This window comes from Cohnella rhizosphaerae (genome assembly GCF_029525575.1).
GTDB lineage: Bacteria > Bacillota > Bacilli > Paenibacillales > Paenibacillaceae > Cohnella > Cohnella rhizosphaerae.
This window is the reverse complement of sequence record NZ_JAPDIA010000002.1, coordinates 115,344-346,029: the sequence shown is the minus strand read 5'-3', so window position 1 is coordinate 346,029 and position 230,686 is coordinate 115,344. Positions and strand designations below refer to the sequence as shown.

188 protein-coding genes, 29 pseudogenes and 2 riboswitches (2 of these 219 only partly in view) are annotated in these 230,686 nt (G+C 60.1%); of the genes and pseudogenes, 51 read left to right on the top strand and 166 right to left on the bottom strand.

Annotated features, from left to right (window positions below):
• The 6 genes and pseudogenes from gtfA to OMP40_RS05110 form a co-directional block, all read right to left on the bottom strand.
• Positions 1–667: pseudogene (gene gtfA / locus OMP40_RS05135) on the bottom strand (sucrose phosphorylase); its annotated part reaches 272 nt to the left of the window's first position; the annotation flags it as partial.
• 91 nt (positions 668–758) lie between these two features.
• Positions 759–917, bottom strand: a pseudogene (locus OMP40_RS05130) (sucrose phosphorylase); the annotation flags it as partial.
• A 163-nt stretch (positions 918–1,080) separates the two neighbouring features.
• A complete protein-coding gene (locus OMP40_RS05125; RefSeq protein WP_277529696.1) occupies positions 1,081–2,970 on the bottom strand; it encodes a substrate-binding domain-containing protein in 1,890 nt (629 codons plus the stop codon).
• Positions 2,971–2,983: 13 nt separating this feature from the next.
• Positions 2,984–4,462, bottom strand: a complete 1,479-nt coding sequence (locus OMP40_RS05120; protein WP_277529694.1) for a hypothetical protein — start codon at positions 4,460–4,462, stop codon at positions 2,984–2,986.
• Positions 4,463–4,540: 78 nt separating this feature from the next.
• Positions 4,541–5,350, bottom strand: coding sequence for an alpha/beta hydrolase (locus OMP40_RS05115; RefSeq protein WP_277529692.1), 810 nt, complete (start codon positions 5,348–5,350; stop codon positions 4,541–4,543).
• A gap of 726 nt (positions 5,351–6,076) precedes the next feature.
• Entirely contained in the window at positions 6,077–8,059 is a 1,983-nt protein-coding gene (locus OMP40_RS05110) for a beta-galactosidase (protein WP_277529690.1), read from the bottom strand.
• Between the two features lie 139 nt (positions 8,060–8,198).
• Between OMP40_RS05110 and OMP40_RS05105 the strand changes: the two genes are divergently transcribed.
• Complete coding sequence (locus tag OMP40_RS05105) at positions 8,199–8,534, top strand: hypothetical protein (protein ID WP_277529688.1); 336 nt, start codon at positions 8,199–8,201, stop codon at positions 8,532–8,534.
• 106 nt (positions 8,535–8,640) lie between these two features.
• On the opposite strand, the gene OMP40_RS05100 is transcribed toward OMP40_RS05105, so the two are convergent.
• The 15 genes and pseudogenes from OMP40_RS05100 to OMP40_RS05030 all read right to left on the bottom strand — a co-directional run bounded on the left by OMP40_RS05100 (position 8,641) and on the right by OMP40_RS05030 (position 26,982).
• Positions 8,641–9,171, bottom strand: a complete 531-nt coding sequence (locus OMP40_RS05100; RefSeq protein WP_277529685.1) for a helix-turn-helix transcriptional regulator — start codon at positions 9,169–9,171, stop codon at positions 8,641–8,643.
• A 308-nt stretch (positions 9,172–9,479) separates the two neighbouring features.
• Complete coding sequence (locus OMP40_RS05095) at positions 9,480–10,229, bottom strand: response regulator (protein WP_277529682.1); 750 nt, start codon at positions 10,227–10,229, stop codon at positions 9,480–9,482.
• Positions 10,230–11,978 (bottom strand): sensor histidine kinase, encoded by a 1,749-nt coding sequence (locus OMP40_RS05090; protein WP_277529680.1) that lies wholly within the window; start codon positions 11,976–11,978, stop codon positions 10,230–10,232.
• 114 nt (positions 11,979–12,092) lie between these two features.
• Positions 12,093–13,880 (bottom strand): permease, encoded by a 1,788-nt coding sequence (locus OMP40_RS05085; protein ID WP_277529677.1) that lies wholly within the window; start codon positions 13,878–13,880, stop codon positions 12,093–12,095.
• A gap of 34 nt (positions 13,881–13,914) precedes the next feature.
• The gene (locus OMP40_RS05080) at positions 13,915–14,421 is read right to left on the bottom strand and encodes a carbohydrate ABC transporter permease (RefSeq protein WP_277529675.1); all 507 of its coding nucleotides are present in this window, start codon (positions 14,419–14,421) and stop codon (positions 13,915–13,917) included.
• A gap of 14 nt (positions 14,422–14,435) precedes the next feature.
• Positions 14,436–14,801: an ABC transporter permease family protein gene (locus tag OMP40_RS05075; protein WP_277529673.1), complete on the bottom strand. Its 366-nt coding sequence runs from the start codon at positions 14,799–14,801 to the stop codon at positions 14,436–14,438.
• A gap of 27 nt (positions 14,802–14,828) precedes the next feature.
• A pseudogene (locus OMP40_RS05070) lies at positions 14,829–15,759 on the bottom strand (ABC transporter permease).
• A gap of 86 nt (positions 15,760–15,845) precedes the next feature.
• Entirely contained in the window at positions 15,846–17,369 is a 1,524-nt protein-coding gene (locus tag OMP40_RS05065) for an ABC transporter substrate-binding protein (RefSeq protein WP_277529671.1), read from the bottom strand.
• 214 nt (positions 17,370–17,583) lie between these two features.
• Complete coding sequence (locus OMP40_RS05060) at positions 17,584–19,074, bottom strand: alpha-L-fucosidase (RefSeq protein WP_277529669.1); 1,491 nt, start codon at positions 19,072–19,074, stop codon at positions 17,584–17,586.
• Positions 19,075–19,119: 45 nt separating this feature from the next.
• Positions 19,120–20,805 carry a type 2 periplasmic-binding domain-containing protein gene (locus OMP40_RS05055; RefSeq protein WP_277529668.1) on the bottom strand — a complete coding sequence of 562 codons (1,686 nt, stop codon included), beginning with the start codon at positions 20,803–20,805 and terminating at the stop codon, positions 19,120–19,122.
• Positions 20,806–20,926: 121 nt separating this feature from the next.
• Positions 20,927–21,826: a carbohydrate ABC transporter permease gene (locus OMP40_RS05050; RefSeq protein WP_277529666.1), complete on the bottom strand. Its 900-nt coding sequence runs from the start codon at positions 21,824–21,826 to the stop codon at positions 20,927–20,929.
• Between the two features lie 14 nt (positions 21,827–21,840).
• A pseudogene (locus tag OMP40_RS05045) lies at positions 21,841–22,738 on the bottom strand (ABC transporter permease).
• A 317-nt stretch (positions 22,739–23,055) separates the two neighbouring features.
• Positions 23,056–24,738, bottom strand: coding sequence for a type 2 periplasmic-binding domain-containing protein (locus OMP40_RS05040; RefSeq protein WP_277529663.1), 1,683 nt, complete (start codon positions 24,736–24,738; stop codon positions 23,056–23,058).
• Between the two features lie 47 nt (positions 24,739–24,785).
• Complete coding sequence (locus OMP40_RS05035; protein WP_277529661.1) at positions 24,786–26,714, bottom strand: helix-turn-helix domain-containing protein; 1,929 nt, start codon at positions 26,712–26,714, stop codon at positions 24,786–24,788.
• Complete coding sequence (locus tag OMP40_RS05030; RefSeq protein WP_277529659.1) at positions 26,686–26,982, bottom strand: hypothetical protein; 297 nt, start codon at positions 26,980–26,982, stop codon at positions 26,686–26,688. Before OMP40_RS05030 ends, OMP40_RS05035 begins: the two co-directional genes overlap by 29 nt.
• A gap of 923 nt (positions 26,983–27,905) precedes the next feature.
• Here OMP40_RS05030 and OMP40_RS05025 point away from each other — a divergent pair.
• Complete coding sequence (locus tag OMP40_RS05025) at positions 27,906–28,037, top strand: hypothetical protein (RefSeq protein WP_277529657.1); 132 nt, start codon at positions 27,906–27,908, stop codon at positions 28,035–28,037.
• 984 nt (positions 28,038–29,021) lie between these two features.
• On the opposite strand, the gene OMP40_RS05020 is transcribed toward OMP40_RS05025, so the two are convergent.
• The 5 genes and pseudogenes from OMP40_RS05020 to OMP40_RS05005 form a co-directional block, all read right to left on the bottom strand.
• A complete protein-coding gene (locus OMP40_RS05020; RefSeq protein ID WP_277529656.1) occupies positions 29,022–29,552 on the bottom strand; it encodes an extracellular solute-binding protein in 531 nt (176 codons plus the stop codon).
• A 7-nt stretch (positions 29,553–29,559) separates the two neighbouring features.
• Complete coding sequence (locus OMP40_RS05015; RefSeq protein ID WP_277529655.1) at positions 29,560–30,195, bottom strand: type 2 periplasmic-binding domain-containing protein; 636 nt, start codon at positions 30,193–30,195, stop codon at positions 29,560–29,562.
• Positions 30,196–30,232: 37 nt separating this feature from the next.
• Positions 30,233–30,319 (bottom strand): annotated as a pseudogene (locus tag OMP40_RS41185) (hypothetical protein); the annotation flags it as partial.
• Between the two features lie 220 nt (positions 30,320–30,539).
• On the bottom strand, positions 30,540–31,538 hold the full coding sequence (locus OMP40_RS05010) for a hydroxyacid dehydrogenase (protein ID WP_277529654.1): 999 nt from the start codon (positions 31,536–31,538) through the stop codon (positions 30,540–30,542).
• A 21-nt stretch (positions 31,539–31,559) separates the two neighbouring features.
• Positions 31,560–32,585: a dienelactone hydrolase family protein gene (locus tag OMP40_RS05005; RefSeq protein ID WP_277529653.1), complete on the bottom strand. Its 1,026-nt coding sequence runs from the start codon at positions 32,583–32,585 to the stop codon at positions 31,560–31,562.
• 445 nt (positions 32,586–33,030) lie between these two features.
• On the opposite strand from OMP40_RS05005, the gene OMP40_RS05000 reads away from it, so the two are divergent.
• Both OMP40_RS05000 and OMP40_RS04995 read left to right on the top strand, forming a co-directional pair.
• Positions 33,031–33,885, top strand: a complete 855-nt coding sequence (locus OMP40_RS05000; protein WP_277529652.1) for a transposase — start codon at positions 33,031–33,033, stop codon at positions 33,883–33,885.
• On the top strand, positions 33,812–34,270 hold the full coding sequence (locus OMP40_RS04995; RefSeq protein ID WP_338131038.1) for a transposase: 459 nt from the start codon (positions 33,812–33,814) through the stop codon (positions 34,268–34,270). The genes OMP40_RS05000 and OMP40_RS04995 overlap by 74 nt, the downstream gene beginning before the upstream one ends.
• 305 nt (positions 34,271–34,575) lie before the next feature.
• On the opposite strand, the gene OMP40_RS04990 is transcribed toward OMP40_RS04995, so the two are convergent.
• The 17 genes and pseudogenes from OMP40_RS04990 to OMP40_RS39765 form a co-directional block, all read right to left on the bottom strand.
• On the bottom strand, positions 34,576–35,274 hold the full coding sequence (locus OMP40_RS04990; protein WP_277529650.1) for a class II aldolase/adducin family protein: 699 nt from the start codon (positions 35,272–35,274) through the stop codon (positions 34,576–34,578).
• Positions 35,246–35,971: a class II aldolase/adducin family protein gene (locus tag OMP40_RS04985; protein ID WP_277529648.1), complete on the bottom strand. Its 726-nt coding sequence runs from the start codon at positions 35,969–35,971 to the stop codon at positions 35,246–35,248. The genes OMP40_RS04990 and OMP40_RS04985 overlap by 29 nt, the downstream gene beginning before the upstream one ends.
• Positions 35,862–36,698 carry a Ger(x)C family spore germination C-terminal domain-containing protein gene (locus OMP40_RS04980; RefSeq protein ID WP_277529646.1) on the bottom strand — a complete coding sequence of 279 codons (837 nt, stop codon included), beginning with the start codon at positions 36,696–36,698 and terminating at the stop codon, positions 35,862–35,864. Before OMP40_RS04980 ends, OMP40_RS04985 begins: the two co-directional genes overlap by 110 nt.
• A complete protein-coding gene (locus tag OMP40_RS04975) occupies positions 36,617–37,189 on the bottom strand; it encodes a Ger(x)C family spore germination protein (RefSeq protein WP_277529644.1) in 573 nt (190 codons plus the stop codon). Before OMP40_RS04975 ends, OMP40_RS04980 begins: the two co-directional genes overlap by 82 nt.
• A gap of 186 nt (positions 37,190–37,375) precedes the next feature.
• Positions 37,376–37,735, bottom strand: coding sequence for a GerAB/ArcD/ProY family transporter (locus OMP40_RS41180; protein ID WP_420871892.1), 360 nt, complete (start codon positions 37,733–37,735; stop codon positions 37,376–37,378).
• Positions 37,736–37,754: 19 nt separating this feature from the next.
• A pseudogene (locus OMP40_RS41175) lies at positions 37,755–38,210 on the bottom strand (GerAB/ArcD/ProY family transporter); the annotation flags it as partial.
• A gap of 84 nt (positions 38,211–38,294) precedes the next feature.
• Positions 38,295–39,266, bottom strand: a complete 972-nt coding sequence (locus OMP40_RS04960; protein ID WP_277529638.1) for a spore germination protein — start codon at positions 39,264–39,266, stop codon at positions 38,295–38,297.
• Entirely contained in the window at positions 39,185–39,742 is a 558-nt protein-coding gene (locus OMP40_RS04955; RefSeq protein WP_277529637.1) for a spore germination protein, read from the bottom strand. The genes OMP40_RS04960 and OMP40_RS04955 overlap by 82 nt, the downstream gene beginning before the upstream one ends.
• A 202-nt stretch (positions 39,743–39,944) precedes the next feature.
• Positions 39,945–40,712: a TIM barrel protein gene (locus OMP40_RS04950; RefSeq protein ID WP_277529636.1), complete on the bottom strand. Its 768-nt coding sequence runs from the start codon at positions 40,710–40,712 to the stop codon at positions 39,945–39,947.
• Positions 40,669–41,541, bottom strand: coding sequence for a phospholipase D family nuclease (locus OMP40_RS04945; protein WP_338131032.1), 873 nt, complete (start codon positions 41,539–41,541; stop codon positions 40,669–40,671). The genes OMP40_RS04950 and OMP40_RS04945 overlap by 44 nt, the downstream gene beginning before the upstream one ends.
• A 255-nt stretch (positions 41,542–41,796) precedes the next feature.
• A complete protein-coding gene (locus OMP40_RS04940) occupies positions 41,797–42,237 on the bottom strand; it encodes a Ger(x)C family spore germination C-terminal domain-containing protein (RefSeq protein WP_277529635.1) in 441 nt (146 codons plus the stop codon).
• Positions 42,188–42,544, bottom strand: coding sequence for a hypothetical protein (locus OMP40_RS43040; protein ID WP_459076903.1), 357 nt, complete (start codon positions 42,542–42,544; stop codon positions 42,188–42,190). The genes OMP40_RS04940 and OMP40_RS43040 overlap by 50 nt, the downstream gene beginning before the upstream one ends.
• On the bottom strand, positions 42,444–43,007 hold the full coding sequence (locus OMP40_RS04935; RefSeq protein WP_277529634.1) for a Ger(x)C family spore germination protein: 564 nt from the start codon (positions 43,005–43,007) through the stop codon (positions 42,444–42,446). Before OMP40_RS04935 ends, OMP40_RS43040 begins: the two co-directional genes overlap by 101 nt.
• Positions 43,004–43,414, bottom strand: coding sequence for a GerAB/ArcD/ProY family transporter (locus OMP40_RS04930; RefSeq protein WP_277529633.1), 411 nt, complete (start codon positions 43,412–43,414; stop codon positions 43,004–43,006). Before OMP40_RS04930 ends, OMP40_RS04935 begins: the two co-directional genes overlap by 4 nt.
• A 7-nt stretch (positions 43,415–43,421) precedes the next feature.
• A pseudogene (locus OMP40_RS04925) lies at positions 43,422–44,108 on the bottom strand (GerAB/ArcD/ProY family transporter); the annotation flags it as partial.
• A gap of 19 nt (positions 44,109–44,127) precedes the next feature.
• Positions 44,128–45,267: a spore germination protein gene (locus tag OMP40_RS04920; protein WP_338131031.1), complete on the bottom strand. Its 1,140-nt coding sequence runs from the start codon at positions 45,265–45,267 to the stop codon at positions 44,128–44,130.
• Positions 45,152–45,580 (bottom strand): hypothetical protein, encoded by a 429-nt coding sequence (locus OMP40_RS39765; RefSeq protein ID WP_338131030.1) that lies wholly within the window; start codon positions 45,578–45,580, stop codon positions 45,152–45,154. The genes OMP40_RS04920 and OMP40_RS39765 overlap by 116 nt, the downstream gene beginning before the upstream one ends.
• Before the next feature lie 214 nt (positions 45,581–45,794).
• Between OMP40_RS39765 and OMP40_RS04915 the strand changes: the two genes are divergently transcribed.
• On the top strand, positions 45,795–46,439 hold the full coding sequence (locus OMP40_RS04915) for a hypothetical protein (RefSeq protein WP_277529631.1): 645 nt from the start codon (positions 45,795–45,797) through the stop codon (positions 46,437–46,439).
• Between the two features lie 87 nt (positions 46,440–46,526).
• Positions 46,527–46,964 carry a hypothetical protein gene (locus OMP40_RS04910; RefSeq protein WP_277529629.1) on the top strand — a complete coding sequence of 146 codons (438 nt, stop codon included), beginning with the start codon at positions 46,527–46,529 and terminating at the stop codon, positions 46,962–46,964.
• A 1,870-nt stretch (positions 46,965–48,834) separates the two neighbouring features.
• Here OMP40_RS04910 and OMP40_RS04905 read toward each other — a convergent pair.
• From OMP40_RS04905 to helD, 4 genes and pseudogenes are all read right to left on the bottom strand, one after another.
• A pseudogene (locus OMP40_RS04905) lies at positions 48,835–49,483 on the bottom strand (transcriptional regulator).
• 228 nt (positions 49,484–49,711) lie between these two features.
• Complete coding sequence (locus OMP40_RS39760) at positions 49,712–49,876, bottom strand: HRDC domain-containing protein (RefSeq protein ID WP_338131029.1); 165 nt, start codon at positions 49,874–49,876, stop codon at positions 49,712–49,714.
• Positions 49,803–51,560 (bottom strand): DNA helicase RecQ, encoded by a 1,758-nt coding sequence (gene recQ / locus OMP40_RS04900; RefSeq protein WP_338131028.1) that lies wholly within the window; start codon positions 51,558–51,560, stop codon positions 49,803–49,805. The genes OMP40_RS39760 and recQ overlap by 74 nt, the downstream gene beginning before the upstream one ends.
• A gap of 156 nt (positions 51,561–51,716) precedes the next feature.
• Positions 51,717–53,894: an RNA polymerase recycling motor HelD gene (gene helD, locus OMP40_RS04895; protein ID WP_277529627.1), complete on the bottom strand. Its 2,178-nt coding sequence runs from the start codon at positions 53,892–53,894 to the stop codon at positions 51,717–51,719.
• Between helD and OMP40_RS04890 the strand changes: the two genes are divergently transcribed.
• Positions 53,842–54,102: a hypothetical protein gene (locus OMP40_RS04890; protein WP_277529813.1), complete on the top strand. Its 261-nt coding sequence runs from the start codon at positions 53,842–53,844 to the stop codon at positions 54,100–54,102. The two genes, helD and OMP40_RS04890, sit on opposite strands and share 53 nt — an antisense overlap.
• A 128-nt stretch (positions 54,103–54,230) precedes the next feature.
• On the opposite strand, the gene OMP40_RS04885 is transcribed toward OMP40_RS04890, so the two are convergent.
• Entirely contained in the window at positions 54,231–55,508 is a 1,278-nt protein-coding gene (locus OMP40_RS04885; RefSeq protein WP_277529625.1) for a GIY-YIG nuclease family protein, read from the bottom strand.
• Between the two features lie 271 nt (positions 55,509–55,779).
• Here OMP40_RS04885 and OMP40_RS04880 point away from each other — a divergent pair, with 271 nt between their 5' ends.
• Both OMP40_RS04880 and OMP40_RS04875 read left to right on the top strand, forming a co-directional pair.
• Entirely contained in the window at positions 55,780–57,180 is a 1,401-nt protein-coding gene (locus OMP40_RS04880) for a SpoVR family protein (RefSeq protein WP_277529623.1), read from the top strand.
• Between the two features lie 86 nt (positions 57,181–57,266).
• Entirely contained in the window at positions 57,267–58,163 is an 897-nt protein-coding gene (locus OMP40_RS04875) for an SDR family oxidoreductase (protein WP_277529621.1), read from the top strand.
• 236 nt (positions 58,164–58,399) lie between these two features.
• On the opposite strand, the gene OMP40_RS04870 is transcribed toward OMP40_RS04875, so the two are convergent.
• Together OMP40_RS04870 and OMP40_RS39755 are read right to left on the bottom strand one after the other, a co-directional pair.
• Positions 58,400–59,509 carry an MATE family efflux transporter gene (locus OMP40_RS04870; protein ID WP_338131027.1) on the bottom strand — a complete coding sequence of 370 codons (1,110 nt, stop codon included), beginning with the start codon at positions 59,507–59,509 and terminating at the stop codon, positions 58,400–58,402.
• Positions 59,466–59,747, bottom strand: coding sequence for an MATE family efflux transporter (locus OMP40_RS39755; protein WP_338131026.1), 282 nt, complete (start codon positions 59,745–59,747; stop codon positions 59,466–59,468). The genes OMP40_RS04870 and OMP40_RS39755 overlap by 44 nt, the downstream gene beginning before the upstream one ends.
• A gap of 208 nt (positions 59,748–59,955) precedes the next feature.
• Here OMP40_RS39755 and OMP40_RS04865 point away from each other — a divergent pair, with 208 nt between their 5' ends.
• A complete protein-coding gene (locus tag OMP40_RS04865) occupies positions 59,956–60,732 on the top strand; it encodes a helix-turn-helix domain-containing protein (RefSeq protein WP_277529620.1) in 777 nt (258 codons plus the stop codon).
• 188 nt (positions 60,733–60,920) lie between these two features.
• A complete protein-coding gene (locus OMP40_RS04860; protein WP_277529617.1) occupies positions 60,921–61,823 on the top strand; it encodes a hypothetical protein in 903 nt (300 codons plus the stop codon).
• Here the strand turns inward: OMP40_RS04860 and OMP40_RS04855 are convergent.
• A complete protein-coding gene (locus OMP40_RS04855; RefSeq protein ID WP_277529616.1) occupies positions 61,813–63,708 on the bottom strand; it encodes a PrkA family serine protein kinase in 1,896 nt (631 codons plus the stop codon). The two genes, OMP40_RS04860 and OMP40_RS04855, sit on opposite strands and share 11 nt — an antisense overlap.
• 170 nt (positions 63,709–63,878) lie before the next feature.
• Here OMP40_RS04855 and OMP40_RS04850 point away from each other — a divergent pair, with 170 nt between their 5' ends.
• On the top strand, positions 63,879–64,901 hold the full coding sequence (locus OMP40_RS04850; RefSeq protein ID WP_277529615.1) for a DUF2161 family putative PD-(D/E)XK-type phosphodiesterase: 1,023 nt from the start codon (positions 63,879–63,881) through the stop codon (positions 64,899–64,901).
• Positions 64,898–65,206 (top strand): Rieske (2Fe-2S) protein, encoded by a 309-nt coding sequence (locus OMP40_RS04845; RefSeq protein WP_277529613.1) that lies wholly within the window; start codon positions 64,898–64,900, stop codon positions 65,204–65,206. Before OMP40_RS04850 ends, OMP40_RS04845 begins: the two co-directional genes overlap by 4 nt.
• A 3-nt stretch (positions 65,207–65,209) precedes the next feature.
• Here OMP40_RS04845 and OMP40_RS04840 read toward each other — a convergent pair whose 3' ends face one another.
• From OMP40_RS04840 to serC, 4 genes and pseudogenes are all read right to left on the bottom strand, one after another.
• Complete coding sequence (locus tag OMP40_RS04840; RefSeq protein ID WP_277529612.1) at positions 65,210–66,331, bottom strand: aminotransferase class I/II-fold pyridoxal phosphate-dependent enzyme; 1,122 nt, start codon at positions 66,329–66,331, stop codon at positions 65,210–65,212.
• 429 nt (positions 66,332–66,760) lie between these two features.
• The gene (locus OMP40_RS04835; RefSeq protein WP_277529610.1) at positions 66,761–67,003 is read right to left on the bottom strand and encodes an AbrB/MazE/SpoVT family DNA-binding domain-containing protein; all 243 of its coding nucleotides are present in this window, start codon (positions 67,001–67,003) and stop codon (positions 66,761–66,763) included.
• A 159-nt stretch (positions 67,004–67,162) separates the two neighbouring features.
• Positions 67,163–67,630, bottom strand: a complete 468-nt coding sequence (gene trmL, locus OMP40_RS04830; RefSeq protein WP_277529608.1) for a tRNA (uridine(34)/cytosine(34)/5-carboxymethylaminomethyluridine(34)-2'-O)-methyltransferase TrmL — start codon at positions 67,628–67,630, stop codon at positions 67,163–67,165.
• 117 nt (positions 67,631–67,747) lie between these two features.
• Positions 67,748–68,837 (bottom strand): annotated as a pseudogene (gene serC / locus OMP40_RS04825) (3-phosphoserine/phosphohydroxythreonine transaminase).
• Positions 68,838–68,964: 127 nt separating this feature from the next.
• Between serC and thpR the strand changes: the two are divergent.
• Entirely contained in the window at positions 68,965–69,600 is a 636-nt protein-coding gene (thpR, locus tag OMP40_RS04820; RefSeq protein ID WP_277529606.1) for an RNA 2',3'-cyclic phosphodiesterase, read from the top strand.
• 53 nt (positions 69,601–69,653) lie between these two features.
• Here the strand turns inward: thpR and glnA are convergent, their stop codons facing one another.
• On the bottom strand, positions 69,654–71,078 hold the full coding sequence (gene glnA, locus OMP40_RS04815) for a type I glutamate--ammonia ligase (RefSeq protein WP_277529605.1): 1,425 nt from the start codon (positions 71,076–71,078) through the stop codon (positions 69,654–69,656).
• A 320-nt stretch (positions 71,079–71,398) separates the two neighbouring features.
• The gene (locus tag OMP40_RS04810) at positions 71,399–72,388 is read right to left on the bottom strand and encodes an LLM class flavin-dependent oxidoreductase (RefSeq protein WP_277529604.1); all 990 of its coding nucleotides are present in this window, start codon (positions 72,386–72,388) and stop codon (positions 71,399–71,401) included.
• 184 nt (positions 72,389–72,572) lie between these two features.
• Between OMP40_RS04810 and OMP40_RS04805 the strand changes: the two genes are divergently transcribed.
• The 6 genes from OMP40_RS04805 (at position 72,573) to OMP40_RS04780 (ending at position 80,560) form a co-directional block, all read left to right on the top strand.
• On the top strand, positions 72,573–73,721 hold the full coding sequence (locus tag OMP40_RS04805) for a response regulator (RefSeq protein ID WP_277529602.1): 1,149 nt from the start codon (positions 72,573–72,575) through the stop codon (positions 73,719–73,721).
• On the top strand, positions 73,711–73,875 hold the full coding sequence (locus OMP40_RS04800) for a hypothetical protein (RefSeq protein WP_277529599.1): 165 nt from the start codon (positions 73,711–73,713) through the stop codon (positions 73,873–73,875). The genes OMP40_RS04805 and OMP40_RS04800 overlap by 11 nt, the downstream gene beginning before the upstream one ends.
• Before the next feature lie 951 nt (positions 73,876–74,826).
• Positions 74,827–76,809, top strand: coding sequence for a collagen binding domain-containing protein (locus tag OMP40_RS04795; RefSeq protein WP_277529597.1), 1,983 nt, complete (start codon positions 74,827–74,829; stop codon positions 76,807–76,809).
• Entirely contained in the window at positions 76,781–79,747 is a 2,967-nt protein-coding gene (locus OMP40_RS04790; RefSeq protein WP_277529596.1) for a DUF7601 domain-containing protein, read from the top strand. Before OMP40_RS04795 ends, OMP40_RS04790 begins: the two co-directional genes overlap by 29 nt.
• Before the next feature lie 68 nt (positions 79,748–79,815).
• A complete protein-coding gene (locus tag OMP40_RS04785; RefSeq protein ID WP_277529594.1) occupies positions 79,816–80,091 on the top strand; it encodes a sortase family protein in 276 nt (91 codons plus the stop codon).
• Between the two features lie 19 nt (positions 80,092–80,110).
• The gene (locus tag OMP40_RS04780) at positions 80,111–80,560 is read left to right on the top strand and encodes a class B sortase (protein ID WP_277529592.1); all 450 of its coding nucleotides are present in this window, start codon (positions 80,111–80,113) and stop codon (positions 80,558–80,560) included.
• Between the two features lie 157 nt (positions 80,561–80,717).
• Here the strand turns inward: OMP40_RS04780 and aroF are convergent, their stop codons facing one another.
• The 10 genes and pseudogenes from aroF to liaF form a co-directional block, all read right to left on the bottom strand.
• Entirely contained in the window at positions 80,718–81,779 is a 1,062-nt protein-coding gene (gene aroF, locus OMP40_RS04775) for a 3-deoxy-7-phosphoheptulonate synthase (protein ID WP_277529590.1), read from the bottom strand.
• Between the two features lie 165 nt (positions 81,780–81,944).
• Entirely contained in the window at positions 81,945–82,451 is a 507-nt protein-coding gene (locus tag OMP40_RS04770; protein WP_277529588.1) for a DUF2062 domain-containing protein, read from the bottom strand.
• Positions 82,452–82,498: 47 nt separating this feature from the next.
• On the bottom strand, positions 82,499–83,449 hold the full coding sequence (locus OMP40_RS04765) for a 4-hydroxy-3-methylbut-2-enyl diphosphate reductase (RefSeq protein ID WP_277529587.1): 951 nt from the start codon (positions 83,447–83,449) through the stop codon (positions 82,499–82,501).
• A gap of 30 nt (positions 83,450–83,479) precedes the next feature.
• Complete coding sequence (locus tag OMP40_RS04760; RefSeq protein ID WP_277529585.1) at positions 83,480–85,027, bottom strand: sensor histidine kinase; 1,548 nt, start codon at positions 85,025–85,027, stop codon at positions 83,480–83,482.
• A 3-nt stretch (positions 85,028–85,030) separates the two neighbouring features.
• On the bottom strand, positions 85,031–85,717 hold the full coding sequence (locus OMP40_RS04755; RefSeq protein ID WP_277529584.1) for a response regulator transcription factor: 687 nt from the start codon (positions 85,715–85,717) through the stop codon (positions 85,031–85,033).
• A gap of 72 nt (positions 85,718–85,789) precedes the next feature.
• Complete coding sequence (locus OMP40_RS04750) at positions 85,790–87,460, bottom strand: S1C family serine protease (protein ID WP_277529582.1); 1,671 nt, start codon at positions 87,458–87,460, stop codon at positions 85,790–85,792.
• A gap of 196 nt (positions 87,461–87,656) precedes the next feature.
• Positions 87,657–88,070 (bottom strand): YugN family protein, encoded by a 414-nt coding sequence (locus OMP40_RS04745; RefSeq protein ID WP_277529580.1) that lies wholly within the window; start codon positions 88,068–88,070, stop codon positions 87,657–87,659.
• A gap of 366 nt (positions 88,071–88,436) precedes the next feature.
• Positions 88,437–89,115: pseudogene (locus OMP40_RS04740) on the bottom strand (response regulator).
• A 6-nt stretch (positions 89,116–89,121) separates the two neighbouring features.
• The gene (locus OMP40_RS04735) at positions 89,122–90,162 is read right to left on the bottom strand and encodes a sensor histidine kinase (protein WP_277529577.1); all 1,041 of its coding nucleotides are present in this window, start codon (positions 90,160–90,162) and stop codon (positions 89,122–89,124) included.
• Between the two features lie 6 nt (positions 90,163–90,168).
• Positions 90,169–91,356: a cell wall-active antibiotics response protein LiaF gene (liaF, locus tag OMP40_RS04730; RefSeq protein ID WP_277529575.1), complete on the bottom strand. Its 1,188-nt coding sequence runs from the start codon at positions 91,354–91,356 to the stop codon at positions 90,169–90,171.
• Between the two features lie 280 nt (positions 91,357–91,636).
• Here liaF and OMP40_RS04725 point away from each other — a divergent pair, with 280 nt between their 5' ends.
• Positions 91,637–92,917 (top strand): ammonium transporter, encoded by a 1,281-nt coding sequence (locus OMP40_RS04725; RefSeq protein ID WP_277529573.1) that lies wholly within the window; start codon positions 91,637–91,639, stop codon positions 92,915–92,917.
• A gap of 109 nt (positions 92,918–93,026) precedes the next feature.
• Here the strand turns inward: OMP40_RS04725 and OMP40_RS04720 are convergent, their stop codons facing one another.
• The 11 genes and pseudogenes from OMP40_RS04720 to metA all read right to left on the bottom strand — a co-directional run bounded on the left by OMP40_RS04720 (position 93,027) and on the right by metA (position 106,325).
• Entirely contained in the window at positions 93,027–93,368 is a 342-nt protein-coding gene (locus OMP40_RS04720) for a hypothetical protein (protein WP_277529569.1), read from the bottom strand.
• A gap of 95 nt (positions 93,369–93,463) precedes the next feature.
• The gene (locus tag OMP40_RS04715) at positions 93,464–94,924 is read right to left on the bottom strand and encodes a methyl-accepting chemotaxis protein (RefSeq protein ID WP_277529567.1); all 1,461 of its coding nucleotides are present in this window, start codon (positions 94,922–94,924) and stop codon (positions 93,464–93,466) included.
• 119 nt (positions 94,925–95,043) lie between these two features.
• Positions 95,044–95,595, bottom strand: coding sequence for an RNA polymerase sigma factor (locus OMP40_RS04710; RefSeq protein WP_277529566.1), 552 nt, complete (start codon positions 95,593–95,595; stop codon positions 95,044–95,046).
• Positions 95,596–95,678: 83 nt separating this feature from the next.
• Positions 95,679–96,102: pseudogene (locus tag OMP40_RS04705) on the bottom strand (3D domain-containing protein); the annotation flags it as partial.
• 178 nt (positions 96,103–96,280) lie between these two features.
• Entirely contained in the window at positions 96,281–98,221 is a 1,941-nt protein-coding gene (gene thrS / locus OMP40_RS04700; RefSeq protein WP_277529563.1) for a threonine--tRNA ligase, read from the bottom strand.
• Between the two features lie 465 nt (positions 98,222–98,686).
• Positions 98,687–99,568, bottom strand: a complete 882-nt coding sequence (locus OMP40_RS04695; RefSeq protein ID WP_277529561.1) for a putative sporulation protein YtxC — start codon at positions 99,566–99,568, stop codon at positions 98,687–98,689.
• Positions 99,569–100,160: 592 nt separating this feature from the next.
• Complete coding sequence (gene mqnC / locus OMP40_RS04690; protein ID WP_277529559.1) at positions 100,161–101,297, bottom strand: cyclic dehypoxanthinyl futalosine synthase; 1,137 nt, start codon at positions 101,295–101,297, stop codon at positions 100,161–100,163.
• A 114-nt stretch (positions 101,298–101,411) separates the two neighbouring features.
• On the bottom strand, positions 101,412–102,794 hold the full coding sequence (locus tag OMP40_RS04685) for an EAL domain-containing protein (RefSeq protein WP_277529557.1): 1,383 nt from the start codon (positions 102,792–102,794) through the stop codon (positions 101,412–101,414).
• Between the two features lie 162 nt (positions 102,795–102,956).
• Positions 102,957–104,127: pseudogene (locus OMP40_RS04680) on the bottom strand (PLP-dependent transferase).
• Positions 104,124–105,290, bottom strand: a complete 1,167-nt coding sequence (locus OMP40_RS04675; protein ID WP_277529554.1) for a PLP-dependent transferase — start codon at positions 105,288–105,290, stop codon at positions 104,124–104,126. The pseudogene OMP40_RS04680 and the gene OMP40_RS04675 overlap by 4 nt, the downstream one beginning before the upstream one ends.
• A 117-nt stretch (positions 105,291–105,407) precedes the next feature.
• Positions 105,408–106,325, bottom strand: coding sequence for a homoserine O-acetyltransferase MetA (metA, locus tag OMP40_RS04670; RefSeq protein WP_277529552.1), 918 nt, complete (start codon positions 106,323–106,325; stop codon positions 105,408–105,410).
• Between the two features lie 92 nt (positions 106,326–106,417).
• Positions 106,418–106,535, bottom strand: a riboswitch (SAM riboswitch).
• Between the two features lie 415 nt (positions 106,536–106,950).
• Between metA and corA the strand changes: the two genes are divergently transcribed.
• Positions 106,951–107,886: a magnesium/cobalt transporter CorA gene (gene corA / locus OMP40_RS04665; protein ID WP_277529550.1), complete on the top strand. Its 936-nt coding sequence runs from the start codon at positions 106,951–106,953 to the stop codon at positions 107,884–107,886.
• 88 nt (positions 107,887–107,974) lie between these two features.
• Here the strand turns inward: corA and OMP40_RS04660 are convergent, their stop codons facing one another.
• Both OMP40_RS04660 and OMP40_RS04655 read right to left on the bottom strand, forming a co-directional pair.
• The gene (locus OMP40_RS04660; protein WP_277529548.1) at positions 107,975–109,360 is read right to left on the bottom strand and encodes an MATE family efflux transporter; all 1,386 of its coding nucleotides are present in this window, start codon (positions 109,358–109,360) and stop codon (positions 107,975–107,977) included.
• Positions 109,361–109,489: 129 nt separating this feature from the next.
• Positions 109,490–110,263 (bottom strand): HRDC domain-containing protein, encoded by a 774-nt coding sequence (locus OMP40_RS04655; protein ID WP_277529546.1) that lies wholly within the window; start codon positions 110,261–110,263, stop codon positions 109,490–109,492.
• 524 nt (positions 110,264–110,787) lie between these two features.
• Between OMP40_RS04655 and OMP40_RS04650 the strand changes: the two are divergent.
• From OMP40_RS04650 to OMP40_RS04640, 3 genes and pseudogenes are all read left to right on the top strand, one after another.
• Positions 110,788–111,911: pseudogene (locus OMP40_RS04650) on the top strand (nitric oxide synthase oxygenase).
• Between the two features lie 13 nt (positions 111,912–111,924).
• Positions 111,925–112,222: pseudogene (locus tag OMP40_RS04645) on the top strand (DUF3055 domain-containing protein).
• Between the two features lie 84 nt (positions 112,223–112,306).
• On the top strand, positions 112,307–112,570 hold the full coding sequence (locus OMP40_RS04640) for a hypothetical protein (protein WP_277529543.1): 264 nt from the start codon (positions 112,307–112,309) through the stop codon (positions 112,568–112,570).
• Positions 112,571–112,640: 70 nt separating this feature from the next.
• On the opposite strand, the gene OMP40_RS04635 is transcribed toward OMP40_RS04640, so the two are convergent.
• From OMP40_RS04635 to OMP40_RS04625, 3 genes are read right to left on the bottom strand one after another with little or no spacing between them, the layout of a single operon-like run.
• The gene (locus OMP40_RS04635) at positions 112,641–115,226 is read right to left on the bottom strand and encodes a sugar-binding protein (protein WP_277529541.1); all 2,586 of its coding nucleotides are present in this window, start codon (positions 115,224–115,226) and stop codon (positions 112,641–112,643) included.
• Positions 115,144–118,872, bottom strand: a complete 3,729-nt coding sequence (locus OMP40_RS04630) for a carbohydrate binding domain-containing protein (protein WP_277529539.1) — start codon at positions 118,870–118,872, stop codon at positions 115,144–115,146. Before OMP40_RS04630 ends, OMP40_RS04635 begins: the two co-directional genes overlap by 83 nt.
• A complete protein-coding gene (locus OMP40_RS04625; protein WP_277529536.1) occupies positions 118,854–120,086 on the bottom strand; it encodes a carbohydrate binding domain-containing protein in 1,233 nt (410 codons plus the stop codon). The genes OMP40_RS04630 and OMP40_RS04625 overlap by 19 nt, the downstream gene beginning before the upstream one ends.
• Before the next feature lie 119 nt (positions 120,087–120,205).
• On the opposite strand from OMP40_RS04625, the gene OMP40_RS04620 reads away from it, so the two are divergent.
• Both OMP40_RS04620 and OMP40_RS04615 read left to right on the top strand, forming a co-directional pair.
• Positions 120,206–120,571: a LacI family DNA-binding transcriptional regulator gene (locus OMP40_RS04620; protein WP_277529534.1), complete on the top strand. Its 366-nt coding sequence runs from the start codon at positions 120,206–120,208 to the stop codon at positions 120,569–120,571.
• 35 nt (positions 120,572–120,606) lie between these two features.
• The gene (locus OMP40_RS04615; RefSeq protein WP_277529532.1) at positions 120,607–121,245 is read left to right on the top strand and encodes a substrate-binding domain-containing protein; all 639 of its coding nucleotides are present in this window, start codon (positions 120,607–120,609) and stop codon (positions 121,243–121,245) included.
• Between the two features lie 55 nt (positions 121,246–121,300).
• On the opposite strand, the gene OMP40_RS04610 is transcribed toward OMP40_RS04615, so the two are convergent.
• The 16 genes and pseudogenes from OMP40_RS04610 to OMP40_RS04535 form a co-directional block, all read right to left on the bottom strand.
• Complete coding sequence (locus tag OMP40_RS04610; protein ID WP_277529531.1) at positions 121,301–122,296, bottom strand: 5'-3' exonuclease; 996 nt, start codon at positions 122,294–122,296, stop codon at positions 121,301–121,303.
• Positions 122,297–122,391: 95 nt separating this feature from the next.
• The gene (locus OMP40_RS04605; protein WP_277529529.1) at positions 122,392–123,630 is read right to left on the bottom strand and encodes an aminotransferase class I/II-fold pyridoxal phosphate-dependent enzyme; all 1,239 of its coding nucleotides are present in this window, start codon (positions 123,628–123,630) and stop codon (positions 122,392–122,394) included.
• A gap of 43 nt (positions 123,631–123,673) precedes the next feature.
• A complete protein-coding gene (locus OMP40_RS04600; RefSeq protein WP_277529795.1) occupies positions 123,674–124,957 on the bottom strand; it encodes a site-2 protease family protein in 1,284 nt (427 codons plus the stop codon).
• A complete protein-coding gene (locus OMP40_RS04595; RefSeq protein ID WP_277529526.1) occupies positions 124,947–125,312 on the bottom strand; it encodes an arsenate reductase family protein in 366 nt (121 codons plus the stop codon). Before OMP40_RS04595 ends, OMP40_RS04600 begins: the two co-directional genes overlap by 11 nt.
• Before the next feature lie 33 nt (positions 125,313–125,345).
• A complete protein-coding gene (locus tag OMP40_RS39750) occupies positions 125,346–126,395 on the bottom strand; it encodes an RluA family pseudouridine synthase (protein ID WP_420871894.1) in 1,050 nt (349 codons plus the stop codon).
• Positions 126,372–126,959, bottom strand: a pseudogene (locus tag OMP40_RS41170) (cob(I)yrinic acid a,c-diamide adenosyltransferase); the annotation flags it as partial. The gene OMP40_RS39750 and the pseudogene OMP40_RS41170, both read right to left, overlap by 24 nt.
• Before the next feature lie 16 nt (positions 126,960–126,975).
• Entirely contained in the window at positions 126,976–127,581 is a 606-nt protein-coding gene (locus tag OMP40_RS04580) for a bifunctional adenosylcobinamide kinase/adenosylcobinamide-phosphate guanylyltransferase (RefSeq protein WP_277529524.1), read from the bottom strand.
• 709 nt (positions 127,582–128,290) lie between these two features.
• The gene (locus OMP40_RS04575; protein WP_277529522.1) at positions 128,291–128,551 is read right to left on the bottom strand and encodes an aspartyl-phosphate phosphatase Spo0E family protein; all 261 of its coding nucleotides are present in this window, start codon (positions 128,549–128,551) and stop codon (positions 128,291–128,293) included.
• A 94-nt stretch (positions 128,552–128,645) separates the two neighbouring features.
• Complete coding sequence (locus OMP40_RS04570; protein ID WP_277529520.1) at positions 128,646–129,857, bottom strand: aminotransferase class I/II-fold pyridoxal phosphate-dependent enzyme; 1,212 nt, start codon at positions 129,855–129,857, stop codon at positions 128,646–128,648.
• A gap of 41 nt (positions 129,858–129,898) precedes the next feature.
• The gene (locus OMP40_RS04565; RefSeq protein ID WP_277529519.1) at positions 129,899–130,390 is read right to left on the bottom strand and encodes an Lrp/AsnC family transcriptional regulator; all 492 of its coding nucleotides are present in this window, start codon (positions 130,388–130,390) and stop codon (positions 129,899–129,901) included.
• A gap of 141 nt (positions 130,391–130,531) precedes the next feature.
• The gene (locus OMP40_RS04560) at positions 130,532–130,900 is read right to left on the bottom strand and encodes a spore coat protein (RefSeq protein WP_277529517.1); all 369 of its coding nucleotides are present in this window, start codon (positions 130,898–130,900) and stop codon (positions 130,532–130,534) included.
• Between the two features lie 30 nt (positions 130,901–130,930).
• On the bottom strand, positions 130,931–131,155 hold the full coding sequence (locus OMP40_RS04555; RefSeq protein WP_277529515.1) for a hypothetical protein: 225 nt from the start codon (positions 131,153–131,155) through the stop codon (positions 130,931–130,933).
• Between the two features lie 754 nt (positions 131,156–131,909).
• Complete coding sequence (gene cysK, locus OMP40_RS04550; RefSeq protein WP_277529513.1) at positions 131,910–132,830, bottom strand: cysteine synthase A; 921 nt, start codon at positions 132,828–132,830, stop codon at positions 131,910–131,912.
• Positions 132,831–132,840: 10 nt separating this feature from the next.
• A complete protein-coding gene (locus OMP40_RS04545; RefSeq protein WP_277529512.1) occupies positions 132,841–133,407 on the bottom strand; it encodes a hypothetical protein in 567 nt (188 codons plus the stop codon).
• 112 nt (positions 133,408–133,519) lie between these two features.
• The gene (locus OMP40_RS04540; protein WP_277529510.1) at positions 133,520–133,951 is read right to left on the bottom strand and encodes a DUF350 domain-containing protein; all 432 of its coding nucleotides are present in this window, start codon (positions 133,949–133,951) and stop codon (positions 133,520–133,522) included.
• Positions 133,952–133,968: 17 nt separating this feature from the next.
• A pseudogene (locus OMP40_RS04535) lies at positions 133,969–136,339 on the bottom strand (endonuclease MutS2).
• Between the two features lie 152 nt (positions 136,340–136,491).
• Here OMP40_RS04535 and OMP40_RS04530 point away from each other — a divergent pair.
• Entirely contained in the window at positions 136,492–136,848 is a 357-nt protein-coding gene (locus OMP40_RS04530) for a phage holin family protein (RefSeq protein WP_217594804.1), read from the top strand.
• A gap of 78 nt (positions 136,849–136,926) precedes the next feature.
• Here OMP40_RS04530 and OMP40_RS04525 read toward each other — a convergent pair whose 3' ends face one another.
• The 3 genes from OMP40_RS04525 to OMP40_RS04515 form a co-directional block, all read right to left on the bottom strand.
• Positions 136,927–137,448: an ABC transporter substrate-binding protein gene (locus OMP40_RS04525; RefSeq protein ID WP_277529506.1), complete on the bottom strand. Its 522-nt coding sequence runs from the start codon at positions 137,446–137,448 to the stop codon at positions 136,927–136,929.
• A gap of 25 nt (positions 137,449–137,473) precedes the next feature.
• Complete coding sequence (locus OMP40_RS04520) at positions 137,474–138,214, bottom strand: helix-turn-helix domain-containing protein (RefSeq protein ID WP_277529504.1); 741 nt, start codon at positions 138,212–138,214, stop codon at positions 137,474–137,476.
• A gap of 405 nt (positions 138,215–138,619) precedes the next feature.
• Positions 138,620–139,615, bottom strand: coding sequence for an ABC transporter substrate-binding protein (locus OMP40_RS04515; protein WP_277529503.1), 996 nt, complete (start codon positions 139,613–139,615; stop codon positions 138,620–138,622).
• A gap of 231 nt (positions 139,616–139,846) precedes the next feature.
• Here OMP40_RS04515 and OMP40_RS04510 point away from each other — a divergent pair, with 231 nt between their 5' ends.
• Entirely contained in the window at positions 139,847–140,371 is a 525-nt protein-coding gene (locus tag OMP40_RS04510) for a hypothetical protein (protein WP_277529501.1), read from the top strand.
• Here OMP40_RS04510 and zapA read toward each other — a convergent pair.
• The 17 genes and pseudogenes from zapA to OMP40_RS04420 all read right to left on the bottom strand — a co-directional run bounded on the left by zapA (position 140,314) and on the right by OMP40_RS04420 (position 162,598).
• The gene (zapA, locus tag OMP40_RS04505; RefSeq protein ID WP_277529499.1) at positions 140,314–144,294 is read right to left on the bottom strand and encodes a cell division protein ZapA; all 3,981 of its coding nucleotides are present in this window, start codon (positions 144,292–144,294) and stop codon (positions 140,314–140,316) included. The genes OMP40_RS04510 and zapA overlap by 58 nt on opposite strands.
• A 103-nt stretch (positions 144,295–144,397) precedes the next feature.
• Positions 144,398–146,851, bottom strand: coding sequence for a phenylalanine--tRNA ligase subunit beta (gene pheT, locus OMP40_RS04500; RefSeq protein WP_277529497.1), 2,454 nt, complete (start codon positions 146,849–146,851; stop codon positions 144,398–144,400).
• A gap of 53 nt (positions 146,852–146,904) precedes the next feature.
• Positions 146,905–147,939 (bottom strand): phenylalanine--tRNA ligase subunit alpha, encoded by a 1,035-nt coding sequence (gene pheS / locus OMP40_RS04495; RefSeq protein WP_277529495.1) that lies wholly within the window; start codon positions 147,937–147,939, stop codon positions 146,905–146,907.
• A 1,192-nt stretch (positions 147,940–149,131) separates the two neighbouring features.
• Positions 149,132–150,037: a bifunctional hydroxymethylpyrimidine kinase/phosphomethylpyrimidine kinase gene (gene thiD, locus OMP40_RS04490; RefSeq protein ID WP_277529493.1), complete on the bottom strand. Its 906-nt coding sequence runs from the start codon at positions 150,035–150,037 to the stop codon at positions 149,132–149,134.
• Entirely contained in the window at positions 150,034–150,807 is a 774-nt protein-coding gene (locus OMP40_RS04485; protein ID WP_277529491.1) for an FAD-dependent oxidoreductase, read from the bottom strand. Before OMP40_RS04485 ends, thiD begins: the two co-directional genes overlap by 4 nt.
• 233 nt (positions 150,808–151,040) lie before the next feature.
• Positions 151,041–151,199 (bottom strand): FAD-dependent oxidoreductase, encoded by a 159-nt coding sequence (locus OMP40_RS04480; protein ID WP_277529489.1) that lies wholly within the window; start codon positions 151,197–151,199, stop codon positions 151,041–151,043.
• A complete protein-coding gene (locus tag OMP40_RS04475) occupies positions 151,196–152,020 on the bottom strand; it encodes a thiazole synthase (protein ID WP_277529487.1) in 825 nt (274 codons plus the stop codon). The genes OMP40_RS04480 and OMP40_RS04475 overlap by 4 nt, the downstream gene beginning before the upstream one ends.
• Positions 152,021–152,023: 3 nt before the next feature.
• A complete protein-coding gene (gene thiE / locus OMP40_RS39745; protein WP_338131024.1) occupies positions 152,024–152,821 on the bottom strand; it encodes a thiamine phosphate synthase in 798 nt (265 codons plus the stop codon).
• A gap of 174 nt (positions 152,822–152,995) precedes the next feature.
• The gene (locus OMP40_RS04460; protein WP_277529486.1) at positions 152,996–154,156 is read right to left on the bottom strand and encodes a ThiF family adenylyltransferase; all 1,161 of its coding nucleotides are present in this window, start codon (positions 154,154–154,156) and stop codon (positions 152,996–152,998) included.
• Positions 154,149–155,910: pseudogene (thiC, locus tag OMP40_RS04455) on the bottom strand (phosphomethylpyrimidine synthase ThiC). The gene OMP40_RS04460 and the pseudogene thiC overlap by 8 nt, the downstream one beginning before the upstream one ends.
• Positions 155,911–156,268: 358 nt before the next feature.
• Positions 156,269–156,376, bottom strand: a riboswitch (TPP riboswitch).
• An 843-nt stretch (positions 156,377–157,219) separates the two neighbouring features.
• On the bottom strand, positions 157,220–157,837 hold the full coding sequence (locus tag OMP40_RS04450) for a YcnI family copper-binding membrane protein (RefSeq protein ID WP_277529484.1): 618 nt from the start codon (positions 157,835–157,837) through the stop codon (positions 157,220–157,222).
• A gap of 175 nt (positions 157,838–158,012) precedes the next feature.
• A pseudogene (locus OMP40_RS04445) lies at positions 158,013–158,660 on the bottom strand (type 2 periplasmic-binding domain-containing protein); the annotation flags it as partial.
• 21 nt (positions 158,661–158,681) lie between these two features.
• Positions 158,682–159,389, bottom strand: coding sequence for a response regulator (locus OMP40_RS04440; RefSeq protein WP_277529482.1), 708 nt, complete (start codon positions 159,387–159,389; stop codon positions 158,682–158,684).
• Entirely contained in the window at positions 159,358–160,227 is an 870-nt protein-coding gene (locus tag OMP40_RS04435) for a sensor histidine kinase (RefSeq protein ID WP_277529480.1), read from the bottom strand. The genes OMP40_RS04440 and OMP40_RS04435 overlap by 32 nt, the downstream gene beginning before the upstream one ends.
• A gap of 46 nt (positions 160,228–160,273) precedes the next feature.
• Positions 160,274–161,131 (bottom strand): copper resistance D family protein, encoded by an 858-nt coding sequence (locus OMP40_RS04430; protein ID WP_277529789.1) that lies wholly within the window; start codon positions 161,129–161,131, stop codon positions 160,274–160,276.
• Positions 161,082–161,969 carry a copper resistance CopC family protein gene (locus tag OMP40_RS04425; protein ID WP_277529477.1) on the bottom strand — a complete coding sequence of 296 codons (888 nt, stop codon included), beginning with the start codon at positions 161,967–161,969 and terminating at the stop codon, positions 161,082–161,084. Before OMP40_RS04425 ends, OMP40_RS04430 begins: the two co-directional genes overlap by 50 nt.
• 164 nt (positions 161,970–162,133) lie before the next feature.
• Positions 162,134–162,598: a gamma-glutamylcyclotransferase family protein gene (locus OMP40_RS04420; RefSeq protein WP_277529475.1), complete on the bottom strand. Its 465-nt coding sequence runs from the start codon at positions 162,596–162,598 to the stop codon at positions 162,134–162,136.
• Positions 162,599–162,756: 158 nt separating this feature from the next.
• On the opposite strand from OMP40_RS04420, the gene OMP40_RS04415 reads away from it, so the two are divergent.
• Positions 162,757–163,062, top strand: coding sequence for a hypothetical protein (locus tag OMP40_RS04415; RefSeq protein WP_277529474.1), 306 nt, complete (start codon positions 162,757–162,759; stop codon positions 163,060–163,062).
• Positions 163,063–163,153: 91 nt separating this feature from the next.
• Here OMP40_RS04415 and OMP40_RS04410 read toward each other — a convergent pair whose 3' ends face one another.
• From OMP40_RS04410 to OMP40_RS04355, 13 genes and pseudogenes are all read right to left on the bottom strand, one after another.
• Positions 163,154–164,122 (bottom strand): aldolase catalytic domain-containing protein, encoded by a 969-nt coding sequence (locus tag OMP40_RS04410; protein WP_277529787.1) that lies wholly within the window; start codon positions 164,120–164,122, stop codon positions 163,154–163,156.
• Between the two features lie 214 nt (positions 164,123–164,336).
• The gene (ssuE, locus tag OMP40_RS04405; RefSeq protein WP_277529472.1) at positions 164,337–164,888 is read right to left on the bottom strand and encodes an NADPH-dependent FMN reductase; all 552 of its coding nucleotides are present in this window, start codon (positions 164,886–164,888) and stop codon (positions 164,337–164,339) included.
• Positions 164,889–165,023: 135 nt separating this feature from the next.
• Complete coding sequence (locus OMP40_RS04400) at positions 165,024–165,323, bottom strand: hypothetical protein (RefSeq protein WP_277529470.1); 300 nt, start codon at positions 165,321–165,323, stop codon at positions 165,024–165,026.
• Positions 165,324–165,346: 23 nt separating this feature from the next.
• Complete coding sequence (locus OMP40_RS04395; RefSeq protein WP_277529468.1) at positions 165,347–165,661, bottom strand: hypothetical protein; 315 nt, start codon at positions 165,659–165,661, stop codon at positions 165,347–165,349.
• A gap of 133 nt (positions 165,662–165,794) precedes the next feature.
• The gene (gene nfsA, locus OMP40_RS04390) at positions 165,795–166,541 is read right to left on the bottom strand and encodes an oxygen-insensitive NADPH nitroreductase (RefSeq protein WP_277529466.1); all 747 of its coding nucleotides are present in this window, start codon (positions 166,539–166,541) and stop codon (positions 165,795–165,797) included.
• 161 nt (positions 166,542–166,702) lie between these two features.
• Positions 166,703–167,266 (bottom strand): peroxiredoxin, encoded by a 564-nt coding sequence (locus tag OMP40_RS04385; RefSeq protein ID WP_277529464.1) that lies wholly within the window; start codon positions 167,264–167,266, stop codon positions 166,703–166,705.
• 102 nt (positions 167,267–167,368) lie between these two features.
• Positions 167,369–168,319: a thioredoxin-disulfide reductase gene (trxB, locus tag OMP40_RS04380; RefSeq protein ID WP_277529462.1), complete on the bottom strand. Its 951-nt coding sequence runs from the start codon at positions 168,317–168,319 to the stop codon at positions 167,369–167,371.
• 127 nt (positions 168,320–168,446) lie between these two features.
• Positions 168,447–169,151 carry a winged helix-turn-helix transcriptional regulator gene (locus OMP40_RS04375; protein WP_277529460.1) on the bottom strand — a complete coding sequence of 235 codons (705 nt, stop codon included), beginning with the start codon at positions 169,149–169,151 and terminating at the stop codon, positions 168,447–168,449.
• On the bottom strand, positions 169,124–169,522 hold the full coding sequence (locus tag OMP40_RS04370) for a Fur family transcriptional regulator (RefSeq protein WP_277529459.1): 399 nt from the start codon (positions 169,520–169,522) through the stop codon (positions 169,124–169,126). The genes OMP40_RS04375 and OMP40_RS04370 overlap by 28 nt, the downstream gene beginning before the upstream one ends.
• A 340-nt stretch (positions 169,523–169,862) precedes the next feature.
• A pseudogene (locus OMP40_RS04365) lies at positions 169,863–171,966 on the bottom strand (molybdopterin-containing oxidoreductase family protein).
• 99 nt (positions 171,967–172,065) lie between these two features.
• Complete coding sequence (locus tag OMP40_RS04360) at positions 172,066–172,797, bottom strand: response regulator transcription factor (RefSeq protein ID WP_277529785.1); 732 nt, start codon at positions 172,795–172,797, stop codon at positions 172,066–172,068.
• 114 nt (positions 172,798–172,911) lie between these two features.
• A complete protein-coding gene (locus OMP40_RS39740) occupies positions 172,912–173,367 on the bottom strand; it encodes a sensor histidine kinase (RefSeq protein ID WP_338131023.1) in 456 nt (151 codons plus the stop codon).
• On the bottom strand, positions 173,315–174,727 hold the full coding sequence (locus OMP40_RS04355; protein WP_338131022.1) for a sensor histidine kinase: 1,413 nt from the start codon (positions 174,725–174,727) through the stop codon (positions 173,315–173,317). The genes OMP40_RS39740 and OMP40_RS04355 overlap by 53 nt, the downstream gene beginning before the upstream one ends.
• 180 nt (positions 174,728–174,907) lie before the next feature.
• Between OMP40_RS04355 and yfbR the strand changes: the two genes are divergently transcribed.
• Together yfbR and OMP40_RS04345 are read left to right on the top strand one after the other, a co-directional pair.
• Positions 174,908–175,537: a 5'-deoxynucleotidase gene (yfbR, locus tag OMP40_RS04350; RefSeq protein WP_277529457.1), complete on the top strand. Its 630-nt coding sequence runs from the start codon at positions 174,908–174,910 to the stop codon at positions 175,535–175,537.
• Entirely contained in the window at positions 175,515–176,132 is a 618-nt protein-coding gene (locus OMP40_RS04345; protein WP_277529455.1) for a hypothetical protein, read from the top strand. Before yfbR ends, OMP40_RS04345 begins: the two co-directional genes overlap by 23 nt.
• A gap of 67 nt (positions 176,133–176,199) precedes the next feature.
• Here the strand turns inward: OMP40_RS04345 and OMP40_RS04340 are convergent, their stop codons facing one another.
• The 7 genes and pseudogenes from OMP40_RS04340 to OMP40_RS04310 form a co-directional block, all read right to left on the bottom strand.
• Complete coding sequence (locus OMP40_RS04340; protein WP_277529454.1) at positions 176,200–176,625, bottom strand: DUF2269 family protein; 426 nt, start codon at positions 176,623–176,625, stop codon at positions 176,200–176,202.
• A 241-nt stretch (positions 176,626–176,866) separates the two neighbouring features.
• Positions 176,867–178,099: an aminopeptidase gene (locus OMP40_RS04335; protein ID WP_277529451.1), complete on the bottom strand. Its 1,233-nt coding sequence runs from the start codon at positions 178,097–178,099 to the stop codon at positions 176,867–176,869.
• Between the two features lie 13 nt (positions 178,100–178,112).
• Positions 178,113–179,247, bottom strand: a pseudogene (locus tag OMP40_RS04330) (M24 family metallopeptidase).
• 93 nt (positions 179,248–179,340) lie between these two features.
• Positions 179,341–180,285, bottom strand: coding sequence for a malate dehydrogenase (gene mdh, locus OMP40_RS04325; protein ID WP_277529448.1), 945 nt, complete (start codon positions 180,283–180,285; stop codon positions 179,341–179,343).
• A 270-nt stretch (positions 180,286–180,555) separates the two neighbouring features.
• Positions 180,556–181,851, bottom strand: coding sequence for an NADP-dependent isocitrate dehydrogenase (gene icd / locus OMP40_RS04320; protein ID WP_277529446.1), 1,296 nt, complete (start codon positions 181,849–181,851; stop codon positions 180,556–180,558).
• 133 nt (positions 181,852–181,984) lie between these two features.
• Positions 181,985–183,097: a citrate synthase gene (gene citZ, locus OMP40_RS04315; RefSeq protein WP_277529444.1), complete on the bottom strand. Its 1,113-nt coding sequence runs from the start codon at positions 183,095–183,097 to the stop codon at positions 181,985–181,987.
• A gap of 319 nt (positions 183,098–183,416) precedes the next feature.
• Entirely contained in the window at positions 183,417–183,728 is a 312-nt protein-coding gene (locus tag OMP40_RS04310) for a hypothetical protein (protein WP_277529443.1), read from the bottom strand.
• A 185-nt stretch (positions 183,729–183,913) separates the two neighbouring features.
• Here OMP40_RS04310 and OMP40_RS04305 point away from each other — a divergent pair, with 185 nt between their 5' ends.
• Positions 183,914–185,449: a Ppx/GppA phosphatase family protein gene (locus tag OMP40_RS04305; RefSeq protein ID WP_277529442.1), complete on the top strand. Its 1,536-nt coding sequence runs from the start codon at positions 183,914–183,916 to the stop codon at positions 185,447–185,449.
• 69 nt (positions 185,450–185,518) lie between these two features.
• Here OMP40_RS04305 and OMP40_RS04300 read toward each other — a convergent pair whose 3' ends face one another.
• The 9 genes and pseudogenes from OMP40_RS04300 to dnaE form a co-directional block, all read right to left on the bottom strand.
• Entirely contained in the window at positions 185,519–185,680 is a 162-nt protein-coding gene (locus tag OMP40_RS04300) for a mechanosensitive ion channel protein MscL (protein ID WP_277529440.1), read from the bottom strand.
• Positions 185,681–185,761: 81 nt separating this feature from the next.
• Positions 185,762–187,856: pseudogene (gene ppk1, locus OMP40_RS04295) on the bottom strand (polyphosphate kinase 1).
• A gap of 147 nt (positions 187,857–188,003) precedes the next feature.
• Positions 188,004–188,414, bottom strand: coding sequence for an FxsA family protein (locus OMP40_RS04290; protein WP_277529438.1), 411 nt, complete (start codon positions 188,412–188,414; stop codon positions 188,004–188,006).
• Between the two features lie 357 nt (positions 188,415–188,771).
• Positions 188,772–189,236 (bottom strand): acyl-CoA thioesterase, encoded by a 465-nt coding sequence (locus tag OMP40_RS04285; protein ID WP_277529435.1) that lies wholly within the window; start codon positions 189,234–189,236, stop codon positions 188,772–188,774.
• Between the two features lie 79 nt (positions 189,237–189,315).
• Positions 189,316–191,072, bottom strand: a pseudogene (pyk, locus tag OMP40_RS04280) (pyruvate kinase).
• 158 nt (positions 191,073–191,230) lie between these two features.
• Positions 191,231–192,197 (bottom strand): annotated as a pseudogene (locus OMP40_RS04275) (acetyl-CoA carboxylase carboxyltransferase subunit alpha).
• Positions 192,187–193,075, bottom strand: a pseudogene (accD, locus tag OMP40_RS04270) (acetyl-CoA carboxylase, carboxyltransferase subunit beta). Before accD ends, OMP40_RS04275 begins: the two co-directional pseudogenes overlap by 11 nt.
• 172 nt (positions 193,076–193,247) lie before the next feature.
• Positions 193,248–193,436, bottom strand: a complete 189-nt coding sequence (locus OMP40_RS04265; protein ID WP_090109932.1) for a glutamate decarboxylase — start codon at positions 193,434–193,436, stop codon at positions 193,248–193,250.
• A gap of 1,126 nt (positions 193,437–194,562) precedes the next feature.
• Positions 194,563–198,502 (bottom strand): annotated as a pseudogene (dnaE, locus tag OMP40_RS04260) (DNA polymerase III subunit alpha).
• Positions 198,503–198,602: 100 nt separating this feature from the next.
• Between dnaE and OMP40_RS04255 the strand changes: the two are divergent.
• The 3 genes and pseudogenes from OMP40_RS04255 (at position 198,603) to OMP40_RS04245 (ending at position 199,829) form a co-directional block, all read left to right on the top strand.
• A pseudogene (locus OMP40_RS04255) lies at positions 198,603–198,930 on the top strand (YtrH family sporulation protein).
• Positions 198,931–198,934: 4 nt separating this feature from the next.
• A complete protein-coding gene (locus OMP40_RS04250; protein ID WP_277529428.1) occupies positions 198,935–199,435 on the top strand; it encodes a hypothetical protein in 501 nt (166 codons plus the stop codon).
• Positions 199,436–199,514: 79 nt separating this feature from the next.
• Entirely contained in the window at positions 199,515–199,829 is a 315-nt protein-coding gene (locus OMP40_RS04245; protein ID WP_277529427.1) for a YtpI family protein, read from the top strand.
• Here OMP40_RS04245 and OMP40_RS04240 read toward each other — a convergent pair.
• Positions 199,801–201,147, bottom strand: coding sequence for a DRTGG domain-containing protein (locus OMP40_RS04240; RefSeq protein WP_277529425.1), 1,347 nt, complete (start codon positions 201,145–201,147; stop codon positions 199,801–199,803). The two genes, OMP40_RS04245 and OMP40_RS04240, sit on opposite strands and share 29 nt — an antisense overlap.
• A 219-nt stretch (positions 201,148–201,366) precedes the next feature.
• On the bottom strand, positions 201,367–201,720 hold the full coding sequence (locus tag OMP40_RS04235) for a hypothetical protein (protein WP_277529423.1): 354 nt from the start codon (positions 201,718–201,720) through the stop codon (positions 201,367–201,369).
• Between the two features lie 211 nt (positions 201,721–201,931).
• Here OMP40_RS04235 and OMP40_RS04230 point away from each other — a divergent pair, with 211 nt between their 5' ends.
• Entirely contained in the window at positions 201,932–202,651 is a 720-nt protein-coding gene (locus OMP40_RS04230; RefSeq protein ID WP_277529422.1) for a sensor histidine kinase, read from the top strand.
• Here the strand turns inward: OMP40_RS04230 and OMP40_RS04225 are convergent.
• From OMP40_RS04225 to OMP40_RS04195, 7 genes are all read right to left on the bottom strand, one after another.
• On the bottom strand, positions 202,639–202,923 hold the full coding sequence (locus tag OMP40_RS04225; RefSeq protein ID WP_277529420.1) for a hypothetical protein: 285 nt from the start codon (positions 202,921–202,923) through the stop codon (positions 202,639–202,641). The two genes, OMP40_RS04230 and OMP40_RS04225, sit on opposite strands and share 13 nt — an antisense overlap.
• Positions 202,923–203,291 carry a hypothetical protein gene (locus OMP40_RS04220; protein ID WP_277529419.1) on the bottom strand — a complete coding sequence of 123 codons (369 nt, stop codon included), beginning with the start codon at positions 203,289–203,291 and terminating at the stop codon, positions 202,923–202,925. The genes OMP40_RS04225 and OMP40_RS04220 overlap by 1 nt, the downstream gene beginning before the upstream one ends.
• Positions 203,292–203,470: 179 nt before the next feature.
• Positions 203,471–205,093: an ABC transporter ATP-binding protein gene (locus OMP40_RS04215; RefSeq protein WP_277529417.1), complete on the bottom strand. Its 1,623-nt coding sequence runs from the start codon at positions 205,091–205,093 to the stop codon at positions 203,471–203,473.
• Positions 205,041–205,274: a hypothetical protein gene (locus OMP40_RS04210; RefSeq protein WP_277529415.1), complete on the bottom strand. Its 234-nt coding sequence runs from the start codon at positions 205,272–205,274 to the stop codon at positions 205,041–205,043. Before OMP40_RS04210 ends, OMP40_RS04215 begins: the two co-directional genes overlap by 53 nt.
• Before the next feature lie 822 nt (positions 205,275–206,096).
• On the bottom strand, positions 206,097–207,065 hold the full coding sequence (locus OMP40_RS04205; protein WP_277529413.1) for an IS110 family RNA-guided transposase: 969 nt from the start codon (positions 207,063–207,065) through the stop codon (positions 206,097–206,099).
• 10 nt (positions 207,066–207,075) lie between these two features.
• On the bottom strand, positions 207,076–207,237 hold the full coding sequence (locus OMP40_RS04200; RefSeq protein ID WP_277529353.1) for a hypothetical protein: 162 nt from the start codon (positions 207,235–207,237) through the stop codon (positions 207,076–207,078).
• Positions 207,238–207,623: 386 nt separating this feature from the next.
• Entirely contained in the window at positions 207,624–208,697 is a 1,074-nt protein-coding gene (locus OMP40_RS04195; protein WP_277529412.1) for a glycosyltransferase family 4 protein, read from the bottom strand.
• A gap of 197 nt (positions 208,698–208,894) precedes the next feature.
• On the opposite strand from OMP40_RS04195, the gene OMP40_RS04190 reads away from it, so the two are divergent.
• From OMP40_RS04190 to OMP40_RS04160, 8 genes and pseudogenes are all read left to right on the top strand, one after another.
• Entirely contained in the window at positions 208,895–210,088 is a 1,194-nt protein-coding gene (locus tag OMP40_RS04190) for a glycosyltransferase (protein WP_277529410.1), read from the top strand.
• Positions 210,089–210,137: 49 nt separating this feature from the next.
• On the top strand, positions 210,138–210,566 hold the full coding sequence (locus OMP40_RS04185; protein ID WP_277529408.1) for a hypothetical protein: 429 nt from the start codon (positions 210,138–210,140) through the stop codon (positions 210,564–210,566).
• An 87-nt stretch (positions 210,567–210,653) separates the two neighbouring features.
• Positions 210,654–211,082: a hypothetical protein gene (locus OMP40_RS04180; protein WP_277529406.1), complete on the top strand. Its 429-nt coding sequence runs from the start codon at positions 210,654–210,656 to the stop codon at positions 211,080–211,082.
• A 94-nt stretch (positions 211,083–211,176) separates the two neighbouring features.
• Positions 211,177–211,605 (top strand): hypothetical protein, encoded by a 429-nt coding sequence (locus tag OMP40_RS04175; protein WP_277529404.1) that lies wholly within the window; start codon positions 211,177–211,179, stop codon positions 211,603–211,605.
• A 122-nt stretch (positions 211,606–211,727) separates the two neighbouring features.
• Positions 211,728–211,922 (top strand): annotated as a pseudogene (locus tag OMP40_RS41165) (glycosyltransferase family 2 protein); the annotation flags it as partial.
• Between the two features lie 19 nt (positions 211,923–211,941).
• Positions 211,942–212,340, top strand: a pseudogene (locus OMP40_RS04170) (glycosyltransferase); the annotation flags it as partial.
• A 409-nt stretch (positions 212,341–212,749) separates the two neighbouring features.
• On the top strand, positions 212,750–214,078 hold the full coding sequence (locus OMP40_RS04165) for a glycosyltransferase (protein ID WP_277529402.1): 1,329 nt from the start codon (positions 212,750–212,752) through the stop codon (positions 214,076–214,078).
• A gap of 150 nt (positions 214,079–214,228) precedes the next feature.
• Positions 214,229–214,453, top strand: coding sequence for a helix-turn-helix domain-containing protein (locus OMP40_RS04160; protein WP_271750335.1), 225 nt, complete (start codon positions 214,229–214,231; stop codon positions 214,451–214,453).
• 148 nt (positions 214,454–214,601) lie between these two features.
• On the opposite strand, the gene OMP40_RS04155 is transcribed toward OMP40_RS04160, so the two are convergent.
• Positions 214,602–215,243: a YhcN/YlaJ family sporulation lipoprotein gene (locus OMP40_RS04155; RefSeq protein WP_338131037.1), complete on the bottom strand. Its 642-nt coding sequence runs from the start codon at positions 215,241–215,243 to the stop codon at positions 214,602–214,604.
• 342 nt (positions 215,244–215,585) lie between these two features.
• On the opposite strand from OMP40_RS04155, the gene OMP40_RS04150 reads away from it, so the two are divergent.
• Positions 215,586–216,587: a phosphodiester glycosidase family protein gene (locus tag OMP40_RS04150; protein WP_277529394.1), complete on the top strand. Its 1,002-nt coding sequence runs from the start codon at positions 215,586–215,588 to the stop codon at positions 216,585–216,587.
• A gap of 34 nt (positions 216,588–216,621) precedes the next feature.
• Complete coding sequence (locus OMP40_RS04145; protein WP_277529392.1) at positions 216,622–217,635, top strand: bifunctional glycosyltransferase family 2/GtrA family protein; 1,014 nt, start codon at positions 216,622–216,624, stop codon at positions 217,633–217,635.
• A gap of 22 nt (positions 217,636–217,657) precedes the next feature.
• Here the strand turns inward: OMP40_RS04145 and OMP40_RS04140 are convergent, their stop codons facing one another.
• Positions 217,658–218,251 (bottom strand): TetR/AcrR family transcriptional regulator, encoded by a 594-nt coding sequence (locus OMP40_RS04140; RefSeq protein WP_277529390.1) that lies wholly within the window; start codon positions 218,249–218,251, stop codon positions 217,658–217,660.
• 293 nt (positions 218,252–218,544) lie between these two features.
• Between OMP40_RS04140 and OMP40_RS04135 the strand changes: the two genes are divergently transcribed.
• From OMP40_RS04135 to OMP40_RS04125, 3 genes are all read left to right on the top strand, one after another.
• Positions 218,545–219,972 (top strand): DHA2 family efflux MFS transporter permease subunit, encoded by a 1,428-nt coding sequence (locus OMP40_RS04135; protein ID WP_277529388.1) that lies wholly within the window; start codon positions 218,545–218,547, stop codon positions 219,970–219,972.
• 179 nt (positions 219,973–220,151) lie between these two features.
• Entirely contained in the window at positions 220,152–220,733 is a 582-nt protein-coding gene (locus tag OMP40_RS04130; protein ID WP_277529386.1) for a dihydrofolate reductase family protein, read from the top strand.
• Between the two features lie 448 nt (positions 220,734–221,181).
• Positions 221,182–221,649 (top strand): DUF4288 domain-containing protein, encoded by a 468-nt coding sequence (locus OMP40_RS04125; protein WP_277529384.1) that lies wholly within the window; start codon positions 221,182–221,184, stop codon positions 221,647–221,649.
• On the opposite strand, the gene OMP40_RS39735 is transcribed toward OMP40_RS04125, so the two are convergent.
• Positions 221,642–221,977, bottom strand: a complete 336-nt coding sequence (locus tag OMP40_RS39735) for an RDD family protein (protein ID WP_338131021.1) — start codon at positions 221,975–221,977, stop codon at positions 221,642–221,644. The genes OMP40_RS04125 and OMP40_RS39735 overlap by 8 nt on opposite strands.
• A 238-nt stretch (positions 221,978–222,215) precedes the next feature.
• A pseudogene (locus OMP40_RS39730) lies at positions 222,216–222,599 on the bottom strand (VanZ family protein); the annotation flags it as partial.
• Positions 222,600–223,070: 471 nt separating this feature from the next.
• Here OMP40_RS39730 and OMP40_RS04115 point away from each other — a divergent pair.
• Positions 223,071–224,318 carry a carbohydrate-binding protein gene (locus tag OMP40_RS04115; RefSeq protein ID WP_277529382.1) on the top strand — a complete coding sequence of 416 codons (1,248 nt, stop codon included), beginning with the start codon at positions 223,071–223,073 and terminating at the stop codon, positions 224,316–224,318.
• 51 nt (positions 224,319–224,369) lie between these two features.
• Here OMP40_RS04115 and OMP40_RS04110 read toward each other — a convergent pair whose 3' ends face one another.
• The 5 genes from OMP40_RS04110 to OMP40_RS04090 all read right to left on the bottom strand — a co-directional run.
• Positions 224,370–225,455, bottom strand: a complete 1,086-nt coding sequence (locus tag OMP40_RS04110; protein ID WP_277529380.1) for a serine hydrolase domain-containing protein — start codon at positions 225,453–225,455, stop codon at positions 224,370–224,372.
• 59 nt (positions 225,456–225,514) lie between these two features.
• Positions 225,515–226,357: an amidohydrolase family protein gene (locus tag OMP40_RS04105; protein WP_277529379.1), complete on the bottom strand. Its 843-nt coding sequence runs from the start codon at positions 226,355–226,357 to the stop codon at positions 225,515–225,517.
• 208 nt (positions 226,358–226,565) lie between these two features.
• Positions 226,566–227,438, bottom strand: a complete 873-nt coding sequence (locus tag OMP40_RS04100; RefSeq protein ID WP_277529376.1) for an SDR family oxidoreductase — start codon at positions 227,436–227,438, stop codon at positions 226,566–226,568.
• Positions 227,439–227,510: 72 nt separating this feature from the next.
• Positions 227,511–227,954 (bottom strand): Rrf2 family transcriptional regulator, encoded by a 444-nt coding sequence (locus OMP40_RS04095; RefSeq protein WP_277529374.1) that lies wholly within the window; start codon positions 227,952–227,954, stop codon positions 227,511–227,513.
• A gap of 327 nt (positions 227,955–228,281) precedes the next feature.
• Positions 228,282–230,686, bottom strand: partial view of an S-layer homology domain-containing protein gene (locus OMP40_RS04090; RefSeq protein ID WP_277529783.1) — the 3' portion only. 661 nt of this gene lie beyond the right edge of the window; 2,405 of the gene's 3,066 nt are visible here — the last part of the coding sequence; the start codon falls outside the window, past its right edge — the gene reads right to left on this strand; it ends in the stop codon at positions 228,282–228,284.

The window sequence follows — 230,686 nt, the reverse complement described above, 5'->3', positions numbered from 1 at the left end:
CGATGCCGGGCGGCAGCGCGACATATTGCTGCAGATGCTCCACCTTGCGGTTGACGCGTTCGCGCACCAGGTCGATCTCGTCGTCGTCCAGCAATCCGGCCACATCGACGACGCCGATGCCGTCGTGCGTGTCCAGCGTCGTGAACTGGCGGCGCGGGCAGATGCGCATCCAGTGCGCCAGCCTGTCCGTGCGCCCCGTCATCAGACCGTGAAGCATCAGCATCGGCAGCGCAAAGTCGTATACCCAATGGCCGCGCTCGGCCATTTTCAGCTGAATCGTATAGTTCTCGTGAATTTCGGGCAGCATCTCCGTGCCGTGCCGGCGGAGCGGGCGCATCCCGATATCGAGCACCTCCCACACCTCCGGCTCTACGAAAAAGCAGCTCGTGCCCGGCCGCTTGGAGGCGTAGGCGAAGGCGTCGAAGCGGATGAGCGGCACATATCGGCACAGGCGCTCCAGATTGCGTTCATAGTAGTCCTGGGTGACCGGCGACCACGGATCGATATCCACCTGCTCCTCGAAAAAGGTGTTCCACAGCTTGACCGTCTTGCCGTCCTTGCGCGTGAATGCCTTGTACGGCCCCTGCAGCTTGCGCCTGTACAGCGCCTCGAGCTCGGCTTCGGTCGGTTCGCCGTTCGGCCAGAACTTCTCCCAGTCGATGAACATCTCTTTGTAGGGAGAATCGTCCCCCGCGCTCCATGTAGTCTCTGAATTCGCGGCTGCGGATCGAGGCGTGATTGATCATGAAGTCCGCCATCAAGTAATACTTGTCCGAAAAAGCGGCGATATCGTCCCAATCCCCGAAGGCGGGATCGACCGTATCGTAATCGATGACCGCGAAGCCCCGGTCCCCCGAAGAAGGATAAAAAGGAAGGATGTGAATGCCGCCGACCAGCCCTTCGAAATAGGTGTCCATGACGGATGCCAGGCGCTTGAGATCGCCGCCCAGGCTGTCGGCGTACGTAATGAGCATGATCTGGTTCGTAACCTTTTTCATATTCGCCTCCTGATAGGTGCTTCGCTTCGGCCCCTCCTGGAGCTGCCGGCGCATACTGCAAGACGCCGATCGGGATCGCCGGTCAATGCTCCGGGCTGCTCTCCCGGTAGACGCACGACGCCTCGAAGCTCAGCTTCACGTTGTCCGTCAGCGTGCCCTCTTCGATAAAGCGGTGGAGCAGTCTCGCGCAGTTGTAGCTCATCTCCTCCGCAGGCGGGGCGAAGCTCGTGATGCCCGGCGAGACGGCCGTATTAATCAGCTTGTTGCCGTAGGAGATGATCTCGACCTGCTTGGGCACGGACATCCCGCTGTCGTGCAGACGGCGTACGACGCCGCTGACCATGTTGTCGCTCGGCACGAATATCGCGGACGGCGAAGGATCCTCCTGAAGCAGTCGCTCCATCGCCTCGTAGCCGCCCGAATCGCTGTCGTCGCCGTACACGGCCGGCGTTAACCTGGACTCTCCGGGCGCAAAGCCGCCGCTTTGCCATTTATCGATGAAGCCCGTCGCGCGCAGGCTAAGCGCGCGGCTGGAATAGTTGGGCGAGACGATGCCGAAGGAGCGGCGTCCGCGCTGGAGGAAGTGGCTCATCGCGCTGAAGCCGACCGCATAATCGTCCGTCAGCACCGAACAGTAGCCTTTGGCGATGCGGTTGAACAGCACGACCGGCACGTCGAAGCGGGTGCTCTCGACAAAAGCGATATCGTCCTCGGTCAGCGCCATCAGAATCGCGCCGGCGATGAACTCGCCCGAGATCCACGCGGACTTCTCCCTCAGCCTGCCGACCTCGAAGGGGAACAAGATAATCTCGTATTTGAGTCCGGCTTCGTTCAGATAACGCTGGATGCCGTCGTACAGCTGCTGCGTGGGACCTTTGCCGAAGTTCGTCGGACAGAAGGCGCAGATCAACTGCTTGTTGTAGTTCCGCTTCCTGCGTTTCGGCCGGACGGGATGCTCGTAGCCCAGTTCTTCGGCAGCTTTCATGATTTTCTCGCTGGTGCTCTCCGCGATGCGGAACTCTCCGCCCCGATTGTTGAGCACCATCGATACCGTGCTCGGCGACACGCCGGCGAGGTCCGCGATCTGTTTGACCTGCACATTGCTTTTTTTCTTCATGGCGCGCCTCCCTTCAGGACAACGCGTCTTAGCGGCAAGCCATTCGTCGAGGGCCAGCCGCAGCGACTCGTCCCAAAAATCCCACTCGTGCTCCCCGCCCGGCACGATCTCCAGCTTCGTGTCGTAGCCCCATGCCTTGAGATCGCGCTCCGCCAGCTGCGTTCGGTAGAGCGCATGATCGCTGTCGCCGATCCGGAAGAACAGCTTCGGCAGCGGTTTTCCGCTCTCGGCATTGCGCTTCGCGATATCGTATACGTCGTTGACGGTGCCGCGAACGTAGTCCGCATCTTCGAGCCGGTCCGACAGCCCGCTTTTCGGAACGCCAAGCCCCGCCTCGAAGTCAAACACGCCGTCCTTGGTCTTGACCGCGCTGGGCACGCCGGGCCGATAGGAGGCGCCGGACAGCAGCAGCGCGGCGGCATAGCGCTCGGGATAATTGATCGCGGTCTTCATGGCGCCGTGAGCGCCCATCGACAGTCCGCCGATGAAGTTGTCCTCGCGGCGGTCGGACAGCGGCAGCAGCGTCCGGCATACGAGCGGCAGCTCCTCTGCGATATATTCGAAGTAGCGGGCTCCGTCCTCCAGGTCGGTATAGCAGGAGTTGCAGGCGCTGGGCATGATGACGGCCACTTTGTTGCGTTCGGCATAACGGACGATATTGGTGAAGTTCACATAATCGCCGTCGTCGCCGCTGCCGCCGTGCAGCAGGTAGAGCGCCTGATACTTCATGCCAGGCTCGTACACCGCGTCCAGGCCGGCCATGCTGTCGGCAAAGCTGTAGGTCGGCAGACAGATCGTCGCATTCGTCTGCATCGACAGCGCCTTGGACAACATATTCATTTTCAAAACGGCCATTCCGCCCGCCTCCTCAGCCCAGAATCTCGTCGCGGATGAGCAACGCCATATTCCTCGACAGCTCGGCATGGTGATCGGTAATGTACAGCACGTCCTCGCAGCCGGACGCGTGATGGTCGAACAGCTGCTGGCAGAACCACTGAAGCGGAATGTACAGTTCGCCGCGTTCGTGGACGGCTTCGCATAGCATGGCGCTGACCCGGCCGTCCACGACGCAGCCGATGCTGCCGCGGGCGAACTGCAGCGTCCGGCCGTCCGGCAGCGTCAGCTCGGCGACGGCGCCGTCCGCCGACGGCGCGTACGAAGCGCCGAACGTCTCGGCGACGAACGACGCCGGCACGCACAAGTATTCGCCCCTGACGATCGTGCCGCCGTTCAGACCGTGATACTTCAGCTTTTGCCGCTTGATCGCCGGGCCGCTCATGTCCTTGAGGTTGTTGTTCACATAGGCTTTGGCGCTGCCCGCGGCCACGACGATCGCGAAGGCGTCGCCTTCCCGCTGAAGCAGCGTCCCGCTATGCTCGATCGTGCCGTCCTCGGCCCTTCTCGTTCCCGAGAACAGATAGTCCCACACCAGCTCCGCATCGTCGAACGTTTGCCCGTGATCGCGGTTTTTGACGTCGCGGAATACGACATCGGCCCGCTCTCCCTTGTAGAAGGCGAAGTTATCGTCGCCGGAGAGTTTGAGCTGCGGCAGCTCGCTGCAGCCGTTGACGATACGCCAGTAGTCGCGGTTGCCCCGGACGACCTCCTCGGTGTTGCCCTTGAAGTGGGGCGGCACCACGTCGTACTCGAGCCGGGTCTGCCAGGCGGCGAGCGGGCCGCCCCGGTTGATGACGGCGCCGTCGTCGTCGAACAGCAAGCCGAGGCTCGACGGTCCGCCTGAGCCGGCCTTGGCCGCGAACACCCGGCCGTAATGCCTGGCCATCTGACTGGTCATCAGGTTGCCCATCGACATGCCCTGAATGTATACGCGTCCTTCGTCGATGCTGTAGGTTTGCTTCATCCTGTCCACGAGCGCAAGCACGAAGTTCATGTCGTGATTGTCCTCGGGCCGCTCGGGCGGCACATTGATATAGATGCCGTCGTCCCGCGGCGCCGTCGCCTGGGCGAGCTTTTCCCGCTCGACTTCGATCGTCCAGAACTTGCGGGTGCCCGCGCTCGGAAAAACGACGATGAAGCCTTCGCGGTCGGCGACCAGCGTCCATGAGGTGTAAATCGCCTGGCCCCAGCCGTTCATCAGTCCGCCGTGCATCGAGACGACGAGCGGCACCTTCGCGCTGCCGTCGTACGAAGCCGGCACGTATTCGTACCACGTGTCCTCGATGCCGTCCGCCAGCGCGCCGGTTCGCTCGACGAGCCGTTCCGGATACACCTGCGAATTGTTGCCGTTTTCATTAACCACCATATCCGAGCCCTTAATGGCCTCCGGGAGGTAATCTCTGTTGTCGTCGTTCGGCGTCCCCGGAAGTAAAATCGTTTTTCCCTTCATCGAATCGCTATCCCCTCTCGTTCGGCTATTCGGTGGTTGTTCTGCGGCCGCCTTTAGAACGGGCTGGCGCCGGTATCCTCAAGCCCGAAAAAAATCGAGCGCGCGCTGGATCGCCAAATCCCAGAACCGCCATTCATGTCCGTAGCCCTCGGCCAGCCAGTACTCCGCGGCAAGACCGATCTCCTCGGCATGACGCCTGAACGTCTGCAGATTATCGTAGATCAGCTTGTCGGCCGTTCCGCAGGCGAACATCAGGCGGGGAAGCCGCCCGCTGCCGGCCTGCTCGTCCAAGATGCGCCATACGTTTTCATTGGACGCCACGAATGCCTCGAGTCCGCCTGCATTGTCGACCATCCCCTTCAGACGCCGGGAGAACATATCGTCCTGCGCAAGCTCCTCCTCGGTCACGGCGCTGTAGTCGACCGGCGCGGCGGACAGCACGGCAGCGGCCGCAAAGCGTTCGGGGTGGTTGACGGCGTATTTGATCGTGCCCCTGCCGCCCATCGACAGCCCGGCGATGAAGTTGTCCTCGCGCCGGCTCGACGCCGGCAGCCAGTTGTAGACGAGCGGCATCAGCTCCTCGGTCAAATAATCGTACATCCCGAAGCCCATCATGCTCTCGTTCCAGTTGGAATAGTTGCTGTTCAGCGCGCTCGGCATGACGACGATCAGATCCTTCTCGCAGGCGTAAAGCTCGATATTCGTACGGCGCAGCCAATCGGTATGGTCGCCGTACGTGCCGTGAAGCAGCCACAGCACCTTATACTTTTGACCGCTTTCGAAGTAGGTCCTGGGCGACAGGTGCCTCGGTCTGTTCGGCAAAATGACGGTGATCTCGTGATTGGACTTTAAGTATTCGCTTTCAAAGTTCAGTGTGGCAATGGCCATGAACATCTCTCCAAACGACGAATTTAGTAAGCGCTTACTCAAATGGCGAAAAAAATAAGGTTTTGCCCACATTCAAGATTCACGAATGGATGTCTGCGCATTTTTTCGATTCTTTTTTTGCTAAATTTAGCAAGCTTTATAGCTAATATTCATCTGCAAAATTAGTTTATTGCATCCGTTATGCATTGTAAATACGTTTTCAAGCTAATTTCGACAATTATTTTTGCTAAATTTAGCAACAAAAATAAACCGTCAGCATCGTCTTTCCGACGTTCCTAACAGCAGTCGTGTATGATCGGCATTCAGTCCTCGTCCCTCGTCCTCTTGTACGCCTGCACGAACTGCCGCGCCAACATCGCCGGAGAGGGGGGCATAAGGCGCTGAACAGCGTTACCTGGCGGGGCTCCGGCGTGTTTCGGGCCAAAGAGGCGCTTTACAGCGTTACCTGTCGGGGTTGCGACGTGTTTCGGGCCGAAGCGGGCGCTGTACAGCGTTACCTGGCGATTTTACACTTGCTAATATGACAAAAAATAGTCTCTTTGCAATAACGCCATCCTGCAAAATTACATCATTCAAGTCCCATTGCGTATGGTTTTGCGATCTATCTATCGTGCAGAAGTGCAGAAGTACAAAAGCCCGCACGACAGCACATCCAAGTGCTTCCGTACGGGCTTTCCTTCATTTGCTCAGCTTTATTAGAGCCGCTTCATTCACTCCAGAGCCGCTTCATTCAATCCACTCCACGATCTCAACCCCGTACGGCTCAAGCGTCAACGCCGGCCCTACTCGCGATTCCGTGAGCACGCTCGCAAACGTCCCGCCGAGCGATACCTCTTGCCGCTTGCGGCTCAGGTTCAGCACAAACAGGTAACGCGTTTGCCCTTTGCGCCGGACGGAAATTTGCACACCCTCGGGCAAACCGTCCAGGCGCGTCAATCCGATCTCGTCGGCAAGCTCGCGGAACAGCTCGATATAATAGCGCTCCTCGGCAACCGTGCCGATGTATACGACCCGTCCCTTCCCGAGCTTGCGGACCGTCACGGCCGGCTGTCCCGCGAAAAAGTCGTCGTCGTACCAGGCGATCGGCTCCGCGCCGGCGGGCGTCAAAATATCGCACCATTGACTGCAAGCGTACGAATTTCCTTGCTTGTCCACCATTGCGTGAAGCTCGCCGCCGATCGGATCGTACTCCGATACGGTGACGCCCGCCGCTTCGGCCAGCGGTCCGGGAAGCGGCCGGATCCAGCAGACGTTGTTGTCGTTTTTGACGCCGGTGCGGTTCGTGAGGATCACCGTCGCCCCGTTCCGCGCGCAATCCTCCAGGTGCTTCGCCCGCTCCTCGTCCAGCAGATAAAGGGACGGCGCGACGATGAGACGATAGCCGCTCAAGTCTTCGGCCGCATTCACGGCATCCGTCAAGATGCCGAGCTTCGTCAATGCCCGGTGATACAGCTTCAGGTTGTCGAAATAGTCCATCCCTTCGGCCTGCGGCTGAATCTGGAACGCATTGTACAGCTCGTGCGAATGCAGGATCGCCGCTTCGCCCGCTACCTCGGAGCCGTCGAGCGTCCCGGACAGCCGGTTGACCTCTTCGCATAGTCCGGCGTACTCCTCGTACCGCCGGCCCGGCACGTTGCTGTGATCGATCAGGCCGTGCCAGAATTGTTCGGCGCCGACCGGCGCGCTCCGCCATTGAAAATGAACGACCGCCTCCGCCCCTCTGGCGATGCACTGCCAGGCAAAGGCGCGTATGAAGCCGGGCTGGGGCGTCCGCCACATCGGAAACCAGCAGCCGGGCGGCCCGCTGATCGTCTCCATGATCCAGAAGCCGCGGCGCTTGATCCCGCGCGCGAGATCAAGCGTCAGCGCGCCGCCGTATCCGCTGGTGCCCGCCTTTTCTAGGCTCGTATTCGGATAATAATCGAGGGACGCGAAGTCCAAAGGCGCGCATAGCCGGTAATAATCCAGCGCCATCGGATAGCTCCATATGTTGTGCGTGACGAAATGGCCGGGACAGGTCTCCCGCAGCACGTCGAGCTGAAGCTGCTGGAACGCTACGACCGCATCCGTCTCGAACCTTTTCCAATCCAGCAGGTACGATGGATTTTTGAACGCCGTGCCGCCGAGCGGCGGCTTGATCTGCTCCCATTCGCTGTACGTCCCGCTCCAGACGACCGTGCCCCAGGCGCGATTCAGCGCCTCGAGCGAGCCGTACTTGTCCTTCGCCCATTCGCGGAAGCGAGCCTCGCAGTGCGGGCAGCAGCATTCGTTCAAGCCGAACTCGTTGTCGATCTGCCAGCCGATGACCGCCGGATGCGCCGCATACCTCTCCGCCATTTTCCTTACGATGGTCGCGGAGAACCTGCGCATGGACGGGCTGTTGTAGCAGCGATGCCCGCGAACGCCCGCTTGACGCGTCTTCAGGTGGACGTCCACCGGCAAGACGTCGGGATAGCGCTCCGTCAGCCAGTTCGGCGGCGTGCAGGTGGGCGTGCCCAGGACGACCTGAATGCCTTGTCTGTGAAATAATTCGATGGCCTCGTCCAGCCAGGCAAAATCGTAGACGCCTTCCTTCGGCTCGAGCAGCGACCAGGCGAATTCCGCCAGGCGAACGACGCGGACGCCGGTCCGCGCCATAAGTTCCGCGTCATTCTCCCACATGGCGCGTTCCCAATGCTCGGGATAATAAACGACGCCCATCAATGTCATTTTTTTTGCAGCCTCCCATGAGAGCGTACTTTATCAAATCATCATATCGGATGTCGGCAAGCTGCGATATGCCGCATTATTCTACTGGATATAAAAATATGAAAGCGGCTTAATGCCTTGCAACGATCCGGATGACCGTATGAACGGATGGCCGTATGGTATACTGCTGGCGCTTAACCCGAACGATAATCAGGGCGTTCGCGAATTGCTGGCGTTAGCCTACCTGGAGGTCGAAGATTGGGGAGCCTCGAATGAGCTTCTGGAGCGCTACGAGGACGGGTCCGCCGCTGCCAACTTTAACCGTCTTCTCATTGCATACGTGCGCAATCGCCGATCGCCCGAACTGCCGCAGCTCTTGAAGACGGCCATCGCTCAAAATCGCCACGTCGTCCCTTATTTGCTCGGTAAAAAGCGTCTCCCTCGCGAAATGCCGCACTATATCGGATTCGGCGACGAGAACGAAGCCACAGTGTAGGCCATGACGCACGCGCACCTTTGGAAGGTACGACCCGAGCTGCTGCAGTTGTTGGAGCGAACCCGTTAAGCGAGCGTCTTCTTGACGGCTCGACGCCGCTTCCCGATTACGGCCGCTGCCGCTCCTCGATCGGCGTAATCCCGAAAAATAACTTATAGGCTTGCGTAAAGTGGGAGAAGTTCGAATATCCCACTTTGGCGGCCACCATGCCGATCGGAAGCTTCGTGCTGCGCAGCAGCTCCTTCGCCGTATTCATTTTTTCCGCCGTGATGAAGCTTTTCAAGGAGACGTTCATCACGTTTTTAAACAGTCTCGACACATAATTGGGCGTCAGGTGTACGGCTTCCGCGATATCCGTTCTGCGTATGTCGTTTTCGATGTTGCAGCGGATATGCTGGATGATGGCATCGACCTGCCGCTGGGCATCCTGCTTCGATTCGGACAGATGATCGAAATAGTCCATCACATAATGAATCAGGCGCTCCATATCGCTCACGCTGGAATAGGAGTTAAGCGACCTGTCCAGCCAATCGCTCCCCTCGAAAATGAGATTGACCGAAATATCCGCGTTCCGCGCGATCTGGGAGATGAGCTGCATCAGATTCTGATAAAATCGCTTGAGCCGTTCGGCGTTCATTCCCCCCTTCTCTCGACAGTCGCCCCAGAAAAGCCAACACGTCGTTCAGGATCAGATCCGGCGACCCCTTGCTCATCAATCGATTCCACAACGCCTTGTCGTCCGCATTTTCGTCTGACGTGTCCTTTAAGGGCTGGTCCGTTCGCATAAACACGCGGCCAAGCCGCGAGACGTTGTCGTCCCTCATCGCCATAAGCTCTTTAAAGCGGCCGGCCGCCTCGGCAATCGGAAGCGCCGGGCCTGCATAGCAGGCCATCGTGCATTTGAAATATTTTTGCATCGTCTCTTTCAAAAGGTCCAGCTGTCCTTTAAACGCGTTCAAGCCAAGCCTGACCTGGTCTGGGCTGTAAACCATAAATAAAAAAGCACTGATCGTCCAGCGCGATCAACAACACGCGCTGACCGTAAGCTTCAAACAGCTCGGAAACGATATTGGACAAGGCGAACCACAAGGTGGGTTTATCCCATGCGCCGTTTACGTTTAAATCCATTAAAATATCGATGAGAATCAAATAGATTTGGCTGTCCTTGCTTACCGGGATATGGAACTGGTTCAACACGTTTACCATGTCGCTTTCGCTTGCGGGCTTCCCGGACAGCCCTTCTTTGAGCAAGGCTTGAAGAATACGATCGCTGCTGCCGTAGAGCAGCTTCCCGTAAGACGAATACTTCTCCGTCTCGCGCCTGCTTTTCAGCTTCTGTATCGCCTCCGTCACGGAACGCTCGATATCCTCGTACTTGGCGGGCTGAACAATATAATCGTATCCGCCCAACCGGATCGCTTCCTTGGCATATTGAAAATCGGCATGGGAGGTCAAAAAGATGCAGGTAACGTCATACGCCTTCTCCTGCACCCAACGAAAAAGCTCGAGACCCGACTCTCCCGGCATCTCGATATCGCTGAGCATCAAATCTACGATCTTGCTTTTAAGCACTTGTTTGGCTTCGAACGCGTTATACGCTTTAAGCACCTGACCGACGCCGATCTTGCGCCAGTCGATCCCCGTATAAATGCCTTCGACGATGTGGGTCTGGTCGTCGACGATAAGCACGTTCATTCATACCAACTCCTCGTTCGATTCGGGATGCGGTTCGGCGCCGGCGGTTGAGAGCGGGATAAAAATCTCGATGCATGCGCCGTTCGAATTGGAGAAGAAAAGGACGGCTTCGCCTTGATATTGAAAGAAAAATCGTCGTTTGACGTTGCCGATCCCGACATGCGTCGTGTTCTCTTCCGTATGCGGCGCATTCAACGCTTTTAATTCATCCTCCGAAAAACCCTTGCCGTTATCTACGATCGTAATGTTGACGCAATCCGAATCCCCGTCCTGCAAATATCTCGCTTTCACATTGACGATTAAGGGCTTGTCCCGATAAATGCCGAATTTAATGGCGTTCTCGACGAAGGTGAGTATCGTAATGGGCGGAATCGGAAAGCTCCTCAAACCTTCGTCCATGTCTACGGAAAAATAGATCGGCGTCGATTGCGTCATCGTCTGAAGTTTAACGTAAGTTTCAATGTTGTGAACCTCGGCCGACAGCGGCACGAGGTACGGAGATTGCCGGAACATGTCCCGCAAGTACTTGGACAGCACCAGGATCATCTCCTGTATTTTCTTATATTCGCCATTTTGAGCGAGCGCGTAAAGGTTATTCAAACAATTCAGATAAAAATGAGGCCGAATTTGAATTCTTAAAAATTGCATCGTCGCGCGCTGCGCATCCAACTGATGCTCGTACGCGACGATTTTCAGCGACTTGATCTCATGCAGCATTTCGTTAAACGTACTGCTCATTTGCTCGAATTCGAGAATAGGCGAACGGTTCGACATCCGCACGTCCAAATGACCTTCTTTGATGCTGTTCATGGTGCCGACAAAACTGTTCAGGGGCGTGAAAAAGGAACGCTTGAGCAAAAAATAACATAACGGAACCAACAGCAGACAGACGATCGAAGCGAAAAACAGAGAAAACTGCTGGCCGTTCATATCGTGCCAAATTCGGCGATGCGCGACGAGATAGATCATTTTGATGCCCTTGACGCCAAAGTCGCTTTCGATGATCCGATAACGCGTTTTTCCCGATTTTAAATAAACGGGTTCGCCATTTTGATTATGCTGAAACGTATAATGCGCTTGATCCAGCTCCCGATTCATCGTCAGCAGCTCCATGCGATCGGTTGCGAACAGCAGCGGATTCGCATTCGCCGAACTGTCGGCATTCAACGATCGGACGGCCTTGTTCAGATCGATGATGCCGATAAAGTAAGCGCGATTGTAGGAGAGCACTCTTATTAAATAGGGCTGACCGTTTAACTCCCGTACGAACCATTCGGCCGATGTATAATCCTGACGTGAAACGATCGTGCGCAATTGTTCCGACAGCCCGGACCGGTTTTCCGTTCCCGATCTGTTCTGAAACGCGTTCCAGTACAATTCGTTGGCCGTCGAAAAAAGAAAAAGGCCGGTAATGCTCTCGTCCATCGATAAAATATCTTTGCATTTATTCAAAATCTCGTAAGCCGACAGATAGGCATTCAGCTTGCCCGACTGATAACCCAGCACTCTGAAATTCGTATCGTTGGCGACGGTCGTCGTCATGAAGGTGGTGATATTGGCGATCGATCTCTCGAAGGAATTGGAGAAAACGCCGATCTTGCTTTTGTTTTCCTGAATAATGTTCGCATTGACGACCGTATTGGCCGTATATAAATTGTAGGAAAGCAAGCAGGCCAGAAAAGGCACAATAAACAGAAGTAAAATGACGATCATCTGCTTCTTGTACGAAATTCTGGCTTTTGCGCTCATCGCGATCGGCTCCTTGAGAATGACGAGCAAGACCCGCTGCGCGGCCCGGGCCCCGGCAACAAGTCTTGCTCGCCAATTGTAATATCGCAGCGGCTTTGCAGCCGCTTTACGTCTTCAGATGATTCTAAACATACCGTACATAAAAGGCTGCAGCGGGATTTCGAACACGGATTCTCGCGCCCCCGCCATAGCCGCGTTCCATGACTTGCCGGTTCTAAGATCGATCAGCTTGCGTCCGCTCCCGTCCACGTGCACCTTGACCTTTTCCTGCCGGTCATGGAAGGAATCCAAAATAAACGTGTCGTTGTCGTAAAGGAAAATCGAAACGTGGCCGCCGCATTCCAGGTAAATTTTCAAATCGCTCATCAAGTACTGACGGATCGTCGTCAACACTTCTTTAGGGAATCGACTCCATTCGGCGTAGTCGTCCGGCGCGGTCAACGTGTAGACCGTTCCGTTTCCATACTTGCTTCTCAGCAAGACGGGGAAGCAATTGTTAAGCTTGCGCAGCGCGATCAGGCAATCGCCCGCGTTGCTCATATATTCGATCGCGGGCAGCAGGACGCTGCTGCCGCTCCAGTAATAGCCGCTGAATGCCGCGCCGTCCGATACGAATTCATTCGAACATACTTTTTGATCCGTATACCTGGCCGATGTCAGCTCCTCGACGCCCTTGCCCTGCATCTTCTGCAGGAAGCCGGAGGTCATGCAAATATCTCCGCCCTTCAGCAGATGATTTTTCAGCTTGCCGATGATCGTCTCGTCGGTCGCGCTCGCGGCCGTGACAAATACAAGACCGGACGTGTCCGGAAACGCGTGCGTCGGCTCAAAGGCGATTCCCGCCATGCCCAGATGATCGTACAGATGATTGTCGCCGCGGGCGTGGAAGGGCTCGTACACCGCGATCCCGACCGGTTGGCCGGCCATGCCGACGACCTGGTCCAATCGTTCAAGCTCGAACCCCAGGGCTGGAATATGAACGGTGTCGACGAGCCAGCTATAGCAGAACAACGTCAATTCTTTCCCTTTCGCGAACAGCGTCAGATGGGCCTGCTCGAGAAAGTACGAAATATGCGGCATGCTGCCGAGCGAATCGATCCATCCTCCCGCATTATGGCCGGGTTTCAGATTTTCAAACCAACGCATCAGCGAATAACTGCCGTACCTCGGCAAGCTCTGCGCGGAATGGTTCGTATCCCGGGTCTCCGTACCGGTGTAAACCTGATCGAAAAGGCGAGCCTGCGTCTCCGGATTATACCCCGTTTCCTGATAAGATTCATACCAGTCCGGAAATTTGATGATCATGCTGACATTCGGGTTCGCAGCTTTGGCTGCCCGCATGACGATATTCTCGGACACGTCCGTCATCAGATCCAACCGAAAATCCGCCCAGCTTCGATCCCCTTTGGCCGCCATGCAGCTGGCGCACGTACAATTGGTGAAAAAGAAATCGTCGATAATAATCTCGTCGAACAAGGAGGCGGCCATCGCTACCGTTTGCTCCAGCCGGTCCAGGTCTTCCTTTGTCGTGTAGCAAAGCATCGAGCAAGCGCGCTTGTAGCCGTCCTCGATCGGCGTTGCCTCGCTGCCGATGATCGTGCCACCGCTCCCGTATACGCCGGTTTCGTCGATCAACGGCTTGTTTTTCGTCGTCTTCATCAGCGTCGTCGTGATCGCGCCGGATGCCGCAATGCCTTTGTCGTTAAAAAAACGCTTCAAGGAAGTCAGCTTCTCTGCGGAGATGTCCATATCGTCCCGATGCGTTTCCAAGTAAACTTTTGCGCAGTGCAAATGCTTTTCGAAAAAACGGAAGTTCCGCTCGTATTGCTCCTCCGTTCCCATGCTTTCGATGCAACGGGTCGTGAAATACAAGGCGATATTAAAGTTGGCGTAAGCGCTCATCTACATGCCTCCCATGCCGCAGCCGGCCGCGCGATCAACCTTTGACGGCTCCGACTACGATTCCTTTTACGAAATATTTTTGAAAAAACGGATATACGATCAATATCGGAAGCAGACCCATCACCGCGATCGCCATCTTGATGGCCGTCGTCGGGAAGTTCGTGCCGAGGTTGACCTGCAGCTTGCTGCCCAGGCCGCTCATCATGAAGAGCGTATCGAGGAGCATCTTATTGAGCAAAACCTGCAAGCTGTACAATTTTTTATCGCTAATGTAGTAAAGCCCGTTCAGCCAGTCGTTCCAATAGCCCAGGCCGATGAACAAAATGAGCGTGGTCACGATCGGCACGGACATCGGCAGCACGATCCGGAGCAGAATGCGAACTTCGCCCGCCCCGTCTATTTTGGCCGCCTCCGTAACCGCCTCCGGTATGTTGCTTGTAAAGTAAGTGCGCATCATGATGACATTAAACGCGTTCATCAGGAGGTTCGGAAAAATAAGCGCATAGATCGTATTTTTCACGTCGAAGAGCTGCGTCCACATGATATAACTCGGTATCAAGCCGCCGGAGAACAGCATGGTGAAAAAAGAAAAAAGGAAAATACGTTTTTCCCCGGGAGCTCTCTTCTGGAGAGCGGATAGGCGAACATCGTCGTGACGGTCAGGCTGAGGAGCGTGCCGGCAACCGTCACGACCGTCGAAATCAAATAGCCTTGGGCCACCTCGCCGGAATTGGAAAGGATATATTTGTAGGCGGTCAGATCGATATCCTTCGTGAAAAACGAGTAGCCGTTATGAATGAGGCTCGATTCGTTCGTCAGGGAGGATACGATCAGCAGTAGGAAGGGAATGATGCACAAAACGGAGACGACGGTCAGGCTGATATTGGCAAATAGCTGAAAGCCCTTGTTCGATTGAACCACTTCTTCACCTGCTCTCTTCCGAAATCGCTAGAACAGCGCGCTGTCCGGGTCGCTTTTTTTAACGACATAATTGGCAAGCATAATTAAAATAAAGCCGACGACGGACTGGTAAAGACCTGCAGCCGAGGACATTCCGATATTTTGCGTCTGCATCAGACCGCGATACACGTAAGTGTCGATCGTATTGGTGACATCCATCAGCGGTCCGCTGTTCATCGGAACCTGGTAAAAGAGACCGAAGTCCGAATAAAAAAATCCGGCCGACCGACATCAAGGTCAAAATGATTAAGGTGGGCTTCAGGCTGGGCAGCGTAATATGGATAATGCTTTTCCACTTGCTTGCCCCGTCCAGCGCCGCCGATTCAAAGTAGCTGTGATCGATGCCCACCAGGGTGGCATAAAAAATAATCGTGTTAAAGCCGAACCACTTCCACACGTTGACGATAATCAGGATATAAGGCCAGTACTTGGGATCGGTATACCAGGACACGGGATCGATGCCGAACATTTTGAGGAAGGTCAGATTCATGAAGCCGGTTTCGAAGCTTAAAAATCCGTAGACCAGATAGCTTACGATCACGATCGAAATGAGGTATGGCAAAAGAATCGCGGTCTGGTGAAACTTCTTGGCGACATTCGACGTCACTTCGTTAAGCAGGATCGCAACGAAAACGGACATCACCGTGCCGATGACGATAAACGCCAGATTGTAACCGATCGTATTGCGCGTGATCAGCCAGGCGTCCTGCGTTTTAAACAGAAATTCAAAATTTTTAAAGCCGATAAAATCGCTTCCCCAAATTCCCTTTTGGAAATTGTATTGCTTGAAAGCGACGACGATCCCCGCCATCGGAATATAGTTATTGATCAGGATGTACAGCGTTCCTGGAATGAGCAAAAGGTAGAGTGGCAAATACCGCGACAGCCTTCGCAGACTCCTTCGATTTGCCGTGTTCATGCGACGCCCTCCCCTCGCCCCGCCCAAAGGCCCGCGGTCGATGTCGCCGGGAGCCCTTGGACGGGAGGAGCGATATTTACGAACTGCTATTGCTTATTTTGCGCCAGCCATGCGTCCAGCTGCGTCTGTTTTTCGGCGATAATCTTGTCGATGCCTGCGTTTTTCAATTCCTTCTCAAAGCGCGGGAGCGTATCGGCCGGATCCAGATCCCCGCAATCCAGCGCGTTGACATACTTGGCGAGCACATTGTTTACCGCGGCGATCTCCGGCAGCACCTTCGAATTGTTCCAGACAAAGCCTTTCGCCACGGACTTAATGGCGGTCTCGTTGAATTTGAGCGTATCCTGCCAAACCGTGGGCGAGTCGGAAGCCCATACGTAGGAGATCAGCTCGTTCGGCCATGCCCAAGGATCGACGCTGTACGTCTTGTTGCCGGCATCCATGCCGTCCGGATAGTCGATAATGCCCTTATCGGCATCCTTGACCACATAGTTTTTGCCTTCTACGCCGTAGATCAAAATGTTCGCCAGCTCCGGATTCGTATACATTTCATTCAGAACCTGTACGGCTCTGCCCGGATTTTCGCTGTTATGCGCGACATACCACAGATTGTTAATATTGTTGGTCGTCGAGTAAGGCGGGACAAGCTCGATAATCGTCATGGGCTTGCCGGTGCTTCGCTCGATCTCGCCTTCGACGCCGGGCTTCGTATTGGCGATCGACGAGAACGCCTTGCCCGCTTTGATCAGGCTGGTCGCGCTCTCCGAGTTCGTCGAGCCGTTCGGAAGGAGCAGGCCTTCCTTTTGCCACTTGTGACGACGCGTCACGATATCTTTGTACGTGTCCGTGGCGTACCAGTTGACGACCGTCGTGTTGTCGGTTGTCGCATCTTCCAGCACGCCGGGGTCTCCGCCCAGATCGTCCTTGGAGGAGATGTAGTAGCCCATCGTGCCGGCATCGGATACGAGCGGATACATGTCGGGAAACTTGCTCTTCGCCGCGCGAAGCAGATTCTCGAAGTCGTCTTCGGTTTTAATCGTCGATACGTCCGTTCCGAGCGCCTCCAGGTACTCTGTCGGAACCGCATAGCCATAGCCGGAAGCGAGCTCTTTATTGTTGCGAACCGCGTAAATTTTGCCGTCCACCGAAGTCGAATCCCAATCGGCCTGCGGGATTTGTTCGAGCATGTCCTTCCCGTACTGCTCGAGCAGATCGTTAAGCGGCACCACCTGTCCGCTGTTGGCCGCATTCGGAACGGTAAGCCCCAGGCTCGGCATCAGGTCGATTTTTTCTCCGGAGGAGAGCATCAGATTTCTTTGTTGATTAAAGGAGCTGAAGCCGTAGCGCACAAGCTCGATCGTCGTATTGAATTTGGCCTGCGTGATTTTGCTCGCCTCGGCCGCTACCGCCTTGACGGCTTCGTCGTCGGCATCGTCCGCCATCACGATTTTAACGACATAAGGCTCCTGGGACGTTGACGTCGAAGCGGTTGCGGTCGACGAGCCCGATGAAGAACCGTTCTCCGCGGCTTCCTTGCTGCAACCGATCAACAAAGCCGGCAAGACGACGGCAAGGCATGAGAGCGATACAGCTTTCTTTTTAAAGCTCATTTTTGACCTCTCCCTTTAGCGTAAAATGATGACAATGCCATTGTATCCGCTATCATTTAGGGAAGATATCAATAATGAAGCTTTCTATTATCGAAAATATCGCCTGTTTTGAAGCTCGCCGAATACCCATAGCATCTCCCCCATAGGAAGGGATTATATGCGATACGAGGCGAAGGAGCCGTTCCGTAAGGAACAGCTCCTTTGCAACGAACGATTAAATCTCGATGGCAAGACAGTTGAGATACGCCGTGGGCAGCCGCTCCGGCAGCGATACGACGAGCACCCCGTACGATTGCTCGAACGGTACTTCGCCGACTCCGAGCAGGCGCACGTTTTTCACTTTTTCGTCCGGTCCGATCGAACGGACGACGGCAAGACGATCTTCAGGCGCGCGCATCTGGAATGCGTAGATCGTGCTGCCTTTTTGCGTAAATCGGAAATCGGACGCGCTCCATTCCGCTTTGTCTTCCTTAAAATGATCGATCACGACGCGGGTGCCGCCCTCGCCCGACACTCGGAACGGGCGGGTGCCGTATACCCCTTCCCCGCACACCGCGATCCAGCTTGCCATTTCCTTCAAAATGTACGTGCATTCGTCGTCGATCGTGCCGTCGGGCTTCTGCGGGATGTTCAACAGCATATTGCCGTTTTTGGAGATGATGTCCACGAACATCTCGATGACATGCCCCGGCTTTTTGTAGACCGTCTTGACATGGTAGAACCAGTCGCCGACGCAAGTGTCCGTCTGCCACGGCTCCGGCTTGATCGCGGGCTCCTGGCTGCGCTCGATATCCATGACGCCGACGCTGTAAATCTCTTTTTTGCGGTCCTTCTGATTGTACACCGCTTTGTTCACGCCGCCGTTCAGCGCGGCGCTCGTATTGTACAGATGCGCGACCGCATGCAATCCCGCCTGATAATCGGGATGGCCGGGATCGAAGTCCGGCTTATCCCACGTATTGACGAACGGCAGCACGCCGTCCGAATACAGGAGGTCCGGCTGATAAAGATCGATCACTTCCTTGACGATGTCGAACCAGCGCTGGTGCCACCAACGGTTCGGCGAATACCACGGATCCAGATCGTACATTTTTTTGTTCGGATCGTGGTGCTCGAGGTTCGGCAAGTACAGATCCTCGTACGCAGGATCGTTGCCGTCGTACGGAACGCCTTTAAACGGACCTTCCCGATCCCGGCCTTTGTTCCAATGGAACCAGCCGAACGTGGCGCCCAGATGCTCGGTCAGGCCGAAGGGCAGCCCCCTCTTGACCGCAGCCTGCTTCCAGAGCCCGACGATATCCTTGTTCGGCCCCATGTTCACCGAATTCCACCGGTGGATCTTGGAGCCGTAGTTGAAAAAGTTGTCGTGGTGCATGGCTTGCGCGACGAAGTATTTGGCGCCTGCAGCCACGTACAGGTCCATCAGCGCCTCGGGGTCGAACTTATCGGCTTTCCAAAGCTGCACGATGTCCTTATACCCGAATTGCGACGGATGCCCGTAATGTCTGATATGGTACCGGTACTGCTCGGAGCCCTCCACGTACATATTGCGCGCGTACCAGTCTCCGTACATCGGGACGGACTGCGCGCCCCAGTGCGACCAGATGCCCAGCTTGGCGTCCCGGAACCAATCCGGGCACGCGAACGTTCTCAGCGATTCGAAGGTCGGTTCGAACGGGCCTTTGGAAATCGGTGTCTGAAGCATGTCAAAACCTCGCTTTGCCTTTATCTTTTATTTTGCCTGCTTCGCCTATTTCGCCATCTTGTCGTACGCGTTCTGGTAGATTTCCAGATAGCGCTTCAGCTTCAAGCCGTCGAAGCCCTTCACGTACGCGTTCCACTCGTTGTCGGTGAGCTTCTTCGATCCGGTAATGAACTGCGCCATGTACGATCGAATATAATCGTTGATTTGCGGCCGCAGCTGGTTGACTTCCTTGGCGTCCGCCGTATCCATGAAGATGCTGAGCGGGAACGTTTCTTTCGGCTGCTTGTTCTCGTAGTTGTTCTGCGTCTCGAGGAACAGCCGGTACTCGTATCCTTCCTGGCTCATCGGATCTTTGGGAGCGACCCACGATTCGCGAATATCGCGCGTCCGGCGGGTGATGCCCATCTGATCCCAGGTCTCGTTGTTGGTCGCGGCGGAAGCCATATCGAAAAATTCGGGCTTCAGCATATATCTCGCCTGCCTGCCCCGGACATCCGAGGTTCCGTCCGGCGCCTTCTCCCAGTACTTCCCTTCCAGGCCGTATTCGTTCGTAATCGCGTGATCCTCGGACCACATATAATCCGCCATCTTGATCGCCGCGATCTGCTGCGCTTTGGACGCCTTGTTCGTAATGGCGAACTGCCCGTTGCCGTACGACTTGTAGTATCCCGTATAGGCGACGCCGTTCGGACCGGTCAACGGCGGGATGGACACATAGTCCTTGTGCCGCGTCTGATCCGCCGCCAGGCTGAAGTACAAGCTTGGAATGCCGCCCGCGATGGCGCCGAGCACGTTGTCGCCTTCCTTGTTGGCGACTTGGGTAAGCGCATCGCCGTTTTGCGTGAACGATTCCTTGTCGATGAGTCCTTCGCCGTACAGCTTGTTCAAATATTCGAGGCCCTGTCTCCATTCCGTCTTGTTCGCGGCCAGATCGACCTTGCCGTCCTTCATCGTAAAGAAGTCTTCGTCGTTGTCGTAAATAAACGCGTTCATCAGAAAATTGGAAGGGACGCCGTGCCAGGTGCCGATCGCGCCGGCATAAGGAATTTCGTCGGCTTTGCCGTTGCCGTTCGGGTCCTTCTCCTTGAACGCCTTCAGCACGTCGTAGAAATCTTCGGTCGTTTTCGGCATTTCCAATCCCAGCTTGTCAAGCCAGGTCTTGTTGATCCATGCCTTCTGGGCGTACCAGCAATGGAAGCAGTCGTTCACGTGCGGAAGCGCATAAATATTGCCGTCCGGGGCCGTGATGGCCGCTTTGAGATCGGGATCGTCCTGGAACGCCTTCTTGATCTCGTCGCCGTACTGGTCGATCAGATCGTTGAGCGGCAGCAGCACGCCCTGCTGTCCGTAATCGATCTGTTCGGACTGCGTGAAGTCGCCGGAGAGGAAAACGGAGGGATAATCGCCGCTCGCCATGATCAACTTTTTCTTGTCGGCCGCGTTCGCATTGGGCGTCGCGTCGAATTTGAATTTAATGTTCAGCTTGTTCTCGATATATTGGGTAATGGCGTTTTTGTTGATATCTTCGATGCGCGGGGACAAGGACAAGAACACGTCCAGCGTCACCGGCTTTCCGCTTGCCTGCGCCTGATCGCCATCCGTGCCGGCTGCGCCGCCGTTTCCTTGATTGCCCGTCTCTTTGTCGCCGCCGCTGCATGCGCCCAGGATGAGCGCGAATACGAGCGTGAGGATGAGGACGACGGCCGTTCCGGTAATCCGATTCTTTTGCAAGATGACGCCTCCTTTTTTTAGCTTCCATCGTGCCTGTTACGCCGCCGCTTGCCGGCAATGCCTGTGCCCGCTGCCATACGCGCTTCCTTCCGGCCTCACCTCCCTTTCGTCTGTCGACCGCCTAACCTTTAACCGAGCCGATCATAATGCCCTGAACGAAATATTTCTGGACGAACGGATAAATGCAAAGAATGGGAACCGTCGCCACCACGATCAGCGAATATTTCAACAAATCGCGCAAGCCCTGCCTTGCCGCCATCTGATTCGCATCGACGAGGGCCGTCGCGTCTATCGTGTTGAGAATCAAAATATTCCGCAAAATGATCTGCAGCGGATACAGCCCCGGCGACTTGAGATAAATGAGCGCGTCGAAGTAAGCGTTCCAGATGCCCACCGCATAGAACAGGATCAGGACGGCGATGATCGCCTTCGAGAGCGGCAGGACGACCCGCCACAAAAATCCGATATCCGAGCATCCGTCCAGCTCCGCCGCTTCGCCGAGCTCCTTCGGAATGGTCGACTGGAAAAAGGTGCGCGCCACGATAACCTGAAAGACCGACAGCGCGCCGGGCAATACCATCGCCCATCTTGTATCCAGAATGCCGACCGCCTTGACCGTGAGATACGTCGGGATCAGTCCGCCGCTGAACAAAATCGTGAACACGAGCAGCATCATGATGAGGTTGCGACCGACAAACGTCGATCTGGACAAGGGATAGGCGATCGCCACGGTCATGACGACATTGATGGACACGCCAAGCAAGGTATAAATAATGGAGTTCATATAGCCGGTCAAAATCGCCGGATTGGAGAAAATGACTTTGTAGCCCATCAGACTGAAGTCGACCGGCCACAGCCACACCTTCCCGCTGACGACCGCCTGTGCCGAGCTGAACGAAGAGCTGACAATATAAAGGAGCGGATAGAGGACGGCGACGAGCACGCAGCAGAGAAAGAGATAAATTAGCGCCAGGAAAACCCTGTCGCCGACCGATTCGCGGATCGCGGTTGCCCGGTTCATGTACGTCCCCCCCTTTACCACAGACTGTTGTCCGAGATTCGCTTGGCAACGGCATTGACGCTTATCAGCAAGACCAGATTGATCAGGGAATTGAACAGATCGACCGCGGAAGAAAAGCTGAAATTCGCGCCGAGCAGACCGATCTTGTACACATAAGTCGATATGACCTCCGAAGTGCTCACATTAAGCGGATTTTGCATCAGGTATACTTTCTCGAAGCCGACGTTCATGATTTGTCCGACGCTGAGGATCAGCAGGATGATGGCCGCGGGCGCAATGCCCGGAATATCGACGTGCCGCATCTTCTGAAGCCTTGACGCGCCGTCCACTTTAGCCGCCTCGTACAGCTCGGGATTAATGCCGGCCAAGGCAGCCAGGTAGATCACCGCGCCGTAGCCGATCCCCTGCCAGACGTTCGACCATACGAAGATGCTCTTGAAATATCCCGGCGAGCCCATGAAATTAATCGATTCGAAGCCAAGGCCTTGTACAATGTGATCCACGAAGCCCAGACGCGGGGAGAGGAAAATCATAATCATGGAAACCATGACGACGGTCGAGATGAAAAACGGAGCGAACGTCACCATCTGAACGGTCTTCTTGAACTTCGCCCGCCTGATCTCGTTAAGGGCGAGCGCGAGCACGATCGGGGCGGGAAATCCGACGACAAGCGAGTACAAGCTGATCCCCAGCGTATTCTTGATTAGCAGCCAAAAGTTCGGCGACTGGAAAAAAAGCCCGGAAGTGCTTGAGCCCGACGAACTCGCTTCCCGTAAATCCCTTCACGACGCTGTAATCCCGAAACGCGATCTGGGCGCCGTACATCGGAATGTACTTAAAGATGACGATGTAGGCCATCGGAGCCGCCACGAGCAGGTATAGCTGCCAGTGCCGTTTGATCCCCCTCCACATGCGTCCGGCAGCGAGCCCTCCGCTTGTCTTGCGACCTCTGCGTATGGTATTGCCGCGTACGCCCATAACGCCGGTATTTTTCATCTGCCCGTTCACGCCCTTTCCCGAAGCACGTATTCGCCTGGCTTTGAATGGCCTAACCATATCGAACGCCGGCCGGGACCGTCAACGAACAGAAATCTACGGACGGACATCATTCTACAAGCGCTTTCATAACGGTGCGTTTTGGCCGTCGCTCATCTTTCGCGGACCGATCAATATTCGATTCGGCAGGAAAAAAAAGCCCTGACCGGAAGGCATTTCCGGATCAAGGCTTTTCATTGTTGTTGTTTGTAAATGTCGTATGCGTGCTGGTGAATCTCGACGTACCGGTCGAGCTTCAACTGCTTCAGACCGTTCACGTAATCTTCCCAGTCGGCGGCCGTATCCTTCACGCCCGTAATAAACTGAACCAGATTTCTTCGGATATAATCGTTGATCGGCGCTTTTAATCGGGCGGCTTCCTCGGCTGCGGCCGTATCCATAAAAATATAGGACGGGTACACCTCGCGCGGTTGCTTGTCCGCATACTTTTGCAGCGTCTCCACGTAAAGCCGATGCTCATAGCCGATGAACGAATCGGGATCCTCGGACACGGCCCAGGACTCTCTGAGATTTCGATCCCGATACAGTACGCCCATCTGGGCCCAGATGGCGTTTTGGGTGGACGACTTGGAAAATTCGGGATCGAGCCAATATTTGGCGGGTTTCCCGTGCTCGTCGTACTCGCCGGGCTCTCCTTTTCGCCACCACTTATTCTCAGGTCCCCACTCGTTGCGGATCGTCGCCTCTTCGGTCATCAGGAAGTCGGCCAGACGTATGGCGGCAGCCGCTTCGGCAGCCGTCGCTTTGTCGGTGACGGCAAAGGCCGCGCGGTCGTAGGAACCGAAGAAGCCTGCCGCCGCATAGCCGGATGGGCCGATCAAAGGCGGAACCGCCTCGTACTCGCCGTCCCTGCTGCCGGCGTTGCCGTCGAACACCATCCGAATATGTCCGGAGGTAACCGCGCCGAGCACGTTTTCCTGGCGTGACGCCGTCTCCATGAGCCCGTCGAGCGATTGGGTGAACACGTCGGGGTCGATCAAGCCTTCGCGGAACAGCTTTCTCATATATTCGAGCCCTTCCCGCCATTGCGGCTGGACGGCTGCCATTCCGACGCGGCCGTTCTCGATGTAGAAGTAATCCGTGTCCGTATTATAAATAAAAGGGCTCATCAGAAAACCCGTAATTCCCGTATGCCAGCTGTTCATGGCGCCGCTGAGCGGAATTTCGTCCTGGAGGCCGTTCCCGTTCGGATCCTTCGTTTTAAAAGCGCGCAGCACCTCGTAAAGCGCCTCCGTCGTCGCGGGCATTTTCAGGCCAAGCTTGTCCAGCCACGTTCGATTGATCCACAGCTTCTGCGCGTACCAGCAATGGAAGCATTCATTGACGGACGGCAGGGCGTAAATATTGCCGTCGGGCGCGGCGATCGACTGCCTGACGGCCGGATTGGAGCTGAAAATATCCTTCAATCGGTCGCCGTACCGGTCGATCAAGCCGTTCAACGGAAGAAGGATGCCCCGCTGCCCGTATCGCACCTGCTCGTCCGTCGTCAGACTGCCGCCGAGAATGATCGGCGGATAGTCCCCGCTCGCGAACAACAGGTCTTCCGTCTCGTCCAGCTCGCCCGGCTTGGCGATGACGAACTTGAGTTCGATGCCGAGCTTTTGCTCGATATATTCAGTGAACTGATTCGTATCCAATTCCTCTGTTGCGAGATCGGACCCGACCAATACTTCAAGCTCTACCCTTCGATCCGCGATCGGGAATTCGCCCGGCTCGCGAATGACCGGCTCCGCGCCGCGATTGAGGGATTGGCCGTCAGGCAGTCCCCAGGCTCCCCATCTCCATGCCGCGATGCCGATCAACGCGACGATGACCGCAGCGATCGCGGCGAATACGATCGTTCGACCTCTGTTCATCTTCCACCTCCTGGCTGGACTCGCGACGCATCGGCCGGCAGACGCGCTCACTCCCGCATTCGACTGCGATAATCGTGCGGCGGCAATCCCTCCGTCTTGCGGAACACGCGGCGAAAGGTCGCGGAGTTCGGGTACCCCACCCGCTCTCCGACTTCCTGAACGGAATCGTCGGTGCGGGCGAGCAGCTCCTTGGCTTTGCCGATCCTCACGGATGCCAGAAAATCGAGAAAGTTTTCGCCGAACGTTTCTTTGAACAATCTGCTCAGGTATTTGGAGCCGACGTCGAATTTATCGCTCAGATAATCGAGCGACAGGTCCGGATTGGCGTACTCCTTCTCGATGCAATCCTTGATGTCCTGCAAAATAGGATAATGAGCGCGCGGCGAACGCATATCCTGCAGCCCCCTGAAGCTATGGTCAAGCGTATCGTAAAGCGCCATGCTCAGCTCTTCCAGCGTATCGAACGACTCCATCCGGACGCGCATCTCTTCCAGCGCCTGCCGGACGATCCGGTATTCCTCTTTGGACCCGCTCGAATGGTGAAGCTCCAGATTGGCGAACATGTAGTGGATCAGCTTGACGATCACCGCTTTTGCGGGCTTGTCCAAACGAATATCGCTGAAAAACTGTCCGAACAGATCGCGCCATTTTTCTTCGCCGAGCCGAAAAGCGGTCGAAATCTCGTGAATCGTGCGAAGGTGCTCATGCTCGCTTTTTTGCCGCTGATGCTCGGCGTCCGAGTAACGGATCACCCGGTTCGTGCCAAGCACGGCCTTGAAATGCAGGAGCGAGCAGGCCTCTTCATAGGAGGAGCGTACGTCTTCGAGCGAGCCTGTCGTGCGGCCGACGCCGACGGTGACGGTGAACTTGAGATTTCTGGCGACCCAGTCGACGATCGAATCATAGACGGGCGACAGTTCGCTTGCCTCATTTTGAAATAAAACGACGGATAGCTGGATCGGAGACGTCCATTCCAGCCATGCGACCGTGCCCGGCTGCTGCAGCATTTCGTTGACGACGCTGCTGACGACGAACTTGAACAGCGAGCGGTCCCGTTTGCCGAACGTAAAAAATGCCTGTTCCGCATTGTCCACCTCGATCACGAGCGCCTTTAACGTATGGAAAGCCGGCATTTCCAGACCTTCAAATGGCGTTTCGGACAAATCCCCTCTCTCGTAATCGCCGTAGATCAGCACGTTAAAAGCATGCTTGCGCTTCAGCACGGCCGCTTCGCTGAATTCTCGCTCGGCAAGCTTCGACTGCGCGACAAAATTGTTGACAGCGGATTCAATAAAGGCAAATTCGTTCGCCGCCACGCTGCCGGCCGAGCCGTTCCCGTCCAGCAGCGAATGATGCAGCTTGACGACCAGCTGTTCGAGCGGCTTGTAGTTCGCCCGCGCCACGTAGACGGTGAGGAGCAGTCCGACGGCAAACACGAGGACGCCGACGCCGAACCAGACGCTGGAGAACGCAGACGTAGAACTGGCCAGCAGTCCGCTTTTCATGCCGCTCTCTACCGTCCAGCCGGTGTAATCCGACGTGAGTCGGGTCATGACTTTGCGGTTCGGTTCGAGATTGTCGCCGTAGATCGGCTGCCCGTTCCGGCTGAAAATGTTTACGAAGGTGGTGGATTCGTCGTATAACAGGGACACGTTTGCCTGAATGGCGGAAACGTCGATGTTGATCACAAGGATGCCTTGCGAGCCGGAATTGACCGGAACTTCGTGGACGACGCTGATGACGCGCTTGGCGCTGCGGGACGCAAGCTCCCGATAATCCCGGACATCGCTCCAATGCGTCCCGATTCTGAGGCCGGAGAAAGACTTCGCAAACGCCCGATCGTCGAAGGCGTCGATCGGTTTGCGTAAATTGCCGGAGAGGATCGTGCCGTCGCCGTACCTGTACAAATAAAAAGAATCGATCAACGGCACTTCCTGCTTCAGTTCGTTAAGCCGCTCGAGCACTTCGTAATTCAAATAAATATGGCGGGAATCGGCTTCCTCGAAATAGTCGGACAGCAGCTTGTTGTTCAGCAGCTTCCCGGATGACGAGGTGATCGACGGTTTTCAACGATACATGGACGGATTGCAGCAGCTGGGCGGTGAACGCCTGGCTGGAAGCCTTCGCGTTCTGTCGGTTCTGTTCGACGATCGCCTGAAGGAATATAAAAATCAAAAAAGAAAAAACGATCAGAAAGAGCGGAATATGCGACCACATCATCCTTCGGAGCCATGTTTTGCTCATGCGCTCCCTCCCTCCGAAAGCTTCGAATCATAGACTTTTGCCTGTTTATATCTACTATATATAAAATAAATGTAAAATATATATAAATTTCATCGTCGCTGTCTTTCCAACCCTAGCGCGAACTTCTAAACCGTATATAAAAATATGAAGGTGAAATTCTATTCTTGCTCGACGGACAGCCACGCGCCTCCGACCGCCTGAAAACACGAAATGACGCGCCCACTTCTCCGGAGAAGCCCGGCTGCGTGGTTCCGTGTTCATATTAAGCGCTGCTCCTATACGTTCTGACAGGCTAAAAACCGCCTGCGGCCTTTTGCTTGCGCGCCGGCACGTAGCAAACGGACCCAGGAGCCCTTATTCTTTTTTCCTACCGCGATTCGTGGAACGCCAGCGGACCCGGGCGCCGTTATTGCGGGATTGCGGGCCTTTTTTAGCCTTGATCCGAGTAAATAACGTCCTTCCGGTCCGTAACGACCGCAAATGGGATCGTTTTTTAAAGAATAACGTCCCCTGTGTCCGATGCCCCGGTCTGCCTTTCATTCAGCGGCTGTCCGCCGTTCTCATACGCGCCAACCTAACTTCCCGCCTAACGTCGTTGTGGTCAGCATGGTGAAGTCTGTGATTTCCCCGTGATTCGATACGTTCAGCGCAATAAGAAAACCGTCAGGGAAGGTCGCCCTGACGGTCCTTGCATCAAGCACATGCACGATCGGCGGGCAGCCCGCGACCGCCTGAACGCACAACCAACCGCGCCAACGCCTCCACAGCCGCCCGCCAGCAAGGTGTGATTGAATGACGATGCCTGTGCGCGATCAGAATACGCGAAGGATTAGGATTTCTTTGAGTCATTCTAACACCTCAGCAAAATGGATGCTGATTTGCAGAAACTTCCTCTTCGGCTTGTCCAATCGGCTGAAAAGCCTGTGCCCGCCATATTTAACCTTGAACAACGACAGGTCTGCGGGCTTGGCGGGCTTGGCGGGCTTGGCGGGCTTGGCGGGCTTGGCGGGCTTGGCGGGCTTGGCGGGCTTGGCGGGCTTACGCTAACCGTCTAGCAATAGCTGTTGAAACGCATTTATTTCCTTTGACCATGACGCTATTGGGGCAAATAAGTGTTGAAGCGCAATTAAATTCCCACTTTCGAGCGTTTTGACCCGGTTTTGAACCAAATAATTGCGGTTGAACACTTATTTCCTCCCCAGCCCCGATCAGCGCGCCGATTAACTGCTTTTCAACACTTATCGCCCCCGGCTCCCAGCTCCCGGGTTATTCGTGTCCAGATCGAGCACAATTGCGCTTAATCTCTTCCTGGAACATCCAATTACAAAAAAAACGAGTTTGTTCCTACCCGAGACTTCAACGACCGCGCGATGGCGCAAGAGGGCTAGTTTGTTCCTAACCGAGAATTCGATGACCGCGCGATGGCGCAAGAGGGCTAGTTTGTTCCTAACCGAGACTTCAACGACCGCGCGATGGCGTAAGAGGGCTAGTTTGTTCCTAACCGAGACTTCGGCGGCGGGGCGATGGCGTAAGAGGGCTAGTTTGTTCCTAACCGAGACTTCGACGACCGCGCGATTGCGCAAGAGGGCCAGTTTGTTCCTAACCGAGACTTCGATGACCGCGCGATGGCGCAAGAGGGCTAGTTTGTTCCTAACCGAGACTTCGATGACCGAGCGATGGCGTAAGAGGGCTAGTTTGTTCCTAACCGAGACTTCGGCGGCGGGGCGATGGCGTAAGAGGGCTAGTTTGTTCCTAACCGAGACTTCGACGACCGCGCGATTGCGCAAGAGGGCCAGTTTGTTCCTAACCGAGACTTCGGCGGCGGGGCGACAGTGCCAGCGTATTCGTTCGTTTCTAACCGGGAATCGTTCGGCAAACGCTCGGTGAAGCCGTCTCTTGGGTTGCTACTGAAGCAACCTGAAATAGGGCAGCATCCAACACCGAATTTTATGTTTTCGATCTATTTAATAAAAAAACCGCCTTTCGGCGGTCGCGCGAGCCAACGGGACTCGCGTTTGTAGAACAGGGGTGGCCGGCGTTCACGAAGACCATCCTTCCGCTTCGATCTTGTCGCAAAACGCCTCCTCCGACTGCAAGCCGGAAAGATACAGCATAACCTCGGGCAGAAACCGGCTCCATTCCCGTTCCTTCAGCCCGAGAGCGTCCGCGAACCTGAACGTCGGAATGATCTCCCGGTACATGCCGAATCGTGAAGGCCGGGCAAGGCCGGGTTCTTCTCCGTTTGAACCGTGTACGCGGGATTCGTCGATCGCCCCTCTGGCCGCGGGCAGACTGAGCGTATCGCGTCCGATGATCGCCTGCGCGGCCGGTCCCGTCAAATACTCCGCCAGCAGCCGCGCCTCCGCCGCGCGAGAAGAATGCTTGTTCACGGCAAGGCCGACCGCGATGACGAGCGTCACCGGCTCCGCCAGCAGGGGCAGCGGCGCGATATCGTAGGCGAAGTCGGCTTGCCGGAGCGCGTTCAGCCCGTAATACGTCGTCACGATCATCGACAGCTTGCCCTGCGCGAACATCTCTTCGACGCGGAATGCCGCATCCCGCTCGGACATGAGCGGATTAAGCCGATCCGTGACGATCTCCTTGTAGCGGCGAACCCCCCGCCAGCATCCGCGTACCGCGCATCCGAAGCCGGCCCGCTTCGTCCCGTTCGGCCATTGCCCCGCTCTGCAGCAGAAAGACGGCGATGCGATTGCGCTGGGTGGCCGAAAAATGAAAGCCGGCCCGCTCCTGGGACACCGTGAGCCGATCGGCGGCGCGAAACAGCTCGTCCCAGCCCCAGCCGCTGTCCGGCTCCCACAGCGCCCGTTCCCGGAAGTGATCCCGGTTGTAGCAGAGAATCGTCGGGCTGAACGTAAACGGTCTCGCGAGCAGCGCCCCGCCGGACGTCATCGCATCGGTCAAAAACGGGTAAAACTCGGCGTTCGATTCAAGCGGCAGCAGGCTGTCCGCGTCCCCGGACTGTTCGAACGCCCGAAGCTCGGCGTCGTTAAGCGTCAGCGCGTCGATCAGCCCATGCGCGAGATAAGGCTTCAGCACCTGCGGATCGTAGCCGGGCAGGATGACCTCCTGCACCCGAATATGCGGATACAACGCTTCGAAGCCGGCCAGAAGCGCCTTCAGCTCGGTCTCCCGCAGCGTCGACTCGTGGTAGCCGAGCTTCACGATGATGCGTTCCGGCTCGCGCCGTTGCAAGACGACGCTCCCGATCCGCGGCTTTTTTTTCGATCAATCCCTCTGCGGCAAGCGCGGCCAGCACGTCCCGCACGATTTTGTTGCTGAGCGCAAACCGGTCCGACAGATCCTTCTCCGAGGGCAGGAACTCCCCCCGGCTTGCGAACGCCTTCGAGGATGTCCTGTCTCAGGCGGTTCAACATTTCTTCCTGACGCACCCGGAACGTTTTGCGGCTATGCTTCGTTTTCATGTCGATCTCCCTGCCGCCCCCAAGAAATAAAAGGATTCGCGCACCCGCAGGCGAGTCGGAATCCGATGTTCTTCTTATCTTAGTTGCCCGCTTCGCGCAGTGTCAATACGACCGCTAGGCCAGTCTGAACAGCTGGGATACGTCGACCTCTCCCCGAAGCGGCGCGCCCGCCGCGTATCGCTCGGCCTCGCTCGCGATATAGGCGCCGATCCGGTGCAGGCCGTTGTTCTCGGCGCCCGCGATATGCGGGAGCAACGTGACGTTCGGCAGCGAGCGAAACGGATGGTCGGCCGCAGGCGGCTCGGGATCCGTGACGTCGATGCATGCCCACAGCCTGCCTTTACGCAGCTCCGTCGCCAGCGCTTCCTCGTCGACGAGCGAGCCGCGCGCCGTATTGATGAGGATCGCGTCGTCCTTCATCAGGCCGAGCGTGCGCGCGTTCATCATGCGATCCGTCTCCGGGATCGACGGCGCATGTATCGAGACGACGTCCGACCCGGTCAGCAGCGCGTCCAGCTCGACCTTCTCCGCGCCCATGCCGGCGATGTCGGCTTCGCTTACGAAGGGATCGTAGACGAGCGCCCGGACCTCGAACGCTTGCAGCAGCTTGATCAATTGACGGCCCGACAGTCCGGCGCCGATGACGCCGACGGTGACCCCGTACAGCTCCCGTACGCGCTCCCGCTGTTTTTCCCATTCGCCTTCGCGCGTATTGCGGGCCAGCTGCCACATGTTCTTGAGCGATACGATCGCGAGGCCGAGCGCCGTCTCCGCCACGCCGCGCGCCAGCGCTTCGTTCGCCGTGCCGACGCGGACGCCTTGCGCGTGAAGCGCAGGACTCAGGATCGGCTTGACCGAGCCGGCCGCATGCAGGACGATCCCGAGCTTTGGACAGCGGTCGAGAATGTGCGCGTCGAGCGGCGGACAGCCCCAAGACGTGACGATGACGTCCGCGCCTTCGGCCAGCTCGGCTGCGCGCTCGGGCGTCGGGTTGCCGACGGTCTCGTTGACGACCAGCTCGCCGAGCTGCCGGATTCGCGCCAGATGCGCTTCGGTGAAGATGCGGTCCGTAAAATGACGGCTTTGCAGCATGACGATTTTCAGCGGGTTCATCGGATCATTCTCCTTCTTTGTTCAGCCAGCGGTCCAGGAATCGGTATGCCAGCAAGCGGATCTCTTCGGGAAAATCGTGCTCGCCTTCCCCCGAGGCAGAAGCGGAACCGATCCGCTCGGCCGAGCAGGCGGTACAGCTTTGCCAGTTCCCCCCATCCCTTCCGCGACCGAACGCCAATGAGGAAAGATGGCGTCCTGCTGCCCGGCATAGTTAAAGAACGGTACGGGTGCGCACAGCGCGGCGATCTCGTGGAAGTCGAACGGGATGCGGTCCTCCCGCAAATCCGCGCTCACCTTCGGAATATGCGTGTACGGATACGACCGGTATCCCCAATGATCCGGATGCGGGTCGCCCGCGAAGGGGCTGAAGCCGCAGCTGGAGACGACGGCGCGGACGCGATCGTCCAGGCCGGCGAGAAAATAAGCGTTGTAGCCCCCGAAGGAATGGCCGATCGCTCCGATCGCGCGCCGGTCGACGAACGCCAAGGATTCGAGGACGTCGAGGCCCTGCATATGATCGGTCGCGTTCTTGGCGACGGTCGACCAAGCCGGATGCGCTTCGTAGAACGCGGTGCTGTCGAACGCCGGATAGCCGGGATAAACCCGCTCTCCCGCCGTGAGCGCGTCCGGCGCGAGCACGACGTACCCGCGAAGGACGAGCTCGACGGCATAGCCGCGGTTCGGCCGGCCCGGCACGATCGCGATGTCGTCCTTGCCGATCTCGTGCGTGGGATGCAGCGCCAGGACGGCCGGATAGCGCGCCTGCGGACGGGAGCCTTCCGCAGGCGCGGCCGGCACGAGCAAGTAAGCGGGCACGGTGTCGCCGTAAACCGTATCGTACGCGACGCGGTGGCGGGTATAACCCGCTTCCTCCGTTGCGGACACATAGCGGAGGTTGACCGGCGGACGCTCCGGCAGCTCTCCGATATACGACAGCCACGTTTCGCGAATGCGCTTCCGCTTTTCCAGCCACTGGGTGTTGTCGGCAATGCCCGCCAGCAGCGGCGGCAGTCCGCTTTTGTTCACTTCGGATAAAATATAGGCCATGACGCGCAGGCTCCTTTTCGCCGTTTGCTTCAAATTTCTAACTCATATCTGAGTTATATTAACGACAGTATATCCCCATTCGTTATTTCGGTCAATGTATTTATGAGTTAGATATAAATCATTATAAATGCAATTATTTAAGCCGACTACGCCCTTGATTGCGCAATGGCGCGCAACGGACGGACCAAGGAAACCTTATTTTTGTTTCTATCATGCTCTGCAGCCTGCTCGCAGACTCAGGAGCCTTTATTGCGGGATTGGAGACCTTTTTTTAGCCTGGATCCGGGTGAATAACGACTCTCCAGTCCGTAATGATCGAAATTGCACCGTTTTGTCAGAAATTTTGCAAAGACTCGAGTGAGGTAGGAAAAGGAGGGGAATTTTACAAAAGAAAGAGGCTCCTGTAACGTAGAGTTTACGACAACACCTACGGTAAGGAGACCTCTTGAATACAATCGTAAGCAATGAAAGGGTTGTTCGTCAAGTTTTAGGGGTGTTGGGACAGCACAATACCGCTTTAAAGAGCGATGCCTATGCGAAAAAGCTCTTTGCTTGGAACACAACGCTTCTCTATCTGGAAGGGATCCTGCAGAAGCGAAATGCCGTGGGTGAGATTGCGCAACACTTATCCAGTACACCCTGGATGCAGAAATGGACGAACCTTTCGTCAATCGACGGTTCAGCGCTCAACCGCAGGTTGCGTCAGCTGTCAACCGATGTGCTGAAACAGACGTATACGGACTTGGTGGCGCGGTATGCTCAAACCTTCGGACTGCCACGTCCGCTGAAGCATTTTGGTCCGCTGGCTGCCGTAGATGCGACTGTCCTCACGTTGGGAAAAGTCCGCGGCGAGTGGGCTTACCAGCAAAAGGGCCACAACGCCGTTAAAATGCACGTCAGCTTGGACCTGACCGGCGAAAAAAGCGCAGTACCCAGCCGCGTGGTGCTATCGACAGCTTGTGTGGCCGACCTGGACGCGGAAGTGACCGGAGCCCTAGTGACGCGCAGTGAAGCCACGCACCTACTGGACCGCGGCTATATCGACTACGGACAGTTCCTGCGTTGGAACCGGGAGAAGATTCGCTTTGTGGCACGGCTGAAGGCCAATAGTAAAGTGAAAGTCATCCTTCAAAAAGAGGATGTCGGCCCTTCCATCGAACAGGATGCACAGGTCGAGCTGACCGATTCGAAAACAGGTGAAACGGGAATTTTTCGGCTGGTGACTTATTCGTTCACGGATCAAAAAAGGAAAGTCGCACCGTGTACGGGCGCTCACCAATCGCTTCGACGTTTCGGCTGAGGATATCGCGCAGATGTATCGTTACCGGTGGAAGGTGGAACTTTTCTTTAAGTTTATGAAGCAACAGCTACGCCTGAAGAAACTGTACAGCACCAAAGAACAAGCCGTATGGAACCAAATCTACTTGAATCTCATCGCCTATTTGCTGGTGGAGCTATGGCGGCAAGGGCATGCACCGACGATGGATCGCGGCGAGTTCATCACCCTGCTCAGGGCGTATCTGAGAAAGCCGATGGAGGCCTTGCTCGCGGTGCTCCACCGCCCAAAGGAACGAACAAGCCGGGGACGGCGCAAAAAAGGGAGGACGGCCGCGGATTCGCCCCAAGCGCTTGAAGCCGCAGCGCATCCTGTACAAGTAAGCGAACTACAACTAAATGAGGCATGACCAAATCTAAATTAAAAGTGGTGTTGTCGTAGCTTAGATGAGGCGGGGCTTTTTTTGCGCCTATTCGCATCTGCCACCCTCAAAATCGCCTTCATGGCGGCGACCATCTAACACCTTTCGCTTCTCAAGCGTGCCCTCAACTCTCCGGGGAGGAAGATGCGCTAGTAGATTGGCTACGAGCAGTACTTGTTTGCAAAATTTCTGCCGTTTTGTATGAAATAGCGTCATCTGAGTCCGGTATCACTTCCCGGCGCCTGCATTCTGCTACCGTGGCGCATTCCAAGCCGAAGAGGCGCTGAAGAGCGTTACCTGTCGATTTTAAACGCTGAATCGGTAAAAGCAAAAAGCGCTGCCGAAGCGGATGCTCCGTCAGCGCCTTTATATTTTGGCAAAAGCCGTAGATAGACCGTTACAGCCCGAACGCCCGCTCGATGTCCCGGATGCTGTCGTCGTCCATATGGACGATCGCGCCGAGATTCGCCGATTCGATGATCGATTTGGCGCTGTACTCCGCCACCTCCAGCCGGTCGAAGGCGTTCAGCAGGCTGCTGCCCGTCGCGATGACGCAGTTGTTCTCGACGAGCGCGAGCGGTACGTCCGGCTTGAATCGCGCCGCCGCCTCCCCCTACCGCCTCGTAGACGGACTCGAACGGCAGCTTCGGCATCCCGCGCAGCAGAATATACGCTTCCGGAATCGTCTTCGACTCGAACGGACGGTCCGTCAGGGCGAACGCCATCGTGTAGGGCGAATGGGCGACCAGCACCGAGCCTACGTGAGGCTGCTGCGCGTAGATCGCCCGGTGCAGCAGGATCGAGCGGCTCGGCTGTTTGCCTTGCTCGGCCGAGCCCTCCCGGATCAGCACGAGATCCTCGGGCTCCAGGTATTTGCGGTCCAGTCCGTGCGGCGTAATTAAAAAGACGTCTTCCGACAGCTTCACGGAGAAGGTGCCCTGCGTGCTCGTGAACAGGCGCTGCTCATAAGAGCGGCGGATAAAATCGCACATCCGCACGCGCGCCTCGCGCTCGGCGGTCGGCATCGGAACGAGGCGCGGCGGAAGCTCGGGCAGCTCGGCGACGGCTTGCCGCCGCCAGCGCCTGCTGCGCTTCCGTTAGCGATCGCGGACGGCCGAAGCCGGCGGCCTGGATCTCCATGCGCGCGCAAAACTCCAGCGTCTCGAACGCCTTGTAGGCGTCGGCCAGCGAGACGCCGCCGACGACGATGCCGTGGTTTTCGAGCATGACGCAGCGCTTTCCTTCGGCGAAGACGGCGGCGATATTCGCGCCAAGCTGCGCGCTGCCTGGAAGCGCATAGGGCGCAATGCCGACATCGCCGCATATCTCGCGCTCGCCGGGCAGCATGTCGACGTTCGGAACCTTGCGCACGATGCTGAACGAGACAAGCGCGGGCGGGTGCGCATGCACGACGGCGCGCAGATCCGGTCTCGCGCGGTAGATCGCCTGATGAAAGGGAAATTCGCTGGAAGGCTTGTGCAGACCTTCATGGCGACCGTCCGCTCGAACGCGCACGATATCCTCCCTGCGCAGCGTCCCCTTGTCGACGCCGGCAGGCGTGATCCATATATCGCCATCGTCATCGAGGACGGACAGGTTGCCGCCGGACGTCGTCGTCATGCCGAACCGGTAGATCCGCCCGATCATCTCGAGAATCTGATCGGCCGGGGGAAGATGATCGAATTTCATGGGGAGTCCTCCTCGTATAAAGAACGCATCCGTCCTTTTCCCCACAAGCTTGCCACAATTCGCCTGCGCCGGCAATGACTTTTGTCACACCGGGCACGCTCAAGCGCTGGCGTCGATCAGCCTGCCGTAATCCCGGATCTTGATATCCGCGACGACTTGAATGCTTGCTTCCGCGAACGCTTGGTTCCAATTTAACGCCTTCCAGTCCCCGAAACGCATCTTGTCCCGGACGAAGCTGCCCGAGCCCGAGCGCATCCGCTCCCGGCTTTTGCATCTCGCGGATCAGACGCCCGCAGCGATCGGCGACATACTTCTCCAAGGCTCGCTCGAGCATCGGCTGGCTGGCGATATTGTTCAGCTCCAGCAGGTCGTCGTATTCCATCAACGAGCCCTTGAGCTTGAGCTCGACGACGATCCGCGCCGGCTTGCGCTTGCTCGGGTCCGGCGGCGACAATATTTTGATCTTGCGTTTGCCGGTCACGTTGGCCAACGCGATGCTGCCCGCGCCGCGAGGCGTATCGACCTCGTCCATATACAAGGCGGCATTTTTGGCGCCTCCGCGGAGCAGGGAAAAGTACGTGGCGTCGTCCGCGCTTATTTTCGCGACGTATCGGTCCCGAACGAACAGCGCGATGCCGTTGACCTTCAGGCCCGCTTCGGTCTCGCCGACGATCGCGGCCACCGGCTCCGCGCCGTCGTCGTAATAATCGCGGAGAAACGTATGCAAATTCGTATCGAACCGCCCCCGCGTAGAAGGATCGGAACGAAGCAAATTATCGATATATTCCCCCCATCGTGCCCCCCTTGCGCGTATGTCCGCATGACAATATGCTTGATATCGCCTTCGACAACGACGACGTGCGCGCGTATGCCGATCGCCGGTTCGCGAAAGACGGATTCCATCGGCAGCCAGACGCCTTGGCGCGCCAGAGATTCTCCGAACATGACCTGCCTCAGCTGCCCCAGCACGATTTTACGGTCGTTTTGCATGTCGAAATGGATTTTCGCCTGCTTGAAGCTCTTCGCGATATCCGTGTAGACGATGCTTTCGGTCTGATTCGTTTTCGGGATGCTGATGGTGACCTTCAAAGCGTTGTCCTGCCCCTCCGGCCGCTCCAGTATGATCGTGCGGACGAAGCCGATTTTCTCGAGTATTTTCTGGTCCCCGCAGCCGCCCAGCAGCGAGACGGCGAGCAGCCAGGCGCCTATTCTTTTCATCGTCCGGAAGCCTCCTTGGACGCGTTGCCGCCGATCTTGAGGAGCAAAAGCAGGAGCAGCGGGAGCGCGAACGCGACGCCCGTCTCCGTAAAGTATGTGAGGCGAATGAGCGCCGCAGCCTCACTGAAGATTGAAGGCAAGAAGCCGAGTGCGAATATGACCGCCGCAAGCGGAAGCGCGAACCGTTTAGCTTCGACGCGAGGCAGCATACGACCGATGGCGCTGCGGGCGGCGAACGCGAACAAGACGGTCGTAACGAGATTGGAATACAAAAAAGAAAGGAAAGACCAGATTTTCGACCCGGTTGATGAATGGAATTTCGATATACTCCAGCGTATGAATAACCGGAAACTGCAAAATTTTCACTTCCTCGAAGCTGAAAAAGCCGAAGGAAATCGCGATCGTAAGCAAGTAGGTCGACGTGATAATCGCATGGCCGGCTAAAACGCCCTTGAACAGCTTCGTCTTGGCGTCCGAAAAGGGAAACAGAAAAAAAGCAAAGCTCGTAACCGATAAAAACGGCGTAGACGTCGAGCAGGCCGGCAAAGCTGAAGCCGTTTTCCGTTCCCTTGAAGAAAAAAGTCGTAAACCGGTGGTAGCTCCAATCCTTGAAAAAATAAGGCGCCAATGCAAGCATCCAGATGGACAAGAGGAAAAATACGGTCGAGGCCTTTATTATGCTGTACAAATCCTTGCTTAGCAGCATGAATACGAGCAGACAATAGACGGCGAAAATCTGCATGGCCGAGCTGGTCTGGAAGGTCAGCGTTTGAAAAACAAGCACGAAGCTCTTGCCGGCGAAAGCGCCGAGCGCCAGCCAAAGGAGAGCCAGCAGCCCGTAGACCGGAAATAACGCGAACTTGGGGAGGACGGCTTCGGCGATGTCGAATGCGGACCTGCCCTTTCCTGCCCGGTATACCAGCCGGTAAAGCCATATATTAAAAGCAACGATAAGCGCCAAGCCCAGGAAGCCGAGCCAACCGTTCGTGCCGATGTGGACGGCGACCATGCGGGGCAGCATGAAGACGGTGACGTCGAGCTCGATCATATAGAACAGAAGCGCCACATGAAAGCCGTTCAGTTTTTCCTTCAAGGGATGCCTCCGCTACTTTTTGATTTTCGTGCGCGTCTCGTTCGGCGTTCGGCTGAGACTCGGCCGCTTCTTGAGCGCCCAGAACGGACCTCTGACGAGCGTGTCAAGAATATCCATGAACTTCGCCGGCGCGATCGGCGTCAAATAAGACGCCCCGAGGTTGGTCACGCCGGCCATATGGATGACCAGGATTCCGATGCCGAATATAAGACCCAGATTGCCGAGAATGCCGGCGAGGATGATCAGTCCGAAGCGGATCAGGCGCAAAGACGCGCTCATGATGTAGCTCGGAATGACGAACGAAGCGATGGCGGAGATCGCGACCGCGATGATCAAAATATTGCTCGTAAAGCCGGCCTGGACGGCGGCTTGTCCGATGACGATACCGCCGACGATGCCGATCGTCTGGCCGATCTTCGTCGGCAAGCGCGCGCCGGCTTCCCGCAGCAGCTCGATCGTGGTCTCCATAAGGAGCGCTTCGATAAGCGGGGGAAACGGCACCTTGCTCCTCGACTCGGCCAGATTGAGCAGCATCGTATGCGGAATCATCTCGTAGTGGAACGTCGTCACCGACACGTAAAACGCGGTAAAGCAGATCGTGATCAAAAACCCGATCAGCCTGAGAATGCGCAAAGCGGTGCCGATCGGCCAGCGCTGGTAATAATCGTCCGGAGACGCGAAAAACTCGAGAAAAGCGGTCGGTGCCGTGAACGCGCTGGGACTTCCATCCAGGAGGACGGCGATTCGGCCGCCGAGCAGCTTCGAGACGACGGCGTCCGGACGCTCGGTCGTCAGGAACTGCGGAAAAACGGAATTCGGATTTTCTTCGATCAACTGCACAAGCATGCTGGCATCGGTTACACCGTCGATTTCAATTGCCTGAATGCGGTCGGACAGCATGTTCACGAACTGCTCGTTGGCAATATCTTCAATGTATAGCAGGACGACGCGCGTATTGGCGACTTCCCCCCACCTCGAGCGCAATGGACTTCAGCTTCGGACTGCGGAGTCGTTTTCGAAGAACCCCCCAGATTCTCCTGAAGACTTTCGACGAAGCCGTCGTGCGGACCGGTGATGACCGTCTCCGTTTCCGACTGCTCGATTTTCCTGCCGATTGACTTCGGCGCATCGTAAAGGTAAGCATCGGTACCGTCGTAGATGAGGGCAGCCCCGTCCATGATGGACTTCAGGCAAGACTTCAGTTCCTTCGCGACGCTAAAAGGCGGCCCGGAGAGCCTCGTTTGCAACTGCTCGGCGGAAGCCTGGGACAGCGGACGGATCACGTCCCGCTGCAGGGCGTCCAGGTCGACGAGCGTCGGAAAATAGATTAGGGCGGCTCCGCTGCCCTCGAGCGTCTCTTGAAGGCAATCGACGCAGTCCTTCACGGCATCGGAGATGGCCGGCAGGGTCACGCTCGCCTTTTCTTCCGTACCGGCCGCCTTATCGTCGTTCTTCGCCACCCGATCGTCAACCTCCGCTCCGCGCTGGCATTCTCCTCCATTTTGCCCGGCAGGCCCCAGCGGCATACGCCGCGTTTAGGTCGTCTTCCACATCCTGACATGCCGTTCAGAGCCCTTTTGCCGACAAAAAAAGCCCCCCGCTGGCCGAAATCGCCAATATCGGGGGCGGCATGCATGCCGGTATGAAGTTATGAAGCACGGATCATCCGATACGGGCGATGACTTCCTCGTGGAATTGCTCGACCGCTTCGTCGGTATCGATCGTAAAGCCGCATTCGAGTCCGACGTAGCCCTCGAAGCCCGTCTCCTTGATCGCCTTTAAAATGTTGACGTAGTTCAGCTCGCCGGTGCCGGGCTGATGGCGGCCCGGATTGTCCGCGATATGGTAGTGGTTGATCCGGTGACGGTAGGCCGTCGCATTGCGGATGACGTTGCCTTCGGTAATCTGCTGATGATAGACGTCGAACACCAGCTTCACATGGCTGCTGCCGACCTTGTCCACGATCTCCGCGCCTTCGTCGGAGCGCTGCAGGTAGTGGCCTTTGTGGTCGACCAGTCCGTTCAGCGGTTCAAGCTCCAGCACGATGTCCGCCGCCTCGAGCAGCGGCGCCGCACGCTTCAGCGTCTCGACCATCGTGCGCTGCTGTATGTCGCGGGCTACGCCTTCCAGCTCATTGCCGGTCTGCGAGATGATCGACCGGGTACCCAGCGTCTTGCACGCCTCGATCGTGCGGGCGATTCCGTCCAGATAATCGCCGCGCAGCGATTCGTCGACGAGGCTGATGAACGGCGTGCATGTCGCGATGATGCCCACGCCGATCCGTTCCTGGGCTCGCGCCGTGCGCTTCAGGTCGTCGAGCTGCCACCAGGCGTAATACTCCAAACCTTGGAATCCGAGCGCCTTTACCTTTTCGAGATGATAGACTTCATCTTCTCCCGGATATGCGCCGATGCATAAAGAAAACTTCATGGCCTGCCCCCCCTGGCTGAAATCGCGCGTTTGTCCAAACGTCTAGCCCGCCGCCTTGCGAAAGCCCGCCGCTTCGGCATCCGCTTCCGAGCAAAACCATTGTTCGGGCTTCGTACGGTCGTAGCTCTTGCCGCCGGGCACGTGATAAAGCTTGTCCCCCCTTGGCATTGATATTGCCCTTGATCCGAGGCGATTCGCACGCCTTGACGGACGCCTCGGCGTCGTCCTTCTCCGCATCCGGCTGCTGCGCGGACGCCTCCTGCCCGCCTTGCGCCGGCGTATCGTCCTCGGCGATGGCCGCTGACAATGCCTCGTACCCTTTTTGGTCCTCCCACGCGCGCTCGAACGCTTCCTCGAACGAGGCGGCGACCGTCTCGTCGCGCAGGACGACCAGCATCTCGTCGTTCGTCGTGCTCGCCGCCTTGGAATAGTTGAACGAGCCCGTCGTCGCGACTTTCCGGTCCGCCACCGTCATTTTCAGATGCATCAGTCCGCTGTGGCTGTTGATCTTGATCGGAATGCCCGCGCTGCCCAACAGCTTCAGCGCTTCCTTCTGCGTCTTGCCCGATGCCTGGATCCGGTCCGTGAGCAGGCGAACGGCGACCCCGCGCCGATGGGCGTCGCGGATGGCGGCGACGATATCCGGATAGGTCAGGCTGTAGATGGCGACGTCAAGCGTCTCCTTGGCGCCTTGAATGACGTCGATCAACAGCTTCTCCGGGTGCTCGCCGCCTTGCGTGAACGCCCATTGGACATTGCCCTCGGCGACCTGCGACGACGATGCGGTCGATGAAGAGATCGCGCATCCGCCGGCAGGCAGCAGGAGCAAAGCCGCGAGGAGGACGCTAACTCCCCCTGTTCATGCTGTCGTTTCCCCCGCTTCCCGCTTCTGGCTATCCCAATTGTATGCCAGACCGGCATTGCGGGCAATACGCGTTAAGGCTTCTTTTTCCAAGGCGGATCCGATTTCTCAAGCAGAAATCGGTTCAAAATGCCTGCTGCGTACGGTACGGCCGCGCTTCAGGAATAGCCCGGTCAGCATTTCCCCGGTGAACAGCATCGCTTTTCAGCTCCGATCGAATGTTTATTCCCGCTCCGTTTGGTCGACGGTGCCGTTCATCCGGATGGTCACGGTCGCGTGCGGCCTGACTTCGCAGGCGGACAAAAGATGCTTTCCCTGATCCCAGTCGTTTTTCACTTTTTCCCAGGCTCGATGATGATTGTGCTTCAGCGCTTCGCCAAGCCCGAGGGCATCCTTGCCGATATCGCGCTGCACGACGCGGACCGCATCCGCGATCATCGATTCGATCTCTGAGGCGGCATCCTGCTGAATCCGATCGACGACGGACTTCGTCATCAGATCGACGGCGCCCGTCGTCTCGCGAACGGCGACGACGACGGCGACGGCCGCGTCGAACACGATATGCGCCGGATCGCGAACGTCCGCGCTTAAGCGGGTTCTGATCTCGTAGACGTTAAGCGAAATTTTCGCCCCTGCGGCCTGCAGCATGAGCATGCCTCTCATTTTGTACCCGCGCAAAAAAATTCATTCCCGTCGTTTGCCGCGCGCTCAGCGTCCCGAATTGGCGGTTCGTCTTGCCGTCGAAGATCGCGCTGCCGGATACGAGTACGGATTTGTTCGAGGTCTCCAGCGATTGTACCGCATAACTCGTTTCGTTCATGAGCCTTTCGTGAATATAACCGATTTGCGTAGCCGGAAGCTTTTCCAGACTACTGCGGTTGCCGGCTATTTTCTCGATATCGCTGGCCGGCAGGCTTTCGTTCGGAGAGTGGGCATAGAGCGCTTCGGCGGCTTCGCCCTTGGCGACCAGAATCTTGATGGATCGCCTGACGCCGGCGCCCCGGATAAAAAAAATCGAGCATGTCCGCGAACCCCGTTCCCCTGCGGGCGACCTGGTCCGAGACCAGAATCACCTTGAGATGATCGTAAAAGGGGGGCCTGCTGAGCTTGTCGGTGGCATATTGGTGGAAGGCGGACAAGCTCGTCGCCCTGCCGCACAGATTCGAATAGCCGGCGTTGCTTTGCGAGCCCTCTCCGCCGTTTTGTCCGCCGGGTACGACGATCTGGTAACAGATGCGGTAGTTTTGAGCATGCTGCGTTTCCGTTTCCGTTTCCGCTTCAGACGGCTCTTCCTCTTCGACAGGCTGCGCGTCGATCGATACGCCTACCACGAAGCCCCGGTTGTTGATCTCCACGCGATCCCAGCAGCCGGTCATCGCCGCAAACGCGATTGCCGCTGTCAGCATCGCCGTACACCGTCTCGACAGCGTCATAGGCGCCGTTCTCTCCTGAACCGCGCCGCCGTCAGGAGGGCGATCGGGATCGCTGCGGCGGTCCCGTACCCGATATGGCTGATGAACGTGCCAAGCTGCTTGTATTGAAGCATGCTCTCGGGCACCATGTTGATGAAGTACGCGAGCGGCGACATGATCATGATGCACCACCGCTTGTCGAGCTTGGACACGATCGCTTGCAGGCAGGAGACGCTGGTCTCCATCGCCATGCACGTTGTATTAAAGATGGTCATGATCCAGACGGTGAAAAAGATCGACTCCAGCCGTTCGAAAAATTGGCCGGGCAGGCGAACCTCCTTCGCGATCTCGACGGTCGGAAACAAAATTTGCGCGGTCGCTTCCTGCGTAAAAATCGCGATCGAATATAAATAGGTGATCAGGCACAAAAAAGACCGGAATGGCGATGCCGACCAGCATCGCCCTTTGGGTGCGTACGGCCGGCTTCAGCAGCGGCCCGTAAAACAACAGCACTTCAAACCCAAGCAAGGCGAAGGTCGCGTCCTTCGTGCCGGAAGCAAGCTCGAGCGGCGAGGTGGTCATAAACGGCTTCAGATTGTCCAGGTTCGTCAGTTGGATGCCGAAGAGCAGAACGACGGCGGAGATGAAAAGCACGATCGGCAGAAACATCGTATTCAGCCGGATCACGGCCGCCGTCGATCCGGAGACGCCATAGACGACGACAAGCAAAAAGGCGACGGAAATAAAAGAAATCGGCGTGTTCTCGAGCAAGTACATCCTGGAAATCTTGGCGATCGACCGAACCTCGTAGCCGACATAGAGCAGAAAATAAACGCCGTAAATCGCCGATACGAGCACCGCGACGGGTTTGGCCGTGATGCGAGCCGTAAAGCTGTGAAACGTCTCGCCTTGAAATTGCTTCAACAACCTGCAGACGACGAGTCCGCAAACGGAGGCGATCAAACCCGCCGCCAGTATCGATACCCAGCCGTCGGATGCCTGAATATGCCTCGCGAGCATGCCCGGCAGCGTCAAAATGCCGATCCCGATCATAATCGACGAGACGGTCATCGATACTTCGCGAGAGCCGATCTGATTGTCTCCGTACTCGAATGTTTTCATGGAAAGCCGCCTTTTGCACTTATTTCGAACGATTTTTGTCCTTCGTTCGCATCATCTTCGGACGACCGGTCATCATGCTTAGCGGCGCGCGCAAAATAAGATCCTTCCAATCGCTCAGAAACGTCGGCGCGAAAGGCGTCGAATACGGAATGCCGAAGCTCTTAAGATTGGCGATATGAATGTTCAACATAATGTAGGCGAGCACGATGCCGTACAGACCGAACAGCGCCGCCGACAGCATGACTAAAAAACGCAGCAATCGCAGCGAAATCGCAAAGGTGTAGGAAGGCAGGGAAAACGAAGAAATCGCCGTGATGGCGACGACGATGACCATGATCGGGCTCACGATGCCCGCTCTGACCGCCGCTTCCCCGATAACGAGTCCGCCTACGATGCCGATCGTCTGGCCGATCGGTTTGGGCAGCCTGATCCCCGCTTCCCGCAGCAGCTCGAGGGTCGCTTCCATGGCGAACGCCTCGACGACCGACGGGAACGGTACCCCTTCTCTCGAACCCGCGATCGAAAAAGCGAGCTCCGACGGCAGCATGCCGTGATGAAATTCGGTGAGCGCGATGTAAAAGGCGGGCATAAACGTCGCGAGAAAAGCCGCGCCGAACCGCATAACGCGTATGGCGGTGGATACGATCCAATTCTGGTAATAATCCTCCGGCGAATGAAAAAAAGCAAAAAGCGTCATCGGCATAATGAGCTGAAACGGCGAATTGTCCACGATGATGCCGACTTTGCCCTGCAGCAGCGCCGCCGACAGCTTGTCGGGCCGTTCGGTGCTCATGATCTGGGGAAACGGAGACAGCTGATGATCCGTCAGCCACTGCTCGATGAAACCCGAGCCGGCCACTTCGTCCACGTCGATCGTATGAATCCTTCTGCGGACCTCCTGCAGCAGCTTGTCGTTGACGATACCTTCGACATAAACGACGGCGACGTCCGTTCGCGAGCGTCTGCCCAGTTGGAACGTCTCGAAGCGCAAATTCGGATCTCGGAGCCGCCTCCGAACGAGCGCAGTGTTGGTGCGAAAATCTTCAGTAAAGCCGTCCCGCGGCCCGCGTATCAGCGCCTCGGTCTGCGGTTCCTCGACCGGCCTCGAATTCCAGAATTTCGTGCCGACGATTTGCGCGCAGTCGCTTGCTTCGGTCATAACGGCGGAATCCCCCCGATAAGATTCCGATCAGCACTTCATCCAGCAAGCCCGTCGTCCTGACTTCCTGGACAGGCAGATTCGCTTTGTCGGCGTCCGAGCCGATCAACGACTCGAGCAGGTGCTCCTGAATGAGGAGACGGCTGGACAAGCCGTCGATACAGAACACCGCATAACGAATACCGCTCTTGGAACGATGCTCGCTGACGAGTAGATCCGACGCGTTGCCCAGCCTTGAACGGATCGTTGCTATATTTTCGTCTAGATCCGCGCTCAGCATCGCCGGTGGAACCGCCGATTGCGACTCGCTCATGGATGTTCACCGCCCGAAGTTTGATATGCCATGGAATGCCGCGGGAATGCTGCGAGATTGCTGCGCCGAAGCGACCGCCAACGTGCCAAGTATATCCATCCGTATGGATTTCTACTCCGATCTGGAAGGACGCATAAATACTGTAATAAATTGCAAACTAGCTCCATGAAAAAAGATCAGCGCTCGCAACCGGTATCCATTCGTCCGCATGAGCATGCTCGGCATTACGTTTTCGTCCGTCCCCCGGCCGCTTATGGTGGCCTGGTGGTCGGCGTGTTTCCCGGGCTTCGGGCATTTCGTCATCAATCAATACGCGCGCGGCGTCCTGTTCACGCTGACGGAAATGCTCGTCAACAAGCTGTGCAGGCTGAACGATGCGATCGTGTACACATTCTGCGGCCGCTTCGACGATGCTGCCGAGGTGCTCGACCCGAATTGGGCGTTCGGCTACGCGACGATTTATTTGTTTGCCGTTTGGGACAGCTATCGAGGCGCCAAATATCAGGGCAGCCTGAGGTCGTTGTCGGACGGCGAGGCGCCTATACGCCGCATGCGGATCTATCCGCTGGAGGTGCAGTATATCGAGCGAAAAAATCCGCTGACCGGCATTTTTTTATTCGCTTCTTTTCCCGGGACTCGGGCAGCTGTACAATCAGCGATTCGGCTTGGGCTTCTACTTTATGTTCTGGTGGTGGATCTATATCGGGATGTCTCACGCGCTGGCGGCCAGCGTCGAGCTGCTCTACGGCTCTGCCGCGCGATCGACCGAAATGATCTCGCAGCACTGGTTCATGTTTATGCCCTCCGTGATCGGCGGCGCTGCCTACCAGGCTTACCGGGGAACGATCGAGCAAAATAAGCTGTTCCGCGAAGAACAGCGGGCGTATTTGAAAAAAAACGTACGACAAGGCTGAGATCTCAATTTGTTCGGAGCAGGGGTGAGAGGATGCTGTTGATCGGATGCTTCGCCCATTCGCTTGAGCTGGAGCAAGCGCTTGCCGATATCGAACGGAGCGGGATCGAGCGCAAGCATATTTTAGCGGTAGGCATGAACCTGCGCTCGGAGCCGAATCCCGAAGCCAAGCAAAGCGACGCCATCGAGATGGGCGCGGCCTGGGCGACGGCCTGCGCCGTGATCGGCGTTGCCGCAGGCTTCGGCCTTGCCTGGGGCCCGATCGTGTGGGGGCTGATCGGCACGGCCGTCGGGTTCGGCATCGGCTTCGGCCTGCATCGGATATGGCTGCGAGGCCCCGTCCGGTTCGGCGCCCGTACGAACGTCCCCGAAGTAACGGTCATCGTCCAATGCCCCGCAGGCCTGTCCCATGTCGTCCGCCTCGCCATGTACCGCCGCGGCGCCCTCTCGGTCGGCGAAAGCGGGGCTTGACCGCGTACAAATCTCTATCGTCGGCGGGCTTCCCTTATCTCGCGGTTCCTTGCTTCGCACGTGCGCCGGCTACTCTCCTTGCCTCAACGTTCCTTGCCTCGCAGATGCGTCGGCAGGCTTTCCTTGTCTCGCGGTTCCTTGCTTCGCATATGCGTCGGCGGGCTTCCCTTGTCTCGCGGTTCCTTGCTTCGCACGTGCGCCGGCGTACTCTCCAAGCCTCACTCATGCCAGCGGACCTCACGTCCGTTATTTTCACTTTTACCGGCCTTTTGCGTAGGTTCGCGGACCCAGGAGCCCTTATTTTGCTTTTTCACACCCATTCCCCCCACACTCCGGCGCGGATAGCGGCACCTGAGTCCGCGACTCCCCGCTAAGTCGCATGTTACTGTGAATTAGCGGCCACTGAGTCCGTTCGCCACACGCGCAAAATACGCAGCGGACCTCACGTCCGCTATTTTCACTTTTACCGGCCTTTTGCGTAGGTTCGCGGACCCGGGAGCCCTTATTTTGCTTTTTCACACCCATTTCCCCCACTCCGGCGCGGATAGCGGCACCTGAGTCCGCGACTCCCCGCTAAGTCGCACGTTACTGTGCATTAGCGGCCACTGAGTCCGTTCGCCACACACGCAAAATACGCAGCGGACCTCACGTCCGTTATTTTCACTTTTACCGGCCTTTTGCGTAGATTCGCGGACCCAGGAGCCCTTATTTTGCTTTTTCACACCCATTTCCCCACACTCCGGCGCGGATAGCGGCACCTGAGTCCGCGACTCCCCGCTAAGTCGCATGTTACTGTGAATTAGCGGCCACTGAGTCCGTTCGCCACACGCGCAAAATACGCAGCGGACCTCACGTCCGCTATTTTCACTTTTACCGGCCTTTTGCGTAGATTCACGGACCCGGGAGCCCTTATTTTGCTTTTTCACACCCATTTCCCCCCCCACTCCGGCGCGAATAGCGGCACCTGAGTCCGCGACTCCCCCGCTAAGTCGCATGTTACTGTGAATTAGCGGCCACTGAGTCCGTTCGCCACACGCGCAAAATACGCAGCGGACCTCACGTCCGCTATTTTCAGTTTTACCGGCCTTTTGCGTAGGTTCGCGGACCCGGGAGCCCTTATTTTGCTTTTTCACACCCATTTCCCCCCACTCCGGCGCGGATAGCGGCACCTGAGTCCGCGACTCCCCGCTAAGTCGCATGTTACTGTGAATTAGCGGCCACTGAGTCCGTTCGCCACACGCGCAAAATACGCAGCGGACCTCACGTCCGCTATTTTCACTTTTACCGGCCTTTTGCGTAGGTTCACGGACCCGGGAGCCCTTATTTTGCTTTTTCACACCCATTCCCCCCCACTCCGGCGCGGATAGCGGCACCTGAGTCCGCGACTCCCCGCTAAGTCGCATGTTACTGTGAATTAGCGGCCACTGAGTCCGTTCGCCACACGCGCAAAATACGCAGCGGACCTCACGTCCGCTATTTTCACTTTTACCGGCCTTTTGCGTAGGTTCGCGGACCCGGGAGCCCTTATTTTGCTTTTTCACACCCATTTCCCCCCACTCCGGCGCGGATAGCGGCACCTGAGTCCGCGACTCCCCGCTAAGTCGCACGTTACTGTGCATTAGCGGCCACTGAGTCCGTTCGCCACACACGCAAAATACGCAGCGGACCTCACGTCCGTTATTTTCACTTTTACCGGCCTTTTGCGTAGATTCGCGGACCCAGGAGCCCTTATTTTGCTTTTTCACACCCATTTCCCCCCACTCCGGCGCGGATAGCGGCACCTGAGTCCGCGACTCCCCGCTAAGTCGTGAATGACTGTAAAATAGCGGCTGCCGAGTCCGAGCGAGCCCCCCCCCCCTCGATGCATGAATTAGCTTCTGAGTCGATACGATCGCACCCGCTCGCTTCCGCCGGCCGGCTCAAGCACCTGAAGCGCCACAAGCCTTCGCAGCAATCGTCTGGCATGCCGATCGGTCACCCTAAGATGGCCGGCCAACTCCAACGGCTTGATCGGCCGAAGCAAACGCCGCGCCAGACGAACGGTCTCCGCCTCCAGCCAATCGAGGGAAGCGGACGCGTCCGATGCGATAAAATGGCCGATAAACGCAAGCACGAGCTGCTGGCACTGGCCTGGTTCCTCGACGATGGACGGATAAGCGATCGGCAAAAATATCCATCCTTCAAGAGCCATCAGGCAATGTCTTCGGCATAGATCTTTAAAGCGTCTCACGTCGAGGTCTCTGGCATGCGGCCCATAGCCCTGAATCTCGATGGCCCCCCTTCGCTCTGCCGGGCATATAGGCGAGGTCTATGTATCGATATCCGCCGCCGAAGTCGCGAACCTCCCATTCCGGATACAAGTGATCAAAGTTGCCGACTCTTGGAAACCAGATCGTTCGTAAAAACTCGACCGTGCCATGACCCAGCCCTTTTTCGAGCCTCGCTTTACGGCGCGGATTGGTTTCCATGTCGATATGCGACTTCAGCCAGGCTTCGTACATTTCGTCGAACCGGGACATCGGAACACGTCTCCTTATGCGGCGAGAAAACAAAAGCCGCCTCCCTGCGGCATCGCGGTCGTAGACCGAGTGCGCATGAAAGCGGCGTGTGCTTCACGTCGTTTAATTTTGAAATAATTATATCCGGGCAAGACCTGGTTTGTCTACGGCAGAGCTATTCGTGGCGCCAAGCTCTTCTTGATGCAAAGCTCGTCATTTATGCGCAACGCATCATTGGCAATGACTTTCTCAGCCTTCCGCGTAATTCCGAATCGCCTCCGCGAACGCCTCGCCGTACTTCTCGAGCTTGGCGTCGCCCACGCCTTTGACGCGGCGCATCTCATGCTCCGACGTCGGACGCAGCGCGCACATCTCGCGCAGCGTGGCATCGCCGAAGATGATGAACGGCGGCACGCCCTCGCGCGTCGCGAGCGCCTTGCGCACCTCGCGCAGCCGCTCGAACAGTCCGGCGTCCGCCGGCGGCAATGCCGACGCGCCCCCCCGAGCGCGACCGGCTGCTCGTCCGCCCGCCGCTCTGCTGCGGTTCGATCCGCTGGAACACCTGCTCGCCCTCGCTCATCACGCCGCGAACCTTGGCTGCCAACTGCACGACCGGGTATTGGCTGTCCGTCAGCTTGAGATAGCCGTCGGCGACGAGCCCGTGGATCAACTGCACGATTTCCTTTTCCGACAAGCTGCCCAGCCTGCCGTACCAGGGCAAGCTGTCGAAGCCGAACTGCCTTACCTTGGCGTCGCTCGCGCCGCGCAGCACCTTGGCCGTCAGCGTGATGCCGAAACGCTGCTTCATGGCGGATACGCAGGCAAACACCAGCTTGGCCAGCTCGGTAACGTCGCGCAACTCGCGCTCGTCGGTGCAGCTGCTGCACCGCCCGCACGGCTCGCCGCCGTCCTGGCCGAAATATCGCACGATCGCGCGCTGGAGGCAATCGGAGGTGTGCGCATACTCCACCATATCGTTCAACAGCCGATAGTCGTTGCGCTTGCGCTCGTCGTCCGCTTCGCTCCGTTCGATAAAAAACTTCTGCGTCACGACGTCCTGCGCCGAGAACAGCATGACGCACTCGCCGGGCTCGCCGTCGCGCCCCGCGCGTCCGGCTTCCTGATAATAGGCCTCCAGGTTTTTCGGCATATTGAAGTGCACGACGTAGCGCACGTTGGATTTGTCGATGCCCATTCCGAACGCGTTGGTCGCCACGATCAGCTGGAGATCGTCGCGGATGAACGCCTCCTGGGTCCGCGCACGCTCCTCTTCCGGCAAACCCGCATGATACATCCCGGCAGGGAGCCCGAGCGAGGTCAGGAACCCGGCCAGTCCCTCGACCTCACGCCGCGTCGCCGCGTATATAATGCCCGACTGTCCCGCGCGCTCGCGGATGTAGCGGACGAGATAGTCCCGCTTGTCCGCGTTTTTAACGACCGACAGCGACAGGTTCTCCCTCGCGTAGCCCGTCGTGACGCGGGCCGGGGACGCCAGCTTCAGCCGCTCCACGATGTCGTCCTTAACGACGTCGGTCGCCGTCGCCGTGAAGGCGGCCATGACCGGGCGCGGCTCGATATCCTGAAGCATGCGGGAGATGCCCATGTAGCTTGGACGGAAATCATGCCCCCACTGCGACACGCAGTGCGCCTCGTCGACGGCGACGAGCGGCACATTGATGTGGCGCAGCATGCCGCGGAATCGCTCCGATTCGAGCCGCTCCGGCGCGACGTATACGAGCTTGTAGTGACCGTAGTAAATATCGCGCAGGCGATCGTTCGTCTCTTTTGCGGATAATGTGCTGTTGATGAGCGTCGCTTCGATGCCCGCCGCGTTCAAGGCGTCCACCTGGTCCTTCATGAGCGAGATCAGCGGAGATACGACGATCGTGACGCCCGGGAGCAGAAGCGCGGGCACCTGGTAGCAGATCGACTTGCCCGCGCCGGTCGGCATGACGCCGAGCGCGTCCCGTCCGCTCAAGATCGCTTCGATCAGCTCCTCCTGCCCGCGCCGAAACGCATCGTAGCCGAAGAAGCGCTTCAGCACGCTGCGCGCCTCTCCCATCGAACGATCGATGTCCTTGTCTATCGTGTCAGGCATAAAAGGTTCCTCCTCGTATAACCGCGCGGAAGCCGCCGGGATACGCTCGGCCTCCGCAAAAAGCTTCTGTCTTACCTCGCCCTTACCACGCCGCAATCGCCAGTCCAAGGATCATATACCCGACGATGTGCGATGCTCGCTTTAAGCGATGGGACGCTATGTCAAGTAAGGCGACAGCTCGCCCGTATAATAGATGTGCAGCACGTGAAGCGCCCTCGTGCTCACCGTATACAGCAGTTTGCGGTGCCGCTCCTGCCCGTATCGCTCCGCCGATGCGTCCCACACGAGGACCGCGTCGAATTCGATGCCCTTGGACAAATAGGAAGGCAGCACCGAGACGCCCTTCGGCAGGTTGGCCGATCCGCCGCTCACGAGCGTCACGGGCACATCCTCGCCAAGCCGCTCCTTGAGCAAAGCGCTCGCGTCCCCGGCCTCGTGCGCCGTCTTCGCGATGACGCCGATCGTCCCATGCCCCGCCGCGAGCAGCGCCGTCACGTCCGCCGCCGCCAGATCCGCGAGATGCGCGCGGTCTCCGCAAGGGATCAGTCTCGGCTCCTCGCCATCGCGGTTGAACGGACGGATGCCCTCGGCATCCTCGGGCCGCAGAATCCGCTTGGACAGCTCGACGATCGGCCTCGTCGAGCGATAGCTCGTCGTGAGCCGCCATACGGCCGCGTCGGCAGGATCGGCGAGGCGCGTCCAGCCGCCGAAGCCGCCGCTGTCCTCCGCCTGCGCGTAGATCGCCTGGTTGAAGTCGCCGAGCACGGTCATTCGCGCGCGCGGGAACCGCCTGCGCAGATAGGCCGCCTGAAACGGCGAATAGTCCTGCGCCTCGTCCACGAACAGATGCTTCACTTCGCCCTCGACCTTGCGGAAGCCTTCGAGCGCTTCCATTAAATAGAGCAGCGGCGTCGCGTCCTCGTGATCCAGCTCCTTGCGGCCGAGCTTGTCCTCGACGCGCTGCGCCATCCATTCCCAGCCCTCGGGCAGACGTCCGTCCGGCGCGCAGGACACGAACAACGAGCGGCTGACGAACAGCTGACGATAGGTCTCGGGCGCATCCATAAAACGGAAGCCCTTGACCGCCCGGCGCAGCGGCCCGATCGCATTTTCCGCGGCCTGCCTCAGCAGGAGCTCCGTCATCTTGTCCTCGTCGTCGAACGCGTCTTCGTGGAATCCGCCCTGGCGCCTCACGTTGACGTAAGCCCGCTGAATATCCTCTTCCTCCATCAGCTCGGCCGCCTGTTCGACCCAAGGCTCATGGAGTTGATCGTCCACCCATGCCGTCAGCCGGCCGTTCAGCCATCTGCGCAGCTTGGCCAGCCGGTCGCCGAAGCTGTCTTCGCCGTACTCGACGTAGAACTGGCGGCTCATCTCCTCGGCGGACACGATCGTGTCGCCCTTGAAGCGGAGCTGCCGGAAGACGACGCCTTCCCGCTTGAGGCGGTCCAAATAGGCCGCGATCGTCTCGAAATAGTGCTCGGAGCCTTTGTACCGCACCGCGCGCGCCCGCGCTTCGCCCTCCGGCGTGCCTTCGGTCGCGGCCAGGTCTTCGGTCTGCGCGAACAGATCCTCCGCGTCGAACCGTCTGCCCAGACGCGCCTCGATCAGCTCGCGGAACGTCATCTGGCGCATGTTCGCTTCGCCCAGATCGGGCAGCACGCGCGAGATGTAGCCCTTGAACACCGGATTCGGCGAAAAGAGCACGATCTGCTCGGCCGTGAGGCTGTCCCGGTACCGATATAACAAATAGGCGACGCGCTGCAGCGCGGCTGACGTCTTGCCGCTGCCCGCCGCCCCCTGCACGACGATCAGTCGGTGTCGCTCGTCGCGGATGATCCGGTTCTGCTCTTTCTGGATCGTGGCGACGATGCTCTTCATGGCCGTGTCGGATTTTTCGGAGAGCACCGCCTGCAAGATGTCGTCGCCGATCGTCTCGTCCGTATCGAACATATGCCGCAGCCGGCCGCCGCGAATGACGAACTGGCGCTTGAGCGTCATCTCGCCGGCGATCTCTCCGCCAGGCGTATCGTAGGACGCGGGACCCGGCTCGTGATCGTAAAAAAGACTCGATACCGGCGCGCGCCAATCATAAATGTAGAACGTCTCTCCGTCTTCGCCGACGAGAGACGCTCTGCCGATATAGATGACCTCCGGCTCCGAAGTCTCGCCCGCAGCGCCCGCGCCGTCGCCGCCCGCTGCAAGCTCCTTCTTTTCCGCAAAGTCGATCCGCGCGAAATAAGGATTGTCGTGCTGACGGGCCAGCCGCTCGGCGGCCTCGGTGGCCACCCGGTGGCTCCTTTCCCGCTCGACAAGCAGCTCGGCCTGCTGCACGATGCTGCTCCACGTCTCCCCCGAGTTCGGTCTCGTCGGAGAAGTTGATCGCCAGATCGTCCCAGAAATCCTTGCGAATGCCGACGACGTCGCCCCGCCGCTCGCCCTGTACGGACAGCTCCTTCAGCAGCTTGCGGTCAATGATCCTGATCACCTCGGCGAGGCGCTCGGTCTCTCCGGTCCGTGCATCCGTCCGTTCCTGCTCTGACACCTGTCTTCTCCTCCGCATCGCATTCGTTTCGTTATCCACCTGTTGTAACATGACCTTAAGTCCCGTGCAAGTAAGCCTATTCGCGAAAAAATGCAAATCGCACGAACGGCGGACCGTCGTGCGATTCAGCCTTTCGCGCGCTTCGTCTCTTCGAGATTGCGCCTGCACAAGCCGAGCAGATCGCGCTTCATGCCGCGTTGGGGAACGGTGATGCGCACGGCGGGTTGCCCCCGCCTCCGCAGCGCCGCGCGCAGCAACCGGGCGTCCCCGATCTCGCTCGCGATGATCTCGTCGGGACGCGACAGCGTCTTGTACCGCTCCATCAGGAACCGGTCGCACGCGGCGGCCCCTTCCTCCCCGCGCGACCAAGGAATGCATTCGAGCCGGTGCAGCATCCCTTCGTGGAACTGCGCGACGCAGACGTCGGATTCGCCGAAGTAGACGGCCTCCTGCGTGCCGTCGGTCTCCGTATCGACGATCTGCCGTTCCGGGGTGCGCTCCAGAATCCGGATATGGCGCAGCATATGCTCCGCCTTCTCGAAGGCGAGCCGCTCCGCGTACGCCTCCATCTGTCGATACATCGCGCCGACCAGCCGCTCGCCGCCGCCGGCCAGCAGCCTGGCCGCCGCGCGCGCCGTCTCCCGGTACTCCTCGTGCGAGATATGTCCGGCGCAGACGCCGCTGCACTTGCCGAGGTGATACTCGAGACACGCCCGCTTGGGCAGCGCGACGCAGGTGCGGAGCTTGTAATGCTCCGTCACGAAAGCGATGACCGCCTCGCGGAAGCGGCTGCTGACGAACGGACCGAACCGCTCGGGGGGCTGATCGTCCGCTGCCGGAGCGGGGAGTACCTCTCGCTTGGACGAGCGTAACGCAGCGCCCCCCGCCACCGCGTCCCGCACAGCCGCGTCCCGGCCCTCCGCATCCCGCCCCTCCGTGCCTGCCGCCGCCGTCTCTTCGCGCGCGCGGCCAAGCCGACTCTCGGCCGGGCCGCCTAAGCTGCGCCCGAACGCCGCCTCGCCGCTCTCCTCGCGCACCGCGCGCCTGTCGCGATAATGCGCGATCAGTCTCGGCAAAGGCTCCCGGGTCAGCTGCAAGTACGCATATCCGCTGTTGTCCTTTTTCAGCGCGCGATTGTACGGAGGCTTGTGGATCTTGATGAGATTGTTCTCCAGGACCAGGCTCTCGTGCTCGTTGTTCACGACGATGAAGCCGATCTCGGCGATCTCCGCGGTCAGGGCGGGAATCCGCCTGCGCTTGTCGGCGCCGTTGAAGTAGGCGCGCAGCCTGTCCCGGATGCACTTGGACTTGCCGACGTACAGCACCCGGCCTTCGTCATTCTTCATGATGTATACGCCCGGCTGCTCCGGGTATCTGGCAGGTTCGAATAAGAATGCGGGCAATGTCGTTTTCCTCCCGAACATACATTCTATCTATTAGTCTAGCAAGCCGAACCGCTTAACGCAATTACGTAAAAATCCCGATTATTTCCTTAAACGAGTGAACCGGACGCCCGCTTCGCTTGTCTATATGCCGAGGTGATCAGTCGTGGACAAAGAAGACCTGGCTCACCGGGCTAATTCGGACGGCCTTCGCACAACCCTGTCAAGCCGCGCCGCCTCCCCGCATATACATGAGTTATCATGCATGCCAATCCGAAGGGGAGTCGCGCCCATGTCCCATATCGAATACCAACGCCAGCTGGAGCTTGCTATCGGGGAGATCACGGAGATCGCCCAAGGCTTTGGGCTCGATTTCTATCCGATGCGCTACGAGATTTGCCCGTCCGACATCATCTACACGTTCGGGGCGTACGGCATGCCGACGCGCTTCAGCCACTGGAGCTTCGGCAAAACCTTCAATAAAATGAAGCTGCAATACGATCTCGGCCTCAGCAAGATTTACGAGCTCGTCATCAACTCGAACCCCTGCTACGCCTTCCTGCTCGACGGCAACTCGCTCATCCAGAACAAGCTGATCGTGGCGCACGTGCTCGCGCACTGCGATTTTTTCAAAAACAACGCCCGCTTCTCCACCTCCAACCGCGATATGGTCGAGAGCATGTCCGCGACGGCCGAGCGAATCAGCCAATACGAGCTTGAATACGGCAGTGAAGAGGTAGAGAAATTCCTTGATGCGGTGCTCGCGATCCAGGAGCATGTGGAACCCGGCATCGTGCGGCCGCAAGGCCTCGACAAGCGCCGTTATATGGAGGCGCAGCAGCGCGATCAGAAGCTCGGGCGCAAGTCCGCGCCGACTTCGGCTTACGACGATATCTGGCTGCTCGACGACGAAGAGCGCGCGGAGCGGCTGCGAATCCAAGACCATAAGCCCGAGCTTCGCAAGTTTCCGCCGGAACCGGAGAAGGACATCCTCTGGTTCATTCAGGAATACGCGCCTTTCATGGAAGACTGGCAGCGGGACATTCTGTCCATGCTTCGCGACGAAATGCTGTATTTCTGGCCTCAGATCGAGACCAAAATCATGAACGAGGGCTGGGCGACCTTCTGGCATCAGCGCATTATCCGCGAGCTGAATCTCGATTCCGAAGAGACGATCGAATACGCCAAGCTGAACGCCTCCGTCGTCCAGCCGTCCCGCAGTTCGCTTAACCCCTATTACCTGGGCCTCAAGATGTTCGAGGATATCGAGAAACGGTTCGGCCGCGAGGCGATGTTCGAAGTGCGCGAGCTCGATTCGGATCCCTCGTTCATCCGCAACTACTTGACGAAGGAACTGACGGAGGACCTGGATCTGTATGTGTTCGAGAAAAAGGGCGCGGACTGGACGATCACCGACAAGGAATGGGAAAACGTCCGGGATCAGCTCGTCTATTCGAGGGTAAACGGAGGATTTCCGTATCTGGTCGTGACCGACGGCGATTACCACCGCAATGGCGAGCTGTACGTCAGCCACCGGTACGAGGGCGTCGAGCTGGACGCCAAGTATACAGAGCGCACGCTGCCTTACATGGCGAGACTGTGGGGCAAGCCGGTCCATCTCGAATCGGTCATCGACGGCAAACCCGTGCTGTACACCTGCGACGGCGGCAAGACGACGCGCAAAAACCTGTAAGTTCGCGCCAAATTCGGAGAATCGTGCGTAGAACGGCGGCGTTTGGTTTAACTTACTCCTAGACACCTTTTAAGGAGTGATACGCCATGACGCCAACCAACCAGACGACGAGCCCGACAGAGACGCCTGCGCGTCCGTCCCATGTCCCGCCGCAGCATCAGGATCAACAGCCTGGCATTCAGAGCGATATGTATCCGGCCCCCGAGGTCGAATCTCCGACATACAAAGCCGCCGGCAAGCTGCTCGGGAAGGTGGCGCTCATTACGGGCGGGGACAGCGGGATTGGCCGTTCCGTCGCCATCACGTTCGCCAAAGAAGGCGCGGACGTCGCGATTCTTTACCTCAGCGAATACACGGACGCGCGCGAAACGCAGCGTCAGGTGGAGGCCGAGGGCCGCAAATGCATCATTCTGGACGGCGACGTCGGCGATCCGGCATTTTGCAAGCAAGCCGTCGAACAGACCGTGTCCCAGCTCGGCAAGCTCGACGTGCTCGTGAACAACGCCGCCGAGCAGCATCCGCAGAAGACGATCGAGGACATCACGCCGGAGCAGCTGGAAAAAACGTTCCGTACGAACGTTTTCGGCATGTTCTACCTGACGCAGGCGGCGATGCCCCATCTGAAAAAAGGCGCGACGATCATCAATACGACGTCGATCACCGCCTATCGCGGGAGTCCGGAGCTGCTCGATTACAGCTCGACCAAAGGCGCGATCGTCGCCTTCACCCGCTCGCTCTCGGGCAACGTCGTGGACAAGGGCATCCGCGTCAACGCCGTCGCGCCCGGGCCGATCTGGACGCCGCTTATCCCTTCGACCTTCGACGAGCAAAAGGTTGCGAAGTTCGGCACCGACAGCCCGATGAAGCGTCCGGGGCAGCCCGACGAGCTCGCGCCGGCTTACGTCTACCTCGCCTGCGAGGATTCCTCGTACGTGACAGGCCAGGTGCTCCACGTCAACGGAGGCACCGTCATTAACGGCTAAGTTTAAAGAGCACCGCTCCCGGCGCACGATTGCCGAGGGCGGTGCTTTTTCGTTAAGCATGATGGGCGCGAGGGCGGCGATTCATCCACGCGCCGGTTCGCAGAACAGAATAGCGCGGTTTTGCGCTATTCCCTGCACGCCTGCGCGCGAGGGCGGCGCGTCGCCCTCGCGGGAGTGTCTTCTTCGCGATAACCTCGCTTGGTAATGGGCTCTTTTGGCGATGTACGTGCATCGAGTCAGCCATGCGCTTCCTTCAGTCTAACCGCGTGCCAGTCCGTCCGGTAATAGCGGATCGCGACGGTCGTGCCGAGGACGGTCAGGAACGTATACAGCGCGAGCCACGCCCCCATGCTCCCCCAGTCCGCCACCTGAACGAACAAGTACGTAAGCGGCACGAACAGCAGGAAGCTGAGCGCGAGCGACGCCCGCATGAGAAAGGTCGTATCGCCGATGCCGCGCAGCCCGCCCGCGTAGAAGTTGTAAAGCCCGTCGAAAATCTGCAGGTACGCCGACACTTGTATCAGATGCGCCGCCGTCTCGTACACGAGCGGATCGTCGCTGAACATTCGCCCGATCGGGACTGCCCAGACGAGCTCCGCCGTGCCGAGCAGGAGCAGGAACAAACTGCCGAGAACCGCCGTATCGGTGCCGGCTTTGCGCGCGAGCTGCGGCCGGCCGCGCCCGATCTCCTGGCCGACCAGGATCGTCGCCGTCGAGCCGAAGGCAAACGCCGGCATGAAACCGAACGACATGACGTTCAGCGCCACCTCGTTCGCCGCGAGCGCCGCGTCCCCGATCCGGGCGACGAACATCGTGAAGATATACATCGACACGCTCATCGAAAATTCCATCAGCCCAAGCTTGCCGCTCTCCCGGGCGACGAGCCGAAGCTCCCGCCAGTCCGGCTTTGGAATCGAGCGCGTGCCGAACTTGCGATGCATCGGGCCGTAGAATACGATCAGGCACAAAAGCAGCTGGATTGCCTCTCCGATAAGGATCGCCCAGCCTGCGCCCTTGACGCCGAGCTCGGGCAAACCAAGCTCGCCGTTGACGAAACCGTAGGTCAATCCGATCATGATCAGATTGGACACGATCGCGACGATCATCGACACGCGCGTATTGCCGACGCCGCGGAAGAAGCCGTGGAACACGAAGCTGACGATGCCGAACGCCATCGCATAGAACCGCAGCTCCAAATAGTCGGCGCCCGTCCGCACCACATTTTCGGACCCGCCTGTGAGCGCGAGCACGCCCTCGCTCGCCAGCCATCCCGCCAGCACGATAAGGGCGCCGATGCCGACGCTAGCGGTCAACGCCAGATAAGTCCGCCCGATTCCCTTGCGCATCTCCCCCCGCACCGTAATTTTGCGCGACCAGGTAATTGACTGTATGCCCGATGCCAGAGAACAAGGCGAACACGTTGTACATAATAATATTGGAGACGCCGACGACGGCAATGACGACGATGCCCAGATGCCCGACCATGATCAGGTTCACCGTGCCGGTGACCGTCTGCGTGGCGAACGCGAACAGCGACGGTAGCGCGAGCATCATGATCTGAAGCCAGTTGCGGAAAAATGGCATGATGATTCGAACCTCTTTTGGAAGACGTTCATATATTCTGCATAAGCCTTGGCGGGAAGTCAATGGGGTTCTATTTTGCGCGACGACTTGCGGAATCGGCTTTGGTCCGTTACATTAAGTTCAGATAGGCGTGAAGCACATGCCGTTCGCCCGCGAATCTTCGGATTCGCGGCGCGGGCGGCTATTTTTATTTCGAGGGGGGATTTCAATGCAAAGCATCGTGAAAAGTCGCCGTTCCGCTGTACAGCTCATGCTCGATCAGTTGCGCTCCCGCGAGCTCCGTCTCGATCAGTCGGATGAGCACAACCAGATCGCATTTGAAGCAGCCTTTGCGGTTTGGTGGAAGAGCGTCCTCCGTCAAGCTCCGCCTCGCGTCAAGGCGAGACTCGCAAGCGGATTGACCCATGCCTCCCTTTTCTTTCTCCGCTACGTGTGGTGGCCGGCATTTCGGTCATTCAAAGGACTTATTCCGGAATACGAGATCGTCGACTACAAAGACGGTTACCGTTATATCGACTTCGTCTACTTCACGAACGGCCTTCGCATCGCCTTCGAGTTGGATGGTCGCGGACCTCATCGCCTTCATATCTCCGCCGCCGACTTCGAAGACGAGCTCATGCGTCAGAACTACCTTGTGCTCGATCGCTGGATGGTTCTGCGATTCCCGTTTCTGATGCTCCGCGACAAACCGCGCCAATGCCAGCAGTTGTTGCTGCAAATGCTGGGGAGCGCGGGGAGCGAGCATGCCGCCGCTTTTAATGCGCTTGGCACGCAAGAAAAACGAATACTCTCTCAATTTTGCCGCTCTGTCAGACCACTTCGCCCCGCTCAGATCGCCGTCTCATTGGACCTGCATCGCAATACCGTATTAAAGTATCTTGCGGGCCTTAAGGAAGCAGGCTTCATCGCCGCTGTAGATCCTGCGCACAAAGTCATACGGAAATATCAGGTGGTCCGCGAGAAAATTCCATATCCCTTTCTCTAATCTGATGGTCGCGGGGGGGGATTTGCGGCGCGGCGGGCGAAGGGAGCGCAGGTACTCGCGGCGCGACGGGCGAGCGGGCCAGAACCGCACATTTTTTATGCGGTTCGGGGGTCGCGGGCGCGGCGGACGGCGGTGGGAGCGCGGGTACTCGCGGCGCGACGGGCGAGCGGGCCAGAACCGCACATTTTTTGTGCGGTTCGGAGGTCGCGGGCGCGGCGGACGGCGACGGGAGCGCGGTTACTCGCGGCGCGACGGGCGAGCGGGCCAGAACCGCACATTTTTTGTGCGGTTCGGAGGTCGCGGGCGCGGCGGACGGCGACGGGAGCGCGGTTACTCGCGGCGCGACGGGCGAGCGGGCCAGAACCGCACATTTTTTGTGCGGTTCGGGGGTCGCGGGCGCGGCGGACAGCGGCGGGGGCGCGGGTACTCGCGGCGCGACGGGCGAGCGGGCCAGAACCGCACATTTTTTGTGCGGTTCGGGGGTCGCGGGCGCGGCGGACAGCGGCGGGAACGCAGGTACTCGCGGCGCGACGGGCGAGCGGGCCAGAACCGCACATTTTTTGTGCGGTTCGGGGGTCGCGGGCGCGGCGGACGGCGGCGGGAGCGCGGGTACTCGCGGCGCGACGAGCGAGCGGGCCAGAACCGCACATTTTTTGTGCGGTTCGGGGATCGCGGGCGCGGCGGACGGCGGCGGGAGCGCGAGTACTCGCGGCGCGACGGGCGAGCGGGCCAGAACCGCACATTTTTTGTGCGGTTCGGGGGTCGCGGGCGCGGCGGACGGCGGCGGGAGCCCGGGTACTCGCGGCGCGCAGGGCGAGCGGGCCAGAACCGCACATTTTTTGTGCGGTTCGGGGATCGCGGGCGCGGCGGACGGCGGCGGGAGCGCGAGTACTCGCGGCGCGACGGGCGAGCGGGCCAGAACCGCACATTTTTTGTGCGGTTCGGGGGGTCGCGGGCGCGGCGGACGGCGGTGGGAGCGCGGGTACTCGCGGCGCGTCAATGTGCGAACGCCAAAAACCGCACAGCAATTGTGCGGTTTGGCGCGTGCGCGCGGGTTCGGGCCGCTGTCGCTTCCTGCGATCAGCGGTTGAGCAGGCTTCCCACGTAGCGCAGCAGCTCGTTGGCGCTGGCGGTCGTGTAGCCGTGCTCCTCGACAAGGCGGTTGATGACCTCGTTGATGCGCTTGAGCTGATTTTCGTCCGGCGTCTTGGTGGAGGTGGTGATCTTGACGATATCCTTCAGGTCGGCGAACAGCTTCTTCTCGATCGCCTCGCGCAGGCGCTCGTGCGTGCTGTAGTCGAACTTGCGTCCTTTGCGCGAGTAGGCGGAGATGCGGATGAGAATTTCCTCGCGGAACGCCTTTTTCGCGTTTTCGGAGATGCCGATCTGCTCCTCGATGGAGCGCATGAGGCGCTCGTCGGGATCCATCGATTCGCCGGTCAGCGGATCCTTGATTTTCTGCCAGTTGCAGTAGGCTTCGATGTTGTCGAGATAATTCTCGAACAACGTGCGCGCCGACTCTTCGAACGAATAGACGAACGCCTTCTGCACTTCCTTCTTGGCGAGCGCGTCGTATTCCTTGCGCGCGACCGAGATGAAGCCTAAGTACCGCTCGCGCTCCTCCTTCGTGATCGAAGGATGCTGGTCGAGCCCGTCCTTGAGCGCGCGCAGCACGTCGAGGGCGTTGATGTACTCCTGGTCCTGCTTGATCAAGGCGCTGGAGATGCGATTGATGACGTAACGGGGGTCGATGCCCGACATGCCTTCGTCGTTGAACTCGTTTTGCATCTCCTTCAGGTCCGCGTCTTTGAAGCCCTCGACCTCCTCGCCGTCGTAGAGCCGCATTTTTTTGACCAGGTCCATGCCCTGCTTCTTGGATTCCTTAAGGCGCGTCAGAATACTGAAGATGGCGGCGGCCCGCAGCGCGTGCGGAGCGATATGGATATGGCTCATGTCGGACTGGCCGATCAGCTTGGCGTATATCTTCTCTTCGTCGCTCACGCGCAGATTGTACGGCACGGGCATGACGATCATCCGCGACTGCAGCGCCTCGTTTTTTTTGTTGGCGATAAACGTCTTGTACTCGGATTCGTTCGTATGCGCCACGATGAGCTCGTCGGCGCTGATGAGCGCGAACCGGCCCGCCTTGAAGTTGCCCTCCTGCGTCAGCGAGAGCAGATTCCATAGAAACTTCTCGTCGCACTTGAGCATTTCCTGGAACTCCATCAGACCGCGGTTCGCCTTGTTCAGCTCGCCGTCGAAGCGGTAGGCGCGGGGATCGGACTCCGAGCCGTATTCGGTAATGGTCGAAAAGTCGATGCTGCCCGTCAGATCCGCGATATCCTGCGATTTCGGGTCGGAGGGGCTGAACGTGCCGATGCCGGTGCGCGTATCCTCGGACAGAAACACGCGTTCGACGGGAAAGCTCTCGATGTCGCCGCCGTATTCGCTGCGCAGCCGGAGCGCGCACGACGGGCAAAGATTGCCCTCGATGCGGACGTTCAGTTCCTTTTCAAAGTCCGGCCGAAGTTCGTTCGGCACGAGATGAAGCGGCTCCTCGTGCATCGGGCAGCCCTGCAACGCGAACACCGCGCCCCTTGCCGTCCTCGAATACTGCTCCAGTCCTCTTTTCAGCAGCGTGACGATCGTGGACTTGCCCCCGCTCACGGGTCCCATCAACAGCAAAATCCGCTTGCGGACGTCGAGCCGCCTCGCCGCCGAGTGGAAATACTCTTCGACCAGCCGCTCGAGCGTTCGATCGAGGCCGTAAATGTCGTTTTCGAAAAACTTGTACTTCTTCACGCCGTTCTGCTCTTCCACACCGTGGGAGACGATCATGTCGTATACCCTGGAATGCGCGGTCATCGCAGGCACGGGGTCTTCCTTGAGCAATTCGATATAATCGCGAAATGTACCCGTCCACGTCAACCTCTCGCTAGCAGTCCGGTACTCGGCAAGCCGCTTGAAGATGTCCATGCCGCTGTCCTCCCTGTCTCTTCCGTCTCTCTATCGGTGTGACCATTCATCGTCTTCGCAACGTACTCTATACCTATGCGGGGAGGTGGACGAATTTGCCCCGAAAACGGGATGAAAATAATTGACCGTGCTATAATGTGTGAATCAAGCGGCGATCGGGGGGAAGCGGCGTGGCGGTCAAATACGAGACGGAACTGTATCCTGCGCTGAAAGCGTTCTGGACGGCCCGAGGCTACGAGGTCAAGGCGGAAGTCAAAGGCTGCGACCTGGTCGCGCTCCGGCATGGCGAATCGCTGCCCGTCATCGTCGAGATGAAAAAAACGTTCACGCTGGCGCTGCTGCTGCAGGGTCTTGAGCGTCAGCGCACGGGAGCCGCCGTATGGCTGGCCGTCGAGCGCAACCGCGTCAAGAAGGGCGCGCACAACCAGCGCTTCGGGGAGATCTCGGATTTATGCAGAAGACTCTCCCTTGGCTTTATGACCGTGACCTTTTATAAAACGAAGCCGCCTGTGATCGAGGTGTGGTGCGAGATCGGCAGTCCGGCGGACGCAGGATTCCGGGCAGCTGGCGGTCCGGCTGTCGGGGGCGCGGCCGGCGTCGCCGAGATCGTCGAAGGCGCCGAGCGCTACGCGGCGGCGGCTGCCGCCGCGCCGCTCGTTCCGGTCGCCGTGCCTACGGCCCGATCCGGCGGCAGGCGCAAAGGCGCCGCCAAGCTGCTCAAGGAGTTCGCCGGACGCAGCGGCGATTACAACGTCGGCGGCAGCACGAAGCGCAAGCTCGTGACCGCTTACCGGGAGCGCGCGCTCCAATGCGCGCTGGCGCTACGATGCGCGGAAGCGCCGGCGCTCGCGCCGCGGGAGGTCGGCGCGCTGACGCGCGTCGCAGATCCGGGCCAGCTGCTGCGCAGCAATTATTACGGCTGGTTCGCCAAGGCCGGTCGCGGACTGTACGCGTTAACGCCGGCCGGCCGTGCGGCGCTGGACGAATACGCCGAAGCGGTGTCCTATTGGACGACCCGCTTCCCTTGGGCGTCCGTCGCCGCTTCCGCAGGGCAGACTGAATCCCAATCCGACCATTCCGACGTACGCTTCGGCGACGCCGCCGATCCTGCCAATCCCCGCTTCGACGGCGCGGCCGAAGACGAAGCGGCCGAATCGACTACCTATTATATAGAGGAGCTGCATCGATCATGAACGAATCCCGCATTCCGCTCGGTCCCGCCGACCTGCTGACCGAGGTGCCCAGATCCATCGAGCTCGACGGCAAGCCTTATTGGCTCACCCAGGAGGCGGACGGAACGATCGCGCTGCTGCTCGCCTATTGCCCGCATGCCGGCGGAGAGGTGCTGCTTGCCGACGGCGACTTCTACTGTCCGCTCCACTACTGGACGTTCGACGGCCGCTCCGGCGAATGCACGAACCGCGGCGACGAGCGTCTCATGCGCCGCAATGTCGAGCTCGCCGACGGCCAATTGTACGCGTGCGGTCCCGATTATTAAGCGCTAGATCGCTCTTCCCGTAAAAGACGCGATCGTCTGGCGCAACCGCCTGACGCCTTCCGAGATCTCCCGTTCATCCGAATGCACCGGCGTCAGCCGCAGCCGCGAACGGTCGGCCGCCGCGGCGTAGTATCCGGCGCCCGGCTGGAACAATACGCCCTCCAGCCACGCCGCCTTCAGCAGCGGCTCTCCCTCGAGCCCGTCAGGCAGCTTCAGCCAGGCGTGGCTGCCCGCTTCGGGCCGCTTGCAGACGAGACCCCGAATTCCCGTCTGCTCGATGCGTTCCGCCAGCAGCGCGTGACGCGTCCGATAAATAAACCTCAGCGTCTCGAGCGCAGGGGTTGGAGACGATTCGTTCCAATAGCGGAGCAGCGCCTCGCGATCGTCCAGCGCCTCGCGCTCTCGGTCCGGCCTTTTTGCAGTCGGGACAGGCACGAACGCATTGCCTTCCTCATTCCATCCCGTCCACTGAAGCCACCCCAGCCGCATGCCCGATACGAGTCCGGACGGCAATGCGCCGATGACCGCCGCAGGGCCGGTCTCTTCTCCCTCCGCCAGATTCGTCGTCCAGCCGCAAGTCAGGCTTTGCCGCTCGTCGAGAAGGAGCGCGACGCCGGCTTGCGCGCACAATCGCAAGAGCGCCTTCCGCCGCTCCTCGCTCCACCGCCAGCCGGCCGGGTCCGAGCAAGTCAGCGACGCATAGACGGCGCGCGGCTTAAAGGCGGCGATCGCCTTCGCCAGCGCCTCGGGGTCCATGCCCTCCATGCTGCCCTCCACCTCGCATGCGGCGGCGCCGGCCCGGGCGAACAGCTGAAGCGCCGAGCGGCTGGTCGGACGCTCGACCAGAATCGCGTCCCCCGGCTTCAGCAGCGCTTTCGTCGCCAGCCTGAGCGCTTCGTCCGCGTCGTCCGTAAGAAGCCATTGTCCAGGGCCGTCCGCAGGCCGCCAATACGGTCCGAGCTGACCGGACAATACAAGCGAGGCGAGCCTTTTTTCCGTTTCCAAGCGGCGCAGTCTGTCCGCGATCGCTTCCGCCGCCGCGACGGAAGGCTTCTGGCGCTTTTCCTGCCACTCGGCTTCGGCGAGCAAGCCCTCCGCAGGCCAGCCGCCCATCCAGTTGATCATGGCCCCCATCTCCAATCGCTTCCGGGCGCTCGCGCGCCGGGCGTTTTGCCCACGATACAGTGTATGCGGCGCGAATGCCGTTTTTTTGCGTTTTCTTTTTTGGGCGGGCTTGGTTATAATAGAGGAAGTTTAACGGAGGTGTCGAACATGTTTCTGGGTATGAGCGACAAGTTCTGGATCGTCATGCTTGTATTCGCGATGTTCATCACGGCGATGCTGACTGCCGCATACAACGAGGACAAGACCAAAGGTCTTTAATCTCCGATTCGGTCAGTCGCCCGCCTCAAGCTTCGCGAAGCGGCAAGACCCCCAAGGCTATCCCGCGCGAGCGGGCCGTCCTGGGGGTCTTTTTTACGAATAAGAGCCGTTTCCGGGACGGCTTGGCGCGCCGGTCGGAAAGGCTCTCGTTATACGTCGTCAAATGCCGGATTAAATCGCGCTCATTTCCGTCATGCAGGCCCCGCACACATGGCGTTCCTTGTATTCGGTGACGTTCTCCATGGACGAACAGAATACGCACCGCGGACGATAACGCTCGAGAATAATATGGTCGCCCTGCACGAGAATTTCTACAGGATCTCCCTCATTCATCTGATAACGCTTCCGCAGCGATTTCGGCAGCACGATCCGGCCGAGTTGGTCCACTTTTCTTACGACACCAGCAGGCTTCAAAGCAGTCCTCTCCCATTCTTTCGTTATTCATAACAAGTACGGATGTTGCCCTAGTCATAACCTTAGGTTCGCTAACTTCCTCGACAATCCCTGCAAAAAATTGATTTTGCTTAAAATAATGCAAGAATCTTGCCGATTTATGTCGAATTTATTAGGAGATTAGCCTTCCAAACCCGGAAACCCCGTTTGCCTGAGCGCTTCGTACACGACGATCGCCGCCGAGTTGGCGAGATTGAGCGACCTGACCTTGTCCGTCATCGGCATGCGGATGCTTTGTCCGGGATTCTCGTCGAGCAGCGCCTGGGGCAAGCCTTTAGTCTCCTTGCCGAAGACGAACAAGTCCCCGTCCTTGTAGGCCATCTCGCTATAGCGGCGCGAGCTGCGGGTACTGGCGTAGAAGAACCGTCCCTCCGGAAAAGCGCTTCTGACCTCGTGAAACGAATCGTAATAAGTAATGTCGACGGCATACCAGTAATCGAGACCCGCGCGCTTCAGCACCTTGTCGTCGGTCGAAAAGCCGAGCGGCCGCACCAGATGAAGATGCGTGCCCGTCGCGGCGCAGGTGCGGGCGATATTGCCGGTATTGGCGGGAATTTCGGGCTCGACAAGCACGATATGAAAAGGCATTCGTTGGCCCTCCTCCTTTAACCATTGTCGTTCGGCGATGCGAAAAAACCGCGGCGGTCGCCGCGGTTGATCCATTCCGGCCTGCTATATGCATGCGCCCGCTGGAGCCGGACGATTCTATCCGTTGGTACGGGCGAATTCGCCCATGAAATCCACAAGCGTCTTGACGCTGTCGAGCGGTACGGCGTTGTAAATCGATGCGCGCAATCCGCCGACGTCGCGGTGGCCTTTGAGCCCGATGAAACCCTCGGCTTCCGAGTCCTTCACGAATTTTTTCTCAAGGTCTTCGCTGCCCAATCGGAAGGTGACATTCATGATGGAACGGCTGTCCGGGTTCGCAAAACCTTTGTAAAAGCCGCCGCTTGCGTCGATCGCCGAATAGATAAGAGCCGCTTTTTCCTTGTTCACGCGTTCCACGCCTGCGGCGCCGCCCTGCGCCTTGACCCAGTTCAGCACCCGATTGGCCATGTAGATGGCGAACGATGGCGGGGTATTATACAGAGAGCCGTTCTTCGCATGGGTGTCGTAGCGCAGCATCGTCGGCACGGTCATCGACGGCGCGGCGACCAGATCCTCGCGGACGACGACGATCGTGACGCCGGACGGTCCGAGATTTTTCTGCGCACCGGCATAGATAAGGCCAAAGCGCGAGACGTCGACCGGGCGGCACAAAATATCACTCGACATGTCCGCGACGAGCGGCACGTCGCCCGTGCTCGGGTATTCGGCCCACTGCGTTCCTTCGATCGTCTCGTTCGAGGTGAGGTGCAGGTAAGCGGCATTGCCCGGAATGTTCAGCGCATCGGCGCCTGGAATCCGCTTGTAGCTTTCGGCTTCGGAGGAAGCCGCGATCGCGACCTCGCCGAACAGCTTGGCTTCCTTGATCGCCTTGGTCGCCCAACTGCCCGTCGCGACATAAGCGGCGACTTTGTCGGGCTTAAGCAGGTTCATCGGCACCATCGCGAACTGCGTGCTGGCGCCGCCTTGCACGAGCAGCACCTTGTAGTTGTCAGGTACGCCCATCAGCTCCCGCACGAGCTGCTGCGTTTCATTATGTACCCGTTCGTAAATGGCGCTACGGTGGGACATTTCCATCAGCGACATGCCGCTGTTTTCAAAATCGACGAATTGCTCCCCCCGCCTGCTGCAAAACCTCTAAAGGCAAAGCGGCCGGGCCCGCGTTAAAATTGTAGGCACGTTTGGTCATTTCAAATTCCCACCTTGTCGTCGTTTCATCTTCACACATCATAACAAAGCTGCCACTGGTGTTCAACCGCTTTAAAGGACAAAAGGATGACAAAAATCAAAATTCCCGAACTATAATGGAGGTCGTCATGGAAAACCTTCGCCTTTTTCTAGGAATCGCTCTGCCTGAACCGGTTGAAAGCGCACTTGGCCGCATCGCAGCCGGCATGAAGCCGGCGCTGTCGTTCCGCAAATGGACGCATCCCGCCGACTACCATATCACGCTTCATTACCTGGGCAATATGCCCCCGGACAAGCTGCACGACATTCGGCTTGCGGCGCGAGAGGCCGCAAGACGGGCGGCTCCGATTCGCCTGTCTCTCGCCGCTCCAGGCACGTTCGGGCCGCTGTCGGCGCCGCGCGTGCTCTGGTGCGGAATCGATGAGGCGAACGACGACAATACGGTCGCCGGCACCGCGGAAGCGGACCCGGCTTTGTCTCCGCTGCACCAGCTGCACCTGCTGCTCGGCGAACGGCTGCGGGAGCGGATCGGCTATCAGCCTGAGAGCAGACCCTATCATCCCCATATTACGCTCGCCCGCAGCTGCGAAGGAGACCGCTGCGCCAATGCCGAGATTGTTGAGCTATGGCATTCCTTGGCTTCCCGCGAGGGAGAGCTGCATGCCGTCTGGCCGGGAAGCGCGATCGCGATCTTCCGTTCCCATCTCGATCGAACGCCTTACTATGAACGTCTCGATTCGATTCCGCTCTCCGGACCAAGCTGAACATACGCAAGAAAAGCTCCCTTGCGGGAGCTTTTCGCTAACGTCCGATTCGATTAGCAATCGAAGTAGAGGCCGTATTCGTGCGGGTGAATGCGGATTGCCACTGCTTTCGCTTCGGCACGCTTCACGTCGACGTAGTTGTCGATGAATTCCTTCGTGAAGACGCCGCCTTCGGTCAGGAATTCGAAGTCCGCTTCGAGGGCGTCGAGCGCTTCGTCCAGGTTGCCCGGCACGCTGCGGATCTCTGCCTTCTCTTCGTCGGACAGCTCGTAGATGTTCTTGTCGAACGGACCGTAGCCGAGCGCGCGCGGGTCGATCTTGCGCTTGATGCCGTCGAGGCCGGCCATCAGCATGGCTGCGAACGCCAGGTACGGGTTCGCCGTGGAGTCCGGCGTACGGAACTCGATGCGGCAGCCCTTCGGCGTAACGGCAGCGACCGGGATCCGAACGGCAGCGGACCGGTTGCCGGCGGAGAACACGAGGTTAACCGGCGCTTCGTAGCCTGGAACCAGACGCTTGAACGAGTTCGTGGACGGGTTCGTGATCGCGATCAGCGCAGGGGCGTGGTACAGGATGCCGCCGATGTAGTTCAGCGCCAGCTCGCTCAGGTTCGCGTATGCGCCCTTCTCGTAGAAAAGCGGCTCGCCTTCGTTGAAGATCGACGTGTGCACGTGCATGCCCGATCCGTTGTCGCCGAAGAGCGGCTTCGGCATGAACGTCGCGACCTTGCCGTATTGGCGAGCGACGTTGTGAACGATATATTTGTACTTCATCAGGTTGTCGGCAGTCTTGGTGAGCGTGTCGAAACGGAAGTTGATCTCCGCTTGGCCGGCCGTCGCCACTTCGTGGTGGTGACGCTCGACGCGCAGCCCGGATTCTTGCATCAGGCGGACCATCTCGCTGCGGATGTCTTGTTGGGAGTCGACCGGAGCAACCGGCACATAGCCGCCCTTGACGCCTACTTTGAACGCCAGGTTGCCGCCCTCTTCCTTGCGGTTCGTGTTCCAGGCCGCTTCTTCGGAATCGACGAAGAAGGAGGAGGAGTTCATCGTGCTCTCGTAACGAACGTCGTCGAAGATGAAGAACTCGGACTCGGGCGCGAAGAACGCGGTCGTGCCGACGCCGGATTGTTGAAGGAATTCCTCGGCCTTGTGCGCGATCGAACGCGGGTCGCGGTCGTAACGATCGCCGTCCGGCGTGTAGATGTTGGACATGACGATCAGGGTCGCGTGCGCGGTGAACGGATCCACGTAAACCGATTCGGTATCGGGCATCATGACCATGTCGGATTGCTCGATGCCGCGGAAACCGGTGATCGAAGAACCGTCGAAAGCAACGCCGTTAACGAAAGTATCTTCGTCGACTTCCGTCGCGGGCAGCGTGATGTGGTGAGCGCGGCCGGCCAGATCGACGAACCGGAAATCCACGAACTCGATATTTTTTTCCTTGATGAGATCCAAAACGTTTTGTGCAGACATTTCGAATTTCCTCCCCCATTTCCGAACATTAGGTCTTGTGATACGAAACAACGTTCAACTTTTCACCTGAACTCTGTCGCTATTATAAATTTATTGGTAGAAGAGCGTCAATACTTATGTAAGGTATTTTTTGTGGAAGTGTGAGGTATGTTAACACTTTTGACATACCGCAAAACCGCGCCGCTACGGGGAGGAAAACCCGCGTCCGGCGGGCGGTCGGCCGGCCCCGCGACAGCCTCGGCCGACCGCCGCGCGAAAAACCGAACGTCCGGCTTCCGCCCGATTGTTATCGATATCCGCCAATGCCGCTTGCCGCGGTTTTAAGTCCCGATCCGCCTGCGGAACAAGCCCGCGACGCGCGCGAGACTGGCGGATCGGGACGCCGCGTCCGCGGTGACGCCATTGACGATGATCTCGTCGGCGCCATAGCTCGCGGCAAGCGCGTAGAGCGATCGCTTCGCGCGTTCGGGACCGCCGACGATCATCCGGCTTCTGTTGTGCGCGATTCTCGCCCGGTCGTACACGTCGTACGCGTACGCGCGCGCCTCCTCGCGGCTCGGCACCGGAAGGCCGTATTCGCCTTTATCGTTCAGCAGCAGCCGCAAATCCAGCGATGCCGCCTCCCGTTCCGCTTGCCCGTCGTCGTCCATGCAGACGACATATACGCATACCGCGACGCGCGGCGCCGTCCCGAGCGGTCCCGCCCTGAACCGACGCCTGTATTCGCGCGTTGCGGCTTGCCCGCCCTGTCCGTTGATGAAATGAGCGAAGGCGAACCCCGCGCCCAGCGCCGAGGCGACCTGCGCGCTATGGGCGCTGGAGCCGAGCAGCCAAGCCTCCGGACGCGTGGCGATCTCGGGCGACGCCTCCAGGCCCGCGAGCGGATGGCCGGCTTCAAGCGGAGGACCGATGTTCAAATAGGCCGCGAGCTCCCGCAGCGACTCGACGAAGCCCGCTTCCTTGTCTTTGCCGGCTTCCCTGCCCATCGCGCGCGATACGAGCGGCATGCCGCCCGGCGCCCGGCCGATGCCGAGATCGATTCTTCCCGGATACAAGCCTTCGAGCACCCTGAAGTTTTCTGCGACCTTGTACGGGCTGTAATGCGGCAGCAGCACGCCGCCCGAACCGATGCGGATGCGCGAAGTATTCGCGCCCAGCGCGGCGAGGAGCACCTCCGGGGAAGCGCCCGCAAGTCCTTTCGCGTTGTGGTGCTCCGACACCCAGAACCGCGAATAACCGAGCCGTTCGGCGAGCGCCGCCAGCTCGATCGTATCCCGAAGCGCTTGCGCGGCGTCTCCTCCGCTCAGCACGGGGGGGATTGATCCAGTACGCCCAGCTTCAACATCCGGCGATCACCTCGTTACCTATTGTACGCCGGTTTGGCGAAGCGCAGAATTTATGCTTTCGAGCCCCCATTTTGCCCGCAACTCCGATATAATGTAGAAAAATGGCGATCGTTGGCTTCGCCGGTATCATGAACGAGGCGGGATCGAATTGAAATGCATAATCGTCGATGACGAACCTCTGGCACTGAACGATATGGAAAGACAGCTCAAAAAACTCGGCGGGATCGAGATCTGCGGCAAATTCGGAAATGCCAAGGACGCGCTGGACGCGCTCGGCGCCTTGGAGCCCAATGTCGTATTCCTCGATATCGACATGCCCGTCATGAACGGTCTCGAAGCCGCTCTGCACTTCCAGGAGACGCTGCCCGGCGCCCGGATCGTCTTCGTGACCGCCTACCGCGAACACGCCCTGAGGGCGTTCGAGGTCAATGCGCTCGACTACCTGCTTAAGCCCGTGCTGCTGCCCCGCCTCGCGCAGACGCTGCAACGGCTCGAGACCGCCGCGTCCGCCTCAGCTCCGGCGAATGCCGCTTCGGGCGGCGTGGATGCGACCATCCGATGCTTTCGTTCCCTGTCCGTCGAATACGGAACGCCACCGTCGCAGCTGGCCTGGCGGACGAACAAAGCGCAGGAGTTGTTCGCCTATCTCCTTCACCGGCGGGGACAGCAGACGCGCAAGGATACGTTAATCGAGCTGCTGTGGCCGGAGCTTGCGCCCGAGCGCAGCTATGCCCTCCTTTATACGACGGTCTACCAGTTGCGCAAGTCCATCGACGCCGCCGGCATCGGCATCCGCATCTTGAATACCAAAGCCGGCTACGAGCTCGTCACCGACGACATTGTGATCGACGTCGACGAATGGGAACGGCGCATGCCGCCGGCCGACGACAATCCGCCGGATCTGCTGCAGCGATACGAATCCTGGCTCGACGCTTTTACGGGCGATTATCTGGAGGAGCAGGACTACGAATGGGCGGACGCCGAGCGCCGCAGATTGCGCATACTCTGGTACCGATACGCCCTCAGGCTGGCCGCCCTGCTGGAGGAACACGGCATGCCCGAGCATGGACTGGATTGGCTGTACCGGGTGCAGGCGCGTTTTCCTTATTCCGAGGAGGTCTGCTTCCTGATCATGAAGCTCCATGCCGCACTTGGAGAGAACAGCATGGTCGATCAGCAGTATTCGCTGCTCGTCAAAATGAGCGAAGAGCAATACGGGCAACCGCCATCCGCGGAAATCGCGGCCTGGTACGCCGCCCGTCGAGCGGACATCACGCCCCAGACGTTTGATCCATGACGGCGTAGGCATCGACGCGCCGACGCTGGAGCGACCGCAGGACAACCGGCTCGACAATGAGTCGGTCATCGAGCTCGTCAACACGGACCGCCGCCTTAGGCAGCCGTTCGGTACGGGACCCGTGCATACAGGCTTGAATCATCGATCTATTTAATAAGAAGTTGGGGTACGAAACACCTGCTGGACCGGACCGCGAGGCTGTAGCGTAACTTTTTGCCCTTACGGCAACTTTTGGACCGGTCCGCGACGCTGTAGAGTAACTTTTTGCCCTTACGGCACCATTTGGACCGGTTCGCGAAGCTGTAGAGTAACTTTTTGCCCTTACGGCACCATTTGGACCGGTTCGCGAAGCTGTAGAGTAACTTTTTGCCCTTATAGCACCATTTGGACCGGTTCGCGAAGCTGTAGCGTAACTTTTTTGCCCTTACAGCACCATTTTGACCGGTTCGCGAAGCTGTAGAGTAACTTTTTGCCCTTATAGCACCATTTTGACCGGTTCGCGAAGCTGTAGAGTAACTTTTTGCCCTTATAGCACCTTTTTGACCGGTTCTCGAGGCTGAGCTTAACACTTGCCCTTACGGCAACTTTTGGACCGGTCCGCGACACTGAAGAACGTGTTTGAGGTAAAAATCCTGCACCTTTAATCGATTGATGATTTACGCCGTGCTGCACCAGTGCTAACGAGCGGGCCAAGCGGCACGATCGTCTCGTTCATCGTCCAGGATGTTCGTTTATAAAACCGGCAACGCCCTCGGGCGTTACCGGTTTTTTGTTTTCTAAAATCGAATTTGTTCAGTTTTTGTAGAGTTTTGTACTATACACTCTCTGCTAGCATGGCACTTCGAATGCAATGAAGGGGGGAACGGTCTAATTTAACAGGAACACCGAAGCGCGGCAGGCCCGCGCTGACGCAGCCGCCGCCGGCAGCGACGAACGTGGCGAGCCGGGCAACTTCGCGCCCGCAGGCTTCTGGCATTTATGTAGAAAAAGACGGTGACGAACGATGAAACGATGCCTAGAAGCAGGAAGCTGCGAAGCAAGAGTTAGGTATAAACCATATCATTGACGAGCACATTGCAGCGTCGAATTAGGAGGAAATGAATTTATGAAGTACAGAGCGGGGATCTGGCTGATGGCATTTGCCATTCTGGTCAGCACCGTATTGCCGATCGGCAGGTTGAGCGTATGGGCAGACGGCGTAGATAAGTCAAGCGCGCTTACGGATGTGACGGCAGTCGTTAAACAGGGAAGCACGGTTATTGAGCCAGGCGACACGATCAACCTCGGCAACGGGGATACGCTTAGTGTCGAAGTGTCCTTTCGAGTGCCGGTTGCAGGGGATGACCCTACCCCGCCAACGGTTGTTGAGCTTGGCGACACTGCTAGCTTTGAGTTAAGTCAAGGTTTCATTCTTATGTCGGGAACGTCTCTGTCACTAACACACACTAGCGGCAAGAGTATCGGAACCGCGACGCTTGATTCGACTGCCGGATCGGTGAATGCCGATATCCTGTTTGATGGAGATAGCGATATTTTCGACGAAAACGGCGGTTATAACACCGTAAGCGGCAAGTTTTCCGCACAACTTCGATATGACGACTCCGGAAGCGCAGGCGACGAAGGTACCCATACGGTAACGATTCTTGGCAAGAACTATACCGTTGTCGTCCCTCCTGCTCCAGTCGTTTACAATGTGGCGAAGTCCGGCGTTGCCGATCTCGCCCATAATAAGATCGATTGGACCGTTACGCTCTCCGCAACCAAGGGCGCGACTTCGGTCGATCTGAAGGATTATGAATTCAGCGATGATCTGAGCAACGTGGGGACATACGTTCCGGGATCGTTCACGGTAGGCGGCGTTGCCGTCACGCCTGTCGAGACGGGTAGCGTGATTGCGTATATATTCCCAGATCCCTCCTCAGGTCCGCAGGAAATCAAGTTCAGCACGACGATTCCGGATAACAAGTATTACGTCAACAACAGCAATCAATCGGTAAGCAATACCGCCCAGTTGCTCAAAGACAACGTTCTCGTTCAAAGCGGGTCCGGAACGGCAAGCTTTACGACGCCGAAGTGGATCGAGAAGACGGGGGCGGCCAATCATAATCCGGACAGCGAAGCCACTTATGATCCTGCGGATCAGTTCATTGCATGGACGATCACGGCGAACAAGGCACAAGCTTCGTTGGACAATCTGACGATCACGGACGTGCTGCCGAGCGGGCTGGACTTCGTCTCGGCGCAATGGCAGACGTCTACGGACGGCACAGTCTGGACGCCGGGGAGCGTTGTCGGCTCCGAACCGTCGGACGGAAAGTACACGCTCTCCGGAACGACTAGCACGATGGTTCAGCTCGTCATTACGAGCAAGGTGAGCGACACCGGCACGACAGTAAGCAAAACAACGTTCAACAACGCTGCGACCCTCGATTGGGACAACAAGCCGGGCGGCGTAACGCTGAACACGGGCAACGTCGGCGTCGGCATCGGTTACGATGCGCTGACCAAATCGGGCTCACTGAATAAAACCACCCGCGAGATTACGTGGACGATCAAGGCCGATGCGAAAAATCAGGCCATTGCCGACATGCGCGTATACGACTTGCTCGTATACGACCCGGCCACCAATCTATCCGGTACGACGGGTTGGCCGGCGGGCATCACCGCAGCGAAGGTCACCAAGCGTACGGGCTTGCAATATGTTGCAAGCAGCGGCACGACTACGTCAGGAACGTTGAACGTTATACCGATTTTGGATAATGGCGAGCGGGTTGCCGATCTGATCGAAGTAACCGGTCTATCGACAGCTGCGCCGAATACGATTCAGTTCAAGACCCTCATCGTGAACCCTGACGTTTACGCTGGGAATGCCAGCAAGAATGTAGACAATACCGCTTCATTGTTCACCAATACGAACAAGCTGCGAGAAGCGACAGGCTCCGTGACCTACGACAGTCGCACGCTGGCGAAGGAGCTGCTGAAGCGCGAGGCGCTGGCCGACCCGGCCGCGGGGGGTCAATACCCAGCGCACGACGAACGCAGCGGAAGGGTTCGATTACGTGGACAAGTCGGTTATCTTCCGACTTAGCGTCAACGCGGACGGCCTGGATTTCAACACCGCGAAGGTGGCGAGCAATGAAGCGAACGACGTGATCGGGACCGCCACGGTTACGGATACGTTGCCGGCTGGTTGGGTGTTCACCGACATCGTCCCAGGCGAGGAATATCTGATATTTGAAGGAAATACGGGTTCAAGTTCGTCATCCGTGGCTGCAGCCAGCACGACGCCGGAAGCTAGCGTATCCGGACTGACGGCCGACTTCAACACTGCGGGGCAAGCAACCTTTGCGTTCGCGCAATTGGACAAGCCTTACGTCATTCTGGTCAAGGCCAGGCCGACGGGCGCTACGCTTGACGGGTACTTCGACGGCAACAAGACGACGCCGATCACCAACAACTTGAATCTTCAAGCATCTCATTGGTCACCGGGAGCTTCTCGATCGCAGCAAGTGTCGATCAAAAGCGAAATTCTGAAGAAATCCTACACCGGCCCGACGAGCGGCACGCTGAATTGGTCAGTCGTGTACAATCCTAACGAGTTGGGGACGACCGGCGAATCCATCGCAGATACGCTCCCGCTCGGACTTGATCTGCGTACGGATGCCATGGGCAAGTTGCTGCTGAACGACGGCAATGGCGACAGCTACATTACCGCCAAAGAGCTGACGTTGCAGCCGAACGGGACGCTTGCCGACGGCAGCGATGTTCCGCTTGTCCTGGGTACGAATCTATTCTACAACAACGCGACCAGGGAGCTGCTGTTCAAGATCCCGGACCATAGCAAAGCTTATCGTTTGAATTACTTGACGGATATTACCGGCGAGATGGGGGGCGTCGTGAACCACGCGTCGCTGACGGCCGGCAACGCCGGCGCATCCGAACAACAGATCAATTATGCGATCAGCAGCGCGGACAGCTCCGCAACGTTGATGCGCGGCGGCTGGCTGGAAGTGACGAAGACCGACGGATTGACGTCGGCTCCGCTTCCAGGCGCCGAGTTCACGTTGTTCGCGATGGATGGCAGCACGGTCATTCGCAAGGCAATCAGCGGCGCTAACGGCAAGTTGAAAATGAAGGCTATTCCGAATGGAGATTATGTGCTCCGCGAGACGGCCGCACCTTCCGGCGGCTATACGTTGGAAGGCATCGACCATACGGTCCATGTGGATACCTCGGGCTCGACAGTGGTGACTACCATCGACGGCAAAACCGGATCAGGCGTCAATGAGCTGACCGTAGCGAATTATATGAACAATACGACAGGCAAACTCGTCATCTCCAAAACCGTTGCCGGAAACGACGGCGACTTAACCAAGCATTTCGATTTCGCCGTTAACTTTACCGGGGCGCCAGGCGTTTACAACTACACCGGTACAGGCGGCGCAGCGAGCGGTACGATCGCAAGCGGAGGCACGGTCTCCCTCGCCCACGGACAAGGGATTATCATCGCGGGCTTGCCTGCAGACGCAACCTATAAGGTTACAGAAACGAACTATGCCAATGATGGATACAAGACGGCAAGCGTCGGTGCTGAAGGCGTCATTGCAGCCGATCAGACGCAGACCGCGGTATTCGTGAACACGAAGGATAAGCCCGGCAACCTGATCATCAGCAAGACGGTAACGGGCAATGACGGAGACTTGGCTCAGTTATTCGATTTCACCGTCACCTTGAGCTCGCCGGGCGTGTACAATTACACCGGTTCTGGCGGCGCCGCGAACGGCACGATCACGAGCGGAGGCAAGATCGCCCTCGCTGGCGGACAGAGCATCACGATTTCGGGACTGCCCGCAAGCACAACGTATTCTGTCGTCGAGAATGATTACGCCGCGATCGGCTATGTAACGACCAAGACGGGCGACACTGGCACGATCGTAACGAACGATTTCCAATCAGCCGATTTCGTTAACGCGAGAGACGATTGGTTCGGCAGTCTGAAGATTAGCAAGACGGTGACGGGCAATGCAGGCGATAAAACTAAAAAATTCGAATTCACGGTTACCTTGAGCGCACCGGGCGTATACAACTACTCCGGTTCGGGCGGCGCGGGTGACGGTACGATCAAGAGCGGAGATACGATCTTGCTGTCTGACGGACAGAGCATTACGATTGAAGGTCTTGCCAAAAACACGACATATACCGTAACTGAAGCCAGCTACGCAGCAGACGGTTACGTCACGACGAAGACGGGAGATACGGGCGCGATTGTCGGAGGCCAGGAGCAATCCAGCGAGTTCGTCAATACCAAGAATGTGTGGTACGCCCCGAGTCAAGGCAGTCTGACGATCAACAAGACGGTAACGGGCAATGCCGGGGACCGCGGGAAGAAGTTCAACTTCAAGGTCGTTCTTGACGGCACAAACGCCACGTATGAATATTCCGGCAGCGGAGGCAACGGAACGATTCAGAGCGGCGGAACGTTAACGCTGGCTCACGGACAGAGCGTTACGATTGCCGGACTGCCGGCAGGAACGAGTTATACGGTCAGCGAGGAAGATTATGCAGCGGACGGTTACGTAACGACCAGCACGGGATCGACCGGTACCATCCAAGTAGATGCGACGCAGATCGCAGATTTCGTGAACAACAAGGAGTCTCAGGAGCCCGAACAGCCTGGCAATGGAGGCGACGGCGGCGATAATGGAGGCGACGACGGCGACAATAGCCACAATGGTGGCAATGGCTCCTCCGGAGGATCTACCGACACGCCTTCGGGCGGATCTACCGACAGTCCGTCGGGCGGTTCGACCGATACAGACAGCGGTAACGGCGGCACTGACGGCAATTCTGGCTCCGCAGACAACGGAAGTCAACAAGGCGCCGGCAGCGGTACGCCGAAGACAGGCGACAATAGCCACAAGCAAGCAGGTCAAATCGGGTTGATCTTCTTCGGGGCTGCCTTGGTCGTTCTGATCTACGCGAATAACGCTGCACGGAGAAGAAGCAAGACAGGGAAGCGTCAATAGAAAGATGGCGCGAACGAGCAGAGCGCGATGGGCTTGGCGCCTTTCCATATGGCTGTGCATCGGGGGGGATGGTCGGTTCCGCATACGTGCTTATATCGGCCAATCGGGAGTATGCGCGCGGCGACAACGCCTACGAACAGGTTAGAAGACTCAAGGAGACGACTCCCTCCTCTGGGCTTTCTTTGAAGCCGGACCCCCTCTCGGTTGAGAATCCTGCGCCCGCCCCTTGGTCGGGGCAGGATGTGGATTTTGCCGCGCTGGCTCGCGTGAACCCGGACGTCGTAGCCTGGATTAAGGCACAGGACAGCGTCATCGATTATCCGGTCGTGCAGGGGGAAGGATAACAGCTATTACCTCAATCACTTGTTCACGGGCAAAGCGAACAGCATGGGCAGTCCGTTCGTCGATTATCGGACGCCGGGCGATTTCTCGAGAGCCGTCACGATTATATACGGACATTACATGAAGAACGGCTCTATGTTCGCTTCGCTTGCGAAGTATAAGAAGCAGTCCTATTACGACGCTCATCCTGTCATGGAGCTGTATACGCCGGACGGCGACTATACAATCGAATTGTTCGCCGGCATGATCGCCAACGGGTCGATCGAGTTTCTCCGGCGGGACTTCGACGACGATGATGATTATCTGGCCTATATTGAAACGTTGAAGAACGCGTCAACTTTTCGAAGCAACGTGACGGTACGGGCAGACGATCGAATCGTTGCACTCATTACCTGCTCTTACGAGTTTAGCGATGCCAGGTACGCGGTTTTCGGGAAGTTGGTCCCGCATGCGGAAATGAAGCGTCCATAAGCGTCGGCTACCGCGATTTGTATGAAAAGAGAACCTCGCCCTCCGCGATATCGCGGAGGGCGAGGTTCTTTTCTTTTTTTCTACGATTGGCCAATTAACTAACAGGTTTCCTTCAACTCACCTTTGCGGCAAGCTATCCAATGTTCATCTGAGTCTGTTATTTCTTCCAGGTCGCGAACGCTTCGGCCGACTCCTTGGCGGTGTCGAAACGCTTGCCGAGCAGCGGCGAGAGCTGCTCGAGCTCCTTGAGCAAGTTGGCGAACTGGTCCGGGAAAAGCGATTGTACGCCGTCACCTGTCGCCGAGTTGTCCGGATCGGTATGCATCTCGATGATGAGGCCGTTCGCCCCTGCGGCGACGGACGCCTTCGTCATCGTCTCTACGAGCTCGCGACGGCCCGTGGCATGGCTCGGGTCGGCGATGACCGGCAGATGCGACAGCTGCTGAATGACCGGGATCGCGGCCAGGTCGAACGTGTTGCGCGTGTACGTCTCGAAGGTGCGGATGCCGCGTTCGCACAGCATGACGTTTGGATTGCCGCCCGCCAGAATGTACTCCGCCGCGTTCAACCATTCGTCGTACGTCGCGCTGAAGCCGCGCTTCAGGAGGACCGGATTCTGAATCGTGCCGAGCTTGCGAAGCAGGTCGAAGTTCTGCATGTTGCGCGTACCGACCTGCATGATGTCCGCGTATTCGGCGCAAATGTCGACGAACTCCGGCGCCATAACCTCCGTAATGGTGAGCAGGCCGTATTTCTCGCCGGCCTCCTTCATCCACTTCAGGCCTTCAACGCCAATCCCCTGGAAGCTGTAAGGACCCGTACGCGGCTTAAATGCGCCGCCCCGCAGCACTTGGCCGCCAGCCGCCTTGACCAGACGTGCGATCTCGTCGATCTGCTCCGGCGTCTCAACCGCGCACGGGCCGCCCATGACGACCAGATTGTCGCCGCCGATCTTCACGCCCTTCACTTCGATGATCGTGTCGTCCGGGTGGAAGTCCCTGCTTGCCAGCTTGTAGGACTTGGAGATCTTGATGACGTTCTCGACGCCGTGCATCGAGCGGATATGCTCGGCGAGCGAAGGCTCGGCCTTGCCGATGATGCCGATGACGGTACGGTCCGTGCCCCGCGAGATATGAGGCTGTACGCCGCTCTTTTGAATATATTCGGCAATCTCCAAGATACGTTCTTCGGAGATATGCGGCGTTGTAATGACGATCATAAGGACACGCTCCCGGATTTTAAATTAGTTATCGTCTACTCACTTTCGCGCTTGTTCGCTTCGACGCTTATACGCTTTTAAGCACTAAAGTAAATATAGACGATAAAACCCCGGGTGTCAATCCCGGGGCCTTCGTCAATCTGCGATTTTCCGTGTAATTCCGCGTCACTCCATCGCCGGCTTGTTCGCTTCGATGACGATCTTTCTCGCGCGGCGCTTTTCTCTCCGTTTGCGCTTGAACGCCTGGACGCTGTACCAGATCGGGAAGAAAAACAAAACGCCGAGCGCAAGTCCGTCGATCATCCCCCCGACGATCATCTTGAGGTTGAACAACAGGAAATGATTGATCTTCTCCGGCAGAAACGAAAAGTTCACCGCGAAATGCGCGGGCATGACTGCGTCCGCCACCATCTTGTTCAGGACGGACATCGGAATGTAGATCAGCTTGCCGAACACGAATCCGACCAGCGCCGAAGGCAGATTGCCCCGAAGCAGGTAAATGAGCGGAAAGATCAGCACGAACGAGGTTCCGTACGTCGGCAGGTTAAACATCTCGACGAACAGCCCGATCGCGAAGCCCATCGCGATCGAATAGGCGCCGCCCTTGGCGCGAAGCAGCTTGACGTACTGCAGCTTCAAATAACGGACGAACTTGCGAAGACGTTGTTGCATGGCGCTCCTTTCTTGCGGCCTGCGGCGCCACTCCAGCCAAGAAAGGCTCAAATGGTTGTTTTTTCTCTAACCGTCGGCAGCAGCTTGCTCATGTTGACGGTGCGGCGAATCTCCCAGGTCGAAGGGTCTTTGTGATCGAATCGTTCCAAATACTGGATGACTTCCTTGGTCAACGGCGTCGGCGTAGACGCGCCGGACGTGACGGCGACGCGTTCGATGCCTTCGAGCCATTCGCGCTTGATCTCGGTGACGTCCGAGACGCGGTATGCCTTCACGCCGGAGATCTCTTCCGATACTTGGGCGAGCCGATTCGAATTGTTGCTCCGGGGATCGCCCACCACGATGCAGAGCTGCGCGTTCTTCGCTTGCTCGGCGACGGCTTCCTGACGAACTTGCGTCGCCAGGCAAATCTCGTTGTGGACCTCGGCCCGGGGAAACGTCTCGAGCAGCTTCGAGATGAGATGTCGGATATCCCATTGCGACATCGTCGTCTGATTCGTAATTATAATACGGTCGCCCGCAAGTCGAAGTTCCGCAATATCCGATTCGTTTTCGATCAGATGGACGCGGTCCGGCGCAATCCCGATGGCGCCTTCCGGCTCGGGATGGCCTTTTTTGCCGATATAGACGATATCGTAGCCCTCTTCGACCTTCTCCCGAATCAGATCATGCGTCTTCGTGACGTCGGGACAGGTGGCGTCCACGATGGTGAGTCCTTTTTCCTTGGCCCTTGCGCGGACTTCGGGCGAGACGCCGTGCGCCGTAAAGATGACGGTACCCGATTCCACGCCTTCGAGAATCTCGAGACGGTTCGCGCCGTCCAGCGTAATGATGCCCTCGTCCTTGAACGATTCGGTCACATGACTGTTGTGCACGATCATCCCTAAAATATAAATGGGGCGCGGCAGATCCAGGTTGCGCGCCGTCTGAAGGGCAAGCACCATGGCATCCACCACGCCGTAGCAATATCCGCGAGGGGAAATTTTGACGATCTCCATTTTCGTAACCCGCTTTCTCGCCCGTACCTGTCAGCTTTGTTCCGCATCGGGAACAGCCGGGCGCACCGATGCCTCTATTATACCGTAATCGGGGCGTTCGGAAAAGTCGACGGGAAGCCAAACGGTAAAGCGGCTGCCGCCCTCGGGGCGGGACTGAACGTCCAGGGAGGCGCGGTGCATGTCCGCGATCCACTTGGCGATCGAGAGACCGAGTCCGGTACCCGCCGTCTGCCCCCGGGATTCGTCCGCGCGGTAGAAGCGGTCGAAGATGCGGGGCATGTCCGCCTTGGCGATGCCGATGCCCGTATCGCTGACGGACAAGCCTATGCGATCCTCCTGACGGTACACCTCCAGCCGGACTTCGCCGTCAGGCGTGTACTTAAAGCCGTTTTCGATAAAAATGAACAGCAGCTGCATGAGGTAATCCCGGTTGCCGACAACCCGCACGCCTGCGAGCGCGTCAAACGGTCCGACGACCCACTCCGCCTTGCGCGGCAAAAAGCCCGCCCTGCGCGACACTTCTTCGACGAGCGGCAGCAGATCGATCGGCTCCTTGTCTACGACATAGCCGGCGTCCGCGCGCGCCAGCGACAACAGATCGTTGACAAGCCGGCTCATCCGCCGCGCTTCGTCGGAGATGTCGTGCAGCGCTTCGCGGGACAGCTCCTCCCGCTCCGCCAGGGACAGCTTCGGTTTGGCGACCGCGCCTTCCTGCTCGTCCTGCGCGGCGCCGAAGCTTGTCTCCGACCACACTTTTTCGAGCAAATCGACATTGCCCCGTATCGTCGTCAACGGCGTCCGCAGCTCGTGCGATGCGTCCGATACGAATCTGCGCTGCGCGTTATTGGACTCCTCAAGCACGTTGTATGCCTTCTCGACACGCTCCAGCATATGATTGAGCGTCCGCGTGAGCCGGCCGATCTCGTCCTGGCTCTCGCCCGGAATGCGCAGCTTCAGATCGGACCCGCTCTGCACGCGCTCCGCCGCCTCCGTGACCATTTCGATCGGGCGCAGCGCCTTGCGCGCAAGGAAAAGGCCGATGACGAAAGCGAGGACAAGGCTGGCGAGACCGGCGATCCAAAGGATGGTGCGCATTTGCGACAGATAGCCGATTTCTTTTCCGGTATACGCCCCGACCTGTAAAAGGCCGATTACCGCGCCGTTATTTGGAAGAACAAGCGCCTTTTCGAAAATGACGAACGGGTTTCCCGCCAACGTTTCCGAATGATAACGGCCCTCTTTGATCCCGTCGAATTCCGGATAAGAAAATTTGATTCCCAATGACTCCAGGTTGGAAGTCTGCATATCAATACGGCCGGCGGGGTCTTTGGTGTAGTTAATCGCCTGAGCCGCAATGCTCACGTCCAGCGAATTTGAAGTCTGGATTAAAATTTTGAGATCGCCCGCCGAGTTCAATCTCGAGCCGACATAAACTTTATCCGCCTCATTCATCAGCCTGGTCTTGATGCTGCCCATCGTGTTCTGATAAACGATCGCGTAAATCAGGATACCGAAAGCCACGAGCGCGGCTGCCAGCAGTCCCGAATACCACAAAGTCAGTCGAAGCCTGATCGACATGCCTTAGCTGTCTCCCTTCAGGACATAGCCCGCTCCCCGCACCGTCTGAATGAGGCGCTTGTCTCCGAATTCCTCCAGCTTTTGGCGCAGCATCGCCACGTACACCTCGAGCACGTTGGACTCGCCGCTGTAGTCGTAGCCCCAGATCTTGTCCATGATCTGGTCGCGCGACAGAACGCGCTTCGGGTTTTGCATGAACAGGTGCAGCAGGTCGAACTCTTTGGCGGTCAACTCGATCCGGTTGTCGCCGCGGATCGCTTCCCGTCCGTCGACGTCGAGCACCAGATCGTCGAAGCGCAGCCGGTTGTTCTCTCCCGCAGACTCCGGGCGTCGGCGCATCAGCGCGCGCACGCGCGCCATGAGCTCCTCGAGCGCGAACGGCTTCACGAGGTAATCGTCTGCCCCGAGATCCAGTCCCTTCACCCGGTCCTGAACGTCGTCCTTGGCCGTCAGCATCAGCACGGGCACGTTCATGCCCGCGGTCCGGAGCCTGCGGCACACCTCCCAGCCGTCGATCCCCGGCATCATGACGTCCAGAATGACCAGGTCCGCGGATTTGTCCGCCACGATGCCGAGGCCCGCGGGGCCGTTCGATGCGGTTGAAACTTCATAGCCTTCGAATGCCAGGCTGCGTCTGAGCAGCGAGGTGATCTTGTCATCGTCGTCGATTACGAGAATATGCGGTCTCATGCGCGCCTCCGTCTATAAGAATGGGGCAGTCATAAGCGACTGCCCCCCGCTAACGCTATTGTACCAGAAAAATTATGGTTGTTGCTGTTGCTGCTGCGTCGATTGATCCTCGAAATCGCTCTTGTTGCCGATGGTAAGCGTCAGATCGATCTTCTTGCCGTCGCGGAAGACGTTCAGCACCGCCTTGTCGCCTACGGCTTTTTTCTGAATCGCGGCGATCAGCTCTTCCTTCGTCTTGAACGCCTTGCCGTCCATGCCGAGGATGACGTCGTATTGGCGAAGGTCGGCCTTGTAAGCCGGCGAGTTGTAAAGAATACTGTTGACGAGCGAGCCGTCCGTATTCGACAGACCCAACTGGCGAGCGGCGGAGCTGCTGATGTCCGAGAGCGTGGCGCCGATAAACGGAGTCGGCTTAGCCGGAATCTTCGTGTTGGACTTCAGGCTATCCAGCACTTCGGTGATCGTGCTCGTCGGAATCGCGAAGCCGATGCCCTGCGCTTGCGAGCTGACCGCGGTGTTGATGCCGATGACTTCGCCGTTCAGGTTGATGAGCGGGCCGCCGGAGTTGCCGGGGTTGATCGACGCGTCGGTTTGCAGCAGATGCTCGTAATTGCGCGTGCCCGCCGAATCCTGGATGCTGATCTCGCGCTCATTGGAGCTCAGCACGCCGACGGTGACCGTGTGGTCGAAGCCGTACGGATTGCCGATCGCCACGACCCAGTCGCCCATGTTCGCAGCGCCGGAGTCGCCAAGCTTAAGCGTCGGGAAGTCGGTGCCTTCGATCTTCAGGACCGCGAGGTCCAGATCGTAGCTGGAGCCGAGCAGCTTTGCCGTATAAGGCTCTTGATGGCCGGTAACGGTAACCTTGATCTCGTCGGCGTCCGCGATGACGTGCTGATTGGTCAGGATGTAACCCGTGGCGTCGAAAATGAAGCCCGAGCCCATGCCTTCCTCCTGCAGGGAGCCGCTGCCGTCCGAGCCGCCGCCGTTTCCGTTGTTTCCGCCGGAGCCGCCGCCGAAGTCATCGCCGAAAAATTGCCGGAACAGCGGATTTTCATCCAGCCAGCCGTTGCCGGAGCCGCCTTGGCCCGAAGATTTGACATACGTCTCGATCTTGACGACCGCCGGGCTCGCTTGCTCGAAAATTTTCGAGATGTTGTTCGGCCGGACCGTGTCGGTGATGTTGGCGACCGTCTTCGCGCCGCCGTTGTCGCTCGCGGACGCTACCGAGGCCGACGCCGGCGCCGCCGCCTTGGTGCTGAACCAGTCGCCGCGGTCGGCAGCGAACATCAGACCGCCGACGACGACCACGCCCGCCATGAACGAAGCGAATACCGAACGGATCGAGGATCTGCGCGGCGGCTTCGAGGCCTCCCAATTCCGTCCGTTGCCCGATACGGTGAACGGCCGGTACTCCCTATCGGCCGGCTGAACCGCCGGCGTCGACGGACGCTCGCCCGCGCCGCTGCCGCTATCGTAGGCAGCGCCGTACGAAGCGCTGCGTTCCCGGTCCGAGCCGAACGGCCCGTAGGTAAATCTGGTTTCTTCCCGCGACGGCGTATATCCCGGTTCCGGCGTATCCGAGCCGGTCGTCGCTTCGCCGCGGCCATCCCCGTGCGCATTCGCCTGGTCCGAGTACCGATATTCCGGCCCCTTCGCCGTTCCCGCCTCGCCGTTCTCTTCGCGTTCGTTATATCGGAACCCGAAGAGATTGTCTTCCGGCTTCTTGTTCTGATCGTCCATGCCCGATTCCTCCCATGTCGCCGCGGCCTCGCCTGCGGTCGTTTGTTCTTCTTGTTAACATCTTCGCCTATTTACCTTAAAACAATCTTAAAGCGAACTGAATCAATATTAAAAAAGTTATAAATAGAAACGCCCTCCGCGTCGCCGGAGGGCTGCCGTTCGATATGCGCGTCTAGCGCTAAGCGTCGAATCGCCGCTAGTTTAAAAATCGTTCTTCGGCCTGCTCCAAAATACGCTTGGCTTCGCCGATCCATGATTCGTCGATGGCGGCGTCCGGATTCGAAGGCGCGGCGAACTGGTCGAAGAAGCCGCCGAGCGTTCGGGGCTGCGCATCCTGATCCAAACCTTCCTCGTATTCGTGCCTCAAGACATAGGGTTGACCGAACCGGATGATCGCATCCGTCTTTTCCCCTTCCGCGTCAAGCTCGCCGCGTTCGACCTCGAAGGGGAGGCGCAGCCATACTTTATGTTCCCTGTCGAGCGCCCGGTCGAGAGAGCCGTTCTTGTAATCCCAGTTGCCGCCCAAATTAAAGCCGAGATCATCGAGGCCTTCCTGTGCCTGAATGTAGGCGACCTGCGTCGAGGTGAGTCGCGAAGACAGCTGCTGCATGGGAATACCGCCTTTTTTAGCCATAGAATGCCCGATCGGGCGGTACGCTAAACCTCACTAGCATCGCCATTCCGTCACAATGGTCGGCCAGACTCCGTTTTAGAATGCGCCGCATCGTTATTCCGCCGAATCAGCCCGCCACGCTACAAATAAGAATGCGCCGCATCGTTATTCCGCCGAGTCGGCCCGCCGCGCTACAAATAAGAATGCGCCGCATCGTTATTCCGCCGAGTCGGCCTGCCACGCTCCAAATAAGAATGCGCCGCATCGTTATTCCGCCGAGTCGGCCTGCCACGCAACAAATAAGAATGCGCCGCATCGTTATTCCGCCGAATCTGTAACTCTCGTCCGAATCAAACGCTCCGCCTACGTCTTGACCCAGCCCTTGCGATGCGCGTAAATGGCCAACTGCGTCCGGTCCTCCAGCTCGCACTTCATGAGCAGGTTGCTGACGTGGGTCTTCACCGTCTTGATGCTGATATGCAGCTCGTCCCCGATCTCCTTGTTCGACTTGCCTTCGGCGATAAGGAGCAGCACCTCGCGTTCCCGCTCCGTCAAGCCCTCGTCCTCGTCCTGCGCCGTCCGCCGGCGAAGGCCGCGCGTGAGCGCCTGCGAGACGTCGCCGCTCATGACAGGCATTCCGCGCAGCGCGCCCTGCATCGCGTACACGAGCTCGTCCGCCGATACGGTCTTGAGCACGTAGCTTACGGCGCCCGCCTCGATCGCGGCCACGATCTTGTCGTCCTCCAGAAAGCTCGTCAGGATGATGATCCGCACGTGCGGGTATTTAGCCAGCAGCGCGCGGGTCGACGACACACCGTCCATGCCGGGCATCATCAGATCCATCAGCACAAGCTGGGGAACGCGGCCGCCGAAGGCGCCCGCGTCGAGCCGATCGATCGCTTCCTGCCCGCCCGAAGCCTCCCCCGATCACTTCGAACCGGTCATCCAGCATCAGATACGTCCTTATGCCGGCTCTCACCATCTCGTGGTCGTCCACGATCATCACGCTGCATGGATTTTGAATCGCATTCCCTTCACCCATTTATGCTTAACCCCTTCCGTCTCGTTCGTTCGCCTGCGCGAATTTGGGCAGTCCGACCTTGATGCGCGTGCCGGCGCCGGGCTTGGTCGCGATCTCGACGTCGCCGCCCAGCTGGATCGCGCGCTCGCGCATCGTCGTCAATCCGTAAGAACCGGCCTTGACCTGGTCGGCGCTGAAGCCTTCGCCGTCGTCGTCGATCGACAGCAGCACCTGCCTGTCCGTCTCTCCGAGCACGAGCCTGACTTCGTCCGCGCCCGAATGCTTCATGACGTTGGCCATCGCTTCCTGGATGATCAGGAAAAGCTGATGCTCCATCGCGGGCGGCAGGGCCGCGGATACGCGCACGTCGAGCGTCCCCTGCATGCCGTTCTGCCGGCAATAGTCCGGGAACCAGCGGTCGAGCGCCTCAGGCAGCGTCCTGCCCTGCAGCTCCAGCGGCCGCAATTGCGCGATCAAGCCGCGCATTTGGCGCTGCGCGGCTTTGGACATCTCGATGAGCTGCTGCATGACGCGCCCGGCATGCTCCGGGTTTTTGTCCAGAAGCGCCGGCAGCGCGGACGCGCTCATATGGATCGCGAACAGTTGCTGGCTCACCGTATCGTGCAGATCCCGCGCCAGCCGCCTGCGCTCTTCGAGCACAGCCTCTTCCACGGTGGCGGCTTTGCCCATCACTTCCTTCTCGCCGAGCTGCTGCAGCAGACGAAGCCGCTCGGCCAGACCTTGCTGCAGCCGGTTGAATTCGCGATATGCGCCTGCGAAGGCATCGGCGCGCTCCTCGGGAAGACGCGCCTCCCAATTGCCGGCGGCCGATTGCTTGAGCGCCTCCTGAAGCGCATCGATCCGGCTCTGATACCGTCGGCCGCGGAAGTAGGCGCCGACGATCCGCACGACGATCAGAAGCGGGATCAGTCTGTATATGGCCGCGCCCCCCGGCAGTGCCTTGATATGAGGCCGCCACAGGCCGTAGATGATCGCCATCACGACCGCGCCCGAGATCGCAGCGTAGAACGCCCACTCCCACTTGATATTTCTAAGCAGCTTCGGCATCCGGCCTTAACCCACCTTCGTCACGCGCACGTCGCCGATAAAGCAGCTGACGATCAGCACCACTTGTTTGTCCGTATCCTGGAATCCCGGCGTCTCGGCGGACATCTGATTGAACAAGCCGCCGCGCTTCTGCTCCAGCACCTTCACGTCCCCGATCAGGCAGCTCGAGACGACGCGGATGCCGACGCTGTGATCGCCCGGCACGTACGCCTTGACGTCCCCGATGAATGCCGATACGTAAATTCGGGTCTCGCCGACCGGGATATGGGCCCGCGTCAGATCGATCGTCGTGTCGCCGATAAAATGGGAAATGCTCATCGGCTGAAGCTCCCACATCTCCTGTCCGATATGCACGTCGCCGATAAACCGGGCGTGGTCGATTCGGGAGCCGCGCATCGAATGGCCGGGCGGCCGATGGTATTCCTTCCACATCCGGTGGGTCTCGCTGCCCGATTCGTAGCCCTCATAATCGAAATGTCCATGACGGTCATGACGCTCCCGGGCCTTGGCGCTGTGACGCTCATGACGCTCGCGCTGCTTGGCGTGAACCCGTTCGACGCGCTCCTGCATCCGTTGATGGAAACTGTCCAGCCGTTCCTGACGCCGTTCCAAACGATGGCTCAGACGGTCGGTCGGATCCCAGCCGCGATCACGGGGGCGGCCTTCGTCAGGGTCCGCCGTATGCCCCGCGTCCGCTTGCGGTTCCCCGCGAGCCGGCTCTTCGGCAAAAGCATTCGGGCTGTCGTACGGCTGGGGAGGCGGGGGCGGCGGCAGCGGAACCTCGAACGGCTTCGGGGCGGGCGGCGGCGTCACCTCGTTCCATCCGCCTTCCTCCCACTTCCGCTTCGTCCGTCCGCAGCCGCTTCCTCTGAACACCATGTTAAGTCCGGCCACGATGAGCGCTGCGGGAATCGCGAACCGGATCAAGTCGCCGATTTCCCATTGCAGCCAGCCCAGGTTCCGCCCCAGGAAAAACAGACCGATCAGCACGACGATCGCATTCCAGCCAAAGTTGTTCCTTTGTTGAATGAGCATCCCCTGGATGCCGAACAAGATGATAAACGCGGGCCAAAAGGTCGAGAACAAATAGCCGATGTCGAGATCGATGACCCCGCTCTGGTTCAACAGAAAAACCAGGCCGCCTCCGATCAGGATAAAGCCCCAAAAAATGCGGTGAAGCACGGACTGCTGCATAGGAGGTTCCTCCGTTTTTCTGTGCGAATAGGTTCCGATGCATTCATTATATAGGAATGTACCAACGCTTCCATAGCGGCGCGGGAAGGAACCTCGCCTCAGTCTCGGGACGGAGTCGCTCCCAGCCCGAATACGCCGCTTGTCGATTCCGCACGACTATGTCATTTTTCATCACATGTTTCGTTGACATATGTGACTTCTAAATATATAATTTGGTCGTATTTTTATTCACTTTGTCGGCATACAACAAAAAAATCGAATCGTTCTGGGGGGAAGTTAAATGACGCTGGAGACGCTCTCCAGCGGCGTCGATACGATCTGGGTCGTATTGACCGCCGCGATGATTTTATTGATGGAAGGCGGCTTCGCGCTGCTCGAAGCCGGCTTCGTCCGGCAGAAGAACGCGGTCAGCATCATTATGAAGGTTTTCGTCGACATCTCGTTCGGCGCCCTGCTGTTCTACGTCGTCGGCTTCGCGCTGATGTACGGCAAGGACGCGGGCGGATGGATCGGCATCTCGGGCTTCGCCATGAAAGGCGACTTGTCTCATCTAAGTTTGAACATCTCGACCGACACCTTTTGGCTGTTCCAGTGCGCCTTCGTCATCGCCGTCATTTCGATCGTGTCGGGCGCCGTGGCCGAGCGCATCCACTTCCGCGCCTACATCGTCTATACGATCGTCATGACCGGGCTCATCTATCCGATCTCCGGTCACTGGATCTGGTCCGCGGGCGGCTGGCTCGCCAAGCTCGGGATGGTCGACTTCGCCGGCTCCGCGGCGATCCATGCGTTAGGCGGCTTCGCCGCGCTGGCTGCCGCCCTGTTCCTGGGCCCGCGCATCGGCAGGTTCGCCGACGACGGACGCGTCAACATCGTCCCGCCGTCCAACCTCCCGCTCGCCTCCGTCGGCGCTTTCATCCTCTGGTTCGGCTGGTTCGGCTTCAATTCGGGGAGCACGCTCAGCGCGACGAATCCGAACATCGGCCACATCGCCGTGACGACGATGCTCGCTTCCGCCGCAGGCAGCGCGGCTTGCATTCTATTTACGATTTTGCGCTATCAAAAAGCGGATCCGCCTACCGTCATCAACGGCGCGCTCGCCGGTCTCGTCGGCATCACCGCGGGCTGCGCCTTCGTATCGGACGGCGCAGCCATCCTGATCGGCGCGTTCAGCGGCATCGCGATGGTGCTGGCGACCGAATGGCTCGAACGGCGCCGCGTCGACGACCCGGTAGGCGCCTTCGCCGTGCACGGCATTTGCGGCAGCATCGGCACGCTTGCCGTCGGGCTGTTCGCCGTGCCGAGCCTGTCGGCGAACGCCGGCCTGTTCTACGGCGGCGGCTGGAAGCTGCTGGGCGTCCAGGCGCTCGGCCTCGCCGTCGTCGCCGTCTGGGGCTTCGCGCTCACCTGGGGCGCGCTCAAACTGATCAACATGTGGCGCCCTGTGCGCGTCTCCCGCGACGAAGAGCTCGTCGGCCTGGACGTCGGCATTCACGGCGTGCCGGCGTACAGCCAGGAGCACGACTTCCTCGACATCGAGCGGCTGAAGACGGAGCAGTAGTCCGCCGGCTTAGACGACCGAGCGAATCCATCGCGCCTGACGGCAGACAAAGAAGCTTTTCCGCATGCGCCCCTCGGGCGCCCGGAAAAGCTTCATTATTATTATGGTCTTAATCTTCGATAGATTCGCCGTTCTGCTTCATCGTCTCGTAGCGTGCGATCTCCTCGCGCAGCTTCCTGGCTTTCTCGAGCGGCTTTTTGACGTAGTGGATGTATTCGACCGCGGCATGGTGATCCGGCTTTTTGCCGCTCAGCAATTTGCGCAGCGTCGACATCGTTCGATAGGCCTGCTCTTCCTTCTGGATCCGTCGCTCGTAGCGCTGAACCATCTGCTCGATCTCCGCCACTTCCTCGAGCCTTTTGGCGATAAGCGCGTCCAGCAAGGAATGCACCTCGGCTTGCGGACCCGATACGGCCAAAGACGGTACAGCGTGCACAATCGGCTTCGTCATGAAATATCACCTGTCTATTCTTGTGAAGATTCATCACACGTAAGCCAATTGTATCGGAAAATCGCCAAGTTGAGAACCCTTATGTCAGCTATTTTTCAGGAAGAGATCACAATATCGATGCCGATGACGCCGATCGGACGGCCATCCGCGCCTTGCAGCGGCGTCGAGACGGTTACGCAGGGCTTCTTGGTAATCGCGGACAAGTATACCTCCGAGACGAAAATCTCGCCGGCGATCGCTTTTTTCCACCATTCCCTGCTGCGCGCGTTGAGCAAGCCCGCGACCGGCTCCGAGTATATAAAGGAACCGTCGGACCGGTTGGACCAGATCGCCTCCACCCCTGCGGTCTGCGCGAGCCACCCGGACAGCACTCTTCGATGGATCCCTTCATCCAGCCCGCCTAGCGCCGGATCGGCCGCCATCGTCGTCAAAAATTGCATCCATCTTTCTTTTTCGGCCAGACCGGTATCCGTCCACACCTTGCCGCCGGCCTGATGGACGGCGCCGATCAATTCGTCCGCGGCAGCCTTAAGCTCGGTCGACACTCTGCCGAGCTTGGCCGTCTCCTCGCGCTGCTTGACGTTCTGGGCGAGCGTATCGTCGATGCTGGACATCATCTGATTGACCGAGTCGACCACGTCCTTGAGCATCGCATTGGCCGCCGAGGTCCGGTCCGCTTGCTCGGCCGCCGCGGTCTGCGTCTTGCCGACCTGGCCGTCCACCTTCAAGATATGATTGTAGATGGCGTCCATCCGGTCGCGATTGACCTTCATCTCCGCAAGCCCGCGAGCGACCGACTGCTTCTCTTCCGCCACCGACGCGACGACCTGCCGAATGCCCGCCTCGATATCCCGGACGATGCCGGTCGATTGCTTGACCGCGACGCTGCTCTGCTCCGCGAGCTTGCGAATCTCCTGGGCGACCACGGTGAAGCCGCTGCCGAATTCGCCCGCATGCGCGGCCTCGATCGCCGCGTTCAGCGCCAGCAGGGATGTCTGCGATACGATCTCCTGAATCAGCTCGTTCATTTGCGTTATTTTCGACGCTTCTGCGATCAATCCGCTGACGCGTTCTTCCATCGTGCCGTGATGAGCGGCCAGGTCGTTCATGACTTCGTCGGTCTGCAGCATCGACCGGCACACGTCGATCACGACTTCCCTGGCTTCCCGGCTCTGCCTGCTCATACTCTCGGAATTCGCGCGTATCTCCTCCGAAGCGGCCGCCACCTCCTGCAGCGCGGAAAACGCTTCGTCCAGCCGCCCCGCCGCCAACCTGCTCTGCTGGCGCAATCGGTCTTCCTGCACGGCGGACCGGTCTGCGATCGCTTCCAACTGCCCGACGCTCGAATCCACCTCGCCCACCGCTGCCTGCAGTCGGTCGGAGATGACGACCGCTTCCCCGACCATCGTCCGCAGCTTGTCCTGATCCGCATCGTACGCCGCCCCTGACGTCGTGCCGGAATTCGCGCCGGAGCTCGCGACAGCCTTAACCTCGGACGCCTTTCGCTCCGCTCCGGCCCCGTCAGTCCTATTGAACCACTTCCGCCATTCGGCCACCTTCGAATCGCCCCCGATTTTTATCGCATTTTCTACAACGATCGACATAATGTAATAATTGCTAACATTATAGCTGTCCGCCGGACAAAATAAAAGAGGAACCTCGCGGTTCCTCTCGCTTATATGCAAATCGCTATAAATCCAGGGCTCCTGCGCCGCCGGCTTCGGCCTTCAATCGGGCCTTCCCCCCGGTGGATACGGGCCTTGACGGTCCCGACCGGCACCTGAAGCGCTGCCGCGATCTCGTCGTCCTTGAACCCGTAGTAAAACTTGTAAAGCAGCAGCGTGCGCGTCGCCGGCTCCAGCCGCCCGAGGATATCGGTCAGCTCCGCCATCGTCTCCGGCTCGCTAAGCCTGCCGGGTCCGGACTCTCCGGCCGCATAAGCTTCGCTCAGCTCGCTGACGGGCTTGACGCGTCTGGCGCGGTTGGCGTTGAGCGCCAAATTGGCGGCGATCGTCTTCGCCCACGGAATAATCTTGTTGCTCTCCCGGAGCGTGTCCCGCTTTTCCAAGATTCTTACCCATGCTTCCTGGACCACGTCGGTCGCGTCGCTCTTGTGATGAAGCCTGTGACGGGCCACCCGCAGCATCTCCCGATACAGCTCGTTCAGAAGTTCATCCTCGATAGCGGATTGTTCGCGACTTCCGATTTCTCCGCGGGAGTTTGTCATGCCTTAATGTCACTCCTTAGGCCTTTTGATCCTCATCTCCTTTATTTTAACATATGGATTCCGATCGTAATATCATAAATATACTAAGAATCGAATTTTTTGTCGGACAAGTCCTGGCCCGCCACCGCTACCTCGTTCATCTCGTCCAGCATCGTCTCCGTCACCCTCCCGCTGCCTCGGCGGATGACTTTGACTTCGACCTGCTTCTTCCCCCCACTCCTTGAAGACTTGGCGGGTCGAAGGGAAATACAGATCGATTCGTCTCCCTTTGATCCGCGAGCCCGTATCGGCGACGCAGCCGTAGCCGTAGCCCGGAATGTAAAGGAGCGTGCCCAGCGGAAAAACGCGCGTGTCGGCCGCGATCGTCGACACCTTGCTGCGCCTGACTTTGACGCCGGAATACGTCACGCCGTATTGGGGATGTCCCGGGCGTTTGCCCGTAGACTCCACGCCTGCCGTATAGCCCGTCGCCAGGACGGATACGGTCGCGGAATAAGGCTCCTCGCGTTCTTCTTCCGCGGCAGCTTCCGCGCCGGCTCGCGGGACCTCCGACGCATTCCAGGCCGCGGAGACGACGAGCAGCACGAGTGCCGATCGATAAAAAAAGCTTGCGGGCATTTGCAACATTCCTCCTACAGGGAGAATGTCCAAAGCTCGCAAGCTTTATGCGGGACCAGGCGCCTAATCAGTCGGTGCGTTTGCTGTCGATGTCGCCTCTAATGCGCGCGATGAACGCGTCGATCGGCTCCGCGCCGATATCGCCTTCGCCGCGGCGGCGAACGGACACCGTGCCGGCGGCGGATTCGTTCTCGCCAACGACGAGCATGTACGGCACCTTCTCAAGCTGGGCCTCGCGGATTTTGTAGCCGAGCTTCTCGTTGCGCAAGTCGGCCACGACGCGAACGCCGGCTTCTCTAATCTTGTCCTCAAGCTCCCGCGCGTACGGCTCGAACGCTTGGCTGACGGGCAGGATCTTGGCCTGCACCGGGCACAGCCAGACCGGCAGCGCGCCGGCGAAGTTTTCCAGCAGGAACGCGGTCATGCGCTCCATCGTACTGATGATGCCGCGGTGGATGACGACCGGGCGGTGCTTCTTGCCGTCGTCGCCGACATATTCGAGCTCGAAGCGCTCCGGCAGGAGCACGTCGATCTGCGCGGTCGAGAGCGTCTCTTCCTTGCCAAGCGCCGTCTTGACCTGAACGTCCAGCTTCGGTCCGTAGAACGCCGCTTCGCCTTCCGCCTCGAAGTACGGCAGGCCGAGCTCGTCGACGACCTCGCGGAGCATGCGCTGCGTCGTTTCCCACATGTGGTCGTCCGGCCAGTACTTCTCCTTGTCCGCCGGATCGCGATAGGAGAGGCGGAAACGATATTCCTTAAGGCCGAAGTCTTCGTAAACGCGCTGAATGAGCTGCACGACGCGCTTGAATTCGTCCTTGATCTGGTCGAGCCGGCAGAAAATGTGCGAATCGTTCAGCGTCATGGCGCGCACGCGGTGCAGGCCGGTCAAGGCGCCCGACATCTCGTAGCGGTGCATCGTGCCGAGCTCGGCGATCCGAATCGGCAGGTCGCGGTAGCTGCGCATCTCGCTCTTGTATACCATCATATGATGCGGGCAGTTCATCGGACGCAGGACGAGCTCCTCGTTGTCCATCTGCATCGGCGGGAACATGTCTTCCTGGTAATGCTCCCAGTGGCCGGAGATCTTGTACAGTTCGACGTTAGCGAGCACCGGCGTATAAACGTGCTGGTAGCCAAGTTTCTCCTCCAGGTCGACGATGTAGCGCTCGAGCATTTGGCGCACCTTTGCGCCGTTCGGCAGCCAAAGCGGCAGCCCTTGTCCGACCTCGCGCGAGAAGGTGAACATGCCGAGCTCCTTGCCGAGCTTGCGGTGGTCGCGTTTTTTCGCTTCTTCGAGGAAATGGAGATGCTCGTCGAGCTGCGCCTTCTTGGCGAAGGCGGTGCCGTAGATGCGCTGCAGCATTTTGTTCTTGCTGTCGCCGCGCCAGTACGCGCCGGCCACGCTCAGCAGCTTGAACGACTTGATGCGTCCGGTCGACGGCAAGTGCGGACCGCGGCACAGATCGAAAAATTCGCCTTGATCGTAGATGGTGATCTCCGCGTCCTCAGGCAGCCCGTTGATCAGATCAAGCTTGAGCGGATCGCCCAGCCCGGTATAAATGCGAAGCGCTTCTTCGCGGCTGACGACGCGACGGACGATGGGCAGGTCTTCCTTGACGATTTTCTCCATCTCGGCTTCGATCTTCGCCAGGTCGTCCGGCGTGATCGACTGCTCCATGTCGATATCGTAGTAAAAGCCGTCCTCGATCACCGGGCCGATGCCCAGCTTCACGGCCGTATCGCCGTATATGCGCTTGATCGCCTGCGCCATGAGATGGGCGGTGCTGTGGCGCATCACTTCGACGCCGTCCGCGGAATCGAGGGTAACGATCTCGACCTTGGCGTCCGGCGTCAGCGCCGCGTTCAGGTCGACGACCTTGCCGTCCAGTTTGCCGGCTACGGCGTTTTTCTTCAAGCCCGGGCTGATCGAGCCCGCGACGTCGGCGATATTGGAGCCGTCCTCGTATTCGCGGACCGCTCCGTCGGGCAGCTTGATTTGTACAGTCATTTGCGATGGCCTCCTTGGCAGCGTGGAATATGGGTTGGGGACAAAATCAACGCAAAAAAGCGCCCGTCCCCGGTAAGGGACGAGCGCCTGTGAATGGCGTCCGTGGTTCCACCCTCGTTCAATCGCCGCATCTGCCGCGCATGGCGGAGTACGATCGATTCTCTAGGCATGAATAACGGTCATGACCCGGCAGCGCTTAATGGTCAAGCCAGCGTGACGCTTGTTCGCGCGTGCGCGAATCGTGCAGTCATGCCGCTTGCGTTCGGTGCTGCGGCTCGAAAGGGGTCGACGCTTGCCGTTGCCGGAAGGAACTTGCAGCCAAGGTTCCTCTCTCTGGGCCGTCCGTTGCAGCGCCGCTGTCTTTCTCACAGCCGATACGTTGGATTATACCCGCATCCGGCCGTGTGCGTCAAGCCGCATAAGACAGCCGCTGCATAAGGGCATAAGGCCTGTATGGGTCCGGCTTCAACGCGGCATCGGGTGGTCGCAGATCGCGGCCCGCTCGCCGAAAATGCCCATCAGCGTCCGCACGACCTGCGCGTCCGGCTCGTCGGTATGGATGTATAGCCGCCTCGGACTCGCCGCCAGCAGCCGGGTGACCAGCAAGCTTTCGCGATCCTGCTGGTCGGACGCCGCTTGCAGGACCGGTTCGGTGACGGGTTCGTCCTGCAGCGGGCGCATCTTCTCGTCGAGCAGCGTCGGTCCTTGCCCTCCGCCGTGGAGCACGTGAATGGCCGGCAATCCGGTCTCCTGGCCTTTCACCATCGACTGCAGCAGGCGCATGAATTCCTGGTATTGCCGGTCCATCAGCATTTCTTCGACGGCCGTTTCTGCCGCTTCCTTCAGCTCATCGGCATGCTCGCGCATCCGAAACCGCATGAAGCCGTCCAGGTGAAGAGCCCCGTTCCGCCACAAATAGTCGCCGAGCTTCGCGGCGATCCTGACCAGTCTGCGTCTCCTGCCTTCTCCTGAAGCGGTCTCCGTCCCGCCGCACTCGGCATCCGGCAGCTCTCCGTTCATCAGGACGATCGCTTCCCGCATTCCCGTCTTGATTTCCTTCGGGTCCCGCGTGCCGAGCCTGCGCTGCATGAAGCGTTCGAGCGCCTGCGGTTCCTTGACCGACAGCACGAACTCCGCCAGCACCATGCCGACCTTTTCGCAAAATTCCCGCTGCCCCGCCGAGATATCCAGCTTGCACACGATGGCGTCGCCGCGTTCGGCGAGGCGCCATGGGCCTTGTCCCGCGCTGTCGGCCAGTCCCTCGAATGCATCGTTCATCATGCGCTGCAGCTTACTGCGCGCCTCCAGGCCTCCGTACAGACTAACGGCCCACTGCTCCCTGTTCATCCGCTCACCCCCGGCTTCCTGTTCTTAAGCTATATGGTGACCGGAATCGCGAAATACGATCGCTCGTCGCACGTGGTATATTTTATTAATTTGCGTCTGGTAAAATGCGGATTCGGCGGAGATGATTTTGGTGAAAAGCGAGGGCGGCTTAGGTCAGAATCTGTGGTTAAGGGGGGGAGAAGCGCGGTTCAGCGCAATCGGGCTGCCATTCGTGGCGATCTCCGTCGGCTTGTTCTTTCCATAAAGCCAAGTCGCTTCTTCGCAAAAGCGGTCCGCGGCCATTAATTTTGCGCACTAGCGCCAAGACGATGGACCGAGGAGCCGTTATTGTTGTTCGTATCGCGATTCGCTGTCCGCTCGCGGACTCAGTAGCCGTTATTGCGTGTTTGCCGGCCTTAATTGGTGCCGATTCGAGAAATTAACGTCCCTCCAGTCCGCAACGAGCGCCATTTGGACCTTTTTTTTACGAAATAGCGCCCCCTGAGTCCGATACCAGCTACGACGCTCTGCCCGACTGGCGTTCCGGCAGGTCAAAAAAAAGCCTTCCCAGCCGCTCGTCAACCGAGCAGCCGGAAAGGCCTTGTTCACTCCATCAGTTCTGCATAATAAAATCCCGCGCCACGCTCTCGTCCTCGTTGTACACCTTCAAAATCTCGTACCGCGTATTCCGTTGGGCAGGAATCTTCCCGGCTTCGCGAATGAGCTTGAGAATGAGTTCGATGTTGACCTTGTGCGTGGTGCCTGCTGCCGAGACGACGTTTTCCTCCATCATCGTGCTGCCGAAGTCGTTGCAGCCGTAGGTAAGCGACAGCTTGCCGATCTCCGGTCCCATCGTGACCCAGGAGGACTGGAAGTTGTCGATATTGTCGAGCGCGATGCGGCTGATCGCCAGCGTCTTGAGATACTCCTCCGGCGAGGCCTTTTCGCGCTTCATGTTCGTATTGTCCGGCTGGAACGTCCACGGAATAAACGCGAGGAAGCCCTTGGACGGATAGCCGTTGTTCAGGCATTCGTCCTGCGCTTCGCGCACCCGCAGCAGATGCAGCGCCCGTTCCTCCATCGATTCGCCGAAGCCGATGACCATCGTCGCGGTCGTGTTCATGCCGATCTTGTGCGCGGTCGTCATGACGTCCATCCAGTCGCGCCAGGAGCCCTTCAGCCGGCTGATCTTGCGGCGAGTCCGATCGTCCAGAATCTCCGCGCCGCCGCCCGGCAGCGAGTCGAGTCCGGCCTCGTGGATCTGACGGATGACCTCTTCGAGCGACAGGCCGTCCGAGACGTCCTTCATCTTGTGAATCTCCGCGGGGGAGAAGGAGTGCATCGTAATCTCCGGAAAACGAGCCTTGATCTTGCGCAGCAGGTCCAGGTAATAGCTGAACTTCAGGTTCGGATTCGTCCCGCCTTGCATCAGAATCTCGGTGCCGCCGACGTCGACGGTCTCTTGAATCTTCTGCAAAATGAGCTCATCCGGCAGCACATAGCCTTCGTTGGAGCCCGGCGCGCGGTAGAAGGCGCAAAAACGGCAGTACACGTCGCAAATATTCGTATAGTTCACGTTGCGTCCGACGACGAACGTCGTGATCGGATCGGGGTGGCGCCGCAGCATCAGCTCGTTCGCCGCGGCTCCCATTTTCTCGATCTCGTCCGACTCGAACAACTTGACGACATCTTCCAATTCCAAGCGCTGGCCCTGCAGCGCGCGTGTAAGTATTCCATCCACCGCACTCATCGTTCAAGCCTCCTTCACTATGCCCTTATTCTAACGCTGATCGACGTCCTTGTCATGCATTTCTTTGTGAAATAAATCACGATTGAAACCGAATAAAAAGACGCCTCCCCGGTATCAGGAGGCAACCAAGCCGCGCCTAACTTGTATCCGTTCCTTCATTTCTTGGAAAATCTCGCGCTCGTGCGCGTGCAAAAGCGGATTCGGGCGCGCGAAATAGTAGCCTTGCCCCATGCTCACGTTCAGGCGGAACAAGACGTCCGCCTCTTCCTCGCGCTCGACGCCTTCGGCCACGACGTCGCAGCTCATCTCGCCCGCGGCGGTCACGATCGCGCGCAGCAGGCTCTCCTTGACCTTGTAACGGTCTACGAACTGGATGACCGACCGGTCGATCTTGATGAGCTCCGGCATCAGCTCTCCGATCCATTGGAGGCTCGAGTAGCCCGATCCGGCGTCGTCGATCGCGAATCGGTACCCCTTCTCGCGGAACCGGTCCAAAATCTTGGACATCTCCGAGAGATCGTGGATCTCGTGACGCTCGGTAATCTCGAGCACGATCTGTCCGGGAGACAGCGACGGATGACGCTCCAGGCATTGCTCCAAATGCGCCATGAAAAGCGGATGCGCCAAGGTCACCGGCGTGACGTTCAGAAAAACCGGCTCGCATATGCGCCGGCTCGCGATCTCGTCCAAGGCGTGCCTGACCACGATAAATTCGAGCTTGCTGAGCAGCTTGCTCTGACCCGCGAAGCGGAACAGCTCGTCGGGCATATGGAAGACGCTGGCGGCCGGTCCGCGCGTCAATATCTCCCAGCCGTACACGTCTCCGCTTCGCAGGTCCATGATCGGCTGCGCAAGCACCGAGATTCGGCCTTCGGCCAGAATCTCGTCAAGCTGCCTGCGGGCTTCGATCACCTGCGGCGTGACCGCTCCGGTGGCAAGCGCCAGCGCAAAATCGAACGTTTCCTTAAAAAGCGTCGCCGCGTCCCGCGCGGACGCCCACGAAGCGCTCGAGACCGGCACGTACGTGCCGGTCAGCTGCCACCGCTCGGCCGCTTCGGGCAGGAGGGCCGAGGTGCCGCCTTCGAAGGCGTGCCGCAGCAGCTCCAGCTTGCGGAACAGCGAGACGGGCACGAACGACTCCTCCGGATCCTGAGGCGCGCTGACGAGCACGACGTAATCTTGCGCGCCATATTGGTCCATGCCGATCAGTTCGCGCTTGCCGAACTGTTCTCGGGCGAGCAGGGCGAGCTGCCTCCGGCTGGCGGCCGACAGACGCTGTTCTTCCTCGCGGGCATGCTGCCGATGCTCGGGATCGAACCTGCTCTCCCAGCGGTACAAAGCTAAAAAGCAGGCTTCTCCGCGATCGAGACGCCGCCGCAGCAGAGATAAGATCGGCCGCCTGATCGTAAAATCGGGCGGAAAGGCATTCAACCGGCCATTCGGAAGAAATACCTTGGCAATCGTCTTTAATCTCTGAAGCAGCATCGTCGCGGTCACGTCCTCGCCTGCCTTGTCGTTTCAAATGTCGAATGTTGTTATTTTATCACGAATCGGAATGCTCGGAAAGGCGAATCATGGCAACCTTTACGATCCGCCCGGGTGCGCTGCAACGCGCTCCGGTCCGCTTCGATCCATCCCCGGCAAGCCGCCAAGCCTTCGTCAGGCTTCCAGCGCCTGCGCCAGGTCGCGGATCAGATCGTCGACATCCTCCAGCCCGACCGAATAACGCACCAGCCCGTCGGTAATGCCGCGCGCCGCCCTGACCTCGGCCGGCATCGCGGCATGGGACATCATGGCCGGATACGACAGGATGCTCTCGACCGCTCCGAGGCTGACCGCGACGATCGGAATGCGAACCTTGCCGAGCAGCCGCCGCGCTTTTTCCCCGCTTCCCGCATCGAACGAGACGACCGCGCCGTATCCTTGCGATTGACGCTCGTGAACGTCCTTGCCCGGATGTCCGTCGAGCCCGGGGTAATAAACGCGCGCCACGCCCGGATGTTCGTTCAGCCACTGCGCCAGCTTGCGCGCGCTGCGCTCGCTCGCTTCCATGCGCACCTGCAGCGTCTTCATGCCCCGCATGAGCAGCCAGCTCTCCTGCGTGCCGAGCACGGTCCCAAGACCGTTTTGCAGCGCCTTGACGCGCTTGCCGAGTTCCTCGTCGGCCGTAACGATCAAACCCGCGAGCACGTCGCTGTGCCCGCCCAGAAACTTGGTCGCGCTATGCAGCACCAGGTCGACCCCCCAGCTCGATCGGACGCTGATGATACGGCGTCATGAACGTATTGTCCAGCATCGTCAGCAGCGCTTGCTCCCTGGCCCAATCGGCGATCCGCTTGATGTCGGTGATCTTGAGCGTCGGGTTGGACGGCGTCTCCATGAAGATCGCCTTCGTGTTCGGCCTGCGGGCGGCGACGACCTGTTCAAAATCGGTCATGTCGACGAAGGTGGATTCGATCGCCAGCCGGTTCAGTACGGTCGTCAGCAGCCGGTAGGTGCCGCCGTACACGTCCTCGGTCACGATGACGTGATCGCCAGCCGACAGGAGCAGGAAGGCGGTCGAGATCGCGGACATGCCGGAGGAAAAGGCGAAGCCGCGCGTTCCGCCTTCAAGCAGCGCGATGTAAGACTCCAGCGCTTCGCGGGTCGGATTGCCGGAACGGCTGTAGTCATGCTTCGGAGGCTGCTCCAGATCGAAGTGGTGGAACGTCGACGCCTGGTAGATCGGCACGCTCGAGGCGCCCGTCGCTTCGTCGATCTCCGAGCCGAAGTGGATCAGCTTGGTGGCGAATTCGCGGTCTCCCGCATGTCGGTCGTTCGGATGCGTCACGCGCGTTCGCCCCCGATCTCCGCGCCGGCGGCCTCGATCGCTTGTCCCAAATCTTCGATCAGGTCGTCGATATGCTCGATGCCGACGGAGAAGCGCAGCAGGCGGTCGTCCACGCCGACCTTGCGGCGGATCTCCTCGGGAATGTCGGCATGCGTCTGCACGGCCGGATACGTCAGCAGCGACTCGACGCCGCCAAGGCTCTCCGCGAACGCGATCAGACGCAGATGCCGCAGGATCGGCTCGATCGTGCGGGCGTCCTTCATGCGGAAAGAGAAGATGCCCGTGCTGCCGGACGCCTGCCGCTTCTGAACGTCGTGTCCCGGATGCGCCGGCAGCGCCGGGTGGTAGACCGACTCGACGGCGGGATGCTCGTCAAGCCACTCCGCCAGCTTGACGGAGTTGAACTCGTGACGTTCCATCCGCAGCGCCAGCGTCTTCATGCCCCGCATGAGCAGCCAGGAATCCTGCGGACCGAGCACCGCGCCGATCGAGTTGTGGAGGAACGCCATCTCGTCGGACAACGCCTGCCCCTTCGTGACGATCAAGCCCGCCAATACGTCGTTGTGCCCGCCCAAGTACTTCGTCGCGCTATGAATGACGATGTCGGCGCCAAGCTCGATCGGACGCTGAAGATAAGGCGTGAGCAGCGTGTTGTCCACGATCGTCAGCAGACCGTGGGCCTTGGCCCAGGAGGCGACCGCGGCGATATCCGTGATCATCATGAGCGGGTTGGTCGGCGTCTCGATCAGGACGGCGCGCGTTGACGGCGTGCGCAGCGTCTCGAGGGCGTCCAGGTCGTTCGTGTCCACGTACGAGGCGGTCACGCCGAAGCGGGACATGATCTTCTCGAGCAGTCGGTAGGTGCCGCCGTAAAGGTCGAGCGAGACAATCAGGTGGTCGCCTTGCTTGAAGAGGGCGAAGATCGTCTGAAGCGCGGCCATGCCGGAGCTGCAGGCGAATCCGCGGTCGCCGCTCTCGAGCTTCGCGGCCGCTTCCTCGAGCACGGCTCGCGTCGGGCTCTTCGTGCGGGCGTAGTCGAAGCCCGTGCTCTGTCCAAGCTTGGGATGGCGGAACGCGGTCGCTTGGTACACCGGGAAGCTGACGGCGCCGGTTGCCGGATCCTCCTGCGAACCGATCTGGGCAAGGCGGCTTTCGATTTTCATAAAAGGGATTCCTCCATCGTCATAGGTTGGGCGCCTGACGCCCGCTGATTTGCGATCGATATTGCTGCCGGCTTCACGCATGCGAATGCGCTTGCCCTGCTCCTGCGGCTCCTCCGCTCAGATGCCTGCGCCCAGGTCGTAAGGCGTCTCCTGGTACACATAGTAGTTCAGCCAGTTGGAATAAAGCAGGTTCGCGTGCGCGCGCCAGGTCGACAGGGGCATTTTGGACGGATCGTCCTTCGGAAAATAATTTTTGGGCACGTTGATCCGAAGTCCCTTGGCCTTGTCGCGGTCGTACTCCCACTTCAGCGAGTTCGGATCGTATTCGGAATGTCCGGTCACGAAAATTTGCTTTCCTCCGCGCGACGCCACGATGTAAACGCCCGCTTCCTCGGACTCGGCCCATACTTCAAGCTGCTGCACCTTGTCGATATCCTCGCGCCGAACCTCGGTATGCCGGGACTGCGGCACGTAGAACATCTCGTCGAACCCGCGCAGCAGCGGCACGTTGCGCTTCGCGAGCGTATGCGGGAACACGCCGAACAGCTTTTCCTCGAGCGGCAGCTTCGGTACGCCGAAGTGGTGGTAAAGGCCGGCCTGGGCCGCCCAACAGATGTGGAAGGTCGAAGTGACGTACTTGGCGCTCCAATCCATGATGTCCTTCAGTTCTTCCCAATAGTTGACCTCTTCGAACGGCAGCGTCTCTACGGGCGCTCCCGTGATGATCAGGCCGTCGTAGCGCTGATGGGCGATCTCGTCGAACGTCTTGTAGAAGCTCTCGAGGTGCTCGGACGACGTGTTTTTGGACGTATGGGTTTTCGGATGGAGCAGCACGACCTCCACCTGCAGCGGCGTATTCCCGATGAGGCGCAGCAGCTGCGTCTCGGTCGTTTCCTTTGTCGGCATCAAATTGAGTATCGCGATCCGCAGCGGCCGAATATCCTGGTGGTAGGCGACGCTTTCGTCCATGACGAATATGTTTTCTCCTGCCAATATCTCCTTGGCCGGCAAATTGTCGGGTACCTTGATGGGCATCGTATCACTCCTGTTCGGGTGGGTTGGAAAAAACAAAAGACCCGCTTTCGTCAGAAAGGGGTCGTCGTTAACAAACGGTTAATCGATCGCCTCTCTCATCTCCCAGAAACGTCCGAAAACGGACGTCTTCGCAAGAATTAGCACCGTGCGTACGCTACGCCGGTTGCCGGGCTTCATCGGGCTAGTCCCTCCGCCTGCTCTTGATAAGATGGGCAAAACTATTCGGTTGTATGGGTTAAACTACAATTAATGTAACCGATCGGCCCGCTTCCGTCAAGCGTCCGAACAGCCGCGCGAAATTGTCCTTGAAAGGGATGAAGCGGAGGATTATACTTAACACGGATTGCGCCCGGACAGGGCGGATTCGAAGCTAAGCAGCGATCCGAAAAACGGAAGGGGGGAGCCGGTCATGGAAGGAGATCATCCTGGGCCAAGTCGCACTTCAAGACGCATTGCCGCAGGACGAGAGTTCGCCACCGAAGCCCCGCGCTTGCCCGGCTCCGCCGAGTAAACCCCTTCGCGCGCGGATGTTTCGCCCTGCATAATACGACAGCGCCGCACGATGCGCCCGCATGACGGGCGCGCCGGACGGCGCTTAAGCCGATTATGACAAGGAGCGATATCCATGAAGATCCGCCTGGTCCGTCAAGGCGTTTTTACGACTGTTGAAGATATTACCGAGACGCTCGTCCCGCCCGATGAAGGCTTCTACTGGATCGACGCGGACGTTGACGATCTCGTCGTCCTGCAGCCGCTGTTCGGCATCCACGACCTGGCCGTCGAAGACTGCCTCACCGAAGAGGAGCAGCGCCCGAAGCTCGAGGTTTACGAGAGCCATTATTTTCTCGTCATCAACAGCATCCGATTCGACGACGAGGAGATTTTCCTCCGCGCCCTGAACGTCTTCCTCGGAAGGCACTACCTGATCACCGTCACCCGCCAGAAAATCAACGAGCTGCGCAGCATCAAGCCGATCCTCTGGGAGCAGGAGGTCAACTCCGCCGACAGATTGATGTACCATCTCGTGGATATCGTCGTCGACAACTATTTTTCCGTCGGCGACCGGATCGAAGCCCGCATCGAACAGCTCGAAGAAGATATTCTGATGCATACCAAAAAGTCGCATCTGACCGAGATCATCGGTCTGCGAAGCGAGATTTTGTGGCTCAAGAAGGTGCTCGGTCCGCAGCGCGACGTCATCGCCACGCTGAACAAGCGGGACCTGAGACTCATCGACCATCAGCTGCAAAAGTACTTTATCGACATCCACGAAAATGCCGTCAAAATATACGAAACGTTCGAAACGTACCGGGATCTGATGGGCAACTTGCGCGAAGCCTATCAGTCCAGCGTCGCCAACCGGGCCAATGAGATCATGCGCGTGTTCACGGCGCTGACGACGATCTTCATGCCGCTCACCTTCCTCACCGGCGTGTACGGAATGAACTTCGATTATATCCCCGGCATGCACGACCAGTACGGCTCCGTCGTGCTGTTGTGCATCATGATCGGACTCGGCTTCGGCATGTTTTACATTTTTCGCAAGAAGGATTGGCTATGAACGACGCCGGGCCGTTACCGCAGACAAGGCGCTCCTGATCCGCTGCAGCAGCAGCGAACGGGAGCGCCTTTGTCGTTGAAGGAGAACGCTAGGCTTGCAAGCCGCCCTTCGCCGGGGCCAACGCTCCCGCGCGCAGATCGCCATGATCGGCGAACAGGCCGCGTTTGCGGTGATGCCGCCAGCGTAAATACAGCACGGCGCCGCGGATATACTCGTCGAGGATCATGCCCGCGTACACGCCGTACAGCCCCCACCCCAGCCGGATGCCGAGGAGGTAAGCAAGGCCGACGGACACGAGCCACTGGCTGGGTATCGAGATCTTCATCATGTACCGGCTGTCGCCGACCGCTACGATCGACTGGCCGAGCGCCATGTTGAGCATCTTGCCCGGCTGCAAGATCAGGTTCAGCCATAGGAGCACGATCGCCATGTCCACGATCCACGGATCTGCCGTGAAAAAGGTGATGATCTGCTTGCGAAACAGGAGCATGAGCGCCGTGTTGAAAAGGACGAACGCCATTCCGTAACCCATCGCCCGATACGCGCTTCTGTAAGCCTCCCTCAGCTTTCCCTGCCCGAACAGGTAGGCGATCAAGATTTGCACCGCCATCGCGAACGACCACCCGATCGTGAACGCGAACGATTCCATCGTGTTCATATAGGTTCGCGCCGCCAGCTGCTGCGCGCCCATGACGCCGATGAGGCCCGTTATCGCGAGCTGCGACAGCTGCCACGAGCCGCCGTTCATGCTGAGCGGCCAGCCGATCCGCAAGATCTCCCTCGACCTGCTCCAGTCGGGACGCAAAAATTCGCGAAATCCGATCCGACCGCCAAAAGCCGAACGGAACACGTACAGCAGCAGAACGACTGAGGCCGCCCGTACGAACAGCGTCGACAGCGCCACGCCGAAAAGCCCCCACTTCGGAAAGCCCAGCAGACCGAAAATAAACAACGCGTTCAGAAAAATGTGAACGACGTTCATCATGATCGCGATATACATCGGAGAACGCGTATTGCCCGTATTGCGAACGGCCGTAGACAGCGCGTTGCCGATGGCCGTAAAGATCATGCCGCCGCCGACGATCGACATATAATCGTTCGCGAGCGGCCGGATATCGGGCGGCATGCCGAGCCAACCCGCGATCTGGCCGGCCCCGAAAACCATCAGCAGGCTGACGACTAGCCCGATCGCCCCCGTCAGCACGACGGACACGATCGCCAGCTTGCGCGCCGCGTAAGCATCGCCCGCCCCCAGCCGATTGGCGATCAAGATGCCGGCGCCGCTGGCCACAAGCATAAAAACGACGATAACGGCATTAAAAAATTGGTTGGAAAAGCCTACGACGGCTACCGCGTCGTCCGATATCCGGCTCACCATGAGCGTATCCGACGTGCCGATGGCGAACGCCAGGAACATCTCGATCATAATCGGCCACGTGAGACGGCCGAGCTTCATTTTTTTGTCCAATTCCATGTCCAGTAAGCGCCCCTTGCCGAACCCGCATGCGTGCCGATTCAATATCCTTGGCATCATATCACGTCCGGTTCGGCAGCAAAAGGGCGCTTCAAGCTCGTGAACGCGGGTTTATGGCCGAATTCGACCTTAAATGGCGATCTTCCTGCTTCTACGGAACGTTATGCGAAGCATGCGCAGCTTCTCGTACTGCCGCTCGGTCTCTGCATATTCCGTGCCCGTCTGGGCACCGTACACCCGCTGCTGCAGCGGCTTGAGAAAGCGGTCCCCCAGCTCGTCCATGGCGCCCAGGGCGACCTCCTTCTCCTGCTCCGGCACGGCCGCAAGCTCCTGGTCGATCAGCGGCAGCACGTCGTAGCCTTCCTCGTCGAGCTGCTCGATTCTCGCGATCAGCTCCCTGCGCGCGCACTGCATCCGCTCGGCCAGCTCCGCAAGCGTGCTTCCCTCGCGTATGCCCGCGAGCAGCTTGCGTTTCTCCTGAATGAGCGACAAGCTCTTGCCGTAGCGGTCCTCCCGCTGAGCGAACATCCAGGCAGCGTATTGATCGGCAGTCACCGCCGCAGATACCCAGTCGAGCGGGAACGCATGGCCGCGCTCCGACTTGACCAGCATCGCGACCAGCTCCGCGCCGTACCGCTCCGCCTTCAGCTTGCCGAAGCCGGGAACCTGCTGCAGCTCCGCCTGGCTGTGCGGCAGAAAAACCGCCAACCCGTGGAGTTCGCGATTGGTCGCGATCATGTACGCCGGCCGCTTCTCCTCGGCAGCCTTCGTTCTGCGCCATACCCGAAGCGCTTCGACGACCTCTTCGGATGCCGGCCGGCCGTCGGCGTAGCACTGGAGCAGCGTCTGCAGCTGCGGCTTGCGCTCCCAGAACGGCGTATCCTCCAGCATGCCGTCCAGCATCGGACGGTACCCCTCCTTCATCCTGCCGGCTACGCCGTGACGGAACGACGACAGAAGCTCCTCCCAACTCGTGCCCTCGTACCAGATCGTCCGTTCCGTATCCCCGCTCTCGGCCGTCTCTTGCCACCCCGCGGTCCAATTGCCCTGCTCTTCCCCCGATGAAAACTTGTCCTTCGCGCCCCGCCGGGTAGCCGCTGCCTTGCTCGAGCCGATTCAAAAATACGATCTTCATAGCCTTTGTCCTCCTCGTAATGGTCCGGCATCCGCCGGCGCTGGGATAACAAGCCGTCCAAGGGAGAAAAAAGGCGACAAAAAAGGAAGCACCTCTTCCCGCGCTTGGCGTTGGAGGTGCTTCCTCGTCCGTTCGACCTGTTCTTTTTTTTAGCCTACCAAAAAAAGGGCCGTTTTGGCAAGAGGCCGGGGACGACGATATTCACAGGATCGTCTTTTGCCGGGCTGCTATCGATATGTTAAGGTAAACTCAACATCTTGGCCGCCAAGGCCGCGAATGGGAGCCGACGCCGATGCGCACTACGACCTCAGCCGATACCGGCGTACAATCGCTGCAAAGCGAAGCCGAGCGCTTCCTGCTGCAGTACGCGCAAGAGACAGGGATGGAGGTAACGGCCGCAGCCCTCAGACGCCAGGAAGCGCTGGCGCAGATCGAGGACACGGGCACCTATGCGCATACCCCCCGAAGAGCTGTCGCTCGGCGCAAAGATGGCATGGCGCAATGCGAACCGCTGCATCGGCCGGTTGTTCTGGAACCGGATGCACGTGTTCGACGCGCGCGGAGTTGCTTCGGAGGAAGACGTTTTTGAAGCGCTGCTGCATCATCTGAAGTTCGCCACCAACGGCGGGGAGATCCGCCCCGCGATCACGATCCTGCCGCAGGCGGGAGAGGGCGCCGATCCCTTTCGAATATGGAATCACCAGCTGCTGAGATACGCAGGCTATGAAAAGGCAACAGGCATTGTGGGCGATCCCGCCTCGGTCGGGTTCACCCGCGTCTGCGAGCGGCTGGGCTGGCGCGGCGAAGGCACGCCGTTCGATCTGCTCCCGCTCGTGATTCAGCAAGGCAGCAATCCCCCCGCGGCTGTTCGAGCTCCCGCGGACGCACGCGCTCGAGGTCCCTTTAGCGCATCCGGAGCACGACATCTTTGCGGGCTTTCCCGCCAAATGGTATGCCGTTCCCGTCATCTCCGACATGCTGCTCGAGATCGGGGGCATCCGGTACCCCGCGGCACCCTTCAACGGCTGGTACATGGGCACGGAGATCGGCTCGCGGAACCTGGGCGACGAAGCCCGGTACAACCTGCTGCCGCTCGTTGCGGCCAATCTTGGGCTGGATACCTCTTCGAACGCGACGCTGTGGAAAGATCGGGCGCTGGTCGAACTCAACGCCGCGGTACTCCACTCCTACCGGAGCGCCGGCGTCACGATCGTCGATCATCATACGGCCGCCCAGCAATTCAGCGTTTTCGAGCGCAACGAAGAAAAGGCCGGCAGAGCGGTCACGGGCCGCTGGTCCTGGCTAATCCCGCCGCTGTCCCCTTCCGCGACCTCCGTGTTCCACAAGAGCTATGAGGATCGCATTGTAAGCCCGCAATTCATTCATCAAAATCCGCCTTACGCGCAAACCAACTGAAAGGAGCTCCGAAATGGAATTGACGGACTTCGACTTTCTGTCGGACAGCACGGAACAAACGAGCACGCGTTTCGTCACTTTCGTATCGCCGGGATTGAACCGGTTCGATCTGGCGATCGTGACGACCAACCGTTTTTACGGCAAAAAGCTCGTCATCGACATGCAGTCCGGCCGCAAGCGGCGTGCTCGCCTATGATGATCTTGAGGAAGAGGGCGTCGTCGCGGCCGTATTCCGCATCGATGAAGAAGCGGCAGCCGAGCTGTCGCAATTTTTGGCGCTGGTGCTGGGCGAGGTTCATTTTACGGACTGAAACGGTCTGTAACGCTTCGTCATGCATGAATAGCGCTTGCGCGACGCACAATAGGCCCATCCTTATTAAAAGGAGGGCCTTCCCTTGTCCCGTTTCCTTTCCGAAGAACGCCGCCCTGATACGGATCTGAGCACTGTAGAGTCGGGCCGCAACGATCTGTTCCTCGAGGAATTTCCGGAAGGCCCCTACGGCGCCAGCCTCGTCACGAATTTGAAGCTGGGACGCTCGAAGCCTTGGCGCATCGACCAGGATACGCATTTCGGCTACGAAAACATCGAGCTTCACGAGGACCTGCCTCGCATCTATCCCGGGGAGGATCCGCTGAGCGATACGGACGAAGACCGTTAAAGCAAAACAAAGAACGGTTAGAAAGGGAATCCCCTTTCGCCGCTCTTTATTTTTTATGCCGAGATTCGGATCAAATCACCTTGACTTCTATCGTCTGACTGGCGGCTGCGCCCGCGCCGTTGATGAGCTCGCATCGGTATTGATAAATGCCCGGCGCCCGATCCCGAATGGCGGTCACGGCGGACTGGGCGTTCGGCGTATGATCCGCCAGCGTTTGCGTATCGATAAGCTTCCCGTTTTCGTACAGCTTGTAGGTCGTGCCGTTCGTCCCCCACCACATGTTCATGCCGATATCGAAATTCCCGTCCTGATCCCAGTTGTTATGGCTCAGAACCGGCGCAGCCGGGGAAGCTTGCGTAACCTGAACCGTCAATTCGTCGCTTCGGGTCGTCCCGAACTTATTCGTCAGCTCCGCATAGTAGCGATAGATGCCGTTTTTCTTGCCCGCGACCGGCGTGGCGATGCGCTGCGCATTCGGAGAATTTGCGCTCAACGTACGGGTGTCGATCAGCACATCGTTTTCGTACAGCTTATACGCGGTCCCGTTGTTCCCCCACCACATGTTCATGCCGATCTCGTAGCTGCCGTCCTGAAGTCCGTTATCGTAGCCGTTATTGCTGGAAAGAACCGGTTTGCCAGGCGCCCCCGCAGCCGAATCGGCGGGCGGCTCCGACGCGTCTTTCAGGATCATCGTGCCCCACTTCTCCCTGTTGGCCGAGTTCCCGTCGACGCCATTCCAGTAAAACTGCCGTTCGCGTCCTTTCGGTCCGCCTTCGTCGAAGCCCATGTCATAGCGAATCGCCGTGCCGTCCGACGGGTTTGCGACGCCGATATCGGCGAATTTGATTTTGGCTTGCAACGTGTATCCCAGGCCGTCGTCATTCAGCTTGGCCGCCATCTCGACGGCCGGCTGTTCATCCGCACGGTATCCGGCCCAATAAAAGGCCGTCTGGATGCTGCCGTCCGCGTCGGGGGCCGCCGCCAGCAGTATCTGACTGTCGTTGAACTGCATCGAGCCGCCTTCATTGACATGCTCCGGTCCGAAAAACAGCTCGATCGCATCTCCGGCCCACAAATACGCTTTGGCTGCAGGCACCGTCATCCCTTTGATCACGTTCGGGCTTTGCATCGGCGTCGGATCGTCGATATGCGCGTTCAAGTAGAAAGCTTCATCGTCCCAAGTCAGGCTCATTTGGCCGCCGATCCCTGTTTTCATGACGCCGAGCACGAGGTCGACGTCCGTCAGATTCGCCGTCGCCGCATCGCCCCAGTCCGAGGTAAAATCGCCGATAATCGGCGCATTCGTCGTTTTGGCGACGTGCAGCTCTTTATCCGACGTGCGTTCGACCTGGCTCGGCTTAAACGTATGGTCGTACGGCTGGACGCTGCCCAGCATAACGTCGTAGATTTTGGCGTTCGTAGCGGATACCGATTGCAGAAAATCCTTGTACGGCCGATTGACGACGTTCAATAAACCAATTGCGCCCGCTTCGCCGTTCAGCCCTTCGAACCATCTTCCCGTAGGCGCCTGATCCAGATAAGAAAACCAGTTGGTCCCTACAATGTAACCCGATGCCGCAGCCTGCTCCACATAATTGCTGTACATCATGCCTTTCTCGTGTTCATCCTCCGCCATTCTCGCTGCAAAGGTCAGTCCGGACGTCGGATCGCCGTAGTGAAATTCCGTCATGATAAACGGCTTTCCGCCGGCGAGTTCGTAGAGACGCTCGATCATGCTCAGATTCGGATCGTAGGTGTAGTAGTTGTACGTCAACACATCCATATACTTGCCGGCATTCGCGGCGAGCGCTTCGCGCAGCTTGCTGTCGTTCATCACGCCGGCCAGCCAGCGGTCTCCCATCGCCAGATGGTTCGGATCGTACTTTTTGGTATAGTAGGCCACCTGCTTATACAGCTCATCCAGATACAAGCCGGTGAAGCGGTCCATATCCGCCGCGGCCGGTCCGGTTTTGACGGTAAAAGACAGACGCTTGAGCGCTTCGAAGCTGGCTGCGTTCATCGCCCAGGCTGCATTGAATTGTTCGATCGTGCCGTATTGTTCCTCCAGCATGTCGACCAATTTTACTTTGCTGCCGGTCGCCGCGCTTGCCGCCGGTACGGCGCTTCTCAGCTTGTTGTAGGGCAGCTCGTTGCCGAACATATATCCGATCAGCAAATGATCGTCCCGATTGGCGGACAGCGCTTGAAATCCGGCATCCATTTGCGCCGCCATATCCGGATGGAAGATATCGAATAGTCCGCTGTCTCCGATTTTCAGATTCGGCATGGGCAGCCAAGCGACATATGGCATGCCGCTGGCTTTGGACCAGGCGCCGAGACCGTTGAATCCGAGCGATTTCACGAATTCGACGCTACGCTCGGAATAGTCGGCCTGTTTAAATGGTTGACCTGTTTGACGGATCAGATTTGCCACATAAAAGGAGAAATTGCCGTTCCCGTCATAAGCGGTTTGGAACTGGCCGGTTTTGGCCGGCAGCCATTCATATACATTTTCCCGTCCCGCAACGACGGTAAAAGTCTCATCCACGTAACCCGTTCCGTTGACGGCTAGGTTAAAGTACAGATTGCCGAGCGGATCGACCATGACCGATTTGCCGTTCAGCTTTTCCGTGTGAAAATAACCGGTCTTCGACAACTGGTAGTCGGCCCGGCTCCCCCGAAAGCCCTCCGTATTCGTCCCGGTCCGAAGGCGCGGACAGCCCTTCGCGGAACGACTCGTCAGCGATCGCCGCCTGTTCGAACTCGGATTCGCCGTGCACCTTTCCCGTAAATTCGGCGCCGCGGATCTGCCCGTATGCATCCACCAGAACCTCGTCCGCATTCACATAGGAGAACGTCCTGACGATGCTTTTGCGCTTGCCGTCCTTTTCCGTCCAGGCGGCGATCGAACCCGAGTGCGCCATCGCAATCGGACCTATGTAGCGCATCTTGTCCGGGCTGCTCGCGAACCGATAATAAATCGTCCCGTCCGCTTCCGCTGTCGCTAGGGTGACGGACTGCCCCGCGGTTATCTCTCCCGCCCCCGGGTTCGCCGTCACCGGCGCGGCGGTGACGTTCAGCGCCACCTCCGACAGCTGCCCGCCGCTCCGATCCGGCAGCGTAACCCTGATTAGCGTCTTGCCCTCGGGAATATCGTAGCTTCCGTACACGGTCAGCGGCATGTCGGCCTTGGCCGCGTTGGGATACCGGTCCTTGGTCAGCGCAAGCGCCTCGAAGCCGTTCCCGTCTGAGACGGAAGCAGTCACGCTTGCGCCATCCGCACCCGCCGGCTCATACATCGCGACGGATATCGAGCGGATGCCCGCTGGCAGCTCATAAACCAGGTAGCCTTCGCCGTCCGTTTGTCTAACGGCTCTTGCCGGGTCTTCGCCGTACCAGCCTGCATTCGTGCCGTCGATCGTCAGGTTGCCGGTCTCCTTGGCCTTCGACAGATTATCGAGGCCGTCCAGCAGTCCCTGATCGAACGCTACCTCGGAAGCGTCTGTCACCGAGAACGTGCCGTTCTCCAGCCAGCCTGCCTGCCCCAGCTCAAAATCGCTGTTGGGCAGCAGATTGTTTTGCCCGCTTGCATAGAGAAGCAGATCGTCCACATATAGCGCATTGTTTGTTCCGTCGGAGAAAAGCTTCAACGAATAGCTCGACGATTCAGCAGGCGTGACCGTAAAGGCGTACTCCCGCCACTCCCCGGCGGCCGAGAAGGGCTCGTCGGCAATCAGTTGGCCGTTCTGCCCGTTTTGCAGCCGCACCTTCAAGTCTCCCGTCCCTTTCAACCAAAGCTTGAACGTATACGCGACCCCGGCCTTCAGCTTCAACTGCGCGTCAAGCGTCGTCTCCTGATCCTGCGCCGCCGCCGACGAGGCGACCTTCATCGCCCACTTGCCGCTGTGCGCATCGGAGCCGCCCGTATTTTGCGAGAAATCGGTCATGACGAAATAATTGGCCGGATGCCACCACTTGACGCCGCCATCTTCAAAATTGTCGTCGATGACCGCGACGCCATCTTCCGTCCCTGCCAGCTTCACGTCGTCGATATAAATCCGGCCCATACTGCCGCTTGTGTCCCGATCGCCAAGCTTGATGTTGTAGGCGCCCGTCGCAGCGGGCGTATAAGTCGCAGCTACGTACTGCCACTGCCCGGTCGCCTGGAACGGCTTCACCAGCACCTCCGCCCAGTTCGACGTATTCTGGATGACCAGCGCCATTTTTCCCGAGCCCTTGATCCACGCCCCGAACGTGTAGCTCTTGCCTGCCGTCAACGTCGGCTTTGTATTATAGCTCGATCCGTTCGTATCGCCCGTCCCTTTGACATTGGCGGCCAGCGCCCATGTCCCGCTATGCGAGTAAGAGGTTCGCGAAGGCACGCTTACCGAATCGTTGACATCCGTAATATCGCTCGCATCTCCGGGCACATACGCGCCCGTCGCGCCAAGCAGCAGGAGATAGTCGATCTTCAGGCTTCCGTAGTTATTCAGTTCGTCGCTCGGATTGATCTGCAGCTTCACTGTCGCCCCCGCCGGAATTTGTACGTCGTTCAGGACGACATAGCCGTAGCTGTTCGACCAAGAGCGACCGTGCTGCGGAAACGGGATGTTGGGCTTAACCAGAACGCCGTTGACATAGAGCGAGGCTTTCTGATCGCTTTCCCAGCCCTGATAGACGATCGCCAGTCCGCCGTCCGCCTTGTTGACGTTAGTAAAGGTGAGCGCATTGACCGATTTGTACATGACGGCGAATTCGCCGCCGGAAGCCCACGGATCGCCATGGTAGCGGTTCGCGCTTCCCGTCAGGATGCCATCTTCTCCTTCGACCTTGACATATTGCGCGCCAATACCCGGTATATCGGCAGGTTCGATCGCAGGCGACGTGTCGGGCGCGCCGTTCGGGTCCCAGAGTTCGCTAAACTTCGCGGATGCCAGCGGGAACGCCACCGTATCGTAAAGATCGTGATCCCCGTCGTCCGCCGAAACGTTGAAGTAAACGTGCCATGCGACATTATTGTTTTCGATCCACTCATGCATTTTCTCGATGAAATACGGATTGTCGGCGCCGCCCATACCGTCCGCTCTAGCAGCCAGACCCCATTCGCAGATCGCCAGCGGAACGCCTTGATCCTCGGCGAACTGCGCGATCATGTTCAGCCCCCAATTGCCGTCGTTGACCTCCGCATTCCAGGCAATCTGTTGTCTGCGTAGCCGCTCTGCAGGATCGGCGTTCTGATAAGCAGATCCGTAGATCGATGTACCGTTATTTTGTGCCCAGGACTGATCGTAATGGTCGATCCCGACGAAGTCCGCATAGTCTCTGCCCGGGAAAGCGGCTTCCAGATCGACGCCCCAGACGGAGGTGGAAGGGTTCCACACGAACTTGAACGCCTGGCCTTCGATGCTTCGAAGGGTCGTGACGAACTGACGGAAGGCCTCCGCGAAATCCTGCGCCTTCTGCAAATGATTCGGATCGTTGGCATTGCCGATCGACCAGATATACCAGCCGCCGTTAAACTCATGACCGAAGCGGATGGTGGCTTTTGCCATGCCGTTTGCGATCAGATTTTCGCCCAGGGCTCTGTAGTGGTCGTTGTATGCGCCGCTTGCCGCTTCAGCCAGGCTCCCGCCGGACTTCGGGAACGGATAGGCCGCCCAAAGCATCTTGCCGGCGTACGGCGAATCCTTCCATGGCGCCAGACGGACCCCGCCCTCCAGATCGGACCATGTATTCTGCTCCAGAAAATCCTCCGCCAAATACGGGGATCTGCCGATCCAATCGCCGAAGTCCGTCACGCCTTCCGGATTGCGGTCCCAGACATAGACGCCAAGGTTGTCGATCCCTTCGTATTGCTGGGCGGGCGGATTGTCCGAGCGGTTCGGATAACGCGTGAAGACCGTTCCTTTGTCGCCTCCCCAAAACTTAAGCTGCTCCTCGAAGCCGCCATTGAGCAGCAGATTCGTTTCTCCTGTCATTCCGAAAAACACGTCGTCCACATACATCGTCCCCGCGGCCTCCGCTTCAGGCAGGGCGCTGCCCGCGCTATCCGAGATCGTGAATACGACGGTTCCCGAAAACGTGCCGGAATTAAAGGAAGCCGATACGTAAGTCCATGTATTCGTCGCTTTGGGCCGGATAAACTGCAGATTCTCGCCGCTGTTCGTTGCCGTCTTGATCGTGACGGCGCCGCTGCCCTTGATCCACGCGCCAAACGTGTAATCGGTGTTCGGGACAATGCCGCCGACCTGCTGCGTGACCGTTTTCCAGCCCGACTTCTTCCCTAGCGTAACGGCCTGCATCGACCGGTTGCCGCTATGAATATTGTCCGGATTGTCCGGATCCGTCGTCGGGGTCGGCGAAGGCGTCGGGCTCGCGGTTGGCGTTGGCGTTGGCGTTGGCGTTGCCGTCGCGGTCGGGGTCGCGGTCCCGGTTGGCGTAGGCGTCGGATTGCCCGGTCCGTTTTCAGCGACCCCCCTCCATCACGGAGAAGACGGCCGGCGAGCCGGTGTTTGCCACCGTCCAGCCCGTCAGACCCGACTCGAAGCCGGGATTTTGCGCCAGGTTGGCCGCCGTTCCTTTCACGCCGAAAAAAAAGATCGTCCATATACATCGTCCCGGCAGCCTGCGCCTGCGTAATTCCCGAGCCCGAGGCCGCCGCGCTGTCGTAAACGGACAAATACAGATTGTCATTCGAGGTGGCCGTGTAGTCCGCCGTCCAGTAGGTCCAATCTCCCGTCGCCAGCTGTCTTACGAATTTGACCGCGGTCGACGAGCCGGAGCCCTTGGAGATTTTGAAGGTAGCCGCACCGCTGCCCTTCACCCACACTCCCATCTCGTACACATTGCCCGACACGATCCCGCCGATCTGCTGCGTCAGATAGGCCCAATTCGATGCCTGGCCGAGCAGGTTCGCCTGAAGCGCGTATTTCCCCGAATATACGGTCGTGTCGACAGGCGGCTCTGCCGGCGAATCGGCCTCCTCCACCACGGCAAACACGTTTTTAACGTATTTGTTCCATCCGCCCAAGCCGTCTTCGAAGCCGCCATTCTGAAGCAAATTCGGGCCGGACGCGGCCAGTCCGAAGTAGGCGTCGTTCAAGTACATCTGGCCGGCCGTCTCGCTTTGCGGAAAAGCGGTTGCCGCGCTGTCGACGATCGAGAACGTGACCGTTCCGGACTTGGCGCCCGAATTAAAGGAAACGCTCTCATAAGTCCAGTCCGTAGAGGCGGCTGCGCGCTTGTAAGCAAGCGTCGTTCCGTTCGCGGAAGCTTTGATCGTGACGATGCCGCTGCCTTTGATCCACACGCCGAACGAGTAATCGGTATTCGTCGTAATCCCTGTGACGGGCTGCTCGACATATGCCCAATCCGAGGCGTCTCCCTTCAGCGCTGCGGACAGGACGTGCGTGACCGCTGCTTCTGCCCCAGCCGTACGAACCGGCAGCAGCGATATAAGGAGCAGCACCGCGCACAGCGCGGCGATTGCCCGTTTGCTTTGTCGATAAGCATGCATCTTTATCCCAACTTTCTCTCCGGAATCAAATGAACGACTTCATTTTAGGAAAGAAAGCGCTTAATAGATAGTTTCATTTTTGTTACAATAATCGTTGCGTGCAATAGGGAGGCGAGGCTTTGGCGAGAAAAAAACAGATCACCTTGCAGACGATCGCCGATGATCTCGGCCTTACCGTCCATACGGTGTCGAAGGCGCTGCGCGGGTTGCCCGGCATGTCCGAGACGACCCGGAGACTCGTCGCGAGTCGCGCCAAGGCGCTTGGTTACCGGACCAAAGATCAGGAGGTAGGCATGTCCGCCGAGCGGATTCCATGGGGATATACCAGGTACCGCCGCTTTGCCATGCTCGTCATCGGCGATACGCGGTTTCATCGCCTGCAATTGGAAGGCGTAAGGATTCGGTTGAACGAGCTGGGGCACTCCCTTTTCCCCTCTCCGTCCCTCCTGCGATTACGCAAGGGGCCAAGCTCGAGGCATGGCTGAACGATCACGAGCTTTTTTTCGCGGACGGACTGTTTATGACCGCTGCCATTCCGGAATGGATGGAAAACGACCTGCTCAAACTGCCCCTGCCGAAGGTACTGCTCAATTACCCGCCGGATCTGGCGGAAGTCGACAGCGTGATTTGGGATGTCGAATATGCCGTTCAACGGTCGATGGAAGAGCTCTATCGTCATGGGCACCGTAAAATTTTGTATGCGGTGGATATAGCGCCGATCAGAGGATTTCACCTGCGCTGGAAAGCTTTTGTCACTGCGGCGCATAGATTGGGGCTCCACGAACTGGCGGACCCTTCCTTGCATATGACCGAACAGGCCACCGATCGGAATGCCTGGTTGGACCGGCTGTGCGAAAAGGTCGCAAGCGGACGCTTCACGGCCGTCATCAGCGCCGTTCCGTATATGGCCGAATGGATTGCCGCGGCCGCGGCCAGGCTTAACTTAACCATCCCTCGCGATCTTTCCGTCGTGGGCATGGAAAACGAAGAAAGCGCCGATTTCCCGAATATGTCGCGGCCGCTCCTGCTTGTGCGCGAAGCCGGCGAGCGTGCCGCGGAGCTGATGCTCCGCAGAATCGCAAACCCCGTGTTGCCTTACGAGCATGTCAGGCTGCGAGGTTCCTTTCACTCGGGAAGCACCATTCAGAATCTGAACTAAAGCTGCTGAAAAAAATAAAAACGCCGGAACGTTTCTCCCGGCGATTCGTGTTTCCCTATACGAGCTTTGCGTCCGCTTCGGCGAATGTCAGCTCCGCCTGCAAAACTTCCGGCTCCGCGAACGGATCCTCCGCCTCGGAGGCTGCCGGCACGAGCTCTGCTCCCGCCGCGGCCTCGGCCAAGCCGAGCAGCCTCGCAAGCCCGCCGAACTCCAGCTCCGCAAACTTGCGGGCGGCCGCTTCATGCCTGATCGCCCAGATGCATTGCTCGAGCGAACAGGCGACAGGCGCATCCAGTTTGATCGTAGCCAGCTCGCGGGACAAATGCAGCAGGTCGAGATTCGCTTCGATCTTCGCGCGAACGCCTTTGGCTAACTTTTCGAGATTGTCGAGCACGCCTTCGACGGAGCCGTATTCTTGAAGCAGCTTCTGCGCCGTCTTCTCGCCGATTCCGGGCACGCCCGGATAGTTGTCGCTCGTATCTCCCATGAACGCCTTCAGATCGATGATCTGCGCCGGCGTCAGACCCCGATCCGACATCAGCGTCTCCAGGTCGTATACGGCATAATTCAGCTTGCCTTTTTTCATGATGACGACCTTCACGCGGTCCGAGACGAGCTGCAGCAGGTCATGATCCCCGGTCAGCACGTACACCTCGGCGTCCGCGCTGAGCGCCGCGGCGAGCGTGCCGATGCAGTCGTCCGCCTCGAAGCCGCGCATGCCCACGTTCGGCACGCCCATCTCCGCGACGACCTCCTTGACCAGGTCGAACTGCGGAATGAGCTCGAGCGGCGGCTCCGGACGGTTGCCCTTGTAGGCGCTGAACTGCTCCGTCCTGAACGTCGAGCTTCCCATGTCCCAGCAGCAGACGACATGCGTCGGCCGGAACGTCTTGACCGCGTCGAAAAAATATTGGATGAAGCCGTGTACCGCGTTGGTCGGCAGTCCGGCCTTCGTCTTGCGGATATATCCGCTATAAGCGGTCGCGAAATAAGCTCTGAATAAAATCGCCATGCCGTCGACCAGCAGCACTCTTTGCCCGTTGAAGCTCATCCTTCGATCCCCCCCGCGCTATAAACTATCGTTCTATTATAGCATACCGCGCGGATTCGGCTCGGTCGTTGAACGATCCAACCGGCACGGCCGGATTAGCGGGATTCGGCTTCGGCTTCGGCTTCGGCTTCGGCTTCGGCTTCGGCTTCGGACGGAACGTGCTCCCGCAAAAAACGCCCGATGCGTCCGGCCGCCTCGCGCAGCCGCTCCTCCGGCTCGACGAGCGCGAAGCGCACGTAGCCCTCGCCCAGCGCGCCGAACGCGTCGCCGGGGATGACCGCGACGCCGGCATGCGCGAGCATCGCCTTCGCGAGCGCGCGCGAGCGCCAGCCTGCCGGCACGGGCGCCCAGGCGAACATCGAGCCGCGCGGCGCCGGAATCGGCCAGCCCGCCTCGGCCATCGCCGAGACGAAGGCGTCCCGGCGACGCTCGTATTCGGGCGCGACGGGGTCCGGCGCGTTCATATCCAACTCGAGCGCTTCGACGGCCGCTTCCTGCACGGCGAGAAATACGCCGAAGTCGATATTGTTCTTCAACGCCCGAAGGCTGTCCAGCGCCTCGGGATTGCCGACCGCGAAGCCGATGCGCGCGCCCGCCAGATGAAACGACTTGGAGAGCGAGTGAAATTCGATCGCGATGTCCTTGGCTCCCGGCACCTCCAGCACGCTCGGCGGCTTGAAGCCGTCGTACGCCATCTCGCTGTAGGCGTTGTCGTGCACGAGCAGCACGCCGCGGCGTCTCGCGACGGCGACCGCCTGCTCGAAAAACGACAGGTCCGCGACCGCTGCCGTCGGATTGCTCGGATAGCTGAGGAGCATGAACTTCACCTTCGCCCAGACTTCGTCAGGGACGGCGTCGAAGTCGGGCAGGTAGCCGCGCTCCGCCGTCAGCGGCAGCGGCACGGTCTCCACCCCGGCCACGGCCAGGCCGGCCTGATAGACGGGATAGCCCGGGTCGGGCAGCAGCGCCGCATCCCCGGGATTCGTCACGGCCAGCGCCAGATGGGCGAGACCGTCCTGCGTCCCCATGAGCGAGAGTACCTCCCGCTCAGGATCAAGCGCGACGCGGAACCGGTGCTTGAACCACGCCGCGACCTTGATGCGAAAAGCGGAGCTGCCGTCCGTACCCGGATAGCGGTACAGCTCGGGCCGCAGGCTTGCCGCCGCCAGCCGCTCGCGTATCCCCAGCGCCGGAGGTCTGTCCGGGCTGCCGATATCGAGCTGAATGACGTCCAGCCCCGCCAAGCGGGCCGCGGCCTTCCAGCCGGCCACCTCCGAAAATATAGCCGAACCCAAGCGATCCAGTCGATCCGCTCTCCATGCTTGCCCATTCATCGCCTGCAGCTTCCTTCCTATTCGCGCGCACGAACCGGCAGCGTTATTGCGCCGGGTTCGTCCAGCCTGCTTCTTGAATGACCCACATCATATAAACGAGTACGACGATAAGACCGACGTACAAGCCTCCGATCCGCCATCTGTCGCGGCTCTTCACTTCGTAATAATTGTCCGGCTCGTAGACATTGCCCTCGACCCGGACCTTCAGGGTCAGGTTCTGCTCTTCGTCCGGTCCCTCGAGCTGATGGGCATAGACGCGCCGTACGAGGATCGCCTGGTCGATCGGCAGCTCGCCCTTGAAGGACAGCGCCTCCCATTCGAACTCGACGACATGCTGGCCATCCAGCTTGCAGTAGGCCGTGTAGGGCAGCTCCCGCAGATGATGGGCGCCGCGGTAATACCACTCCGGCAGGGCGGGGTCCGCCTTGGCCCGATAGACGCCCTCGGCGAAGTGAACCGGCCCTTCGCCGCGCTTCGCCTTGAACTTCCGATAGGTCGTGAACAGGAACCATACCCAGATCAGAATAAAAATAACGCTATGCGTGTACCAGATGACGAAAGGTCCGATCACGACGCCCGCGAGCCAGATCCAGCGGTTCACGGCCGACGCGATTCTGCCGCCGTCGAGCGGACGGACAGGCACGAGATTAAACAAGTTGAGGAAAAAGCCGACGTACGCCAGCATGTGCCAAACGGCGCTGTCCGTGTAGACGCCGATGCCGTAACAAACGAAAGCCGCGGCCGTGCCCAAATAAGGTCCGCCGAGCGCGATATCCGCCTCGGTCGCCGCGTCCTTCGGATTGCGCTTCATCATGATCGCGGCGCCGAGGAAAGGGATGAATAGCGGCGCCGTTACCGGCAGTCCTTTTCGCTTGGCGACCCACACATGTCCCATCTCGTGCACGAAAATGAGCGCCACCAACCCGAACGCGAACGACCAGGGATAAAGTAGGGCGTATGCGCCGACCGTGATCGCCATCGAGATGAGCGGCTTGCCGAACTTCAGGAACAGCAGCAGCGCGGCCTTGCCCTTGCCCAGCAAAAAAGCCAGCACGGCGCCCAGCGCCGTCCACGTGCCCCCGCCTCCCTTGCGCTTGCCGCCCTCGTCCTCGGGCCCGCCGATTCGTTCCGCGTCGCCGTTCGTCGGCGACACGGGCGGTGCGTTCGGATCGATCGGTTTGGGAGGCGGCAAGCCGGAGCCGGTCGAATGGGCTTGAGGACGGCCCGAGTCCGCACCGTCGGCCAGACTCGTCAGTCTATCCTGTTCGCCGTTCGCGGATCTTCGATCGTCGAGCTTCGTTTCATGCTCCCGGCCGTCATTCGGCATAGGCACGCTTCAGCTCCTCTTCGCGGTATCCTACGGTCGCCTTTTGTCCGTCGGAGACGACCGGGCGCTTGATCAGCATGCCGTTGCCGGCGAGCAGCGTCAGCTTCTCGTCGTCGGACAGCTGCGCCATGCGATCCTTCAAGCCCATCGAACGGTAAGCGTCGCCGGCCGTGTTGAACCATTTCCCGATCGGAAGGCCGCTGGCCGCAACCAGCATGCGGAGCTCGTCCACCGAAGGCGGAGACTCCTTGATATGAATAAGCTCCAGCTCGTGTCCCTCGCCTTGCAGCGTCTTGATCGCTTTGCGGCAGGTGTCGCAGGACGGGTATTGATAGACGGTCAACTTTTTAGACATGACTGCTTTCCTCCAGATTCAATAGATGCATGTTCATCGCGCGTCCAGACGCGGCGGGAGCTCCCGCAGAACGCGCTCCAGCTCGCGCAGATCCGCGGGCAGCGGCGCCTCCAGCTTCGTCTCGGCGCCCGTCACCGGATGCCGGAAGGCGAGCTGCGCCGCGTGAAGCGCCTGCCTGCCGATCGCGCCGGAGAGCGCGGCTGCGAGCGGCGTGCGCATCCATGCCGGATCGGCGTAGTACGCGTCTCCGACAAGCGGGCATCCGATCGCGCCCATATGTACGCGTATCTGGTGCGTCCGTCCCGTGCCGAGCCGGATGTCCAGCGCGCTCGCGCCGCATGGATACGACTCGGACAACGAATAAAACGTAAGCGAAGGCTGACCGTCCTCCCGGACGGCCCGCCTGTGCGGATCCTCGGGCACGCGGCCGATCGGCGCGTTCACTTCGCCCTCGTCGGCGGGCGGGCGGCCATAGGCATAGGCGCGATACTGCTTGAGCACCGTGCCCGCCGTCATCTGCGCGGACAGCTGCTGCTGCGCGTACGGGTGCTTGGCGACGATCACGAGGCCGGACGTATCCTCGTCCAGCCGATTGACCGGCCTGAACCGGCATCGCTCGCCGCGTTCGCGCCAATAGTGCACGACGCCGTTCGCCAGCGTGTTCGCGTAATGGCCGGTCGTCGGGTGGACGATGACGCCCGCCGGCTTGTTCAGCACGAGCAGGTCGTCGTCCTCGTGGACGATATCGAGCGCCATCGGCTGCGGCAGAATATCGTCCGATGACTCTTCCGCCATGCGCAGCGCCACGATGTCGCCCGCCGATAAAATAAAACTGGAAAAAACCGCGTTCCCGTTGACGGTCACGCCTTCCTCCGAAGCCTTGAGCTTCGTCCACAGCCGCCGCGAAATGCCGATCCTGCTCCGCAGCACGTCGCGCAGCATACGGCCTTCGTCCCGCTCGTCCGCGACGTGCACGAGCGGCTTGTAATATCCTTCCGTGCGTTCCCATTCCATCGTTGCTATAGCTCCTTGCCGATGCGGCCGAACACCGCCGCTCCCCCGTTCGTATTCGACGTCCTGCACGCCCGCTTTGGCGTTGGCGGCGCGCGCCGCCGCAAAAAAGTAGTCCGACAGCCGGTTCAGATACTTCGCGACTTCGGGCGGACACGGCCTGCCCGTTGCCGCCAAAGTCACGACCGCGCGCTCCGCCCTGCGGCAGACGGTGCGGCAGACGTGCAGCGCCGCGGCCGTCGCCGTCCCGCCGGGCAGGATAAATCTCGCGATCGGCGGATTGCCCGCTTCATGGCGATCGATCCAGACTTCGAGCCGCTCCGCCAGCGCGGCCCCGACCTTCAGTTGCTCCGGCGCCGGCGCGGCGTAGGAAAGATCCGAGCCGCAGTCGAACAGCTCATGCTGGATGACGGTCAGCTCCTCGCGCAGGCGGGCTTCGAAAGCGCGAACGGTTTCCGCCGCTTCGGTCGCGGCATCCGCTGCAGCCGCCGTTCTCGCGATGGCCGCCGCTTGTCCGACGAACGCATTCAATTCGTCGATCGTTCCGAAAGCCTCCACCCGCTCGTCGTCCTTGTTTACTTTGCCGCCGATGACCGTGGTCGTTCCTTTGTCGCCTGTTCTTGTATAAAGCTTCATCGCCCTGTCCTCCCCATCAGATCCGTTCGCCCCGAATCGCTTCGGCGATCCCGAACGACAGTCGGTAGATCGTATGCGAAGCCGCGGCCAGTCGCCGGTTGGACTCGGCCAGCAGCCTCATATAGGTTCGCTCGCGCGGATCCGGAACCAGCCCGGCCGCCGCCTCCTCGGTCACGACGATGACGACGCCCTCGAATTCGAGCAGCGCGCCGAGCAGTTCGCCCGTCGCGGCAGCAGCTTGCCCTTCGTTCCCTTCGCGAGGATCGATCTGGAGCACCCGGTGCCGAAGCCAGCCCGACAGACTGTCGAGCACCAACGCCCTTCGCTCGGCCCGATAAGGATTCGAGTCCAGATTGACGCGTATCAGCGCCTGCGCGCAGGCGTCGTCCGCCGGCAGCTGCGTCCACGCGAATCCCCGCCGTCCTGCTGCCTGCTTCGCATCGGCAAGCGTCCCGGACGCAGTCGCGCCGGAAGCGGCGACCGCGTCTTCCGTCGGACAGGCGCCGGGCGACGGCCACGCGGGACATGTGAAGCCGATCGCCTCCCTGCCCAGCGACTCCGCCAATCGCCTGGCATAAGCGGACTTGCCCGAACCCGTGCCGCCGGTTACCAACAGGAGCATACCCCGTCACCTCCCAGGCGCAAAAATATCTAGCCTAACTATAGCACAATCGCGGGGGGACTTGAAAAACGGCGCGCCCTGCGGGCCCTCTTACAAATAAAAAAAAGCCGCTTGCTTGTGGCCTTTGTTAGCGCAATGGCACGCAGCGGACTGACTGACTGACTGACTGACTGAGGAGCCGTTATTTTTGTTCCGATCGCGCTTTGCGGCCCGCTTGCGGACCCAGGAGCCCCTATTGCGGGATTGGAGATCTTTTTTTAGCCTGGATCCGGGCGAATAACGACTCTCCAGTCCGAAACGATGCAATTGCACCGTTTTTTAAAGAAATAGCGTCATCTGAGTCCATTTGATTCCGATATCTTCGCTCGGACTACCTTCGGTTACTCCCGCAGTTCTCATTTGCCTCTCACGCTTACCTTGCCGCTTAACGTCATCGTAGATTAGCAAGTGAAGCCAGCGAGGCGATGGGACGCCGCCGCTCCTGTTGTACAGCGTTACTTATCGAGTCTGTGGCGTATTCCGGGCCAAAGAGACGCTGTACAGCTTTACCCGTCGAGTCTGTGGCGTATTCCGGGCCGAAGAGACGCTGTACAGCTTTACCCGTCGAGTCTGTGGCGTATTCCTGGCCAAAGAGGCGCTGTACAGCATTACCTTTCGATTTGGGCTAGGCGCGCACCATAATTAAAAAGCCCGGAGCGAGGCTCCGGACTTAACGGGTATGATAGCTGAGTCTCATGTATTCGTTGATCTTCACGTCGAGCATGCGGCTGATCTCCATGACGGGCTCCGCGGTGAAGGAGTCCTCCTTCAGGAAAGTTTCCGTCATGCGACGCCTGAGCAGGTCGATTTCTTCGATGAGGCTTCGATCGTTATAAGAGGGAGGCGCGCCGACTTCACTGTAGGCATTCTTGGCCGACGCCCAGGTCGCGGGCTGACCCGAATCCAAAGAATGATTGCTTACTGTCGCCATCGTTTTCCCCCTCTCCGCAGCTACGGGCAAGTCTGCAAAACAAGGGTAATTATAGCAGAACTTTAGAAAAAATAACAACCTTTTTCCATTTCCGCTATTTTAGCTGCCGAACGAACTGTCCGATCCGCTCCAGCGCCTCGGTCAACTGGGCGACGGAGGAGGCGTACGAGCACCGGATAAAGCCCTCTCCCCCGCTGCCGAACACATGTCCGGGCACGGCCGCGACCTTCGCGTCGCGCACGAGCCGCATGGAAAATTCTTCGGAGGAAAGGCCGGTCGACGCGATCGACGGGAAAACGTAAAACGCGCCTTGCGGCTCGTGGCAGTCCAGACCGATCTCCCTGAAGCCCTGAACGACGAGTCTCCGTCTTTGGTTGTAGGATTCGACCATGCGGTACATTTCTTCCATGCCGTTCTTGAGCGCTTCGAGCGCGGCGACCTGCCCCATGATCGGCGCGCACATGACGGCATACTGATGAATCTTAAGCATCGCGCCGATCAATTCGGGATGGCCGCAAGCGTAGCCCATGCGCCAGCCCGTCATGGCGAACGCCTTGGAAAAGCCGCTCACCAGTATCGTGCGGTCTTTCATGCCGGGCAAGGAAGCGAAGCTCACGTGCTTCGAACCGTACGTGAGCTCGGCGTAAATCTCGTCGGAGACGACGATCAGGTCGTGCTCCTCGACGAGCTTCGCGATCGGCAGCATGTCTTCGTAGCTCATGATCGCGCCGGTCGGATTGCTCGGATAGGACAGGATCAGAAGCTTGGATCGCGGCGTGATCGCCGCGCGCATGCTCTCCTCCGTCAGCCGGAAGCCGTCCTTGGCGAACGTCTCGATGCCGACGGGAACGCCGCCGCCTAGCGAGGTGATCGGACTGTACGGAACGTAGCACGGCTCGGGAATCAGCACCTCGTCCCCGGGCTCGACGAGCGCCCGGATCGCGAGGTCGATCGCTTCGCTGCCGCCGATCGTCACGAGCACCTCGTTGCCCGGCTCGTATTGCAAATTGAACTGTTTGTTCAGATACGCCGCAATCTCTTCCCGCAGCTCCAGCATGCCCGCGTTGGACGTATACTGCGTTTTACCCTTTTCGAGCGAGTAAACGGCCGCGTCGCGAATGTGCCAAGGCGTCACGAAGTCGGGTTCGCCTACGCCCAGCGAGATGATGCTGCCGTCCTTGCTGGCGCTGACCAGATCGAAAAACCTGCGGATGCCGGATGGCGGGATGGCGCGCGCGCCGGCGGACAAATAGCGACTCATCCCGCCCGTAGCATCCTTGCCGCGCGTCTGTTGGTTCGTAATCATTGGACAACCGTCCTTTTCGAAATACTCGCCCCCTTAATGCGTCAAGGAGAAACGAGCAGGCGTTGATCGTCCTCGAACTCCTCGAAGATGATGCCGTCCTGTTTATATTTTTTGAGAATGAAAAAGGTCTTGGTCGCAATGACGGATTCGATGGTGGACAGCTTGTTGGAGACGAACGAAGCGACTTCCCTCAGCGTCTTGCCTTCGATCTCCACTTGCAAGTCGTAAGCGCCGGACATGAGGTATACCGATTTGACCTCGGGATACAGGTAAATGCGTTCCGCGATGCTCTCGAACCCGCGGCCGCGCTCCGGCGTGCATTCGACCTGTATAAGCGCCGTCACCTTCTCGTCGTCGACCTTGCTCCAATTGACGACCGTCGCATACTTCACGATCACATGGTCCCGCTCCATCTCCGCGATGGCGGCAGACACTTCGGCTTCGTCCGCCCCAAGCATCGTAGCGATGGTCGAAGCGGACAATCTCGCGTCTTCCTTGAGCAGATCCAGAATCTTCAGCTTGAATTCGTTCATGGGGATCCCTCCTGAATAACTTTCATATTACATCAAATACAGGCCCCGTGAAAAGAAAATTCAATGTCATCCCCTTACAAAAAAACCTCCCGCCGGGTACTGCCGTCCGGGGGAGGTTGATGCCTGGGGCATGCTTTAGGCTCAGTGCTGCTGCATTTGCTGCTGGACGTTTTGCTGCGATTGCTGCCAGGCCGGAATCGTGCTTTGCTTGATTTGCTGCACGAATTGCTGCGTCTTCGTTTGGGTGTCCTGATACGACTTCAGGTTTTTGTCGATCTCCTGCTTCAGCGTAGGCGAAGAGGCGTTGTACATGTTGGCCGATTGCATCGCGTTGAACAATTCGCCCTGCATCTGCAGCGTCACGTTCAATAGTTGTGTAAATTGCTGGCGAACCGTCGGACAGACCGATTCGGTAGCCGCCGTCGCGTATTCGCGCGTCACGCGTTTTAGATCCGCGAGCACGGTATATGCCAAGTCTTCGTCGGGCAGAAATTGGTTTGCTGGCGCCATAAAAGTGTGGCCTCCCTTTCGGATGCGATATTAGGCTTGGGGCTGCGTCGGAGCGAGCGGCTGATGCTGCTGGAGCAGCGACATCAGCGTCTGGTAATGCTGCGTGTGCACCTGCGCCTGATGGTCCAGCACCTGCTTGATTTGCTGATTCGAGCATGACGCGGCAGCGGCCGCGCATTGCTTGATGAGCAGGTCCTCGTTGGACATCGAATCCGCGATGTACTCGAGTTCTTTGCCGGTGATCGGTTGAAGCATGACGATCCCTCCTGTAATTGGACAATCGGGACATAGTATGCTGCCGGCCTTGGTCGCTTATCCGCGATGCGGCGACATTGTACGGAAGTATGCCCGAAAAAAGCGAGATCGCGCGGCGGGTACGCAGAGTCTTGGCACGGAGTCTCATAGCGGACTCTCTCCGCCATTCGGCACGAATAAGCTCAATATGGAACCACTCGACGGAATCGCGCCAACTTTCGGTTTGACGAGACGTTGTTCGGCGCTGCTTAAGCGGGACCACGGCACCACACAGAGGCCCTCGACAGCTCGCCCACCACACACGCGGAACTCTATATAGCTCAAATTTGCGTTATTCTCGTGCGCACATCCCCCCGACAGCTCGCCCACCACACACGCGGAACTCTATATAGCTCAAATTTGCGTTATTCTCGTGCACACATCCCCCCGACAGCTCGCCCGCCACACACGCGGAACTCTATATCGCTCAAATTTGCGCTATTCTCGCGCTCACATCTCTCGACAGCTCGCCCGCCACTCACGCGGAACTCTATATCGCTCAAATTTGCGTTATTCTGGTGCGCGCTACCCGCACAAACCCGCAATCCACGTACCTGAGCGCGGTTTAACAAGTCGAGAAGCAGCCGACAAAGCAAAAAAGCCGCCCCGTCATTTCACGAAATGGGGACAGCTCGTTAAAGATCGCACCGCAGCCGTTGGCACGGCATAAACGAAACGACCTTCGCTTTTGAGTAAGCGGTTCTTGAGGCGGATCTTAAAACAAATCCATCGACAAATACCGCTCGCCCGTATCCGGCGCGATGCAGAGCACGCGCTTGCCGACGCCGAGCTTGCGTGCCAGCTGCAGCGCGGCCCATACCGAAGCGCCGGACGAGGGACCCGCCAATATGCCTTCCTCGCGCGCCAGCCGCTTCATCGTCCCGATCGCGTCTTCGTCCGTCACCTGTACGATCTCGTCGTAGACGTCCGTGTTCAGGATGGACGGCACGAAGCCGGGGCTCGTGCCGACGAGCTTGTGCGGACCGGGCACGCCGCCAGACAGCACGGGCGAACCGGCAGGCTCTACGACGGCCACGTAAATATTCGGCAGCCGTTCCTTCAGCGTTTCGCCCGTGCCGGTAATCGTGCCTCCCGTTCCCGCCGTGGCCACGAACGCGTCAAGCCGGCCGTCCGTCTGCTCCAGAATTTCAAGCGCCGTCGTTCGCCGGTGAACGTCGGGATTGGCCGCATTGTCGAACTGGTTGGGCATAAAGCTACCGGGCGTGGCGGCCGCGATCGAACGCGCTTCCCGGATCGCGCCGGGCATGCGCTGGGACGCCGGCGTCAGCACGACCTCGGCGCCGTAGGCCTTCAGCAGGTCGATCCGCTCCTTGGACATATTGTCGGGCATGACGAGGATGAGACGGTAACCTCTGGCCGCCGCGTTCATGGCGAGACCGATGCCCGTATTGCCGCTTGTCGGCTCGACGATGAGCGACCCGGGACCGATCAGGCCTCTAGTCTCGGCATCCTCGATCAGCGAGCTTGCCGCCCGGTCCTTGACGCTGCCGCTCGGGTTAAAGCGCTCGAGCTTGACGAGCACCTCGGCGTCCCCCGGACCGGTCAGACGATTCAACCGAACGGCCGGCGTATCGCCGATCATTTCCGTAACGCTTTGATAAACCAGTTTCTTCATGTGGACATTCTCACTTTCGGTCGGCTTCGGGTTCTTGGCTGAGACGCTCTCCGATGCGGGTACGGTCCTCTTCGGACAGCGCGTACGACATCGTAAAGCATGAAGGACACATATAGAGCGTCATCGAGAACGGCGCCTCAAGGATTGCCCCGCCGTGCAGCCGCTCCGGCCGCTTGGGCACGAAGGAGGCCGTTTGTACGACCTGTGTCCCCGTCTCTATCATGTATTCCCGGCATTGCGGGCATTCGGGCACGAACTCCTGCTCGTCCAAGATCGCTTCGACCGTGTCCTCGTAACGGAGCAGCGCTTCGTCCTTGCTACGCAGGTCGTCGTCGCGGTCCAAGTCAAGCCCTTCCAGATCTTCGGACAGATCCCCGATGCCACGGCGTCCGTAAAGCGCATCGTCTTCCGATTCTTCCTCATCTTCGGAAGGCTCCTCGTCCCCGAGTCCGATGCTGAGCGTGCGGTAACCGCTTAGCTCGTTGTCGCAGACGGGACAGAACTTGTCGGGCTCCTCCCCCGGCTCCTGAATAATCTCCGATTGACACCAGGGGCAAATGATCACGTTGGCAGCCAAGGCTTAACCCTCCCTCACCATATAGACGATGCCAAGAATAAAAAACAGGGCCGCAAGCGCGAACAGCGTTCCCCATAAATACTTCATACGCAACCTCCTGCGGCGGCCGCCGTCAATCCAGCGTCACCGCCGCGCCGATAATGTAGGACAACGACACCGACAGCAGCAGAGAGATAAGGCCCACCGCGCGATTGTCCTTGCCGATCTCTTCGTCGATCCGGAAAACCGGCGTGACGAACTCGAACAGCAGATACGCGGCGAGCAGGAGCAGGAATCCGCCGCCCGCCCACAGCATGCTCTCGTAGATGCTGTCCTTCGATTGAATGGAAAACCGGAATATGTTGCAGATTCCGAATATTTTGCCGCCGGTCGCCATCGCGACCGCGATGTTGCCTCTGCGGATCTCTTGCCAGCACTCGTACTTGGTCACCCGCTCGAAGCAGTACAGGCAGATGATCAGCATCAGGATGCCGACGGAAAAATACGCCGGGATCGCGACAGCCGGATGGGACAGCAGTCGGTCGATGCTGCTTGGCTCATTCATGCGGAACGCTCCTAACGCTAGTTCAGCTCCGCCACGGTAACGCCGGCGCCGCCCTCGCCATAATTGCCGAGCCTGTAGCTTTTCACGTGCTTGTGCCTGCGCAGGAATTCCTGAATGCCCGTGCGCAGCGCTCCCGTTCCTTTGCCGTGAATGATGTAAATCTGGTGCAGGTTCGAAAGGAACGACTCGTCGAGGAAGCGGTCCGTCTCGATGATCGCCTCGTCGAGCGTGGCGCCCCGGAGATCGAGCTCCGTTCGAATCTGGTCCGATGCCGCCCGCTTCACGGTCGCGCCCGACGCGACGGGCTGCGTCTTCTTGGCGGCCGCGTCCTTCGTCGCCTTGACCGGCTCAAGATCGGCCAACGGCACTTTCATCTTCATGATGCCGAGCTGGACGAAAGCATCGCTGCCGGACAGTTCGACGATATGTCCTTTTTGGCCGCCCAGGCTATATACCTTGACTTCGTCGCCCGGCCCGAGCTTCGCGCTCTTGGATGCGGCCGGGCGCGGCTTCGCGACCGGCGCCGGCACGGCGTCGTCCAGCCTGCGGCGGGCTTCGATCAGCTTGTGCTCCTTGACGCTCGCCGCTTCTTCAAGCGCGAGCTTGCGCAGGTCGCCGATGATCTCCTCGGCTTCGCGCCGGGCCTTCGCCACTTGAAGCCGGGCTTCCTCGCGCGCGTCCTCCAGCAGCTTGACCCGCTGCTCCTGAAGCTTCGCGCGGTCCTCCTCGAGCTTCAGGCGCAGCTCCTCGGCTTCGCGCTTGATCCGTTCCGCCAGCTGGCGCTCGGATTCGGCCGTCCGGCGGTCCCGCTCGAGCGAAGCGATCATCGTATCGACCTTGAGCTCGTCGTCCGACACCTCGCCGCGCGCGCGGTCGATGATCGACCGGGGCAGGCCAAGCCGCTCCGCGATCGCGAAGGCGTTGCTTCGGCCCGGCACGCCGACGAGCAGCCGGTAGGTGGGACTAAGCGTCGCGACGTCGAACTCCATGCTGGCGTTCATGATGCCTTCGCGATTGTACGCGTACGCCTTCAGCTCGCTGTAGTGGGTCGTGGCAAGCAGCCGGCAGCGAAGCCGGTGCAGATGCTCGAGAATGGCGATCGCGAGCGCCGAGCCTTCCGCCGGATCGGTACCCGCGCCCAGCTCGTCGAGCAGGACGAGGCTGCGGCTCGTCACCTGGCCGAGCATGCCGATCAGATTCGTCATATGGCTGGAAAACGTGCTCAGGCTCTGCTCGATGCTTTGCTCGTCGCCGATATCGGCATAGATGCCGTCGAAGACGCACAGGATCGTGCCCTCGTCCGCAGGCACGAACAGGCCGGACATCGCCATCAGGCTGAGCAGCCCGACCGTCTTCAGCGACACGGTCTTGCCGCCCGTATTCGGACCCGTGACGATGATCGCCGAGTGGGTGTCGTCGAGCTCGATATCGGTCGGCACGACCTTTTTGGGGTCGATGAGCGGATGCCGTGCCCGCTTGAGCCGCAGACGCCCTTCGCCGTTCATCTGGGGCTTGGTCGCCTGCATCCGGTCCGCCAGCTTCGCCCTGGCGAAGATCGAATCGATGTAGCCGAGCGCCTCGGCGTCGCCGATCAGCAGCTCGGCCTTGACCCCGACGCTCTCGGACAGCTGGCGCAGGATGCGCTCGATCTCGCGCGTCTCGCGGAGCTTGAGCTCGCGGAGCTTGTTGTTGATCTGAAGGACGGCCTCCGGCTCGATGAAAAGCGTGGCGCCGCTGCCCGACTGGTCGTGCACGATGCCGCCGAAATTGGACCGGTACTCGGCCTTCACCGGGATGACGTACCGGTCTCCGCGCATCGTGATCAGCGCGTCCTGCAGCATCTTCTGCACCGATGTCGAGCGAATCATGCCCTCGAGCTTCTCCCGGGCGCGTCCCTCGTTCGTGCGGATCTCTCTGCGTATCGCGGCCAGCTCGGCGCTCGCGGCGTCCATGACGTCGCCCTGCTCGTCGATGCAGCGGCGAATCTCGTCCTCCTGCTGCTTGGCGTCGATGAGCGGTTCGCATAGATCCTCAAGCAGGGGAATGTCGGCTTCCTCGGATACGGCGCCGACGTATTTGCGGACGCGTCTCGAGCCCATGATGAACTGCGCGACGTCGATGAGCTCGGACGGGAGCAGCATGGCCCCGAGCTTCGCCCGCCCGAGCGCAGGGCGAACGTCGGTGATGCCGCCGAACGGCGGGGCGCCCTTGACGTCCATCGCGCGCACGGCTTCGGCCGTCGTGTCGAGTCCTCTGTTCACTTCGCGCAGATCGGAGGACGGACGGATGAGCGACGCCTGCTCCTTGCCGAGCGAGGTCTCCCCCGAGCTCGCGCAGCCGCTCGCCGATCTTATGGTATTCCAATGTATATAGCGCCTTGTCGTTCACGGCGTTGCGACAACTCCTCTCGCCCTCCATTATATCCGATGGCGGCTGCGCTTGCATTACGCCTCCGTTATAACCGGCGGTCAAAGTGGATACAATACCTTTAACGCCGGCGGCACTGCCGGACACAGCCCACAACGGGAGGTAATCAAGCCATGCATTTCTTGGGACACGTCGTACGCTTTATCGTGTCGGCGATCGTGCTGATGATCGTCGGATACCTGGTTCCTCATTTTTCGGTCGGCGGCTTCTGGAGCGCCCTCATGCTTGCGCTCGTGATCGCGATTCTCGGTTGGATCATCGAGGCGATTTTCGGTAAAAACGTGACCCCCTTCGGGCGCGGAATCGTCGGCTTTCTGTGCAGCGCGCTCGTCATCTGGCTGGCGCAGTTCGTCGTCGGAGGCGTCTCCGCATCGATCCTGGGCGCGCTGCTCGCGGCGCTCGTGATCGGGATCATCGACTTGTTCATTCCGATCGGCAACCCGTACAAGGCCGGCAAGCGCCACGATTGACGGGATCGGGAAGCGCGGACGTCCGTCCATGCAAGCCAAAAACCTCGCGACTCCGTTAAAGGAGGACGCGAGGTTTTTTCACGATAGCAGGCAGCTCGAGCAATTGTCCCTCGAGCGACAGGGGATCGTCGCGCAGCCATTCCTGCCCCAATACGTACACCTGCCTCCGGCGTACGGCTTCCAGCTCCGACCACAGCGCGCTCTGCCGGAGGCGCTCGAACTGCAGCCGGGATCGCTTGTCCGAACCGACGACGACAAACAGCGCCTCTCCCGAGTAATGCGGCAAATGTCCGACGGGATGTCGAATTTGAAAAGACTGCGGTCTCCGGTCTGCCTTTCGCCTACCGCCTTTGGCGAACGCCAGCCGAGATGCCGCATCAGGCCCGCCTCCTTGTAGACTTGGACGGACTCGGGCAGTCCGTTCGTCCAGATGAACGTAACCGTGCGCGCGCCGCCGGGTCCGGGACCGAGCCGTTCGGCCGTCTCCTCGGATCTTTTGCGAAAGGCCGCCAGCCAGCGCGCCGCTTCTTCCTGCTTGCCCAGCTTGTCGGCTACGGCGATCAGCCGGGCTTCCGGCGACAACGACCATGATAAATTCAACGTATCGGAGATGCCGGCATACCGCTCATAATGATGGCCGTCGAAAGTGAGGATCAGCTCGGGCGCGAGCGCCCGGACCCGCGCGAGATCCGGCTCTACGACGGAACCTCCCGTAGAGGCGATCCCCCCGGATGCGAGAGGCGAAATAACGGCAATCCATCAACGCGGTAGGCGCTCCAAGCGGCTTGAGGCCGAGCGCGAGCAGCTCCCCGAGATATTGAAACGCCACGATTCGCGCGCCCTGGCGCCTGGCGCGCGCGTATACGCTCGGCGCCAGTCCTTCGTGGCGCTTAAAGACCCGGCTGAAGTGGAAAGGGTCCGTAAATCCGAGCGAGCCCGAAAGGTTTGCCAGCGACGCTTCTTCGGTCGCCAGCCTGCGCTTGGCCTCGGCCATCCGAAGCCCCGTCAGATGCTTGATCGGACTGTTTCCGGTCAGCGACTTAAAAATTCTGGCGTATTGGCGCGCCGAGCACCCCGCTTCGCGCGCCAGCCGATCCATCGTCCAGGCCAAGCCGGGCTGTGCCTCCATTCGAGCGAGCGTCGCGTTCACCGCATCGCGGCAATCGGTTCGCTCGGGCGCCATCGCGACGGCGTTTCCCGCTTCGATCACGTTAACCATCAGTCGCTGAAATCCCGCATGGGCGCGATACATGCCCGACAGGTCCGCGGTATCGCGGAGCGCATACAATTCGCGAATCCATCCGAACGCTTGCGGTTGGACGCGCAGGCGCGTATTTAAAAGCAGTTCGGCGACTCCGGGTGCCATGATGCCAGCTTCGGGTTCGGTCACGCCAAGCGACAGCGACGCGAAGGCGACGGCATAACCGTTCCCACCGGCCCCCCGCTCCCGCTTTGGCGTCGGATTGGATGCGAATGTTCCCGTCGGTCACGCACAGATCGCCTGCGGACAACTCGCCCAAGCACAGGCCGCGCGCGTCGATGAGCTTCATTTCTCCGGATTCTACCGCCAGCAGCGTGAAGGCCGGATGAATCGGCAGCGCCGCCGGTTCTCCCGCCGAAGCTTCGATCCGGACGATATCGGTCCAGCGATAAAAAAACGGAAGCCGGGCCGCCGCGGCAGTAACGGATTTTGGCGTTGTCATGACCTCACCTCCCGACATGCAGGAAGATCCTTCCCGAGGGGGGGGAACGATCTTCGTCTTCTATTGGATTATTCGGCAAGCAGACGAACCGCATCGTCCAGCTGCTTGTCGAAGGACAGCGCGTTATAGGAAAACCATAGCGTATCGCTTACCTCGTAAACATGACCGCTTTGAACGGCCGGCAGCTTTTTCCACAGCGCGCTGTTCATCACTTCGTCCGTAAAATCCGGATCGTTGTCGAATTTGACGAGGAAAAGACGATCGGCCGAAGCGAATTCGGGCAGCTTCTCCAATGAAAGCCGAATGCCCAATTCATGTCCGCCCTTGTCCCATTCCCGCTTGACGACGTCCGTCATCGGAAAGCCGAGCACGTCGAATAACGTATAGCCGACGTTGCCGGGACCGTAAACTCTCAGCTGTCCTTTTTCGTAGCCGCCGATGACGACGACACCGAACGTTTCGCCGGGCTTGACGAACGCCTTCAGTTTTTCCGAAGCGGCGGCGGCTTTTTTGTCGAATGCTTTTCTCCAATCCTTGGCTATCTCGGTCTTGTCGAGCAAGGCGGCGACTTGGTCCAGGTGCGCGAAGGCGTCCTTCCCTTCCCAGGCTACCACGACCGTCGGGGCGATCGCCTGCAGCTTGTCCAGCTGATCCTTATCCCAGTCCGCGGCGATGATAAGGTCCGGCCGCAGTTCGAGCGTCTTTTCAAGATTGATATTGTTGGCGGGGCCGATATCTTCGATGCCTTCGAGCTCTTCCTTCGCCGATACGGACCCGGTGAGCATATGCGTCACGACGCCGATCGGCTTGACGCCAATCGCCAGCAGCTCGGACAAATATTGCGTCGTAACGATCCGCTGCGGATGCGCCGGAATCGTGACTTCTCTATCCAGCGCGTCTTTGTATACGATCGTTTCGGCCTCGCCGGCGGCCGGAGACGAACCTGCCGTTTTCGAAGCTTCGTTCTTGGTTCCCGCATCGGATTCGCTTCCGCAGCCCGCCAGCAGCATGAACGCGAACATGATTACGATGGCCGGCCGCCATTTCTTCGTACTTGCAAACATTCGATAACGCCCCTTATGTGAAAATGAGAATCGTTATCACACATTATAGGGGACGCGCCCGACTTTGACCATGCCCGTTTCGGACGTTGGCCATGCCGATTTCGGACATGCCCTTTAGGAGCGAAGCGGGGCGGACCTTTCCGTTTTTATCCTGGCGACAGGATATGCTAATATAGAAAAGTCTGGGCATGACCCGCTCATACCCGGCAATCATGGGATGGGGGAATACATATGCGCAAAAAAATAGCCGCCGCCTTGGTCGCGCTCGCGCTGACGGGCGCGCTCGCCGCTTGCGGCGCCAAAAACGACGAAAACGCGGGGCAGGAGACGGCCGTCGCTTCGCAGGATTTGATCATCCGCGCCACCAACTGGCAGTTCGACCAGGCCGAGTACAAGGTGCCGAAGGATACGCCGATTCGCTACACGCTCGAAAACGAGCAGGGCGCGCACGGCATCGAGATCGAAAAGGCGGGCGTCAAGTTGAGCAACGGCAAAAAAATCCAAGGTCGCGACGCTGGCGGCCGGCACCTATACGATCAAATGCAGCATCGTATGCGGAGAAGGGCATTTGAAAATGAAGGCCAAGCTGATCGTAGAATAAGCAGAATAAAAAAAATCGCCCCTCCGTCCGGATCTGATCCGTTCGGAGGGGCGATTTACGTTCGCGGGCGCTTCGGACATCGATGCGCCGGCGAGCTTTACGTATGTTCTTCGAGCATATCGATCCACTCGTTGTATTCGATCTGCAGCTTGTGATACTCGACCTTAAGCGCCTCGTGCTCGCCGCGTATGCGCTCGAGTTCCTGCGTCAGCCGCTTCGTCTCCGCGCCGTCGGCCGGGTCCGGCTCGGCTTCGGCGACAGCCTGAAGCTGCTGCGCCAGCGCGTCGCGTTCGGCCTGGAGCGCGACTGCGGCAGCTGCCTGCTCGCGGGCATACTTAAGCTCCTCGTCGGCCCGTAGCAGCGATTCCCGTTCGCGCTGCTGCTCGCCGGCGGTCTGGCGAAGCTTGCTCTCGAGCGCCTCGAGACGCTCGGCGGCGGCATCGCGTTCCCGCGCCGCCTCCTGTGCCCGCCGCTGAAGCTGCCGGATCGAATCCGCAGCGATCTGCTCGCGCTCCGCGAGCTCGTCCGCCAGTTCCTTCAGCCGGTTCGCCTCGCGCTCCGCGGCTTCGCGCGCGTCGGCTTCGTCGCGCAGGCGCTCGGTTGCCGCCTTTTCCGCCTCCGCCAGCTCCGTTTCCCGCGCCGCGGCGGCCTGAAGCCGCTGCTCCGCGGAGGCTCGCAGCGATTGCGCTTCGTCTTCGAGCTTGGCGCGCTGCGCCTGCCATTCGCGCTCTCGCTCGGACCAGCGGGCCTGGAACTGGTCGTGCGCTTCGCGGGCTGCCTCGGCGTCTGCCTGGGCGGCGTCGCGGCTGTCGAGCGCCTGCTTCAGCTCGGCCTCGTACAGTTCCTGCGTCACGCGCAGCTCCTCCTCGAGCGATTGACGGCCGGTCGCAGCGCCGGCTTCGGCCTCGGCCACGGCTCGGCGCTGCGCTTCCTCGTGCGCGGCACGGAGCCGCGCTTGCTCTTCGGCCTGCGCTTCGCGCAAGGCGGACAGTTCCTCCGCTTGCGCCGCGCGAAGGCTCGACAGCGCCTCGTCCCTTGCGGCTTGCAGGCGCGTCAGTTCGTCGCGCTGCGCCGCAACCAGTCTCGCCAGCTCTTCACCGCTCTCTTCGCGCTGGAGCTCCAAAGCAAGACGCGCTTCGTCCGCGGCGCTGCGCGCGGCGGCAAGCTCGGCCTCGAGCGGCGCGGACGCCTCCTTGAGCGCGGCCTCGCGTTCTGCGGCAAGCCTCGACAATTGTTCGGCTTGCGCTGCACGAAGCTTCGACAGCTCTTCGTCCTTGGCCGCCTGCAAACGCGTCAATTCCTCGCGTTGCGCGGCGACCAGCCGCGCCAGCTCCTCGCCGCTCTCTTCGCGCTGCAGCTCCAGCTCCAGACGCGCGTCGTCCAGCGCATTGCGCGCGGCGGCAAGCTCGGCCTCGAGCGGCGTTACGGCCTCCTTCAGCGCCGCCTCGCGCCGGACTTCAAGGCGAGACAGCTCGTCAGCCCGCTGTGCGCGAAGCTTCGACAGCTCTTCGTCCTGCGCCGCGCGAAGCTTCGACAGCTCTTCGTCCTGCGCCGCGCGCAGGCTTGCCAGCGCCTCGGCGCTTTCTTCGCGCTGCAGCTCCAGCGCAAGACGCGCTTCGTCCGCAGCGCTGCGCGCCGCTGCCAGCTCGGCTTCAAGCGGCGCTACCGCTTCCTTCACGGCTGCCTCGCGTTCGGCGGCAAGGCGCGCCGATTCCTCGTCCCGCGCCGCGCGCAGCTTCGCCAGCTCCTCGCTTTGCGCTTCGCGAAGGCTCGCCAGCTCCTCTGCCTGAGCCGCGCGCAGACGCGTCAGCGCCTCGGCGTTTTCTTCCAGCTGCAGCTCCAGCTCCAGACGCGCGTCGTCCGCGGCGCCGCGCGCCGCGGCAAGCTCGGCTTCAAGCGGCGCCGCCGCCTCCTTCGCGGCGGCGGCGCGTTCGGCCGCGGCCTCCGCCCTCGCTTCCGCAAGACGCCGTTCCGCCGCCTCGTCCGCCTCTCGCAAACGCGCCTCCAGACGCGCCTCGGCTTCTGCCAGTTGGCGCTCCGTCTGCGCAGCCGATTGCTCGCGCTCCGCCGCAAACCGCTGCGCTTCGGCCTCGATCCGCCGCCTCGCCGACTCCGCATCCTGCTTCGACGCATCCGCTTCCTGCTTCGCCGCTTCCTCCGCCTGCCTGGCGGCCTCCGCCTCCTTCGCGGATGCCTCCAGGCGCTCGGCCAGCGCGCGGCGCTCCTCGTCGAAGCCGGCTTCCGCCGCCGCCACCGCCTGCCTGGCTGCCGACATCTGCTCGGCCAGCTGCGCATGCAGCCGCTCCACCGTCGCCCTGGCGGCTTCGAGTTCGCCGCCCAGTTCGGCCTTCGCCGCCTCCAGCGCGTCCCTGCTCTCGCTCTTGACGGCTTCGAGCGCGTCCAGGCTCTCGCCCTTCAGCGTCTCCAGCTCCGCTTGGTGCGCGGCCTGCAGGCGCGCGGCTTCGTCCCGGCTCGCCGCGCGCGCGCGATCGAGCTGTTCGGCATGCTCGGCGCGAAGCTTGGCGACCGCGGCTTCGCGTTCGGCCGTCGCGCGCTCCAGCGCTTCGGCCAGCTTCGCGCCGGCCGCGGCGCCTTCCGTCTCGCGGGCTTCGCGCTCAAGCGCGAGCTCCAGCCTGAGCTCCTCGAGCTCGTCGCCATGTCCGGCGGAGAGTCGCTCCAGATCGTCCGAATGGGCGGCCTTAAGCGCCGCAAGCTCGGAGGCGCGCGCCGCTTCGGCGCGCTCTCGCTCTTCGGCCTGGCGCGCCTCGAGGCCGGCCAGCTCCGCGGCGTGACGCGCTTGGAGCGATCCGACGCGTTCCTCGGCCTCGCTAAGCGCCGCATCCAGCGCATCCTGCATGCGCGCGCGAATCTCTTCGCGTTCCCGCAGCGCGGTCTCCAGCGTCAGCGTCAACTGCTGCAGTTCCTCCTGCTTGCCCTCCAGCAGCAGCGCCAGCTCGTCCTCGTAGCCTTGACGCATCGTGCGCAGCGCTTCGTCGTGCCGCTCCGTCCGCTCGGCCAAGGTCCGCTCGTGCCCGCTATTCAGCGTCACGAGCTCGGCCGCATGCGCAGCGCGCAGCGATTCCAGCTCTTCGGCGCGCGAGACGCGTTCGTCGCGAAGCTCCGCCTCGAGTTTCGCCCGAGTCCGCTCAAGTTCGGCTTCTTGCGCCGCGCGGATGCGTCCGAGCTCCTCCGCATGCGCGGATTGAAGTTCGGACAGCGCCGAAGCATGCGCCTGCCTGAGGGAATCGTTCTCCTCCGCGAACAGCTCGGCCTCGGCCGCGTGGTCGGCCCGAAGTCGATCCAGCTCGGCGGCATGATCCGAGACGACGCTTTCAAGCTCGGCCGCGTGACGCGCTTCTGCGGCATCCGCCTCGGCGCGCAGCGACGCGGTCGCCTGCTCCAGTTCCTCCGCATGCGCCGCCTGGACCCTCGCAAGCGCCGACGCGTGCGCGGCTTCTAGACGCTCAAGCTCGCCGCGCTGCGCGGACTTCAAGCTCGCGAGCTCCGCCTCATGGCTTGACGTACGACGTTCAAGCTCCGACGCATGCGCCGCCCGAAGCGATTCGGCCTCTTCGGCATAAAGCTCGGTCTCGGCCGCGTGGTCGGCCATGATCCGGTCGAGCTCGGCTTGATGGACGCTGCGCAGGCGTTCGCGCTCCTCGCCCGCCTTGGCCGTCGCTTCCGCGACGGCCTCCTCGGATCTTTGCTTGAGATCGGCCTGCCGCTCGGCGAAATCCCGTTCCGCATCCGCAAGCGCCGCGGCGCTCTCGGCCTTGTGCTTGTCCCAGTCGGCCAACAGCGTCTCGATCTCGGCGGACAGCCGCTTGCGTTCGATTTCCTCGTGAAGGAGGCGCTCGTTTTCCCGGCGGATGCGCATGAGCTCGTCGGCCATGTTAACCGAAGCGAGCACGCCGAGCCTCGCCAGATCGAGCCGAGGCGAGCCGCTCGCGATCTTGTGCATCTGATCGCTCACGAGCAGCGCTACCCGCTTCATGTATTCGCTGCTGGTATGTCCGGTCAACGTGTATTGCGTGCCGTATATGTCAACCGTTACGCGTGTCTTGTCGTCAGCATTCACGGTTATTCCTCCCACGTTCCAACTTAAGCAAAATCGCAGCGAACGTCGATCAGCCCGCTATTCGCGTTCTGATGTATTCGCTGCGCTTTGCGCCGTTTCCTGCTTATTTGCGAAGCTCCGCGCTGAAAGATTGTTCCAGCCGGGCCACGACGGACTGCTGCGCTTCGGCGATCTCCTCGTCGTTCAGCGTGCGGTCCGGATGACGATAGACGAGCGAGAGCGCCACGCTCTTTTTGCCTGCGCCGAGACGCTCGCCCGCATAGACGTCGAACACGCGGACGGACTCGAGCCACTCGCCCGCCGCCTGCCGCGCGGCTTCGACCAGGGACGCGCCCGGCACCGATCCGTCGACGACGACGGCCAAGTCCCGCTCGGCGGACGGGAACCGCGGCAGCGTGCTGTATACGATTCGGGAATCCGCAGCTTCGTACAGCGGCTTCAACTCGATCTCGGCGGCATAGGCGTCGCCCAGGTCGAACTCGCGTTGGAGCTCCGGATGCAGCTGCCCGACATAGCCGATAATCTCTTCGCCGGACGCGGTCGCCAGCTTCAACGCCGCCGTGCGGCCCGGATGGAAATCCCCGGGCTGCGCCTGCTCGAAGCGGACCGCGCCGGCCAGGCCGAGCCTCGCCAGCAGCTTCTCGACGATGCCTTTCGCATCGTAGAAGTCGTAGGCGGTCGCCGTCTGGTTCCAGCCTGCCCCGATTCGGTTGCCCGTCAGCAAAAAGGCGAGCCTCGGGTGCTCCGCGGGCAGTGTCGTCAGCTTCTCTTCCGCAGAATGGTACACGCTCGCGATCTCGAATACCGCGGCGCTCGCGTTGCGGCGGGACTTGTTGTAGGCGGCGGCCTCGAGCAGATTCGGCAGCAGCGTCGCGCGCAGCGCGCTGCGCTCCTCGCTCATCGGCATCGCCAAACCGATCGGCCGCATGCCTTCGGCAGCCCCGGACAGCTCGGGGAACAGCGCGGCCCTGCCGGACGAGGTGACGGAGTAGGTCACGGCCTCGCTGAGTCCCGCTTCGGACAGCAGCTTGCGAAGCTCTCTGCGGATCGCCTGGGGCTTGGTGAGCGCGCCCGTCGTCGTCGGTCCTTCGATGCGGGTCGTCGGGATGCGGTCGTAGCCGTTGAGACGAGCGACCTCCTCGATCAGGTCTACCCCGCGGGTGATATCGCCGCGGCGCGAGGGCACGGTGATCCGCCATGCGCCTTCGCCCGCAGGCTCTGCGGCGAACTGGAGCCGCGACCAGATCGTCTTCGCTTCGAGCGCGGACAGCGACGTGCCCAGCATCCGGTTGATCCGGTCGAGCGACAGCTCGATGACGGCAGGCTCCGGCGAGGCGAGACGCACCTCTGCGACGCCGTCGGTCACCCGTCCGCCCGCCGTCTGCGCGATCAGCGAAGCCGCGCGGTCCAGCGCGCCGCGCACGCGCTCGGGGTCGACGCCTTTCTCGAAGCGGGCCGATGCCTCGGATCGCAGGCCCAGCTGGCGCGACGTCTTGCGAACCGGGGCGCCGGCGAACCTGGCGGATTCGAGCAGGATGTCGACCGTGTCCGGCGTCACTTCGGTATCGAGGCCGCCCATGACGCCGGCGAGCGCGATGGCGCGCTCGTCGTCGGCGATGACCGGCATATGCGGCTCGAGCTTGCGCGCCTGACCGTCAAGCGTGACCAGCGTCTCGCCTTCGCGGGCGAAACGAACGCGGACGGCGCCCTTGACCTTGGCCGCATCGAACGCGTGCAGCGGCTGTCCGTACTCCAGCATGACGAAGTTGGTGACGTCGACGACGTTGCTGATCGGCCGGATGCCGGCGGCGATCAACCGGTTTTGCAGCCAAAGCGGGGAAGGACCGATCTTGACGCCCTTCACGACGCGCATCGCGTAGTGGCTGCAAGCCTCCGCCGATTCGATGGCGACCGCGATCGCATCCGCCGTCTTGTCCGCCGACGGGAGCAGCGCCTTGTCCGGCTCCGGCAGCGCGAGCGGCCGGCCGGTCAGCGCGGCGGTCTCGTAGGCGACGCCCAGCAAGCTCAGGCAGTCCGAACGGTTGGGCGTCAGATCGAGCTCCAGCACCGAATCGTTCAGGCCGAGCAGGTCGGCGATATCCGTGCCCACCGCCGTATCCGCTGGCAGCACGAGGATGCCCTCCTGCAGCTCCTTCGGCAGCAGCTTGTCGTTGATGCCGAGCTCCCTGGCGGAGCAGATCATGCCCTGCGATTCGACGCCGCGCAGCTTGGCGCGCTTGATCTGCAGATCGCCCGGCAGCTTCGCGCCGACGAGCGCGACCGGCACCTTCTGCCCGGCGGCGACGTTCGGCGCGCCGCAGACGATTTGCAGCGTTTCGCCGGTGCCCGCATCGATTTTGCACACGTTCAGCTTGTCCGCGTCCGGGTGCTTTTCCTTTTCCAATACATAGCCGACGACCGTGTTCGTGACGCCCGCATTGCGCGAGACGACGCCGTCGATCTCGATGCCGCCTCTCGTGAGCAGTTCGGCGAGCTCCTGCGGCTCGATGCCGCCGAGATCGATATATTCGCTTAACCATTGATAGGATACGTTCACGCGTTATACCGCTCCTTCCTTTTCCACCTTCGCTAATCTACCGGCCTTGGCCGTCACATGCGGGCGAACTGCCCGAGGAATCTCAGATCGTTGTTATAGAAGTGACGAATATCGTCGATGTCGTACTTCAGCAGCGCGATGCGCTCGACGCCCATCCCGAAGGCGAAGCCCGACACCTTCTCCGGATCGAAGCCGCCGTGCTCGAGCACCTTCGGATGGACCATGCCGCAGCCGAGAATCTCGATCCAGCCCGAATGCTTGCACATCCGGCAGCCCTGTCCGCCGCACTGCGTGCACGTGACGTCGACCTCGGCGCTCGGCTCGGTGAACGGGAAGAAGCTCGGACGAAGGCGAATCTGCACCTGCGGGCCGTACATGGCCTGGACGAACTGGAGCAGCGTGCCCTTCAGGTCGCTCATGCGGATGTCGGGGCCGACGACCAGCCCTTCGATCTGGTGGAACATGAACGAATGCGTCGCGTCGTCGTCGTCGCGTCGATAGACGCGGCCCGGGCAGATGACCTTGAGCGGCGTCGCGCCGTCCGCGTTTTTCATCGCGCGGATCTGTACGGGAGATGTATGCGTGCGCAGCAAAATCTCGTCCGTGATATAAAAGGAATCCTGCATGTCCCGCGCCGGGTGATCCTTCGGCAGGTTCAGCGCCTCGAAGTTGAAATAGTCGGTCTCGACCTCGGGCCCTTCCGCGATCGTATAGCCCATGCCGAGAAAAATGTCTTCGATCTCCTGCGTCACCTTGGTCAGCGGATGGACGCTGCCTGCCGCCACGCTCCTGCCGGGCAGCGTGACGTCGATCGTCTCCGCAGCGAGCCTGCGCGCCGTCTCGGCGCGGTCGAAGGCGGCTTGCTTGTCGGCCAGCACGGCCTCGATGGCGGCGCGAACGTCGTTGGCCACCTGCCCGATCACCGGCCGTTCCTCGGCGCTCAGTCCGCCCATCCCCCGGAGAATCTCCGTGAGCTGGCCTTTTTTGCCCAGATAATGCACGCGCAGGTCGTTCAGGCGGCCGGCGTCGGCCACCTCCTGCAACTGCGCCAGCGCTTCGACGCGCAGCGCCTCCAACCGATCCTTCATGACGCCTCTCTCCTTCATCGCTTGGTCTATCCGCCGGCCCGCCCTGCAGCGAACCGACAAAAAAAGGCCCTTCCTCCCCGTAAAAGGGACGAAAGGACCGTGGTACCACCCTAATTGGAAACCTGCCCGCGACAACCTGCCTCTTGCAGCGCCGTCGCCAAGCGCGAATTCCCGCTCGAACGGCGTAACGTGCCGCGGACGGTACGCTCTACTGGCCGGCGCGGCTTGGCGTCGTCGGCGTTCAAGCGACAGCTCCGGAGTGAAATTCGGCAGCTCTTCTCCTCGGGCACGCTCTCAGTCTCGGCGTCCCCTCCCTGATCAGGCAGGCGCTGCTTACTTGTCTCCATCGTCGCATTTCATCGGTATTGCTGTGAATTACAGACTATTATAGGGGAACGCGGCGCGTCAAGCAAGCGGATGAGGGCAAAAAGGGGCAAAGCCGATACCTTTGCAAACAACGTGTGACCATAGTCAGGCCTTAGCGCTCATTTTGGTTTATTGCTTTGGATGGCGCTTAGGAAGGAAGGAAGGAAGGAAGGAAGGAAGGAAGGAAGTGCGTTAATGCCTTTATGCGCTTTATGCGCACCTTTCCGAGCGTCGTTGCGTTAGTGACCTTTTGCGCTTATCGGTACCTTTCCGAGCGCCGAAGAGGTGGCGTTAGTGTCCTTTTGCGCTTATCCGCGCCTTTCCGAGCGCCGAAGAGGTGGCGTTAGTGACCTTTTGCGCTTATCCGCACCTTTCCGAGCGTCGTTGAGGTGGCGTTAGTGACCTTTTGCGCTTATCCGCACCTTTCCGAGCGTCGTTGAGGTGGCGTTAGTGACCTTTTGCGCTTATCCGCATGGCGTTTTACAATTTTGCGTGTGACTCCCCTACCCACGTGGCCGTTTTTGCAGGAATTGCACGGTTTTTCCGAGTTACTCCACTACCATTCGGTGGTTTCTGCTGTAGTTGCACGGTTTTTCAGAGTTACTCCACTACCACGCGGCGGTTTCTGCGGAAGTTGCACGGTTTTTCCGGGTTACTCCGCTACTGGGAGGCGGCCACGACAGTCGATATCGCGGAAAAGACGGGACGATGCCCCCCTGCGATAGACAGGCTGCCGGCCGACGCGATGTTAGAGCCGAAACATGCAAGGAGCGCGCTCGTTTATCGCCTTCAACGCACTGTTGAGCCAGTTAGCTGCAAGTAGGCACTACTTTCCATCGCCGATGGACGCTTCCGACCACAGCCTGTCTTCGCGCCACGCCGCATGCTTCAAGCTTGGCGTCCCGGCGCCCAGCCGAACGCTCGCCGCGAGCGCCGCGGCGACGAACGCCTTGGCGGCGCGGCAGGCGGCGGGCACGTCCAGCCCGCGCGCCATGGCGGCGCATGCGGCGGAGGCGAACGCGCAGCCCGTGCCGCGGGCACTTGCCCCGGGCAGGCGCTGTCCGCGCAGCAGCAGCGGCTCGGCGCCCCCGTCCGCAGCGCCGACCAAAATATCGGCGCATGCGTCGTCCGCGGCATGCCCGCCCTTTAGCAGCACGTGGCGAGCTCCCCATGCGAGCAGCGACCTGGCGGCTTCGACGCGTGCGCCTACCGAGGCGAGATCGGTCTCGCGAACGCCAAGCAGGGCGGCCGCCTCGGGCACGTTCGGCGTCGCCAGCTCGGCCAGCGGGAACAGGAACCGCGCCGTCGCTTCGAATGCGCCCCGCCCCGCCAGCGCGTAGCCGTCCTTGGACAGCCGCACCGGATCGACCACGAGTCTATGAACGCCGAAGCGACTTAGCGCGCCCGCGATGGCCTCTGCCGCGTCCGGCGTGGGAATCATGCCCGTCTTGGCCGCGTCCGCGCCTAAATCGGCGAGCACGCTCTCAAGCTGGGCCGCGACGAGCCGAGGCGATACCGGCTCAACCAGTTGCGCGCCCAAGCTGTTTTGCGCGGTAACCGCCGTGACGACGCTCATGCCGAATACGCCGAGCTCCTGAAAGGTTTTCAAGTCGCCCTGAATGCCCGCGCTTCCGCCCGAGTCGGAGCCGGCGATCGTGAGGGCGCGAGCCGGGACGCTCCAACTGCGCCATTGCTCGGCGTCGGCAGGAAAAGACGAAGCTTCGTCCCTCATGAAGGCGTCGCCTCCTCGCGCTCCCCGGCCGCATACGCGCCGAAGCGTTCGGGCCGAAACGCTTGGTCAGCCGGGTCGCCGCCGGCTTCGCCTCCCCCAGCCAGCCAACGGCCGAACGCGGCCGCCGTCGCCGGGCTCAGCAAAATGCCGTTGCGATAATGGCCGGCGGCGATGTACACGCCCGGCTTGCCCGGCGCGGGGCCGATCAACGGCCATCCGTCCAGCGTGGCGGGACGCAGCCCCGCCCAGCTTCGCACCGGCGCGGCGCCGGACAACGCGGGGAACAGCCGCCCGCCCGCGCGCACGAGCCGGCCGATGCCGCCCGCTGTCACCGTCCGGTCGAAGCCGGCTTCGTCCTCGGACGCGCCGCAGACGAGCGAGCCGTCGGGCTTGCTCACCCAATAGGCCTGCGGCCCGAACACGATGTGACGCAGAGAGGCGGGCGCCGGATCGAACGCGCAAATTTGCCCCCTTATCGGATGAACGGGGATACGCAGACCGAGCCAGTCCGACAGCCGGCCGCTCCAGGCCCCGAGGCAGCAGCAAAGCGCGTCCGCCCCGATCGTGCCGCTCGCCTCGAAGCGGACGGAGAGCCCGCCGGCTTCGCTTTGGCTGACGGCGATCATCTCTCCTGCCTGCGGCAGCAGTTGCGCGCCAAGCCGCGCGCAAGCCGCGGCCAGCGCCTTGACCAGCAGCGGAGCCTGCACATGCGATTCGTCCGGGCAGTACAGCGCTCCCGCAAGCCCCCCGCGGCAGACTCGGCTCGACACGCGGCAAGTCCGTTCCGTCCAGCCATTCCAGTCCGGGACAGTGGCGGACTTGCCAGGCGAGCCGACCGTGCAGCGACAGCGTATCCGCCTCGCGCGGCGCGACGTGCAGGCTGCCCGACCGGACGAAGCCCGCCGACATGCCGGCAGCTTCCTCGATTTCCGCCGTCCAGTCCGGATATCTGGCAAAGCTGTCCAGGCACAGGCGAAAAAAGGCGTCGGGACCTTCTCCGCTCTCATAAAAAAGGCGCAAGCATGCCCGCGGCCGCTCCCGATGCCTGTCCGCCGATCTCGCCGCGGTCGACGACGATCGCGCGCCAGCCTTGCTTCAGCGCTTCAAAGGCGCAGGACAGGCCGACGATGCCGCCGCCCAGCACGAGCAAGGTCCGCCTCAAGGTCGACCGCCCCTTGCCGACGTCGCCTCCGCGAACAAGGCGCCGGTCTCGTCGCTGCTCGCCGAAGCGTACGCGCGTCGCGGAATTCGGCCGGCTTGGCGCGAGAGCCATCCGGCTTCGACGCCAAGACGCATGGCCGCGGCCATCGCGACGGGATCTCGCGCCTTCGCCACCGGCGTATTGACCAGGATGCCGTCGGCGCCAAGTTCCATGGCTGTTGCGGCGTCGGCGGCCGAGCCGAGCCCGGCATCGACGATGACGGGCACGCCTGCGTTTTCCACGATCCACCCGATATGATACGGATTGAGAATGCCCAGCCCCGTGCCGATCGGCGAGCCGCCGGGCATGATCGCCGCTGCGCCCGCCTCCTCAAGTCTGAGCGCCTGCATCGGATCGTCGGACGTATAAGGAAGCACGGTGAAGCCCTCGCGCGCAAGGCGTTCCGTCGCCCGCAGCGTCTCGGCCGGGTCGGGAAGCAGCAGGCGCGGATGGCCGCTGATCTCCACCTTGACCCAATTGCCGAGGCCGGCTTCCTTCGCCAGCCGGGCGATCCGGACCGCCTCGTCCGCCGTCGACGCGCCCGACGTATTCGGCAGGTAGATCAGGTCCTTACCTCCCATTTGCCCCAGCAGCGGATCGTCCTCGGCCACGTCGAGGTCGATTCTGCGAACGGCGAAGGTGACGACATGGGCGCCCGAAGCTTCCAGCGCCTCGCGCATGACGGCTGGACTCGGATATCGCCCCGTGCCCAGAAACAGTCTGGACCGGAGCGCAATGCCGCCGATCCGAAGCGGCGAATATGGCGAATATGCTGCGTTCATCGATTAACCGCCTCCTACGAATTGTACGAACTCGACGCGATCGTCCGGACAGAGCGGGACGGCGTCCCAGTCCGCCCTCGGCACCGCCTGGCCGTTCAGCTCCGCCATCACGCGCCGTCCCGCAAGTCCGAGCGCGCCCGCGAGCGCGCCGAGCGAGACGGACTCGCACCAGGTTCGCTTGCCGTTCAGCAGCAACGGGATTCCTGTGCCGGCAGCGTTCGGCGCTTCGGAGGTGCCGACGGCCGGAGCATTCAAGGTCTCCTCCGTCTTCCCCAGCCTCGCGGCCTCTGTGCGCTTAGCGTTCTCGGCTATGCTCAAGCTTTGCGAACGCCGCAGCGCATCCTCCGCCTCCCAGCGCTCAATGCTGCGCTTCAGCGTGACGCAAACGGCCGCCGGGTCGGCATGCCCGACGACGGCGGACACCGCGCATAGCCGGCGCGCTCCCGCCGCCAGCACTTCCTCCGCCGTCGCGGGCGAGATGCCGCCGATCGCGAAGAAAGGAATTCGCAGCTGCGACGCGGCTACGGCAACATAGGCGGTCGTTACGGCCTGTCTCCCCGGCTTGGTCGCCGTCGGATATACCGGGCCGACGCCCACATAGTCCGCACCGTCGCGTTCAGCCTTGAGCGCCTGCGACAGCGCATGCGTGGAAATGCCGATCAGCATGCTTTTGCCGACGATCCGCCGCGCTTCGTTCAAAGGCAGGTCGGCCTGGCCGAGATGAACGCCGTCCGCATCGGCGGCGAGCGCGAGCTCGGCGTCGTCGTTGACGATGAACAGCACGCCGTGGCGGCGGGTCAAAGCGCGCAGCGTCTTTGCTTTCGCAAGCCGATCCGCAGGCGTGCCCCCCCTTGTCCCGCAGCTGAACGATATCCGCGCCGCCCGCGATCGCGGCTTCCATGACCTCCGCGAGCGGCCTGCCGGGGTGATACGTTTCGCCCGTAATCACGTACAGCTTGCAGTCTTCGATCGCTCTCAATGCAGCTCCTCCTTCTCCGGTTCGTCCGGCCCTTCCAGCACATAAGTTCGACATAGCCGAATCGCTTCTCCGACATCGTCTTCGACGATCGCCGCGCCGCGCACGAGCACCCGGCCGTCGCCGAACGCCGCCAGCGTGGCGCCGCACGGAGTCAACGCCCGAACCAGGTAGTCGTTGGCGGCCAGAATGCGGCAGCCGCGCCGCGCGAAACGCGCCGCGCAAGCTCCCGGCTCAAGCGCGCCGCCCGTCGCGACCTGGATCGTGCCGCGTCCGCACAGGACGGTCGCCTCCAGCGCCGAATCGAGACGATCCGGCTCCCTGGCGACGGATTTGTCGGCGTCTCCGCAGTAAGGACAGGCCGGCCTGCCGGCCGGCAGCCTCGTCTCCCGCAGCGAAAATCGCCAAACGTCCGCCGTGATCCACGTTCGCCGCAACGCGGCGCGATTCCCGCTCAGCCACTTGAGCGCCTCCGCCGCCTGAAGGGATGCAGCCAGCTCGACGGCCGGGCCGACGATGCCCGCCGTATCGCAGTTGTCTCCCGCTTCCGCTTCGTCCTCCCCTCCGATCAGGCAACGAAGGCAAGCCGTATGTCCGGGAACGAGCGACGCGGCGCTCGCGGCAGATCCCGTCGCTCCGCCGTACAGGAAAGGGATGCCTTCGGCAAAGCAAGCGTCGCTCAGCAAAAGACGGGTGTCCGCGTTGTCCGTGCCGTCGAGCACCAGATCCACGCCGGCCAGCAGCGCGCCGACATTCGCGGGTCCGATCTCGACTACGTGCGGCTCGATGCCGACGGCGCCGTTGATGGCTCGCAAACGCGCCGCCGCAGCGACGGCCTTTGGCGTCGACGCCGCCGCGTCCGCCTCGTCGAACAGCGACTGGCGGTGCAGATTGCCGCGTTCGACGAAGTCCCGATCGGCGAGCCTGACGGTACCTATGCCCGCGCGGACCATCTGCTGCGCGAGCGCGCAGCCGAGCGCGCCTACGCCCGCCACGAGGACGGCCGAGCGACCGAGCAAGCGCTGACCTTCGGCGCCGATCGGCGCGAAGCGAATTTGCCGGTCGTACTTGGACGGCGGCTCGTCATGCCGGACGGCGGCTCGATCGAGAGACGCTCGCCCTTTGCCGAGCGCCTTCGCCAACGTTTCGGCGCTAGACATAAAGCTGGCCGCCCGCCGCCTTGAAGCCGTCCGCCTGTTCGCGCATCCCGGTTGTCACCGCCTCCTCGTCGTCCAGTCCGCGAGCGGCCGCATAGTCGCGTATATCCTGCGTGATCCGCATGCTGCAAAACTTGGGCCCGCACATCGAGCAGAAGTGGGCGGTCTTCGCGCCTTCGGCCGGCAGCGTCTCGTCGTGGTAGGCCATCGCGCGCTCCGGATCGAGCGACAGATGGAACTGGTCGCGCCATCTGAACTCGAACCTCGCCTTGGACAGTGCATCGTCGCGCAGTCTCGCCCGCGGATGGCCTTTGGCCAGATCGGCCGCATGCGCCGCGATCTTATAGGCGATGACGCCGTCCTTGACGTCCTCTTTGTTCGGCAGGCCCAGATGCTCCTTCGGCGTGACGTAGCATAGCATCGCCGTGCCGAACCAGCCGATCATCGCCGCGCCGATCGCCGAGGTGATGTGGTCGTAGCCGGGCGCGATGTCCGTCGTGAGCGGTCCGAGCGTGTAAAAGGGCGCCTCCTGGCATACCGCCATCTGCCGGTCGACGTTTTCTTTGATCAAGTGCATCGGCACGTGGCCGGGCCCTTCGATCATGACCTGGACGTCGTGCTTCCAGGCGATGCGGGTCAGCTCGCCGAGCGTATCGAGCTCCGCGAACTGCGCTTCGTCGTTGGCGTCCGCGATCGAGCCCGGCCGGAGGCCGTCGCCGAGCGAGAAGGTGATGTCGTAGGCCTTCATGATCTCGCAGATCTCTTCGAAGTGCGTATAGAGGAAATTCTCCTCGTGATGCGCCAGGCACCAGGCCGCCATGATGGAGCCGCCGCGCGACACGATGCCGGTCACCCGTTCTGCCGTCAACCGGATGTAACGCAAGAGCACCCCTGCGTGTATCGTAAAATAATCGACGCCCTGCTCCGCTTGCTCGATCAGCGTGTCGCGGTAAATTTCCCAGGTGAGCGCTTCGGCCCGTCCCCCTACTTTTTCGAGCGCCTGGTATATCGGCACCGTGCCGACGGGAACCGGGGCGTTGCGCACGATCCATTCGCGGGTCGCGTGAATGTTTTTGCCCGTCGACAGATCCATGATCGTATCCGCGCCCCAGCGGGTCGCCCACGTCATTTTTTCCACTTCCTCCTCGATCGAGGAGACGACGGCGGAATTGCCGATATTCGCGTTGATCTTCACGTGAAAATGCCGTCCGATGATCATCGGCTCGCACTCCGGATGATTGACGTTGGCCGGGATGACGGCGCGCCCGGCGGCGACTTCGTCCCGGACGAACTCGGGCGTCATGCCTTCCCGGACGGCGATATAGGCCATCTCGGGCGTCACGATGCCCCGGCGCGCATAGTGAAGCTGCGTAACGTTGCGGCCTTCCGCCGCCCGGCGCGGGCTGCGCCGGAGGCCCGGATAGGCGGGAGCGCCTTGCGCGAGGGCGCTCGCCTCGGATCGGTAGCCGTCGTCGGACGGCACGGGCTCCCTTCCGTCGTATTCGAACGTATCCCCTCTGGCCGCGATCCATTCGTCCCTGATCGTCGGCAATCCTTTTTTGGAAATCGGCCTCGTAGCTGTCGTCCGTATATGGACCGCTGGCGTCGTAAACGAGCAACGGCGCGTTCGGCTGCGCGGAGCCGTCTCTCGCCGTGCTGTCCGAGAGGGAAATCTCGCGCATCGGCACGCGAATGCCGCCTTCCCCTGCGACATATACTTTGCGGCTGCCGGGCAGCGCCCGGTTCATCGTCGTCATCGCTAAAAAACCTCCCTGGAATGAATTCGTGCGAATTCCTCCGGGAGGCCGACAAGGGCGCTATGCGATAAAAATGGAAACACAATGAGGGCCGGACGAGGCTGCTGGAGGCAAATCGCGCCCATAGCCGGATTCCGCCGTCTACGGAAACAATAAGCCTGCAATGGCGCTCCTTACGAGACGCGGCTCCTGTGCATGCGATGCAAAAAAAGCCGCCCCGTCGGGAGCGGCCAAAACGAGCAGCTTCGGACTGCATGGGCGGACAATGAACGAACGCTTCCCGCGAATGCGGAAAACGACTCGCCCTGCAGCGGCCCGGCCCGAGGGCTCGCGGCGCTGCGATCCGATGCAGCTTGCTACGCACATTGGTCCACTTTCCTACGCTGGCATGACCCAGATCAGGTTCAAAGGGACCAAGGCATCGCTGCCTTATCTCAGCCCTTGCGGGCGCCCCCCAGTGGAATTCATGGTTCAACTGTACACGGCCGCAGACCGGGTGTCAATCCGCCTATGCGCCCAACTGCGATAGCGGCAGCTCGTCTGGCGGCCTTAGCGGAACTTTCTTCCGCTATCGGCCCCGAGCCGGCCAGTTTGGCGGCCTTAGCGGAACTTTCTTCCGCTATCGGCCCCGAGCCAGCTCGTTTGGCGGCCTTAGCGGAACTTTCTTCCGCTATCGGCACCGAGCCGGCCAGTTCGGCGGCCATAGCGGAACTTTCTTCCGCTATCGGCCCCGAGCCAGCTCGTTTGGCGGCCATAGCGGAGCTTTCTTCCGCTATCGGCCCCGAGCCAGCTCGTTTGGCGGCCTTAGCGGAACTTTCTTCCGCTATCGGCCCCGAGCCGGCCAGTTTGGCGGCCTTAGCGGAACTTTCTTCCGCTATCGGCCCCGAGCCGGCCAGTTTGGCGGCCTTAGCGGAACTTTCTTCCGCTATCAGCCCCGAGCAGGCCAGTTTGGCGGCCTTAGCGGAACTTTCTTCCGCTATCGGCCCCGAGCCGGCCAGTTTGGCGGCCTTAGCGGAACTTTCTTCCGCTTTCGGCCCCGAGCCAGCTAGTGTGGCGGCCTTAGCGGAACTGTCTTCCGCTTTCGGCCCCGAGCCAGCTCGTTCGGCGGCCTTAGCGGAACTTTCTTCCGCTATCGGCCCCGAGCCAGCTATTGTGGCGGCCTTAGCGGAACTTTCTTCCGCTATCGGCCCCGAGCCGGCCAGTTTGGCGGCGTTAGCGGAACTTTCTTCCGCTATCGGCCCCGAGGCAGCTAGATGCCATGCCGCCGCGCGATGCCGCTTGTGCTGCGCCGGCCAACGCCACCACCTGCTCAGCGCGGTTTCTTGCGCAGCAGCGCTGTCGCGAGCGCGGCGAGGCCCGCTGCCAGGCCAGCGATCGCCAGGCCCAGCGTCAGCGGATCGCGGTCGCTATCCGACGCTTCCGCCGAAGCGGCCCCGGCTTGCCCGTGCCCGTCGCCGCCCGCCGCGGCTGCGACGACCGCCGTCACCGATGCCGGCGTATCGGCGTCCGGCGCGCCGCTCCAGTCGACGACCGCGCCGTCGGAATACGTCTGATGCGCCTTCCAGACCAGCTCCTTCGCGTCCTCCGCGACATGCCCCTGGAACCGGAACTGCACGAATTCCGTTTCGTTAATGCCCGCGCCGTCGGCCTTCCAAGTGACGGAGACGACCTTGCCGTCCGCATCCTTCTCGGTCGCGCTCGTCCAGCCCGGATACGGCTCGAAGCGCGATACTTCCACGCCCGCGGGGACGTCCAGCTTGACCTGCGTCGTGTTGACGCTCTCGTTTTCACTCGGCACGCGAATCGTGAATACCTGGTACGCGTTCTGCGCAACCTCCGTCGGCTCGACACGGACGTGCGCGCTCGCCATGCCCGCATAGCCGAACGCCAGCGTGGCGGCGAACAACAAAGCTCCGATTTTTTTCAACGCAAACCAACCTCTCTTAACCATGGATAAGCTCCATTGTACGCGCCCGCGCCTCCCTCGCGCATGACTCCAAAGAGCCATAGCCGCCGCATACGAGAAAACCTCCGCAGTCCCAAACAGGGCGCATACGAAAAGTCCTCCGCAGTCCTACCAGGACGCAGAGGTTCGCCGACTCTTATTTCTCTTCGTCCGCGCTCCACAGCTTCACGCGGTCCTGCACGTACTTGGCGTAGCCCTTCTCCATCTTTTCGACGCCCGGCTTGATCAGGTCGTTCTGATAGGCGTCCCAGATCTTGTCGAAGTCATCCGGCTTGGCGAGAATGGCCTCGGGAATCCGCTTCCACGGGATGTCCTTCATCTTGTTGCCGAAAATGGACACCTCGTCCTTCGCCGGAATTTGAATGTTCCACGCAGCTCCGTACGCTTTCACGTTAAACGCGTCTTCCTTCGGGAACAGGTCTTTCCAGGTCGTCGCCTTGTACGCCGCCAGCGTTTCCTTTTCTGCGTCGCTGTAGCCATCGGTATTCAGCTCCGGGCTGTTTTTCGTATAATAGTTGCCGGTCGGATCCTTCACGCCGTCCGCCGTCGCCGTAGTGGACCATGATGTTCCAGAAGAAGCCGATGCCGGACTCCTTGGTGAACGCGGTGTTGTCGTTGTTGATGCGTTCCCGGACCTCCTTGGGCACGACGCGCTTGCCGTTCTCGACGACGAACTGCTTGCCTTCGATGCCCCGGTCGTTCAGCACCTGGCCTTCGTCCGAAGCGAGATCATCCTGGAACTGATGATGCGTACCGGATCTTCGGCTTTGCCGGAAATCGAGATGAGAGAAAAAACAGGGGAGCGTCAAGTATCGACGATCCCCTGCTCGTACGCGTACCGGGTCAGTTGCACCCGATTGCCGAGATGAAGCTTTTGCAAAATGTTTTTCAAATGGTTTTTGACCGTATGCTCCGATACGCCGAGCGCCGCCGCGACGTCACGGTTCGTGAGTCCGCGCGCCACCTCCAGGAGAATCTCCTTCTCCCTCGGCGTCAGCTCTTCGCGCATCGGCCCGCCGCGCTCCGCTTCGAATCGTTTCCCTTGGCTGCGCGCGTCGCCCGCTGCCGCTGCGCCCGAGCTTCCGCGGCCGGCGAACTCCCTCAGGATCGACAGCGCGATGTCCGCGCTCAGCGGCGCGTCGTCGGACGCTACGGCGCGCAAATATTCCCGCCAGGCGGAAGGATTGAGATTTTCGAGCAAGTAGCCCTGCGCCCCCTTCTTGAGCGCCTCGAACAGGTGGGCCGGCTCGTCGGACACGGTCACGATGACGATCCTGACCGCAGGATAAGCCTCCTTGATCGTCTTGGACGCCTCAAGGCCGCCCATTCCCGGCATATGGATGTCCATCAGAATAAGGTCCGGGCAGGCGTCCGGCATGAGACCGATCGCCTCCTCGCCGCTCGCAGCCTCGCCTACGACGAGAAAGTCCGGACATCCCTCCACGATCTCCCGCATGCCCTGCCGCGCATGCCTGTGATCGTCAACGAGCAGCACCCGCCACTTGCCTTCCATCCGCGTTCGCTCCTTTTTTGGTCAGCTCGATCACGGTCAGGCCGTCCCCGCATGCCGCGCGGAACGTCCACCCCATTCGGCCCGCGCGCTCGCGCACCATGCGCAAGCCGAATCGGCCCGGCGCCTCCAGCGGATCGCCGGCGAAGCCGACGCCGTCGTCCGCGACCGCGCAGCGGAAGCCGCCGTCCGGCGTGCGCTCGCCCACGACGTATACGCGCTCCGCGCGGGCGTGCTTGCGCACGTTGACCAGCGCTTCGCGCAGACAGGCGTGCAGCTCGACTTTTTCCTTGGCGCCCAGCATGTCCTCGGGAATGTCCCAGCGGAACTCCGCCTTCGCCTCGGTCAACGCCGCCGTCTCCCCGAGCAGCTCGCGCAGCGGCTCCACCCAGCCGTGGTCGGCCGCTTCGGGCGGCAGGCGCAGCCTTGCGATCGCCTGGCGCACGTCCTCGTGCACGTCGCGGACCGTCTCGCGGAGCTCGCCGGCCGTCGCGGCGCGCGCCGCTTCGTTCGGCGAAGCGTCCAGCTTGTCCAGCTTGACGGCCAGCAAAAACAGCGATTGCGCGATGCCGTCGTGAAGCTCGCCCGCGAGCCGCTCCCGCTCCTCCAGCGCCGCGCTGAGCGAGCGTTCGCGCTGAAGCGCCCGCTGGGACGATTCGAGCCTGGCGAACAATCCCCGCACGAGCGTCAACGTCACGGCCAGCACGATGAAGGGCGCGAGCAGATTGCCCAGGTCCATCGTCATGTAGGGCAGCAGGAAGGCGTGTCGCACATACTCCCACAGGCCGATCGTCAGCGTCGGGATGAGCAGGATCGTCCATTTGATCCGGCGGTCGTTCATCGACTTCCATCCCCTCCGCGTTTACTGCGATATCGTCCGCAAACCATCAATAGATCCGGAACGTCGTCGACTTGACGATCTCCGTATCTGTGCTGTCCGTCACCCGGATCTGCGCCTCCCAGCGTCCCCGGAACGCAAGGTAAGGTCCCTTCGACTGGAAGGTGGCCTTCGTGAAGTCGGGGAAGTCGTCGAGCTCCGAATCTTCGTAAGCTTCGAGCGGCACGTCGATAAACCCGACGTCGCCGCTGCCTAGCGGACGGAGCCGGAGCGCGACCTTCTTCGGCGCGCCGACGCTGTCCGGCAGCCATATTTTCAGCGTAAACGCATTGTCCCCCGGCACGCCGGGCGTAATGCGAAGCGTCACGTGCATGTCCGTGCCCATCTCATGGTAGGAGATCGGCTCGTTGGCCGGCAGCGGATTCTGGTAAGTCAGCACGCCGACGCTCAGCACGATGGCTCCGAGCAAGCCCAGGTCCGCCTTCAATAGTCCCGACCGCGGCAGCTCGCCCTTGCGCAGCCGCATGCGGATGAGGAACGCCGTGACGACGACCAGCAGCGACAGCCCGACCTTGATGAGCAGCCAGGTTCCCCAGGACGTCTCGAACAGGTAGGAGAGCGTCGGCAAATATTGCAGCGTACTGAGCGCGCCGGTCAGCGCGAGGAGCAGGAAGGAGAGCAGCGCCCATTTGGAAAAAAGGATCGCGAACCTCCCCGCCTCGGGCCGCTCGCGATGCCAGACGGCGGCGAGAAGCACGAGGCCGCCCGACCAGACAGCCGCGGCGACAAGGTGGACGAAGTCGAGCGCAAGCGTGTAGGCTTCGGGGCTGAAGGCGGCGGCATGTCCGTTCCAGGCTTCAGTCCCGAGCGCGAGCAGCGTCCAGGCCAGCCTGGCGGATACGCCCATTCCGCGCAGCAGCAGCGCCGCGAACGCCAACGCGAGCTGGGCCGCATAGAGACGGCCGACCGTCGTATCGGTCAGGATGCGGCCCCATTCGGAGAACGGCTCGCCTTCGGTCAGGTTCGACATCTGCAGGACGATATAGACGAGCGTCGCCAGCGCAGCGAACTGCGCCGTCCAGCCGATCCACGTCTCCCGGGACGTTCGCTCCGCGGCGGACGGCGCGCGTCTGAGCCCCCACAGCAACAGCCCGGACAGCACGAGCAGCGAAGCGAAGTACAGCACCCGGCTGGCGTAAAAAATAAAGCGGGTCGTCGTCAGATCCTGCTCGCCCCCCGTGATTGTGGGAGCTGTGCCCAAGCTGGGCATGCGGATCGAGCTCGGCCGCGTCCGTCAGCGGAGGCGGATTGCCCACCGTGAACACATAAGCGCCTTCGACGGGATGTCCGTCCGCGGAGATGACCGAATAAGACACCGTGTAATGGCCCTCGCCAAGCTTGGGCAGCGCAAGCCGCAGCCCTTTTCCCTGCGAGATCCGCTCGGGCTTGCCAGAGGCCACGGCCTTGGAATCGCCGTTCAGGACGGCCAGACGCGCGGTCGCGCCGCCGTCGAGCCGCTCGTTGAACGTCAGCTCGACGAAGTCGGGACCCGCCGCGAGCTGCGCGTCCTGCGCCGGCACGGCCTTCTCCAATACGGCGTGCGCAGATGCCGCCGGCGCGAACAGCGCCGCCGCGGCGGCCATAAGGACGAGCCACAGCGCCAGCATCCCCGTCCGCCGGGCGGACCGCGCGAACGCCTTCCGCGAACCGCCGTTTCCCGTTCCGGCCTTTTCGATGTTTCTCATATCGCCGAATTCCCCCGCCTTCCGTCGGTCCGTAAAATTCGTAACTATCAGTATAAGCGAAGCCTTGGCGCCTTCGCATGACGCGAAGGGGCCATATGCGCCGCCGGGCCGCCGCGCTTGGCTGCCTTACCGTTCATTTATCGTAACGCAGCGCTTTCGCAGGTTCAATCCGCGGGCCGCGGACCAGGCGGCGCGTCGGGCCACCAATCGACGCCGGCGTCCGGTCGTCCTCTGTCGTCCGGCCAGACGTAGGCCCACCCTTGCAGATCGCGGCGGTCGGCGTCGCGCACCCGGACGCGCTCGTAATCGTTGTCTTCTTCGGGTCCGAAGTATTCTTCCAGCCGGTCGAGCCGACGCAGCGTCTCCCGGTCCACGAGCGTCCACAAGCCCCGCACGCGCCGAACGGAAGGCGCATCCGGCCGAGGCGGCACAAGAGCCGGATACCCCTCCGCCACGACGAGGCGTCCGATCACCGCGCCCGTCTGCGGTTCCGACCGGGCAAAGGGCCAGAGAAGGCCGGCGTTCTCCAGTCCGGGCAGCAGCGACCCGTATACGAAAATCCGGTGAAGTCCGGCCATCCGGCGTCGGCTGCCGTTCAGAACTTCCTCGCCCGTCCCCGCTTCGCTCACCAGCCTCGCTCCCTTCCGTGTTTGCGCGCATGCCCCGCGAACGGCTACAATAAATGCATTCGAGGCGAAGCGTTTTTCATTCTCTTTATCATAGCTCGCCGCGTTCGTCCCGCCAACCGGGTCGGCATTTCTTCAACGACTGGAGCGATCACGCGATCATGGAAACTTTCGAACTGGCATCCCTGTTGGTGCGGCAAGGCTCGGAGCAATGGCCGGTCTCCTTCGAGCGGGCGCGGCTGTTCGTCATCGAGCAATACGGCACCTTCTCCTGGTACATCGAGCTGGACGGCATGCAGCAGGACGCGCTGCTGCGGCGCTTCGCCGAATCGCTGGACATCGACGTCTCCGTCCAGGCGGTCACGGTAGGCGGCAAGTCGCTGAGCGGCGACGCCTTCTTCCATCCCAATCCTCAAAAGCGCGCGGCCGCCGTCCGCGGCCAAGGCGAGCTGGGCGGCTATCGCTGAGCGCTGCCGGCTTGCGGGCCCTGAACCGAACCGCGGCATAGGCAAAAAAGGACGAAGCAGCGCTGCTTCGTCCTTTTTGGTTCATATCGCTTTATTTGCCCGGGTAAACTTCCGGCGTCGTCATCTTGTCGTAAAAGTCCGTGAAGCGGTCGCGCTCCGGCGAAGCGCGCCAGCCCATCGCCGAACGCGGGTGCTCGTCGAGGGTGCCGGTGATCATATCAGGAATGAGGTAGCCCCACTCCTCTTTTTCCCGCAGCTTGAGCATGTGGCGCTCGATCATGCCGAGCACGGGGCGCAGGCTGTAGTTCGGGTTCGTGAGCTTGGCGAGCAGCAGCTCGGTCGGCGTATTGCCGGCGGCGCGGCCCATGCCGTAGACGGAGGCGTCGAGCAGTTCGACGCCGAGGTCGGCCGCGGCCAGCGTGTTGGCGAACGCCAGCTGCATGTTGTTGTGCGTATGCACGCCAAGGCGTTTGTGCTTCAGGGTGCGCTTGAACTTTTCGACGAGAAAACGCATGTCGTCCGGATCGAGGCTGCCGTAGGAATCGACGATGTAGACGACGTCGATCGGGCTGTCGCCGATCATCGCGAGCGCTTCGTTCAGCTCGTTGTCCATCACGTTGGAGAGCGCCATGATGTTGATCGTCGTCTCGTAGCCGCGCTCGTGGAACAGCGTGCCGAGCTCGATCGCCTTCTCCGTATCGCGCGCGTACGTGGCGACGCGAATGAGGTCCAGCAGCGACTCGCTGCGAGGGAGAATGTCGTTCTCGTCGACGCGGCCGACGTCTACGAGCGCCGACAGCTTCGTGTTCAGCTTGTGCGGGATGACCTTGCGCAGGAAATCGTCGTCCAGAAAACGCCAAGGGCCGGCCTGATCGGCGCCCTTCAGGAGGCGCGGCGAATTCTTGTAGCCGATCTCCATATATTCGACGCCCGATTCGTTCAAGCTCTGGTACAGATCCTGCACGAATTCGACGCTGAAGTCCCAATTGTTGACAAGTCCGCCGTCGCGCACCGTACAATCGACGATTTTGCAATGGCTCGTTTTGCTGTGAATGGTCATCATGACTACCTTCTCCTTTTGGCTGCCTTATCGCTGACGTCTATCGTTCGTATCCTCATCATATCTCCGCAAGACACAACATGACATCAATTTTATAACGAAAGGGCGGTCGTCCACAAGCTTTTGCTTACGATTTAACAAAAAAGCAACCGAACGGCTGCGCATTCGCCTCCGATCGGTTGCTTATAAACGGCGTATATTCGATGCCTTGCGCTCAGCCTTGCGCCCGCTCGGTTTGCCAGCGCGCTTCCTGCAAGAGCAGCGAAGTCGCCGCGTCGATGCGGCCCGCGATTTCTTCTTCGATCCGGGCTTTGCCGTCGTCGCCCCAGGTCACTTGCGTGTCCAGCACGAAGACGCCCGTCAGGATGTTGCGCGCGCCAAGCACCGACAGCACCGGCTTGAAGGCATAATCGATGGCCAGAAGATGCGCGATCGTGCCGCCGACGACGAGCGGGAGCACGATTTTGTTTTCCAGCCCCTTCTGCGGCAGCAGATCGAGGTAGGCCTTCAAGATCCCCGTGAAGGATGCCTTGTAAACCGGGGAAGCGATGACGACGGCGTCCGCTGCCGCTACGAGCGCGTTGGCCTCCGCGATCGCCGGGCTGTCGAAGCGGGCATGGAGCAGATCCTCCGCGGGCAAATCGCGGACGTTGATCACCGAGACTTCGGCGCCGCTCTCTTCGATCTGGCCGCGAACGCGGTCCAGAACGCCGTTCAGTCGGGATTTGACTGTCGGGCTGCCTTGCAAAATGACGATCTTGGACATGAATGCTCACACCTTTTTCCGTTATTCCGATTTTTACCATCGGATTTTATTCCATTATAAATGCTGCCTTCGCCGGGCGTCAAGCATCGTCCATCGCCAAAAGCCCCATCCTGTATGCGGATGGGGCCTCTCGCATCAGGAAGCCGAGACGACCTGGGCGACCTCTTCCTCGTGCCGTTCGAGCACCGCGCTCCGGCCGAAACGGATCAGACCGTCTTTGTTGGGCAAACGGAGCTCAAGCTCTCCCGCCTCCGGAACGAAGCGGAGATCGAAGGAAAAGTCGCGGTCGATCTCGTCCGAACGCGCCTGCAGACCGCCGAACACGAGCGTACCGTCCGCGCTAAGCGGCTTTTCGATCAGCGTGGAATTGTCCGGCATGGCGAACTTGACGGAACGCTGCCCGTTCCAAAGTACGCCCTCTCCGCCGGCGATCAAGTAGTTCCCTTTGCGCGACAGCTTCAGATCGATCGAGAGCGCGCCTTCGAGATCGGTTCCGGATACGTACAGCGGGTCCTTTTTTGGTCATGTCGACCTGTCCGGCCCATTTCGGCAGCGGCTCGACCGACGTCGACTTCAGGTCGAAGTGGTAGGTCTTGGCCTCGCCGTCGGCCGGCAGCGCCTGGTTCCCCGCCGAAGATGCCTGCGCCGAAGCCGTCGGGGGGAGCTGAAGCCGTACCGGATTCGCCGTTCGTATCCGATCGTCCCGACGCGCAACCGGAGAGCAGCGCCGCAGCCAGGAGCGCCGCAGCCGTTCCTTTCCATATTGGACTCAAGATCGCGTCCATCCTCCTTCAACGGCTCGCAAGAGCCGGCGTGTCGCAATAGGTGCCGCAATAGATAGTAGTATAGGCCAACGGACGATGCGATCTCAAGCTCGGTGCCCGCCGTCACAAAAAAAGCCCCGAATTAACGCTTCAAAAAGCCCCGCTTTTTTAAATATTCCAACATGTGCAGGCGATTGGGCCGCGTCAGCCATTCCGCCATGATCCTCGTCCAAGGCGTGCTTTTGCGGCCGTCCGTGCGCATCCGCAAATATCTCGTCATCGTCTCGTCGTACTCGGCGACCGGTCCCCGCCCTTTTTCGGCGTCATACCGGTTCCGATGGAGCACAGCCTCGACCGGCAGCCGCGGACGTTGTCCGCTCGGTTGATCGGGCAGTCCCACGCACATGCCGAACACCGGATAGGCCAAGCCCGGGATGCCGAGCAGGTTCGATACCTCCTCGATCCGGTTGCGGATGCCTCCGATATAACAAATGCCGTAGCCCATCGACTCGGCGGCGATCGCGGCGTTCTGCGCGGCCAACGCCGCGTCCACCGTCGCCACGATAAAGCTCTCCGCCGAGTCCGCATAGGCGTCTGCGCCCGGTTCGAGATGCGCCTCCGCCGCGCCGGAGAGCCGGTTCAGATCCGCGCACCAGACGAGAAAAACCGGGCAGGACTCGACATAGGCCTGATTGCCCGTCAAGACGGACAGCTCGCGCTTAAGCGCCGGGTCCGTGACCGCAATGACGCTGTAAGCCTGCACGTTGCTCGACGTAGACGCCATCTGTCCGGCCGCGACGATCTCGCGCAGGTCCGCCTCGGGTACCGGCGAAGGATCGAAGGATCGGACGGAGCGGTGTTGCATCAGCTGCGCAACCATTTCGTTCATCGCGTTTTTCCTCCTCTCGCTTTCCGCCCGCTTCCGCTTTCGCCAAGCAGCCGGTTTCTTTTAACGTTTCCCCTTAATCCACGCCCCTGAAGCTTCGGCGCGGCAAACGGGCAAATGGACCGGAAGTCTGGCTTCCGGTCCATCCTGTCGCTATTTTCGCGTTAGCCGATCGTCTTTTGCCCCGGCTTCCAGTTGACCGGACACAGACCGCCGGACTGGAGCGCCTGCAAAATGCGGAGCGTCTCGTCCACGCTGCGGCCGACGTTCATGTCGGTCACGACCTGGTAACGCAGCACGCCCTCGGGATCGACGATGAAGAGGCCGCGATGCGCCGCGCCGGAGGCGTCGTCGAGAATGCCGTAAGCGTGCGCGGTTTCCTTCGTGAAGTCGGACACGATCGGGAACTTGATCGCGCCGATGCCGTTCCGGTCGACCGGCGTCTCGATCCACGCCTTATGCGTGTAGATGCTGTCCACCGATGCGCCGAGCACCTCGCAATCCAGCGCCTTGAATTCGTCGTAGCTGTCGCTGAAGCCGCGGATCTCGGTCGGGCAGACGAACGTGAAGTCGAACGGCCAGAAGAAAAATACGAGCCATTTGCCGCGATAGTCTTCAAGCGATATTTTTTCCTCCAGCGAATCGAGGTTTTTCGTGGACAGCAGGTTGAACGATGGAGCGGGAAGGCCGACTTTGGCGAACGGGTACGGATTGGCGATGGTCGTCATATGGGATATATCCTCCTGGATGTTGTGTGATGTATGAAATGCATGCCGTATCGGTATCGGTTAAACGATGGCGATTTGCGTCGGATTATCGAAACGCATCATTCAGAAAACGGAAGCGACGGCGGCGGGCGATTCGTTCGCCTCCAGGAAACGCTCGGCGTCCAGCGCGGCCATGCAGCCGGTGCCCGCGGCGCTGATCGCCTGGCGGTACTTGCTGTCCTGGACGTCGCCGCAGGCGAATACGCCCGGGATGTTCGTCTCGGTCGTGCCGGGCGTGACGAGGATGTAGCCGGTCTCGTCCGTCTTCAGCTGACCTTCCAGGAACTTCGTGTTCGGCGTGTGGCCGATCGCCACGAATACGCCTTCCGCCTCGATCAATTCTTCTTCGCCGGTCTCGTTGTTCAGCACCTTCAGCCCCTTCACGCCAAGCGGTCCGGCGACCACTTCAAGCGGCGTGCGGTTCAGGCTCCAACTGATCTTGGCGTTGTCGCGGGCGCGCTCCTGCATGATCTTCGAGGCGCGCAGCTCGGTGCGGCGGTTGACCAGCACGACTTCCGACGCGAAGCGGGTCAGGAAGTTCGCTTCCTCCATCGCGGAGTCGCCGCCGCCGATGACGATGATCTTCTTGCCTCTGAAAAAGAAGCCGTCGCAGGTCGCGCAGGTGCTGACGCCGCGTCCGACGTTGTCCTTTTCCCCGGGGATGCCCAGGTACTTGGCCGATGCGCCCGTCGAGACGATGACGGTCTGCGCCTGCAGCTCTTCCTTGCCGTCGACGGTGAGCGTGAACGGACGCTTCGACAGATCGGCCTTCGTCACCCAGCCGCTGCGGAACTCGGCGCCGAAGCGCTGCGCTTGCTTGCGCATATTATCCATCAATTCCGGTCCCATGATACCGTCAGGGAATCCCGGAAAGTTCTCGACCTCGGTCGTGGTCGTCAGCTGGCCGCCCGGTTCGGGTCCTTCGATGACGAGCGGAGCGAGCCCCGCGCGGGCAAGATAGATAGCGGCGGTCAGTCCCGCGGGACCGGTGCCGACGATGATCGTATGTCTCATATGACGCTCTCCTCTCAACTTGACGCTTGGCGTTCGATAAATTGATCTTAACACCGGATCGCCGTGCGGGCATGAAGGCCGAATGAAGGCGGCATGAACGTTTGATGAAGAAAAATCGGCTTTCCGCCTAATCGGCCGTCCGGTAGCCCACGCCGCGAACGGTCACGATATAACGCGGATTTTTCGGGTCGTCGCCAAGCTTTTTGCGCAAGCTCTTGATATGGACGTCGATCGAGTTGCTGCCTCCGAAGTAGCCCTCGCCCCACAGCTTCTCCATCAGATCCTGGCGGGACAGCACGCCTCCCCCGGCCATGAGCAGCGCTCGCAAAATATCGAACTCCGTCTTGGTCAGCTCGACGCGCCGTCCATCCCGCTGCACGGTCACCCGCCGCAGATCCATGCGGATATCCTTGAACGCCGCCTCGTCGGGCCCGGCTGCCGGCGCGCTCTTGCCTGCCAAATCCTCGATCCGGGCGAGCAGCGCGCCGACGTCGCCCGGCCAAGCTTCGCTCCGGTCGGCCGTCGGGACTGGGATCGCGCGCGCGTCCAGCAGGGCGGCGGGTTCGACGAGATACAGCGCGGGCGTCTTCAGCTCGTTCATGCCGCCTAGCGGATCGTGACCCGCGACCGAACGGTCGGCGATCAGCAGATCGATCTGGAGGCTGGAGAGCAGCGCCTCCTGCCCGTGACGGAAGACGAGCACATCGTAGCAGCGCGTCGTCAGTTCCGCGAGCAGAGGCTGCAGCCGCGCCGGGTAAGCGCTGACGACGACGATCCGGCGCGTCGTGTCGCAGTAGGCGCCCATCAATTCTTCTGCTTGGATATCCGGCATGCGGGGCACTCTCCTTTAAAAATGAATTGCTCTTCCGTCAGCAGGTACCCGCTCTCCTCGGCGACCTTCGAGAGCCATTCGGCCGGCGGAGGCGTCATCACCTCGTCGACCTTGCCGCAGGACACGCACACGATATGCGCATGGTCTTCGCCGCGCCCGTCGTAGCGGCTCGTCTTCCCCTCGAGCTTCAGCTCGTGAATGAGGCCTTCTTCCGTCAAATAGCGGAGCGAGTTGTAGACGGTGGCGTAGGCGACGGATTGCCCCCGCGCTTTGAGACGATCGATGATGTCCGCGGCCGTCGGATGATCGTCGGCCTGCAACACGATGTCGTAGACAAGCTTGCGGGGGGCCGTCAGATTGCGTTTGGTCATGGGAATCCCCTCTTTATTTGAATTGGATTGTCGATTGGAATATCTTTTTTTAAATTTAGATTTAGTTTAAATTTATATCATGATTTTGTCAAGCGCATGCGATAACAGGCTGCATGCTCAATCCTCCGGTTTTCACGGGGCTGGCGCTCGATGTGTGCACGTAGATCGATCGTCGGCGGATTCACGAGGATACGGCGATTGAAGTGTGCACGTACATCAATAGTCGGTGGATTACGAAGGCAACAAAACGCGCGGACCAGGCGCTGCCTTGTTACAGGCAATGCCAGATCCGCGCGATGTGCGCCACTATGCGTTGGAACATGTATCCAAGCGATCCGTCTCAGATCGCGCTGCCCATTGATGCCTCGGACACATTCGGCTTCTCCGCAGCCAAGGACGCTCGCGCCACCGCGACCCGGCCGGAGAAAAATACCGCGCCGCCGCCCATGTCCGACAACCGGTCCGGCGTTAGCGCGTTGACCGTCGCGCTGCGCCCGTCTCCCTTGTCCGCCCACAGCCCCTGGCTGACGACGACGCCGGGCAGGACGTCCTCGCCGACCGAAGCGGTCAGCCATGCCTCGCCGCGCGCGTTCCAGACGCGCACCTCGGCCCCGTCTTCGATGCCCAGCGCTTCCGCGTCCGCTGCATGCATGTGCAGCTTGGGCGTTTTTTCCATGCCCGCGTGCTTGTCGTTGTTCGAAAACGTCGAGTTTAAGAAATTGTGATTCGGCGCCGGAATGAACGCGAACGGGAAGGCTTCGTCCCCCTCCTCGATCAGCGGCGCGTACGTCGGCAGGGGCGGCAAGCCGTGCCGCTCCATCGCCTTCGAATAAAGCTCGATCTTCCCGCTGGGCGTCCGCAGCCGGCCCGGGAACAGCGGCTTCACATCCGCGCGCACGTATTGCTTTTCAACCAATGCCTCGTAGGTAACGGGTCCATAGGCATAATTGCCCGGGAAATCGACGGCCTGTCGAATCATCTCCGCGTCATCGTCCTTGAACGCATCGTCCTCGTAGCCCATCCCCGCGGCAAGCAGACGGAACACCTCGTTGTTCGATTTGCTCTCTCCGTAAGGCGCCACGACCGGCTGCTGAATTTGCACGTAATGATGCCAATACGAATGGTACAGGTCGGTGTTCTCGAAAGCGGAGGTCGCGGGAAGCACGATATCGGCGTACTTGGCCGTCTCCGTCAGGAACAGGTCGTGCACGACGGTAAACAGATCTTCGCGAGCGAGTCCCTCCCGCACTTTGTTCGACTCGGGCGCCACGATGGCTGGATTGCTGTTGTACACGTATAACGAAGAGATCGGCGGTTCCAACTCCAGCAGCGCGCTGCCGATCCGGTTCATGTTGATGCGCCTCGCCTGCCGGCCCCCGCGCAGATCGGGCCGCTCGAGCGCCTTGGCATTGTGACCGACGTAGCCGCCGTTGCCCTTGATCGCCCCGCCGCCGGGCACGAGCCATTGTCCCGTCAAAGCCGGCAGGCAGGCGATCGCCCGCACGTTCATGCCCCCATTGTCGTGATGCTGGATGCCGTTGCCGATGCGAATGAACGACGGCGACGTGCGCCCGTACAGCCTGGCCAATTCGACGATGTCGGCTTCCGGCACGCCGGTAATGCCCGACACGGTCGCCGGATCATAAGCCGCGACGTGCGCGCGAAGCTCCTCGTGTCCGACCGTATATTCGCGCAAAAACGCTTCGTCCGTCCATCCCTCCGCGAATAGAACGTGCATCATGCCGAGCGCAAGCGCCGTGTCCGTGCCCGGACGCAGCGGGATGAACCAATCCGCCCATTTGCCCGTCCGGTTGCGGTGGACGTCGATGGCGACGATCTTCGCGCCGGCCTTCCTCGCCTGCTCCGCGATCGTGACCTGATGCATGTTCGTGCTGACCGCGTTGATGCCCCAGAAGATGAACAGCTTGGCGCCGACCGTCTGCTCCGGATCGGTCCCGTAGCTGCCGCCCATCGTATAGCGGTAACCGACCGTGCCCGCCGCCTCGCAGATCGTCTGGTCGAGCTGGGACGCGTTCATCCGGTTAAAAAAACCGCGTTCCCATCCCCTCCGTCCCGATGCGGCCCATATTGCCGTAAAAGCTGTAAGGCAGTATACTTTCCGAACCTCTTTCCGCGACGAGCGCTTTCCACCGATCGGTAATCTCCGCAATCGCTTCATCCCAGGAGATCGGCACGAAGGCCCCTTCGCCTTTGGCGCCGACGCGCCGGAGCGGCGTGGTCAGACGCTTGCCGTCATAAATGCGCGCAGCCATATGGCGCACCTTGTTGCAGATCGCGCCGCGGGTCACCGGGTGATTCGGGTCGCCTTCGACCTTGACGATGACCCCGTCCCGCTTGTGTACGAGCAAGCCGCACTGGTCCGGGCAATCGAGCGAGCAGACCGAATGGAACACGCCGTCCCGCTGCGCCGTATATTCGTTCATTTTCGCGTCAACTCCTTCAAATCCGTTCCCCCATTTTAACACAAAGAAGACGAATCCGCCGTCCTTCACGGTCGAATCCGTCCTGCTCGCATTGCCTGTTTACGCCTTGCCGGCAATCCCCGTTTTCCGGCTGACCGTCAGCTTGTAGCCGACGCCGCGGATCGACTCGATCTGCACCGACTGCTGGTTCAGCTCCAGCTTCTTGCGCAGCGAGCTGACGTGCACGTCCACCGTCCGCTGTCCGCCGATATAATCGAAGCCCCATACGACATTCATCAGATCGTCCCGCGTGATGACGATGCCCGGACGTTCGGCCAGATACAGCAGCACCTCGAACTCCTTCGGACGAAGCGTGATCCATTCGCTGCCGACCTGCACTTCGTACTTGTCGGGATAGATCTGCAGCGCGCCGAGCGAGATCACCTTTTCCCCCGCCGGATCCGCTTTGGGCCTGGACTCCTCGTTGCGGGAGCGCCGCAGCACCGCCGACGTGCGCGCGAGCAGCTCCGCGACGCCGAACGGCTTGGTGATGTAGTCGTCCGCGCCGAGCTTGAGTCCCTGTACGACCTCTTCCTCCGCGTTGCGGGCGGTCAGGATGATGACCGGCGTCTTGACGCCGTGCTGGCGCAGCTTCTGCAGCACCTCGAAGCCGTTCATCCCGGGAAGCATCAGATCCAGAAATATAATCGCGTATTCGTCTTGGATCGCCTTGTGCAGTCCCTCGGCGCCGTTGCCGATCACCTCGGTCTCATAACCGTCCTGCGACAAGTTGTACGTGACCAGACGCGCTATCGTAGGTTCGTCTTCAATAATGAGCACCTTGTCCGACATAAGCTCCTCCAGTCCGATCGGTCCGTTTGACGTCCCGGCCTCTTCTGTCAATTTATCATGCCGCCGTAAATTCAGCGTCATCCGAATGTCAACGCCACGTAAAATAACCCGATGCTAATAGTCATGGATCAGCGGGAGCTCGATCACGAACGTCGATCCGACGCCGACCGTGCTCTCCACCCGAATCGTCCCGTGGTGCAGCTCGACCAGATGCTTGACGATCGACAGACCCAGTCCCGTGCCGCCGGAGCTGCGGGAGCGGGCTTTGTCGACGCGGTAGAAACGTTCGAATATGCGAGGCAGGTCTTTTTTCGGTATGCCGATGCCCGTGTCGGATACGGTGATCCGGACATGCTCCGGGGCGTCGCCGCCCTCTTCGCCCGCGGTTTCGACGATGACCGCCTTTACCCGTACGCGACCGCCTTCCGGCGTGTAGCTGATTCCGTTTTGCAGCAAATTCAGCGTGATCTGCCCGAGCCGATCCTCGTCTGCCTCGATGAACAGCTCTTCGGGCGCGTCAAGCTCCAGGGAGATCTCCTTCTTGGCGGCCTCCGGCCCGAGGAACTCCAACTGCCTCTCCAGAAACGACCGCAGGTCGATCGGGGAAAATTGCAGCGGCGAACGCCGAGACTCGATCTTGGACAGCTCCAGGATGTCGCCGATCAAGCGATTCAGCCTGTCGCTCTCTTCCTGTATGATCTTCAAAAAAGGAACGCGCAGTCTCCGGATCGTTAACCGCGCCGGCAAGCAGCGTCTCCGCGAAGCCTTTGACCGCGGCGACCGGCGTCTTGAGCTCGTGCGATACGTTGGCCACGAACTCGCTGCGCATCCGCTCGAGACGACGGATCGCGCTCACGTCCTGCAGGACGAGGAGCAGGCCAGGCGCCGTATCTTCGTCCATCGGGATCGGCACCAGATTGAGCTCGAGCAGTCTTTCGTCCGGATAGTACACCGTGAGCTCCTCGTGGATCGGCTCGCCGGTCTCAAAGCCGCTGCGAATGAGCTGCAGCAGCTCGTATTGCTGCTTGGCCTCGGTATAGCTGCGCCCCACGCGTTCCCGCGCCAGGCTGCCGAGCAGCAGCTCGGCGCTCCGGTTGTAGATGCGGATCCGGCCGTCGGGGCCGATCATGACGACGCCGCTGATCATATGGTCGAGCACCGATTGCAGATGAAGCTCGTTCCTGCGGATCTCGCCCATATGGTCCTGCAGGTTGGCCGCCATCGCGTTCAACGCCCGGCCCAGCTCGCCGATCTCGTCCTTGCCGGCGTCCGGGATGCGGACCTTGTAGTCCATGCCCGCCATCCGCTTGGCCGCCGACGTCATGCGTTCCAAGGGCTTCGTGACGCTGAGCGCCACCCGGTAGCTGACGATGGCGGCCAGCGCGAATACCGCGAGCAAACCGAGCGCGAGCACCATCCACATGCGGTCCAGACTCTTCTCGACGGCCGACAGGGACATCGCCAGCCGGATGATGCCGAGCGTCTTCCCCGATTCGCCGTCCTTGACCGCGTATGCGACGTACAGCATATTCTCGTCAAGGGTGTCGCTGTGCCGGATGCTCCTTCCCAAGCCGCTCGCAAGCGCCTCCCGTACTTCGTCGCGTCCGGCGTGGTTGTCCATCGTGCCCGGCGCATGATCCGAATCCCCAAGCACTTCGCCGTCGGTGGCGATGTACGTGACCCGCATGTCCGCCAGTTCCTTGAATCGGATCGCCTGCGCTTCCAAATATGCAGTCTGGGCCGTCCTCGTTTCGTCCTTCGGCCAAGGCGCCGCGGCAGCGAGCACATGAAGCTGGGTCTCCATATGGCTGCCGAGCGCTTCGAGATGGTTATGCTTGTAGAATTGTCCCGTGAAAATCCCCGCCGCCAGCACGGACAAACCGATGAGCAGCATAAACAACGCGGTCAGCTTCAAGCGGAATTTGCTCATTTGCGCTCCCGTGCGGCTTGCCATGCGTATAGCCAATCCTCCAATTGCCGACTTTTCTTTATCTTAACACAGGAGTATTAGCGCAGTGTAAATTCAAACAGACTTTACAGAAGGCCAGGGTGTCTGCGGACTTTGAAGTACGTTATAGTGAAGGAGGACCGATGAAGGAGGCTTGCCGATATGCAGCAGCAGCATTTTTTAGCTTACCTATACCGTTTGCGTTACATCGAACGCTGGAGTCTCATGCGCAACTCCACCAGGGAAAACGTCGCCGAGCATTCCTATCATACCGCGCTTCTCGCCCACTTGCTGTGCACGATCGCCAGGGACGTATTCGGACGGGACGTCGATCCCGACAAAGCGGCGAGCCGCGCGCTGTTCCACGATGCCACCGAGGTCATCACCGGGGACATCCCGACGCCCGTCAAGCATCACAATCCCGCGCTGCTGTCGAACTTCCGCGACCTGGAGCGGCTGGCCGCCGAACGACTGCTCGGCACCGTGCCGCCCGAGCTCATCGGCGCATACGAGCCCCTGCTCATGAGGCAGACGCAGGACGACGAGCTGAACCGGTACGTGAAGGCGGCGGATATTCTCGACGGCTATCTCAAATGCGTATCGGAGATGTCGGCCGGCAATCGCGAATTCGCCACCGCGCGCAGGCAGTTCGAGAAACGGCTAGCCGCGCTCGGCATGCCCGAGATCGATTGGTTCCTGAACCGGCTCGCTCCGAGCTTCGAAAAGACGATCGACGAGCTGTCCGAGCGGGATCCGGACGGTGATCCGGATGACGATGCAGATGCCGATTAAAGAGACGGGCTTCAGAAGAGCGCTGTCCATCGCCAGAGACGCGCTGTGGTTCGTCATCCCGCTGCTGATCGCCGCCGGGATCTTCGGCTATAAATATCATTTTCCGAAGCGTATCTCCGCCGACTATCCGGCGATCGAATATCGAATCGGGAATCCGGCTTCCGCGGAGCGTACGACGATTCACGTAAAGGGAAAGCTGTACCGCCCTTTATATCGGGACCCCTATTTTAAAGGACGGATCGCGATCGATAAATACGACTTCACGGGGTCTTCGGATTACTCGATGTATCCGATAACGTTCACAAGCGACTTGTTGAACGGCTGGGGATCGCTTGGTTATAACGCATACCTCGATCGCACGATTAAGATGGAAATGCTTGGCGTACTCTGGCAGCATGACGATATGAAGGCCCTCAAAATCAGTATTTACGAGCCGGTCAGGGCAAGCCAAAAAGAAACGAAGGATCTAACTTTAATCGCTCCTGCGGACCATATCGATACAGCTATGGCCCTCGAACGAAAATTCAGCGATCGCGGACAAAAGTTGACGAACGACACGAAAATCAACGGTTCCGCAATCCCTCCGCAACGTTAAAAAGGCTCCGCCCGCGCATGTCGCGCGGGCAGAGCCTTCTTCGTTCAAGCTCATGATTACGAAAGCGTTAAGCGTACCAGCGGTTCTCCATCAGCCAGATGACGACAAGGAAAACGACCAAAATTACGATACTCAGCGTCTGTACGCGCGAGACGTTGCCGGATGCGTCCTGACCGCTCGCTGCCGCGCCCGCGATCCGCTTGAGCGGTGCCTGAACGATGCCCGACAATGCGCCGAGCACGACGAACAGCACGATGACCGTAACCATCCACGATACCTTGTAATCCGATTGAGAGATGAGATACCCGCCCGTGAGCAGCTGCAGCACCAAGGCGTATTGACCGATACGGCCGGCAGTCACCAGACCGCTGGCAAGACCTTCCTGGGCCGGCGTGGACAACTGACGGAAACGCCTGGCCAGAAACGGCAAAATGGCGTAAATCCCCATCCCGACCGCTCCGACGACGTGCAGAAAAATCATAACGTCATACATCGCGATATGTACCTCCACAACCATAATATGACAAGTCACACTTAGTATACACAAACCTGGCGAACAAGTAAAAAAAAGCGGACCTGCGCGATTATTTTTTTTCGGATATGGAACCGCAGGTCCGCCGAAGGAGTCGAATGGTTGGGGTGACGCAGCGCAGCCGCCCTCGTCTCTTAACGGCAGACGCCAATAAACCGGCCTCCTTACGGATAGCCGGTTTTTGACGTGCTGCTTTCCTGCTTTAAAACGCCCAGGCGCCTTTGACGAACACTTGCTCCTCGCTGCCTTCCGCGGTGATGCCGAAGATGTCCAACTCGCCCGAGCCGACCATGAAATCGGTATGAACGGTGCTGTTATTCAGGCCGCGGGCGGCCAGCTCTTCCTGGCTCATATCTGCTCCGCCCGCGATGCAGGAGGAATAAGCGCCGCCTACCGCGAGATGGCAGGACGCGTTCTCGTCGAAGAGCGTCTTGTAAAACAGCAGGCCGCTGTCCGAGATCGGCGACCGGTGCGGGACGAGCGCGACTTCGCCTAGATACGCGGCGCCTTCGTCCATCTGAACGAGCGTGGCAAGCGCCTCGGCGCCTCGCGCGGCGGAAGTGCGAATCGCCCTGCCGTCTTCGAACGCAAAGGAAAAGCCGTCGATGATCTGTCCGGCGTAGCTCAACGGCTTCGTACTCGATACGGTTCCCCGCACCCCGTCCCGTTTTGGCGCCGTATACACCTCTTCGGTCGGCAGATTCGGCACGAACCAGACGCCGTCGGCGTTCTGCTTGCGCCCGCCCAGCCAGACGTGGTCGGCCGGAAGCGCGATCGTCAGGTCCGTGCCCGGCGCCGCGTAGCGCAATGCCCGATACTGCTTGGCGTTCAGAATATCTGCCCTGCGCTTCAGCTCGGAAAGATGCGTCTCCCATGCGGCCAGCGTATCCGCGCGGTCCGCGCGTACGAGCTTGAAGATCGCCTCCCACAGGAGGCCGATCCGAGCCGACTCGGGCGCGTCCGGAAATACTTTGTCGGCCCAGCCCCTGGAAGGCGCGGTCGCGATCGTCCAGCTGAACTTGAAGCCTCGGGACAGCACCCGATAGTCCTTCATCACTCGGCTGGCCGCCTTCTGGGCGTTCGCGATTCGTTCGCCCGGCACGCCGCTCAGCAGATCGGGATCGTCCGACATCAGATTGATCGAAGCCGCTCCTGCGCGTGCCAGCTCCAGTTTTTCCGCCGCAGACCACTTGGGCTCTTCCAGGAAAGCTTCGTCCGGCGCCAGATCGTACTTCAGCCTCGTGACGACCTCGTCCGTCCAAAACACCTTCACGCTGCGCGCGCCGGCTTCGTATGCCTTTCGGACGACCAGCCTGGCCAGCTCCGCGCTATCCAGGGATGCGTTGACCGCGACCGTCTGGCCCGGCTGCACGTTGGCGCCCACCTTGACGATGAGCGCCGCGTACCGGTCCAGCTTTTGCGCAAAATCGCTCATGATAAAGTCCTCCTTATTGGCGATCCGCCGGGATGACGGTCATTCGCTTCGGATAACGCGTGAGCACGCCTGCCGTACCGTCTTCGCGGATATAGACGTCGTCTTCGATCCGTACGCCGCCGACGACCGAATCGTAGACGCCCGGTTCGACCGTGAATACCATGCCCGGCGCCAATAGCATGCCGTTCGCGCCCGACATGGACGGCTGCTCGTGAATGTCCATGCCGAAGCCATGCCCGACCCGATGCGTGAAAAGCGGTCCGAAACCCGCCTGCTCGATCGTCTCGCGCGAAGCCGCATCGACCGCGGACACCGGGACGCCAGCCGCGGACGCGGCGATCCCCCGCTTCGTTGGCGGCAAGCACCGCTTCATAGATGGCGCGCTGCGTCTCCGAGGCTTCGCCGACGACGAAGGTTCGCGTAATGTCCGAGCAATATCCGCCAGCCTGGACCCCGATGTCGATTAGCAGGAAGTCGCCTCTTCGAATCGCATGCTGACCCGGCACGCCGTGCGGAAGCGCCGAACGCGGCCCAGTCAGCACGATCGTCTCGAAGGCCGGGCGATCCGCGCCGAGCTCCCTCATCTTGCGTTCGATCTCCGCGGCCAGCGCCAGCTCGGTCATCCCGACGCGAACGTACGAGACCGCGTGCGCCATGACTTCTTCGACGATATCGACCGCCCGCCGGATGCGTACGATCTCGTCCGCGCTCTTCGCGATGCGCATGTCCAGAATCGCTTGCTCCAGATCGGCAAATCCGGCGCCGGGGTAGACCGCTTGAAGGCGTTCCGCCTTGGCCAGCGAGACAGCGCCTTTTTCTACGCCGATCGAACCTGCGCCCGCTGCGGGCATCTGCTCGCCCAGCAGCGCATAGGCGTCGTCATCGTCCGAGATCGGCACGATGGCGAGATCCGGCGCGGCCTCTTCGGCAGCCGTCGCGTCCAGCAGCGGCACGAACAGCTTCTCCGCGCGATTCGCGCCGCCCAGCGCAAGCGCCAGAAAGCGCTCATGCGGATTGCAAGCGAAACCCGTGAGGTAGGCGACGTTCGTGGGCGAAGTCACCAGGCCGATTCGAATCCCTTCCTTTTCCAAATAAGAAACGATTCGATCTCTTCGCGCTTTGTACACTTCCGATGACAATCGGACCATCTCCTTAACACGTTATCCGCGCCCGAGCAGAAACGACTCCAAGGTCGTCGGACCTTGGAGTCGAGAGCCAAGCGCAAGCTGACGTTCCTTAAATCAGGCGTTTTCGACGATCCGGACGACGCTGCGGACCGACTCCGCGGACTTGGCAAGCGCCGCCTTTTCGTCCAGGGTCAGGTCGAGCTCGAATACCTTCTCGATGCCGTCGCCGCCGAGCACGGCCAGTACGCCCATAAATAGATTGTCGTAGCCGTACTCGCCTTGCAGCAAAGCGATGACGGGCAGGATGCGCTTCTTGTCCTTCAGGATCGCTTCGGTCATCTGGACGAGCGAGGCGGCCGGCGCATAATAGGCGCTCCCGTTGCCGAGCAGGCTGACGATCTCGCCGCCGCCGACGCGCGTGCGCGCGACGATCGCTTCGATCTCCTCCTTGGGCAGCAAATGCTCCACGGGAATGCCGCCGACCGTCGTATAGCGCACGAGCGGCACCATGTCGTCGCCGTGGCCGCCGAGCACGACGCCGCGCACGTCTTCCACGGACACGTTAAGCGCTTGGGCAAGGAACGTATTGTAACGAGCCGTGTCCAGTACGCCGGATTGGCCGATCACGCGATTTTCAGGAAACCCGAGCGCCTTGTTGGCGACGTAGGTCATCGCGTCGACCGGGTTGGAAAGGATGATGACGTAGGCGTTCGGACTGGTCGCCTTCACGTTTTCGCAGACGGACCTGACGATGCCCGCGTTCGTGCTTACCAGATCGTCGCGGCTCATGCCGGGCTTGCGCGCGATGCCGGCCGTGATAATGACGACGTCCGAATCGGCCGAGTCCCCATAATCGGCGGTGCCGACGATTCTCGCGTCGAAGCCTTGGACCGGCGCGGCTTCGGCCATATCCAGCGCCTTGCCCTTCGTCGGATTCTCCAGCTGCGGAATATCGACCAGCACGACATCCCCGAGCTCCTTCTGCGCCAGCATCAGCGCCGTCGTCGCCCCCGTAAAACCCGCGCCCACGACCGTAATCTTCGACCGTTTCATTGCCATTCGCATTCCCTCCTAAAAGTTCCTCACGAATAGGTTACCCGCCCTCAAAAACAACAATCCCCCCTCGCCGACACGTAAGCACCGACAAAGAGGACCGTTATTAATCGTTCTTCTCCCCCGCCAAACCCGCATCCCTGCGTCTCTGTCCCCCAACCGTTAATCGGCAGGGTGTCCAGAGGGCAGCGCCCTCGGAGTCCCCCTGGGAAGGGGGGATCTAGGGGGTTGTGCAGTGCATCAAGGGGGGAATCGGGGGCAAGCCCCCGAAAAAAACTACATATTTTTAATAATTTCATCCGCGAACGCCGAGCACTTGACCTCGGTCGCGCCTTCCATCAGACGAGCGAAGTCGTACGTGACGATCTTGCTGTTGATGGACTTTTCAAGACCCTTGTAGATGAGGTCGGCCGCTTCGAGCCAGCCGAGGTGCTCGAACATCATGACGCCGGACAGGATCACGGAGCCCGGGTTGACGACGTCCTTGTCGGCGTACTTAGGCGCGGTGCCATGCGTCGCTTCGAAAATCGCGTGCCCGGTCAAGTAGTTGATGTTCGCGCCAGGCGCGATGCCGATGCCGCCGACTTGGGCAGCCAGGGCGTCGGACAGGTAGTCGCCGTTCAGGTTCAGCGTCGCGATGACGTCGAAGTCCGTCGGACGCGTCAGCACCTGCTGCAGCGCGATGTCGGCGATCGCGTCCTTCACGAGGAGCTTGCCTTCGGCCAGCGCGGACTTTTGCGCTGCGTTAGCCGCTTCTTCGCCTTGCTCCGCCTTGATCGCGTCGTATTGGTTCCAGGTGAACACTTGGTCGCCGAACTCGCGCTCGGCCAGCTCGTAGCCCCAGTTCTTGAACGCGCCCTCGGTGAACTTCATGATGTTGCCCTTGTGGACGAGCGTAACCGACTTGCGCTTGTGCTTGATCGCGTACTCGATGGCAGCGCGGATCAGGCGCTCGGAGCCGTCTTTGGATACCGGCTTGATGCCGATGCCCGAAGTCTCGGGGAAACGGATCTTATTAACGCCCATTTGCTGCTGCAGGAACTCGATGACCTTCTTCGCGTCGGCGGTCTCGGCTTGATATTCGATACCGGCGTAGATGTCCTCGGTATTTTCGCGGAAGATGACCATGTCGACCAGCTCCGGACGCTTGACCGGCGAAGGCACGCCGTCGAAGTAGCGAACCGGACGCAAGCACACGTACAGGTCGAGCTCCTGGCGAAGGGCGACGTTCAGGGAGCGGATGCCGCCGCCGATCGGCGTGGTCAGCGGGCCTTTGATCGCGATGATGTATTCGCGGATCGCGGTCAGCGTGTCGGCAGGCAGCCATTCGCCGTAAGCGTTGAACGCCTTTTCGCCGGCGAATACTTCGTACCAGGCGATTTGCTTCTCGCCGCCGTAAGCTTTCTCAACGGCTGCGTCGAGTACGCGCTTGGATGCGGCCCAGATGTCGCGGCCCGTGCCGTCGCCTTCGATGAACGGAATGATCGGATTGTTAGGGACGTTCAGGACGCCGTTTTGGTCGACTTTGATCGGTTCGCCGGCTTGCGGCAGTTCGAATTTTTCGAGTTGCATGGATGGGTAGCCTCCTGGAATTTAAAATAAGTAGGTGTTGAGCGCGCGAATGCGCGCGAAGCAGCGCGGCAAACCGGCGCGCCGACCGCCCCGAAGGGGGAGGACGGCCCGCGGCGTGCCGCAGGAACCGAGCTTAGCGCTGCGCGATCGCCACGTAGTGCTGGTCGACCGGGCCGACGTACTCCGCGCGAGGGCGAATCAGACGATTGTCCGCGAGCTGTTCGAGGATGTGCGCGGTCCAGCCGGATACGCGGCTGATGGCGAAGATCGGCGTGAACAGGTCGCGCGGAATGCCGAGGAGCGTGTAGCAGGAAGCCGAGTAGAAGTCGACGTTCGGCTTCAGACCCTTCTGGCCGGTCACGAGCTCTTCGATGCGAACGGACATGTCGTACAGGCGGCTGTCGCCGTTCAGCTCGCTCAGGTTTTTGGACATTTGCTGCAGATGCTTGGCGCGCGGGTCCCCCGTACGGTAGACGCGGTGGCCGAAGCCCATGATCTTCTCTTTGTTGTTCAGCTTGTTCTGGATATACGGCTCGACGTTGTCCAGCGTGCCGATCTCGTCCAGCATGACCATGACCGCTTCGTTGGCGCCGCCGTGCAGCGGCCCCTTCAGGGCGCCGATCGCGGACGTGACGCCGGAGTAAATGTCCGACAGCGTCGCGACGGTGACGCGAGCCGCGAATGTAGAAGCGTTAAGCTCGTGGTCCGCGTGCAGAACAAGCGCCTTGTCCAGAGCGGTGACCGCCACTTCGGACGGCTCTTCGCCGGTCAGCATGTACAGGAAGTTGTGCGCGACGCCGACGCCGGACTTCGGCGCGACCGGCTCTTGGCCTTGGCGCAGACGCGCGAAGGCGGCGATCACGGTGCCCATCTGGGCCTGCAGCTTGATCGCCTTGCGGTAGTTCGCTTCCTTGCCCGGGTCGTTCGCCTCGGCATCGTATAGCGCCAGGCTGGAGATCGCCGTGCGGAGCGCCGCCATCGAGTTCGCGCCCTTCGGATAGAGCCGAAGGCCGTCGATGACTTCGCTCGGCACCGTCGCCGCTTCGCCGAGCTGCGACTTCAGCGCGTCCAGTTCGCTTTGCGTCGGGAGCTTGCCGTTCCAAAGCAGATATGCCACTTCTTCGAAGCTCGCCTTCTCGGCCAGCTCGTCGATGTTGTACCCGCGATACGTCAGCACGCCGTCGATAATGGAACTGATGGACGAGGATGCGGCGACGATTCCTTCAAGGCCTTTGGTAGCTGTCATGGTTCTCTCTCCTTCAATTCCAAGATAACGAATCAAATAAGCGCACGATGCGCTTTGCGAATTCGGGGCCGGCGGTTCGGAGGCGCCCTCGGGCTGGCCGTCCGCTTCATCCGCGAACCCTAATTACTTTCGGTTTTTAAACCCTCATTCAATGATAAACGATTTCAATTGGGAATGGAACCGAACGAAGAATAAAAATGCTTTATCGGATGTATAGACGAATACTCTCACATTCGCGCGTCGACGCGTCGGCGCGGCGAATCCGAAGCATTCGGATCGCCGCGCGCGCGGGCAGGCCGGACGGGCGCAGATCCGGATATTACATCGAACCGACGTCCATTGTCGCGATGTGTCGCTTGGTCTCCTCCGTGCCCCAATCGCTCAAGCGGCGATAGATTTCCTTCAAATAATAATCGTAGCCGTCGTTTTCCGGATCGTGGCTGTACTCCAAAAAAGGCTGATGCGACCGCCAAAAGCCGGCCTGGTCGAATTCGTCCATCGAATCGAACAGCTCTTGCAGCTGAACCAGCTCTTCTTCGCCCGCCTCGATCTCGAACTCGTAAGCGGCGTCTCCGCGCTGCGTATTGATCGTCCTGGCCTGGACCGATACGTAATACTTGGATTTTTCCATAAGATCCTCCCCCGCGCTGGCTGATGTTACTCGTATTGTGTCCAAGCGCTCCGCGGATTTATGCCCTTTCGCCGATCCGTCGCGCCCGGCGCTTTTGCGCGGCGGCCGGTGGTGATAGAATAGAGCGATAACAGCGTTCAAGGCGGACGCGCGCTTCGGCGCGAACGCTGCCGGAGGAGGAGCTTATGCCATATACAGCCCAAACGACGGGCATGATCGATATCGGTTCCAATACGGTTCGTCTGTCGGTGTACCGCGTGACCGAAGAGGGCGCCTATCGCGTCATCGACCAGGGCCGCTGGCCGGCCAGGCTCAGCCAGCGCCTGACAGCGGACGGCAGGCTGCCGGCCGATGCCGTGTCCGAGCTCGGCGAGGTGCTGCGCCACTACAAGCGAATCTGCCGCATCCACGGCGTGGACCGCATCCGCACGGTCGCGACGGCCGCCGTGCGCCAAGCGACGAACCGGGACCAGGCGCTGTCCGCGCTGTTCGAGGAGACGGGCCTTGTCATCGAGCTGCTGCCCGGCGAAGAGGAAGCCCGGCTCGGCAGCCTCGCCATGCTGCGGACGATGAACATCGAGGACGGCTTCGTCGTCGATATCGGCGGCGGCAGCACGGAGATTACGCTGCTTCGCAATCGGCAGATCGTCGCCTCGGTTTCTTTTCCCATCGGCTGCGTCAACACGTCAACCCGGTTCGAGCTCGGCGAAGGGCCCGTCGCCAAGACGATGCTCGATGCGATGCAATATGAGATTTTGGACAAGCTCTCCGCGCAAGCCTGGATATCCGGACAGCCCGATCTCCCGATTATCGGGCTCGGCGGCACCGTGCGCGCGCTCGGCAAGCTGCGCCAGCGGCTGGACGAATACCCTTTCGCCAACCTCCACGGCTACGAGATTTCGTCCGCCAGCCTGAGTTCCTCCATCGACCTGCTCGCGCCGCTGACGGTCGAAAAGCGGCGGAAGCTGCCCGGCTTGTCCAAGGACCGCGCGGACGTCATCGTCCCCGGGCTCGTCATTTTGCAAGCCGTGCTGCGCGCCTGCCGCTCGTCCGGCATCGTCGTTTGCGGCGCGGGCCTCCGCGACGGCTTGTTCTACGACACTTGCCTGCCCGATCTGCGCATGGACGGCGAGGACGCCGTCGCGGAAGAGAGCATTCGCAATCTGCGCGTCCTGTACCCGGGCGCGCCGCCGAGCCATCTCGATCAGGTGAGCCGGCTGTCGCTCGCGCTGTACGACCAGCTCGCGCCGGGCGCCGAAGCGCCCGCCGAATGGCGCAGGCTGCTCAGCGCGGCATCCCGGCTCTTCCGCATCGGAGCCGTGCTCGATTACAACGACTGCGCCCAGCATACGTTCTATATCCTCATGCATGCGCACTGGAACGGCATGTCCCATCGCGAAAAGCTGCTCGTCGCGGCGATCGCCTCCTACCGCAACGCGAACGCGCTGAGGCGAAGCCTTGCCGGCTATCGTACGCTTCTTCGCCCCGGAGACGAAGAGCTCTGCGCCAAGCTCGGCATGCTGCTGCAGCTTGCGGCGGCGCTGGACCGCAGCGAATCACAGGCGATCACTTCGCTTCACGTCGCCGGCGGCGCAGGCGGCCGCCTGCTGCTGGATGCCGCGGCCAGCCATGCGCTGCCCGTCGAGACGACCGAGGTTCGGGCGCTTGCCAAAGACTTCAGGAAATGCTGGGGACTTACGCCGTCGCTGCGTCTCATCTAGCCTTTATTCCGACAAATGCCTTATATTCGTTCATAAAAAAAAGGACGCCTGCGGGCTTCCTTTTTTTTTCTAATATAAAATTCTGCGCATGACTTTTACTTCGTAGCCGTATTTGCCTCGCATCAACTTCATCTGCTCGTTGATGTAGTCGTAGACTTCCTTCAGTCTCGACGTATTCGGCCTCAGCGTCTCCTTGACTTCGCCGCCGACGATGACATCGAATTCGATCATCCTCGTCCCTCCTCTCCATTTCCGTCCCGCAATTTTATCTTATGCGGGAAATGTAAATGGCAGATTAGACGAAGTCGTTATTCATATGAAATCTTTGGCGTCGGCGAGCGTCTTCCAAAGCGGAATGTCGCAGGAAGCGAACTGGCTGCGCAGCGGCTTGCCGCTCGTTCTGGACGCGGACGTAGCCGCCCGAAGGCACAAGCTCCCTGGCCTTGACGTTGTCCTGCAGGTTCAGCTCCAGCATATTGCGAAGCGCAAGCCGGAGGCCGCGGTCGTATACCGGGCAGAGCAGCTCGACGCGCCGGCTCAGGTTGCGGCTCATCCAGTCCGCGCTCGAGATGAACACCTCGTCCTCGCCGTCCGCGGATACGTACAGGATGCGGGCGTGCTCGAGAAAGCGATCCACGATGCTGACGACGCGCACGTTGTCGCTTAGACCGGGTACGCCCGGACGCAGACAGCATACGCCGCGGACGATCAGGTCCACTTTGACGCCGGCCTGCGACGCCTCGTAAAGCTTGTCGACCATGGGCTGGCTGGACAGCGAATTGATCTTCGCGACGATTCGGGCCGGCTTGCCCTGCCTGGCGCTGTCGATCTCGCGATCGATCAGCTCGTACAGCCGGGGACGAAGGCCCGCCGGCGCCACCGCGAACGCGCGCCAGTCGTGCGGCGTAGAATATCCCGTCATTTCATTAAAAAGCGCCGAAGCGTCCGCGCCGATCCACGGATGACAGGTGAACAGACCGGCGTCCGTATACAACTTGGCCGTGTTTTCGTTATAGTTGCCCGTACCTACATGCACGTAGCGCCGCAGCGAACCGGCTTCCCGCCGCACGACGAGCGTGATCTTCGCATGCGTCTTCAGACCGACCAGGCCGTAGACGACGTGGCAGCCCGCGCGCTCGAGCTGTTTGGCCCACGCAATGTTGCGCGCTTCGTCGAATCGGGCCTTGATCTCGACGACGACCGTCACCTGCTTGCCGGATTCGGCGGCCCTCGCGAGCGCCTGAACGAGCACCGAGTTGACGCTGACCCGATAGAGCGTCATCTTGATCGCGAGCACGTCCGGATCCTCCGCGGCCTCGCTGATAAAGTCGTTGACGACCTCGAACGATTCGTAAGGATGATAGACGAGCGCGTCTCCCCGTTCCCGCAGCACCGACAGAATGTCTTCCGAAACGTCGAAGGCGGCAGGGTAAACCGGCTCGATCGGCGGATAACGCAGCTGTTCCATATTGGGAAGCGATCCCGTGAACTTCGAGAGGAACGTCAGGTCCAGCGGACCGTCGATCTCGAATATTTCCTCCTCGCCGATCTCGAGCTCCTCCATGAGCAGCTCCCTGGCCTGAACCGACATCCCCTTCTCGATCTCGAGACGCACGGGAAATCCTCTCCGCCTGCGGCGCAGCTCCTTCTCCATCTCCTTGAGCAGATCCTCCGCGCCTTCTTCGTTGAGCGCAAGATCGGCATTGCGCGTCACGCGAAACGCATGCACCGACTCGGTCACGTAACCGCTGAACAGCTGACCGATCTGCACCCGGATCAGCTCCTCCAGGAGCAAATAAGCGTTTTTGCGGCTTCCTTTGCGCTTGGCGACTTCGATCGTTCTCGTAAGGATGGATGGCACCTGCACGATCGCAAAATAGATGCCGTTCTCCTGGTCCAGTCCGATCATATCCTCGGGTCTCAGCACGACCGCCAGGTACAGCTCCTTGTTGTGCAGCAGCGGAAAGGGACGGCTCGTGTCGACCGCCATCGGCGTCAATACCGGAAAGACGATCTCCTGAAAATAGACCGCCATCGACGCTTGCTGCTCTTCGTTCAGATCGTCCCAGGACGCAATCGTGACATTTTCCTTGGAAAGCAGGCGCAGGAGATCTCTGTAGGTCTTGTACTGGAGCTTCACCATGCGTCCGACCCGCTTGGACAGCCGCTTAAGCAAGCCCCCTTGCGTATAGCCGGTAAAGTCCGGTTTGTTGAAGCCGGCCTTGAGCTGCTCGCGCAGTCCCGCAACGCGTACGCTCATGAATTCGTCGAGATTGCTCGCCACGATCGATAGAAATTGAAATCTTTCGAGCAACGGCGTGCCGGGATCTTCGGCTTCCTCCAGAACGCGCCGGTTAAATTCCGTCCAGCTGAGATCACGGTTAATGTATTTCTGGGATCCGTGCATTCGTGTCGCTCTCCCCTTTAATGATCGAACCATTGCGCTGCTTGAAATCTATTAACAGTCTTATGACCATTATGTTAGAAGGATGTTATCGCAGCGTCAATTGAAAGTGAAGGGAATGTAAAATCGTGCCTTTCTGATCCTTCTTCATTAGAATTTCCGAAACCCGCCGCCCGAAATCCGAAACGCTCCGGACTGCACTTTGCCGGCGAGCCAACCGTAGAGCCCCATTCTGAAAAGCGACCGCGTCCAGGGAAGCAGCAGCAAGAGCCCCGCGATGTCAGATAGGAATCCCGGGACGATCAGCAGCAATCCGCCCGCCAGCACGCAGATGCCGTCCAGAATCGCGAATCCCGGCATTTGTCCCGACGACAGCTGACTGCGTGCTTCGCTCCATACTTTGCGTCCTTCGGACTGCATCAACAGCGCGCCGGCGACGGCGCCGCCGAGCAGCAGCAGGAAGGTTGGCCAGCCGCCGATCCATCGCTGCATCATATAAATGCCGAACGCCTCAAGCAGGACGAAGACGATCGCGATCCACAGCAAGCGTTTTAACAGCATGACAAACACCTCTCTTTGTGCTCTCTATTACGACGGCTCGCGGCCTTGCGTTGCAGAAAGGAAAGATCCGTACAGCCAACGCCGCGCACGGGTTCGGCATCCGTCGCGGCGTCGGGTTGGGCGCATGAAAGAGATATCGTTCTAAGGCTGCGCAACGCTTTTCCCCGGGCCAGGGGGGATACCGTTCAAAGGCAACGGAGGGTGCATACGCCTTCCCCTGTGCGAAAGGGATAGCGTTTAAAGACAACGGAGCGCATCTGCCGTCCCCTGTTCGAACGGGATACCATTTAAAGACAACGGAGCGCATATGCCGTGCCCTGTTCGAACGGGATACCGTCCAAAAAGCAAAACCGGTCGTCAGGCCTCCGCCAACGCCTTAAAAGCGGCCCACACCTCGGGCAGCTCCCGATCGAGCCGCACGGGCTTCCATTCCTTGTTCACCCACACGTGCTTCGTGCCGCCGGATACGAGCAGTTCCCCGTCGGGATCGTCCTTGCTCACGCGTCCGCCGCCCGCCGTCAGGTCGCCCTTCACGATCCGCGATTCAAACGCGATCCGCAGCGCCGTCTTTTCCGCGACCCGCGTGCATACCGTCACCCAATCGTCGTAACGGGCCGGCTGCGCGAAGTTGACGTCGAGTTTGACGAGCGGCAGCAGCAGCCCCTTGGTCTCGATCTCCCGGTAATCGCAGCCGATTCGCCTCACCCATTCGGTTCTGCCGATCTCGAACCAATTTACGTAGTTCGCGTGATACACGACGCCCATCTGATCGCATTCCTGGTACCTCACGCGAAGCGGGTGCAGGAGCCATGCGCTTGCCATTGTCCAAATCCTCCTCCGTATGCGTAAAAAAGGGACGCAAGCGGAGCTTGCTCCGTCTGTCGTCCCGTTGTCCGTCGTATTAAAGCACCTTGGCTTGTCCGGTGTAGATGACGCCGTGCTCCGCGTACAGCGTGATCTCCATGCCGTCGTGCAGCAGCTGTGTCGCGTTCTCGACGCCGATGATGACCGGGATGCCGAGATTCAGGCCGACGACCGCCGTATGCGACGTGATGCCGCCCGTCTCGGTGATGACGGCTGCCGCCTGTTGAATCGCAGGCATGTATTCCCTGTCCGTCGCCGGGGCGACGAGGATGGCGCCCTCGGTCATCTTGGCGATTGCTTCGTCAGGCGAAGTCGCGACGACGACGCGTCCGGTCGCGCTTTGCGAGCCGATGCCTTGGCCCTTGGCGATCAGCTCGCCGATGTTATGGATCTTGATCAGGTTCGTCGTACCGGAGCGGCCGACCGGTACCCCCGCCGTGATGATGACCGTATCGCCGAGACGCACGATACCGGAATGGATCGCGCCTTGAACGGCGATCTCGACCATCTCGTCGATCGTGGAGGCGGACTTGCCGTCCACCGTGATGACGCCCCAGACGAGCTGCAGGCGGCGGCGAACCTGTTCGACCGGCGTGACCGCGATGATCGGGGACTTCGGACGGTACTTGGATACCATCCGCGCCGTATAGCCGCTCTCCGTCGATGTCACGATCGCCTTGGCGTTCAGGTCGAGCGACGAGTTGGCGACCGCCTGGCTGATCGCCTCGGTGACCGTCGTCTGCTGGGCTTCGGCCTGCTTCGTGAAGATCTCGCGATAGCGAAGCGCGGACTCGGCGCGCTCGGCGATGCGGGACATCGTCTGGACGGATTCGACCGGATACTTGCCCGCGGCCGTCTCGCCGGACAGCATGATCGCGTCGGTGCCGTCGAAGATCGCGTTCGCGACGTCGGACGCTTCGGCGCGCGTCGGGCGCGGATTGCGCTGCATCGAGTCGAGCATCTGGGTCGCCGTGATGACCGGCTTGCCGACGCGGTTGCACTTCTCGATCATTTGCTTTTGCACGAGCGGCACTTCTTCGGCCGGGATCTCGACGCCCAGGTCCCCCCCCGCGCGACCATCAGGCCGTCGGACACTTCGAGAATCTCGTCGAGGTTGTCCACGCCCTGCTGATTCTCGATCTTGGAGATGATCTGGATGTAGCGCGCGTCATACTTCTCGAGCAGCTCGCGGATCTCGAGCACGTCGCTCGCGCGGCGGACGAACGAAGCGGCGATGAAGTCGACGCCCTGCTCGATGCCGAAGCGGATGTCGTTCGCGTCCTTCTCGGTGATGCCCGGCATGGAGATCGCGACGCCCGGCACGTTGACGCCCTTCTTGCTCTTGATCGGGCCGCTGTTGACGATCTGGCACTCGATCTCGGTGCCTTCGATCTTGGTGACCGTCAGGCCGATGAGGCCGTCGTCGATGAGGATCGTCGAGCCGACGTGCACGTCGCCCGGCAGCTCCTTGTAGGTGACCGGGATGCGGTCGCGGTCGCCGAGAATCTCTTCGGTCGTAAGCGTGATGTGCTCGCCGGCCACGAGCTCGATCGGCTCTTCCTTCAGCTTGCCGAGGCGAATCTCGGGGCCTTTGGTGTCGAGCAGGATGGCGACGGTCTTTCCGAGCTCCTCGCACGCCTGGCGGATGTTTTTGATCCGGTTGCCGTGCTCTTCGTAGTCGCCGTGGGAAAAGTTCAAGCGGGCGACGTTCATGCCGGCGTTGATGAGTTTTTTCGTGTTTTCGAGCGATTCGCTGGATGGGCCGATCGTACAGACGATTTTCGTTTTGCGCATGGTTAAGATAACCTCCATTGGATGTCGGGCGAACGGATTATACCGTATACCACCGATTGTGCCCGCCACGGCGCCGATTCAGACGCGGCTGGCGGCCTTGATGCGTTAAAAATCATGCCGAACGCCCATCCGAGGATCGGAAGGGCGCGTGGCCTTGCTCATACCAACTCTGGCGCGGCGAACTTGCCCACGCTGCGGAACTTGCGGTACCGGTCCTCCACGAGCGCCTCCGGCGTCATGCCGGACAGCTCCTCGAGATGGCGCCAGATCGCGGTCTTGACCGCCTCGGCCGTACGGACGGGGTCCAGATGCGCGCCGCCCTTGGGCTCGGGGACGATCTCCTCGATGATGCCGAATCCGAGCAGATCCTTGGCCGTAATCTTCATCGCCTCGGCCGCCTGGTCGGCTTTGGAGGCGTCCTTCCAGAGGATCGAAGCCGCGCCGTTCGGCGAAATGACGGAGTAGATCGAATTTTCCAGCATCAGCACGCGATTGCCGACGCCGAGCGCCAGCGCGCCGCCGCTGCCGCCTTCGCCGATGACGACGCAGATGACGGGCACGCGCAGTAGCGCCATTTCCTTAAGGTTGCGGGCGATCGCTTCGGACTGCCCTCGGGCTTCTGCGGAGTCGCCGGGATAGGCGCCTTTGGTGTCGATGAAGGTAATGATCGGACGGCCGAACTTGTTCGCCTGCTGCATGAAGCGCAGCGCCTTGCGGAAGCCTTCGGGATGCGGACTGCCGAAAAACCGCTGGATGTTGTCCTTCGTATCTTTTCCCCGTTGATGGCCGACGACCGTCACCGCCACGCCGTTCAGCCTGGCGATGCCGCCGACGATCGCCAGATCGTCTCCGTACAGCCGGTCGCCGTGAAGCTCGATGAAATCCTCGAAAATCTCGTTGATGTAATCGAGCGTCGTCGGCCTCGAATGCACGCGTGCCAGGTGCATGATCTGCGCGCCGGACAGGTTGCTGTATATCTCGTCTTCCAGCTTCTTGTAAGCTTCTTCGAGCCGGGCGATCTCCTCGCTGAAGTCGATGTTCTGCTCGACGCCGACTTTTTTTGAGATGGTCGATCTTGCGGCGCTGCTCGGACAACGGGCCTTCGAAGGGGAGCTTATTGTCCATCCGTCGCACCTCCTCCGACATGCATCTCCAGCAGCTTGGTCAAAAACGCCTTCATGTCCCTGCGATGCACGACCTTGTCCAGCTGGCCGTGCTTGAGATTGAACTCGGCCGTCTGGAAATTGTCCGGCAGCTTCTGCCTGATCGTCTGCTCGATGACGATGCGTCCGGCGAAGCCGACGATCGCGCCCGGTTCGGCCAAAATGTAATCGCCGAGGCTCGCGAAGCTGGCGGATACGCCGCCGAGCGTCGGATCGGTGAAGACGGAGATGAACAAACCGCCTTCCTCCTGGAACCTCGCGAGCGCGGCGCTCGTCTTCGCCATCTGCATCAGGCTCAGGATGCTCTCCTGCATCCGGGCGCCTCCCGACGTCGAGAACAGCAGCAGCGGCAGCTTCTTCGCCGCGGCCAGCTCGATGGCCCGCGTCACCTTTTCGCCGACGACGGAACCCATGCTGCCGCTGAAAAAGTCGAAGCTCATGACGCCGACGACGACCCGGACGCCCCCGATCTCGCCTTCGCCCGTGACGACCGCGTCCTTCAGGCCGGAGCTCGCCTTCTGCTGCTCAAGCTTGGACTTGTAGCCGGGGAATTCAAGCGGATCCTCCGAGGTGAGGTCCGCGTCGATCTCAAAAAAAACGCCCGTCGTCGAGCGTCATCGCGATGCGCTCCAGGGCGTTGAGGCGCGAATGATGTCCGCAGGTGGAGCACACCTTGAGGTTCTTCTCCCATTCTTTGCTGAACTGGATGTTGCCGCACTTGGGACAGCGGTTCATCAGTCCTTCGGGAATCTCGCGCTTCGGCCGCTCGCTTGCCGCGGGGGCCTGGGAGACGGAAGGAACGGTAGCATATTTCTTCTTCTGGAATAAATCCTTAAACACAGCGACACCTCACAAGGCGCAAAAATGGCGGTCCCGCCGGCGGCGGGCGGTGCTCCGCACGGAGATGGTCCGTACGGAGAAAACGCGGCCCGCGCGGACGAAATCCGCAGCTATCAGGCGCGACATGCATAGGACGATCCGACCCGCGAAGGACGGCAATCTGCCGCATGAGTCACATATGCAATATACTGCCGAGCACTTCTTGTACTTCCTGCACTTCACCGGAAGGCACCAATATCTCGTATTGCGGCTTGACCAGATTGATCGCCCGGACCCGGACGAGAAAGCCCTCGCCCTCCAGACGGCTCTGGATCCGCTCCGCAATCTTGGCGGTCGGCGCAATATAAATGACCGTCCACATGACGCGGTACCTCCATAGGTGATCGATTCTACAATAAGGAAATGATAGCATACAAAGATCGGGACTAGCAACCGTAAGCCCCTTGGCGGCGGGGCCGGCGGGCCGCGGCGCGGCATAGCGGGAAGCGGTGACGGAGGACGCTTACGTCCGCGATCCCCGCTTGCGGCGCGGCTTTGACTGTCGTTCGGACCGCTTATGATTCTCGCGCCTGCGGCGCCGAATTTTATTTCGCGTCCGGCCTCGAACGAACCTGTCGTTCACCCGCCAAGGTATCGCGCAAAACTTGCGCAACTCCATGCAAATAAGCGCCTAAAGGCACTATCGCCGCGCATGCAACGCTCAGGACGGTGTCGATAAGCGCCTAAAGGCACTATCGCCGCGCCTGCAACGCTCAGGACGATGCCGATAAGCGCCTAAAGGCACTATCGCCGCGCATGCAACGCTCAGGACGGTGCCGATAAGCGCCTAAAGGCACTATCGCCGCGCATGCAACGCTCAGGACGGTGCCGATAAGCGCCTAAAGGCACTATCGCCGCGCATGCAACGCTCAGGACGGTGCCGATAAGCGCCTAAAGGCACTATCGCCGCGCATGCAACGCTCAGGACGATGCCGATAAGCGCCTAAAGGCACTATCGCCGCGCATGCAACCCTCAGGACGATGCCGATAAGCGCCTAAAGGCACTATCGCCGCGCATGCAACGCTCAGGACCGGTGCCGATAAGCGCCTAAAGGCACTATCGCCGCGCATGCAACGCTCGAAGAGATGCAGATAAGCGCCCACAGGTAGGATCGCCGTCCCTGCAACGCTCCGAACGGACCATTAAGCGCCTAAAAGGCATGAACGCTCTCCCCCTCCCCCTTCCTCTTCTACGCCAGCCAGTGCAAAAAACGCAAATGGGCGCAAGGCCTACCATGATGTCACGTTCTTTGCAATGGCATTGCGATAGCGCGCCGGATCGTTCCATCTGCTGCTGCATCCTGCTACTTTGTACGATACGCATTCAAGCCAAGATCGCTCCGCACCTTCAAGCAGGGGGGAGTTGGCGCAGCCATAACGAAATCCGCCCCTATATCAAAACAACGTAAATTTAATAAAAGGATTGCGAAATCATCCGGTCGACGCCGCTATTTGACCCTGGCCGTGCCCGTGCCGAGCAAGCGCTCGACGGCGGCCGTCAGCGCGGCCGACGGCAGGACGCGGTAAGAATCGTTCAGCGCCAGCGATTTGCGGTCCCGCTCGTAGAACAGAACCGTCTGCAGCGGCCCCTTGTGCTTGGCGAGCAGCGCCTGCAGATCCTTGAGCACGGAAGGCGCCTCGTGCCCGGCGTCGATCCGTACGTAAAAGCGCTGCGCTGCCGATCCCGCCTCGCCGCCTACGCGGCCCGCGCCGGCCCGCGCCTTGTCGGGCGCCGACTTGACGACGGACGTCGTCCGGCGAGCGCCCTCCGCGGCGGCCGGCTTCGCTTCGGCCCGGCCCGGGCCGCGCGCGTCGTCGGCGCTTCGCCCCGACCTGCCGCCGCGGTAGCCGCCGGCACCGCCTCGGCGCATGCGGGCCGCCTCGCGCGGCAGCGAGTCCGCCGACAGCGGCACGATCTCGTCCGCCAGCAGCTTGAAGTCCTCGTCGCCCTGCTGAAGCTTGGCCCGCACGAGCAGAAGCGCGCCTTTTCCCGCGAATGACGACGCCGTCTTCCAGACGGACGGGAAAACGACGAGTTCGGCGCCCATGATCCGGTCCTCCAGCTCCAGAAAAGCCATCGCCTGTCCGCTTTTGGCCACGATCGGCTTCAGCGAGACAACCATGCCCGCCGTGACGACTTGGGCGCCGTCCTCCGCCTCCGCCAGGTCCGAGAGCCGGTCCAATCCCGCCTCCTCCCACAGCCCGTCGAACACGTCGAGCGGATGACCGGACAGGTAAAGTCCCAGCAACTCCCGCTCGAGCTCCAGCGTCTGCGTCTGCGTATAGGGAGAAACCTCCGGCAGGTCCACCTCCCAGTTCGGCGCGTCGCCGAGGTCGAACAGCTCCAACTGCAGCTCTTCTTTTTCCTTGCGCCAGATCGCCGCGGCCTCGACGGACTCGTCGAGCGCCGCGAGCAGCTGCGCCCGATGGCCGGGCAGCGCGTCCAGCGCGCCGCAGAGCAGGAGCGATTCGAGCACGCGCTTGTTGCAGGCGCGCGGATCGACCCGTCTGCACAAGTCGGACAGGCTCTCAAAGGGACGCTCGGCCCGCTCCTTCAAAATGCTGTCGATCGCCTGCGTGCCGACGTTTTTGACGGCGGCAAGCCCGAAGCGGATGGCATTAAACATGCGCGCAGGGTCGCTGGCCGCAAAGTCGCTTGCGGCGAGTTCGCCCATCATAGAGGCGCTGGCCGCCGAGGCGCTTGTCGTCGCGTCGCTAACGTAGGAGTCGCTCGCCGCAAGCCCGCCGGCCGCTGCGCCCGCGCTCCGCGTCCCGCCCTGTTCGGCCGCGGCGGCGTCACCCGCCCCCGACCCGGCGCGAACTGCTGCCGATGCGGCGGCCGTGCGCACCGGCGTAAAAAGAACGCGGCTCTCGTTCACGTCCGGCGGCAGCACGGGTATGCCCATTCGCCGGCATTCGTCGACGTATTCCGCCGTTTTGCGCTGATTGCCGATGATCGAGGTGAGCATGGACGCCATGAACGGGACCGGGTAATGCGCCTTCAGATACGCCGTCTGGAAGGCGAGCACGCCGTAAGCGGCGGCATGGGCCCGCGGGAATCCGTAGTCGGCGAAGCGCAGAATCATGTCGTAGACGCGGTTCGCCTCGTCGTCGCTGTAGCCCTGCCCCAGGCTGCCCCGCACGAAGTGCGCGCGCTGCTCGTCGAGAATCTCCCGCTTCTTTTTGCCGACCGCGCGGCGCAGCAGATCCGCTTCGCCAAGCGAGAAGCCCGCCATTCGGGAAGCGATCTGCATGATTTGCTCCTGGTAGACGATGATGCCGTACGTGTCCCGCAGAATCGGTTCGAGATCCGGATGCGGATATTCGGCCGCGACTTCGCCGTGCATCGTCTTGATGAACTGCGGGATGAAATCCATCGGCCCGGGCCGGTACAGCGCCACGACGGACACGATGTCCTCGAACGTCCTAGGCTTCATGTCGCGCAGCACGCGGCGTATGCCGGAGGACTCCATCTGGAAGACGCCGGTCGTGTCGCCGCGGCCGAGCAGCGCGTACGTCGCCGGATCGTCGAATGGTATGTCCTCCCAGCGCAGCGCCTTGCCGGTGGACTCGCGCACGCTTTGCATCGCACGTTCGATGATCGACAGGTTGCGGAGGCCGAGGAAGTCCATCTTGAGCAGGCCGACCGCCTCGAGATGCTCCATCGAATACTGTGTCAGCGGAACGCCTTCCGCGCCCTCCTGCAAAGGCACGTAATCCGTGAGCGGCTCGGAGGAGATGACGACGCCTGCGGCGTGCGTCGACGCGTGGCGGGGCATGCCCTCCGCTCGCCTCGCCATCGCGATCAGATCCGCGATCGGCCCGCCCTTTTCCGTCAGGGCGCGGAAGTCGGGGTTGTCCCTCGCGGCCCGCTCGATGGACATGCCGGGCATGCCGGGAATGAGCTTGGCCGCCCGGTCCACGTCCCCGTACGGCAGGTTCAGGACGCGGCCCACGTCGCGCACCGCGGCGCGGGCCGCGAGCGTGCCGAACGTGATGATCTGCGCGACGTGGCCGCTGCCGTACTTGGCCGCGACGTAGCGGATGACCTCGTCGCGGCGCTCGTCGCTGAAGTCGACGTCGATATCGGGCATGCTCACGCGCTCCGGGTTCAGGAAGCGTTCGAACAGCAGCTTGTGCTTGAGCGGGTCGACGTCCGTGATGCGCAGGCTGTAGGCGACGATGCTGCCCGCCGACGAGCCCCGTCCCGGCCCGACGGCGATTCCTTGCTCGCGCGCGTAACGGATGAAATCCCAGACGATCAGAAAGTAGTCGCTGAAGCCCATCCGGGCGATAACGTCGAGCTCGTAGCGCAGCCGCGCCTCGGCCTCCGCCCCCACCGATGCAGCTCCCATCGATTCAGCCATCCCCGCGTCGCCGGCCATTGCGCCAGAACCGTCCTCGCCGCCCGAGATCGCGCCAGCCCCGTCGGCGCCTGCCGTTCCCGTCGGCTCGCCGTATCGGTCACGCAGCCCGGCCAGGCAAAGCTTCTCCAGATACGTCTCCGCGGTCATCCCCTCGGGGATCGGCGAAAATTTCGGCAATATATGCGCACCGAGCTCGATCTCCAGCTCGCAGCGGTCCGCGATCAGCGCCGTATTGGATACCGCCTCGGGACGATGACGGAACAGGGCCGACATCTCCTCCCCAGTCTTCATGTACAGCTGCGAAGTGCCGATTCTGAACCGGTCCTGGTCGTCCACCGTCTTGCCGGTGCCGATGCAGATGAGCACGTCCTGCAGGACGTGGTCCTCCTCGGTCAGGTAGTGCGAATCGTTGGTCGCGGCAAGCGGGATGCCGAGCTCGTCGGCCAGCTTCAGCGTACCGGCGGCAATGCGCTTCTGATCGGTCAGGCCATGGTCCTGGATCTCGAGGAAGTAGTCCTCGCCGAACAGCTCCCGGTACCTAAGCGCCGTCTCGCGCGCCTCGGCGTCCCGGCCGTGCATGAGGTGCTGGGACAGCTCGCTGCTCATGCAGCCGCTCAGGCAGATCAAACCTTCCGCATGCCCCGACAGCGCCTCGAAGTCGATGCGCGGGCGATAATGGAAGCCCTCCAGATGGCCGATCGAGCTCAGCTTCATGAGATTGCGGTAGCCTGCGGCGTTCTTCGCGATCAGCGTCAAATGGTAGATCGGCTGGTCGCGCCGCGACGCCTTCTCCAGCCGCGAGCCTGCGGCGACATACGCCTCCATGCCGATGATCGGCTTGATCCCCCCGCTCGCGGCAGGCTTTGTAGAAGGGGATCGCCCCGTACATGACGCCGTGGTCGGTGAGCGCCAGCGCCTTCATGCCGAGCTCGGCCGCCCGCGCCGTCATGTCCTTGATGCGCGAAGCCCCGTCCAGCAGGCTGTATTCGCTATGATTGTGAAGATGGACGAATCCGCACATCGCCATGCCTCCCCGTGTTCCCGTTTTTGTTCCCATTAATCGAATTGTATCATATCGGCGCGGGCACGTCCCATACATATAAGTATGGGAGGGGATGAACATGAACCGCGTCTACGCGCATGCGGTGCTCGACTTCTGCATCGCCTTCGGCGTCGTGCTCGGCGGAGCGATGCTGGCCGGCATGGCGGCGCTGTTCCTCTGGCGTCCGCCGGCCGAGACGGTGCTCGAGATCGCGAGCCGCATCAAGATCTGGGCGGTCGTCGTCGCGGTCGGGGGGCTCGATCGATCCGATCCGCGTCATCGAAGCGAACGTGATGGAAGGGTATTTGTCGCCGGCCGTCCAGCAGATCGGCTATATCGTCTGCGCGTTTCTCGGCGCGCACCTGGCGACCGAGCTGGTGCAGTGGATGTGCAGGAATCCGGGGTGAGCAGATGAGGGTACCCGCGTTTTCGAGATATGGACGGGGCATGCAGGCCGCCGCGTTTTTCCTGTGCGGGATGATCGTCGGCGCGGCGGTCTACAGCGCGCTCGTGCTGGACCAGACGAACCGGATCGTCCTGAACAACTACGAGCTCAAGGAGCAGGCGGAGCTGGCCGAGCAGCAGGCGAGGCAAAAAGAAAAGCCCAACGCGGGCGAGACGGTCATCTCGAGCATCGTGCTGTACGTGAACGAAGCGCCCGGCCGGGAGCCGCTCGACGCCGTCGCGGAGAGCGCGCTCAAGGAGCGACTCCTGTCGAGCCTGAAGCGCAGCTTCATGGGGAGGAAAATCTACGATATCGGCTCCGACGCGGCGCTCGCCCGAAGCCTGCTGGACGGCGCCGTCTACCCGGATATCGAAAAGAAGGATTATACCGTGCATATCCGCACGGCGCTGGCGGCCGACGGCCGCCTGACGATCTGGGCGGAAGCCGCGCCGCTGCTGAGACGATGAGCCCCTGGCGGCATTCATTCGGCCTGGCGAATATGGTACAATGAGGGACAATTCGCCTATTGAAGGAGCTGCCCCCCCCTTGCCCAATCTCGAAGCGATCCTGTCCTGGATCTTCGGCATCGCCATCCTCGCCTCGCTGATCCTGTCCGTCGGCTTCAGCTTCCGTTCGCGGCGCACCGCCGATCCGACGCAGCGCGGCCTGCTGGCCGCCCGGATGAACATCTGCCTCGGCATCATGCTGATCGCGCTGGCGCTGCTGCAGATGTTCGTCTACAGCGGCTCGACGCTTCGCGTCATCGTCGGCGCCGTCTTCCTCGTGCTCGGCCTCTTCAACCTGTTCGCCGGCATGCGCAATCATGCCTTCTTCACGAAGCGTCGATCGTCTGCGCGGTGATCATCGCCTTGGCCATGACCTCGCCGTCCGCGAGCGCGGCGGTGACCTCGAGCTTGAGATGGCGCCGGCTCGCCTCGATCAGATGCGGCCGGATCGCCAGCTGCGCGTCGATCGGAATCGTCCGCAAATAATAGACCGTCATATTTTCGACGATATGCTCGTGGCGGCCGAGATCGGCCGCCATCCTGGCCACCGCCTGCTGCATGAGCATCGTCAGCACGCCCTCCGACAGCGTGCCGAGCGCTCCGGACATCTGCGGCGTCACGAGGCCCGTGAACGACTGGCGTCCTTCGGCGTCCCGTTCCTCCGAAAAGCCCGCCCATACGAGCGCATCGAACGTCTCGCCGAGCTGCTCGGGGCGGTTGGCGAACTGCATCGCCCGCAGCAGCTCGGCCCGGCTGACGACGCCCGCGAGCTTGCGCTGGCGGTCGACGACGGGCAGCAGCTCGATGCCCTCGGTCACCATCCGGTGCGCCGCCGACGCGATCGGCGTGTTCATCGTGACCGTCATCGGCCTGCGCGTCATGAGCTTGTCGACCGACTGGTCCGGCGGGCGGCCGACGACGTCCTTGGACGTCACCATGCCGACGACGCGGTTCCACTCGTCGACGACAGGGAAGCGCGAGTAGCCGGTCTCTGCGCTCGTCTTCAGGAAGTCGGCCACGGTCGCGTACTGCTTGAGCGAGCCCACCTTGGCCGTCGGCTCGACGAGATCCGCGATCATCATGATCTTGCGCTTGATGAGCCGGTCGTACATCGCCCGGTTGATCATCGACGCGACCGTGAACGTGTCGTGCTTGCAGGTCAGAATGGGGAGCTGGCGGTCGTCCGCCAGCTCCTTCACGTCCTCGCTCGTCCCGAATCCGCCGGTCACGAGTACGCCCGCCCCGTGGGCGAGCGCGATGCGGTGCGCGCCTTCGCGGTTGCCCACGATAAGCAGGCTGCCCGCGTCGATGTAACCCGTCATCTCGTCCAGCTCCATCGCGCCGATGACGAGCTTGTGGAGCGTCTTGTCGAGCCCTTCGCCGCCGCCGAGCAGGCTGCCCTGGACGATCTCGAGCACCTCGGCGAACGTCAGCTGCTCGGGATGGCTGCGCCGCTTCCGGCCGACGCGAACCGTACCGATCCGCTCCTTCGTGCTGACATAGCCCGCCAATCCCGCTTCTTTAAGCGCGCGGTAGGCCGTTCCCTCCGACACGTCCCTGTCCTTCGCCATCTGCCGCACGGAGATGCGCGTGCCGATCGGCAGATCCCTTATGTATGCGAGCAGCTGCTCGTGCTTCGTTAACTCTTCTCCGGCATGATCGTTGCCCGCCATTTCCGACGCCCCTCTTTATCGATCATTCGTATCGAACGCATTAGGCAAAAACAGGAAAACAATTTAAAGTATAAGCATGCCCTGCCTCGCCCTCAATGTAGCACAGCGACCGCAGACTAGTCGAGCCGAACGCCCAAAGGAGATCTCACGTTTATGCAAGATCCGGTTTCATTCCTCCGGCAAGACCTGCTTATTTCCATTCCGCAGACCTTTACCCTTTTATGGCTGACGTTTGCGACGCTCGGCTTGCAGCCGGGCCGGCGCTGGCGGCGAATCGGCGCGCTCGCAATCGTCAACTCCGTATATACGGACCTTTTTTTCCATGACGTCTCTACGCCCGTCCAAGTGTTGAATTCCGTCACGATCACGACGCTCATGCTGTTCGTGCTGTTCAGGGACGTCGGCGTGAAAAAGAGGCTCATGATTCTGCTGCTTTCTTACGTCTTCAGCGCCCTGAACGATCTCGCCGTCTATCTTCTCTACGGCGCCCTGTACGGCGATGCCGACAAAGCGCGCATTCTGGATTCGTTCCCGGCGTTCGCTTCCTGCTTGTATCCGGCGCTGGCCGTTCAATGGCTCGTCGCGGCCTACGTCGGGCCCCGTGCCGCGCGCTGGTTCGACAGCTTGCGCGCGGCCGGCGGGTACATTCGCCGCAACGGGCTCGTGCGCGTGCTCGTCTGCCTGCTGCTGCAGCTCTTCGCGGGCAGCGGCGTCCTGCTGGGCCGCGCCATTCCCGGCGAATACGGGCGTTACGCCTTTTTCGACTACCTTTTTTTACGCGACGGTGCTGCTCTCTTTGCCCACCCTTTACTTCGTCGTCCGGCTCATCGACCGCACGCGGCAGGACACGGTGCTGTCCACCCAGGAGCACTATATCGACCAGATCAGCGGCATGTTCACTTCGATCCGGGGTCAGCGGCACGATTACCTCAATCATATCCAGGTCATGCATACGATGCTCCAGCTCGGCAAGCTTGCCGAGCTCAAAGCCTACATGTCGGACGTCGTCAAAGAAACGCACCAGGTCGGCGACATCGTGCAGCACGACATTCCCGCGGTGGGCGCGCTGCTGAAGGCGAAGACCGCCGTCGCGCTAAGCCTCGGAATCGACTTCGTCAGCGACTTCAGCGGTCCGTGGAACCCGAAGTCCCCGGTCAAGATCATCGATATCGTGAAGATCGCGGGCAATCTGATCGACAACGCCTTCGACGAAGTCGTCAAGCTGCCGGCCGGCGAACGCCGGGTGCGCGCGTCCTTCAAGCTGTGGGACGGATTCCTGGAGCTGACCGTGTCCAATCCCGGCCCTCCGATCAGCGAAGCCGCGAAGGCGCGTCTGTTCGAGCCCGGATTTTCGACCAAGCCGGGAGAGAACCGGGGGCTCGGGCTGCCGATCGTCCGGGAGCGCGTCGCCCACTATGACGGTACGCTGACGTTCCATTCGGACGAAAATCGCGGCACCGTGTTCCAGGTCCGGCTGCCGCAAAAAGCCGCTCAGCTGTCCTGAGCGGCTCGATCCTTGCGACTTCCGGCCGGGCATCCGCACGGAATGCGGGCTAAAAAAAGCAGCAGCCAGCCGATTGAAAACAGAACGATGTATCCGGCCACCGACAGCAGCACCGCCGCGAAATTGTCCTTGCGCTCCACCTCGTGCAGCTCCAGCGCGTGAATGACCAGCATGAGCAGACTGAGCAGCAGCAGCCCGCCCGTCAGCGCCAGCGACAGCCTGACCGACAGGAACGCCGCGAGCGCAGAGACGAGGTAGCCCGCCCCGAACATCAGCTGCGAGCTCCCCCTGATACGTGACGATCTCGATCCAGGCGCGCTTGCGCCGGCCCAGGCGGTTGCCGACGGCCGACAGGGATGCCGTCCAGGCAAGCAAGGACAGCAGACCGAGCAGCAGCAAGCTTAAGCGCCAGCCCCGCGCTGAACAGGCGGCTCACGAAAAGAACGGAGAAAAAAGACATCGCATGCTCGACCCGGTTCTGAACCGCGAGCACCCAAATATAAAATCCGGCGACCGAAGCGGCCGCCCCGATCAATCCGAGCGGCAAGTCTTCGGCGCCGCGCAGCGCAAGCGCCGCCGACGGATTGCGCAGCAGCGCGAGCAGCAGCCGCGGGTTCGCGGAAAAACGATCCCGGCTCATTTTCGACAACCTCCCCCGATCCTTAAATCGTATCGCCATAAAAACGCGCTGCTCCCCTTTTTCGACGCGAATCGCTCGATTCCCTCCATTTATTTCGTCGTCCGCCAATTCGCAAGCAAAAACCGCCCTCCGTAAATTCGGAAGGCGGCTCGCGTACGACTTCGCGCAAACCCCATATCTCAAGCCTGGAGCTGCTTCAGGCGGTAAAACTCCCCGCCCTTCGCCATCAGCTCTTCGTAGGTGCCGATCTCGGCGACCTGTCCGCGCTTCATGACGACGATGCGGTCCGCGTCGCGGATCGTGGACAGCCGGTGCGCCACGATAAACGTCGTGCGGTTCTGGATCAGCTTCTGCATCGCCTGCTGCACGTAGCGCTCGGATTCGTTGTCGAGCGCCGAAGTGGCCTCGTCCAATAGGATGATCTTCGGATCGCGCACGAGCGCGCGCGCGATGGCGATCCGCTGCCGCTGGCCGCCCGACAGCTTGCCGCCGTGCTCGCCGACCGCCGTATCGAGCCCCTGGGGCAGCTGCGCGACGACATCCTGGAGGTAAGTCATCCGGATGACCTCCTCGAGCCGCTCCTCGCTGACCGACGGAAGCCCGTAGGTGATGTTTTCGCGGATCGTGCCGGAGAACAGCACCGTGTTCTGGTGGACGACGGCGATGCGGGACCGGTAGGACGTCATGTCGAGCTCGTCCATCGGCACGCCGTCGATCGCCACTTCGCCGAATGTCGGCTTACTGAAGCCGATGGCCAGGTTAAGCACGGTCGACTTGCCTGCGCCGGAGGCGCCGACGAGCGCGATGCACTCGCCCGCCTTCACCTGCAGATCGAAGCCGTTCAGCACGTGCCGGTCCGAGTCCGGATAGCCGAAGCTCACGTTTCTGAAGTCGAATTCGCCGCCGACCTCCTCCAGCTTGCGATGTCCCCGGTATTCCTCCGTATCTTGCGAGAGCAGAATCTCCGTGACCGAATAGATCGACTCGAAGCCTTTGGCGATGTTCGGATAAATGTTGATCAGCTGCGTGATCGCGCCGAGAATCATGGCGAAGTAAGCCTGGTACAGCACGATGTCGCCGACCGGGATCTCCCCGCGGAACGCCAGCAGCACGGTAAACGCCAGGCACAGCACCTGAAACGTCTGGAACGTCACCCACGCGGCCGAGCCGAAATACGCTTCCACGATGTCGAGCCTGTATCCCTTCGTACGCAGCTTGCTCAGCGTGCTGTCGATCTTGGTGATCTCGGTCTCCTGCAGGCCGTGCGCCCGCGTGACCGGCATCATGCCGACCATCTCCGACACCTGCCCCGACATCGATTCGATCTGCTTGCGGAAGTCGCTGTTCGTGCGCTGTATTATTTTGCGGAAAAAGGTCACCATCGCGACGCCCGCAGGAATCGTCAGCACGAAGAACAGCATGACCGTCCAGCTCTTCCCGGCCGTGATGGCGACCGCCACGACGACGCTGACGATCGCGGGCAGCACCGACAGCATCATCTGCCGCGACAGAAATTCGATCGCCTCGACGTCGCGGAGCACCTTGGACTGCAGTCTGCCCGCGGCCAGCTCGCCGTGCGCGGACATCGACAGCCGCTGCAGCTTGCGGACGAGCGTACTCCGCAGGCTGGCTTCGACATAGCGGATCGCCTTGCTCATGTAGCTGATATGAAGCACCTGCGTGGGGACATTTTGTACGATGACGACGAACAGAATGCCGATATTCCACCATAGCGTGCTCGTGCTGTATTTATCCGGTTTGGTCGCCATGTTGATCAGGTTGGCGGTGACGATCGGCAGCACGTAGACCGGCGAGTGCTTGATCAGAAAAAAAGAACGCCGACCAGAAAAGCTTGATCCAATGGTCTTTGTATAATAGATACAAAATTCTCGAAGGACGCCGATCCGTCAGCGCTTCGTTTTCGAATAAATGCTCCAGTCCGTACGAGGTCGGCTCCGACTTCGGGACGGCGGCGGTATTCATGGCGAGCTCTCCTTTGAACGATCAAGCTGTTAACGCGCGTTCACAGTTTTCATAACTTCCTCATTTTCAAGCATTCGCAAATGTATGTAAACCGGCAGCTTTTCAGAAAGGAGACGCCCTAGGCTTTAATTTTCACGCCTCGGACCGTTTAGCAAGCCTCTGTCGAGATTTGCTGGCGATTTCGCGGGAATAAAGCGATTTCACTTGTCATGATGCCGATTGATCGGCTTTTTTAAGCATTCGATTTTCCTTTTGAAAAAGACATTAGCGGCCCTAAGTCTGCGCGTTGGCCCCAAGCTGAACGGACTGAGGCGCCGTTATTATTGTTCCTATCGCGATTATCGGCCCGCTGGCGGACTCGGTAGCCGCTGATATGAACGAAACTGTCAAGCGTCTCTGTTTGCACCCGTGTTTTTGACAATAGCGAATAGAAGCCTGTCAAGCGATTTTCTTTACAGGCGGTCGCATCATTTCCCATACTTTTCTGGATCTCCGGCATGGAAATGCCCGGAGGTGCCCCTACGGCGAGTAACGGGGTGCAGGGGGCGTCGCTCCCTGCGTTTCCCCTTTAGGGGACGGAAGGGGCCAATTCTTCTTTAGCTCAGAGGCAAAAGCAATTCGCTGGTCGGCAATCTGATATTCGTGGATTCACACATGTTATTCATACGTCTGGAGAGCTTACCCGCTAACTATTGACGAGCATAAGCATTCGCTTGCTCAAGCGGCTCACGCGGTTTTCTCTCCACCTTGCCTGATTTTGCCTCTGAGGTAAAAAAAAGAATCGCTTCCCCTCAATCGCCTCCTTTGTTCGGACCCGTTGTTTTACACCGCTGCTTGCAAACGAAGCTTCTCGATCTCCTTAGCAATCGCCCATACAAACCCCGCCAGTTCTCTGGCAATCGCGACCGCGATGCAACCCTTGTGCTTTCCTCTTCGCGCCAGACTCCAATACTTCTTGTGTAATCGATGCTGCGCGCTCCAGGCAATCGACTGAACCTCCGGTGGCAGCCCCTCGATACGGTCGCGCATTCTTCTGCGAATCGCGGGCGCGTGTCGGTAACTTTTCGCGGCTTCCACCAGTACCCGACGCAGATGCGCATTCCCGGCTTTCGTTATACGGCCTTGCCAGCGGCTGCTTCCCGAGGAGTATTCGCTGCTGACCAGTCCGCAGTAACTCATAAACGAAGAGGCGGAGTGAAAGCGGTCGCTGCTCATCATCTCGGATGAAAGCGTAACGGCTGTGACGGCTGCTACGCCTCGCAAGGCTTGCAGCGCTTGAACGACCGGCGCCTGCTCGCTTAAAGCGGCTTGTTCTTCAATTTGCTTTTCGTATCGCTTGATTCGCTCCTTCGTTTCCCAAATCGATTGGCGGTACTCCTGAAAGGTCATTTGTTTGCAGCTGTCCTCGGGAATACGCAGCGTATCCAGCCATTCCTCGTACGCGAAAGTTCCGGGTTTGGCGCCTTTGGCGTCCTGAAGCTGGTGGCGAAGCAGAAACTTGCCCAGTCGTTGCTTAAAACGATTCAAATCCTCGACCGCATCCTCGCGTGCGCGAACGAGATCCCGCAAGCTTTCGTCTGCTGGCGTGGGCACGTATACCGGCGTCAGTTCTCCTGCGCGATACAGCTGTGCGAGTCGAATGGCATCCCGTTTGTCTGTTTTGACCCGGTCGCCGGCACGCTTGGGAATGAGCGAGGGCGCGACCACGCTGCAAGCGATGCCTGCCGTCAATAGCCAACGATAGAGCACATAGCCGGTGGGACCTGCCTCGTAACAGACCCTTAAAGTCACCTCCTCTTTCTCACCCGGACGACGCAAGCCTTTGCAGGAGTTTCAATACCGCTTCCTTGCTATGCTCGATGACGCCAAAGTACCGTGCTTCTCCTCGTCCCTCATCCGCAAAGGCAACCGCGATTTTGGATTTGGATACGTCTAAACCTACGTACTTGATGGCCATACTCATACTAAACCGACTCCTTTTGCTTTGAGCTCTGTATTTGGTAAATGGGTTGTTTCTGTAAACGCCATTTTTCCCAAATGTAACCTCCGAGATAAGCAAACAGGGTGTCGGTTTCGTTCATGATAACTATTGCGGGATTAAAGGCCATTTATAGCCGTGATCCGGTTGGATAACGTCCCCTCAGTCCGATACGATCGCCATTGGACCGGTTTTTACGAAAATAGCGCCCCTTGTGTCCGATGTCCTCAGCCGGACTCGGATTCAAACTGCCGCCCGCAGCTCTCTTTGGCACCCACCGGCTGACCTTCGGTCTACCGTCGCCTTCCGGTCAGCGAGCGAAGCCTGTCATTTCTCCGCGCTGCCAAGCGCGCAAAAAAACTGCGGGAGACTCAGCCGAGGCCGAATGCCCGCAGTACTTGAAGAAAATTCCCGACATAATGCGCCGGAGCGAAACGCGCAACCGCATGCTGCCTGCCGTCCGCTCTGATACGTTCTCTAAAGCCCGCATCGAGCAGCAGCGCCTCGGCGAGGTCGGCGGCCACGCCGATCGCCTCCTGCGCGTAGAGCAGTCCCGTCAGGCTGTGCTCGACGAACGCCCGCACGCCGTCCGAATCCGCGGCGACGACCGGGCACCGGCACAGCATCGCTTCGCCTACCGCGTAGCCGAAGCCTTCGAGGATGGAAGTAGAGGCGAGCAGGCCGCCGGAATCTCCGATAATCGAATAATAATCCGACATGACGAGATTCGGAACGTTCGAATGTCTGCGGATGACGGGGGCAAGGCCCATTATCGACGCTGTCTGCTCGAAGGCCTCCTGCTCCTCCGGCCGGTTCAGCGCGGCGTCCTCGAACGTCCACAAGTGCACGTCGTGACCGCGACGCCTGAGCTCCGCGCCGATCTGCAGATATGCGCGCCAGTTTTTATTCGGCTCGATCCGGCCGACCCAGCCGAGGATCGGATTCGAATGGATCGGCACCGGGTGATAACCGAACCGTTCGACGTCGAGCGGATTGTCGAAGCAGAACTGCGGCATATCGCTGAACATGCCCCGGAACAGCTCGATCAGGTGGGCGGTCTGCGGATAGAGCAGGCCGTTCGCATACGCGCGCATATAGGTCGCCCCGCCCAACAGCGTCTCTACGGCCATCTGCCGCGTGCCGAGCCCTTGCACCTCGAACAGCAGCGTTCCGGCGAATCCGAGCCTGCGCATCCGCTCCAATCCGTGGAAATCGTTCGAGATGATCACCGCGTCGAATCGCCCCTCCTGCAGCATCTGCCAGATCCCGTAGTCGTCGTTGGTCACATAGACCGGAACGCCGCTCGTATTGTTCTGAAGTCCGGACCCGTGCAGTTGGTAATGAATGCGGCAATCGACGCCGTGACGGATCAGCGCCTCCGCCCGAAGTCGGTTAAGCGTCTCCATCCCTCCGCTCGGCACCAGGTAAGAAAACAAAACGCGCATCCGTATCCCTCCTTGTGCAGTCGCACGCCATAGCTTATGAACGAGCGTCCTCCGGGGATTGGTCAAGCGTACTCACGTCCGAAAAAATGATGCGTTCGCGGAGCGCGATTCGGCAAGCCGGCTGGTTACCCGTACAAACCCCCGTTCCGCTCGCGAATATATTGGCAGGAGCCACATTCAGAGGAGGCGATTCCATTTTGTCCAACAGGACCGAACCGATCACGATCAGCTTGTGCATGATCGTCAAGAACGAGGAGCTCACGCTCGCCAGATGTCTGGATTCGGTGCGCGACCTCGTCGACGAGATCAACATCGTCGACACGGGCTCGACGGATCGAACGAAGGAGATTGCCGCGCAGTATACGGACCGGATCTTCGACTTCGAATGGATATACGACTTTTCGGCGGCGCGCAATTACTCGTTTTCTCATGCGACAAAGGAATACATTCTGTGGCTGGACGCGGACGATTACTTCATTGAAGAAGACCGGCAGAAACTCCGCAAGCTTAAAGAAGAGCTGGACCCGTCCGTCGATATGGTCGCTATGGATTACAATCTCACGTACGATCCGAACGGCCGACCGATTGACAGAATTCGCCGTGAGCGCCTCGTGAGGCGCGAGCTGGACTACCGCTGGCACGATCCGATCCATGAGTATCTGGAATTCAAAGGCGTATTGACCCACAGCGACGTTGCCGTCAGCCACGGCCGGGTCCACCAGAACAAGACGCGCAATCTCGATATTTACGAGCGCCGGCTCGCAAGCGGGGAAACGTTCGGTCCCAGGGATCATCAAAACTTTGCCAGCGAACTGCTGGACAACGGCCGCGCCGCGGATGCGGCCACTCACTTCATGCGCTATCTGGAGCTGGTGGAGCCGAACTTCGCAGCCAACGACGACACTTCATTAAGAGAAGAAAACATTCTTGTCTGCACGAGACTGTCCTACTGCCACCAACTGCTAGGCGATCCGGCCAAAGAGCTTGAATGGCTTCTCGCCGCGATGCGCTATGACGCGCCTCAGGCGGATATCTGCTGCCGGATCGGTCTGTGGCACCAGGATCGGGAGATGTTCCGGACGGCCGTCCGCTGGTTCGAGCTCGCTGCGAAGCTGGAGCGGCCGGACGATCTGTGGGGGCACGTGAACCTGGCGGCCTACACCTGGCTTCCCCATCAGCATCTCACGCTGCTTTACGCGCAGCTCGGGGATCTCGACAAATCCTATGCGCACAACGAGATCGTTCTAACTTATTTGCCGGAAGATGCCAACCTGCTGCACAACAGGCAGCGGCTGGAAGCATTGCTGGCCGAGCGCGATTCCGCCCGAGATAATGCCGCTGGAGCGGATTCCGCAGATGCATCGGCGTATTCGTCCAAGCCTCAAACGTGAACTCGCCATATCTTAGAATTAGCTTCAGAACAAAGGAGGTGAAGACAGAATGGGAAAATTTTTGGATCTTCGCACCTCCCAAAACTCCAGCGCAACGGGCTTTCCGAATGCCGCCCTGACGAGCGCAACGATCGTCGGCGAAATCGGCTTGCAGACGGCGAACGTCGCCAACCCGATCGTCGGTCTTAATTCGTATGTCGTCGTCAGCGTCGCTGCCGGCGCCACCGTAACGGCCAACATCCTGCGCGGCGGCGTAACGATCTACACGGCTATCCGTACCTTCCCCGTCGCCTCGTTTGACGCTGAAATCGCCATTGCCGCCGCCGACCTGGGCGCTCCGGCTGCCGCCCAGACCGTATACCAGCTCGTGCTGTCCGGCACGCCGGCGCCCGGTGTGACGGCAGGCGTCACGCGCGTCGGCCCCGAATCGTTCTGGGGCGTCGCGCAAAACGGATCCGTCCCCGCTACGCCAACCTGATCGCCTGTCTCTGTGTTCAGGCCGGCCGTCTTCCGGCCGGCTTTTTCTATGGCAAAGCATGCCTCTAAAAAAGGAGAGGATAACTGAATGGGCAAGTTTTTGGATCTTCGCACCTCGCAAAACTCCAGCGCAACAGGCTTTCCGAATGCCGCCCTGACGAGCGCAACCGTCGTCGGAGAAATCGGTCTACAGACGGCGAACGTCGCCAACCCGATCGTCGGTCTTAACTCGTATGTCGTCGTCAGCGTCGCTACCGGCGCTACCGTTACGGCCAACATTCTGCGGAACGGCGTTACGATTTACACGGCTGTCCGAACTTTCCCTGCGGCAAGCGCAGACTCCGAGATCGCTCTTGCCGCCGCGGATCTAGCCGCGCCGGCCGCCGCCCAGACCGTATACCAGCTCGTGCTGTCCGGCACGCCGGCGCCCGGCGCGACGGCAGGCGTCACGCGCGTCGGCCCCGAATCGTTCTGGGGCATCGCGCAGAACGGCTCCGTCCCCGCGACGCCGACTTGATCGTTCGCTAGTTATGATTGGCCGGCCGGATAAGGCCGGCTTTTTTTAAAAACGGCAAGTCATCGTAGACCGATCGCAGGGAGGTGAAGACAGAATGGGAAAATTCCTGGATCTCCGCACTTCCGAAAATTCCAATACGACAGGCTTTCCGAATACCGCCCTGACGAGCGCAACGGTCATCGGCGTCATCGGCTTGCAGACAGGCAATGTCGCCAACCCGATCGTCGGCCTCAACTCGTATGTCGTCGTCAGCGCCGCTGCGGGCTCCACCGTGACGGCCAACGTTCTGCGCGGCGGCGTGACGATCTATACGGCCATCCGCGCGTTCGCTTCTTCGAACGCGGCCGCCGATATCGCATTGGCCGCCGCCGATCTTGCCGCCCCCGCAGCGGCACAGACCGTGTACCAACTGGTGCTGTCCGGTACGCCGGCACCGGGCGAAGGAACGGGCGTGACGCGGATCGGTCCCGAAAGCTTCTGGGGCATCGCGCAAAACGGTGCCGTACCGGCAACGCCTGCTTGAGTGCTTGACTGGTTTGAACGGCCGGCCTGATAGGGCCGGCTTTCTTCTTATTTGGGCCGGGCAGTCCAATCCGGATCGACCGGGTCATCGTATCGTATAGCATCCGCCTTGGATACCCTGAATTGAATGGAGGAGCCGGATTGAAGACAAGCATCGTCATCCTGACCCACAACCAGCTCGCGCATACGGTCCAGTGTCTGGACAGCATCGCGAGACATACGTCCAAAGACATGTACGAGCTGATCGTCGTCGACAATGCGTCTTCGGACGGAACACGCGCGTGGCTGGAAGCGCATCGGCGGGCGTATGACCTCAGATTGATACTGAACGACGACAATGTCGGCTTCCCCCGAAGGCTGCAATCAGGGCATGCATATCGCGACGGGCGCCTACTTCCTGCTGCTCAACAACGATACGATCGTGACGCCGAACTGGCTCCCCCAGTTGCTTACCTGCATGCAAAGCGACGAGCGGATCGGGGCAGTCGGTCCCGTGACCAATACGGCCGCTTATTTTACCGCGATTCCCGTCCGCTATGATTCCTTAGAAGGTATGGAGCGTTTTGCCGGTCAATACAACCGCTCGAATCCGGCCTTCTGGGATGAACGAGTCAAGCTGGTCGGCTTCTGCATGCTCTTGCGGCGCGAAGCCGTCGAGAAGGTCGGATGGCTCGATGTCCGCTTTTCGCCGGGCAATTATGAAGACGACGATTACTGCTATCGATTGCGGGAGGCGGGATACCGGCTCGTCCAATGCAGGGACACCTTTATTCACCATGCGGGGAGCGCCAGCTTCCACCAGGACGTCTCCGCTTATACGGAGCTGAACGAAGTCAACCGGCGCAAGTTTTTGGACAAATGGGGCTTCGATTCATGGAATTACTCTAAAATCCGTTTCGATCTGCTCCGCTGGATCGACTCGCCCCGGGAAGCGCCGATCCGGGTGCTCGAGATCGGCTGCGCCTGCGGAGCCACGCTGCTGGAAATTAAAAACCGCTACAAGCAAGCGGAGCTGCACGGCATCGAGTTAAACCCGCATGCGGCCAAAATCGCCTCGCTGACCGCGGACGTCTACTGCGCCGACGCGGAGCTCATCGCACTCCCCCTACGACGAGGCTTCATTCGACTACATTATTTTCAGCGATGTGCTGGAGCACTTGCGCGATCCTTGGACGCTCATGCGCGGGGCGTCCCTCCTGCTCAAGCCCGGCGGAGCCGTATTGGCCAGCCTGCTGAACATCGCGCACTATTCGGTCGTACGCAAGCTGCTGAACGGCAGCTTTACGTATACGGAATCCGGTTTGCTGGAGCGTACGCAAATGCGCTTTTTCACGCTGCAGGATATATGCAACCTGTTCGGCCAAGCCGGGCTCGCCGAGATGAGGTACGAGCCGAATGAGTTTCTGCAAAGCCAAGAGGACGCACGGTTCGTGGAAGGGTTGTCCCTCTTAAGCGACAACCCGGCGGAATCCGCGAAGCAGCTCGTCGCCCACCAATATGTATTGCGTGCCGCGGCGGCCGACCGGAACAGAGTAGAAGAGAGGGCCCCTTCCAGACAGCTGTCGTTCGCGCTGCGAAGAGTCGAGTGGCGAATGGACGCGGAGAACCATGCGGATCAGATCGTCCGATGGCTGTCCGAGGGCGCCGTCACCGCGCGGGAGCTGCGCCTCGCGATCGAGCGGGACATCGTGCGCAAGGAGGAGACCGCGGCGGCGCTCGGGGGAGGCCGCCGTCCGCGCGGGACTGGCCGAATCCGCCGAGGCTTGGCGCGCCTCGCTGCGCCCGGGAGGCGATACGGCATGAGCGCCGATCCGCACGGCATCGCCTTTATCACCTGCGTCAGCGATCCGGAGCTTTACGCGGAGACGCTTGCCTATTTGCGCGCGCTGACCGTCCCCGCTCCCTGCGCCGTCGAATTCATCGCGGTCGAGAGCGACCAGGGAATCGCCTTTGCCTACAACGAAGCGATGATAAAAACGAAAGCCAAATATAAAGTGTACTTGCACCAGGACGTATTCGTGGTGGATCGGAATTTTCTGCGCGTCCTGCTGGACGTGTTCGGCAGCGATCCGGACATCGGCATGATCGGCATGATCGGGGCGCCGGAAGTGCCTGCCAGCGGCACCTGGTGGGAAACCCACGATATGATCGGAAAAGTGTATTGCAGTACGTTCGGACGAATGGCGGAGCTATCCGGACGAGAGCCTCGCGGTCCCTATGAAGAAGTTCGTCTGGCCGACGGCCTCCTCCTCGCCACGCAGTACGACCTGCCCTGGCGCGAGGATATCATTCGCGGCTGGCATTTCTACGACGCTTCGCAGTGCATGGAGTTTGCCGCGGCCGGCTACGAGATCGCCGTCCCGGCTCAACCGAGCCCGATGTGCCTGCACAGCGACGGCGTCCAGCGTCCAGGGATCGCTTACGAGCTAGAGCGCCTGAACTTTCTGGCGCACTACGGAGGGCGATTGGGATAGACGTTCGGCAGCTCCGAACAGTCAGCCAAACAATACCGCGCCCAAATTTGTCGCAGACCGCACCTGCGAGTGGCGCCATTCATAGTATAGATCGACTGTACCCTTCACCCTGCAAGCATCTGAATCCCGGGCAAGGAGGGGTGACATACGTTGAGAAGCAGCGACCACAAGAACAAATTCCTTCTTACCAATCGGGAACGCGAAGTGTTCGAGCTATTGGTACAGGACAAGACGACCCGAGACATTGCCCAACAGCTGTTCATTAGCGAGAAGACGGTTAGAAACCACATTTCTAACGTCATGCAAAAGCTGAACGTCAAGGGTCGTTCGCAAGCGGTCGTTGAGCTGATTAAGCTCGGGGAATTGAAAATCTGATCCGGATCGATCCGGACGCGGACCGGCCTTCTTTTCACCGCCATCGGCGGAGGGAAAGAAGGTTTTTGGTTGGAAAACAGCCTGTCGCATCTTCGCGGCAGGCTGTTGTTGCGTTTGATTCGGATACGCTTAACGAGTGGAATGCGAACTACGGACGGGATACGTTGTTCATGTGCGGGTGACGGGCGTTCATGCCGGTCGCCGCACCTCCCTTGCCGCCGGTGACGCCGGTGCCGCCTATAGCTCCGCCGCCCGCCATGCCTCCGCCCACCGTTCCGCCATTGCCGGCGCCGCCGACAACCGTCCCGCCGTTGCCTGCGCCACGGCCGGCAGTACGGTCGCCGTCTTCGGCCGTCGGAAAGATCCGGTTCGCGATCGCGTTGAACTCCGTCAGCAGCCCCTGGATCGGATGCCCTTGACGCACTTGCTCCGCATAGCCGCGCATCCGGTCGCCCCACTCCGGATTCGAAGATACGTATACGTGATTCGTAGCCGGCGACTGCGCCTTGACCTCATCCGCGATCTCGCCCTTCAGCTTGCTCGTCAGCTCGCGGTCTCCGCGCCCTTCGGACATGATCGCGACGTAGGCGTTCCGATCCGAGCGGACGACGTATGCCGATTGCACGTCGGGTCTCGCCGCCAGCTTATCCGCGATCTTCTGGTCCATCTCCAGGTGGCTGTTGCCGTGCAGGCCGACCACGTTGTTGTTCATGCGCTGCGTGCCGTGCATGCGGTTCATCTCGTTGCGCCCGTCGTCGGCGAACCGGTCGTTCACGCTTTGCGGCCGGATGTTCGAATTGCCGACGTCCCCCCTGTTTGCTCGCGCATCCCGCCATCGTCAGCGACGCCGTCAGTACGAGCGCGGCCGCGGTTGCTTTTTGCCACATAGAGATCCGACTCCCCTTTGTCTTCGATATGGTTGGGACGATTGGAGCAGACGTGCTCCGCCAATCGTTAGCATGACCATCGAGACGCGGGGCTATGCGATTATCGGGATTTTCAGCAATCGGTCAGCTTCGGCTCACCGTTCCTTCAGCCTGCGTTCAAGCCCGCTTCAGTTCCCTCCGCGATAATGAATCCCGTAAAGCAAATATCTTCTTCTTATCGACAGGGAGTGGTCGCCACGAAACGCATGAAACGAAAAACCAAAATAACCGTTGCCGTCTTCCTGGTCCTCGCCACGCTCGGAACCATAACGTACAAGCTGGCAGACCGGTACTTGATCGAGCACGTGGAGGTGCGGGTCGCGAGCGCGCAGACGACATCGAACACGTCGAACGGTTCGAGCGCCGCAACGACTGCAACCGGCTCGGCAAGCACTTCCTCGACCGGCTCCGCGTCCGATTCGCCTGCCTCCTCGACGTCGGCCTCGTCCGGCAGCGTTCGGTCCGACGACTGGAACTACGAGAGCGACAGCGAAAAAATCAGCATTCAAAAGATGCAAAAGGGCTCGGGCGACGACCTGATCACTTATTATGTCGCCGACGTCGTCCTCAAGAACGGCGCGAGCATCCAAACCGCGTTCGCCAAAGACGCCTACGGGACGAACATCACGCAAAACACGTCCGTCATCGCGGACAACCACGGCGCCGTGTTCGCGATCAACGGCGATTACTACGGCTTCCGCAACGACGGCGTCGTGATCCGCAACGGCACGCTGTACCGGGACGAACCGGCCCGCGAAGGACTGGCCTTGCTGTCGGACGGGACGATGAAGTCGTACGACGAAGAGATGGAGAGCGCCGCGTCCCTGCTGGCCGAAGGCGTCACGAACACCTTTTCGTTCGGTCCCGCACTCGTGCGAGACGGCGTCGTCGCGGACGACTTCGACAACGTCAAGATCGATACCAACTTCGGCAACCGCACGATCGACGGCGCGAATCCGCGAACGGGCATCGGCATGATCGCCCCGAATCACTATGTGTTCGTCGTCGTGGACGGCCGCTCCTCGGACAGCAGAGGGATGACGCTGAACGAATTCGCGAACCTGTTCGCCGAGCTCGGCGCGACCGAGGCTTACAACCTGGACGGGGGCGGCTCCTCCACGATGTACTTCATGGGCAGGGTCGTTAACGACCCGCAAGGCAAGGACAAAGAGCGAGGCGTAAGCGACATCATCTATCTGCCGCAATGAGGACTGAAGACCATCTCGCCGAGGAGGCACGCATATGACGATACTCATCCCTTCTTACGAACCCGACGAGCGGTTGCTGGAGCTGGTTCACGATCTAAGAGCGGTCACGGATACGCCGATACTGATCGTGGACGACGGCAGCGGGGATCGGTACAGCGGCATCTTCCAATCGGCCAGGAAGGCCGGCTGCACCATCCTGACGCACGACGACAATAAAGGCAAAGGCTGCGCGTTAAAAACGGGCTTCGATTATATTAAACGAACCGGCGACGCGGACGGCGTCGTATGCGCGGACAGCGACGGGCAGCATCTGCCTCGCGATATATTGCGAATCGCGGGCGCGGTCCGAACGCACCGGCGCCATATCGTGCTCGGCAGCCGGCGGTTCGCCGGCAAGGTGCCGCTGCGCAGCCGATTCGGCAATTCCGCCACGCGGCTCGTGTATGCCTGCGCGACCGGCACGTCCATTCAGGACACGCAGACCGGTCTTCGCGGTTTTTCGGCCGACATGCTCGATTGGCTCTGCCGCGTACCCGGCGAGCGGTTCGAGTACGAGATGAACATGCTGCTCGCCTCCAAACCGGCGGGATACGCGACGGTCGAGGTGCCGATCGACACGGTCTACCTCGACGGCAACAAGTCCTCCCATTTCCGCCCCATCGCCGATTCAGCGCGCATTTATTTCCCGTTTCTCAAATTCGGGGCATCGTCCGCCCTGTCGGCCGCGCTCGACTTCGTCCTGCTGTTCCTGCTGCAGTGGATGACGGCGGACCTGCTCGTCTCCGTCGTCGGCGCGCGCATCGTCAGCTCCGCCTTGAACTATGCGCTGAATCGCAAGTACGTGTTCGGCGGCAAGCGCGCCGGCACCGGCGCAAGACGGTCGCTGTCCCGCTATTATGCGCTGGCGGTCACGATTCTGCTCTTCAACTACGCGCTGCTGTACGCGTTCCACGAGACGATCGGCATGCCGCTGCTCGCGGCCAAGCTGCTGACCGAAGGTTCGCTGTTTTTGTTCAGTTATTGGTGGCAAAGAAGATACGTCTACTAAGCGTACGCCGGCTTCAAGGGATTCAGGGCTCCATGGGCTGTCTGCGCATAAGCATGAACTGCTTGACCATATACTGCGGCGTATAAGGCATGTCGTTGCGCAGCCACGATATGATGGTGCCGATCAGCGCAGAGGAGCCGTACCAGACGGCAATGTCCCGCTGGATACCCGCTGCGGCGAGGTTCGCCTCGCCCTCCGGACTGTCGATCCGTTCGATCACCATGCCGGTCAAAAACGTTAAAAACTGTTCCGTAAATATGGTCGTTCGTCTCGTCGCAAGAATCACCTTGTAAAACCGAAAATGCTCGGCGATATGCTCGAGCAGGTTGACCATCAGCGGCCAGCCCTCTTTGCGCGCGGACGATTGCCCGGATTCCGGCGTCTGAAGAATCGCGCGGATGTCTTCGATCATCTCGGCGGCCATTTTCTCCATCATATCCGGAATGTCCCGATAGTGCAGATAAAACGTCACCCGGTTAATCGTCGCGCGCTCGGCCAGGCGGTTCACCGATATTTTCCCGACGTCCATCTCCTCCAGCAGCTCGACCAGCGCATCCCGGAGCATGCGGCGCGTGCGAACGATGCGGGGATCGGTGCGCGGCGTCGCCTGACGCATAGGCAACCCCCCCCTTCTAAAATTCGCCCTTTAAACGACAGTTTGTTTATATGCTGTCTAATTTATTGAATCTGGACGACAAGATCCCGTTTCCATGCGAGTTAATAGACAATCCCATCGATTACTGTCGATTGCAATGCGAGCGCATCCGGTTAAAATCTAATTTATGCCGTGTTAAGTATATTACACAGTGTAAATTTAGTCCATTACGGACTTGAAAGGGATGGCGCAATTGAGTAAAACCTTGGCTGTACCGGGCGATTCGCTAAAAAAAGGGGCCGATCCTGTTCATTATGATTCTGGGGGCTTTTCTGGCCACGCTGAATCAAACGGTCATGAGCGTCGCCACGCCGGAGCTGATGAAGGACTTCGCCATCTCGGCGACGACGGCCCAGTGGCTGACGACCGGCTACATGCTCGTCAACGGCGTGCTGATCCCGATCACGGCTTATCTGATGCAGCGCTTCACGACGCGGGAGCTGTTCCAGGCTTCCATGATCATCTTCTTCGTCGGCACCTTGACGTCTGCCGTCGCGGCGGGCTTCCCCGTCCTGCTCGCCGGGCGGCTCATTCAAGCCGCCGGGGCCGGCATTATTATGCCGCTGCTGATGAACGTCATTTTGACGTTGTTCCCGCCGAACAAACGAGGCGCCGCGATGGGCATGGTCGGCTTCGCGATCATCTTCGCGCCGGCGATCGGACCGACGCTCGCAGGCTACGTCCTGAAGAACTTTGCTTGGGAAACGATGTTTTACGGCATGCTGCCGTTCGTCGTGCTCGTCATTATCCTGGCGTTCATTTATCTTCGCAACGTGTCGGAGCGAACCTTCCCGAGGATCGATATGCTCAGCGTGCTGCTGTCGACGATCGGCTTCGGCGCCGTGCTGTTCGGCTTTAGCCGGGCGGGCACCCTGGGCTGGTCCAGCGCCGAGGTCATCGCTTATCTGATCGCGGGCATCGTCGCGCTGGCTGCGTTCGCCTGGCGGCAGCTCGCTTCCCGCAGTCCCCTGCTCGATCTTCGCGCCTTCAGGTACGACATGTTCACGCTCACCACGATCATCAACATCGCCGTCACGATGATGATGTACGCGGACATGATGCTGCTCCCGCTTTATTTGCAAAACGCCCGGGGCTACACCGCCCTCGAATCCGGCCTGCTGATGCTGCCCGGGTCGCTGCTGATGGGATTCATGATGCCGATCACCGGCAAGCTGTTCGACCGGTTCGGCGCGAAATGGCTGTCCGTCATCGGCATGGCCATCACGATCGGCACGACGATCGGCTTCATCAACCTGACGGACTCGACCAGCTATACGTATCTCGTCCTGATGTCGACGGGACGCCGGCTCGGGATGGCGATGTTCCTGATGCCCATCACGACCGCAGGCCTCAATCAGCTGCCGCCGAAGCTGAACGCGCACGGCACGGCCATCTCCAATACGATCAAGCAGGTCGCCGGCGCCATCGGCACCTCGCTGCTCGTCACGGTCATGACGGACCGGACGAAGACGCACTATAGGGACATGGCCGCTGCCGGCGGCACCGACCAGGCGCATATGTCCATGGAAGCGATGATTCAAGGCATCAACGACGCGTATCTCGTCATCATCGCGATCGGCACGGTCGGCCTGCTGCTCTCCTTTTTCATCAAGCGTAAGGAGCATCCGCACGAGGTCAAGGACTTGCCCGCGCGGACGGAAGTCAAAGTTCAGGAAGCTTGATCGTCTGCATAAGAAGCCGGTTCCGCGGATGCGGGGCCGGCTTTTTCGCGATAAAATCAAAATTCCTCTTGTACCTTACGTAACGTAATGATTTAAAGTAAAACGTATCAACAAGGCCAACCGAAGAACAACGGACAGACATGGAAAAATAAACATTCAAATTCGGAGGAGAAACGAACATGAGAAAACTCGTATTGTTTATGCACGTGTCGCTGGACGGATATGCGTCGGATTTGAACGGAGGACTGGATTGGATTCCGTACAACGAGGAATTCGAAAGCTACGCCGAGGAGGTCGTAGCCGAAGTCGGCTCACCCGTTTACGGACTTACGACGTATCGGATGATGGAGAGCTACTGGCCTACGGTGCTGGACGATCCGAATGCCTCGAAGCACGATTTGGAGCATGCGAGATGGGTGCAGGATGTGAAGAAGATCGTCCTATCAAGCACGATGGACAAGGCGGAGTGGAACAACACGATGGTGATCAAGGACCATATCGCCGAGGAGATGAATGCGCTCAAAGCGCAGCCCGGCAAAAATCTCGTGATCTTCGGCAGCCCGGGCGCCGCGAAGTCGCTGCTTGCGCTCGGCCTGATCGACGAATTGCTGCTGACGATTTGCCCGGTCGTGCTGGGCGGAGGAAAATCGGCATTCGACGGCGCCGAAAAAAAACAAGCTCAAGCTGCTGTCCAGCCGAACGTTCAAGTCCGGCATTATCGCGACCCGCTATGCGCTGGAAAAATAGAAAATTGCTTGTAATGCCAACAGCCTGCCGGCGCGATCCGGCAGGCTGTTCGGCTTAATTGGAAGTAACCCGCATGCGATGCGCGCGGGTTACAAGCGAAATTTCCGTCGTTTAGTCTCGATCTCGTTCTAAATTCTTTATTGCTTGCAGCGTATCCGCAAGGTATTTGCTGTATTGACGGACTCTATAATCGTCTTTGGACTTTTGAAAGAATGCAATCCACTTTCGCAAGTCTTCCTCGCGGGCTCTCAAGGCTGCGCACGGATCCGTATCAACATCCACATCGTCTGTTAAGATCATGGCAAGCACTCCAAGGTTTGACTTACAGCAAAGTTACACGCATTTTCTGATATCCAAACATAAAAGCATTAGCAGTAAGTAGAAAATCCTATTTCGCCGCAGCGGGTATTAAATGGGAGATGCGGAATTATTTTTTTGATATTTGGATTTGGAGGCGATCCCTTGGAAAATCAGAAACCAAGAAAATCAAGCTGGGGATGGTATGCGGTTAAAGTACTGTACGAAGCCGTTATATCCGGCAATTCGATTCCCGATACGATAGACGAAAATTACTCTAATTCGCATAAAACCTACGAAGAGAGCATTCTTCTCGTTAAAGCCCAGTCGCCTGGCCAAGCCTATACATTCGCTGAAAAGAAAGCGAAAGAGAATGAAATGGACTACGAGAATCCATACGGCGAAAAGGTCGAATGGCGATTCGTCCAAGCTTTGGATTGCTTCATCCTATTCGATGAAACGCTGCAATCGGGCACTGAACTCTATTCGCGATCTTTGCGCGTACCAAAAGGGGCGCCCGAGGATGAGGTGATCGCTCACTACTTTCCGGAGACGGTACACGAAAATGTAGTCGATGAAAACTTTATTTTGAGAAATCGCCTCTTTAATGCCAGGCCCCGCCCTTCTAACTGACGATCTGCCTCGTACCGCTCCATTTCTCGTGGAACGGCACGCGCCTTCTGTTCAGGACGCAGCGAATCAGGTGGATGCCGAGCCATACGTTCAACGCGAACAAGCCAACGGCGTAAGGGATGAGCAGCAACGGCGAAAAATCCCCGACGGCAACGATCGGATACGTCAAATTAATGCCGCCGGCGAGCAGGTACAGCAAGCCGTATCGCATCGCCAGTTCCCGCAGCGTCACGCGCTCCCCTTTTCCCTGCACGCGGATCCGCACGACCCATTTCCCGGCCGTCCGGCCGTTCGCCGCATAAGGAATCGCGACAAAATAGACGATCACGATGCCCGCGTATACGTATAAAAAAGGCCAAGTGGAGCATGGCCAACACTGCGCAAAAGGGCAGCAGGATCGCCCAATCGATCGCGGCCGCGATCGCTCTGCGCGTGTAACCTACCCGCTTGACGGACAGATCGACCCCTTCGTCGAGCCGATCGATGCGCGGAAGAAGGCTTGAGAGCCACGCCGCCGCCAGGTAACCGACCATGCCGCCCAGCGTATTGGCGATCAGGTCGTCGACGTCGAACAAGCGGTACGGATAATCGTAGATGCCGAAAATGCCCGTGACCTGCGTGGTCTCGAATAGCAAGGACAAGCCGAAGGACAGCAGCAGGCAGCGCATCCAGCGAGCTCTGAAGTAATACCGCAGGAACAACCCGAACGGAACCGTCAGCAGCACGTTAAACGCCACCTGCAGCACGGCCCGTTCGACCAGCAGATGCGGATACGTCGACGGACGGTCCAGCGATACGCCGGTCTCCCGGACGATGTCGGTCACGAAGTGGAACGGGATCCATTGGAAATACGAGCCGGCATCCGGCGGCGCGTTGTGGATCGACGGAGGCAGCGGCAGCAAAATTAAATAAACGGCGTTTAACACGTAGAGCAGCAGCAAATACAACATAAACGCCCTGAACTTGTGAACGTAGCCATGCCGGCGATACTGCACGACCAGAAACGGAACGGTGAATGCCGCGGCCGCGATCGGAAAGCTCAAAAACGCATAGGAAACGGGAAACCAATAAGAACCGAGCATCGGAGAACACCTGCCATCCGCTTTTTCAGGCTTAACTATACCGCATTCCGCGTTCGAACGCCCCCGCTTCAGGTCGATTGCAAAAAATCGAAAGCATTCACAGGCGCGCCAAAGCCGCCCGGATTAAAAATTGAAAAGTTTCGGCAAACGCGATAATTTCATGCTTTTCGGCCAAGTGATACGTTTAGCTTGCGCCATGGAAGCGAAACGTTTGAAATGACGAAACGGACAGCTGGCGACTAACGCGAATGAGGAGGTGGCGGATGGAGCCCCGGCGACACCGATCGGTTTAGATGTGACGAGCATTCTGGAAGCGTTATCATTTCGAGGAGGGATACGATGAAAAAATTAGTATCGCTGATCGTGCTGCTGCTTCTGCTGACGGATGCGGGCGCCGCCTTCGCCGCGCCCAAAATCAATACGTTCGAGCGTCCTGCCCGCGGCAGCGCCTATACGCTGAGCCAGTGGGCGCTCGACGGCTGGAGCGCGCCCTGGGACAACGGCATGAGCACGCGAACGTGGATCGACGGTTATAACTTCAACCACTCCGGCGGCCAGTCGCTGCGCGTCTTTTACCCGCAAGGTCAGATCGATCCGCCCAATTCGGGCGCCCAGGCGCCGTTCGTCTTGACACCCGCCAAGGAGTACTATCTGTCCTACTGGGTCCGCTTCAGCAGCGATTACAGCTGGGGCACGACCGAATTCGCCGGCAAACTCGGGCTTGGATTAGCCGGCGGCGGTGCATGTTCGGGCGGAATTCCATGCACGGGCTACAACGGCTTCACCTCGCGCATGATCTGGCGCAGCGGCGGCCAAGCCGCCATTTACTACTATCATATGGACGATGCAGGGCAGTATGGAGACTATGCGGTGCTGAAAAATCCTAACGGCTCGGACATTTACTATCCGAAGGGCACATGGGTGAACATCGTCCAGCGTCTGAAGGTGAACACGGTGACCAACGGCAACGCCAATCCGGACGGCGAGATCCAGATCTGGTACAACGGCGTATCGGCGGCCAACATCACGGGATTGCGATTCGTACGGAACGCGGATCAGGTGGACACGGCGTATTTCTCTTCCTTCTTCGGCGGCGCCACCGCATCGTTCGCACCCGCGAACGACTCGTACGTCTGGTACGACGACCTGAAGGTATCCACCAACAAGGCTGACATCTGCGAGCTCAGCACGGGGGGCTGCTTCACGCGCACGTTCCAGGCGGAGGACTACACCTCGATGAGCGGCGTCATGAAGGAGACGACGCCCGACACAGGCGGCGGGCAGAACGTCGGCGGCATCGACAGCCAGGACTGGATCGCGTTCGGCAACGTGCAAATTCCGAGGACCGGCACCTATCTCGTGGAGTATCGGGTCGCGACGCCTAACAATAATGGCAAGATCTCGCTCGACATTAATTCCGGCGCGACCGTGCTGGGCGAGATCAACGTGCCGAATACCGGCAGCTTCGCCAGCTACCGGACCGTCTCGCACGTCGTCCAGATGACGGCCGGAACCTACCAGTTCGGCCTCTATGCCGTCACGGGCGGCTTCGATATCAACTGGTGGAAGATTACGCAGCTTTACTGATCTTCCGAAGACAAGCAAGAGGAGGCGGATTTCCGTCTCCTCTTGTTTGACTCACAAGCCGGCTACTCTTTTTTTCAATTCCTCCATAATAGTCGAGCCGGCATCGTTCGGGGAGTACAAATTTTTCGTAAAACCGACGGCAAGCCCCGACTCCGGATCGGCGAACGCGATCGAGCCGCCATATCCGCCATGCCCGAATATCCGAAGGCTGCCGCCCATGATATCGCCCTCTTGCCCGAGCACATATCCCATGCCTCTGGGTAGCGGAACATCGTCTTTTAATCTTAACGGCGCCGTCGCGGCCTTCATACGCGAATCCGGCAATAGCTGGACGCCGTCGATCCCGCCGGGAAGCAGCGCGGCATAATGCCTGGCCGCCGCGCGTGCCGACATGATGCCGTTGCTCGCCGGAACGCATGCCCTCCTGGCGGCCGGCGTATTCATCCACGCATGCAGCGGACAGATCCATGCCGGGATGGCCTGCAGGACGTCCACGGCTCCGGTCGGCTGTACGTAACCGGGCTCTTCGAGCACGGCCACCCGATGATCCAATTCCTCCGGCAAGCCGACGTACATGTCCTTCACGCCGAGGGGCGCGCAGATCTCTTCCTCGAGGATCTGCGAAAACGGACGCCCGTCGATCCGCCGAGCAACCTCGCCCAATATCCAGCCATACGTAATCGCGTGATATTCCATATGCTCGCCCGGAGGCCACTGGGGAGTCAGCCTTGCGATCTCCCCGCACATCTTGTCCCAATCGCTAATATCCGCAATGCCTATCTCCGCCGGCATGTGCGGAATGCCCGACGTATGGTAGAGCGCATGCCCGATCGTCGTATCCGATTTGCCGTTCACGCCGAATTCGGGCCAAATATCGGCGATTTTCATTTCATAATTTAACCGCCCGCGCTCGGCCAGCAGATGAATAATGGTAGCGACGATGCCCTTCGTGGTCGAGAAAACCGGGAAAAGCGTATCCCCGTCAACCGCTCTTCCGCTTGCTTGGTCGGCTATTCCGGCATAAGCGTCGACGATGAGCTCGCCCTGATAGTAGACGGCAAGCTGAAGGCCCCGCTCGTTTCCCGCCTCGACCTTTTGTTCCAAAAGGTTTTGCATCGCTTGTTGAATGTCTTGCATTTCCCCAACTCCTTAAGACCGGAATCATTGCCGCATGCGCTTGCCGCTCGTTCGTCGCGTCACTTGACGGGATTCAAGGTTAACCTATAAAACTTCCCGGCGTTCTTGCCGAATAACATGTCGCGGTCCGCTTCGGTCCAATCGTCCGGAACGAAATCGATCGTCGCTTGCAAAACCGCATCGTAGGTGGACGACTCCAAGCAAACCGGCCAGTCGCTTCCGAACATGACCCGCTCCGGTCCGAACGCTTCCAGCACATGACGGACATAGGGGCGTGCCTCCGTCAAGCGCCACTCGCGTCCGGGCTCTGCGGAGAAACCGGATATTTTCGCATAGATTCCTTCGTGACCGGCTAATTCGGCGACGCGCTCGCTCCAGGGCAGCCAGGCGCCTCGATCGATTTCCGGTTTGGCCATATGATCGACGACCGCACGAAGCTTCGGCACGCGCTCGGCCAAGCGGATCAGGTCGGGAAGATGACGCGGACGCGCTTGAAGATCGATCGGAAAATCGGCATCCGAAAGCATCCGGATATTTTCCACGACCGCATCCTGCAAGATCCAGCCGTCGGGAAGATCCTGGATCATCGGGCGTATGCCGACGAATAACGGGTGTTCTCGCATCTTGACGAAGTCGCGTTCCATCCGCGGATCCGTCAGGTCAAGCCACCCTACCACGCCGCCCAGCGTCGGCTCCGCTTCGCCCAAGCGAAGCAAATAGAAGGTCTCCTCGACCGATGGGGCGGCTTGGACGGCAATCGTCGCATCGAAATCGTATCGGGTCAACAACGGCTTCAGCGCTTCGGGGCTATAATTCCGATACAAAACGCCTTTATCCGGCGTCAGCCAACCGTAGTCCGTCCGCTCGATCGACCAATAGTGCTGGTGAGCATCGATTCTCATGGCGTCCTCTCCTCTATGGGAGAGTATAATCTATAATTCGTATGCACGGCCATAGGCGAAATTCGACGTTAGTGTCCGTATGCATTTATCGGTATATTCAGTTCGCGAGAGTGAAAGACGGACAAGAAAAATGCCGCCGGCAGCCCGATAAGGGAGACGGCGACACACAAGATCAAAGGCGTGCACGCGATGATCGTAAATATGCTTGTCACGTTGAAATGGCTATTTGTTTTTTAAAGAATTCCTTATATGTCATTGGTTTTCGGCCAATCAGACGTTCAAGATCCCCGGATGTTTCCGAGAATTCTCCAGTGTTGACTGCTCGCACCCAACCTAATAAGAAATCATTTGTAAAAGCAGGCATGCCCATGGCTTCAAGATAATCATTTTCGCTAAGGGTCTCATAAGCGATATTTTTCTCGCTAATCTCCGAGAGGGCTTCAGCGATGTCCGCAAAAGAGCTTCCCTCGCTGCCGCTTAGATTGTAGGTATGATTTTCGTGCCCGCTTTGGGTAAGCACAGCCACGTTGGCTGCCGCCAAATCATCCAGAGATGCAGCGGCTACTTTACCGGAACCCTCCGGTACTCGCACGCCGCCAACTTTAAGCGCATCTCCATAAAACGAATGCAAGGTTTCAAGGTACGGTGGATTCCGCAGAATGGTATAGTCTAATCCCGATGCTCTAAGCGCTTGTTCGGCAAATAAGTCTGACATCGTTACTTCGGGCAAAATAAGATTTGAATTTTCTTTTCGTATGATCGACGTGTAGATCACTTGTTTAACCCCAGCCTGCTTTGCAGCCGCGATGACGTTGAAATGTTGTGTATTGCGGTCGGTAAATGCTACCGCGGAAATGAGCATCAATTTTTCAACACCATTAAAGGCTCGCAAAAGGGAGTTATAATCAAAATAGTCGCCCTGGTGTGCTTCTACACCTTCCTTAATAAATCTTTCTATCTTTTCAGATTCCGGATCACGTACCAGTACAGCGACCTGATTGGACGGAAATTTTTGAAGAAGAAGATCCAGCGTCCTGATGCCGAGATTGCCTGTTGCTCCAGTGATAAGTATTTTACCCATTTTAATTTCTCCTTTAAATTTCATATGTAACTGAAACCGTTACGGTTACACAGTGATCTAAAAAAAAGGCCTTTATCTTACTGTGCCTTTTTTTAATAAATCATTTACAACATCTTGTATAGTGAAGCTAGCGAGAACATCTTCCATAGAAATTTCGATTTTTTTAAATATAACCGCAAGAACATTTTGAATATTAGCTCCAACAATACACGACAGTGCTGTATCTTCATGAATCTGAAACAGGTGCCCCTCTTTCACAGCATCAACCGCCCGATATACGTCAAGCAAGGTTATCTGGTCGACTGGCTTTAAAAGCGTCGTTCCCCCATAACCTAAATTCACATTGATGAAGCCTGCTTTTTTCAACATACCGGTTATTCGACGAATAACAACCGGATTTGTGTTTACACTGCTCGCAAACAGCTCAGACGTACAGATCGTATTTTTACCCATCGACAACATGCTCAGTATATGAATCGCTACAGAGAATCTGGTGCTGATTTTGACTTCGCTCACCTCCTTCTTTATGTAACTATAATAGTTACACAGCTTATTATTGTCAAGATTTGAACATGAAGAACTTCTACGAATCCGTAAGAGCCCATACGCATCTTATAGCAAAAAAGACCGCGCGGGAACCGCGCCTGCTCCTTGGCGGTCTTCTTTTTTCGCCCTACTTTAGAAACTTAACGCCCTGCTCCTGCATTCGCTCATGCAGTTTAGGGATTGGCACCAGGGCGAGGTCGACGCCGTTTACATTTATCTTTTTCAAAATCACTCGGGATACTAAAATGCCGCCGGCCGCCCGAATACGGGCGCCAGCGGCATATTTTTACGGCGAGCTTATGGACGCGCCTTGGCCTCCATGAGCTCGATTATACGTACGACGACCGTCGCCGCTTCGGCGCGGGTGACGGTTCCGTCGGGCTCGAAGCGTCCGGCGGCGCGGCCTTTCATGAGGCCCGCCGCTTGAACCGCGCGCACGGCGCCGGTCGCCCAGGCAGGGATGCGCGCTTCGTCGGCGAAGGCGGAGGTGACGGAATCCGCTTCACGCCCGCCGCCCAGCGCGGCCGCGAGCATGACCGCGAGCTGCGCGCGGGTCAGCCCGGCGTTCGGCCGGAGCGTGCGATCGTCGTAGCCGTGCAGGATGCCGGCTTTGACCGCCTGCGCGACGGCCTCGGCCGCCCAGTCGCCGAGCTGATCGCGGTCGGCGAAGTCCGGCACGGCGCCGGTCCGTTCTTCGGGCTGGAGCGCATTCATCAGCATGACGCTGAACTCCGCGCGCGTGACGCGCCGATCGGGCTTGAAGGTGCCGTCCTCATAACCCTTCACGATACCTGCCTTCGCTGCGGCCTGAATGTCGGCGCTCGCCCAGTGCCCTTGCGTATCTGTAAATGCCGCATCCGGGGATGCGTTCACGGCGAGTACGGCGAACTTGGTAAGATGGTCGGACGCGACCTCGACGGCATTGCCGTCGACCGTGCCCCCCATCTCCACCCACTTCTTTTGCGTTTCGTCGTAATAATGAATGGACGGCTTTTGCCCTTCGCCAATCTTGGCGGGGTCGAACATCAACCGGATCTTGATCGGCGCGCCGAATTGGCCCGGCTCGCTCTTCGTGATCTCGTAGATCGGGCTCGCCGCGCGATCGCCATCCTTCAGGAGCTGCGCAACGATGGCCGCGTCTTCCAGCTTGGCGATCTTGTAGGTCGCGGTTTGATTTAACGCGCCGGCCGGTATCGTTACGGTGACTTCCTGGCCAAGCGTCAGCGAGGCGGCCTCTCCGGCCTGCACCTGCCGCTCCGCCTGCTTGGCAGGGGTCGGCGTCGGCGGCGTCCCATAATCCGGCGTTGGTGTCGGCGTTGGGGTTGGCGTCGGAGTCGGGGTTGCCGACGGCGAGGGCGAAGGCGAAGTGGAAGGCTCGGGCTCGTCTTCCGACTGCACGCTCGCCATAACGAAGCCGTTGTCCGCTTTGAAGGCGATCTCTTCGCCGTTCCAGCGCACCTTGGTCGTGCCTGGCGCGTATACGACGACCGTCAGGCTGTCGAACGCGCCGTCAACGCCGGCGGCAAGATCAAGCACGCCGCCCGCGTAGCCGGCAGTCGGCCTCACCTGAGCCGCAGTCCCTTCTTTCCCGTCGACGAAGTAATATTGCAGCGCGCCGGCCGTCTCCGCATTCGCATTATAATAGAAGACTTGTTCGCGTCCGTCCCTCAGCTTCACTTGGATCCGCCCGTCCTCCGTCCTGTCGGCGGAGGCGATCGCGCTCTCCCCGGCATACGGCTCCAACACGCTGACGAATTGCGCGCTCTTCGCCTGCACGCGGTTCACCAGCGTCGGCGTATAGACGTCGGTCGCGTTGCCCGGTCCCGGCGCTTCGCCCACGATCATCTGCGTCGGCGCATCGGGCGCGGCGGTGAGGCTGAACAGCTTCAGCCCGTTGCCGGACGGCAGCTTCCAGGCGCCCTCCCACTTGCCGGTTACGTCCTGCGACTTGCCGTTCCGGAAGAAGGAGTAAGCGTCCTTCGTGCCGAGCGGACCTGCATACGGCGTCATCGCCTGGTCCGCCTGGAAGTCGCCCATGCCGTGCAGCACCCAATCGTACTGTCGCTCCGTGCCGGAGGCGACGCTGAATAGATCGATCAGGTAATCCTTCGTCACCGCGACGGTGCGCTCGTACCGGTCCATGCCCGCGTAGGCCTGGCTTGACGTATTGGTCATGATGCCGAGCGGTCCGGATTGCAGGAACAGCTTCGTCGGCTCGTACGTTTCCGCGCCGTTCGCCGTCGGGATCTGCTGCGTATCCCCGTCGATCAGCACCGTATTGTGGGCGAACGACTTTTTATAGTAGGACTCGTACATCGAATTGCTGTAAGGCGGAATGCCGAGATCCGGCGCGAGACGTTCGCCCTGGCCGAATATCTCGAGATGCAGCTTGTCGGGATGTCCGTGATAGCCGCCGTGCAGGCCGTAGTCGACGAGCGCGTACAGTTGATCCGCGCCCTCCCCGGCGCGCAGCACCGAGTGGCCGAGCCCGGTGAAGTTCATACTCTCCGCGGACAGCGATCCTCCGCTCGGAATCGTCTCGGCGCCATAGAAGACCGCCTGCTCGCCCGCAATGCCGGAAGCGGTATTGCCCGGCACGACGAACCCGCCTCTGACACGGCCTTTATCCGCATAAAGCTTGTTAAGCAGCGCTGCATAGACAGGATCGCCATAGTGCGCGTAGACGGCCTCGTAATCCATCG

Excerpts from the sequence above, each read along its gene's own strand:
- OMP40_RS05125 (WP_277529696.1), bottom strand. The coding sequence starts at position 2,970 with ATGGCCGTTTTGAAAATGAATATGTTGTCCAAGGCGCTGTCGATGCAG.
- OMP40_RS05120 (WP_277529694.1), bottom strand. The coding sequence starts at position 4,462 with ATGAAGGGAAAAACGATTTTACTTCCGGGGACGCCGAACGACGACAAC.
- OMP40_RS05115 (WP_277529692.1), bottom strand. The coding sequence starts at position 5,350 with ATGGCCATTGCCACACTGAACTTTGAAAGCGAATACTTAAAGTCCAAT.
- OMP40_RS05110 (WP_277529690.1), bottom strand. The coding sequence starts at position 8,059 with ATGACATTGATGGGCGTCGTTTATTATCCCGAGCATTGGGAACGCGCC.
- OMP40_RS05105 (WP_277529688.1), top strand. The coding sequence starts at position 8,199 with ATGAACGGATGGCCGTATGGTATACTGCTGGCGCTTAACCCGAACGAT.
- OMP40_RS05100 (WP_277529685.1), bottom strand. The coding sequence starts at position 9,171 with ATGAACGCCGAACGGCTCAAGCGATTTTATCAGAATCTGATGCAGCTC.
- OMP40_RS05095 (WP_277529682.1), bottom strand. The coding sequence starts at position 10,229 with ATGAACGTGCTTATCGTCGACGACCAGACCCACATCGTCGAAGGCATT.
- OMP40_RS05090 (WP_277529680.1), bottom strand. The coding sequence starts at position 11,978 with ATGAGCGCAAAAGCCAGAATTTCGTACAAGAAGCAGATGATCGTCATT.
- OMP40_RS05085 (WP_277529677.1), bottom strand. The coding sequence starts at position 13,880 with ATGAGCGCTTACGCCAACTTTAATATCGCCTTGTATTTCACGACCCGT.
- OMP40_RS05080 (WP_277529675.1), bottom strand. The coding sequence starts at position 14,421 with ATGTGGACGCAGCTCTTCGACGTGAAAAATACGATCTATGCGCTTATT.
- OMP40_RS05065 (WP_277529671.1), bottom strand. The coding sequence starts at position 17,369 with ATGAGCTTTAAAAAGAAAGCTGTATCGCTCTCATGCCTTGCCGTCGTC.
- OMP40_RS05060 (WP_277529669.1), bottom strand. The coding sequence starts at position 19,074 with ATGCTTCAGACACCGATTTCCAAAGGCCCGTTCGAACCGACCTTCGAA.
- OMP40_RS05050 (WP_277529666.1), bottom strand. The coding sequence starts at position 21,826 with ATGAACCGGGCAACCGCGATCCGCGAATCGGTCGGCGACAGGGTTTTC.
- OMP40_RS05040 (WP_277529663.1), bottom strand. The coding sequence starts at position 24,738 with ATGAACAGAGGTCGAACGATCGTATTCGCCGCGATCGCTGCGGTCATC.
- OMP40_RS05030 (WP_277529659.1), bottom strand. The coding sequence starts at position 26,982 with ATGAGCAAAACATGGCTCCGAAGGATGATGTGGTCGCATATTCCGCTC.
- OMP40_RS05020 (WP_277529656.1), bottom strand. The coding sequence starts at position 29,552 with ATGTCCGAGCGGGATGCGGCATTCCGCGTCGAAGAGATGTTCGCGCAG.
- OMP40_RS05010 (WP_277529654.1), bottom strand. The coding sequence starts at position 31,538 with ATGAACCCGCTGAAAATCGTCATGCTGCAAAGCCGTCATTTTACGGAC.
- OMP40_RS05005 (WP_277529653.1), bottom strand. The coding sequence starts at position 32,585 with ATGGCCTATATTTTATCCGAAGTGAACAAAAGCGGACTGCCGCCGCTG.
- OMP40_RS04990 (WP_277529650.1), bottom strand. The coding sequence starts at position 35,274 with ATGTGCGATTTTATCCGCCGCTCTTATGAGCAGCGCCTGTTCACGAGC.
- OMP40_RS04985 (WP_277529648.1), bottom strand. The coding sequence starts at position 35,971 with ATGAAATTCGATCATCTTCCCCCGGCCGATCAGATTCTCGAGATGATC.
- OMP40_RS04975 (WP_277529644.1), bottom strand. The coding sequence starts at position 37,189 with ATGAAAAGAATAGGCGCCTGGCTGCTCGCCGTCTCGCTGCTGGGCGGC.
- OMP40_RS04950 (WP_277529636.1), bottom strand. The coding sequence starts at position 40,712 with ATGAAGTTTTCTTTATGCATCGGCGCATATCCGGGAGAAGATGAAGTC.
- OMP40_RS04940 (WP_277529635.1), bottom strand. The coding sequence starts at position 42,237 with ATGAGAGGCATGCTCATGCTGCAGGCCGCAGGGGCGAAAATTTCGCTT.
- OMP40_RS04935 (WP_277529634.1), bottom strand. The coding sequence starts at position 43,007 with ATGACGCTGTCGAGACGGTGTACGGCGATGCTGACAGCGGCAATCGCG.
- OMP40_RS04920 (WP_338131031.1), bottom strand. The coding sequence starts at position 45,267 with ATGACCGAAGCAAGCGACTGCGCGCAAATCGTCGGCACGAAATTCTGG.
- OMP40_RS39765 (WP_338131030.1), bottom strand. The coding sequence starts at position 45,580 with ATGAGCGAGTCGCAATCGGCGGTTCCACCGGCGATGCTGAGCGCGGAT.
- OMP40_RS04915 (WP_277529631.1), top strand. The coding sequence starts at position 45,795 with ATGCTCGGCATTACGTTTTCGTCCGTCCCCCGGCCGCTTATGGTGGCC.
- OMP40_RS04910 (WP_277529629.1), top strand. The coding sequence starts at position 46,527 with ATGCTGTTGATCGGATGCTTCGCCCATTCGCTTGAGCTGGAGCAAGCG.
- recQ (WP_338131028.1), bottom strand. The coding sequence starts at position 51,560 with ATGCCTGACACGATAGACAAGGACATCGATCGTTCGATGGGAGAGGCG.
- OMP40_RS04880 (WP_277529623.1), top strand. The coding sequence starts at position 55,780 with ATGTCCCATATCGAATACCAACGCCAGCTGGAGCTTGCTATCGGGGAG.
- OMP40_RS04875 (WP_277529621.1), top strand. The coding sequence starts at position 57,267 with ATGACGCCAACCAACCAGACGACGAGCCCGACAGAGACGCCTGCGCGT.
- OMP40_RS04870 (WP_338131027.1), bottom strand. The coding sequence starts at position 59,509 with ATGCGCAAGGGAATCGGGCGGACTTATCTGGCGTTGACCGCTAGCGTC.
- OMP40_RS39755 (WP_338131026.1), bottom strand. The coding sequence starts at position 59,747 with ATGCCATTTTTCCGCAACTGGCTTCAGATCATGATGCTCGCGCTACCG.
- OMP40_RS04865 (WP_277529620.1), top strand. The coding sequence starts at position 59,956 with ATGCAAAGCATCGTGAAAAGTCGCCGTTCCGCTGTACAGCTCATGCTC.
- OMP40_RS04855 (WP_277529616.1), bottom strand. The coding sequence starts at position 63,708 with ATGGACATCTTCAAGCGGCTTGCCGAGTACCGGACTGCTAGCGAGAGG.
- OMP40_RS04845 (WP_277529613.1), top strand. The coding sequence starts at position 64,898 with ATGAACGAATCCCGCATTCCGCTCGGTCCCGCCGACCTGCTGACCGAG.
- OMP40_RS04840 (WP_277529612.1), bottom strand. The coding sequence starts at position 66,331 with ATGATCAACTGGATGGGCGGCTGGCCTGCGGAGGGCTTGCTCGCCGAA.
- trmL (WP_277529608.1), bottom strand. The coding sequence starts at position 67,630 with ATGCCTTTTCATATCGTGCTTGTCGAGCCCGAAATTCCCGCCAATACC.
- thpR (WP_277529606.1), top strand. The coding sequence starts at position 68,965 with ATGGAAAACCTTCGCCTTTTTCTAGGAATCGCTCTGCCTGAACCGGTT.
- glnA (WP_277529605.1), bottom strand. The coding sequence starts at position 71,078 with ATGTCTGCACAAAACGTTTTGGATCTCATCAAGGAAAAAAATATCGAG.
- OMP40_RS04795 (WP_277529597.1), top strand. The coding sequence starts at position 74,827 with ATGAAGTACAGAGCGGGGATCTGGCTGATGGCATTTGCCATTCTGGTC.
- OMP40_RS04785 (WP_277529594.1), top strand. The coding sequence starts at position 79,816 with ATGGTCGGTTCCGCATACGTGCTTATATCGGCCAATCGGGAGTATGCG.
- aroF (WP_277529590.1), bottom strand. The coding sequence starts at position 81,779 with ATGATCGTCATTACAACGCCGCATATCTCCGAAGAACGTATCTTGGAG.
- OMP40_RS04770 (WP_277529588.1), bottom strand. The coding sequence starts at position 82,451 with ATGCAACAACGTCTTCGCAAGTTCGTCCGTTATTTGAAGCTGCAGTAC.
- OMP40_RS04765 (WP_277529587.1), bottom strand. The coding sequence starts at position 83,449 with ATGGAGATCGTCAAAATTTCCCCTCGCGGATATTGCTACGGCGTGGTG.
- OMP40_RS04760 (WP_277529585.1), bottom strand. The coding sequence starts at position 85,027 with ATGTCGATCAGGCTTCGACTGACTTTGTGGTATTCGGGACTGCTGGCA.
- OMP40_RS04755 (WP_277529584.1), bottom strand. The coding sequence starts at position 85,717 with ATGAGACCGCATATTCTCGTAATCGACGACGATGACAAGATCACCTCG.
- OMP40_RS04750 (WP_277529582.1), bottom strand. The coding sequence starts at position 87,460 with ATGGACGATCAGAACAAGAAGCCGGAAGACAATCTCTTCGGGTTCCGA.
- OMP40_RS04745 (WP_277529580.1), bottom strand. The coding sequence starts at position 88,070 with ATGCAGCAGCTGTCTTCGCGACTCACCTCGACGCAGGTCGCCTACATT.
- OMP40_RS04735 (WP_277529577.1), bottom strand. The coding sequence starts at position 90,162 with ATGCCGAAGCTGCTTAGAAATATCAAGTGGGAGTGGGCGTTCTACGCT.
- liaF (WP_277529575.1), bottom strand. The coding sequence starts at position 91,356 with ATGCAGCAGTCCGTGCTTCACCGCATTTTTTGGGGCTTTATCCTGATC.
- OMP40_RS04725 (WP_277529573.1), top strand. The coding sequence starts at position 91,637 with ATGACGCTGGAGACGCTCTCCAGCGGCGTCGATACGATCTGGGTCGTA.
- OMP40_RS04720 (WP_277529569.1), bottom strand. The coding sequence starts at position 93,368 with ATGACGAAGCCGATTGTGCACGCTGTACCGTCTTTGGCCGTATCGGGT.
- OMP40_RS04710 (WP_277529566.1), bottom strand. The coding sequence starts at position 95,595 with ATGACAAACTCCCGCGGAGAAATCGGAAGTCGCGAACAATCCGCTATC.
- thrS (WP_277529563.1), bottom strand. The coding sequence starts at position 98,221 with ATGACTGTACAAATCAAGCTGCCCGACGGAGCGGTCCGCGAATACGAG.
- OMP40_RS04695 (WP_277529561.1), bottom strand. The coding sequence starts at position 99,568 with ATGAACAGGGAGCAGTGGGCCGTTAGTCTGTACGGAGGCCTGGAGGCG.
- mqnC (WP_277529559.1), bottom strand. The coding sequence starts at position 101,297 with ATGAGTGCGGTGGATGGAATACTTACACGCGCGCTGCAGGGCCAGCGC.
- OMP40_RS04675 (WP_277529554.1), bottom strand. The coding sequence starts at position 105,290 with ATGAAAATCGAAAGCCGCCTTGCCCAGATCGGTTCGCAGGAGGATCCG.
- metA (WP_277529552.1), bottom strand. The coding sequence starts at position 106,325 with ATGCCCATCAAGGTACCCGACAATTTGCCGGCCAAGGAGATATTGGCA.
- corA (WP_277529550.1), top strand. The coding sequence starts at position 106,951 with ATGAAGATCCGCCTGGTCCGTCAAGGCGTTTTTACGACTGTTGAAGAT.
- OMP40_RS04660 (WP_277529548.1), bottom strand. The coding sequence starts at position 109,360 with ATGGAATTGGACAAAAAAATGAAGCTCGGCCGTCTCACGTGGCCGATT.
- OMP40_RS04655 (WP_277529546.1), bottom strand. The coding sequence starts at position 110,263 with ATGCTGGACGGCATGCTGGAGGATACGCCGTTCTGGGAGCGCAAGCCG.
- OMP40_RS04630 (WP_277529539.1), bottom strand. The coding sequence starts at position 118,872 with ATGCAGGCCGTTACGCTAGGGAAGAAGTCGGGCTGGAAAACGGTCACG.
- OMP40_RS04625 (WP_277529536.1), bottom strand. The coding sequence starts at position 120,086 with ATGCATGCTTATCGACAAAGCAAACGGGCAATCGCCGCGCTGTGCGCG.
- OMP40_RS04615 (WP_277529532.1), top strand. The coding sequence starts at position 120,607 with ATGACCGCTGCCATTCCGGAATGGATGGAAAACGACCTGCTCAAACTG.
- OMP40_RS04610 (WP_277529531.1), bottom strand. The coding sequence starts at position 122,296 with ATGAGCTTCAACGGGCAAAGAGTGCTGCTGGTCGACGGCATGGCGATT.
- OMP40_RS04605 (WP_277529529.1), bottom strand. The coding sequence starts at position 123,630 with ATGAATGGGCAAGCATGGAGAGCGGATCGACTGGATCGCTTGGGTTCG.
- OMP40_RS04600 (WP_277529795.1), bottom strand. The coding sequence starts at position 124,957 with ATGCCGAATGACGGCCGGGAGCATGAAACGAAGCTCGACGATCGAAGA.
- OMP40_RS04595 (WP_277529526.1), bottom strand. The coding sequence starts at position 125,312 with ATGTCTAAAAAGTTGACCGTCTATCAATACCCGTCCTGCGACACCTGC.
- OMP40_RS04580 (WP_277529524.1), bottom strand. The coding sequence starts at position 127,581 with ATGCTCCTGTTGGTAACCGGCGGCACGGGTTCGGGCAAGTCCGCTTAT.
- OMP40_RS04575 (WP_277529522.1), bottom strand. The coding sequence starts at position 128,551 with ATGGCGACAGTAAGCAATCATTCTTTGGATTCGGGTCAGCCCGCGACC.
- OMP40_RS04570 (WP_277529520.1), bottom strand. The coding sequence starts at position 129,857 with ATGATTACGAACCAACAGACGCGCGGCAAGGATGCTACGGGCGGGATG.
- OMP40_RS04565 (WP_277529519.1), bottom strand. The coding sequence starts at position 130,390 with ATGAACGAATTCAAGCTGAAGATTCTGGATCTGCTCAAGGAAGACGCG.
- OMP40_RS04560 (WP_277529517.1), bottom strand. The coding sequence starts at position 130,900 with ATGGCGCCAGCAAACCAATTTCTGCCCGACGAAGACTTGGCATATACC.
- OMP40_RS04555 (WP_277529515.1), bottom strand. The coding sequence starts at position 131,155 with ATGCTTCAACCGATCACCGGCAAAGAACTCGAGTACATCGCGGATTCG.
- cysK (WP_277529513.1), bottom strand. The coding sequence starts at position 132,830 with ATGAAGAAACTGGTTTATCAAAGCGTTACGGAAATGATCGGCGATACG.
- OMP40_RS04540 (WP_277529510.1), bottom strand. The coding sequence starts at position 133,951 with ATGAATGAGCCAAGCAGCATCGACCGACTGCTGTCCCATCCGGCTGTC.
- OMP40_RS04530 (WP_217594804.1), top strand. The coding sequence starts at position 136,492 with ATGCATTTCTTGGGACACGTCGTACGCTTTATCGTGTCGGCGATCGTG.
- OMP40_RS04520 (WP_277529504.1), bottom strand. The coding sequence starts at position 138,214 with ATGGCACCCGGAGTCGCCGAACTGCTTTTAAATACGCGCCTGCGCGTC.
- OMP40_RS04515 (WP_277529503.1), bottom strand. The coding sequence starts at position 139,615 with ATGTTTGCAAGTACGAAGAAATGGCGGCCGGCCATCGTAATCATGTTC.
- OMP40_RS04510 (WP_277529501.1), top strand. The coding sequence starts at position 139,847 with ATGCGCAAAAAAATAGCCGCCGCCTTGGTCGCGCTCGCGCTGACGGGC.
- pheS (WP_277529495.1), bottom strand. The coding sequence starts at position 147,939 with ATGAAGGATCGGTTGGAGGCGCTGCGCGTCGAAGCGCTGGCGCAGTTG.
- thiD (WP_277529493.1), bottom strand. The coding sequence starts at position 150,037 with ATGAGGGACGAAGCTTCGTCTTTTCCTGCCGACGCCGAGCAATGGCGC.
- OMP40_RS04475 (WP_277529487.1), bottom strand. The coding sequence starts at position 152,020 with ATGAACGCAGCATATTCGCCATATTCGCCGCTTCGGATCGGCGGCATT.
- OMP40_RS04460 (WP_277529486.1), bottom strand. The coding sequence starts at position 154,156 with ATGTCTAGCGCCGAAACGTTGGCGAAGGCGCTCGGCAAAGGGCGAGCG.
- OMP40_RS04440 (WP_277529482.1), bottom strand. The coding sequence starts at position 159,389 with ATGGAAGGCAAGTGGCGGGTGCTGCTCGTTGACGATCACAGGCATGCG.
- OMP40_RS04435 (WP_277529480.1), bottom strand. The coding sequence starts at position 160,227 with ATGAACGACCGCCGGATCAAATGGACGATCCTGCTCATCCCGACGCTG.
- OMP40_RS04430 (WP_277529789.1), bottom strand. The coding sequence starts at position 161,131 with ATGGGCGTATCCGCCAGGCTGGCCTGGACGCTGCTCGCGCTCGGGACT.
- OMP40_RS04425 (WP_277529477.1), bottom strand. The coding sequence starts at position 161,969 with ATGAGAAACATCGAAAAGGCCGGAACGGGAAACGGCGGTTCGCGGAAG.
- OMP40_RS04415 (WP_277529474.1), top strand. The coding sequence starts at position 162,757 with ATGGAAACTTTCGAACTGGCATCCCTGTTGGTGCGGCAAGGCTCGGAG.
- OMP40_RS04410 (WP_277529787.1), bottom strand. The coding sequence starts at position 164,122 with ATGACCATTCACAGCAAAACGAGCCATTGCAAAATCGTCGATTGTACG.
- ssuE (WP_277529472.1), bottom strand. The coding sequence starts at position 164,888 with ATGTCCAAGATCGTCATTTTGCAAGGCAGCCCGACAGTCAAATCCCGA.
- nfsA (WP_277529466.1), bottom strand. The coding sequence starts at position 166,541 with ATGAACGAAATGGTTGCGCAGCTGATGCAACACCGCTCCGTCCGATCC.
- OMP40_RS04385 (WP_277529464.1), bottom strand. The coding sequence starts at position 167,266 with ATGACGACCATCGCCAATCCGTACCCGTTCGCCAAAGTCGGCCTTCCC.
- trxB (WP_277529462.1), bottom strand. The coding sequence starts at position 168,319 with ATGAGACATACGATCATCGTCGGCACCGGTCCCGCGGGACTGACCGCC.
- OMP40_RS04375 (WP_277529460.1), bottom strand. The coding sequence starts at position 169,151 with ATGCCGGATATCCAAGCAGAAGAATTGATGGGCGCCTACTGCGACACG.
- OMP40_RS04370 (WP_277529459.1), bottom strand. The coding sequence starts at position 169,522 with ATGACCAAACGCAATCTGACGGCCCCCCGCAAGCTTGTCTACGACATC.
- OMP40_RS04360 (WP_277529785.1), bottom strand. The coding sequence starts at position 172,797 with ATGTCGGACAAGGTGCTCATTATTGAAGACGAACCTACGATAGCGCGT.
- OMP40_RS04355 (WP_338131022.1), bottom strand. The coding sequence starts at position 174,727 with ATGAGCAAATTCCGCTTGAAGCTGACCGCGTTGTTTATGCTGCTCATC.
- yfbR (WP_277529457.1), top strand. The coding sequence starts at position 174,908 with ATGCAGCAGCAGCATTTTTTAGCTTACCTATACCGTTTGCGTTACATC.
- OMP40_RS04345 (WP_277529455.1), top strand. The coding sequence starts at position 175,515 with ATGACGATGCAGATGCCGATTAAAGAGACGGGCTTCAGAAGAGCGCTG.
- OMP40_RS04340 (WP_277529454.1), bottom strand. The coding sequence starts at position 176,625 with ATGTATGACGTTATGATTTTTCTGCACGTCGTCGGAGCGGTCGGGATG.
- OMP40_RS04335 (WP_277529451.1), bottom strand. The coding sequence starts at position 178,099 with ATGAGCGATTTTGCGCAAAAGCTGGACCGGTACGCGGCGCTCATCGTC.
- mdh (WP_277529448.1), bottom strand. The coding sequence starts at position 180,285 with ATGGCAATGAAACGGTCGAAGATTACGGTCGTGGGCGCGGGTTTTACG.
- icd (WP_277529446.1), bottom strand. The coding sequence starts at position 181,851 with ATGCAACTCGAAAAATTCGAACTGCCGCAAGCCGGCGAACCGATCAAA.
- citZ (WP_277529444.1), bottom strand. The coding sequence starts at position 183,097 with ATGACAGCTACCAAAGGCCTTGAAGGAATCGTCGCCGCATCCTCGTCC.
- OMP40_RS04310 (WP_277529443.1), bottom strand. The coding sequence starts at position 183,728 with ATGGAAAAATCCAAGTATTACGTATCGGTCCAGGCCAGGACGATCAAT.
- OMP40_RS04305 (WP_277529442.1), top strand. The coding sequence starts at position 183,914 with ATGCCATATACAGCCCAAACGACGGGCATGATCGATATCGGTTCCAAT.
- OMP40_RS04300 (WP_277529440.1), bottom strand. The coding sequence starts at position 185,680 with ATGATCGAATTCGATGTCATCGTCGGCGGCGAAGTCAAGGAGACGCTG.
- OMP40_RS04290 (WP_277529438.1), bottom strand. The coding sequence starts at position 188,414 with ATGCTGTTAAAACGCTTGCTGTGGATCGCGATCGTCTTCGTCCTGCTT.
- OMP40_RS04285 (WP_277529435.1), bottom strand. The coding sequence starts at position 189,236 with ATGGCAAGCGCATGGCTCCTGCACCCGCTTCGCGTGAGGTACCAGGAA.
- OMP40_RS04265 (WP_090109932.1), bottom strand. The coding sequence starts at position 193,436 with ATGTGGACGGTCATTTATATTGCGCCGACCGCCAAGATTGCGGAGCGG.
- OMP40_RS04250 (WP_277529428.1), top strand. The coding sequence starts at position 198,935 with ATGAGGGTACCCGCGTTTTCGAGATATGGACGGGGCATGCAGGCCGCC.
- OMP40_RS04240 (WP_277529425.1), bottom strand. The coding sequence starts at position 201,147 with ATGGCGGGCAACGATCATGCCGGAGAAGAGTTAACGAAGCACGAGCAG.
- OMP40_RS04225 (WP_277529420.1), bottom strand. The coding sequence starts at position 202,923 with ATGTTCGGGGCGGGCTACCTCGTCTCTGCGCTCGCGGCGTTCCTGTCG.
- OMP40_RS04220 (WP_277529419.1), bottom strand. The coding sequence starts at position 203,291 with ATGAGCCGGGATCGTTTTTCCGCGAACCCGCGGCTGCTGCTCGCGCTG.
- OMP40_RS04210 (WP_277529415.1), bottom strand. The coding sequence starts at position 205,274 with ATGAATACCGCCGCCGTCCCGAAGTCGGAGCCGACCTCGTACGGACTG.
- OMP40_RS04200 (WP_277529353.1), bottom strand. The coding sequence starts at position 207,237 with ATGAGTATGGCCATCAAGTACGTAGGTTTAGACGTATCCAAATCCAAA.
- OMP40_RS04195 (WP_277529412.1), bottom strand. The coding sequence starts at position 208,697 with ATGCGCGTTTTGTTTTCTTACCTGGTGCCGAGCGGAGGGATGGAGACG.
- OMP40_RS04185 (WP_277529408.1), top strand. The coding sequence starts at position 210,138 with ATGGGAAAATTTTTGGATCTTCGCACCTCCCAAAACTCCAGCGCAACG.
- OMP40_RS04180 (WP_277529406.1), top strand. The coding sequence starts at position 210,654 with ATGGGCAAGTTTTTGGATCTTCGCACCTCGCAAAACTCCAGCGCAACA.
- OMP40_RS04175 (WP_277529404.1), top strand. The coding sequence starts at position 211,177 with ATGGGAAAATTCCTGGATCTCCGCACTTCCGAAAATTCCAATACGACA.
- OMP40_RS04150 (WP_277529394.1), top strand. The coding sequence starts at position 215,586 with ATGAAACGAAAAACCAAAATAACCGTTGCCGTCTTCCTGGTCCTCGCC.
- OMP40_RS04145 (WP_277529392.1), top strand. The coding sequence starts at position 216,622 with ATGACGATACTCATCCCTTCTTACGAACCCGACGAGCGGTTGCTGGAG.
- OMP40_RS04140 (WP_277529390.1), bottom strand. The coding sequence starts at position 218,251 with ATGCGTCAGGCGACGCCGCGCACCGATCCCCGCATCGTTCGCACGCGC.
- OMP40_RS04135 (WP_277529388.1), top strand. The coding sequence starts at position 218,545 with ATGATTCTGGGGGCTTTTCTGGCCACGCTGAATCAAACGGTCATGAGC.
- OMP40_RS04130 (WP_277529386.1), top strand. The coding sequence starts at position 220,152 with ATGAGAAAACTCGTATTGTTTATGCACGTGTCGCTGGACGGATATGCG.
- OMP40_RS04115 (WP_277529382.1), top strand. The coding sequence starts at position 223,071 with ATGAAAAAATTAGTATCGCTGATCGTGCTGCTGCTTCTGCTGACGGAT.
- OMP40_RS04110 (WP_277529380.1), bottom strand. The coding sequence starts at position 225,455 with ATGCAAGACATTCAACAAGCGATGCAAAACCTTTTGGAACAAAAGGTC.
- OMP40_RS04105 (WP_277529379.1), bottom strand. The coding sequence starts at position 226,357 with ATGAGAATCGATGCTCACCAGCACTATTGGTCGATCGAGCGGACGGAC.
- OMP40_RS04100 (WP_277529376.1), bottom strand. The coding sequence starts at position 227,438 with ATGGGTAAAATACTTATCACTGGAGCAACAGGCAATCTCGGCATCAGG.